This is a genomic window from Pseudomonas allii (genome assembly GCF_055380095.1).
The window spans coordinates 803,391-1,030,620 of record NZ_AP039450.1 but is presented as its reverse complement, the minus strand read 5'-3'; the positions used below and the strand labels follow the sequence as shown (position 1 = coordinate 1,030,620).

The following is a 227,230-nucleotide window of genomic DNA, read 5'->3' as shown; positions in this document are numbered from 1 at the left end:
CAGTGAACGCCCCACGCGGGGTGCGTTCGCCCGCTTCGCGATGCAACTCACCTTCAACGGGTGGCTTGGCCGGTTGCGCGCGCAGGGCCTTGAAGCCGATGTACAGCAGGTAGGCCGCCGCCGCCCACTTGAGTGCGTTGAACAGCACGATGGACTGGGACACGATCAAGCCGATGCCGAGCAACGAGTAGCCCACGTGCAGGAAAATCGCCGAGCCCACGCCCAGTGCGGTCCAGGTGCCGGCGCGGCGGCCGTGGGTCACGCTTTCACGCACCACCACCGCGAAATCCGGGCCGGGGCTGGCCACCGCCAACAAGTGAATCAGAGCTACGGTCAAGAACTCGGCGGCGTACATACTCACTCCATTAAGTAACGGATTATTTCATCTGATAGGCTCGGCAGATTACGCCTTCGAACCCTGTCGCAAAAGGTACAGTTGATGACGAACAATCGCCGCGCCGTCTTCCTTGATCACCCGTCCCTGGACCTGGGGGACCTTGACCTCAGCGAATTGCGCAACAGCTTCAGCGAGTTGCAGTTGTTTACCGACACCACACCGCAGAACGTGGTTGAACGCGTGCAAGGCGCCCACGTGGTGATCAGTAACAAAATCGCCCTCAATACCGCGACCCTGGCGGCCTGCCCGGAGCTCAAGCTGATCCTGGTTTCAGCCACCGGCACCAACAACGTCGACCTCGACGCCGCCCGCGCCCACGGCATCACCGTGAGCAACTGCCAGGGCTACGGCACGCCGTCGGTGGCCCAGCACACGATCATGCTGTTGCTCAACCTGGCGACGCGCTTGAAGGATTATCAACGGGATGTGAGCGCCGGCAAATGGCAACAGGCCAGGCAGTTCTGCCTGCTGGACCACCCGATTGTCGAACTCGAAGGCAAGACCCTCGGCCTGCTCGGCCACGGTGAACTGGGCGGCGCCGTGGCGCGCCTGGCCGAAGCCTTCGGCATGCGTGTGGTGCTGGGTGCGATTCCGGGGCGGCCTGCCCGCGCCGACCGCGTGCCACTGGATGAACTGCTGGCGCAGGTCGACGCGCTCACCCTGCACTGCCCGCTCAACGAACACACCCGCGACTTTATCGGCGCCCGCGAACTGGCGCTGCTCAAGCCCGGCGCGTTTGTGGTCAACACCGCGCGCGGTGGCTTGATCAATGAGCAGGCCCTGGCGGACGCCTTGCGCAGCGGCCATCTGGGCGGCGCGGCCACCGATGTACTGAGCGTGGAACCGCCGGTGGATGGCAATCCGCTGTTGGCCGGTGACATCCCTCGGCTGATCGTCACCCCGCACAACGCCTGGGGCAGTCGCGAAGCGCGGCAGCGCATCGTCGGCCAACTGGCGGAAAACGCCCGGGGCTTTTTCAGCGGCGCCCCGCTGCGCGTCGTCAGTTGATAAACTGCGCCCCTTTTCAAGGAGCAGACCATGGATCCGCGCAGTGAAGTACTGCTTCGCCAGGCCGAACTTTTTCAAGGCAACCTGCTGTTGGTGGGCTTGCCCGCCGACGACCTGCTCGGTCGCCTGCCCAACGCCCACGGCTGGAGCTGGCACGCCGGCGACCAGGCGGCGCTCGATGCACGTTTTGCCGAGCGCAGCCAGTTCGGTGTGAATGTGCCCGAGCGGGCGTTCGATGCGGCGGTGATCTTCCTGCCCAAATCCAAAGACCTCACCGACTACCTGCTCAACGCCGTGGCTGCACGCCTGCCCGGCGCCGAGCTGTTCCTGGTCGGCGAGAAAAAGGCCGGTATCGAAAGCGCGGCCAAGCAGATGATCCCCTTTGGCAAGCCGCGCAAGCTCGACAACGCACGGCATTGCCAGCTGTGGCAGGTCACCGTGGCCAATGCGCCGCAAGCGGTCGAGCTGGAGAGCCTGGCGCAGGTTTTCGAGGTGCCATTGGCCGAAGGCCCGCTGAAGGTGGTGAGCCTGCCGGGGGTGTTCAGCCACGGTCGCCTGGATCGCGGCACTGAGCTGTTGCTGGAGCACCTGGACAAACTGCCGAGCGGGCATCTGCTGGATTTTGGCTGCGGCGCCGGGGTGCTGGGTGCTGCGGTAAAACGTCGCTACCCGCACAACAGCGTGACGATGCTGGATGTGGACGCCTTTGCCGCCGCCAGCAGTCGCCTGACCCTGGCTGCCAACGGTCTGGAAGCCGAGGTGCTGACCGGTGACGGCATTGATGCGGCGCCGATGGGTTTGAACGCGATTCTGAGCAACCCGCCGTTCCATGTCGGGGTGCACACCGACTATTTCGCCACAGAAAACTTGCTGCGAAAAGCAGCGAAACACCTGGCAAAAGGCGGCGAACTGCGCCTGGTCGCCAACAGTTTCCTGAAGTACCAGCCGCTGATCGAAGAGCACCTGGGCGTGTGCGCAGTGAAGGCTGAAGGCAACGGTTTTCGCATCTACCGCGCCAAGCGCGGCTGACGGGCGTTTGAAAAAGAAGGCTTGCCGAATGGGTTTTGCCTAGGCAGAATCCGCTCCGTCCTAGGGGAGTAGTCTCCCACGAGCGCCACGCTCGTCCGGCATACGTCAACATACTTGGTCAGCAGACCATGGCGTATGCGACCCAGGAGTCCGCACAGACGGACCGGGGTTTGACAAGACCTATGACACGCACACCTTACCCGGGGCGGGAAGGCTGTACGTGTCATAGCCGTGTCGACCCGCCCCTGGAAACCTACCTGATGCTGGATTCATTGCTCGTACCTACCGCAATCGTTGCCTTGGCCGAAATCGGCGACAAGACGCAACTGCTCGCGCTCATCCTTGCCGCACGTTTTCGCAAACCCTGGCCGATCATCGCCGGCATCGTAGCCGCGACCCTGGCCAACCATGCGGCCGCCGGTGCCGTGGGTGCCTGGTTCGGAAGCTTCTTCTCGGACGCGGTGTTGCACTGGATTCTTGCGGCAAGCTTCTGCGCCACGGCGCTGTGGACCCTGGTGCCGGACAAGCTCGACGATGACGAAGCCAGCACCACACGCAAGTTCGGGCCGTTCCTGACCACGCTGATCGCGTTCTTCCTGGCGGAAATCGGTGACAAGACGCAAATCGCCACGGTGATGCTGGCGGCGCAGTACCCGGAGTTGTGGCTGGTGATTATCGGCACCACCTTGGGCATGCTGATTGCCAACGTGCCGGTGGTATTGGCGGGGAATTTTGCGGCGGAGAAACTGCCGTTGACGTTGATTCGTCGGTTGGCGGCTACGGCATTTTTCATCCTGGCTATCGTGGCCGTGTACAAAGCCATGCAAAGCAGCGGTTGGATCTAAAGGGGCCCTGTGGGAGGGGGCTTGCCCCCGATGGCGGAGTGTCAGTAGGCATCTAATGGGCTGACCCAGCGCATCGGGGGCAAGCCCCCTCCCACACTTAGACCCTCACAACGTCAGGACTTCTTGGCTTGCTGGTACAACGGCATCACCTTCGGAATCGCCGCCTGCAACGAGGCGATTCGGCTGTCGGAGGCCGGGTGAGTACTCATGAACTCCGGCGGCGCACCTTCCGAGGCCTTGGCCATCTTGTTCCACAGCGTAATGGCCGCGTTCGGGTTGTAGCCGGCACGAGCTGACAGCTCCAGGCCGATCAGGTCCGCTTCGTTTTCATTGCTGCGGCTGTTGGGCAAGGTCATGCCGTAGTTGGCCACGGTATCGGCCAGTGCCAGGCTGTCCTGGCCGAGGCCGAACAACGCACCGGCGCCCTGCTTGGCCATCTCGATCCCGTAGGCCTTGGACATGGCTTCGCGGCCATGCTCACGCAAAGCGTGGGCGATTTCATGGCCCATCACGGCAGCCAGCTCGTCGTCGGTGAGCTTGAGGTTGTCGATCAACGCGCTGTACACGAAGATCTTGCCGCCAGGCCCGCAGTTGGCGTTCATCTCGTCGCTCTTGATCAGGTTCACTTCCCACTTCCACTGCGCCGCATCCGCACGGAACGTCGGTGCCTGGGCAATCAAGCGGTTGGCAATCGCCTGCACACGCTTGGCGTTAGCACTGGTCTTGTCCAACTGGCCTTTGCTGCTGGCCTCACCCAGGGTCTGCTGGTAGGACTGGGCATACATCTGGTCGACTTCCTGGCTCGACAGCATGCTGAACATGTACTGCTTGCGTTCCACTCCAACGGCACCGCCGCTGGTGGTGTTGACCGACTGACACCCGGCCAGTAGCAACGCTGCAACCAAACCGCTTACCACCAATGACTTCTTCATCAACACTCTCCCTGAAAAAACGCCCTTAAAACATGGCGCGTATCGTAGGCGCACATTTGTATCGGCGCCAGATACACCAGACGTGTAACCACTCATTTTCAGATACATCCCACCTGCCCCGACAACGGCGGCGGGCATTCCATTCGCGACATACCGAACAATTTTGCAGGGCAACCCCTAATGCCCCGCGCGCCCATGGCCGATACAAAAAGGCGGACTCTCTCCCCTGCGCCCGGAGTTTTCATGAAATTCAAGTCGATTCAATTTTCTGTCGCGGCACTGGCCGGGGCCATTGTCCTCAGCGTAGTGGCGGTGCTGGTGCTCTACGCCTTGTTTGCCGGCGCGCGCACTCAGCAGATGGTGCAGGAGCGCACCCAGGCGCAGTTCGAACAGATTATCGAACAGCGCCTCACCGCCCTGGCGCAAACCCAGGCCACCTTGATCCAGCGCGAACTGGAAGCGCCGCTGGTGACCGCCAAGAGCCTGGCCACCGCCAACGCCCTGCTCGGCATGAAAGACGCCAAGGGTGAACCCGCCCTGCAGCTGGGCCGCGAGCAACTGATCAACCTGTTGCACGAAACCGTGGTGCGCAACCCCAAAATCCTCGGTGCCTACATCGGCTGGGAACCCAACGCCATCGATCACAACGACGCGGCCTACGTGAACAGCCCGATTGTCGGCATGGGCGCTGACGGACGTTTCCTGCCGTGGTGGTACCGCAACGCGGACGGCAGCCTGGGCATTGATAAGCTGGCGGACGTGGCCGACCAGAAAATCCTCTCTACGGGCGTGCGCGCCAGCGAGTACTACCTGTGCTCCAGGGAAAGCAAAAAGGCCTGCGCCATCGATCCGGCCCCTTACAAGGTGGGCAACGCGATGGTGATGCTGGCGTCGTTTATCGAGCCGATCATGATCGACGGCACGTTCCAGGGCATCGTCGGTGCGGACCTGTCGGTGAACTTCATCCAGGACATGCTCACCAGCGCTGATCAAAAACTCTACAACGGTGCCGGAGAACTGGCGCTGATCTCCAGCAACGGGCGTTTGGTGGCTTATACCAAGGACCCCAGCAAGCTCGGCGAAAAGGCCAGCGACCTGCTCGATGGCAACGAACTGGCCAACCTGGGCCAACTGAAAATCGGCGAAGTGCGCTACGACATCGACGAGGAACACGGGCATATCGAGTTGTTCCTGCCGTTCAACATCGGCCAGACCGATGCACGTTGGACCCTGATGATGCAGCTGCCTTTGAGCGCGGTGATGGCTGACTCGCAGAAATTGCAAAGTGACCTGGAAACCCAGCGCAAGACCGACATTTTCGGCATGACTATCGCCGGCCTGTTGATCGCCGGTATCGGTCTGCTGGTGATCTGGCTGGTGGGCCACGGCATCGCCCGGCCACTCAAGCAAATGGTCGCGATGCTCAATGACATCGCCCAGGGCGAAGGTGACCTGACACGGCGCCTGACCAGTGATCGCGCCGACGAACTGGGCGCGATTGCCAGCGGCTTCAACACCTTCCTGATCAAGCTGCAAGGCATGATCACCCAGGTGGTGAGTTCGGTGCAGAAGGTCAGCGACTCGTCGGAACACACGGCCGACATAGCAATCCGCACCAACCAGGGCGTGCACAAACAGATGGTGGAGATCGACCAGGTCGCCACCGCCGTGCATGAGATGACCGCCACCGCGCAAGACGTTGCACGCAACGCCACCCAGGCCGCGCAGGCTGCAAGCCATGCCGACCAGGCCGCGAGCCAGGGCATGCGCATCGTGCGTGACACCTCCACCTCCATCGGCGCGCTCGCCGAGGAAATCGGCAAGGCCGTCGGTGTGGTGCAAACCCTGGCCAAGGACAGCGAAAACATCAACGCCATCCTCACGGCGATTCGCGGGATTGCCGAGCAGACCAACCTGCTGGCACTCAACGCCGCCATCGAAGCTGCGCGGGCCGGCGAGCAAGGCCGTGGTTTTGCCGTGGTCGCCGACGAAGTGCGCAACCTGGCGCAGAAGACGCAAAAGGCCACCGAAGAAATCCAGACCATGATCCAGCAGTTGCAACAAGGCACGCGGGAGGTGGTGCGGGTGATGGAAGACAGCCAGAACCGCACTGATGAAAGCGTGCAACACGCGGCCAAGGCGGCCGAAGCACTGGAAACAATTACTCAGGCAGTGTCGGTGATCAATGACATGAACACCCAGATTGCCAGCGCTGCCGAGGAACAAAGCGCGGTGGCCGAGGACATCAACCGCAACGTGATCAATATCGGCCAGGTGGCCAATGAAGTGGCGGGCGGCGCGGATGAATCCAGCGCAGCCAGTGCGGACTTGACCAAGTTGGCCGAGCAGCAGCGCCGATTGATCAATCAGTTCAAAGTTTAAAGAGCTGCGGCGTTCATCAGGCCGCCTTCGCGAGCAAGCCCGCTCCCACATTTTGATCTGTGAATGCCTTCAAAATGTGGGAGCGGGCTTGCTCGCGAAGAGGCCGGAACAGACAACAGAGAGATTCAAGCCGGGGTCAGGCACTCCGGCCCATTGAGCTTGGGATCATTGACCATGCTGGCCAGGACCCGCTCGCGCAACGCGCTCGGCTCACTGGCCAGCAGGCCTTGCAACACATGCAACGGCGTCTCGGGGTCGAGCCAGGCTGCCTGCCCGGCCTCATCCAGAATAAGTGGCCGACGCTGGGCCTGCGCGGCCTGGGTCACCACCGCCGTGCTCAGCCACACCTGTTCCTGCACCGGGTAGGCTTCCCAGATCGCGGCAAAAAACAACGTGGAGCCCTCCCCCGGTGTCAGCCAGTACGGGCGCTTGCGCTGGGTGCCGCGCCATTCGTAGAACCCATTGGCCGGTAGCAGGCAGCGGCGCTGACGGAATGCTTCGCGGAACATCGGCTGTTCGGCCAGGGTTTCGGCACGGGCGTGGGCGGGAGTGCGGGAAAGATCAGTCAGCCAGGGCGGTGTGAGGCCCCAGCGAGCGCGGGCCAGGGTGCGCTGGCCGTCGGCGGCGCGCTGGATCAGCACCGAATCATTCGGGGAGATGTTCCACTGGGCCTGCTGATCGGCCGGGAAGCCCGGCAGGGCAGCAAAAGCGGGGGTCCAGCGAAACAGGGCATAACGTCCACACATGGGGCAACACGACTCTTGGGTAAACCGACCGACAGCCTAACAGACCAGCACGTCGGGAAAGCTGTCGGGTTCGTCGCCCGGCAGCGGTTGCGCGCCGATATAGGCGGTAATCAACTCGCGGGCGTCGAGGGCGCGGTCATTGTCCACCTCCAGCCCCAGCAGGCCGAAGATGGGCAACTCGCCGGTACCACCGAGCAAATGCCGCCCCACCAGGTGCGCCTCGATGCCTTCACTGGCGAGCATCTGTTGCAGCAACTCGCCTTCCATCAGGTTTTCCGGTTCGTAGATTCGTTGCATCAGCGCCCCCGCTATTCGTTTTCACTACGGGTTTCAAGCATCCATTCTTCGCCATGCACCTGCAGATCAAAAGTGATCGGTCGGCAGCACACCTGGCAGTCCTCTATATAAACCTGATCGCCCCCGGACAAATCCACCGTTGTCTCGACCACTTCACCGCAATAAGGACAATCGTACGTCGCGTTTTCCAGCATCGCAGCCTCCAAGGTGACTTGTGCGTATAATCGCCGGTCTATTTACAGGGCTATTTTTGGCCGAGCCCATTACTCGGGCCGCACCCTGGTATTTCCTTTACTTACCCTAGCCGTTTCTAACAAGAGAGCATGATGGGCGAATTCGATACCATCCGACCTTACAACGACAGCGAAGTCCCGGCAGTGCTGGCACGTCTGTTCAGTGACAAGGCCTTTCTGGACATCCTGACCCACTTCCGCTTCCCGCGCTTCGCCGGCGCCCTGGGCTGGCTGCTCAAGCCGATGATCGCCCGCAAACTGCGCCGTGAATTCGCCGGCGTCACCACCGTGGCCACGCTGCAGGACAAAGTCGAGTACTACGTCGACCACACCATTGACCGGGCGACCGACGGCGTGACCTACACCGGGGTCGAGCAGCTCAAGTCCGGCACCGCCTACCTGTTCCTGGCCAACCACCGCGATATCGTGATGGACCCGGCCTTCGTCAACTATGCGGTGTACCACGCCGGCCTGCCGACACCTCGCATCGCCATTGGCGACAACCTGCTGCAAAAGCCGTTTGTCAGCGACCTGATGCGCCTGAACAAGAGTTTCATCGTGCACCGCTCGATCACCGGGCGCAAAGAGAAGATGGCGGCCTATCAATTGCTGTCGGCCTACATCAACCATTCGATCCGCAACGACGGTGCGTCGATCTGGATCGCCCAGGCCGAAGGACGCGCCAAGGATGGAGATGACCGTACCGAGTCGGCGATCCTCAAGATGTTCCATGTCAGCCGCAAGGACGAGCCGTTTGCCGAGGTGATCCAGTCGCTGAACCTGACGCCGGTGTCCATCAGCTACGAATACGACCCGTGTGATTCAGCCAAGGCCCGCGAGCTGTACATCCGCGCGACCACCGGCACCTACGTCAAGGCGCAGGGCGAAGATGATGTGAGCATTGCCCTGGGCATCACCGGCTACAAGGGGCGCGTGCACATTAACTTCGCGCCGCCGATAACCGAGCGTTTCGAAGACACCAAGTTGCTGGCCGCAGAAATGGACCGGCAGATTCTGGGGGGCTATCGGTTGTTCCCGGTGCATTACCTGGCCTACGCCCAGTGGAGCGACGCCGACCCGCAATTGCAGGTGCCGACGGCGGCCGAAGTGTTCCCGGCCGATGAACTGGCCAAGGCGAAGGTGGAGTGGGAGCGGCGCCTGAACGAATGCCCGGCTGAGCACCGGCCGTTCCTGGTGGTGCAATATGCGACGCCGGTGCGTAATCAGTATCGGGTCAAGGCTGGAATACCCCTCTAAACACCGATTCAAAAATGTGGGAGGGGGCTTGCCCCCGATAGCGGTGTATCAGTCAATCAGCTGTCGACTGAAGCTCCGTCATCGGGGGCAAGCCCCCCTCCCACATTTGTTTTGTGGTGTTCTTAAAGGCGGGTGCTGAGCCAGGAAATGGCCAGCGCCAACCCCAGGCAGGCGAAACCGACGCGGTAAGCCAGACGATGCGCCCGTTCGGTGCGCACATCCAGAAACAACATCGGCTGATCAATTGCGCGATCTTCGCTCTGCGCGGTCAGGTCAGCCATTGCGCGCTGTTCGCGCAGGCGGGTAATGAACAGCAGCGCCGCACCCGGACAGGCCACGGCCAAAGCGACAACATTGGTCAAAAGTGCGGGCAGCGCCATCGCAAACCTCGGCAAAACAGTGTTTTGGTATCGGTTCAGATACAAACCTGAACGATAGTGGCCTCCGGCGCCTGAAATGCTCCCTCCCCCATTGACGGCTAATGTATCCAGTAATTTACAACGTCACCTGAACGTCACCTTAACAAGCCACTCTGTTGCCCTTCGACGCTTTAGGAGCTTGTCATGCTGCATGCACAAAACCAGGATCGGCTGTATCTGATCGCCCAGAGCGATGAGCAGGAAGCGCTGATCGGCGGCCTGGCCTTCAACGTCCAGGACCGCCACTGGCTGGTGTATTGCGCCCTTGGCGGACACCAGCATGCCGACCTGCCGGAGGCCGACCTGTTGACCGGGGTGAGCCTGCTGGATTTCTGTATCGACACGGCTGCATGAAACTGAAGACGAAAAAAAGCCGGGCTCAGTGATGAGCCCGGCTTTTTTGAGGACCGGTTATTGCGCGCTGAGCAACGAACCGATGCTTGGGTCCTTGAACAGACGGGTCAAGGCGTCGCTCAGGACGTCGCTGACCAGCTTGGTGTTGGTTTCCTGGTTCGGCGACATGCCGAAGCGCTGGTTCAGGGACGCACCGTAGCGGCCGCTGTAGCGACGCGTGCCAGCGGTGACGTCGGACTTGAAGGTGGCGCCGATGGATGCTTCGGTTACGTACAGGCCGTCTTTAGGCGACTGGTACTTCAATTCGGCCAGGGTGATCGTCAACTGCGGAGCGCCCGGCGCGTTGGCGCTCGGGGTGAAACCCAGCAGGCGCACGGCAGCTTCGGCCTGGGCCTGCAGCTTGGGCAGTACGTCTTGCGCATTCACCGAGACCAGGGCGGTTTCCGGATACAGGCCGCCGCGCGAACCGAGCGTAGGCGACGGACGACCATCCACCACACGCACCGACACCGGCTGGCCGTGACCCACGGGAGCCAGCTGCGTGGTGATTTTTGGTTCCGGGGTCAGTTGTTGCGGGCTGTTGGCGCAGCCAACCAGGGTCAAACTGGTCACAGTGATCAAACCGAACAACAGGCGTTGCAACATGCTCTTCTCTCCAGAAATCGGGTACCGACAGGCGGGCAGTATAGCGGTGCGCCAGTGCCGGGAACTAGCGCCAGTTACAACCTGAGACCTGCACAGACTGTAGCGGTTCGATGTCACTGATATGTCACGGCTGATACACAGAGCCGTCATGCCCGACAGGCAAGCTTGACCCCAATCCCAAGAGGTCTGTCGCCATGCAATTTCTCTGGTCACTGTTCACGCGCAAACCCGCCCTTCGCCAGTTCGCCCTGCTCGATGTGCAAGGCCGTTGCCAGGCCTTCAAAGAGTGCTGCCAGCCTCCTGTAGGCGACGGCTGGGTGGAAATCGATGAAATCCGCCTGAGCTGGATGCACCACCCGCTGCCGGCCAGCGCCCGTGTCAGCCCACGTGCAGCGCAGCCGTCGCGTCACCAACCGTTGGCCGCCTGACCGAACGCCTAATAAAAGTCATAAAACACGCCCATTTCCCTGGCGTTCTTCGCTACAATCTCCCCCCGATTATAAGGACGTCTCCTGATCGGGCCTCGCAGCATCGTTAATGCCTCGGCATTAGCTCCAAGAATCGCCCACAGAGAGCCGCCCACACAGATCGAGTGAAGCTGGCGCGCTTGCTGTTTTCTTTGCAAACCACCCGCCTTTGCCGAATCTGCCAGAGCTGCCATTGCGCTCGGCCACTTGAGTTGTTTGCCCGTTTTGCCGCGTGTCGGCTAGGGGCCAGGTGCCAGGCTGGGGCAGCCCTTTTTTGAGGTTCACGTCTTCAAAAGAGCGTGAAAAAACGGGTTTTCACAACTTCACAAGAGTGTGGCGAGCAAATGAATAGTTTGGCGTTTGTACAAGCACCATCAGCGTCTGGAACAGCCCAACCACACAGGACCGAGCACGCCTTAAAAACCGGAGCTTGAGCCTGTCCGCTACGGATTGGTTGCACGAATCGCACGCTTTGACCATAAGTCGAATTGCCACAGGCGCCCATGAATGCGTTCATAGGCAGATTAGCCCGGCAGGAAGCGTGCGCTGAACATGCAAAGAATTGCGAATCGGACATGGCGATCCTGGCCATGGGTAACCTGGGGCAACACGTGAACCGCCCCGTCACTCCTGGCAGCCATGCCGTCAATTTGGTGCTGCAGATTTTGGAGACGCGTTAAATGGCGCATAACGAAGCAGTCGACGTAGTACTGGTAGGGGCCGGCATCATGAGTGCCACCCTGGCCGTGCTGCTCAAAGAGCTCGACCCCGGCCTGAAGCTGGAAGTCGTTGAGCTGATGGATTCGGGTGCCGCGGAAAGTTCCAACCCGTGGAACAACGCCGGTACCGGCCACGCCGGGCTGTGTGAGCTGAACTACACGCCGCAGGCCGCCGATGGCTCCATCGACATCAAGAAAGCCGTGCACATCAACACCCAGTTCGAGGTGTCGAAGCAGTTCTGGGCGTACCTGACCAAAAAGGGCACCTTCGGCTCGTCCAAGTCCTTTATCAGCCCGGTGCCGCACCTGAGCTTCGTGCAGGGCGAAAAAGGCGTGTCCTTCCTCAAGAAGCGCTTTGAAAGCCTCAGCCAGCACCATGCGTTTTCGGACATGCACTACACCGAAGACCGCAGTGAGATGGCCGAATGGATGCCGCTGATGATGCCGGGCCGTCCACTCGACGAAAAGATCGCGGCCACCCGTGTGATGAACGGCACGGACGTGAACTTCGGCGCGCTGACCAATCAACTGCTCAGCCACTTGACCAGCTCGGCAGACGCCCAGGTCAAGTACAGCAAGCGCGTTACCGGCCTCAAGCGCAACGGCGCGGGCTGGACCGTGAGCATCAAGGATGTCAACAGCGGCAACAGCCGTGAAGTCGATGCCAAGTTCGTGTTCCTCGGCGCCGGCGGCGCGGCGCTGCCGCTGCTGCAAGCCTCGGGCATCGAAGAAAGCAAAGGCTTTGGTGGCTTCCCGGTCAGCGGCCAGTGGCTGCGTTGCGACAACCCGGGAGTGGTCAAGCACCACCAGGCCAAGGTCTACAGCCAGGCCGCGGTGGGTTCGCCGCCGATGTCCGTGCCGCACCTGGACACCCGCGTGGTCGATGGCAAGAAGTCCCTGCTGTTCGGGCCTTACGCCGGCTTCACCACCAAGTTCCTCAAGCATGGCTCGTTCCTCGACCTGCCGCTGTCGGTTCGCGCCGGCAACATCGGCCCGATGCTGGCCGTGGCCCGCGACAACATGGACCTGACCAAGTACCTGGTCAGCGAAGTGATGCAGTCCATGGAGCAGCGCCTGGAATCCCTGCGCCGCTTCTACCCTGAGGCGAAAGCCGAGGACTGGCGCCTGGAAGTGGCCGGCCAACGGGTGCAGATCATCAAGAAAGACCCTAAAAAAGGCGGCGTGCTGCAATTCGGCACCGAGCTGGTCGCGGCCAAAGACGGCACGCTCGCAGCACTGCTGGGCGCGTCTCCGGGTGCTTCGGTGACCGTTTCGATCATGCTGGAACTGATCGAGAAGTGCTTCCCGGAAAAAGCCGCCGGTGAGTGGGCTGCCAAACTGCACGAGATCTTCCCGGCCCGTGAAAAGGTCCTGGAAACGGATGCCGAGTTGTATCGCAAGATCAACGCGCAGAACAACATCAGCCTGGAACTGGTTGAACCTGCCGCCGAGACCGAAAGCTACGCTTGAGGCGCCATGAAAAACGCCCCGCTCTCAACCTGGGAGCGGGGCGTTTTTTTGTGTCTAGGAATCAGCCGCGAGCGTTTTCGATCAGTTCGATGTACTCGTCCGCGTTGCGCTGGTCCTTGATCAGGTCGACGAAGGTCTGGCCATGCTCATCCTTGCCGTCGAGGTCCAGGCCGGCTTCCTTGAAGAAGCCCAGGAACCGCTCGAAATCGTCGATACGCAGGCCACGGTAGGCCTTGATCAGTTTGTGCAGGGACGGGGAAGTCGCGTCGACCGGCTCGAAGTCCAGGAACAACTTGATCTGATCGTCGCCGATCTCGTCACCAATCACCTGTTTCTTATCTTTACGCATTACCGACTCCAGCCTGCAGACATTTACACGGGGTTTGAAGTCTACCTGTGCGACGCAGGCTTCGAAAGCGCTGGAGATTCAATGTGGGAGGGGGCTTGCCCCGATGGCGGAGTGTCAGGCGACATCTAGTTGACCGACCCACCGTAACCGGGAGCAAGCCCCCTCCCTCATTCGCTTTTCAGTGTTCTTGCTATTGGGTACGCACCGCCCCAGTGTGCAAATCCGCCCAGATATGCCCATTGGCATAACTGAGGAACTGCACATACACCTTGTCATTGCGCAACAGGTCAACAATCACACGGTATTGGGCCACCGGGTAGGACAAGGTCAAAGTCTTGCTCTTGTCATCGTAGGCCGGCTTTTTCAGGCTTTTGCTTTCGGCGTCGAAATTGAGCACCACCTGGGCGATGGTCGCGCCTTTGTTCAGCGACTTGCCCTTCAGGCGAATCATCAACGGCGCAGTCACCGGGATGGGTTGTTGGCTGGACTGGCGCTGGTTCCCCACCACCACCGCGTACTCGGTGACTTGCAGCAATTGCTGCTGGTCCGGCGCTTCAGCGCGCAGAGTCAGGTCGTCCGAAGGCAGGAATTGGCTGTGCATCGGCGCAGGCGCGGCAGCCAGGGGCAAACTGAGGGTCAGCGCCAGGGCGGCGCAGGTGCGTATCAACAGGCTCATGGGCCGCTCCGGCAAGGTGGGCCCAGCACTGTAGCTCAATCGAACTGGGCAAGCATCCAGCGTTGGTACTCGGCCACACCGGCCTCGCCTTCGCGGGGTGCCCAGTCGGGCTGTTCGCCCTCGCCCACCGGACGATAAGGCCCGGCCTTGCACTCGAACATCACCGTGTCAGGCGCCAGCACCACCAGGCCATGGAAGACACCGGGCGGCAGATCGACACCGGCGCATTCACCGCCAGCCTGCATGACACGCTTGGCAATGACCTCACCGGTTTCGCTGAAGACCAGCAAGCCCAAGCAGCCCTGCAGCACCAGCAAGGTTTCTGCCTTGTCCGCGCTCAGGTGCCGATGCGGCGGTACATAGGTGCCAGGTTGCAAGCCCACCGCCAGGCGATGGCAGGGTTCTTCCATCTGGTGGAAGTTATGGTGGTGCCGGCCACGGGGGTTGGTGGCCGCTTTCTCGGCCAGTTCGGCAAACAGCGTCTGATCAAGAAAGCGGGCCATGGCTTACATCCCTTTGACGGCGAAGATGCCATTGGCGTTGCGCCAGTAGCCTTTGTAGTCCATGCCGTAACCGAAGATGTAGCGGTCAATGCACGGCAGGCCGACGTAATCGGCTTTCAGGTCCGGACGCGCCTTACGGTCGTGGTCCTTGTCGATCAGCACGGCGGTGTGCACTTTGCGCGCGCCGGCATGTTTGCAGAAGTCGATGATCGCGCCCAGGGTATGACCTTCGTCGAGGATGTCATCGATGATCAGCACGTCGCGGTCGATGAACGAGACTTCCGGCTTGGCCTTCCAGAACAGGTCGCCGCCGCTGGTTTCGTTGCGATAACGGGTGGCGTGCAGATAGGACGCCTCCAGCGGGAATTGCAGGTGGGTCAGCAATTTGCCGGCGAAGATCAGGCCACCGTTCATCACGCAGAAGACCACCGGGTTGGTGTCGGCCATTTCGCGGCTGATGTGTGCGCCGACCTTGGCGATCGCTTCTTCGACTTGCGCTTCGGTGTACAGGCAGTCAGCCTCGCGCATGATTTGACGGATATGCTCGAGATCAGCGGACATGGCGCTCTCCAAGGGGGTGCTGTGGCAAGAAAAGCGGGCGAAGGTACGCTTCTCGTGCGCTCCGAGCAAGCCTTAATGGACTAACGTACTAGATGTCTATAGGACAACACCCTCGGATAGATTAATCTAGGCCGGTTTTTTTGCCCGCCGCCGGAGCCTTTCCCATGCCCACTCGCGAGATCCGCCACCCGCTGATCCGACACAAGCTCGGCCTTATGCGCCGCGCCGACATTAGCACGAAGAACTTCCGTGAGCTCGCTCAGGAAGTCGGAGCGTTGCTCACCTACGAAGCGACCAAGGATTTACCCTTGGAGAGCTACGAAATCCCTGGTTGGGCCGGTCCCGTCCAGGTCGAGAAAATCGCCGGTAAGAAAATCACCGTGGTGCCGATCCTGCGCGCCGGTATCGGCATGCTCGAAGGCGTGCTCAGCCTGATCCCGGGCGCCAAGGTCAGCGCCGTAGGCGTGGCCCGCAACGAAGAAACCTTGCAGGCCCACACCTACCTGGAAAAACTCGTCCCGGAAATCAACGAGCGCCTGGCGATGATCATCGATCCGATGCTCGCCACCGGCAGCTCCATGGTTGCCACCATCGACCTGCTGAAAAAAGCCGGCTGCAAGGACATCCGCGCCATGGTGCTGGTGGCTGCACCCGAAGGCATCGCTGCCGTCGAGAAAGCCCACCCGGACGTGCAGATCTACACCGCCTCCATCGACGAGCGCCTCAACGAACACGGCTACATCATCCCAGGCCTGGGCGATGCCGGTGACAAGATCTTCGGCACCAAGCAGAAGGACGCGTGAGCATGCAGGATGAATTCAACGACCCGCTTTGGCGCCAGATCCTGTCTGGCGCACAAATGCTCTTCGTAGCATTTGGCGCGCTGGTGTTGATGCCGCTGATCACAGGTCTTGATCCAAACGTCGCACTGTTCACCGCGGGCCTGGGCACGCTGCTGTTCCAGGTGGTGACAGGGCGGCAGGTGCCGGTCTTCCTGGCGTCGAGCTTTGCCTTCATTACCCCGATCATTCTCGCCAAGGGCCAGTTCGGCCTCGCGGCGACCATGGGCGGGGTGATGGCGGCGGGTTTCGTGTACACCTTCCTGGGCCTGGCGGTGAAGATCAAAGGCACCGGGTTTATCGACCGGTTGCTGCCGCCCGTGGTGATCGGGCCGGTGATTATTTCCATCGGCCTGGCCATGGCGCCGATTGCCGCGAACATGGCGATGGGTAAAGCCGGTGATGGCGCTGAGCTGATTCATTACCAGACCGCGATGATGATCTCGATGCCGGCGTTGCTGACCACCTTGATCGTGGCGGTGTTCGGCAAGGGCATTTTCCGCCTGGTGCCGATTATCTCCGGCGTGCTGGTGGGTTTTGCCATGTCGTTCTACTTTGGTGTGGTCGACACGGCGAAGATTGCGGCGGCCCCCTGGTTCGCCCTGCCCCACTTCACCGCGCCGGAGTTCAACTGGCAGGCGATCCTGTTCATCGTCCCGGTGGCCCTGGCCCCGGCGATCGAACATATCGGCGGTGTAATTGCGGTGGGCAGCGTGACCGGTCGCGACTACTTGAAGAAGCCCGGCCTGCACCGCACCCTGCTGGGTGACGGTATTGCCACCACGGCTGCCGGCCTGTTCGGCGGCCCACCCAACACCACCTACGCCGAAGTGACCGGCGCGGTGATGCTGACCAAGAACTACAACCCGAAGATCATGACCTGGGCAGCGGTGTTTGCCATCAGCCTGGCGTTCATCGGCAAGTTCGGCGCGTTGTTGCAAAGCATTCCGGTGCCGGTGATGGGCGGGATTCTGTGCCTGCTGTTCGGCTCGATTGCCGCGGTGGGGATGAACACGCTGATCCGCCACAAAATCGACCTGGGCGAAGCGCGCAACCTGGTGATTGTGTCGGTGACGTTGGTGTTCGGGATTGGCGGTGTGCTGGTCGGTACCGGCACCGGCCCGGATGACTTCGGCCTCAAGGGCATCGCCCTGTGTGCGGTGGTAGCGATTGGGTTGAACCTGCTGCTGCCGGGCAATGATGGCTGGAAGAACAAGAAGTCTGACGAGCCGTTGATCTAACCCACACCGTAGAACCCAATGTGGGAGGGGGCTTGCCCCCGATAGCAGTGTGTCAGTCAACGCATTAGCTGGCTGATACACCGCAATCGGGGGCAAGCCCCCTCCCACATTTGATTTCAGCGCTTGTTAGAGCTGGCCTAGACCATCGATCAACGCCTGGTTCTGCTCCGGCGTGCCGATGCTGATCCGCAGGAACTGGGCAATCCGCTCCTGCTTGAAGTGCCGCACAATCACCCCCTGCTCACGCAACTTGGCCGCCAGGCCCGCAGCGTCGTGCCGTGGGTGACGGGCAAAGATGAAGTTGGCAGCCGACGGCAGCACTTCAAAGCCTTTCTCTTCCAGTTGCGCAACCAGCGTGTCGCGACTGTCGATCACCAACCGGCAAGTCTTCTCGAAGTACTCACGGTCCTCGAACGCCGCCGCCGCGCCGACAATCGCCAGGCGATCCAGCGGGTAGGAGTTGAAGCTGTTCTTGACCCGCTCCAGCGCCTCGATCAGGTCCGGGTGCCCCACGGCCAGGCCCACACGCAAACCGGCCAGTGAGCGCGATTTGGACAGGGTCTGGGTCACCAGCAGGTTCGGGTAGCGATCCACCAGGCTGATCGCGGTTTCACCGCCGAAGTCGATATAGGCTTCATCGACCACCACCACCGAATCCGGGCTGGCCTTGAGCATCTGCTCCACCGCGTTCAGCGCCAGCAAGCAACCGGTCGGCGCGTTCGGGTTGGGGAAAATGATCCCGCCGTTGGGTTTGGCGTAATCCGCCACGCGGATCTGGAACTGCTCGTCCAGCGGCACTGGGTCGCACTTGATGCCATAAAGGCCGCAGTACACCGGATAGAAGCTGTAGCTGATGTCCGGGAACAGCAGCGGCAGGTCGTGCTGGAACAAACCGTGGAAGATGTGCGCCAGCACTTCGTCGGAACCGTTGCCGAGGAACACTTTGCCAGCGTCGATTCCGTAGTACTTGGCCACAGCCTGCTTGAGCAGGTCGCTGTTGGGGTCTGGGTACAAACGTAGATTGTCGTTCAACTCGGCCTGCATCGCCGCCAAGGCTTTGGGCGATGGGCCGTAGGGGTTTTCGTTGGTGTTGAGCTTGACCAGTTTGGTCAGCTTTGGCTGCTCGCCGGGCACGTAAGGCACGAGGTCCTTGACGAAAGGGCTCCAGAATTTGCTCATGTCTCAGTTCCCCTTCTCTTCAAGGATACGGTATTCGGCGCTGCGGGCATGCGCGCTCAGGGATTCACCACGGGCCAGCACGGAGGCAGTCTTTCCCAGATCGGAAGCGCCCTGCGGCGAGCAGAAAATGATCGACGAGCGCTTCTGGAAGTCATACACCCCCAGCGGCGACGAGAAACGCGCAGTACCGGAAGTCGGCAGCACGTGGTTCGGGCCTGCGCAATAGTCGCCCAGGGCCTCACTGGTGTGGCGCCCCATGAAGATCGCACCGGCGTGGCGAATCGATGGCAGCCAGGCTTGTGGGTCGGCCACGGACAACTCCAGGTGCTCCGGCGCGATGCGGTTGGCCACCTCGATAGCCTGCTCCATGTCGCGCACCAGGATCAACGCACCACGGCCATTGATCGACTTCTCGATGATCTCGGCGCGGTCCATAGTCGGCAGCAGTTTATTGATGCTGGCGGCGACTTTGTCGAGGAACTCGGCGTCCGGGCTGACCAGGATCGCCTGGGCGTCTTCGTCGTGCTCGGCCTGGGAGAACAGGTCCATGGCGATCCAGTCCGGGTCGGTCTGGCCGTCGCACACCACGAGGATTTCCGAAGGGCCGGCGATCATGTCGATACCGACCTGCCCGAACACATGGCGCTTGGCAGTGGCGACGTAGATGTTGCCGGGGCCGACCACTTTGTCGACCTTCGGTACACTTTCAGTGCCATAGGCCAGGGCGGCAACGGCTTGGGCACCACCGATGGTGAACACGCGATCGACCCCGGCAATACAGGCAGCGGCCAGCACCAGCTCGTTGATTTCACCACGCGGCGTCGGCACCACCATGACTACCTCGGTCACGCCCGCCACTTTGGCCGGGATCGCGTTCATCAGCACGGACGAAGGGTACGAAGCCTTGCCCCCCGGCACGTACAAACCGGCGCGGTCCAGCGGCGTGACCTTCTGCCCCAGCACGGTGCCGTCGGCCTCGGTGTAGCTCCAGGAGTCCTGCTTCTGTTTTTCGTGGTAGCTGCGCACACGCGCGGCCGCCACTTCCAGGGCTTCGCGTTGCGGCGCGGTGATGCGCGTCAGGGCCAGCTCCAGGCGTTCGCGGGGCAGGATCAGGTCGGCCATGGATTTGACGTCCAGACCGTCGAACTGGCGGGTGAAGTCCACCAGCGCCGCGTCACCGCGCTCACGCACGGCCTTGATGATGTCGAGCACCCGCTGGTTGACCGAATCGTCGGACACGCTTTCCCAGCTCAGCAGATGATCCAGATGATGGGCGAAATCCGGGTCGGCAGCGTTGAGTCGGGCAATTGCAGTGGACGTGGTCATAGCGAGGGCCTCAATAGAATTGGCAAAAACTCAGGCGCCCGAAGGTGCGCTGACGTTCAATAACGAAGCGCGTTGGTACTGTGGTTGTGCCAGGCAAGGCGCGGGACGCTGGTAAGGGTTGTTTCCTTAGCAAGTCCCGCAACGCAGCATGGCGCAACTACAGTGCCAACCCGCAGGGCCTTATCTCAAAAGGCAGGCTGCTACGCGTCGCTAATTATTGAAAAAGAATCTTCTACTAACATAAGTTGCCTTTTGAGGTAAGGCGCGCTTCGTTATTGAACGTCAGCGGACCTTCCCAGCAGTCGATCCGCTTGGGCACCTGAGAATTCTGGCTATGAGGCGGATAGACGGGCGCGACTTGGGACCGCGCGGGTAGGTCAACCGCGGTGTCGCGACTCCACTGCCTTGCGCAGGGTGTCGATCAACGCCTGGATACGGGCGTGCTGCATCTTCATCGATGCCTTGTTGACGATCAGGCGCGAGCTGATGTCGGCAATGAATTCTTGCGGCTCAAGACCGTTGGCGCGCAGGGTGTTGCCGGTGTCGACCACGTCGATGATCTTGTCAGCCAGGCCGATCAGCGGCGCCAGCTCCATCGAGCCGTAGAGCTTGATGATGTCGACCTGGCGGCCTTGCTCGGCGTAGTAACGCTTGGCGACGTTGACGAACTTGGTTGCAACGCGCAGACGGCCCTTCGGCTCCACATCACCGACACGGCCGGCGGTCATCAACTTGCACAGGGCGATACGCAGGTCCAACGGCTCGTACAGGCCCTGGCCACCGTATTCCATCAGCACGTCTTTACCGGCGACGCCGAGGTCGGCCGCGCCATGTTCAACGTAGGTAGGCACGTCGGTAGCCCGCACGATCAACAGGCGCACGTCGTCCTGGGTCGTGGGGATGATCAGCTTGCGGCTCTTGTCCGGATTCTCGGTCGGCACGATGCCCGCTTCAGCCAGAAGCGGCAAAGTGTCGTCAAGGATGCGGCCCTTGGACAGTGCGATGGTCAACATGGGAAACGTCAATCCTTCATCAGGCTATTGCGGTCCGGTCGCAAACGGCGCCGGACACAGATCGAGGCCGTTACAGCCTCGATTTGAAACAAATTCACAGCAAGTCTCTGTAGTGAGCGGGCTTGCCCCGCGCTGGAGTGCGCAGCGCTCCCGACGGTTAGGGCCGCTTCGCAGCCCAGCGCGGGGCAAGCCCGCTCACCACAAGAAGCCCGCCCACTACAGTGACAGCGTTTGTAGCAGAGGGACTAGCCCGGTACGCGGCGGATTTTCGCGCCGAGCATCTGCAGTTTTTCTTCGATGCACTCGTAACCGCGGTCTATGTGGTAGATGCGGTCGATCAGGGTGTCGCCTTCGGCGATCAGCGCCGAGATCACCAGGCTGGCCGAAGCCCGCAGGTCGGTGGCCATGACTGGCGCGCCCTTGAGTTTCTCGGTGCCGGTGACAATGGCGGTGTTGCCTTCAACCTGGATCTTCGCGCCCATGCGGTGCAGTTCGTACACGTGCATGAAGCGGTTTTCGAAGATGGTCTCGATCACGGCACCGGTGCCTTCGGCAATCGCGTTCAGGGAGATGAACTGCGCCTGCATGTCGGTCGGGAACGCCGGGTAAGGAGCGGTACGCACGTTGACGGCCTTGGGACGCTTGCCGTGCATGTTCAACTCGATCCAGTCTTCACCGGTGGTGATTTCCGCACCGGCTTCGCGCAGTTTTTCCAGGACCGCTTCCAGGATGGTCGGATCGGTGTCCTTGACCTTGACGCGGCCACCGGTGACAGCAGCGGCAACCAGGTAGGTGCCGGTCTCGATGCGGTCAGGCATGACTTTGTAGGTGGCGGTATGCAGACGCTCTACGCCATCGATGGTGATGGTGTCGGTGCCAGCACCGGAAACCTTCGCGCCCATGGCGTTCAGGAAGTTGGCCAGGTCGACCACTTCCGGTTCGCGCGCGGCGTTTTGCAGGACGCTGCGACCTTTGGCCAGGGCAGCGGCCATCATGATGTTCTCGGTACCGGTCACGCTGACGGTATCGAAGAAGAAGTTGGCACCACGCAGGCCGCCTTCCGGCGCCTTGGCCTTGATGTAGCCGCCTTCGACGTCGATAACGGCGCCCATGGCTTCGAGGCCACGGATGTGCAGGTCAACCGGACGCGAGCCAATGGCGCAACCGCCAGGCAGGGCAACTTCGGCTTCGCCGAAACGGGCAACCATCGGGCCGAGCACCAGGATCGACGCACGCATGGTTTTCACCAGCTCGTACGGGGCGATCAGGGTTTTGATGGTGCGCGGGTCGATTTCGACGGCCAGTTTCTCGTCGATCACCGGCTCGATACCCATGCGACCGAACAGTTCGATCATGGTGGTGATGTCGTGCAGGTGCGGCAGGTTGGCCACGGTAACCGGGCCATCGCACAGCAGGGTCGCTGCCAGGATCGGCAAGGCGGAGTTTTTTGCACCGGAGATGCGAATCTCGCCATCAAGGCGGGCACCGCCGGTAATAATCAATTTATCCATAAGAATCTCGACGCCTTGGGGGCTCAGGTGCGCTCGGCCCAGGCCGCGCGGCTGAAAAATTTCATAGTGACCGCATGGATGCTGCCATCGGTGATCCACGGGTTCAAATGGGCATAGATCTGCTGCTGACGCTTGACCGGGCTGAGTGCCGCCAGTTCATCGCTAATCACGTTCAGCTGGAAGTTGCAGCCTTCGCCTTCAACTTCAACGGTCGTTTCCGGCAGCTTTCCTTCAAGAAAGCTCTTAACTTCTAGGGCCTGCATGCTCAACCTCTATCGGCGCCCAGTGCGCGCGGGTCGCACATCATACAAAAAAGCCCCGCGCCTGCGAACCCCGCATAGCAGGACTCTGACGGGGGGCTTCTTTAATAATGTGTATTAAGGATGCGCCAGCAGCTCGGTCAGGCCGGAAACTTCGGCGATTTCGCGCATGTCTTCGGGCAATGCCCGAATGCTGACCGGTTTTTTTGCCGCTTCGGCGTCACGCATGAAGCACAGCAGCAGCGACAAGCCGACGCTGCTGGACTTGGTCACGGCCGAACAATCCAGCACCAGCGCAGGCGCAGTGCTGGTCTTGATAAGCGCCTGGCCCTGCTTGCGCAGCTCAGGCCCGGTGCGGTAATCCAGCACGCCGCTGAGGAACAACTCACCGGCGTCGCCAAGACGAACAGCCGACTCGGTCATTGCGCAGACTTCCCGGCTTCTTTATCGGATGTTTCCTTGGCTTTGGCGACTTCACCGGCCCAACCGTTGATGGTTTTGTCCAGGTCGTTGCCATTACGCTGCATCGCATCAGCGAACTGGTCACGGAACAGCTTGCCGATGTTGATGCCGTTGATGATCACGTTGCGCAGCTTCCACTCGCCATTGACCTTCTCCAGCGTGTACTGCACAGGGTAGACGGCACCGTTATTACCCTTGACGCTCATGTTGACGCTGGTGCGATCGCCCGACTCATCACCGGCAGGCGCAACGGTAATGCCCTGGTTGTTGTACTCGAGCAGCGCGTTACCGTAGAACTGGAACAGGCCTTTCTTGAAGTTTTCCTGGAAGGTCTGCATCTGCGCAGGGGTCGCCTTGCGCGAATACTTGACCGTCATGATGCTGCGGGAGATGCCTTCAGCATCGACCACCGGGCCGACAATGGTGTTGAGCGCGTTGTAAAACTTACTCGGATCTTGCTTGTACTGCTCTTTATTGGCAGTCAGGTCAGCCAGCATTTTGCTGGTCGTGTCCTGCACCAGATCGTGCGCAGAACCTGCCGCGTTAGCCATCAGCGGCAGCGCTGCCAACAGCACCAGCAGGCCACGTCGCAAGGTAGAGATCATGAACAGATTCCTCATTTGGCGTCTTTATTGACCGTATTAAGCAGGAATTTACCGATCAGGTCCTCAAGTACCAGCGACGACTGTGTGTCGTGGATTGTCGAGCCATCCTTGAGCAGGGCTGTTTCCCCACCCACGCTGACACCGATGTATTTCTCGCCCAGCAGACCCGCAGTGAGGATAGATGCAGTTGAGTCAGTCGGCAGATTATCTACCTTCTTGTCCAGCTGCATCGTCACTCGGCCGGTGAAACTGTCGCGATCCAGATCGATTGCCGTGACCTTGCCGATGGTCACACCGGCCATGGTCACTTTAGCTCTGACAGTCAAACCGGCGATATTGTCGAAGTACGCGTAAAGTTTATAAGTGTCGGCAGTGGGGCTGGCCGACAGGCCGCTGACGCGCAGGGCCAACAAGAGTAAAGCCAGGATGCCAGCCAGCAAGAAAAGGCCGACACCGATTTCCACAGTGCGGTTTTGCATCAGAAATCTCCAAACATCAAGGCGGTCAAAATGAAGTCAAGGCCCAGTACCGCCAACGAGGCGTACACAACGGTCTTGGTGGTGGCGCGACTGATCCCTTCTGAAGTGGGCTCACAGTCGTAGCCTTGGAATACGGCGATCCAGGTCACCACAAAGGCGAAGACGATGCTCTTTATGATGCCGTTGAGCACGTCACCGCTGAAGGTCACGCTGTTTTGCATGTTGGCCCAGTAGGAGCCGTCGTAGACGCCCAGCCAGTCCACCGCCACCCACGAACCGCCCCAGATCCCGACCACACTGAAGATCATCGCCAGCAGTGGAAGGGAAATGAAGCCGGCCCACAGGCGCGGGGCAACAATGTACTTGAGCGGGTCCACGCCGATCATTTCCAGGCTGGACAGCTGCTCGGTGGACTTCATGTTGCCGATTTCGGCGGTCAACGCGGAACCCGCGCGCCCGGCGAACAGCAAGGCGGTCACCACCGGCCCCAGTTCACGCAACAGCGTCAGGGCGACCATCTGCCCCACTGCCTGCTCCGAACCGTAGCTGGAAAGAATATTGAAGCCCTGCAACGCCAACACCATGCCGATGAACACCCCGGAGACCACGATGATCACCAGGGACATCACGCCCACCGAATGCAGCTGCTTGACCAGCAGGCCGAACCCGCCGCCAATACCGCCGCGGCCGAGCAAGGCGTGGAACAGGAAAATCGTCGAACGACCCAGCACTTCGACGATGTCGATGCCCGAGCGACCGAAAAGGCGAACCTTCTCGATAAGAGATGTCTTGCGCATCAGCGCTTCCCCAGAAGATCTGAGCGGTAATCCGCTGCCGGAAAGTGAAAAGGCACCGGGCCATCAGGATCGCCGGTCATGAATTGGCGAATGCGCGGGTTGTCGGCGTTCATCAGCTCTTCGGGCGTGCCCTGCCCAAGCACCTGGCCATCGCCCACTACATAGAGGTAATCGGCAATGCTCGCGGTTTCTGCAAGATCGTGGGAGACCACGATGCTGGTGATGCCCAGTGCATCGTTGAGCAGGCGGATCAGACGCACCAGCACGCCCATGGCGATGGGGTCCTGGCCGACGAAGGGCTCGTCGTACATAAGAATCTGCGGGTCGAGGGCGATGGCACGCGCCAGCGCCACACGGCGCTTCATCCCACCAGACAATTCATCGGGCATCAGGTCGATGGCGCCGCGAAGGCCTACGGCCTGCAGTTTCAGCAACACAATGTCACGAATCATCTCATCGGACAGCTGGGTATGCACCCGCAGCGGAAAGGCCACGTTCTCGAAAACATCAAGGTCGGTGAACAGCGCACCGCTCTGGAACAGCACACCCATGTGCTTGCGTGCATCGAACAGATCGCTGCGCGACAGCGTCGGCAGGTTCTGGCCGTTGACCCACACCTCTCCCGCACTGGGGCGCAATTGCATGCCCATCAGGCGCAACAGGGTAGTCTTGCCGCAACCGGAAGGCCCCATGATGCCCGTGACCTTGCCGCGCGGAATGCGGATATCGACGTTATTGAAGATGCTGCGCGTCCCGCGCTTGAAGGTCAGTCCCTTCAGCTCGACCGCGTAGGCGTTATCGGCACTCATCTAAACTCCTTGGGATGCAGCCTCTCACTCAGACACCACGCTTGCGACAAACGTTTGCAACCGTTGCGCAATAGTTGGCCACGTGGGCTGGGCGGACCGAACTGGCGGCGAACTATATCACTGCTGGTACAAGGCGCCCAAGGCCGGAACAGCGCTTGTTCAGATTGAGGACAGGGAAAAATCGTTGCTGGGGTTGAATCTCAGGCACATTGCGAACAAACCCTGACGAACTTGCGTGAGGGAATCGATCATTACCGCTATAATCGCCGACTTTTCGTCAGGCTATACGATTTCAGACATGAGCCAATCCAGCGACCTTATTCAATCCGCACAACGCACCATCCGCCTCGAGCTTGAAGCCGTAGAAGGCTTGCTGGCCCATATTGACGCGGACTTCGTACGCGCCTGCGAGATGATTCTGGCCAGCAAGGGCCGCGTTGTGGTGGTCGGCATGGGCAAGTCGGGCCACGTCGGCAACAAGATCGCCGCCACCCTGGCAAGTACCGGAACCACCGCGTTTTTCGTGCATCCGGCCGAAGCCAGCCACGGCGACATGGGCATGATCACCAAGGATGACATCATCCTTGCGCTGTCCAACTCCGGCACGACCAACGAAATCGTGACCTTGCTGCCGCTGATCAAACGCCTGGGTATCCAGATGATCAGCATCACCGGCAACCCGGAGTCGACGCTGGCCAAGGCCGCAGAAGTGAACCTGAACGTCCACGTGGACCACGAGGCCTGCCCGCTGAACCTGGCACCGACCTCCTCCACCACGGCGGCGCTGGTCATGGGCGATGCCTTGTCGGTAGCATTGCTGGAAGCCCGTGGGTTTACCGCTGAAGACTTCGCGTTTTCCCATCCGGGTGGCGCCCTTGGCCGCCGCCTGCTGCTGAAAGTGGAAAACGTCATGCACTCCGGCGAGGAGTTGCCCCATGTCCAGCGCGGCACCTTGTTGAAGGATGCGCTGATGGAAATGACCCGCAAGGGCCTGGGCATGACGGTGATCCTGGAGGCCGATGGCCGCCTGGCCGGGGTCTTCACCGACGGCGACCTGCGCCGCACCCTGGACCGCACGATTGATATCCACACCGCCACCATCGACGCGGTAATGACACCTCACGGCAAGACCGCACGCCCAGAGATGCTGGCAGCCGAAGCCTTGAAAATCATGGAAGACCACAAGATCGGCGCGCTGGTGGTGGTTGATGGCGACGACCGCCCGATTGGCGCCCTGAACATGCACGACTTGCTGCGTGCAGGAGTGATGTAGATGACCAGCGACCTGCTGCAACGCGGCAAAAATATCAAACTCGCGATTTTCGACGTTGACGGTGTGCTGACCGACGGCCGCCTGTACTTCCTCGAAGACGGCAGCGAATTCAAGACATTCAACACGCTGGATGGCCAGGGCATCAAAATGCTGATGGCGGCGGGTGTGCAAACGGCAATTATCAGCGGCCGAAAAACGCCCGTTGTGGAACGTCGCGCACAAAACCTGGGGATTCCTCACCTGTATCAGGGCCGCGAGGATAAACTGGTGGTTCTGGACGAGCTTCTTGGCCAACTCAACCTAAGCTATGAGCAGGTCGCCTACTTGGGTGATGACTTGCCAGACCTGCCGGTGATTCGCCGAGTAGGCCTGGGCATGGCCGTCGCCAATGCGGCGGCGTTTGTTCGCGAACACGCCCACGGCATCACCAGCGCCCGCGGTGGCGAAGGTGCCGCCCGCGAGTTCTGCGAGCTGATCCTGCGTGCCCAGGGCAGCCTTGAAGCGGCACACGCCGCCTACTTATAGAGCGTTTTATGCTGAGCAAAAAGATTCGCAACTTCCTGTTATTCGGAGTCATCGCCGCGCTGTTCCTGGCGGTGGGCTACTGGAATATCAGCCCGGAGCGCTTTCTCGACCAGCCTGCTGCGCAGGTTGACGAAGGCGCTATCGACTATTACGCCATCAATGCCAAGAGCGTGCAGTTCCTGCCTGACGGCAAGGTGCAATACGAAATGACCTCGGACAAGGTCGAGCATGTGAAGGCCACCGAGGTCACCCTGCTGACCAACCCGGACATGAACATTTACCGCGGTACCGAGTTCCCATGGCACGTCACCAGCAAGCGTGGCGAGGTCAACCCGGACGGCACCGAGGTGGAACTGATCGACACGGTGCGCATTGCGCGCACTGACGATAAAAGCCGTGAGACCGTGATTACCAGCAGTCGCATGACTGTATTCCCGCAGAAGCAATATGCGCAGACCGAGCAAGACGTTAGAATCGACGGCGCTGGCGGTGTATCGACTGGCAAGGGAATGAAAGCGTATTTGAAAGAAAGCAGGATACACCTGCTATCGAACGTAAGAGGACAGTATGAGGCTCGTTAAAACTCTCCCTATTTTGCTCGGCCTGGGCGCAGCACTGGGAAGCGTGAGCGCCTGGGCTCTGCCGAACGATAGCCAGCAGCCGATCCACATCTCGGCTGACGATGCACAGCTCGATGACAAGCAAGGCGTCGCAACCTACACAGGCGGCGTGATCATCACGCAGGGCTCGATGAAAATCACCGGTAATACCGTGACGCTAACGCGCACCAAAACCGGCGACATCGATGTCGTGACCTCGGTGGGCAACCTGGCTTACTTCGAACAGAAGCAGTCCGCGACCGACACCGGCCCGATGAAGGGCTACGGCAAGACCATCCAGTACCACGCCCAGCAGAACCGCATTGTACTGATCGACCAGGCCAAGGTGCTCAGCCCCGATGGCAACTCCACGGAAGGTGAGAAGATCACCTATGACACCGTGAAACAGATCGCTAATGCCGGTCGTGCCAATGGCAACAAGGTCACCGCGCCTCGTCCACGCATCGACATGGTTATCCAGCCGAAGAAGAAGGCCGAGTAATGGCAACCCTGAAAGCCCAGCATCTGGCCAAGGCCTATAAAAGCCGTCAGGTCGTGCGCGACGTCAGCCTGTCGATCGACAGCGGCCAGATCGTCGGCTTGCTCGGCCCCAACGGCGCCGGCAAGACCACTTGCTTCTACATGATCGTCGGCCTGGTCCAGGCGGATCAGGGCCGTGTCCTGATCGATGACCTGGACGTGAGCCACCAGCCAATGCACGGCCGCGCACGGGCCGGTATCGGCTATCTCCCGCAGGAAGCGTCGATCTTCCGCAAACTGTCGGTGTCGGACAACATCATGGCGATCCTCGAGACCCGCAAGGAACTCGACCGTGACGGCCGTCGCAAGGAGCTGGAAAGCCTGTTGCAGGAGTTCCATATCAACCATATCCGCGACAACCTCGGCATGAGTCTGTCCGGTGGTGAGCGTCGCCGTGTGGAAATCGCCCGCGCCCTGGCCACTGCCCCCAAGTTCATCCTGCTGGACGAACCGTTTGCCGGCGTCGACCCGATCTCGGTCGGCGACATCAAGCAGATCATCCATCACCTCAAGGCCAAGGGCATTGGCGTGCTGATCACCGACCACAACGTCCGTGAGACGCTCGATATCTGCGAAACCGCCTATATCGTCAATGACGGCCAACTGATTGCCGAAGGTGATTCCGCTACCATCCTGGCCAATGAACTGGTCAAGGAAGTGTACCTGGGTCACGAGTTCCGCCTGTAAACACCGTGGTGTCACGGCGTTCGCCAAGGTGCGCGGGAGTCAATGAAAACCTCCGGATTTTTATTGTTACCGCGCTCTAGGCAAAGCACCCGACATCAGGCATATAATTTGCTTATGTTTGGCGCTCACGCGCCCTGTCGTGGATGGCGCATTGCGCCGGCGAATAAGGTGTTAAGCCCCTGCCATGAAACCATCGCTAGTCCTGAGAATGGGCCAGCAGCTGACGATGACACCGCAGCTGCAACAGGCCATCCGCCTGCTCCAATTGTCGACCCTGGACCTGCAACAGGAAATCCAGGAGGCCCTGGAGTCCAATCCGATGCTCGAACGCCAGGAAGAAGGCGACGACTTCGATAATGCAGACCCGCTGGCCGATAACATCGAGCAAAAACCCAATTCCGACGTGCAGGAACCCTCCTACCAGGAAACCGCCCCCACGGTGGATAACCTTGAGGAAGGCGAATGGAACGAACGCATTCCCAACGAGCTTCCGGTCGACACCGCCTGGGAAGATGTCTACCAGACCAGCGCCAGCAGCCTGCCCAGCAATGACGATGACGAGTGGGATTTCACCACCCGCACCTCCGCCGGCGAGAGCCTGCAGAGCCATCTGCTGTGGCAACTGAACCTGGCACCGATGTCGGATACCGATCGCCTGATCGCCGTAACCCTGATCGACTGCATCAACAATCAGGGTTATCTAGACGAGACGCTTGAAGAAATTCTTGAAGCCTTCGACCCCGAACTGGATATCGAACTGGACGAGATCGAAGCCGTCCTGCACCGCATCCAGCAGTTCGAGCCTGCCGGTATCGGCGCGCGCACCCTCAGCGAATGCCTGCTGCTGCAACTGCGCCAGTTGCCGGCCAAGACCCCATGGCTCTCCGAGGCCCAGCGCCTGGTCACCGACTACATCGACCTGCTGGGCAGCCGCGACTACAGCCAGTTGATGCGCCGCATGAAGCTCAAGGAAGACGACCTGCGCCAGGTCATCGAGTTGGTACAGAGCCTTAACCCGCGCCCCGGCTCGCAAATCGAGTCCAGCGAAGCCGAATACGTCGTCCCCGACGTGATCGTGCGCAAGGATAACGAGCGTTGGCTGGTGGAGTTGAACCAGGAGTCGGTGCCACGCCTGCGGGTCAACCCACAATACGCCGGTTTCGTCCGCCGCGCCGACACCAGCGCCGATAACACCTTCATGCGCAACCAGTTGCAGGAAGCCCGCTGGTTCATCAAGAGCCTGCAAAGCCGCAACGAAACCCTGATGAAAGTCGCCACCCAGATCGTCGAGCACCAGCGCGGCTTCCTGGAATACGGCGACGAGGCGATGAAACCGCTGGTACTGCATGACATCGCCGAAGCGGTGGGCATGCATGAATCGACTATTTCACGCGTGACCACGCAGAAATTCATGCATACCCCACGGGGTATTTATGAACTGAAATACTTTTTCTCCAGCCACGTAAGCACCTCCGAAGGCGGCGAATGCTCGTCCACGGCGATCCGCGCGATCATCAAAAAACTGGTTGCGGCGGAAAATCAGAAAAAGCCATTGAGTGACAGTAAGATCGCTGGTTTACTGGAGGCACAAGGCATTCAGGTCGCCCGTCGAACCGTCGCCAAGTACCGCGAGTCCCTTGGGATCGCGCCTTCCAGCGAGCGTAAGCGTTTGATGTGACGGGCGGGCCACAGCGTTCCAGTGGCAGGCGCCTTTGCCTGCCGCTTTATGCACTGGCAACGAAGGAGAAGCTGTATGCAAGTCAACATCAGTGGACACCAACTGGAAGTGACCAAGCCCCTGCGTGAGTACACCGAAAGCAAGTTGAACAAGCTTGCGGGGCATTTTGACAAGATCACCAACGTGCAGGTCATCATGGAGGTCGATAAGCTCAAGCAGAAAATCGAGGCCACCCTGCACGTACCGAATGCCAAGCTCGTCGCCAATGCGGAACATGAAGACATGTACGCGGCGATCGACTCGCTCTACGACAAGCTGGACCGCCAACTCATAAAGCATAAGGAAAAGAATCTGCACCTGATGCAAGGTACAGGTCGTTAACTCTCCCCCCATGATCCGACTTGAAACCATCCTGACCCCCGGCCGTTCCCTCGTGAACGTGCCGGGTGGCAGCAAGAAGAAAGCCCTCGAACAAATTGCCAACCTGATCGCGCGCGAAGTGCCGGATCTGGAGATGCAGGATGTCTTCGATGCGCTGATTGCCCGTGAAAAACTCGGTTCCACCGGTTTTGGCAACGGCATCGCCATTCCTCACTGCCGCCTCAAAGGCTGCGAAACACCTGTCAGCGCCCTGCTGCACTTGGAAGCCCCCATCGATTTCGACGCCATCGACGGCGCCCCGGTTGATCTGCTGTTCGTTCTGCTGGTCCCGCAAGCCGCCACCGATGCGCACCTGGAACTGCTCCGGCAGATCGCCAGCATGCTCGACCGCAAGGAAGTACGCGACAAACTGCGCAGCGCCAGCAGCAATCAGGCGCTGTACCAGGTTGTCCTGGATGAACAGAACGGGCAGTAACCATGCGCTTGATCATCGTCAGCGGCCGCTCCGGCTCGGGTAAAAGCACCGCCCTCAACGTTCTTGAGGACAACGGTTTCTATTGCATCGACAACCTGCCCGCCGGCCTGCTGCCGGAGTTGGCGGAACGCGCCTTGATCCATACCGAACTGGCCCAACCGCTGGTCGCCGTTTCGATTGATGCCCGTAACCTGCCCAGCCACCTTGAGCGATTCCCGCAATTGCTTGAGGAAGTGCGGGGCAAGCACATTCATTGCGACGTGCTGTACCTGGACGCCGACGAAGAGACCCTGCTCAAACGCTTCTCCGAGACCCGCCGGCGCCACCCCCTAAGCAGCCCCCATCGCTCTCTGGCCGAAGCCATCGAAGACGAAACCAAGCTGCTGGGGCCGATCATTGACCTCGCCGACCTCAAGATAAACACCACCAGCCTCAACCTGTACCAGTTGCGCGATGCTATCAAGCTGCGCCTGCTGAACCAGCCAGAGCCGGGTACGGCGTTCCTCGTGGAGTCGTTTGGGTTCAAGCGAGGCATGCCGGTCGACGCCGACCTGGTGTTCGATGTGCGCTGCCTGCCCAACCCGTACTGGAAACCAGAGCTGCGTGACCAGTCCGGGCTGGATCAGCCCGTGGCTGATTACCTGGCGGCGCAACCGGATGTGGAGGAGATGTTCCAGGATATCTCCACCTACTTGCTCAAATGGCTGCCACGCTTTGCTGCAAGCAACCGCGCCTATGTCACCATTGCCATCGGCTGCACTGGCGGCCATCACCGCTCCGTCTACCTGACCGAGCGCCTGGGCCAGGTGCTGCAACAAACCCTCAAGAACGTCCAGGTCCGCCACCGCGACCTTAGCTGAAAGGAACACCCCCGCGATGCCCGCTCTGGAAATTGAAATCATCAACAAGCTGGGTTTGCACGCCCGCGCCTCGGCCAAGTTCGTGGGCGTAGCAGGGCAGTTCCCCTGCCAGATCCGCGCCGGGCGTACACCGGAATCCATGGTCGACGGCAAGAGCATCATGGCCATGATGATGTTGGCGGCCGGCAAAGGCACCAGGATTCACTTGAAGACGGAGGGCGAGCAGGAAGACGAAGCGATGGCAGCGCTGGTGGCGCTGATCAACAATTACTTCGACGAAGGTGAATAACCCCCTGTAGGAGCGAGCTTGCTCCTACAGTAGACGTTACCTACCCCAGAGCGGTGTCCATCACCATCATCAAGCAAAAACCGATGCACAGGCCCAGGCTGGCGAGTTTTTCGTGACCATTGCGTCGCGACTCGGGGATGACTTCGTGGGTCACCACCAACAGCATCGCGCCAGCAGCCAGGGCCAACCCCAAAGGCAACAACACTTCGGCCAGGCTGACCAGCCAGGCGCAGAGCACAGCAAATACGGGCTCCACCAGGCCTGAGGCAGCGCCGATCAGGAACGCCTTGGCCCGCGACATCCCCGCCCCGGCCAACACCAACGCGATCACCAAGCCTTCGGGTACGTCCTGCAACGCAATGCCCATGGCCAAGCTGTCAGCATCGGGCATGCCGCCACCGGCGGAAACGCCTACCGCCATGCCTTCGGGGATGTTGTGGGCGATGATGGCAAACACAAACAGCCAGATACGCGGCGGGATCACCGGTTTATCTGGCGTCCCCATCAGCATTTCCGGGCTCGCACCGGAGACCTTGCGGTCAACCAGGTACAACCCGAATGCGCCCAGCATGATGCCAAAGCTGATCAAACCACTGGCACCCCACGGCGAGAGCCCCAGGCTTTCAGCCGCGGCAATGCCCGGGACGATCAGCGAAAACGCCGTCGCCGCCAGCATCACCCCAGCACCAAAACCCAACAATGTGTCGCTCAGCGCCACCGGCATGCGTCGGATCACCAGTACCGGGACCGCGCCCAGCGCCGTACCCAGCGCGCAAATGGAGCCGCCTTGCAGGGCGCGCAGGATGCGCGGTTCCAGGTTCAGCCAGGCCAGCCCGTGGGCCACCAGCAATGCAGTACCTGCCAATAGCAGCAGCGAGCCAAACGCATAACGAAACATTCGTCCGCTGCTGATCGCCAGTGTTTCAGTGCCCATAGTCGGCCTTAGATCTTGTTATGAAGGTGAATGTCAGGCCACCGCAGCCTGATAGCGGGCGGCAACTTCCGGCCAGTTAATGACGCTGTAGAAAGCGTTGATGTATTCCGGGCGACGGTTCTGGTACAGCAGGTAGTAGGCGTGCTCCCAGACGTCCAGGCCGAGGATCGGGGTATTGCCGTTCATCAATGGGCTGTCCTGGTTACCACTGCTCTCCACCACCAGAGTCTTTTGCGGGGTGACGCTCAACCAGGCCCAGCCACTGCCAAACCGCGTCAGTGCGGCTTTGGTGAAGGCTTCCTTGAAGCTGTCGAAGCCACCCAGTTGTTCGTCGATGGCTTTGCCCAACGCACCTTCGGGCTTGCCGCCTCCTTTGGGGGACATCACCGCCCAGAACAATGAGTGGTTGGCATGGCCGCCGCCCTGGTTGATCACCGCTGCGCGCAGTTTTTCCGGCAGTTGCTGCACGCTGGACACCAGTTTCTCGACCGGCCACCCCGCGAACTCGGTGCCCTCGACGGCGGCATTGAGGTTGTTGATGTAGGTCTGGTGGTGCTTGGTGTAGTGAATCTCCATGGTTTGCGCATCGATATGCGGTTCCAGGGCGTCATACGCATAAGGCAAGGCAGGCAGGGTGTAAGTCATATCAATGGGCTCCGTAGTGGGGCGTGGCGGGCTGCACTGCAGTACTGCCCAGCAAGCGATGAGTGCGAGGGTATTCGCCGTGATCGCTGATGAAGTTCAACAGTTCGACGTAGGTTTTGCTGCTCTGGCGCAGCGCCGCTTCCCGCAACTGCGGGCTCAGGCGCGGGTCCTGCATGGTCTGCAAAAGACGCTGGTGGATAGCGCAGAGGTATTCCGCGCTTTCTTCCGGCTGGTTCAGCCGCAGGTGCAGGTCCGCCAGGTTGTGATGGGAAATGACGCAAGCCGCCACTGCTTCGTCGGCATCCGCCCAGCGCTCGAACAGTACTTGGGCCAGGGCCAGGGCTTGCAAGTAAGCCTCGCGAGCGTCAACCAATTCACCCGCCATAAAGCAGCGATTGGCCCGTTCGATCGTGCGTTTCCAGTGCTCCATGGTGAGCCTCCAAAGCAGAGTCGTGATTACACGCCGCCGGCCGTGAGCTTTTCCGGATCCAGCAGGATTTCCAGTTGGCTGCGCGGCAAGTCAGTGTGCTCAAGGGCGACATCAATCACCGGACGGCCCTGCTGATAGGCTTTCTTGGCAATTTCAGCGGCCTTTTGGTAACCGATGATCGGGTTGAGTGCGGTGACCAGGATCGGGTTGCGCGACAGCGCTTCCTTGAGCTTGGCCTCATTGACCTTGAAGCTGGCAATGGCCTTGTCCGCCAGCAAACGACTGGAGTTGGCCAGCAACTCGAGGCTGCTGAGCAGGTTATTGGCGATAATCGGCAGCATCACATTCAGTTCGAAGTTGCCCGACTGACCGGCGACCGTAATGACCGTGTCGTTGCCGATAACTTGTGCGGCCACCATCGCAGTCGCTTCAGGGATCACCGGGTTGACCTTGCCGGGCATGATCGACGAACCAGGCTGCAAGCCTTCCAGCTCGATTTCCCCCAGGCCTGCGAGTGGGCCGGAGTTCATCCAGCGCAGGTCGTTGGCGATTTTCATCAGCGACACGGCGGTGGCTTTCAACTGCCCGGAGACAGCAACGGCCGTGTCCTGGGAGCCAATCAGGGCGAAGAGGTTCTTGCCCGGGGTGAATTTCACACCGGTCAGGCTGCTCAACTGCTGACTGAAACGCACCGCGAATTCCGCGTGTGCGTTGATTCCGGTGCCGACCGCAGTACCGCCCTGAGCCAACGCCTGCAAACTCGGCAGAACGTCCTGCAAATGCCCGATATTGGCCTTGAGCTGCTGCGCCCAACCGTTGAGCACCTGGCTCATGCGCACCGGCATGGCGTCCATCAGATGCGTGCGGCCGGTCTTGATGAACGGGTGGACCTCCTGCGCCTTCTGCTCGATGACTTGCACCAGATGCAGCAGGGCCGGCAGTGTTTGCTCATGCAGGACCAACGCGGCACTGACGTGAATGGTGGTCGGGATGATGTCGTTGCTGCTCTGACCGCAGTTCACGTGATCGTTGGGGTTGACCGGTTCGCCAAGCAAGCGGGTGGCCAGGGTGGCAATCACTTCGTTGGCGTTCATGTTGGAACTGGTGCCGGAACCGGTCTGGAAGATATCCACCGGGAAGTGCTGCATGAAATCACCTTCCAGCAAACCTTGGGCGGCGTCGACAATCGCCTTGCCCTGCCCTTCGCTGATTTGCTTGAGGTCGACGTTGACCTTGGCCGCCGCAGCTTTGGCCAGGATCAGGGCACGAATGAATTGCGCCGGCATGCGTTGGTTGCTGATCGGGAAGTTGTTCACCGCGCGCTGGGTTTGTGCGCCATACAAGGCCTCGGCAGGCACTTGCAGTTCGCCCATGCTGTCGTGTTCGATACGGGTGTTACTCATCGGAAGATCCTTGCACCAGGTCAGAAACAGAAATGGAAGGCAGCAATTCGCAGGTCGCCAATTGCCAGGCAAAGCTCTGCCAGCGCTTGAGGCGGCAGGCACAGTGGGAGAGTTTTTCCAAGTCGCGCAGCGGGCGCCAGGCCTGGTCCAGGCACAGGGAGCGCCAATGCCAGGGCAGTGCAATATCGCTGGCCGTGTCGAGTAAAAGACGGAATGAGGTTTCAGCGATCGTCCACGGATGGGTCGCGGTGCAGCACGCCAGGTATCGCCCCTCGTTGAGGTAGTGTTCGATCAGGCGCGGCTCGTTGGGGTCGAGGGCGCAGCGAATCTGGCGACTCATCCAACGCCAGCTCTCCAGGTAAGGATCCTCATGCAGGACAGAACTCATGATCCACACTCATCCGGTAATGATATTTATTATTAAATGATATTGAGAATCAAAACAAGAGTGGCAGGACAATCCTCCTGAAACGCCGCCACAAAAAAAGACGCGCCATCTATAAAGATGGCGCGCCTTCTTGTTGAACCGCGTCTGAAGGATCAGCTGCCGGCGACGGTCATCCGCTCGATCAACACCGAACCCGTGCGGATATTGCTACGCAACTCCAAGTCGTTTCCGACGGCAACGATCTGCTTGAACATATCGCGCATGTTGCCAGCAATCGTCACCTCTTGAACGGCGAACTGAATCTCGCCGTTTTCCACCCAGAAACCCGCTGCGCCACGGGAGTAGTCGCCCGTAACCATATTCAGGCCATGGCCCATCAACTCGGTCACCAGCAGGCCACGCCCCATGCGCCGCAGCAGCGCCGCCTGGTCTTCATCACCATGGGTAACGAACAAGTTGTGCACGCCGCCGGAGTTTGCGGTGCTTGGCAGGCCCAATTTACGACCGGCGTAAGTACCCAAGACGTAGGACACCAACTCACCCTTCTCGACAAACGGCTTGGCATATGTGGCCAGGCCGTCACCGTCGAACGCCGAACTCCCCATGGCGCGCATCAGGTGCGGACGCTCGTCGATGGTCAGCCATTCGGGGAACAGCTTCTGGCCGATCGCACCTTCAAGGAACGACGACTTGCGGTACAGGTTGCCGCCGGAAATCGCCCCCAGGAAACTGCCGAACAAGCCGCCGGCTAACTCCGCCGAAAACAACACCGGCACCTCGCAGGTTGGCACCGGGCGCGCGCCCAGGCGGCTAGCCGCACGCTGCGCAGCGCGCTGGCCAATGCTGACCGGGTCGGCCAGCAAATCGCCCTGGCGGTTCACGTCATACCAGTAATCGCGCTGCATCTGGCCGTTGGCCTCGGCGATCATCACGCAGCTCAGGCTATGGCGAGTGGACGCATAACCACCGATGAAACCATGGCTGTTGCCATATACGCGGCAGCCCTGATGAGTACTCAACGTGGTGCCATCCGCGTTCTTGATGCGGGCATCAGCGTCAAACGCGGCGGCTTCGCAGGTCAGCGCCTGCTCGATAGCCTGTTCGGGTGTGATGTCCCAGGCATGGAACAGATCAAAGTCTTTCAAGTCCTTGGCCATCAACGCTTTGTCGGCCAGGCCCGAGCTTTCATCCTCGGACGTATGCTTGGCAATCGCCAGCGCAGCCGCGACCGTCTCGCGAATCGCTTCCGGGCCACTGGCCGAGGTACTGGCCGAACCTTTGCGCTGCCCCACATACAGGGTGATACCAAAGCCCTGGTCGCGATTGAACTCAACGGTTTCCACTTCCCGCTGGCGCACCGACGTCGACAGCCCCTGCTCCAGCGACACCGCTACCTCACAGGCACTGGCCCCCTGACGCTTGGCCTCGGCAAGGATCTGCTCGACTTGTTCCTGCAGTGCCGGTAACGCTTGCGGACCGACGCTTTGGGCTGCACTCATGGTTTTCTCCACTCAAATTCTGCTTTCGGTTAAGGCCATCGAGCGACCGGGCCGGACAAGCGGCCCCCGACTGGTTATCATGGCGGCGTTTCTTTGCGGACTGCCACCATGGTTGATTCTTACGACGACTCCCTCGATGGGGAGAAAAGCAAAACCCAGGTCAAACGCGAGCTGCATGCGCTGGTTGACCTCGGCGAGCGCCTTACAACGCTCAAAAAAGATTTGATTGCAAAACTGCCTTTGACCGACGAAATGCGCCGGGCCCTGGCCGATGCGCCCAAGCACACCGCGAATATCGCGCGCAAACGGCACATCATGTTTATCGGCAAATTGATGCGCGATCAGGACATCGACGCCATTCTGACTTTGCTCAATCAAACCGATGCCTCCACTCGCCAGTACAACGAACGTTTCCATAATCTGGAACGTTGGCGTGACCGCCTGATCTCGGGCGATGACGCGGTGCTGGAGAAATTCGTGCTGGACTACCCGGACGCGGACCGCCAGCAACTGCGCTCCCTGATCCGTCAGGCCCAGCACGAGCTGGCGCATAACAAGGCGCCGGCCACCAGCCGTAAAATCTTCAAGTACATCCGTGAGCTGGACGAGACTCAACGCGGCCTGCGTTGATGCCCTTCCCCGGGTGGCGGCCTTCGCCACCCGAAGCTCCACCGCTTACGACCCCGTGCCACCCACGGTGATCGCATCAATCTTCAGCGTTGGCTGGCCGACACCCACCGGCACCGACTGCCCATCTTTCCCGCATGTGCCAACGCCGCTGTCCAGCGACAGGTCGTTACCGACCATCGACACCTTGCTCATGGCTTCCGGACCGTTACCGATCAAGGTTGCGCCTTTGACCGGCGCAGTGATCTTGCCGTCTTCGATCAGGTACGCCTCGCTGGTAGAGAACACGAACTTGCCGCTGGTGATATCCACCTGGCCCCCACCGAGGTTGGCGCAGTAGATACCGCGTTTCACCGAGGCGATGATTTCTGCCGGGTCGCTTTCGCCACCCAGCATGTAGGTGTTGGTCATGCGCGGCATCGGCAGGTGCGCATAGGATTCGCGACGGCCGTTACCGGTGCGGGCCACGCCCATCAGGCGGGCGTTGAGCTTGTCCTGCATGTAGCCCTTGAGCACGCCGTTTTCGATCAGCGTGGTGCACTCGGTCGGCGTGCCTTCGTCATCGACGCTCAAGGAGCCACGGCGACCGGCCAGGGTGCCGTCATCGACGATGGTGCACAGCTTGGACGCGACCATCTCACCCATGCGCCCGCTGTAGGCCGAACTGCCCTTGCGGTTGAAATCACCTTCCAGACCATGGCCGACCGCCTCGTGCAGCAGCACGCCGGACCAGCCCGAGCCCAGCACCACCGGCAATGTACCCGCCGGTGCCGGAATGGCTTCCAGGTTCACCAGCGCCTGGCGCAACGCTTCACGCGCATAGCCCATGGCACGGTCGTCGGTGAGGAAATAGCGGTAGTCGGTACGCCCGCCGCCGCCATGGCCACCACGCTCGCGACGGCCGTTCTGCTCGACGATCACGCTGACATTGAAACGCACTAACGGCCGCACATCCGCCGCCAGGCCGCCGTCGGTGGACGCCACCAGGATGCGCTCCCACACGCCAGCCATGCTTACGGTGACCTGCTGGATACGCGGGTCCAATGCACGGGTCGCGGCATCGACACGCTTGAGCAAGTCGACTTTCTCGGCACGGGTCATCACTTCCAACGGGTTGTCCGGCCCGTACAACTGGGTCACGTCCTGCGTGCTGAACGCCTGCACCGTGCCGTTCTGCCCGGCGCGGGAAATCGAGCGTGCGGCACGTGCGGCCAGGCCCAAAGCCTCCAGGGTTATCGCGTTGCTGTAGGCAAAACCGGTTTTCTCACCGGATTGCGCCCGCACGCCCACACCCTGGTCGAGGTTGAAACTGCCTTCCTTGACGATGCCGTCTTCCAGTGCCCAGGACTCGGAAATCTGGCCCTGGAAATACAGGTCGGCCGCGTCGATGCCCGGCCCGGCGAGATCGCCCAGCACGGTTTGCAAGCTTTCGATGGTCACGCCACCGGGCGCCAGGAGGTGATCACTGACTGAGGACAACAACTCGCTCATAGGTATGGCCTTAAATTCATCGTTCCGAAGCAGGCCGCTGTGCGCCCTGCGAGAAAAAGCGCCGATGGTTGACCACCGGCATGCGCGCCCGTATCGACGCCTGTTCACTGCTATCGCGCTCGGCCAGCAACACCGCTTCGCCTTGATCCTGTTGTGCCAGCACGCGCCCCCAGGGGTCGACAATAGCCGCGTGACCAAAAGTTTCCCGTGGTCCCGGATGCACACCCCCCTGGGCGGCCGCCAGCAGGTAGCACTGGGTCTCGATGGCCCGCGCGCGGATCAGCACGTCCCAGTGCGCGGCGCCGGTCACAGCCGTAAACGCCGACGGCGCCGTAATCAATTCAGCCCCCGCTGCACGCAGCTCGCTGTAAAGCTCAGGGAAGCGCAGGTCGTAGCACACCGTGAGGCCCAAGCGGCCGACCGGCGTGTCCGCCACCACCACATTGCCCCCGAAAGCATAGTCGTCGGATTCGCGATAACGACCGCGAGCATCGGCGACATCCACATCGAACAGGTGCAACTTGTCGTAACGGGCAACGACTTCGCCGCGATCATCGACCAGCAGCGAGCAGGCGTTGGACTTGGCGTGCGGCTGGCCCTTGGGCGGCAATGGCAAAGTACCAGCCACTATCCATAAGGTGAGGTCGCGAGCGGTCTGTTTCAACCATGGCAGGATCGGGCCTTCGCCCAGCGCCTCGGCGCGGCCGATATCGGCCACGTCACGACGGCCCATGGCGGCGAAATTTTCCGGCAGCACCGCCAGCTTCGCACCACCGGCAGCTGCTGCTTCCAGCAAGCGACGGGCCTGGGCCAGGTTGGCCAGCACGTCGCTCTGGCTGACCATTTGAATTACCGCAAAGGACATGGGCCAACACTCCACAAAGGGCATGGGGCCATGCTACTCCACAGCCTCTCAGTTTGGCTTTTCAAATGGCTTGTCGAAGGTGATTTTCGGGTCTTTCCACGGGCCTTCGACCTTGTACTGGACACTCGCGAAGCGTGAAACACGGTCACCGATCAACTTGTCGATCAGGAACAACGCGCCACCAATGGCCGGCGCACCTACGATCAAAGCCGCGATAGGCAGGTTGTTGGTCACCGGCAGCGTCACCAGCAGCTTGGCATCGACACGGTCAGCCACCAGGTCCAGGGTGCCGTTGAGTTCGAGGTTGCTCGACGGCCCCGTCATGGTGATCGGCTCACGGGTCACGAACACGCCATTGCTGGCGGCCAGCAGGCCTTTGACCCGGTCATAGCTCAAGCCCTTGCCGAGCAGGTCGGAGAAGTCCAGGCGCAACCGGCGCCCGATGGAGTTGAAGTTCAGCAGGCCGAACACCCGCAGGGCCTGGGCTCCGCCTTCCACTTCGACGAACTGGCCGTTGCGGAACGCCGCATCCAGGCTGCCGGAGAAACGCTTGGGCCCGACATAGGCCGGAGAACCAGGCCAACGTCCGTCCACATCCAGATGGAAATCCTGGCTGGTAACGGTCGGCGCATACCCCCACCCCTTGAGTACATCGCCAATATTCTTGCCGTCCAGGCGCCCCTTGTACCAGCTGCTGCTGTCTCCCGCCGCGCCCTCCCAGCCACCCGCACCCTTGAGCTGCATACCCTTGAGGCCCAGGTCCAGGTTGTTGAAGGCCAGGCCCTTGGCGGTCGGGCGGATTTTCAGCGACCAGGCGCCGATCAGGTCCGGGCCCTGGAACAATTGGTCAATGGCGATATCCAGCGCCGGAATATCCTTGGGGTCGATGTTCGCCAAGGGGTCCGGCGCGTTTTCATCCGCCTGCACCGAAGGGTCTACCGCCGGCAGCCTCACGTATTGCAGGTTGATCGCAATCGGCGCGCCCTTGGCGTCCGGCAGGTTGACCGTACCCTTGGCCTGCTGGCTGTCGAACTGCAAGCCCCATGCCGCTGGCTTGCGGTCCAGTTGCAAATTGACTTGATCGAACTGGGTGCCAAAACCGGTCAGCTTGCCCACCTTGAAGTCGGCACCGCTGAGCAATTGCTTGGCACTGCCGCCCGGGTCATTGCCCGCATAGCGATCCACCAGTTTTTTCCACGGATCGATATCCAGCTCCGACAACACCCCCCGAATGCGCAAGCCCTTGGCACCCGGCAACACGGCATCACCATCACCGAGGAACAACTCACCACGGCCATCATTGAACTTGTCCGGGGGCGCGGCAAAAGTGAAGTTGGCCAGCTCGCCATAATCAAACCAGTACCTGCGCTCGGCACCCTGCAAGGTCATGCGGAACACACTGTCACGCCCCTGGCTGGCGGGCATGCCGAATGGCGCCGGCAGGTCAACGGCCACGCCCTTGAGGTTGGAACTGACCATCAGTTGGCTGTCGGCGCCATCCAGGGTCAGTTGCAATTGGTACGGAATATCGCCGGACACCGGTAAAGGCTGGCTGATTTTCAACCAGTCCGTCAACCGCTTGACCGTAACCTGGCCCTTGGCATTCACACGGGTGCTGATATTGCCTGGTTTGCCATCGGCAACGATCTGCGCGGTGATCGGCCGATCAAACGCCTGGGCGGTGATGTTCTGGCCACTGAGGCCCTTGGTGCTGTCGAAACGGAACTCGCCCTTGAGCTGGGTCAGGTCCAGGGGCGGCTCGGCCAATTGCAGGCGCGCTTTGTCGGTTTTGAAGTCCACCACGATTTTTGGTTCGGTGCCCTTGGCCAACGGAATATCCAGGTCAAGGCTGCCTTGCAGGTCACCCTCGCCCTTCCAGCCGGCAAAAGTCGATGCAGTGCCGATCGGCGCGTCCTGGAGGATTTTCAAGCCGTCGCCCAAGCCACCGGCAAAACCGCCCGTGAGCATCAGATGACTGTCCTTGCCTGCAGGCGCGTGGGGAATATTGACGTAGATGTCCTTGACCTTGGTGTCGAGCAACTGGCCCTTGCTGGCCAGGATGCGCACGCCACTCTCCTCGACAAACACTTCACCGTTGACCTTGCTCACATGAGGCCAGCCCGGCTGGAACGCCAACTCGGCATCGTGCACCTTGAAGAACAGGCTGATATTGCGCGAAGCCGGCAGTGCATCGTGGTTCAACGAACCCTGATACTGGAAGAAGCCTTGATCCACCGCGCCCTTGAGAATCGCAGTACGCAGCCACTCATCCAGGGCGGGGCTCAACACCGCCGGCAGGTACTTGGGGGTGAAGCGCCCGTCGCCATCGACCATGCCGACCCGCAGGTCCATGTAGTCTTCCTGGTTGTGGTCAAAATGCAGGCGAATCAGGAAGTCGGCGGCAATCTTGCCCTCCTCGCCCAGCACCTTGATATACGGGGCGATCAGGGTGAAACCGTCTTTGTCCAACTTCCACGTCAGGCGTGCATTGGCCTGGAGGTACTGCCAGGGCTTGGCGAAGATCGGGTCGAGGTGCAGGGAAAAGTCCTTGCTGTCCATGCGCAACTCGCCCTGGCCCAGGTCGCCGCTGATACTGCCGGAAACGTTCCGCGCAGCCGGTGCGCCAAAATAGGCATCGAAGCCGATACGCTCGAGGTTGGCGGCGAAGCTGACTTTTTTATCGGTCGTGTCTTGAGGACGGAAATCCACCAGCACATTGCGCAGCAAGCCAGTGGCCTTGAGGTGCTCGACAGTCTTGGCAAAACCTTCCGGCAACGGCGCCAGGGCGTTGAGCAATGGCGTGATCGGCGTCAGGTCCAGGCGGTCGGCCTGGAGTTTCCAGGCTTCCAGGTCCTTGTCGGTCGCCAGGGTCTGCTGCAATTGCAGGCGTGATTCCCAGCGGGTCTCGCCCAGGTTCATCGCCAGCGAGTCGAAGAGCACATCGAGGCCGGTGTCACTGCGTTGCAGGTAGGCCGTAAGCGCGAGGTTTTCGATATGCACCGGTTTGCGCTCGGCGTAGTGGCCCTTCACTTGTGGCGAGTTGAGGCGCACTACTGCGCTTTGCACAGTGCCTTTGGCCCAGGTCAGCCAGAACTCACCGCCCGCCTTGAACTGCGTGAGCTTCCACTGTTTAGTCAGTTTTGCGGGGATCCACTTGGCCCAATCACTCTGAGGCAGGCTCAGATAAGCCAGGACCTCGCCGTCCTTCCACTGGCTGGCGCGGATGCGGGTGCGCAGGCTCATGGCAAGGGGCTGGCCGTCGGGCAGGGTCAAGCGTGCATCCAGGCGTTGGCGGGTGACGCCGGTGTGCAGGCTCAGACCGACATACGTCAAGGTCACCGGCGCCTGGTCAAACGGTTGCAGCGTCACCTGGCTGTCGAGCAGCGACACGCGCTTGACCTTCTGCATGTTCGTGAGCAACTGCTCCGGGTCCAGCGGCTGGTCGTCCTGCACCGGCAGGCCTTGCAAGGCCCATTTGCCGTCCTTGTCTTCCTTGACGCTGAGTTGCAGGCCACTGACTTGCAGGTGGGCAATGCGCACTTCGCGGGCCATCAGGCTGGCCCAGACATCGGGCACCACTTCAACCTGGTCCAGGCGCAAGGCACTGCTACCCTCGCCGACCATCACATCATGGGCCAGCAATACCGGCGCGAAGCCGCTCCAGCGGCCTTCGAGGCTGCCGATATGCAAAGGCATGTCCACGGCAGCCTGAGCCTTGGCCTCGACTTCGGCACGGTACTCAGCCACCAACGGCGTCAATTCACGCCCCAGGCTCACGTACACCGCCGCCAATACCAGCGACAAGGCGCAGAGGCCCAGCCCCCAACGGGTCAAAGCGGCAAAAAAGCGTATCAGACGCTCCATGTCAGGCGACCCTCAAGGCAGTAGTCAAACGGCAGATCAAGGCCTGCCTGTCTCATAAAAGGAAAGCGAATGGGGATCAGAGCAGCACCACGTCGTATTGTTCCTGGGAATACATGGTTTCAACCTGGAAGCGTATCGTGCGCCCGATAAAGCCTTCCAGTTCGGCAACGTTGCCAGACTCTTCGTCCAGCAGCCGGTCGACCACTTTCTGGTTGGCGAGCACTCTATAACCTACGGCCTGGTAGGCACGCGCCTCGCGCAGGATTTCGCGGAAAATCTCGTAGCAAACCGTTTCCGGGGTCTTCAACTTACCGCGGCCCTGGCAACTGCTGCACGGCTCGCACAGCACTTGCTCAAGGCTTTCGCGGGTGCGCTTGCGAGTCATCTGCACCAGGCCCAACTCGGTAATGCCGATGATGTTGGTCTTGGCGTGATCACGCTCCAGCTGTTTCTCGAGGGTCCGCAGCACTTGGCGCTGGTGCTCTTCGTCCTCCATGTCGATGAAGTCGATGATGATGATGCCACCCAGGTTGCGCAGGCGCAGTTGGCGAGCAATCGCGGTCGCCGCTTCGAGGTTGGTCTTGAAAATGGTTTCTTCGAGGTTGCGATGGCCCACGAACGCGCCGGTGTTGACGTCGATGGTGGTCATGGCTTCCGCCGGGTCCACCACCAGGTAGCCGCCGGACTTGAGCGGCACCTTGCGTTCCAGGGCTTTCTGGATTTCATCTTCGACGCCATACAGGTCGAAGATCGGCCGCTCGCCGGGGTAGTGCTCCAGGCGGTCGGCAATTTCCGGCATCAGTTCGGCAACAAATTGTGTGGTGCGCTGGAAGGTTTCCCGCGAGTCGATGCGAATTTTCTCAATCTTCGGGCTGACCAGGTCGCGCAGTGTGCGCAAGGCCAGGCCCAGGTCTTCATAGATGACGCTGGGCGCACCGATGGTCTTGATCTGGGCACCGATCTGATCCCACAGACGCCGCAGATAGCGGATGTCCATGAGGATTTCATCGGCGCCGGCGCCTTCAGCGGCGGTTCGCAGGATAAAACCGCCCGCTTCCTTGATGCCTTCGGCGGCCACGCAGTCGCTGACCACCTTCTTCAGGCGCTCGCGCTCGGCTTCGTCTTCGATCTTCAAGGAAATGCCGACATGCGCGGTCCGCGGCATGTACACCAAGTAACGCGATGGTATCGATAGCTGAGTGGTCAGGCGCGCGCCCTTGGAACCGATGGGGTCCTTGGTGACTTGCACCACCAGGCTCTGCCCTTCATGCACCAGCGCGCTGATGCTTTCCACAGCCGGGCCTTCACGCAGGGAAATTTCCGAAGCATGGATAAATGCCGCACGATCCAGGCCGATATCGACGAATGCCGCTTGCATCCCCGGCAATACGCGCACCACCTTGCCCTTGTAGATATTGCCGACGATCCCACGCTTCTGGGTGCGCTCAACGTGCACTTCTTGCAGAACACCGTTCTCTACCACCGCCACGCGCGATTCCATCGGCGTGATATTGATCAGAATCTCTTCACTCATGGCTGGGTCTCGTTCAGGCGTTTTCACAATAGTGACCAATCGCTTAAGGCTGGGCGCTGGGGAACGGCGATCAGCGCGCGGTAAGATTTTGCCAACAGGGTATGCCGAATTGATGGAGCAGTTGTGCGGTTTCGCACACCGGCAGGCCGACGACCGCCGAATAACTGCCATTGAGCCCGGCCACAAACACCGAGCCCAAGCCTTGGATAGCATAGCCGCCCGCTTTGTCCTGGGGTTCGCCACTGTGCCAGTAGGTTGTAGCCTCCTCGACAGAAATGTCGCGAAAACGTACACGACTGCTTACACAAACAATTTCGCAGCGCTGGCCGTCGGTGAGGGCAATGGCGGTGAGCACCTCGTGCTCACGCCCCGCCAGGGCCATCAACATCGCCAAGGCGTCAGCCTGGTCAACGGGCTTACCGAGGATCTGACCATCAACGATCACAGCCGTATCAGCCCCCAGCACACAGGCGCCAGACGTATTTGGGAGCACAGCAAAACCCGCCGCTGCCTTGCCGCGCGCCAGGCGCTCGACGTAGGAAACGGCGGATTCATTTGTAAGAGGGGTTTCATCAATAGCGGCGCTGACCACGGTGAAGGGCACACCGATCTGGGTCAACAGTTCACGCCGCCTCGGAGAGCCCGAGGCCAGGTAAAGCGAATTCATTGCAGACTCTCCCTGTGGGGCTCGATAACCAGGCAGAGCCTCGCAATCCATTCAATTGATTTTATAGCGACGACGCAACCCACGCAGACCAAAGCTGATCCATGGCCACAGCAACGCGCTGACCAGGGCCGGCAGCACCAGCGCGAGGGTCGGCTGACGGTTGCCGGTCAACGCGCTGAGCCAGAGTTGAACCAACTGCGCCAGGCCGAAGATCACCAGGATCACCAGGCACTGTTGCCACATCGGGAACATGCGCAAACGCTGCTGCAACGACAGCACCAGGAAAGTGATCAACGTCAGGATCAACGCGTTCTGGCCCAGCAAGGTGCCATAGAGCACATCTTCCGCCAAGCCCAGGAACATCGCCGTGACCATGCCGACTTTGTGCGGCAGGTTCAGCGCCCAGAAGGCCAACAGCAGCGCCAGCCAGAGCGGGCGCAGGATTTCCATGAACTGCGGCAGCGGCGAAACACTGAGCAACAAACCGATGGCAAAGGTCAGCCAGACGATCCAACCGTTACGCGAATGAGTACCGGCCATTATTCTTCCCTCTGCCGCGTGGTGGCCGCAGCGGCCGCTGGAGGCTTGGCAGCAGGCGTGGCGACCGGTGGTTTAGTCGCCGCCGGTTTGGCCGGACGAGCGTTGTGGGCGGCCGGCTTGACCGGTGTGGCCACGGGCGCGGCCGGGGTAGCGGCGGGTGCGGGCGGCCCTACGAATGCAGGCTTGGGCACCGTTGCAGGAACGATCGGCGCTGTACCGTTGCGCTTGTCTTCCGCTTCCTGGGCCTGGGCGGCGTCGTTGGCACGCTCTTCCGGGGTGCGGTTGTCACTGAATACCAGCAGCAGGTAGCGGCTGCGGTTCAGGGCGGCGGTCGGCACGGCACGTACAATAGCGAACGGCTGGCCGGAATCGTGGATCACTTCCTTGACCGTCGCCACCGGGTAACCCGCCGGGAAACGCTGGCCCAGGCCGGAGCTGACCAACAGGTCGCCTTCCTTGATATCCGCCGTGTCGGCGACGTGGCGCAGTTCCAGGCGTTCCGGGTTGCCGGTGCCGCTGGCAATCGCGCGCAGGCCGTTGCGGTTTACCTGCACCGGGATGCTGTGGGTGGTGTCCGTCAGCAACAACACCCGCGAGGTGTAGGGCATCAGCTCGACCACTTGGCCCATCAGGCCACGGGCGTCGAGCACCGGCTGGCCGAGGACCACACCGTCGCGTTCACCCTTGTTGATGATGATGCGATGAGTGAAGGGGTTGGGGTCCATGCCGATCAACTCGGCTACTTCGACCTTTTCATTGACCAATGCGGAAGAGTTGAGCAACTCGCGCAGCCGAACGTTCTGCTCGGTCAGGGCCGCAAGCTTCTGCATGCGCCCCTGCAACAGCAGGTTCTCAGTCTTGAGTTTTTCGTTCTCGGCGACCAGCTCGGTGCGGCTGCCGAACTGGCTGGCCACGCCCTGGAACAGACGTTGCGGCAGGTCGGTGATCCAGTAGGTCTGCATCAACACCAGCGACATCTGGCTGCGCACGGGCTTGAGCAGTGCAAAGCGGGCATCGACCACCATCAGCGCGACCGAAAGCACGACCAGCACCAACAGGCGTACGCCCAATGAGGGGCCTTTGGCGAAAAGCGGTTTAATAAGCCGCTCCTCCCAGGCAAATGTTCTCTTTATTCATACGGCATCTAACCGGCCTGGATGCAGATTGAAGAAGATAAACGCCAACAGGCAGCACTGCAAAGTGCTGCCTGCGGGCGAAACATGGGCTCATCAGCAAAGGCTTATTCGCTGGAAAGCAGGTCCATGGTGTGTTTATCCATCATTTCCAGTGCACGACCACCGCCACGGGCAACGCAGGTCAGCGGGTCTTCGGCGACGATCACCGGCAGGCCAGTCTCTTGGGCCAGCAGCTTGTCAAGGTCACGCAGCAAGGCGCCACCACCGGTCAGCACCAGGCCACGCTCGGCGATGTCGGAAGCCAGTTCCGGCGGCGATTGCTCCAGGGCACTCTTCACGGCCTGAACGATGGTGGCCAGGGACTCTTGCAGAGCTTCAAGCACTTCATTGGAGTTCAGGGTGAAGGCACGTGGCACGCCTTCGGCCAGGTTGCGACCGCGCACATCGACTTCGCGCACTTCGCCGCCCGGGTAGGCGGTGCCGATTTCCTGCTTGATGCGCTCGGCGGTGGATTCACCGATCAGGCTGCCGTAGTTACGGCGTACATAAGTGATGATCGCTTCGTCGAAGCGGTCGCCGCCGACGCGGACGGATTCGGCATACACCACACCGTTCAGGGAAATCAGGGCGATTTCAGTGGTACCACCACCGATGTCCACCACCATCGAACCGCGCGCTTCTTCAACCGGCAGGCCGGCACCGATCGCAGCCGCCATTGGCTCTTCGATCAGGAACACTTCACGAGCACCGGCACCGAGTGCCGATTCACGGATGGCGCGACGCTCAACCTGGGTGGATTTGCATGGAACACAGATCAGCACACGAGGGCTGGGCTGCAGAAAACTGTTTTCGTGAACCTTGTTGATGAAGTACTGCAGCATCTTCTCGCAGACACTGAAGTCGGCGATCACGCCGTCTTTCATCGGACGAATGGCAGCAATATTGCCTGGTGTACGGCCGAGCATGCGCTTGGCCTCGGTGCCGACGGCAACGACACTTTTCTGATTACCATGGGTCCGAATGGCCACAACCGATGGCTCATTCAGGACGATACCGCGCTCGCGCACGTAAATAAGGGTGTTGGCAGTGCCCAGGTCAATGGAAAGATCGCTGGAAAACATGCCACGCAGTTTCTTGAACATGGGAAAGGGACCCTAGGCAACGCGTGGGTAAAAAAGTGCGGCAAACTCTAACAACGACAGGGATTTTGGGCAAGGCGCCAATGTGCTAAATTGGCCGACTTTCTGTGCACCTAACCCCACAATCGCGGCCGTAAGACCGTAGAAATGCGGTAGTGTTCCGACAATCTAACACACGGACAGCCTCCGTTCTGTTTTCCACTGGAGATTCCCATGACGCTTGAACGCTCCGACGTGGAAAAAATCGCTCATTTGGCCTGCCTGGGCCTCAATGAAGTCGATCTTCCACAGACCACCGCCGCCCTGAACAGCATTCTCGGGCTGGTCGACCAAATGCAGACCGTGAATACCGACGGCATCGAGCCCCTGGCTCACCCACTGGAAGCCAGCCAGCGCCTGCGCGCTGACGTCGTGACCGAGAGTAATAATCGCGAGGCCTACCAGTCCATCGCGCCAGCGGTCGAAAACGGCCTGTACCTGGTTCCGAAAGTCATCGACTAAAGGGAAAGAGCCTGCAATGCATCACATGACTCTGGCCGAGATCGCCCGCGGTCTCGCCGACAAAAAGTTTTCTTCCGAAGAGCTGACCAAGACCCTGCTGGCGCGTATCGCCGAGCACGACACGAAGGTCAACAGCTTCATCAGCCTCACCGAAGAACTGGCCTTGAGCCAGGCCAAGGCCGCCGACGCACGTCGCGCCAACGGTGAAAATGGCCCACTGCTGGGCGCGCCGATTGCCCACAAAGACCTGTTCTGCACCCAGGGCATTCGCACCAGCTGCGGCTCGAAGATGCTCGACAACTTCAAGGCACCCTACGACGCCACCGTGGTGTCCAAGCTGGCTGCCGCCGGGGCCGTGACCCTGGGTAAGACCAACATGGACGAATTCGCCATGGGTTCGGCCAACGAGTCGAGCTACTACGGCGCGGTGAAAAACCCGTGGAACCTGGAGCACGTGCCCGGCGGTTCGTCCGGTGGCTCGGCTGCAGCCGTGGCTGCGCGCTTCCTGCCGGCGGCCACGGCCACCGACACCGGTGGTTCGATCCGCCAGCCTGCCGCATTCACCAACCTCACCGGCCTGAAGCCGACCTACGGTCGCGTTTCCCGCTGGGGCATGATCGCCTACGCGTCCAGCCTTGATCAGGGCGGCCCCCTGGCCCGCACCGCCGAAGACTGCGCGATTTTGTTACAAGGCATGGCCGGTTTCGATAAACAGGACTCCACCAGCATCGATGAGCCCGTGCCGGACTACAGCGCCAGCCTGAACACCTCGCTCAAGGGCCTGCGCATCGGCGTGCCGAAGGAATACTTCAGCGCCGGCCTCGACCCGCGTATCGCCGAACTGGTGCACAACAGCGTCAAGACGCTGGAAGGCCTCGGCGCGGTAATCAAGGAAATCAGCCTGCCGAACAACCAGCACGCGATTCCTGCGTACTACGTGATCGCGCCGGCAGAGGCCTCCTCCAACCTGTCGCGTTTCGACGGCGTGCGCTTCGGCTACCGCTGCGAAAACCCGAAAGACCTCACCGACCTGTACAAACGTTCCCGTGGCGAAGGCTTCGGCGCCGAAGTGCAGCGCCGCATCATGGTCGGCGCCTACGCCCTGTCGGCCGGTTACTACGACGCGTACTACCTGAAGGCGCAGAAAATCCGTCGCCTGGTGAAGAACGACTTCATGGCCGCCTTTGAACACGTCGACGTGATCCTCGGCCCAACCACGCCGAACCCGGCCTGGAAACTCGGCGCCAAGAACGGCGACCCGGTGGCTGCGTACCTCGAAGACCTGTACACCATCACCGCCAACCTCGCGGGCCTGCCGGGCTTGTCCATGCCCGCCGGTTTCGTCGATGGCCTGCCGGTCGGTGTGCAATTGCTCGCCCCGTATTTCCAGGAAGGCCGCCTGCTCAATGTGGCGCACCAGTACCAGTTGAACACTGACTGGCACACTCGCACCCCTACCGGCTTCTGAGGAGAACACTATGCAATGGGAAGTCGTGATCGGGCTGGAGATTCATACCCAGCTCGCCACCCAATCGAAGATTTTCTCCGGTAGCGCCACCACGTTCGGCTCCGAGCCCAACACCCAGGCCAGCCTGGTCGACCTGGGCATGCCCGGCGTATTGCCGGTGCTGAACCAGGAAGCGGTGCGCATGGCGGTGATGTTCGGCCTGGCGATTGACGCCGAAATCGGCCAGCACAACGTGTTCGCGCGCAAGAACTACTTCTACCCGGACCTGCCCAAAGGCTACCAGATCAGCCAGATGGAACTGCCGATCGTCGGCAAGGGCCACCTGGACATCCCTCTGGAAGACGGCACCATCAAGCGCGTCGGCGTAACCCGTGCGCACCTGGAAGAAGACGCCGGCAAGAGCCTGCACGAAGAATTCCCGGGCGCGACCGGTATCGACCTGAACCGTGCCGGCACACCGCTGCTGGAAATCGTCTCCGAACCGGACATGCGCAGCGCCAAGGAAGCCGTAGCCTACGTCAAGACCATTCACGCGCTGGTGCGCTACCTGGGTATTTGCGACGGCAACATGGCCGAAGGCTCGCTGCGTTGTGACTGCAACGTATCGATCCGTCCAAAAGGCCAGGTCGAGTTCGGCACCCGCTGCGAGATCAAGAACGTCAACTCGTTCCGCTTCATCGAGAAGGCGATCAACAGCGAAGTGCGTCGCCAGATCGAGCTGATCGAAGACGGCGGCAAGGTCATCCAGCAAACCCGCCTGTACGACCCGAACAAAGACGAAACCCGCGCCATGCGCAGCAAGGAGGAAGCCAACGACTACCGTTACTTCCCCGATCCGGACCTGCTGCCGGTGGTGTTGGAGGACTCGTTCCTCAACGACATTCGCGCCACCCTGCCGGAATTGCCGCAGCAGAAACGCGAGCGCTTCCAGGAACAGTTCGGCCTGTCGGTCTACGATGCCAGCGTCCTGGCCTCCAGCCGCGAGCAAGCCAACTACTTCGAAAAAGTCGTGAGCATTGCCGGTGACGCCAAGCTGGCGGCCAACTGGGTCATGGTCGAGCTGGGCAGCCTGTTGAACAAGCAGGGCCTGGAAATCGACGAAGCCCCGGTCAGCGCCGAGCAGTTGGGCGGCATGCTGCTGCGCATCAAGGACAACACCATCTCCGGCAAAATCGCCAAGACCGTGTTCGAAGCCATGGCCAGTGGTGAAGGCAGTGCCGACGAAATCATCGAGAAACGTGGCCTCAAGCAAGTCACCGACAGCGGCGCGATCTCGGCCGTACTGGATGAAATGCTCGCGGCCAACGCCGAGCAGGTCGAGCAATACCGCGCGGCAGACGAAGCGAAGCGCGGCAAGATGTTCGGCTTCTTTGTGGGCCAGGCGATGAAAGCCTCCAAAGGCAAGGCCAACCCGCAACAGGTGAACGAACTGCTGAAAAGCAAGCTCGAAGGCTGATAGCGATGAAGGGGCCGAGTCAGGTTTCATGCTCGGCTCGGACCAATGTGGGAGGGGGCTTGCCACCGATTGCAGAGTGTCAGCTGACGAATGTCTGGCTGATGCACCGCTGTCGGGGGCAAGCCCCCTCCCACATAAGTCCCTTCCACATTTGATAGGGGGATAACCTGGAAATGAAGCGTCTACTCGGCCTCCTGGCCCTGTTCTCCCTGTTGGCCGGCTGCGCCAGCGGCCTCATCGACCCCAACGGCTACGACGAAACCGGCACCGCGTCCTATTACGGCGCCAAGCACCACGGCAAGAAGACTGCCAGTGGTGAACCCTTCAACCAGAACGCCCTGACCGCTGCCCACCGGCGCCTGCCCTTCGGCACCCAGGTCAAGGTTACCAATCTCGACAATGACAGATCCGTGGTTGTCCGCATCAATGATCGCGGCCCGCATACCCGTGGGCGCTTGATCGATCTTTCACGCAAGGCCGCCGAACAGCTGGGTATGATCGGCAGCGGTACGGCGCGAGTTCGCGTGCAAGCCCTGAGTAATTGAAGACGGAGCCCTGGCCATTTTCGGATTAACCGCCCTCTCGCCCTGGAGCCTGCTGGAATTGGTCAGCGGCCTGGTGCTGCTGATCCTCGGTGCCGAAATCCTGGTGCGTGCCGCCGTGCGCCTGGCCGCCAGCCTCAAGGTGCGGCCACTGATCATCGGCCTGACCATCGTCGCCTTCGGCAGCAGCGCGCCGCAGATGACCGTCAGCCTGCAAGCCACCCTGGCCGGCAATACCGATATCGCCGTGGGCAGCGTGATCGGCAGCAGCATCTTCAACATCCTGGTGACCCTGGGCCTGTCGGCGTTGATTGTTCCCCTGCGGGTCTCACGCCAATTGGTGCGCCTGGACATCCCCGTGATGATCCTGGCCGGGCTGCTGGTGTTCACCCTGGCGGCCAACGAAGAACTCACGCCCATCGACGGCCTGATGCTGCTCGTTGCCCTGCTCGCTTACCTCGGCGTATTGCACTACCAGACGCGCCACTCCCGCCGCCCGCGCACCCTGGACACGGTGGCCAGCGCGCCCTGGCTGAGGAGCGTGCTGCTGATGCTCGGTGGTTTTCTGATCCTGGTGCTGGCCGGGCATCTGCTATTGGGTGCAGCGGTGGATGTGGCGAGCGACCTGGGCCTGTCGGAGCGTGTGATCGGCCTGACCCTGATCGGTGTCGGCACCTCCCTGCCCTGCCTGGCCACGTCGCTGATCGCCGCCTTGCGCGGCGAGCGGGACATTGCCGTGGGCAACGTGATCGGCAGCAACCTGTTCAATCTGCTCGGCGTGTTGGGGCTGACTGCCCTGCTTGCCCCTTCTCCGCTGTCGGTATCGCCCAATGCCCTGGATTTCGACCTGCCGGTGATGCTCGGCGTGGTGGTGCTGTGCCTGCCGGTGTTCTACACCGGTTACCGCGTAACCCGCGCCGAAGGCCTGGTGCTGCTGGGCCTGTACCTGGCGTATGGGCTGCACGTGATGGCGTTCACCACGGGCATGCCGCTGGCCACCAAGCTTGAACACCTGATGCTGTACTACGTCCTGCCAGTGCTGGTGGCTTTCCTGTTGTTCAGCACGCTGCGAGCCTGGCGCCGCCAACACAAGAGGGAACCGCAATGACCGATCAGAAGAAGCCCGGGGTGGAAATGCGTCGTCAGGTCATGGGCGACGCGTTCGTCGACCGCGCCCTGGGCAATGCGACCGAGTTCAGCCAGCCGTTGCAGGACTTCGTCAACGAACATGCCTGGGGCAGCGTGTGGAACCGCGAAGGGTTGCCGCTGAAGACCCGCAGCCTCATCACCCTCGCCGCCCTGACCGCGCTCAAGTGCCCACAGGAACTGAAGGGCCACGTGCGCGGCGCACTGAACAACGGTTGCACCGTGGAGGAAATCCGCGAAGCACTGCTGCATTGCGCGGTGTATGCCGGCGTGCCGGCGGCGATTGATGCGTTCCGTGCCGCCCAGGAAGTGATCGACGCGTATCAGACAGATCAGCAGTGACGGTCAGATAGCTATCGGGGGCAAGCCCCCTCCCACTTTGACTGTGCTCGCCCGTCCAATGTGGGAGGGGGCTTGCCCCCGATTGGCCCTCACAGGCACCCGAGCGTTCAGATCCAACCCCCCGCCTGCAACACAAAGATCCCGATATTCGTGGTCACCGCCGCCATCAAGGTGGTGATCACGATAATCGCCGCCGCCAGTTCATGATTGCCCTCGGCCGCCCTGGCCATCACGAAGCTCGCCGCGGCCGTCGGTGCGCCGAAGTACAGGAACAGAATCCCCAACTCCGGCCCGCGAAAGCCCAGCAGCCACGCGCCCAGGGTGGCGATCACCGGCAGCCAGACCATCTTCATCAGGCTCGCGCTCAACGCCATGTTGCCGCTCTTGCGCAAAGCCGCCAGTGACAAGGTGCCGCCGATGCAGATCAACGCCAGCGGCAATGTGGTGTCCGCCAGGTACTGCGCGGACTTTTCCAGCCAACCGGGCAGGCCGATCTGGAAAAAGGCGAATGGCGCCGCCGCGATCACGCTGATGATCAATGGGTTGGCCAGCACACTCTTGCAGATGCTCCATGGGTCGGACTTGATCACCGGGCTGTACACCGCCAGCACGATGGTCGACAGCGTGTTGTAGAACAGGATCACCAGCGCCGCGAGGATCGCGCCGAGGGAGATGCCGTAGTCGCCGTACATGCTGGCGGCCAGCGCCAGGCCGATTACACCGTTATTACCGCGAAACGCCCCCTGGGTGTAGATGCCCCGGTCTTCACGCGGGCAACGAAAGATCGCCCAACCCCAGGCCAGGGCAAAGCTGAGCAAGGTGGCGACGGCAAAATAGATCAGCAAGCCCGGCTTGAGCGCCGAGTGCAGGTCGGCATGCAGGATGCCGAGGAACAGCAGCGCCGGCATGGTGACGTTGAACACCAGGGACGAGGCCGTGTGGATAAAGTTATCGTTGATCCAGTGGATGCGCTTGAGCAACACACCGAGGAACAGCATGGCAAACACCGGCGCGGTGATGGTGAGGGTGGAGAGGAAAATTGCCAGCATGCCGGGGAGAACCTTGGTGAGCGTCGTTAGGTGGCTAATGATAAGCCAGTGTAGGCCGCTTCGTCTGGTCTACCGCTATCGGGGGCAAGCCCCCTCCCACCTCTGACGGTGCTCACCGTTCAAAATGTGGGAGGGGGCTTGCCCCCGATGCAGGCGACTCGGTCTCAGGTAATAGGCGCCGGGTTGAACAAGGTGATGTCGTTGTGCAACTTGTGGTGTTCCGCCCACGTCTGCTTCTTGCCGCTGGCCACATCCAGATAGAAGTGGAACAACTCCCACCCCAGCTCCTCGATAGTCGCACGCCCGGTGGCAATGCGCCCGGCGTCGATATCGATCAGGTCCGGCCAGCGCTGCGCCAGCTCCGTGCGCGTCGACACCTTCACTACCGGCGCCATCGCCAGGCCGTAAGGCGTGCCACGCCCGGTGGTGAACACATGCAGGTTCATCCCCGCCGCCAGTTGCAAGGTGCCACACACAAAGTCACTGGCCGGCGTCGCGCAAAAAATCAGGCCTTTGCTCTTGAAGCGCTCACCCGGCCCAAGCACGCCGTTGATCGCGCTGCTGCCTGACTTGACGATCGAGCCCAGGGACTTCTCGACAATATTCGACAACCCGCCCTTCTTGTTGCCCGGCGTGGTGTTGGCACTGCGATCCGCCTCGCCCTTGGCCAGGTAACGGTCGTACCAGTCCATTTCCCGGACCAGCTCCTGGGCAACTTCCTTCGTCTCTGCACGCGAAGTCAGCAAATAGATGGCATCCCGTACTTCAGTGACCTCGGAAAACATCACCGTCGCCCCGGCCCGCAGCAACAAGTCCGAGGCATAGCCCAACGCCGGGTTGGCGGTGATGCCGGAAAACGCATCACTGCCGCCGCACTGCATGCCCAGGATCAACTCGGACGCCGGCACGGTTTCGCGGCGGCGCTGGTCGAGTTTCTTCAAGCGCGTCTCGGCCAGTTCCATGATCTGCTCGATCATTTCGGTAAACCCGTGGCTGGAGTCCTGCAGGCGATACAGCCAGGGCTCACTCAGGTCGACCGAGCTGTCGTTGTCGTGCATCACCTGCCCGGCCTGCAATTTCTCACAGCCCAGGCTGATCACCAGGGCTTCACCGCCCAGATTCGGGTTGCGCGCCAGGTTGCGCACGGTGCGGATCGGAATGTAGGCGTCCGTCGCGGTGATCGCCACGCCGCAGCCATAGCTGTGGGTCAGCGCCACCACGTCATCGACGTGCGGGTACTTGGGCAGCAACTCGTCCTTGATGCGCTTGACCGCATGGTCCAGCACGCCCGTGACGCACTGCACCGTGGTGGTGATCCCAAGGATATTGCGCGTGCCCACGGTGCCGTCGGCGTTGCGATAACCCTCGAAAGTAAAGCCCTCCAGCGGTGCCTGGGTCTCAGGCACCTCGGTGGACAGCGGCAAGCTGTCCAGTGGCGGCGCGGTGGGCATGCGCAGTTGATCTTCCTGCACCCAGCTGCCGCGTGGAATCGGCGCCAGGGCGTAACCGATGGTCTGGCCGTAGCGAATAATCTGGCCGCCTTCGGGGATATCTTCCAGGGTCACCTTGTGGCTCTGGGGGATGAAATCCACGGTCACCAGGCCGTCCGGGAACTCGGTCCCGGCCGGGACGCCCTGGTCATTGACCACGATCACCACGTTGTCGCGCTCGTGCAAACGAATCGAGCGCGGCGAGTCGGCATGTTCAATCAACTGCATTACATCGCCCCTCAGGAATGCGCTTCGGTTAGGTTGGTCAACTCAGGCCCCTTGCTTGGCGGCTCTTTGAGTACTACGCGCTTGATCGGGCCGACGATGACCAGGTAGCTGAACACCGCTACCAGTGCGTTGGCGCCGACGAACACCAGGGCCCACTTGAAGGAGCCGGTGGTGCTGATGATGTAGCCGATGACAATTGGGGTAGTAATCGAAGCCAGGTTACCGAAGGTGTTGAACAAGCCGCCACTGAGGCCGGCGATTTGTTTCGGCGAGGTGTCGGACACTACCGCCCAACCCAGTGCGCCAACGCCCTTGCCAAAGAAAGCCAAGGCCATGAAGCCCACCACCATCCATTCGATATCCACGTAGTTGCACGCCACGATGCTGCTGGAGATCAGCAGGCCACCGATGATCGGCGCCTTGCGGGCGAAGGTCAGGGAATGGCCCTTGCGCAGCAGGTAATCGGAAATCACCCCGCCGAGCACGCCACCGATAAACCCGCAGATTGCCGGCAACGAGGCAATGAAACCGGCCTTGAGGATGGTCATGCCACGGTCCTGCACCAGGTACACCGGGAACCAGGTGAGGAAGAAGTAGGTGATGCCGTTGATGCAGTATTGGCCCAGGTACACGCCGAGCATCATGCGGTTGGTCAGCAACTGGCGAATGTAATCCCACTTCGGCCCGTCGGTTTTCTTGCCCTTGCCTTTGTCCTGGTCCATATCGACCATGGCGCCGTTGGCCGCGATGTGGTTGAACTCGGCTTCGTTGATCATCGGGTGCTGGCGCGGGCTGTGGATAACTTTCAGCCAGATCAGCGAGAAAATGATGCCGATCACGCCCATCACGATAAACACGTGCTGCCAGCCGAAGCTGTAGACGATCCAGCCCATCAGCGGCGCAAACAACACGGTGGCAAAGTATTGCGCCGAGTTGAAGATCGCCGACGCCGTACCGCGCTCGGCGGTCGGGAACCAGGCGGCCACAATCCGAGCGTTGCCGGGGAAGGATGGCGCTTCGGCCAGGCCCACCATGAAGCGCAGCATGAACAGTGCAACCACGGCGGTGGAGACCCCGAACTCACCGACATAGCCTTGCAGCACAGTGAACAGGGACCAGGTGAAGATGCTCAGGGCATAGACTTTTTTCGAGCCGAACCGGTCCAGTAGCCAGCCACCGGGAATTTGCCCGGCCACGTAGGCCCAACCGAATGCGGAGAAGATATAACCGAGGGTGACCGCGTCGATGCCGAGGTCTTTTTGCAGGCTGGAGCCTGCGATGGCGATGGTAGCCCGGTCGGCGTAGTTGATCGTGGTCACCAGGAACAGCATGAGCAGGATCAAATAGCGGACGTGGGTCGGCTTGGTCGCTTGCATGTAGAAGTACTCCCACTAATTATTTTTTTTGCGGGTAATGGTTTTCTGTTTTTAGTGTGGGAGCCGGCAGGCATCCGGCTCCCACAAGGTGATGCGTGTTACGAACCGATGTAGCTGGTTTTCACCACGGTGTAGAACTCTTGCGCATAGCGACCTTGCTCACGCGAACCATAGGATGAGCCTTTACGGCCACCGAAAGGAACGTGGTAATCCACACCGGCAGTCGGCAGGTTGACCATCACCATCCCGGCCTGTGAATGACGCTTGAAGTGGTTGGCGTACTTGAGCGAGGTGGTGGCAATGCCCGCCGACAGGCCGAACTCGGTGTCGTTGGCCATGGCCAGCGCCGCTTCGTAGTCCGCCACGCGCACCACGTTGGCCACCGGGCCGAATATCTCTTCACGGCTGATACGCATCGCAGCTTCGCTGTCGGCAAACAGCGTCGGTGCCAGGTAGTAGCCTTCGGTGTCGCAGGTTACCAGGCCGCCACCGCTGACCAGCCGTGCACCTTCGCTCTGGCCGATGTCGATGTACTTGAGGTCCTGGTCCAGTTGGGCCTGGGAAACCACCGGGCCGATGTCCGTACCGCTCTTGAGGGCATGGCCGACCTTGATCGACTTCATGCGCTCCGCCATGGCCGCAACGAACTGGTCGTGGATGCCGGCGGTCACGATCAAGCGGCTGGAAGCGGTGCAGCGCTGGCCCGTGGAGTAGAACGCGCTCTGCACCGACAGCTCGACGGCCTGCTTGAGGTCGGCATCGTCGAGGATAATCTGCGGGTTCTTGCCGCCCATCTCCAACTGGACTTTGGCCTGGCGTGAGACGCAGCTGACGGCGATCTGGCGCCCAACACCCACAGAACCGGTGAAACTGATGCCATCGACCTTCGTGCTGTTGACCAGCACATCGCCAACCACGCGACCGCTGCCCATCACCAGGTTGAATACACCGGCGGGGAAACCGGCGCGGGAAATGATTTCGGCCAAGGCCCAGGCACAGCCCGGCACCAACTCGGCGGGCTTGATCACCACGCAGTTGCCGTAGGCCAGGGCCGGGGCGATCTTCCAGGCGGGGATGGCGATCGGGAAGTTCCACGGCGTGATCAGGCCGACCACACCCAGGGCTTCGCGGGTCACTTCAACGTTGACACCCGGACGTACCGACGGCACGTAGTCGCCGGACAGGCGCAGGCATTCACCGGCGAAGAATTTGAAGATGTTACCGGCGCGGGTCACTTCGCCGATGGCTTCGGGCAAGGTTTTGCCTTCTTCACGGGCCAGCAGGGTGCCGAGTTCTTCGCGGCGGGCGAGGATTTCGCTGCCGACTTTATCCAGGGCGTCATGACGCGCCTGAATGCCGGACGTCGACCAGGCCGGAAATGCAGCACGGGCAGCATCGATGGCAGCGTTGACCTGGGCAACATCAGCCTTGGCGTATTCGCCAATGACATCGGACAACTCCGACGGGTTGAGGTTGACGCAATAGTCGGCACCGGCCACCCACTGGCCATTGATGTAGTTATCGAAACGTTGGGCTTGGGACACAAATCTTCTCCTGACGCAAAAGGCCGCTGATTGCTCAGCGGCCTTGTAGATAGGTTATTGCGCGCCTTGCTTGTCGATCAGCGCGGCCAGGGCTTCGTATTCTTCCGGCAGCAGGTCGGTCAGCGGCGTGCGCACCGGGCCTGCGTCGTAGCCGGCGATTTTTGCACCGGCCTTGACGATGCTTACCGCGTAACCGGCCTTGCGGTTACGGATGTCGAGGTACGGCAGGAAGAAGTCGTCGATGATCTTGGAAACAGTGGCGTGATCGTCCTTGGCAATCGCGTGGTAGAAGTCCATCGCGGTTTTCGGGATGAAGTTGAACACCGCCGAGGAGTACACCGGCACGCCCAGGGCCTTGTAGGCAGCGGCGTAAACCTCTGCCGTCGGCAGGCCGCCGAGGTAGCTGAAACGGTCACCCAGGCGACGGCGGATCGACACCATCAACTCGATGTCACCCAGGCCATCCTTGTAGCCGATCAGGTTCGGGCAGCGCTCGGCCAGGCGTTCCAGCAGCGGCGCAGTCAGGCGGCAGACGTTGCGGTTGTAGACCACCACGCCGATCTTGACCGACTTGCACACCGCTTCAACGTGGGCGGCAACGCCGTCCTGGCTGGCTTCGGTGAGGTAATGCGGCAGCAGCAGCAGGCCTTTTGCGCCGAGGCGTTCGGCTTCCTGGGCGTACTCGATGGCCTGGCGGGTCGAACCGCCGACACCGGCGAGGATCGGCACGCTGGTAGCGCAAGTATCAACGGCGGTTTTCACCACCTGGGAATATTCGCTGGCGGCGAGGGAGAAAAACTCACCGGTGCCGCCGGCAGCGAACAAGGCAGTGGCGCCGTAAGGGGCGAGCCATTCCAGGCGCTTGATGTAGCCCGCCTGGTGGAAGTCACCCTGGGCGTTGAAATCGGTCACCGGGAAAGACAGCAGACCGTGGGAGAGGATGGACTTCAGTTCTTGTGGATTCATTATTCGAACACCCTGGGCGAAGACTTTCTATCGAAAGGTTGTTGTTGGTTTTGGTGATGTCGTACGTCATCGTACAACTATAAAAAGATTCGTCAACTGCAATTCATCAGACTTCATTCGGTCACCTGTTTAGAAGTGCGTTCTTGACGTAGGAAGTTTTTCCTCTATGCTCGCCACAACTGTATATACATACAGTTATTAAGGAAGATTCCTACGACATAGCAAGGAGCTAACATGTCAGATCTTGATCTCGCAGTATCCGAAAAAAAACCAACTGTCCTGCGTTTCGAAGGGGGTGAACACACCGCCATCGGCGACGACAACCTGCTGCGCTTCGCCAAGGACGCCCCGGCAATTCCCGCCCGCCAAGTCGAGCTGCACTTGCCCAACGGACTGGCGCTGACCTATGGCCAGGTCATTGCCTTGGGCGGCGACTTCTATGGCATTCCCGGCCAGCCCATCAGCGATGGCGCCTCCCCGGTCGAACGCGTGCAACGCTTTACCGCTGCGTTCAACACGCTCGCCGTACTGCCTGCTTCGCGGGAAGAAGCGCACAAGATCCTCGCGGTGATGCAAAAGGAGATCAATGCGGTCAAGCAGGCGATCAAGGAGGGCAAGCAAGCCCATGAAGCCTACGACGCCTTGGGTGATACGTTGTCCGAGGAATGGAACCGCATCACCGGCGGTGGCAGCGCGGTGTCGGCACTAATCCCACTGGGCCGCTACCTGAAGCTGGCGGCAGACAATGCCGACCACTTCGGCGAATGGGCGCTGTCTGCGTACCTGGCGGGGCACACGGCGGCGTTGCAGCAAGCTGTCGTGGCCCATCAGACCGGCACCGACCAGGCATTGGAACTGGCCTATGCCATGAACAGTTTTGCCGATCATTTTTTGACCGATCTGTTTTCCGCAGGCCACTTGCGTGTACCGCGCAAACAGTTGGCAGCGGTGGTGACACCCGGCGAACTGGGCTCGCTGATCAGCCGTTTCATGCACGATGAAGACAGCAAATTCGGGCTGAAAGTGCGCAATGCCATAGGCGATCAATGGCACGCGTATGGCGATAAACGCTATTTCGACGCTATCGATGCGGACAATCGAGTGCAAGTCAAACGTGCGGTGCAAGCCTCAGCCGATGAGATCTTCGATACGTTTATCAATGGTGCCGCGCCCTCCCCGGCCAACTTCAAGGCACCGCTGTATGTGCCCGACCTGAATGCGGCACAGAACCCGGCGAATAACTTCTCGCCGCTGTTCAAGATGGAGGGAGACAAGGTGCTGCGCCGCAAGGATGTGAATGACCTTAACGACAAGCACTGGACCAATGATTGGTGGGGGTGGAGTACGTATTTGTTGCTTAAGGACTATAAGCCCAACACACCAGCTTGATCACCGCCGACCGTCGCAACTGTGATTTCTGACAGTTACGCCCAAGTCGGCAAAAACTCATAAATAGCCTCAAGAGCCCCAGGGTGGATTCTTGGGGCTTTTTAACGCAACCCGCTTGTTCGTGCATTTGACGTTTTTATCTCCCTCACGCCACGAGGTTCATATGCGTATCTACTGCCATATCCAATCAACATCCTCAGGTCGCGCCAACAAACCCAATTATTTCGAGCTGGAAAGGGAGGCTCAGGTAGGCGATTTTGTATATTTCAAGCTGGCGGACTTTTGGGTGGTTATAAGAGCCAAATACATTTTCATGGATGAGGGGGTCGAAGGCAGCACTATGTTGCTCGATGCCCTGCCCACTGATCCGCCAACGACCATTCGCCCACCGGCGGCTTGATCAACCTGCCCGCTCCGCCTCTTCATGGGCATGGCGCAGCCGCTCCCGGCTATTGGTCAGGTGCAAGCGCATCGCCGCCCGCGCCGCATCCGAATCCTGGCGGGCAATCGCCTCATAGATCTCTTCGTGTTCACGACTCAGACGACTCATGTAGTGCTGCTGGTCATCATGAGCCAGGCGCGCCGAATTCAGGCGAGTACGTGGAATGATGCTGGTGCCCAGGTGGGTCATGATATCGGTGAAGTAGCGGTTGCCGGTGGACAGCGCGATTTCCAGGTGGAAGGCAAAGTCAGAAGCCACCGCATCGCCGGCGTGGGCCGCGCTTTCATTCAGGGCATCGAGCGCAGCGCGCATGGCGGCCAGTTGTTCATCGCTGCGGCGCAAGGCGGCCAGGCCGGCGGATTCCACTTCCAGGCTGATCCGCAATTCCAGAATCGCCAGCACGTCACGCAGGGTCACCACGGTAGCCGGGTCGATACGGAAGCCACTCGGACTCGGCGTGTCCAGCACAAAGGTGCCGATACCGTGGCGGGTTTCCACCTGCCCTGCCGCCTGCAAGCGTGAGATGGCTTCACGCACCACCGTGCGGCTGACGCCATGGGCGTCCATGATCGCCGACTCGGTGGGCAGTTTGTCGCCCCGCTTGAGCTGGCCGTCGCGGATCTGCTCGGACAACACCGTGACCAATTCCTGGGCAAGGCTGCGGCGCTTGCGGGGAAGACGAGGGGCGGTGTTGGCGTTTTCCATGATGAATCATCTTTCTCGGTGAACTTGAACACGCATCATAGCCCATGGTGGTTGTACGATCACCGTCCGGGCGCGACTTTCATCCACATCCTTCGCGCAAAAAAATGCCCCGACACAGGTCGAGGCTTTTTTTCGGCTACCCCGAGGGGAATGCCGGTTATTTCACCACTTTCAGGCTCGGCCGGCCGCTGGGACGCGGTGGCTCGGAGTCCGGTGGCGGCTGATCATCGCCCTCTACGCTTTCGATCGATTCGTCGTCCTCGAAAGGAGACTCCAGATCGAACACCATGCCTTGGCCGTTCTCACGGGCGTAGATGCCGAGGATGGCACCAATCGGCACGAACAGCGTATGCGGCACACCACCGAAACGCCCTTCGAAGCTGACCGCTTCGTTGTCCATGTGCAGGTGGCGCACGGCACTGGGTGATACGTTCAGCACAATCTGCCCGTCGCTGGCAAAACCCTGCGGTACCTGAACCGCAGGAAATTCGGAATTGACCAGCATGTGCGGGGTGCAATCGTTGTCCACAATCCACTCATAGAGCGCGCGGACCAGGTAGGGTCGACTGGAGTTCATCAGCGGCTCCTTAAGCCTTAGCGCATATCGCGTTCGACACCAGACAGACTCGCCTGGAAAGCCTCACGCGCAAACTGGCGCTCCATGTAATCAAGCAGCGGCTTGGCTGGCCGCGGCAGTTCAATACCAAGAATCGGCAAACGCCAGAGTATCGGTAATAGGCAGCAATCCACCAAACTTTGTTCCTCACTGAGGAAAAAAGGCTTATCGGCGAACAGCGGCGAAACGCCGGTCAGGCTCTCGCGCAATTCCTTACGCGCCTGTACACGTGCCGCTTCTTTACTGCGGGTATCCAGGATCACATCCACCAGCCCGCACCAGTCACGCTGGATCCGATGGATCAGCAGGCGGCTGTTGGCACGCGCCACCGGATACACCGGCAGCAAGGGTGGATGCGGGTAACGCTCATCCAGGTATTCCATCACGACGGTCGACTCCCACAACGCCAGGTCACGATCGACCAGGGTGGGCAAGCTGCCGTAGGGGTTCACTTCGATCAGCTTCGGCGGCTGACGGCCCGCCTCCACACTGATGATCTCGGCGCTGACACCCTTCTCTGCGAGCACGATGCGTACTCGGTGGGAATAGTGGTCGGCGGGGTCGGAGTAACAGGCCAACCGGTTGGTCACGCCCATGGCGGTCCTCCTCGCTTGTTGAAATTATCGAAAGCTCAAAAACGAGCGCGCCCAGAGAGCATCTCTGTAACGCCTGGTACAACCAGACCGCTACGTATTCAGAGATGCCGCTGGGCGCGCAAGATTAACAGCAATTGCTTACGGTTGGATCAATGCACATCCTTCCAGTATTCGCGTTTGAGCAGATAGGCGAATACGAAGAAGAACGCCAGGTACAGCAACACATAGGTACCGATGCGCTGATGCTGCAGTTTGACCGGGTTGGCCGAGTAGGCCAGGAAGGTCACGAGGTTCTTGACCTTCTCGTCGAACTGCTCGTCTGTCAACGAACCTGGGGTTTCTATCTTCAGTTGATCGCACGCTTCATGGGTCAAAGGTGTGCCGGTCAACGGATCGTATTGCTTCTTGCCGTCTTCAACGACCTGAATCTGCTTGCATCCTACCACTTGCTTGCCTTGCAGGCCGACCAGAACGTTAGGCATGCCGACGTTCGGGAACACACGGTTGTTCACGCCATAAGGGCGCGCCGGGTCTTCATAGAAGGATTTCAGGTAGCCGTAGAGCCAGTCGGTGCCGCGTACACGTGCCACCAGGGTCAGGTCGGGCGGTGCCGCGCCGAACCAGGTCTTGGCATCAGCAGGTTTCATGCCGATGGTCATGTGGTCGCCGATCTTGGCGCCGGTGAACACCAGCTTCTCCAGCATCATTTCATGGGGGATACCGAGATCATCGGCCACCCGCTCGTAACGCTGGAACTTGGCGCTGTGACAGCCCATGCAATAGTTGGCGAACGTGCGCGCGCCGTCTTGCATGGCGGCCTTGTCAGACACGTCGATATCGACTTTTTCCAGTTCCGGGCCGCCGTGCTCGGCAGCGAAGGACAGGAGCGGCAGGGCCGCAAGCATTAAAGCAACAAATAACTTTTTCATCAGCCAGTCACCCTTTCCGGAACCGGTTTGGTCTTCTCGAGCCGGGTGTAGAACGGCATCAGAATGAAGTAGGCGAAGTACAGGAAGGTGCAGACCTGCGACAGCAACGTACGCTCAGGGGTTGGCGCCAATACGCCCAGTACACCCAGGATCACGAACGCAATGCAGAACACCCACAGCCAGATCTTGCTCAGCCAGCCCTTGTAGCGCATGGACTTGACCGGGCTACGGTCGAGCCAGGGCAACACGAACAGCACCGCGATGGCCGCCCCCATGGCGATCACGCCCATGAGTTTGTCGGGGATCGCGCGCAAGATCGCGTAGAACGGCGTGAAGTACCAGACCGGGGCAATATGCTCAGGCGTCTTGAAGGCGTTGGCCTGTTCGAAGTTGGGCTTCTCCAGGAAATAACCGCCCATCTCCGGGAAAAAGAACACTATCGAGCAGAACACGAACAGGAACACCACCACGCCGACAATGTCTTTCACGGTGTAGTAAGGGTGGAACGGAATGCCATCCAGCGGGATGCCGTTCTCGTCCTTGTGCTTCTTGATGTCCACGCCATCCGGGTTGTTGGAGCCGACTTCGTGCAGTGCCAGGATGTGCAGGACCACCAGGCCCAGGATCACGATCGGCAAGGCCACCACGTGCAGGGCGAAGAAGCGGTTCAGGGTGATGCCGGATATCAGGTAGTCACCCCGGATCCACTGGGTCAGGTCGTTGCCGATCACCGGGATCGCACCGAACAGCGAGATGATCACCTGGGCGCCCCAGTACGACATCTGGCCCCACGGCAGCAGGTAACCCATGAAGGCTTCGGCCATCAACGCCAGGTAGATCAGCATGCCGAACACCCACACCAGCTCGCGAGGCTTCTGGTACGAGCCGTAGAGCAGGCCACGGAACATGTGCAGGTAGACGACGATGAAGAACGCCGAGGCGCCGGTGGAGTGCAGCAGGCGCAGGATCGAGCCGTACTCGACGTCACGCATGATGTACTCGACGGAGGCGAACGCCTCTTCCGCCGACGGGGTGTAGCTCATCGTCAGCCACACACCGGTGACGATCTGGTTGACCAGCACCAGCAGCGCCAGGGAACCGAAGAAGTAGAAGAAGTTGAAGTTTTTCGGTGCGTAATACTTGCTGAGATGGTCTTCCCACATTTTAGTGGCGGGGAAGCGCGCATCCACCCAATCCATGAACTTGCTCATCACGCGTTCTCCTTATCGAGGCCAATGACAATGATGTCGTCAGATTCGTAGTTGTGCGGAGGAACCGGCAGGTTCAGGGGAGCAGGCTGGGATTTGTAGACGCGGCCAGCGAGGTCGTAGTGGGAGCCGTGGCAGGGGCAGAAATAACCGCCGACCCAATCCTTGCCCAGGTCGACCGGGGCCACTTCCGGGCGGAAGGTCGGCGAGCAACCCAGGTGGGTACAGAGACCGACCAGCAGCAGGATCTCTGGCTTGATCGAACGCACTTCGTTCTTGGCGTAGGCGGGTTGGTCGGATTTCTCGGATTTGGGGTCAGACAACTGGCCTTCGATCTTCTTGAGATTCCCCAGGATTTCCTCGGTACGACGAACAATGAAAACCGGCTGGCCGCGCCACTCAGCAATCATCTGCTGGCCTGGCTCGATCTTGCTGATATTCACCTTCACCGGTGCACCTGCGGCTTTCGCCTTGGCACTGGGAAACCATGACCCCACGAACGGGACCGCAGCCCCCACCGCTCCTGCAGCACCCACCACGGATGTGGCTGCTACCAAGAAGCGACGCCGGCCTGCATTCACGCCGTCATTGCTCATTCAGTCCTCTCCCATCAGCTTTTTGGCCTGTTAAATCAGGCGTCTACTAAGTGTTGAATCTTTACTTATAAAAATTTTGCCGAATGGTAATGAAAAGCCCCACGTCTGACAAGGGAATTGCCCGGGGCTCCGCCTCCAGGCCTTGTAGTATAGGGGGTCTACGGATGTGGCAAGTTGTCACGGCGATTTTTCTGCATAAATCGCAGGCAATAAAAAACGCCCAGCTCCGTGAGGAGGCTGGGCGTTTTTGTGGAACGTAAAGCGAATTAACGCTTCGAGTACTGCGGACGCTTACGCGCTTTACGCAGACCGACTTTCTTACGTTCAACTTCACGAGCATCGCGAGTCACGAAGCCAGCTTTGCGCAGAGCGCCACGCAGGGTTTCGTCGTACTGCATCAGAGCGCGAGTGATACCGTGGCGGATTGCGCCAGCTTGACCACTTACACCGCCACCGATAACGGTGACGTAGATGTCGAACTTTTCAACGGTCTCGGTCAGTTCCAGCGGCTGACGAACTACCATGCGGGCAGTTTCGCGGCCGAAGAAGTTGTCCAGGGAGCGGTTGTTGATCGAGATGTTACCAGTACCCGGACGCAGGAAAACGCGAGCGGTTGCGGTTTTGCGACGGCCAGTGCCGTAATTTTGAGTCGCCGACATAATGAACTATTCCGTTAAAACTTCAGTTCTTGGGGCTGCTGAGCAGCATGAGGGTGTACAGCGCCCGCATAGACTTTCAGCTTGCGAAACATATCGCGACCCAGTGGGCCCTTAGGCAGCATGCCTTTGACCGCGATTTCGATCGGGGCTTCAGGCTTCTTGGCAATCAGGCCTTCGAAGTTGGAAGACTTGATACCGCCTGGGAAACCGGAGTGACGGTAGTACATTTTGTCGCTTGCTTTGTTGCCGGTTACACGAACCTGCTCAGCGTTGATGATCACGATGTAGTCACCGGTGTCAACGTGAGGGGTGTACTCAGGCTTGTGCTTGCCACGCAGACGGCTGGCGACTTCAGTGGCCAGACGACCCAGGGTCTGACCAGCGGCGTCGACGACAAACCAGTCGCGCTGAACTGTTTCCGGTTTTGCAGTAAAAGTTGTCATTCTTTAATAGCCTCAGGGGCCGCCCTGTAAATTAGACGGCGGATCTTACTGAATAGTGCGTACTTTGACAAGTCAAAGGCAGCCGGATACAGACGCTATCGGGGGCTCGGGTCGGCGCGTCCGTTCAACGGCAAGATTCTTCGGCAGGCGGCGCATCACTTCCACTGCAGAAAGAGGTGGGCAATTATGCAGATTGCGAAAAAAAATTCAACCTGCTTTTATGATTGTTTTCCCTGAAGGAGTACCCGATGGATTATCGACAGCTGGGCCGTACGGATCTGAACGTGAGCGCGATAGCCCTGGGCACCATGACATGGGGCGAGCAGAACAGCGAGGCAGAGGCCTTCGCGCAGATCGAGCGGGCCAAGGACGCGGGGATCAACTTCCTCGACACCGCTGAAATGTACCCGGTGCCGCCCAAGGCCGACACCTATGCCACCACCGAACGCTACATCGGTAATTACTTCAAGAGCCGTGGCGACCGTGCCGACTGGATCCTCGCCAGTAAGATCGCCGGCCCCGGCAACACCATCGATTACATCCGCGATGGCCACCTGCGCCACAACCGCAAGCACATCGTCGAAGCCCTGGACGCCAGCCTCAAGCGCCTGCAGACCGACTGGATCGACCTCTACCAGTTGCATTGGCCGGAACGCAGCACCAACTTCTTCGGCCAACTGAGCTACAAGCACAAGGACGAAGACAACCTCATCCCGCTGGAGGAAACCCTCGAAGCGCTGGACGAGCAAGTGAAGGCCGGCAAGATCCGCCACATCGGGCTGTCCAATGAAACGCCGTGGGGCACCATGAAATTTCTGGCCCTGGCCGAAGCCCGTGGCTGGCCGCGCGCGGTGTCGATCCAGAACCCCTACAACCTGCTCAACCGCAGTTTTGAAGTGGGCCTGGCGGAAGTCGCGATTCGCGAGCAATGCGGCCTGCTGGCGTATTCGCCCCTGGCGTTCGGCATGCTCAGCGGCAAATATGAGAATGGCGCCCGCCCAGCGAAAGCGCGACTGACGGAATACAGCCGCTTCAGCCGTTACTTCAACCCGCAGTCGGAAGCGGCGTGCAGCCGCTACGTTGCACTGGCGCGGGAGCATGGGCTGGACCCGGCGCAGATGGCGCTGGCGTTTGTGACGCAGCAACCGTTTGTGACCAGCAATATCATTGGTGCCACGTCGCTGGAGCAACTGGATAGCAACATTGCCAGTGCGGATCTGAAACTGTCGAAAGAGGTATTGGAAGGGATTGAGGCGATTCAGAAGGATCACCCGAACCCAGCGCCTTGATTGATCTTAAGACCGCTATCGGGGGCAAGCCCCCTCCCACATTTTGATCTGTGAATACATTCAAGTGTGGGAGGGGGCTTGCCCCCGATTTGGCCATCAGCAGAACCGCCCAATCAAAGCGCCCGCGCAATGATCTCCTTCATGATCTCGTTGGTCCCCGCATAAATCCGCTGCACCCGCGCATCCGCCCACGCCCGGGCAATCGTGTATTCCCACATGAAGCCGTAGCCACCGTGCAACTGTACGCATTCATCCAGCACCTTGCATTGCAGGTCGGTGGCCCAATACTTGGCCATTGCCGCCGTGGGCACATCCAGCTTGCCTTCCAGGTGCAACGCCATGCACTTGTCGACAAACACACGGCCGATCTGAATCTCGGTGGCCATCTCCGCCAACTTGAAGCGAGTGTTCTGGAAATCCGCAATCGCTTTACCAAACGCCTTCCGCTCGCGGGTGTATTCAAGGGTCCACTCCAACGCCGCCTCGGCTGACGACAAAGCGCCAATCGCCACGGTCAGCCGTTCCTGAGGCAACTCCTGCATCAGGTAGGCGAAGCCCATGCCGGCCTGGCCCAGCAGGTTTTCCTTGGGCACCCGCACATCCTGGAAGAACAGCTCCGAGGTGTCCTGGGCCTTCATGCCGACCTTCTCCAGGCGCTTGCCCTTGTCGAAGCCCGGCGTATCGGCCTCCACCAGGAACAGGCTGATGCCCTTGGCGCCGGCCTTGGGATCGGTCTTGGCGACCACGATCACCAGCTCGGCCAGGTAACCATTGGTGATAAAGGTCTTGGAGCCGTTGATCACATACTCATCGCCGTCCAGCACCGCGGTGGTCTTCACGCCTTGCAGGTCGGAACCAGCCCCCGGCTCGGTCATGGCAATCGCCGTGACCATCTCGCCGGAGATCAACTTGGGCAGGTATTTGTGTTTCAGCGCTTCACTGCCGTAATGCAGGATGTACGGCGCCACAATGTCCGAATGCAGGGAAAACCCGATGCCGGTCAGGCCCAGCCGGCTGATCTCTTCGATCACCACCGCGCTGTATAGAAAGTCCGCACCCAGCCCGCCATATTCCTCCGGCAAGTGAGAACACAACATGCCCGCCTCCCCCGCCTTGCTCCACAGATTGCGGTCGATGTAGCCCTGTTTCTCCCATTGCCCATGGAACGGCGCGGCGTCTTTTTCGAGGAAGGTGCGCACGCTCTCGCGGAAGAGTTCGTGTTCCGAGCTGAACAAGGTTCTGGGAATCATGGGTCACCTGCATGGATTGTCGGACAAGAGCGAGCCCACAGAGACTATGCCGCGAAAGCAGCACGGGACACTGGACACATGCGACAAAAAATAAGACGATCCAGCCGTCTGGTGACCACTTTCCCCTATAAGAATAAATGAAATTATGTCTAACCAAATCTCCACGCCCTTGCGGCGAGTCAGCATTTTGGCCATTGATCGGGTATTCGCTTCCACCCTCATGCAAGCCAAGGATTTCTTCCACCTCGCCAGCCTGCGTTACGGCAAGCAACAAGGCCTGGGCCTGACGCCCGGGTTTGAAACACGCCTGGTCAGCCCCAATGGGCAGTCGGTGTGCAGTTTCAGTGATGTGATCATGCCGGTGGACGGCGGCCTCGAAGACGCCGACATCATCGTGCTGCCGGCCTTCTGGGATGACTTCGACACCTTGTGCGCCCGCTACCCGCAAGTGCTGCCGTGGCTGCGTGAACAGCATGCACGCGGCGCGGTGCTCTGCGGCGAAGCCACCGGGGTGTTCTGGCTGGCCGAAGCCGGCCTGCTCGATGGCAAGGAAGCGACCACCTACTGGCGCTTCTTCAACGCTTTCAGCGAACGCTTCCCCAAGGTCCAGCTCAACCAGGACAAGCACCTCACCGACGCCGACAACCTGTATTGCGCCGGCGGCACCACTTCGGCGTGCGACCTCTACATCTACCTGATCGAACGCTTCTGTGGCGCCAACATCGCCCAGGCCGTGGCCCGCGACATTCTCTACGAAGTGCAGCGCAGCTATTCGCCGGGACGTATCGGGTTTGGCGGGCAGAAGCTGCACCAGGACGTGATCATCCTGCAGATCCAGCACTGGCTCGAAGAACACTTCGCCGACAAATTCCGCTTCGAAGACGTCGCCCGGGAACACGGCATGAGCATCCGCAACTTCATGCGCCGCTTCCAGACCGCCACTGGCGACAAGCCGCTGCATTATCTGCAACGCCTGCGTATCGAGACGGCCAAGGGCCTGCTCTCGGGCAGCCGCAAGAGCATCAAGACCATCAGTTATGAGGTGGGGTATGACGATGCGAGTTTCTTTGCGCGGTTGTTCAGGCAGCACACTGAGTTATCGCCGAACCAGTATCGCCAGCAATTCCAGCAGGCAGCCTGAGTCAGAGCGTACACAAGGCAAATGTGGGAGGGGGCTTGCCCCCGATGGCAGAGTGTCAGTCACTGTAGATATGGACTGATGTACCGCTATCGGGGGCAAGCCCCCTCCCACAGTTTGATCTACATCGATCTTAGGGTTTGTGTCCGCGCGACAGGAATTCGTGGGACTGCATTTCCAGCAACCGGCTCAAGGTGCGCTGGAACTCGAAGTTCAGGCGCCCGCCGGTGTAAAGGTCCTTGAGCTCAACTTCCGCCGAGATGATCAGCTTCACGTTACGGTCGTAGAACTCGTCGACCATATTGATGAAACGGCGCGCGATGTCGTCGGTGGTGACGCTCATCTGCTCCACGCCGCTCAGGATCACGGCGTGGAAGATCTTGCCCAGTTCGATGTAGTCGTTCTGGCTGCGCGGGCCGTCGCACAATTGGCGGAACTCGAACCAGGCCACGTCATCGCAGGTACGCAGGGCGATGATTTCGCGGTTCTCGATCATCAGCTTGTCGTTTTCCACCGCCTGGGTGCATTCCGGCGTGAGGGCGCGGAAGCTCTTTTTCAGGCTGTCGTGGGCCGCTTCATTGAGCGGGAAGTGGAACAGCTCCGCTTGCTCCAGGTGACGCAGGCGGTAGTCGACGCCGCTGTCGACGTTAACGATTTCAGTGTGCTGTTTGATCAACGCAATGGCCGGCAGGAAGCGCGCGCGTTGCAGGCCGTCCTTGTACAAACCGTCGGGCACGATGTTCGAGGTGGCAACCAGGGTCACGCCGTTCTTGAACAGCTCTTCCATCAGCGTGCCGAGGATCATGGCGTCGGTGATGTCGGAGACGAAGAACTCATCGAAGCAGATCACCCGCGCTTCTTCGGAGAAACGCTTGGCGATGATGGTCAGCGGGTTTTTCTCGCCCGGCAGGGTCTTCATCTCTTCGTGCACACGCTTCATGAAGCGGTGGAAGTGCGTGCGTACCTTTTCCTTGAACGGCAGCGCTTCGAAAAAGGTGTCCACCAGGTAGGTCTTGCCCCGGCCCACGCCACCCCAGAAGTAGAGGCCCTTGACCGGCGTGTGGTCTTTCTTGCCAAACAGCTTGCTGAACATCCCTGGCTTGCTTTGCGAGGCCGCGAGCAGGTCGTCGTACAGGCGCTGCAAATGACGCACCGCCGTTTCCTGGGCCGCGTCATGGAAGAATTCAGGGCGTTTCAGATCAGCTTGATATCGTTCTAGGGGCGTCATAATTTCGTTAGCAAGGCAACAAAAACGGGCCGTTACTGTAACGACGGCCCTGGATAATGGCAATCAACCCTTGGTCGGGTTAATCCTCGAGGGGGGTCAACGCAACGCGCAAGGCAGCGATGGCAGCATCGCGCGACGCCTCGTCGGCGAACTCGTCGCTATCGGCCACGGCGGCACCGTCCAGCCATACGCTGAAACCCAGGGCCTCGGTGCGCAGGTCCAGCGCGTCGCCGCTCTGCAGTTGCTTGGTCACCGCGCCCGCCGCCTTGCCGTCGGCAAAGTTGCGCGACAGCAGCAGTTGCTCGCCATCGGCCGATAACAGGCGGAAGCGGAAACTGCCATCGTCTTCGCGAAAGCTCACGAAGCGTGCGGCCTTCGCCGCTTTCTTCTTGGTCGCGACCGGCGCCGCAGCCTGGTTGACGAACGAACGCAGGCCCACCGCCTCACGCAGCTCGGCCAGGAACGGTGCCGCCACGGCACGGGCCTTGTTGGCGCCGACCAGCAGCAGCTCTTCCATGTCCGATGGGCGCGACATCAGTTGATGGTAGCGCTCGCGGGCTTCACCCAACTGGCCGTCCAGCAGTTGGAACAGGCGGTTCTTCGCCTCGCCCCAACCCAGGCCTTGCAGCAATTCGGCACGGAACTCTTCTTCCTGCGCCTTGGTCGCAAACGCCTGGTACAGGGTGAACAGGTGCGAATTGTCCGGGTCCTTGGCTTCGCCGGGGGCGCGGGAGTCGGTGACGATCCGCGAGATGGCGTCCTTCATGTCCTTGGCGCTGGTGAACAACGGGATGGTGTTGTCGTAGCTTTTCGACATCTTGCGGCCATCCAGACCCGGCAAGGTGGCGACGCTTTCTTCGATCAACGCCTCGGGCATGGTGAAGAATTCTTTACCGTTACCGAACAGGTGGTTGAAGCGTTGGCCGATATCACGGGCCATTTCCACGTGCTGGATCTGGTCGCGCCCCACCGGCACTTTGTGTGCGTTGAACATCAGGATGTCCGCCGCCATCAGTACCGGGTAGCTGTAGAGGCCCATGCTGATGCCCGCATCCGGGTCTTCACCGGCTTCCACGTTTTTGTCCACCGAGGCCTTGTACGCGTGGGCGCGGTTGAGCAGGCCCTTGGCGGCCACGCAGGTCAGCAGCCAGGTCAGCTCGGGGATTTCCGGGATGTCCGACTGGCGGTAGAACGTCACCCGGTTCACATCCAGGCCACCGGCCAGCCAGGTCGCGGCAATTTCCATGCGCGAGCGCTGGATGCGCTGCGGGTCATCGCATTTGATCAGGGCGTGGTAGTCGGCCAGGAAGTAAAAGGAGTCGGCATTGGCGTCCTGGCTGGCGAGGATCGCCGGGCGGATCGCACCGGCGTAGTTGCCCAGGTGCGGCGTGCCGGTGGTGGTGATGCCGGTGAGGATACGGGTACGAGTCGTCATGGGTAATCGCTTATCAGACTGCTATCAATTCGAGAGTCGCGGCAGCACCAGATCCTTCAGATCGGTGAGCTTACCGTGAAAAAAGTGTCCGCATTCTGCCACTTTCAGCAGCTCATGGGGGCGATTCAAGGCGGCGGACCAGTCGTAGACGGTCTGCGGGTCGACCACTTCGTCGGTTTCCGGCTGGATCAGGGTCAATGGGCAACCCTGGGGCAACAGGTCGGTGTCACGCAGGCGCATCACCGCCGCAGCGACCATGAACAGGTGCGAGAGTTTTTCGCCCTTGGCCTCAAGGCGCCCACCCAGGCTGGCGGCCACGTAGCCACCGAAGGAAAACCCGAGCAAGGTGATCGGCAGGTCGGGGTGTTTTTCCCGCAGCCAGGTGGCAGCCGCTTCGGCATCGTCCACTTCACCGGTGCTCATGTCGTGGGTGCCGGCACTCGCGCCGACGCCACGGTAATTGAAACGCAAGGTGATCAAACCGGCATCGCGGGCGGTGCGTTGCAGGGTCGATACAACTTTATTGAGCATGGTCCCGCCCTGCACCGGGTTAGGGTGACAGATCAGCGCCAGGCCACGTGGCTCGGGGTGATCCAGGTACAGGGCTTCCAATTGCCCTACCGGGCCATCGATCAAAACGGGGGTTTCACGCATGAGCAAGGAATGAACTCCGTGACCTCTCAAAGGGTCGACTCGTCTAGCTAAAAGTCTGTGCATGGCATCATTGCGAGCTTAATCGCGGTATACAGCGCAGGTTTGAGCCGTTAACGTAAAGCAAAGCCGTTTATAGAGGAAGGACTCGTGGAACACTCGCTCTTAGTTTGGTTGTTGCCGACTCTTGCCCTGGTTGCCGGTGTCGCCATTGGTTTCCTGGTTGCTCGCTTGCTGCCGAATGCCGCGCCTAACCGCACGCAGCGTCAGCTGGATGATATCCAGGAACGTTTTGACAGTTATCAGAACGAGGTTGTTACCCACTTCAACAGCACCGCGACCCTGGTCAAGAAGCTCACCCAGAGCTACCAGGAAGTACAGGATCATCTCGCCGATGGCGCCAACCGCCTCGCCCTCGACGACATCACCCGTCAGCGCCTGCTGGCCGCGCTGCATTCCGATGCACCGCAAACCCCAAGGGAGCGCCTGACCCCACCGCGGGAAAACCAGGAGCCACCACGGGACTACGCGCCAAAAACGCCGAACGCCCCCGGCATGCTGGATGAGCATTACGGTTTGAAGAAGTAACTTTAATCTTCAAACACTAAAAAGCCCGGCTGATCGATGATCAGCCGGGCTTTTTAGTGGGTGCTCACTCTCAAGCACACCAGAGATCCACTGTGGGAGGGGGCTTGCCCCCGATAGCGGTCTATCAATTACAGATGCTGTGACTGACCCACAGCCATCGGGGGCAAGCCCCCTCCCACACTGACCGAGTACGACCTTAAGCCGGCTGTTGTTCCTGTAGTTGACCACCCTCGATCCGCACATGCCGCCCATGGAAACGCTTGAGGCTACTGCGATGCCCGACGCTGACAATACTCAGCCCCGGCAATTCATCGATCAACGCCTGATACAAGGTCGCCTCATCCTCTTCGTCCATGGCCGACGTCGCTTCGTCCATGTACAGCCATTGCGGTGCAAACAGCAACGCACGGGCAAAGGCCAGGCGTTGCTGTTCGCCCGGCGAGAGCATGCGCTGCCAGTGGTTGGCTTCGTCCAGTCGCCCGATCAGATGGGGCAGGCGGCAGGTTTCCAGGACTTGTGCATAACGTTCTGCCGGATAGGCGCTGTCGTCCTGTGGATAACTCAACACCGCCTTCAACGTGCCAATCGGCAAGTACGGTTTCTGCGGCAGGAACAGATAACGCTCGGCCGGCAGGCGGATATTGCCGTGACCGTTGGGCCACAGGTTGCCCATGGCCCGCAACAACGTCGACTTGCCGCTGCCGGAGCGCCCGCTGAGCATCAGGCGCTCGCCCTCGGCAACGGTCAGGTCGGCGCCTTGCAACAGGTGACGACCGTCCGCCAGGTCCAGGCTCAGGTCCTTGACCTGCAACCCCGCGCCCTGATGCTGCAGGCCAATGCCCATGGTGCGCGTTTCGTTGTCTTGCATGGCCTGGCCGAAACTCAGCAGACGATCACAGGTGGCGCGCCAACTGGCCAGCAGCGTATAGGCGTCGACAAACCAACTGAGGCTGCCCTGCACGCTGCCAAACGCCTGGGCCACCTGCATCAGCACGCCCAGTTCGATCTTGCCGGCAAAGTAACGCGGGGCCGCGACGACAAAGGGAAAGATGATCGCGATCTGCGAGTAACCGCTGGTAAAGAAATTCAGGCGCTTCTTGAGCTGCATGATGCTCCAGAAGTTGCTCCACACCCGTCCGAAACGCGCGCTTAACTGCTGGCGTTCGTTGGGCTCGCCGTTGAACAGCGCGATGCTTTCCGCGTTCTCCCGTACCCGCACCAGGCTGAAACGCAAGTCCGCCTCAAAGCGTTGTTGACGGTTGCTCAGGCCGATCAGTTTTCGACCAATCAAGTGCGTCAGCCAACTGCCGATCACCGCGTACACCAGCGCGGCCCAGAACATATAGCCGGGAATCGTGATGCCCCACACCTCGATGCTGCCGGACACGCCCCACAGGATCACCGAGAACGACACCAGGCTCACCAGGTTGCTGATAAAGCCCAGCCCCAGGGTCAGGGTGCTGGCGGTAAAGGCGTTTAGGTCTTCGGAGATACGCTGGTCAGGGTTATCGGTGTAGCCGCCGTATTCCAGGTGGTAATAATTTTTGTGGCCCAGCCATTGGGCGAAGTAGCTTTCCGTCAGCCAGCGACGCCAGCGGATGGTGAGCATCTGTTGCAGATAAGAGGTGAACACGCCGGTCACAATCGCCACCACCGCAATCACGCTGAAGTACATCAGCAGGTGGGTAAAGGCGTCGTAGTCCTTGTGCTCCAACGCGTTGTAGAAATCGCGGTTCCAACTGTTGAACCACACCGACACGGCGACACTGAACAGCGACAGCCCCAGCACCACCAACAGCAGCAGCCAGGCCATGCCCTTCTCTTCACTGCGCCAGTAAGGCGTGATCAACCCCCACACCCGCCGTAAAAATTGCCCACGCACCGCGTCGTTGACCGCGGAATACTCAGCGTTCTGATTCATTGTCCAGGCTCGGTAGGGAAAAAGATGACAGGCTTTCGAACCGATCATAGTTGATCGGTTCGAGGCTCCGTGCGGCCTGAAGCAGATTGTTCAGCTGTTGTTCAGATCAGGCTCAGCGCCGTACCGGACGCTTCTGCAACTTGCGCTGCAAGGTACGGCGGTGCATACCCAGGGCGCGGGCGGTGGCGGAGATATTGCCTTCGTGCTCGGTCAGCACGCGCTGGATGTGCTCCCATTGCAGGCGGTCCACCGACATCGGGTTTTCCGGCACCAGGGTGTCGAGGTCGGCGTGTTCGGAGAGCAGGGCGGCCAGCACATCATCGGCGTCCGCCGGTTTGCACAGGTAGTTGCAGGCGCCGCGCTTGATCGCCTCGACAGCCGTGGCAATGCTGGAGTAACCGGTGAGGATCACTACGCGCATTTCCGGGTCGAGCTCCAGCAACTTGGGCAGCAGCACCAGGCCGGAGTCGCCGTCCATCTTCAGGTCGAGCGCGGCGTAGTCCGGCAGGTCGGCCTGGGCGATGGTCAGGCCTTCTTCGGCGGAGCCAGCGGTACTGACGCGGAAACCGCGCCGGCTCATGGCGCGCGCCATCACGCGGGTAAAGGTGGCGTCGTCATCTACCAGCAACAGGTGCGGCAGTTCTTCGCCTTCGACTTGGATCTCGTCACTCATCGATATCTCCTCGTGCGACACGGGGCAGGCGCAGCTCGGTGAGCGTGCCACCTTCCTCATGACTATAGAGCTTCACTGAGCCGCCCGCGCGGGTCACGCTGGCCTTGCTCAAAAACAGGCCCAGGCCGAAGCCTTTGCCCTTGGTGGTAAAGAACGGCTTGCCGATCTGTTCGGCAATGGCCAGCGGCACGCCCGCGCCGTGGTCGCGAATGCTGATGGTCACGTCTTCGGCATCCCAGTCCAACTGTACGCCCAGGCCTTCGGGGCAGGCATCGGCGGCATTGTTCAACAGGTTGAGCAGCGCCTGGGTCAGATCCGGCGGCGGCGCCATGCGCGGCACCGTGCCCTGCCCTAATAGATGAAAACGGTAACTGGCTTCGGGACGCATCAGGTGCCAGCGGTTCAGGGCTTCGTCGAGCCACTGGGTCACATCCTGCATCTCCACCGCCAGGCGGCGATTGGCCTCGGCGGCGCGTACCAGTTGCTGCAAGGTCTGCTTGCATTGCTTGACCTGTTCGCGCAGCACGCCAAGGTCTTCCTGCAACGCCGGGTCGTGATGGTCTTGAGTCATCTCATTGAGCAGCACGCTCATGGTGGCCAACGGCGTACCCAGTTCATGGGCAGCGCCGGCGGCCTGGGTGGCGACAGCCAGCAGTTGCTGATCGCGCAAGCCTTCTTCACGGCGAATGGCGCGCAGTTCTTCCTGGCGGCGCAGTTCTTCGGCCATGCGTGCGGCGAAGAAGGTGATGACGGCGGCGGACAGCGCAAAACTCAACCACATCCCGTAAATCTGCAGGTTTTCCCGGGCGATGGGGAAGGTTTGCAGCGGGTAGAAGCGCGCCAGCAACAGGGTGTAGAGGGTCAGTGCGATGCCCGACAGCACCACCGAATACCGCCACGGCAAGGTCACGGCGGCGATGGTCAAGGGCACCAGGTAATAAGAAACGAACGGATTGGTGGAACCGCCGGAGAAATACAGCAACACACTGTGGATAAACAGGTCGCAAGCCAATTGCAGGGCATATTCCAGCTCGGTCACCGGCCACGTGGTGCGCAGCCGGATGGCGGTGAACACACATAACACGATGGAGAAACCCAGGGTCACGCCCAGTTGCAGCCACGGCAGCGGCAGCAGGTCGAACCAATAGGCGAGCCCGACGGAGCCAGCCTGTGCGGCCAGCACCAGCGTGCGGATGAACGTCAGGCGCCAGAGGTTCTGGCGGGTGGCGGAAGTCAGTTTTACGGCGGCGAGCATGAGCTCTCCCGATGAGCGCTGCAGGCGGATCGGCAGGAGTATAAACGAAGCAGACCCGCTGGCACGGCGCGTGTGGCTCTTTGCCGCAGGCCGAGTAAATGACCGTTCGTCGGCACCGCCACAACTTGTAGGTAATGTGTAAACCCGAAGAACCCGCTGCCACCGTCTACAGTCATACCGAACACGACCACCCCAAGGAGCTTTCATGCCTCGTTTCACTCGCAGTGCCGCTGTTATCACCCTCGGCCTCGCCACCCTGGCCAGCCTTCCGGCCGTGGCCGCCGAAGGGCTGAACTACAACCAGATTTCCCTGCGCGCCGAGGTCAGCCAGGAGGTGGCCCGCGACAAGATGATCGTCACGCTGTACACCGAGTCCCAGAACAGCGACCCGGCCAAGCTCGCCGCCGAAATCACCACCACCATGAACAAGGCGCTGGGCCAGGCCCGCGAAGTCAAAGGCGTGACTCTGCGCCAGGGCAGCCGCAACAGCTACCCGATCTACGACAACAAGAACCAGAAGATCACCGGCTGGCGCGAGCGCGCCGAGCTGCGCCTGGAAAGTGCGGACTTCCCGGCGCTGTCCAAGCTCACTGGTGAACTGCAGAGCACCCTCAAGATGGAAAACATGGAGTTCTCCATCGCCGACACCACGCGCAAGTCCAGCGAAGATGCGCTGCTCAAAGATGCAGTCGCCGCATTCAAGGCTCGCGCCCAACTGGCCACCGATGCGTTGGGCGGCAAGGGCTACAAGATCGTCAACCTGAACTTCAACACCAATGGCTACCCGATGCCTTACGCCCGTGGCGGGATGATGATGAAAGCCGCGATGGCTGATTCAGCCCCCACACCTGAAGTGGAAGCCGGCACCAGCCAAGTCAACATGAGCGCCGATGGCGTGATTGAAGTGCAGATGCCGTGACCCCTACCTGATAAACCTGAACGGCGTTACCCTCGGTGGCGCCGTTTTCGTTTGGGCAGCTTTTGTATGCCTGCCACTTCAGGGGTCTCCATGGAAAGAATCGCCTTAAAACCGCTCCTCCTCGCCGCAGGCCTGCTCGGGTTCATGCCCATGGCCCACGCGGCCAGCACCCTGGTCTACTGCTCCGAAGCCAGCCCTGCCGGCTTCGACCCCAGCCAGTACACCAGCGGCACCGATTTCGATGCGTCGGCCGAGACCGTGTTCAACCGCCTCACGCAGTTCAAGCGTGGCGGCACCGAAGTCGAACCTGGCCTGGCGACAAGCTGGGACATCTCCAAAGACGGCCTGACCTACACCTTCCATCTGCGCGATGGCGTCAAGTTCCACACCACCGATTTCTTCACGCCTACCCGCGATTTCAACGCGGATGATGTGTTGTTTACCTTCAATCGCCTGCTGGATGCCGACAGTCCATTCCGCAAGGCGTACCCATCCGAGTCGCCGTACTTTACCGACATGGGTTTGAACACCACGATCAAGAGCGTCGACAAACTCGACGACCACACCGTGCGCTTCAACCTGAACAACGTCGATGCGTCGTTTGTGCAAAACCTGGCCATGAGCTTTGCCTCGGTGCAATCGGCCGAGTACGCCGCGCAACTGCTCAAGCAGGGCAAGGCCGAAGAGATCAACCAGAAACCCGTAGGCACCGGGCCGTTTGTGTTCAAGCGCTACCAGAAGGATTCGCAGATCCGCTACGTGGCCAATAAACAGTACTGGAAACCCGAGGATGTGAAACTCGACAACCTGGTGTTCGCCATCACCCCGGATGCCGCGTCACGCCTACAGAAGCTCAAGGCCGGCGAATGCCAGGTCAGCGGTTATCCGCGTCCTGCCGACATCGAAGTGATGAAGCAGGACCCGAACCTGCGTGTACTGCAACAAGCCGGTTTCAACCTGGGCTTCCTGGCCTACAACGTGACCCACCCGCCGCTGGACCAGCTCAAGGTGCGCCGGGCCCTGGACATGGCCATCGACAAGCCGGCGATTATCAAGGCGGTGTACCAGAGTGCCGGACAATTGGCGCAGAACGCCCTGCCTCCAGCGCAGTGGTCTTATGACCCCACCATCAAGGACGCGCCCTACGATCCGACCAAAGCCAAGGCGCTACTAAAAGAAGCAGGGGTTGCACCAGGTACCACCATCAACCTGTGGGCAATGACCGTGCAACGCGCCTCCAACCCGAACGCGCGCATGTCGGCACAAATGATCCAGCAAGATTGGGAAAAGATCGGGATCAAGGCCAATATCGTCAGCTATGAATGGGGCGAATACATCAAGCGCGCCAAAAACGGCGAGCATGACGCCATGATTTATGGCTGGACCGGCGACAACGGCGACCCGGATAACTGGCTGGGCGTGCTCTACAGTTGTGCCGCAGTCAAGGGCAGCAACTACGCCAAATGGTGTAACCCGGCCTACGACAAACTGGTGCAGCAGGCCAAGGTCAGCAACGACCGCGAACAGCGCATCAAGTGGTATCAACAGGCACAAAAAATCCTTAAGGAACAAATACCTATAACGCCTATTGCAAACTCGACGGTTTTCCAGCCCATGCGCAAGGAAGTGCGCGACTTCAAGATCAGTCCCTTTGGCCTGACACCGTTCTACGGCGTGAGTCTAGATAAGTAACAGCAGCGCCCCAACCGAGTGCGCCAGACGCCTCGGCTGGGCTTTTTTGGTGCGATGAATGCACCGAAAAAACCCTCGAAATATGCGCAAATATGTCGAAACTTTCATAATTGCGACATTCCTGTACGTTCGTACCACTGTTTCACCCTCGCAACGGTTCAGCATCTTGCAATGGGTATGGCGCCTGCATAAGTATCCGCAGGCCGACTCACGAGGTCGCCCTCACCACCAAAAATGACAACAAATCATGAGGCCAACATGCTTAAACACGCAGTCATTCCGTTAATTGTTAGCGCTGGCCTTATGGCCGCAGCTCCTTTCGCCCAAGCGGCGACTAACCTGGTGTTCTGCTCCGAAGGGAGCCCGGCCGGTTTCGACCCAGGCCAGTACACCACCGGAACAGACTTCGATGCCTCGGCCGAAACCATGTTCAACCGCCTGACCCAGTTCGAACGCGGCGGCACCGCTGTGATTCCTGGGCTGGCCACCAGCTGGGACGTGTCCCCGGATGGCTTGACCTACACCTTCCACCTGCGGGATGGCGTCAAGTTCCACACCACCTCGTACTTCAAGCCGACCCGTACCTTCAATGCCGATGACGTGCTGTTCACGTTCAACCGCATGATCAACAAGGACGATCCGTTCCGTAAGGCCTACCCCACCGAGTTCCCGTACTTCACGGACATGGGGATGGACACCAACATCAAGAACATCGAAAAAGTCGATGACCATACTGTCAAGTTCACCCTTGGCACTGTGGACGCCGCCTTCATCCAGAACCTGGCGATGAGCTTTGCTTCGATCCAGTCGGCCGAATACGCCGCCCAACTGTTGAAAGACGGCAAGGCCCCGGACATCAACCAGAAGCCAATCGGCACTGGCCCGTTCGTGTTCAAGAGCTACCAGAAAGACTCGAACATCCGTTACACCGGCAACAAGGACTACTGGAAACCTGAAGACGTGAAGATCGACAACCTGATCTTCGCCATCACCACCGACCCGTCGGTGCGCATCCAGAAGCTCAAGAAAAACGAATGCCAGATCACCCTGTTCCCACGTCCGGCCGACCTCAAGGCGCTGGGCGATGACAAGGACCTGAAACTGCCGCATCAAGCCGGTTTCAACCTAGGCTATATCGCTTACAACGTGATGCCGGTCCTCAAGGGCCAGACCGCCGCCAACCCGCTGTCCGACCTGCGCGTACGTGAAGCGCTGGACATGTCGGTGAACAAGCAGCAGATCATCGACTCCGTGTACCAGGGCGCCGGCCAACTGGCCGTCAACGCCATGCCACCGACCCAATGGTCCTACGACACCACCATCAAGGATGCACCGTACGACGTGGCCAAGGCCAAGGACCTGCTCAAGCAGGCCGGCGTCAAAGACGGCACCGAGATCACCCTGTGGGCCATGCCGGTCCAGCGTCCGTACAACCCGAACGCCAAACTGATGGCCGAGATGCTGCAGAACGACTGGAAACAGATCGGCCTGAAGGTCAACATCGTCAGCTACGAATGGGGCGAGTACATCAAGCGTTCCAAAGGTGGCGAGAACCAGGCCATGATCATTGGCTGGAGCGGTGACAATGGTGACCCGGACAACTGGTTGAACGTGCTGTTCGGCTGCGACTCGCTGGCCGGCAACAACTTCTCGAAGTGGTGCGACAAGAAATTCGACGGCATCGTGAAAGAAGCCAAGGCAACGTCGGACGTCGCCAAACGCACCGAGCTGTACAAGCAGGCGCAACATATCCTCAAAGATGCAGTCCCGATGACACCTATCGCGCACTCGACGGTGTATCAACCCATGCGCAACACCGTGCAGGACTTCAAGATCAGCCCGTTTGGCTTGAACTCCTTCTACGGCGTGAGCGTCAGCGGCAAGTAAGGATCACTGGCGGCGACGTTGCATAAACGTCGCCGTTATTGCATCCGCCTTGGCCGTAGGACATGGACCACACTCGAAACCGTTGCTTCCTACAGCAATGAACTGCGCAGTGCGACTCCATTGCCTACAAGGTCAATCCGATTTGGCGTATTTACTGCGAAGTCCGCGACCCATAACGTCGTAGGACAGCAGAGGCTCCAAACTCGGAAAGGCACTTGCTGCGTGTGGGATCAGTGATGTCCCCCTGGCTGAATGCCGGGGTGATTGCTCGCTGATGACAACTACAAACAAGGATCGGGATCGTCATGCGCCATACCACCGTTCTATCCGCAATTTTTGGCACCGGCCTGCTGGCTGCGGCCACAATGGGCCACGCCGCCGACAAGCGCAGCCTGGTGTTCTGCTCGGAAGGCAGCCCGGCCGGCTTTGACACCGCGCAGTACACCACCGCCACCGATAACGATGCGGCCGAGCCGCTGTACAACCGCCTGGTTGAGTTTGAAAAGGGCGAGACGGGTGTCGTGCCTGCGTTGGCAACCAAGTGGGATATTTCGCCGGACGGCCTGACCTACACCTTTCACTTGCGTGAAGGGGTGAAATTCCACAGCAACAAGGAATTCAAGCCGACTCGGGACTTCAACGCCGACGACGTGCTGTTCACCTTCAACCGCATGCTTGACCCCGACCATCCGTTTCGCAAGGCCTACCCCACCGAGTTTCCGTACTTCAACGGGATGAGCCTGAACAAGAACATTGCCAAGGTCGCCAAAACCGATCCGCACACCGTAGTGATGACCCTGAACACGGTCGACGCCGCGTTCATCCAGAACATCGCCATGAGCTTCGCCGCGATCCTGTCGGCCGAATATGCCGAGCAACTGCTCAAGGCCGGCAAGCCCAGCGACATCAACCAGAAGCCGATCGGCACTGGCCCCTTCGTGTTCCAGCGTTACCAGAAAGATTCGCAGATCCGCTATGTGGCCAACAAACAGTACTGGGACCCGAGCAAGGTCAAGCTCGACCAGCTGATTTTCGCCATCAACACCGACGCCTCGGTGCGCGTGCAAAAACTCAAGGCCGGCGAATGCCAGGTGACCCTGCATCCGCGTCCGGCTGACGTCGACGCCCTCAAGGCCGACTCAAACCTGAAACTGCTGACCAAGCCGGGGTTCAACCTCGGCTACATCGCCTACAACGTGCGCCACAAGCCGTTCGACCAGCTTGAAGTGCGCCAGGCGCTGGACATGGCGGTGAACAAGCAGAGCATCCTGAACGCCGTGTACCAGGGCGCGGGGCAACTGGCGGTCAACGCCATGCCGCCGACGCAATGGTCCTACGACGAGACGATCAAGGACGCCACCTACAACCCGGAGAAAGCCAAGGAACTGCTCAAGGCTGCCGGCGTGAAGGAAGGCACTGAAATCACCCTGTGGGCGATGCCGGTGCAACGGCCGTACAACCCCAACGCCAAGCTGATGGCCGAGATGCTGCAAAGCGACTGGGCCAGGATCGGCCTCAAGGTCAAGATCGTCAGCTACGAGTGGGGCGAATACATCAAGCGCACCAAGAACGGTGAGCACGATGTGAGCCTGATCGGCTGGACCGGCGATAACGGTGACCCGGACAACTGGCTGGGCACCCTCTACAGCTGCGACGCCATCGGCGGGAACAACTACTCCATGTGGTGTGACCCGGCGTACGACAAGCTGATCAAGCAAGCCAAGGTCGTGACCGACCGCGAACAACGGACTGTTCTGTACAAACAGGCGCAGCAACTGCTTAAAGCGCAGGTGCCGATCACGCCCGTCGCCCACTCGACGGTCAACCAGCCGTTAAGCGCCAAAGTCGAAGGGTTCAAGGTCAGCCCCTTCGGCCGCAACGTGTTCTCGGGCGTCAGTATCACCCCATAAGAAAATAACCGGATTGCGCAGGGCGGCCCCCGCCTTGCTGCAAACGCGCGGCCTTTTGTTGGGATTTTTCCTACGCCAAACGTTTGCAATGGCTTGAACGAGTTACACACCCAATAGCCGGATCACCAAAAAAGACCGGCATTAAAAAGAGAACCAAAGGAGCTTCATCCATGAAACTGAGCAGCAAAGCGCTTCTGGCCCTGGCCATCAGCAGCATCACGGCAACCGCCTACGCTGAATCCGTCAGCCAGGACTTCGTGCCGACCACACTGGCCGGCACCAGCGCGCAAAGCGAGGCCAAGGGCTTTATCGACGGTCAGAGCCTGGGCGGTACCACGCGTAACTGGTACGCGAACGAAATGAAGTTTCGCAATGACCGCTTCAGCTACCGCAAAGACGGTGTGAAGACCCCGATCTCGCGCCGTATCAACTGGGCCCAGGGCACCATCCTCAACTACACCTCGGGCTTCACCCAAGGCACTGTTGGGGTCAGCACCGAAGTCGCTGCCTACAACTTCATCGCCCTTGATCGCGACCGCAAAGATATCGCTGGTGGCTCCAACCGTACCCTGGCGGATTCCGGCGGCGACGCTGTAGGCCAGTGGAGCAAACTGGGCCTGGCCAACGTCAAGTTCCGTGTCTCCAACACCACCTTGACCGCCGGTCGCCAGAACTTCAGCACCGGTATCGTCGACACCATCGGCAACCGTGCCCTGCCGTCGAGCTTTGAAGGTGTGAGCTTCAACAGCGAAGAGTTCAGCAACCTGTCGTTCCAGGGCGGTATCTTCGATCGCGTTTCGCCGCGTACCGAGCAGAGCCTGTCGAAATTCCGTTCCGAATACGGCAATGGCCAGGAAACCGACAAGGTCAAAACCCTGGGCTTCAACTACCAGCCATTCAAGAGCCTGAAAACCAGCGTGTTCGCCGCCAACGTCGAAGACTTCTGGAACCAGTACTACTTCGGCGCTACCCACGAACTGGGTGATGCACAGACCCTGGCGCTGACCACCGGCCTGAACTACTACAAGACCACCGACACCGGCAGCAAGAAGATGGGCAACATCGACAACGACACTTACTCGTTGTCCCTGGGCTTGACCCACCAGGCTCACACCCTGACCTTCTCGTACCAGGAAGTGAACGGTGACGAGTACTTCGACTACCTGCACGAAACCAACGGCATCTACCTGGCCAACTCCCTGACTTCGGACTTCAACAGCCCGAACGAGAAGTCCTTCCAGGTCGCCTACGCCATCAACATGGCCGAATACGGCGTGCCAGGCCTGAAGTTCAACATCTACTCCGCTCGCGGCTGGGGCATCGACGGTACTCACTACAACGGCACCGCCTACGGTGAAGCCGGCGCATCGCGCAGTGACCTGCGCCTGATGGATGGCGAGAAGCACCAGGAATACGGTATCGGTTCGTCCTACGCAATCCAGAGCGGCCCGCTCAAGGCCACTACGATCCGTGGCACCTACGTGACTCACCGCGCCAGCGCCCAACAAGCTGACGGCAACATCAAAGAGTTCCGCCTGGTCACCACCATCCCGTTCAACATTCTTTAATCAGCGCCAAGTAAGCGGCGGGCTCAGGACGAGCCCGCCGTCTACGCTTGTCTGGTCCCATCGATTGCAGAGGGCTCCGAATGAAATTGCTCCCACTACAAGCCGCCATGGCTGCCGCGCTGTTGAGCGTGGCCATCGGCGTTTCGGCCAAACCACTGGTGGTCTGCACCGAAGCCAGCCCGGAAGGTTTCGACCCGGTCCTGTACACCACGGCCGTGACCGCTGATGCCGCCGCCGAAACCATGTTCAACCGTTTGGTGGACTTCAAGCCAGGCACCACTGAAATCGTTCCCGCGCTCGCCAAGAGCTGGGAAATCAGTGACGACGGCCTGACCTATACGTTCCACCTGCGCGATGACGTCAAGTTCCACACCACCGACTATTTCAAACCCACGCGTAACTTGAATGCCGATGACGTGCTCTGGAGCTTCCAGCGCCAGTTGGACCCGAAACACCCTTGGCATAACAAATCCACCACGGGTTTCCCCTATTTCGAAAGCATGGGCTTCAAGGAACTGCTCAAAAGTGTCGAGAAGACTGATGACCACACGGTGGTCTTCACCCTGACGCGCCCTGAAGCACCGTTCCTGGCCGATGTCGCGATGCCGTTTACCGCCATCCACTCCGCTGAATACGCCGACAAACTGCTCGCCGCCGGTAAGACCGATGAGCTCAATAGCAAGCCGATCGGTACCGGCCCGTTCATCTTCATCCGCTACCAGAAAGATGCCCAGGTGCGCTTCAAGGCCAACCCGGAGTACTTCCGTGGCAAGCCGCCGGCCGATCCCTTGATTCTGGCCATTGCGGTCGATAACAACGTGCGCCTGCAGAAGCTCAAGGCCAACGAATGCCAAGTCGCGCTATATCCCAAGCCCGATGACCTGCCCAGCATCAAGAAAGACCCGAACCTGAAGGTCGATGAACTGGCGGCGATGACGACCGCCTACACCGCACTGAACACCACCCACAAGTACATGAGCGACGCGCGGGTGCGTCACGCTATCAACATCGCGTTCGACAAAAAAGGCTACAACGAATCGCTGTACGGCAAAGGCAACGCTGTCGATGCCACCGGCCCGTTTCCCCCCACGCTGCTGGGCTTCAACGACAAGCTGAAAAACCCACCGCGCGACCTCGACAAGGCCCGTGCCCTGCTCAAGGAAGCGGGTGTGCCGGAAGGCACCGAGTTCACCCTGTTCACCCGTAACGGCGGCGGCCCGACCAACCCTAACCCGATGCTCGGCGCCCAGCGCATGCAGGCGGATCTGGCGCAGATTGGCCTGAAGGTGAATATCAAAGTCATGGAATGGGGCGAAATGCTCAAGCGTGCTAAAAACGGTGAGCACGACATGGTGTCCGCCGGCTGGGCGGGGGATAACGGCGACCCGGATAACTTCCTCACGCCGAACCTGAGTTGCGATGCGGCCAAAAACGGCGAAAACTACGCCCGCTGGTGTAACAAAGAGTTTCAAGACTTGATCGACAAGGCCCGCGCTGATGCTGAACCGACCCAGCGCGCAGCACTCTATGAACAAGCACTGGACGTTTTCGACAAGGACCAACCGTGGATTCCCATGGCTTACCCGAAAATGTTCACCGCCATGCGCAAAAACGTCGAGGGTTATACCCAAAGTCCTCTGACGACCAATAACTTCGCCACCACCCAGGTGAAGTAAATAAGAAAAACGCTCGGCGCCGTCGACATTGACGGCGCCGGACCTGCCTAACCGGCTGATTGAGGTACACGACAAGATGTTTAGTTTTATTGCCCGCCGACTGGGGTTATTGATCCCCACGTTCTTCGGCATCACGTTGCTCACGTTTGCGTTGATACGCATGATCCCTGGCGACCCCGTCGAAGTCATGATGGGCGAGCGGCGCGTCGACCCCGAGATGCACGCACAGGCAATGGAACGCCTTGGCCTTAACAAGCCGCTGTATGCGCAATACCTGGATTACGTCGGCAAGCTTGCCCAGGGTGACCTTGGCGAATCGCTGCGGACCCGCACCAGCGTGTGGACCGAGTTCACCGCGCTCTTCCCCGCGACCCTGGAACTGTCCATGGCCGCCCTGTTGTTCGCCGGCATCCTGGGCCTGTTGGCCGGGGTGATCGCGGCATTGAAGCGAGGATCCCTGTTCGACCATGGGGTGATGGGCATCTCCCTGGCGGGATATTCGATGCCGATCTTCTGGTGGGGCCTGATCCTGATCATGTTCTTCTCGGTCAGCCTGGGCTGGACCCCGGTTTCCGGGCGGATCGACCTGCTCTACGACATCGAGCCGCGCACCGGCTTCATGCTCATCGACACGCTGCTGGCTGACGAGCCGGACGCGTTCTTCGACGCCCTGCACCACCTGATCCTGCCGGCCATCGTGCTCGGCACCATTCCGCTGGCCGTGATCGCGCGGATGACCCGTTCGTCGATGCTCGAAGTGCTGCGCGAAGACTACATCCGTACCGCCAAGGCCAAGGGCCTGTCGCCGGCGCGCGTGGTGTTCGTGCACGGCCTGCGTAACGCGCTGATCCCGGTACTGACCGTGGTCGGCCTGCAAGTCGGCACGCTGCTGGCCGGTGCGGTTCTGACCGAAACCATCTTCTCGTGGCCCGGCATCGGCAAATGGCTGATCGAAGCCATTGGCGCGCGGGACTACCCGGTGGTGCAGAACGGCATCCTGCTGATCGCCTGCCTGGTGATCCTGGTGAATTTCGTGGTGGATATCCTCTACGGCTTCGCCAACCCACGCATCCGTCACCAGCGCTGAGATCATGACCATGACCACACCTACTCCAGTGTCAGCAGTCGATCAAAGCCTGCTGTACCCGTCTCCGTACAAAGAATTCTGGCAAGCCTTCTCCAAGAACAAAGGCGCGGTCGCCGGCCTGCTGTTCATGTTGCTGATCGTGTTCTGCGCGATCTTTGCCCCGTGGGTGGCGCCGCATAACCCGAGCGAGCAATACCGCGACTTCCTGCTGACCCCGCCAGCCTGGCTGGAAGGTGGGCAGATGCAATTCCTGCTCGGCACCGACGAACTGGGCCGTGACCTGCTGTCGCGCCTGATCCAGGGCTCGCGCCTGTCGTTGCTGATCGGTTTGTCGTCGGTGGTGATGTCGCTGATTCCGGGGATCCTGCTGGGTCTGTTCGCCGGGTTCTTCCCGCGTCTGCTCGGCCCGACCATCATGCGTCTGATGGACATCATGCTGGCCCTGCCGTCGCTGCTGCTGGCCGTCGCCATTGTGGCAATCCTCGGCCCTGGCCTGATCAACACCGTGATCGCCATCGCGATCGTGTCGCTGCCGTCCTACGTGCGTCTGACCCGTGCTGCGGTGATGGGCGAACTGAACCGCGACTACGTGACCGCCGCGCGCCTCGCCGGTGCCGGCCTGCCGCGCCTGATGTTCATTACTGTGCTGCCCAACTGCATGGCACCGCTGATCGTCCAGGCCACCCTGAGTTTCTCTTCGGCGATCCTCGATGCCGCGGCCCTCGGCTTCCTCGGCCTTGGCGTACAACCGCCAACCCCGGAGTGGGGCACCATGCTGGCTTCGGCCCGTGACTACATCGAACGCGCCTGGTGGGTGGTGAGCCTGCCTGGTTTGACCATTTTGCTCAGCGTGCTGGCAATCAACTTGATGGGCGACGGCCTGCGCGATGCGCTGGACCCGAAACTCAAGAACGCCGCCTGAGGAGATTCCCATGTCACTGTTAGAAATCAAGAATCTCAACGTGCGCTTCGGCGACAAGACCGCCGTACCGGTGGTCGATGGCCTCGACATTTCGGTCGACAAAGGCGAAGTACTGGCCATCGTTGGCGAGTCGGGCTCGGGTAAATCCGTGACCATGATGGCGCTGATGGGCCTCATCGAGCACCCCGGCATCGTCACCGCCGACGCCCTGAACTTCGACGGCAAGGACATGCTCAAGTTGAGCAACCGCCAGCGCCGCCAGATCGTCGGCAAAGACCTGGCGATGGTGTTCCAGGACCCGATGACCGCGCTGAACCCCAGCTACACCGTGGGTTTCCAGATTGAAGAAGTGCTGCGCCTGCACCTGAAAATGTCCGGCAAGCAAGCGCGCAAACGCGCCATCGAGCTGTTGGAAAAGGTTGAAATCCCGGGCGCTGCCAGCCGTATGGATGCGTACCCGCACCAACTGTCCGGCGGTATGAGCCAGCGTGTGGCCATCGCCATGGCGATTGCCGGCGAGCCGAAACTGCTGATCGCGGACGAACCGACCACGGCGTTGGACGTGACCATCCAGGCGCAGATCATGGACCTGCTGCTGGCCCTGCAGAAAGAACAGAACATGGGCCTGGTGCTGATCACTCACGACCTCGCTGTCGTGGCGGAAACCGCCCAGCGCGTGTGCGTGATGTATGCCGGCCAAGCCGTGGAAGTCGGCCAGGTGCCGCAGTTGTTCGACATTCCGGCGCACCCGTACAGCGAAGCCCTGCTCAAAGCGATTCCGGAGCACAGCCTGGGCGCTACGCGCCTGGCTACGTTGCCGGGTATCGTGCCCGGTCGCTATGACCGCCCGCAGGGCTGCCTGCTGTCACCACGCTGTCCGTATGTGCAGGAAAGCTGCCGCGCCCAGCGTCCCGGCCTTGATCCGAAAACCAACAGCCTTGCGCGCTGCTTCTACCCCTTGAACCAGGAGGTGGCGTAATGGCCGTCGTTCTTACTGCCCGCGACCTGACCCGTCACTACGAAGTGTCCCGTGGCCTGTTCAAGGGCCACGCCACTGTGCGCGCCCTCAATGGCGTGTCCTTCGAGTTGGAAGCCGGCAAGACCCTCGCCGTCGTGGGCGAGTCGGGTTGCGGCAAATCCACCCTGGCCCGTGCGCTCACTCTGATTGAAGAGCCGTCGTCGGGCTCCTTGAAAATCGCCGGCCAGGAAGTCGCCGGTGCCGACAAGGCCCAGCGCAAGCAATTGCGCAAAGACGTGCAGATGGTGTTCCAGAGCCCCTACGCGTCGTTGAACCCGCGCCAGAAGGTCGGTGATCAACTGGGCGAGCCGCTGCTGATCAACACCAACCTGTCCGCCGCCGAACGCCGCGAAAAAGTGCAGGCGATGATGAAGCAAGTGGGCCTGCGCCCCGAGCATTATCAGCGCTACCCGCACATGTTCTCCGGTGGTCAGCGCCAGCGCATCGCCCTGGCCCGCGCAATGATGCTGCAACCGAAAGTGCTGGTGGCGGATGAACCGACCTCGGCACTCGACGTGTCCATCCAGGCCCAGGTGCTCAACCTGTTCATGGACCTGCAGCAGGAGTTCAACACCGCCTACGTGTTCATCTCCCACAACCTGGCGGTGGTGCAGCACGTTGCCGATGACGTGATGGTGATGTACCTCGGCCGCCCGGTAGAAGTCGGCCCCAAGGAAGACATCTACGCACGCCCGCTGCACCCGTACACCCAGGCGCTGCTGTCGGCCACCCCGACCATCCACCCGGACCCGAACAAGCCGAAGATCAAGATCGTCGGCGAGTTGCCCAACCCGCTGAACCCGCCGCCTGGCTGCGCGTTCCACAAGCGCTGCCCGTACGCGACGGCGCGGTGCAGCACCGAGGAGCCGCAGTTGCGCGCCCTGGATAACCGCCAGGTGGCTTGCCACTACGCGGAGCAATTCGTGGCTTGAGGCAGGCGCCGCTCCTACTAAGGTACGCGGCGTAATGAGTTTCACAGCCCTTCCCACCCGGTTGCGCATCAGCTGGGTGGGAGGGGCTTTCTTTTGGCTGAGACCTACGTTTGGCTGTCGCCTTCATCGCCGTCCGGGTCGTCGGTGTCTGGCTCGTTTGTGGTGGAATCATCATCGTCCTTGCTGCCGCCCTGGTCCTGGTCCCCCGGCTCGGCTTCCGACTTGGCCAGCAGCAGCCCTTTGTCATGCGACGCCGAAAAGCCCGCCTGACCGCTGTGCACCGGGTTATGCGCCCAGGCAGCCGACATACCCAAAGACATCAGCACCAGCACTTTTATCAACAGCACGACTCGTTGAAAAATACTCATGGTCGATTTCCGTCCAGTCAGTAGATGAATCCGTACGACAGCGATTTACCGTCGCCAGTCCTTGAAGCTAGTTGTGATAGAGGGTTTGCGCCAGCTATCAGGTGTCACCGTCATCATAGGTTTCGCTGTCTTCCCCTTCGTTATAGGGGTTTTCCGCATCCTCCTTGGGCGCAGGCTGGGCCTGGGGTTGCCAACTGCCGGAGTTGACCTCCTGCTGCTTCTTCTTGGTGACAGGGCCTGTGTCCTTCCATTGGGGCGTTCCGGCGCCTGCAAGCGTCAATGAGGCGGACAACCCCAAAGCCCCCAGCAGCACCAATTGAATGGCGCGTTGAGTTATACGCACGGTGGCCTCCTATTCCGTCGATGGGTGAGTGAAATACCTGAAACGCTAGACGGGATGTGGGTTTCTCGCCAATGGCCCTGATCGATGAAGATCAAAATGTGTGTTTGGCCAATAAAAAGGGTGAAGCCATCACAGCTTCACCCTTCTATTTACCGCTCAGACCTTAATGATGCTCACGCGTCGCGCGGAATTTCACATCCGGCCAGCGCTCTTCCATCAGCGCCAGGTTCACTCGGGTCGGCGCCAGGTAGGTCAAGTGACCACCACCATCCACCGCGAGGTTTTCCACGGCCTTGTTGGAGAACTCTTCCAACTTCTTCTTATCGCTGCACTCGATCCACCGCGCGGAGTACACGGTGATCGGCTCATACGAGCACTCCACCTTGTATTCCTCTTTCAAGCGGCTGGCGACCACATCGAACTGCAGCACACCGACGGCGCCGAGGATGATGTCGTTGCTGCGCTCGGGGAAGAACACCTGGGTGGCGCCCTCTTCCGCGAGTTGTTGCAGGCCCTGGCGCAGTTGCTTGGATTTGAGCGGGTCACGCAGGCGCACGCGGCGGAACAGTTCCGGGGCGAAGTGCGGGATGCCGGTGAAGCCCAGGGTTTCGCCTTCGGTGAAGGTGTCGCCGATCTGGATGGTGCCGTGGTTGTGCAGGCCGATGATGTCGCCGGCGAACGCCTCTTCCAGCTGTTCACGCTCGGAGGAGAAGAAGGTCAGGGCGTCGCCGATGCGCACGTCCTTGCCGGTGCGCACGTGGCGCATCTTCATGCCTTTTTCGTATTTGCCGGAGCAGATGCGCATGAAGGCGATACGGTCGCGGTGCTTGGGGTCCATGTTCGCCTGGATCTTGAACACGAAGCCCGAGAACTTCTCTTCTACTGGCTCCACGGTGCGCTCGTTGGCCACCCGTGCCAGTGGGCGCGGCGCCCAGTCGACGACCGCGTCGAGTACGTGGTCGACACCGAAGTTGCCCAGGGCGGTCCCGAAAAACACCGGGGTCAGTTGGCCGTCGAGGAATTCCTGCTGGTTGAACTCGTGGCAGGCGCCCTGCACCAGTTCGAGCTGGTCGACAAAACGGTCGTACTCGTCACCCAGGTGGGCGCGGGCTTCGTCCGAGTCGAGTTTCTCGATGATCTTGGTTTCGGTGCGCTCGTGACCGTGGCCGGCGGTGTAGACAATGATGTAGTCGTCGGCCAGGTGGTACACGCCCTTGAAGTCGCGGTAGCAACCGATCGGCCAGGTGATCGGCGCAGCCTTGATCTTCAGGACGGCTTCGATTTCATCCAGCAGCTCGATGGGGTCGCGGATATCGCGGTCGAGTTTGTTGATGAAGCTGACGATGGGCGTGTCACGCAGACGGCACACGTCCATCAGGGCGATGGTACGTGGCTCGACGCCTTTACCGCCGTCGAGGACCATCAACGCCGAGTCCACCGCGGTCAGGGTGCGGTAGGTGTCTTCAGAGAAGTCTTCGTGGCCCGGGGTATCGAGCAGGTTGACCATGTGGTCGCGATACGGGAACTGCATGACCGACGTGGTAATCGAGATACCCCGTTGTTTTTCCATTTCCATCCAGTCGGAGGTGGCATGGCGGTCGGATTTGCGGGATTTCACCGTGCCGGCCACTGCGATTGCCTTGCCCATCAGCAAGAGCTTCTCGGTGATGGTGGTTTTACCGGCATCGGGGTGGGAAATAATGGCGAAAGTGCGGCGTTTCGCGACTTCGGCGGCCTGGTGGGTCATGGGAAATCGCCTGGCAGGTGAGTCAAAAAAGGGCGGCGAGTATAGCGCAAACCCCAGGTGCCGGACCACCGTTCACCCGATTGGGGGTGGCTAAATGCTGCCAAGTGTGGAACCTTTTAAAAGGTCGAGACGTCCACTCCCCTGCTACCGCACTCGGAACAGGGGCTGATAAATCAGCAAGTTAGCCTGACGAGGCTGCGCTCATGGCTCGGATTTTTACCGCGTTGCCGGTATCGACGAGCTGCATTTCGCGACCACATTCAGAGGCAGCCAGGAATGGCATTGCCGCTCGGAAATGTGTTCGCCGACAAAAGAAAAAAGGAGTCCGCCTGTGGCTATTCGCTATGGCAAAGGGCTGATAGGAGGTGCGGTTGTCGTCGCGCTCCTGGCCCTGCTGGTCCACTGGATCGGCATCAACACGATCGAACTGTACCGCGACGATTTGTTGTTTTACCTGCAAGCTCACCTGATCCTCGTTCTTGTCTCCATGCTGGCCGCCCTCGTTGTGGGTATCCCCGCCGGCATCCTGCTCAGCCGACCGCACATGGTCGGGCGCGCAGAACGCTTCATGCAGATCTTCAACATCGGCAACACCGTCCCTCCCCTGGCCGTACTGGCCATCGCCCTCGGCGTTCTTGGCATCGGCAGCGGCCCGGCCATCTTCGCGCTGTTCCTCGCCTCCCTCCTGCCCATCGTGCGCAACACCTACGAAGGCCTGAAAAACGTCCAGGGTTCCCTGAAAGAAGCCGCCACCGGCATCGGCATGACGCCGCGCCAAGTGCTGTTTCGCGTGGAATTGCCCAACGCCGTGCCAATCATCATTGGCGGTGTGCGTGTGGCCCTGGCGATCAATGTCGGCACCGCGCCGCTGGCGTTCCTGATCGGTGCCAACAGCCTGGGCAGCCTGATCTTCCCCGGCATCGCCCTGAACAATCAGCCGCAATTGCTGCTCGGCGCTGCGTGCACCGCGCTGTTGGCGTTGTTGCTCGACGGTCTGGTGACCCTGGCCAGCCGCCTCTGGCTGGAACGCGGGTTGCGTGCGTCTTAAGGAACCGACATGAAAAAACTGACATTGATAGTGAGCTGCGTCCTGCTCTTTACAGGCATTGCGCAAGCCGCCGAAAAACCGGTAATCCGCATCGGCGCCCGGGTGTTCACCGAACAGACCCTGCTCGCCGAAATCACTTCCCAGTACCTGCGCACCAAGGGCTATGACACCCGCGTGACCGGCGGATTGGGTAGCAACCTGGCGCGCAGCGCCCAGGAAAGCGGGCAACTGGACCTGATCTGGGAGTACACCGGCGTGTCGCTGGTGGCCTACAACCATGTCGACGAGAAGCTCGACAGCGAACAGTCCTACGCACGGGTGAAAGAACTCGACGCGAAAAAGGGCCTGGTCTGGCTCTCCCCGTCGCGCTTCAGCAACACCTACGCCCTGGCGCTGCCAGAGAAAGTTGCCGCTGAGCATCCCGAGATCAGCACGATCAGCGACCTGACCAAGGCCGTGGCGCAAGACGCCAAGAGCAACCGCCTGGTCGCCCTGGACACCGAGTTCGCCAACCGTTCCGACGGCCTGGCCGGCATGGTCAAGCTGTACGACATGAACCTGACCCGCAAGAACACCCGGCAGATGGACGCTGGCCTGGTCTATACCGCGTTGCGTAATGGCCAGGTGTTTGCCGGTTTGGTCTACACCACCGACGGTCGCCTGAACGCCTTCAAGCTCAAGCTGCTGGAAGACGACAAGCACTACTTCCCGGACTACACCGCCGCGCCGGTGGTCCGCCAGGAATACCTCGACCAGCACCCAACCCTCGCATCTGAACTCAAACCGTTGGCTGACCTGTTCGACGACGAAACCATGCGCCAACTGAACGCGCGCGTCGACGTCGACCATGAAAGCCCTTCCGCTGTTGCCGCCGATTTCCTGCGCCAGCATCCGATCAATCAATAAGAGGAGAAGACATGGAATTCCTGAACGCCTTTTCCCATCTTGATTGGGCCCAAGTCCTGCACCTGACCGGGCAGCACATTACCCTGGTCGGCATCGCCGTGATCCTTGCAATCCTGATCGGCGTGCCCCTGGGCATCCTGATGACGCGTTTCCCGACGCTTGCAGGCCCGCTGCAAGCCAGCGCCACGGTATTGCTGACCGTACCGTCCATCGCCCTGTTCGGCCTACTGCTGCCGTTCTACTCCAAATTCGGCCAGGGCCTGGGGCCGATGCCGGCGATCACCGCCGTGTTCCTCTACTCCCTGTTGCCGATCATGCGTAACACCTACCTCGCCCTCACTGGCGTGGAACCGGGTATTCGCGAAGCCGCCAAAGGCATCGGCATGACCTTCGGCCAGCGCCTGCGCATGGTCGAACTGCCCATCGCCGTGCCGGTGATCCTCGCCGGTGTGCGCACCGCCGTGGTGATGAACATTGGTGTGATGACCATCGCCGCCACCATCGGCGCCGGTGGCCTGGGTGTACTTATTCTGGCTTCCATCAGCCGCAGCGACATGTCGATGCTGATCGTCGGCGCCGTGCTGGTCAGTCTCCTGGCCATCTTCGCCGACCTGCTACTGCAATGGCTGCAACGCTCGCTGACTCCAAAAGGACTGCTCAAATGATCGAACTTCAAAACCTGTCCAAGACCTTCCAAAGCAACGGCAAGACTGTAACGGCCGTGAACGATGTAAGCCTGACCGTCAACGAAGGTGAGATTTGCGTATTCCTCGGCCCCTCGGGTTGCGGCAAAAGCACCACGCTGAAAATGATCAACCGCCTGATCAAGCCTACCTCGGGCAAGATCCTGATCAACGGCGAAGACACCACCGACCTCGACGAAGTGACCCTGCGCCGCAACATCGGCTATGTGATCCAGCAGATCGGCCTGTTTCCCAACATGACCATCGAGGAAAACATCGTGGTCGTGCCGAAATTGCTCGGCTGGGACAAGCAGAAATGCCACGACCGTGCCCGCGAATTGATGAGCATGATCAAGCTGGAGCCCAAGCAGTACCTGCATCGCTATCCGCGTGAGCTGTCGGGTGGCCAGCAACAGCGCATCGGCGTAATCCGCGCACTGGCGGCCGATGCGCCGCTGCTGCTGATGGATGAACCGTTCGGCGCAGTCGACCCGATCAACCGCGAGATGATCCAGAACGAGTTCTTCGAGATGCAGCGCGCGCTGAACAAGACCGTGATCATGGTCAGCCACGACATCGACGAGGCCATCAAGCTGGGTGACAAGATCGCCATCTTCCGCGCTGGCAAGCTGCTGCAGATCGACCACCCGGACACGCTGCTGGCACACCCGGCCGACGAGTTCGTCAGCAACTTCGTGGGCCAGGACAGCACCCTCAAGCGTCTGCTGCTGGTGAAGGCCGAAGACGCGGCGGACAACGCGCCGTCGGTGAGCCCGGAAACGCCGGTGGCCGATGCCCTGGAGCTGATGGATGAGCATGACCGCCGCTATGTGGTGGTCACCTGCTCCGAGAACAAGGCGCTGGGTTATGTACGCCGTCGCGACCTGCACCGTCAGACCGGTACGTGCGGCCAGTACCTGCGCGAGTTCAACGCCACGGCGGCGTACGACGAGCATTTGCGCATCCTGCTGTCGCGCATGTACGAGTTCAATCGCTCGTGGTTGCCGGTAATGGACGCGGAGCGGGTGTTCCTGGGGGAAGTGACCCAGGAGTCGATTGCCGAGTACTTGAGTTCTGGTAAGTCCCGTGGGGGCAAGACCAGTATCGTCTCGCCGGCTGAAACCGCGTTGGCTTGATCTGACGCTGCTCGGTTAAAAATGTGGGAGGGGCCTTGCCCCCGATAGCAGGGTGTCAGTCAGCGTATGTATGGCTGACACTCCGACATCGGGGGCAAGCCCCCTCCCACATTTGCCCTCTGGTGTGTCAGGGAAATCCCGCCAATTTGCCCTATCCGGGGAACATCATTCCGTCACACCGGTCGGTTACATAAGTAGCTGCACGCGGCTGTGCGACGAGCGCGTGCAAAAACGCGACATTTTTAGTTGATCTATGGCCCCTCACGTCCTAAAGTTCGCGCCGAACGTCCATGCTGGAAACGATCCATCCGGCTCAAGTACTGACGACGAGACAGCAAGGCCAAGGGAAGCGGTTGATCCCATGGCCTTTTTGCTTTCGGCGACATGCCTTGGGAAGTAGGCGAACCAAAGTGGGGATACGGAGGACGTTCAGTTGCACCCATTGATTACTACAGTTTGCCCTTAGGAGTTCCCAGCATGTCGATCAACGTCGAAGATTATTTCGCGCGCGCCACTTTTGACAAAATGAAGGCGTTCGCCGACAAGCAAGAAACCCCGTTCGTGGTGATCGACACCGCGATGATCAGCCAGGCCTACGATGACCTGCGCGCCGGTTTCGAATTCGCCAAGGTCTATTACGCCGTCAAGGCCAACCCGGCCGTCGAGATCATCGACCTGCTCAAGGACAAGGGCTCGAGCTTCGACATCGCCTCGATCTACGAGCTGGACAAGGTACTGGGCCGTGGCGTCAGCCCTGACCGTATCAGCTACGGCAACACCATCAAGAAGTCCAAGGACATCCGCTACTTCTACGAGAAAGGCGTGCGCCTGTTCTCCACCGACTCCGAAGCCGACCTGCGCAACATCGCCAAGGCCGCACCGGGTTCGAAAGTGTATGTGCGTATTCTCACCGAAGGCTCGACCACGGCTGACTGGCCGCTGTCGCGCAAATTCGGCTGCCAGACCGACATGGCCATGGACCTGCTGATCCTCGCCCGTGACCTGGGCCTGGTGCCATACGGCATCTCGTTCCACGTGGGTTCACAGCAGCGCGACATCAGCGTGTGGGACGCGGCGATCGCCAAGGTCAAAGTGATCTTCGAACGCCTGAAAGAAGAAGACGGTATTCACCTGAAGCTGATCAACATGGGCGGCGGCTTCCCGGCCAACTACATCACCCGCACCAACAGCCTGGAAACCTACGCCGAAGAAATCATCCGCTTCCTCAAGGAAGACTTCGGCGACGACTTGCCGGAAATCATCCTGGAGCCGGGCCGTTCGTTGATCGCCAACGCCGGTATCCTGGTCAGTGAAGTGGTATTGGTTGCCCGTAAATCCCGTACCGCCGTCGAGCGTTGGGTGTACACGGACGTGGGCAAGTTCTCCGGCCTGATCGAAACCATGGACGAAGCCATCAAGTTCCCGATCTGGACCGAGAAGAAAGGCGAGATGGAAGAAGTGGTCATCGCCGGCCCCACCTGCGACAGCGCGGATATCATGTACGAGAACTACAAGTACGGCCTGCCGCTGAACCTGGCGATTGGTGACCGCTTGTACTGGCTGTCGACCGGTGCGTACACCACCAGCTACAGCGCGGTTGAGTTCAATGGCTTTCCGCCACTGAAATCGTTCTATGTCTAAGGGCAGTCGTTAGTTTTCAGCCGCAAGCTGCAAGAAAAAGCCCGTGACGTGTCATGGGCTTTTTTACGCCTCAAGAAAGGCTGATGGCACGTTGTTTATAGGCATCGGCCATCGCCCGGATCTGCGGATCATTCGCCGCTACCAGGGCCTTGTGCGCCACCCGCAAGAACTTCAGGTTCCCGCCCGCCAACGCCTTGCGCAACCACTCCAGCGCCGCGTCGATCTGACCTCTGTCGGCCAGCACCGCCGCATAGCTGAACTGCCCGCGAAAATCACCGGCCTCGGCTGAGCGTCGATACCAGTCGACGGCGGCGTCCAGGTCCTGTGGGCAGAACCGGCCATCCTCCAGATAACGCCCCAGCAGGTTCATCGACTTGGCATGCCCCTGTTCGGCCGCGTGGCGATAACAGGCCAATGCTTGTGGTTGGTCCTCGGCAACGCCGCGCCCCGTGGCCAGCAGATTGGCGTAGTTGTAATGACCCCAATCCAACCCTGCCTCGGCTGCCACCCGGTATTCCCGCGCCGCCGCCGCCTCATCGACATCACATCCCCAGCCATGCTCGCGGCAACGCCCAACCATGTTGCGGGCCATCAAATGCCCGCTGTGCGCAGCGATCTGGAACCAGCGCAAGGCCAGTGTCTCATCGCGTGCGATGCCACGCCCTTCGAGCAGGATTTGCCCGAGCAACGCCTGGGCATCGACCACTCCTTCCTTCGCCGCCATCAGGATTGCCTGAGCAGCGCGCACGGGGGAATCGTCGAGCATCGCTTGCAGTTGCTCGACGTTGAGCACTTCTTCCCGGCGTAATAAAAAGCCCATGTCAGACCTCGACCCAGCGGCGCAGCAGGTTGTGATACGTACCGGTGAGTTGAATCAGCGCGGGGTGGTCAGGCACATCGGCGGTCAGTTGCTGGATCGCACCGTCCATTTCAAACAGCAGGGTGCGCTGGCTGTCTTCACGTACCAGGCTCTGGGTCCAGAAGAACGAGGCATAGCGTGCGCCACGGGTCACGGCGTTGACTTTGTGCAGGCTGGAGCCGGGGTACAGCACCATGTCGCCGGCCGGCAGCTTCACGCGCTGCAGGCCGAAGGTGTCCTGGATTTCCAGTTCGCCGCCGTCGTATTCGTCCGGGTCGCTGAAGAACAGCGTCGATGACAGGTCGGTGCGCACCCGCTCGTGGCTGCCCTTGGGTTGGCGCACGGCGTTGTCGATATGAAAGTCGAAACTGCCACCCGCCGTGTAGCAATTGAGCAGCGGCGGAAACACTTTGTGCGGTAACGCCGCTGACATAAACAACGGGTTCTGCCACAGCCGTTCAAGCATCGCCGCGCCAATTTCCTTGGCCAGCGGGTGACCCTCTGGCAATTGCAGGTTGTGCTTGGCCTTGGCGGACTGGTGCCCGGCGGTGATTTTACCGTCGGCCCAATCGGCGTTTTCCAAGGCTTGGCGAATGCGCTGCACCTCCTCACGAGAGAACAGGCCGGGGATGTGCAGCAGCATGGGGCAGTACCTGAAAACGGGGAGGAGCCAATGGTATTGATTCTTATCCACTCTGTAAAACGCTGGACGAACGAGTTCGTAAAAACCGTAAGCCATAAGTGTAAAGAATGTAAATTCAGCGCAATTAGCAATGTATCGCAATTGATAGAAAGTCTTGTTCGCCCTATATTCCGCGGCCTCACATCCTTGGGGAAAGGACACGTCATGTCGCGCACCACTACAAAAATACCTGCCGGTTCACCACGCATGCTGGCTTCAGCCATCGGCGTTGCCCTCAGCGCCAGCTCTGTCGCCCATCTGGCACAGGCCGCCGACGACACTGAACAAAAAGGCCAGCGCAACAGCATTTCCCTGGGGGCCACCAGCATCACCGGGGAAGCGCAGGACAACACCTCCTACCAGGTCGAAAAAGCCTCGTCGCAGAAATACACCGCACCGCTGGTGGATACCCCGCGCTCGGTCACCGTGGTGCCGCAACAAGTCCTCAAGGACACCGCCGCCACCTCGTTGCAGGATGCCTTGCGCACCGTACCGGGTATTACCTTTGGCGCAGGCGAAGGCGGCAACCCCCAGGGCGACCGGCCGTTCATCCGAGGTTTTGACGCCCAGGGCGACACCTACCTGGACGGCGTGCGCGACACCGGCGGCCAGAGCCGTGAGATCTTCGACATCGAATCGATTGAAGTCAGCAAAGGCCCGAACTCTTCGTTCGGCGGTCGTGGTTCTGCCGGTGGCAGCCTCAACCTAGTGAGCAAGACCCCACAAGCGCGGGACTTCACCAACGGCGGCTTCACCTACGGTTCCGACCAGACCCGCCGCTACGTGCTCGACGTGAACCGCCAGTTCCTCGACGACAGCGCCGCGTTCCGCCTGAACCTGATGAGCCACGAACAGAACGTGGCCGGCCGCGACGCGGTCAATTACGACCGTTGGGGCGTCGCGCCGTCGCTGACCTTTGGCCTGGGCACCCCGACCCGCGTCAACCTCAGCTACTACCACATGGAAAGCGATGACCTGCCGGATTCGGGGATTCCCTACGGCTATGGTTCGTCGACCGCCACCGCCCATGTGCATGACAAACCCAACAATGGCGGCGACAGCAACAACTTCTACGGCCTCAAGGATCGCGACTTCCGCAAGACTCGCGCCGACATCAGCACGTTCTCCATCGAGCACGACCTGAACGACACCATGACGCTGAAAAACACCCTGCGCCATGGCAGCACTGGCCAGGACTACATTCTCACCCAGCCGGACGACAGCAAATTCAACGTCAACCGCTATGGCACCGTGTGGCGTCGCGCCAACAGCCGGGTGTCGACCACGACCACCACCACCAACCAGACCGACCTGTTCGGCAGCTTCCAGGCCCTGGGCTTCAAGCACAGCTACTCCACCGGCCTGGAGTTCACCGGTGAAGAAACCCGCGTCAGCAGCTACACCATCAGCCCCAACGCCAACCCAGTCTGCACCGTGGCCAAGGGCAGCCTGGGCGGCCAGTGCACCTCGCTGAGCAATCCGAACCCGGATGATGCCTGGACCGGCAGCATCGCCCGCAACTACTACGGCACCGCCACCAAGGCCACCAGCCGTGGCGCTTATGTGTTCGACACCATCGAACTGGACCCGAAGTGGTTGCTGAACGTAGGCCTGCGCTACGACACCTTCGACACCGTGGCCAACACCGACTCCGCGACCGGCCGCAGCAAAATCAAGGAAGACAGCCAGTTCTTCAACTGGCAAGCCGGCCTGGTCTGGAAGCCGGTGGAAAACGCCAGCATCTATGCTTCCTACGCGACATCGGCGACGCCTGCCGGGGGGCTGGTCGGTGAAGGTTCAGACGGCAACCCTCTGTCTGCCGGCGCCGCCAGCAGCGACTTGCAGCCGGAAGAAACCGTCAACTACGAACTGGGCACCAAGTGGGACCTGTTCCACGACCGCCTGTCCCTGACTGCCGCGGTGTTCCGTACCGAGAAGAAAAATACGCGCATCCTGGTCGACGCCCTGACCTATCAGAATGCGGGTGAGTCCCAGGTCGACGGCCTGGAACTGTCCGCCAGCGGCAAGATCACCGACCAATGGCAGGTGTTCGCCGGCTACAGCTACCTCGACAGCGAACTGGTCAAATCCGGCCTGAACGGGCGTAACGGTGTGGTCAGCGCGGGCTCCAACAAAGGCAACCAAATGCCCAACACGCCGAAGAACACCTTCAGCCTGTGGACCACCTACGACGTCACCTCCAAGCTCACGATTGGTGGCGGCGCGTTCTACGTCGACCAGGTTTATGGCGATGCGGGCAACACCGTTTACGTACCGTCTTACACCCGCTACGACGCCATGGCCAGTTACAAGCTGACCAAGAACGTCGACCTGCAATTGAACGTGCAGAACCTGACGGACAAGCTGTATTACGACAAAGCCTTCTCCACCCACTTCGCCAATCAGGCGGCCGGTCGTACGGCCTTGTTGACCACCAGCTTCCACTTCTAAACAGCAGCACCACGCAGCAAAGAGCCTCACGCATCGGATGCGTGGGGCTTTTGCGTGTAAAACAGAATGTTTCTCGACAAGCCACGGCATAATGCGCGCCGTGCCCTACATATCCGGATAGACGAGGCGGTCAGACGTGTTGAAGAAAACCCTGTTCCAGTTGCACTGGTTCTTCGGCATTACAGCCGGGCTGGTGCTGGCCTTGATGGGGATCAGCGGGGCTGCGGTCTCGTTTCAGGATGAAATACTGCGGGCGCTCAACCCCAACGTACTGACCGTAGAAAAACGCGAAGCCGGCGTACTGCCGCCCGCCGAGCTGGTGCGCAAGCTGGAGGCCACCGAAGGCCAGACGGTAGCCATGCTGTTTGTCGAGAGCGACAGCGGCAACGCCGCCCGCGTGTTCTTCACGCCGCCACCCGGCGAGCGCCGTGGCCAGTTGCGCTATTTCGATCCCTACACCGGCGCCTACATGGGTGATGTGGTCGGTCAGGATCTCTTTGGCTTCCTGCTGCAGTTCCACCGTTTCCTGGTGATGGGCGATACCGGGCGCAACATCACCGGCGCGTGCACGCTGATCCTGGTGTTCTTCTGCCTCTCCGGCCTGTACCTGCGCTGGCCGCGCCAGGTGGCGAGCTGGCGGGCCTGGCTGACGCTGGACTGGCGCAAAAAAGGCCGTGCCTTCAACTGGGACCTGCACTCGGTGTTCGGCACCTGGTGCCTGCTGGCTTACCTGCTGTCGGCGTTGACCGGCTTGTATTGGTCCTACGACTGGTACAGCCAGGGCCTGACCAAGCTGTTGTCCGACGCCCCGCAAAACGAACGGGTGCGCAAGCGCGGCCCGGCGCCCGAGGGTGCGGCGCCGGTGGCCAACTACGATGCGATCTGGAGCAGCATCTACAGCAACGCCGGCCCAGGCTTGAGCGCCTATAACATCCGCATGCCAGCGGTCGCCGGGCAACCGGCCATCGTCTACTACCTGTTGAAAAACTCGCCCCATGACCGGGCGCTGAACCAGATCAACCTCGACCCGGCCACCGGCGAGGTCAAGTCCCACGACCAGTACGCCAGCAAAAGCCTCGGTTCCAGACTGCTGACCAGCGTCTATGCGCTGCACACCGGCAGCTACTTCGGCTTGATCGGGCGGATTGCCCTCACGCTCAGCTCGGTGCTGATGCCGCTGTTCTTCGTCACCGGCTGGCTGCTGTACCTGGACCGCCGGCGCAAAAAACGCCAGGTGCGTGACGCGCGCAACGGCCTCACCGCCAACCACAGCGATGCCCCGGCGTGGCTGATCGGCTTCGCCAGCCAGAGCGGTTTTGCCGAACAGCTGGCCTGGCAAACGGCGGGGCAATTACAGGCGGCCGGCCTGCCGGTGAAGGTACAGCCCCTGGGCAGCGTCAGCCAGGACGACCTGCGCCAGTCGGAAAACGCGCTGTTTGTGGTCAGCACCTTCGGCGACGGCGAAGCCCCCGACAGTGCCCGTGGTTTCGAGCGCAGTTTGCTCGGCCAGGACCTGCCCCTCAAGGGCCTGAACTACTCGGTGCTGGCCCTGGGTGATCGCCAGTACGAACATTTCTGCGGCTTCGCGCGGCGTCTGCACTTTTGGCTGACCCAGCAGGGCGGCAACCCACTGTTTGCGCCCGTGGAAGTGGACAGCGGCGACACCACCGCCCTGCTCCACTGGCAGCAGCAACTCGGCCAACTGACCGGCCATGCCCCTGCATCTGCCTGGCCGAGCGCCCAGTATGAAAACTGGACGCTCAGCCAGCGCTCATTGCTCAACCGTGACGGCAGCGGCTCGAACGTCTATCTGCTGGGCCTCACCTCGCCGTCGCCACAAAGCTGGCAAGCCGGCGACCTGGTGGAAGTGCTGCCGCGCAATTGCCCCTGGGCGATCGAGCACTTCCTCGAAGGCCTGGGCCTGGCCGGCAGCGACGGCGTGTTGATCGACGGCATGGCGCACAGCCTCGACCAGGCCCTGGCTACTCGTCAGTTGCCGACCCATCGCGCGCACCTGGTCGGCCTGCACGCCCAGGCGCTGGTGGATGCGCTGGTGCCGCTGGGCATGCGCGAATATTCCATCGCCTCGATTGCCAGCGATGGCGTGCTGGAACTGATCGTGCGCCAGGAACGCCACCCCGACGGCAGCCTGGGCCTGGGCTCAGGCTGGCTGACCGAGTACGCCGCCCTCGGCTCGAACATCAGCCTGCGCCTGCGCCGCAACAGCGCGTTCCACCTGCCGCAGGCGCCGGTGCCACTGATCCTGCTGGGCAACGGCACCGGCCTGGCGGGCCTGCGCAGTTTGCTCAAGGCCCGTATCGCCGACGGCCAGCAACGCAACTGGCTGCTGTTTGGCGAACGCAATATCAAGCATGACTTCCTCTGCCAGGAAGAGCTGCAAGGTTGGCTGGCCAGCGGTGATCTCGCGCTGCTGGATTTGGCGTTTTCCCGCGATCAAGAGGAGAAGATCTACGTGCAGGACCGCCTGCGCGAGTCAGCGGATGTGCTGCGCAAATGGCTGGCCGACGGCGCGGCGATTTATGTGTGCGGGAGTCTGCAGGGGATGGCCACGGGGGTGGATCAGGCGCTGTTGGATATACTCGGCAGTGAGGCCGTGGAGCGGTTGATCGAGCAAGGTCGCTACCGCCGCGACGTCTACTGAATACAACAATCAAACTGTGGGAGGGGGCTTGCCCCCGATGAGGGCGTGTCAGTCAAGTAATGAGCCACTGATACACCGCTATCGGGGGCAAGCCCCCTCCCACAGTTTTTAATGCATTCCAAGTCAGGTGGGCTGGAGTTTTTGTTCAAATACCGAGACGCCATCCAGGTCGCGCAGGATGACCGTCAACTCCGCCGTCTGCCCATCAATGTTCACCTCGCCAAAAAACTGAAACCCCGCCAGCGGCGAGGTGTTCTGCGCCGGCGGTGCCTTCTCGAACACCACCTCAGGCCCAAAGGTCTTGTCCAGCGGATTAGGCCCGAAACTGCCGGCGTTCAACGGCCCGGCGACAAACTCCCAGAACGGTTCGAAGTCCTGGAACGCCGCACGATCCGGGTGGTAGTGGTGCGCCGCGCAGTAGTGCACATCAGCAGTCAGCCACACATGGTTGCGTAAATTCTGCGCCCGTAGAAAACCCAGCAGCTCGGCGATTTCCAATTCGCGGCCTTGCGGCGCACCGGGGTCGTTGTTGGCGATGGCTTCCCAGCGCGGCACGCCGGGGCTGACTTCACCGTCGGGCACGCCGAGGCCGATGGGCATGTCGGCAGCGATGACTTTCCACTGCGCCTGGGAGCCCTTGAGTTCACGCTTGAGCCAGTCCAATTGCGCACGCCCGAGGAAGGGTTTTGCGCCGCCCAGGTTGTCATCGTTGGGCCCGCGATAACTGCGCATGTCCAGCACGAATACATCCAGCAGCGGACCATAGCTGAGCTTGCGATAGATCCGCCCGCCGCCGTCCGCCGCCTGCCGGCGCATCGGTGAGTATTCCAGCCAGGCCTGGCGCGCACGGCCGACCAGGGTATTGATGTCCTTGACCCGGTAACGCTCATCCAACTGCTTGCTCGGCGACCAGTTGTTCACCACTTCATGGTCGTCCCACTGCCAGATCTGCGGCACCTCGGCGTTGAAACGGCGTACGTTTTCATCCATCAGGTTGTAGCGGTAATTACCACGATACTCGTCGAGGGTTTCGGCGACTTTGCTCTTGGCCTCAGTGGTGATATTGCGCCAGATGCGCCCGTCTTCCACGGTGAGCTGCGCGGGCACCGGGCCGTCGGCGTAGATGGTGTCACCGCTGTGGATAAAGAAGTCCGGCAGGCGCAGGCGCATGGCTTCGTAGATGCGCATGCCGCCGATATCCGGGTTGATGCCGAAGCCTTGGCCGACGGTGTCGCCGCTCCACACAAAACGAATGTCGCGGCGCTGTTGCGGCACGCTGCGCAGATGGCCGAACCAGGGTTCGCTGGCGATGCCGGTCTGGGCGTCCTCGAAGTGCACGCGGTAGAAGATCGCCTGGTCGACAGGGAGACCGGTGAGTTCGACGCGGGCGGTGAAGTCGCTGCGCTGGTCGGCCAGCGGCGAAACAAAACGACGAGGGTTGTTGAACACGCTGCGGGTATCCCACTCCACCACCATCTTGGCCGGGCGGTCGCTGCGGCTCCAGATCATGGCGCGGTCGCCGAGCAGGTCGCCGGACTGCACGCCATCGGTAAGCTGCGGCCGGTCCTTGACCGAAGCGATCACCGCCGGCGCCAGGCCCGGCAACAACAGGCCGGCGCCGACGGCTTGCATCACGCGGCGACGGCCGAGGTCGAAGTGGCTCATGCAGGTGCCCTCTTGAGTATCAAAAGGGCCACTAAAGCACGCCCCGATGAAGCAGAGATGACACCGATACAGCGATCAACGGTGGGAGGGGCTTGCCCCCGATGGCAGAGTGTCAGCCCGCATATTTATGGCTGACCCACCGCTATCGGGGGCAAGCCCCCTCCCACATTTTCTACGCCGCGTCAGACGGTCACGGTCAGTTCTTGCGCTTCGGGGCGTTTGATCAACGCGTAGACCAGGCCGGTCAGCAGGCTGCCGGCGACAATTGCCAGCAGGTACAGCAGCGCATGGTTCATCGCATTCGGGATCACCAGCACAAACAGGCCACCATGGGGTGCCGCCAGCACGCAGCCGAAGTACATGGACAGGGCACCGGTCAATGCACCGCCGGCGATACTGGCCGGAATCACGCGCAACGGGTCCTTCGCGGCAAACGGGATCGCGCCTTCAGAGATGAAGCACAAGCCGAGGATCATCGCCGCCTTGCCCGCTTCGCGTTCGGTCTGGGCGAACTTGCGGCGCGCCAGGAACGTGGCGATGCCCATGCCGATCGGCGGCACCATGCCGGCCGCCATGGTCGCGGCCATCGGCGCGCCGCTGTGGGCCGCCAGCAGGCCGACGGAAAATGCGTAGGCCGCCTTGTTGATCGGCCCGCCCAGGTCGACACACATCATGCCGCCCAGCAGGATGCCCAGCAGTACCGCATTGGTCGTGCCCATGGTGCTGAGAAAATCAGTCAGCCCCACCAGCATGCGCGCGACCGGCGGCCCCACCAGGTAGATCATCGCCAGGCCGGTGAACAGACTCGCTAGCAACGGGATGATCAGGATCGGCTTGAGCGCCTCCAGGCTCTGCGGCAATTTCACTGCGCGGGTGATCAACTTGACGCAATAACCGGCGAGGAAACCGGCGAAGATGCCACCGATAAATCCAGCACCCAGGGTGCCGGCCAGCAGGCCGCCAATCATGCCCGGCGCGATGCCCGGACGGTCGGCAATCGAGTAGGCGATGTAGCCCGCCAGCAGCGGCACCATCAGCATGAAGGCGCGGTCGCCGACGGTTTTCAGCGCAGCCGCCAGGGTGCCTTCCTGTTCAAAGGCGTGAATGCCGAACACGAACGACAAGGCGATCAACAACCCGCCCGCCACCACCATCGGCAACATGAACGACACACCGGTAAGCAGGTGTTTGTACACGCCGGTTTTTTCCGGCTTGGTCACCGCGCCGCTGGCCGCGCTTTCCACCGCACCTTCGGCAAGGGCCTTGTTGAGGGTGGCTTCGGATTGCTTGAGGGCAATGCCGGTGCCGCACCGGTAGATCTTCTTGCCGGCGAAGCGCTCGGTGGCGACTTCGATATCAGCGGCCAGCAACACCACGTCGGCATTGGCGATCGCTTCGGCGCTCAATGGCGTACGTGCGCCGACCGAGCCCTGGGTTTCGACCTGCAAGTCATAGCCCAGGCGCTTGGCCGTCTGCTGCAACGCTTCGGCGGCCATGAAGGTGTGGGCGACGCCAGTCGGGCAGGCGGTGATCGCGACGATGCGCGGCGCGTTCGTGGCCGGGGCCTCAGCCGCGACATACACCTGCGCCTCTTCGGCGCCACGGCGCAATACGGCGTCGACATCCGCCAACGCCTGGGCCGGTGTGCTCTGGAACACGCGCTTGCCGACAAAGCGCTGCATGTCCACCGGGGTGCTGCTGACCAGCAACACCCATTCGGCATCGTCGATGATCGCCTGGGACAATTGGCGCTCCGGGCGCTGCACATCCACCACTTCGACACTGGTGCTCCAGCCCTGGCGCTGCGCGGCCGCGTCCAACAAGCGGGCGCACAGCACACTGGTGACCATGCCGTTCGGGCAGGCAGTAACAATGGCTAACTTCATCACAAACCCTCTTATTGTTCTGTCAGCGTGCGCACGTGGACGCCGCTTTCGAGGCGCGCCAACTGCGCGTCATCGCTGATGCCAAAACCGATCTGCGTCACCGCCATGGCGGCAATCGCCGTGGCACGGCGCAAGGTCTGCTCCGGGGTATCGCCGCTGAGCAGACCGTGCAGCATGCCGGCCAGCAGCGAGTCGCCGGCGCCGACGGTACTGGCCACCGTCACCTTTGGCGGCGTGGCTTGCAGCGCCGCGCCTGGGCGATACCAACTGACGCCCGCAGCGCCATCGGAAACCACCACATGTTCCACGCCGTGCTGATGCAGTTGGCTGATTGCATCCGGGGCATGCCCCAGGGCATCGGCCAGTTCTTCGGTGTTGGGCTTGACCATCCACGGCCCCGCTTTCAAACCGGCGCGCAGCGCTTCGCCGCTGGTGTCCAGGGCGACTTTCAACCCGAGGTTTTTCAGTTGCTGCAACAGCCCCTGGAACCACTGCGGGCTGATGCCTTGCGGCAAACTGCCGGCGACCACCACCGCATCGAATTGCGCGCCGATGTCGGCGATGCGCTTGAGCAGCGCGGCTTGCGCCGCATCACTGACCAGCGGCCCGGGCGCATTGATATCGGTGACCCGGCCGTTCTGTTCGGCAATCTTGATATTGCTGCGGGTTTCGCCCGGCACGCGAATGAACGCGTCGCCAAACCCACGGCAGGCGATCAGTGCCTCGAAGGCCTGGGGGTTCGCCTCACCGAGGAAACCACCCACGCTCACCTGATGGCCCAAATCCGCCAGCACCTGCGCCACATTCACGCCCTTGCCGGCGGCATGGATCAGCAGGGTTTCGCTGCGGTTCACTTCACCCGGTTCCAGGTGCTCCAGGCGCACCGTCAGGTCCAACGCCGGGTTCAGCGTCAGGGTCAGAATCCTTGCCATCTACACGGCCTCCACTAGGGCACGCACTTCGGCGGGCGAGCCCACCGCCAGTGCTTGTTGCGCCAGGCCCTGGGCCTCGCTCAGACTGAATTCACGCACCCGCGCCTTCACTTCGGGAATGCTGCGGGCCGATACGCTCAACTCATCCACACCCAGGCCGATCAGCACCGGTACTGCCAGCGGGTCCGCCGCCAGCTCGCCGCACACCCCGACCCATTTGCCATGGGCATGGGCGGCGCGCACGGTGATGTCGATCAGTTGCAGTACCGCCGGGTGCAGGCCATCGGCCTGGGCGGACAAGGTAGGGTGACCACGGTCGATGGCCAGGGTGTACTGGGTCAGGTCGTTGGTGCCGACGCTGAAGAAGTCCACTTCCTTGGCCAGCACCGGCGCAAGCAAGGCCGCCGACGGCACTTCGATCATGATGCCCAGTTGCAGGTCCGCCACCGGGATTTCCAGGCGCAGGCGCTCGGTCATATCACGGGCGGCACGCCATTCGTCGACGCTGCCGACCATGGGGAACATGATGCGCAGCGGGCGGCTATCGGCGGACCGTAACAGCGCGCGCAATTGTGCTTCCATGATCTGCGGGCGTTGCAGGGTAAGACGGATACCGCGCACGCCGAGGAAGGGGTTTTCTTCCTCGGCAATCGGCCAATACGGCAGCGGTTTGTCGCCGCCCACATCGAGGGTGCGCACCACCAGCGGGCGACCGTCGAGGCCGTCGAGCACGCGGCGGTATTCGGCTTCCTGGGTGGCTTCGTCCGGCGCTTGCGGGTGGGCCATGAAGATCAATTCGGTGCGCAGCAGGCCGATGCCTTCGGCGCCCTGCTCCACCGCGCTGGCCACACCGGCGCTTTCGCCGATGTTGGCGAACACTTCCACGGCATGGCCGTCGCGGGTCAGCGCCGGTTCGTGGCGTTGCGCCGAAGCGGCTTGCAGGCGTTGTTCGCGGGTGTCGCGCTCGACCGTGGCGCGTTGCAGGGTGGCGGCGTCGGGGTCGACATGCAGGCGACCGCGCTGGCCATCCAGCAACAGGGGGGTGCCGGAGGCCAGCAGCAATACCGCCGGGCCAGCGCCGACCAGCGCCGGGATACCCAGGGCACGGGCGACGATGGCGCTGTGGGCCGTCGCGCCGCCACGGGCGGTGAGGATGCCGGCGACGCGCGCGGGATCAAGACGCGCCACATCCGACGGACCGACCTCGTCCATCACCAGAATGTAGGGCTCGCTCGGCTCCTGGGCGGTTTCGACGCCGCACAGTTGCGCCAATACACGGCGGCCGATGTCACGCAGGTCGGCGGCGCGCTCGGCGAGCAAGGCGTCCTGCAACGATTCCTGCTGCCTGGCGGCCGCTTCGATCACACTCATCCACGCGGCTTCGGCGCTCTCGCCTTGCTTGAGGCGGGTGTCGACTTCGTCGGTGAGTTCCGGGTCGTCGAGCATTTCCTGGTGGGTGATGAAAATCTCGCGGATCGCCTTGGAAGGGTTGCGCTCAATCAGGCCCTGGATGTCACGGCGTACATCGGCCAGGGCGCTGTGCAGGCGCTGACGCTCAATAGCGGAGGACTCGCCGCGCAGCGGGTAATCGAAGGTTTGCTGAACCTGGATATGCGCGGGGCCAATGGCGATGCCCGGTGCGGCCGCAATGGCCTGGATCTGGCTGCCGCTGGTCGGCGCACTGACAACCGGCTCGATATCCAGGGCTGCCGGTTGGACGCTGACCGTCGGTAGCGGCTCGACCTCTTCACCGAGGCCTTCCTCCACAGCGGCGAGCAACGCGGGTAGCGCATCGCCGGCAATCGTCGGCTCGGCGACGAACTCCAGCACCTGGCCACGCCGTGCGCCGAGGCTCAGCAGTTTGCTCAGGCTTTTCACCGACACGGCGCCGACCGGGCCATCGACGATGCGTACGCGGATGTCGCCGTCAAAACTTTTCGCCAACTGCGCGAGGATCTTCGCCGGGCGCGCATGCAAACCGTGGGCGTTGGCCAGGGTGATGCGAGCGCTGGGCCAGTCCGGGGGCAGTTCGCCGCCAAGGACTTCGAGCACCGCACGGCTGCTGGTGGCACGGCCCAGTTCCTGGCCGCGACCTTCGATAAGCAAGGCGCACAGGCGCTCCAACAGCGTTTGGTGGGCTTCACCGAGGCTGGCCAGACAGAACAGGCCATGGAGCGGCTGGCCGAGGTAACGCATGGGTTTGTCCGGGGTGACGAACGCCAGGCCTGGGCGCTTGACGGTCTGTTCACTGTGCAACCACCACAGGCCATCGCCCAAGGGCAGCGCGTCGACCTGCTGCAACACAGCGGCGAAGCCATTGCTCACACAATCGGCTTGGCGCAACAGGCGTGCGCCGCGCCAGACCAACTCTTCGAAATCGTCGGCGGACACACCCAGGCTGATCATCTGCGCGTCCAGCGCCAGTTCCTGCGGCGCACCTTGCAGCAGTTTCAGCAGGGCTTCGGCGCTGCCGGCACGGCGCAACGCCTGGCCCAGGTCGGTTTCGCCGAGGGCACGGGTGAGCAGTTGCAACAGGCGCAGGTGTTCGTCGGATTTGGCGGCAATGCCGATGGCCAGGTACACGATCTGGCCGTCGCCCCAGTCCACCCCTTCGGGGAACTGCAGCAGGCGCACGCCGGTCGAGAACACTTGGTCGCGGGTTTCCGGGGTGCCGTGGGGGATGGCAATACCTTGGCCTAGAAAGGTCGAGCCCTGGGCTTCACGGGCCTGCAAGCCACTGAGATAACCCTCGGCGACCAGGCCATCAGCCACCAGTTTGTCAGCGAGCAGGTGCAAGGCAGCAGATTTATCCACAGCCACCTGGCCCATGGAAATCTGCTCTACAGTGAGCTCAAGCATGCCGTTCTCCTAGTTAGTGCGGTGGCCGCACTAGGTATTGTTTTAAACAAACAGTGTAATGGGTGTACATCAATAGCTGACTGAGCAGTCAATTGGCAGTAGCTACTCAGTCGCGAACGTCGTAAAAATACGCTGGCTGAAACGTTTAATCTAGAATTTATGGCAGATTACGCGTTAATTGCGCATCCTTGAACAACCACTCGGCACTTGAGCTGAGACATTAGTCGAGTGCTGGAATCGGTTACGATTGGACAAAATGTCGGGGCAAGCTCCAGAAAACAAGGAAATCCCGGTTTGAAACTCAGTGATATCGCCCGCCTGGCCGGTGTGTCCGTGACCACCGCCAGCTACGTCATCAACGGCAAGGCCGAACAGCAACGCATCAGCAACGCCACCGTCGAACGGGTGCGGGCTGTCGTCGAAGCCCATGGCTTTACTCCTAACCCACAGGCCGCCGGGCTGCGCAGTCGGCACACGCGCACCTTGGGTTTCATCCTGCCTGATCTGGAAAACCCCAGTTACGCACGCATCGCCAAGCTCCTGGAGCAAGGCGCACGGGCGCGCGGCTATCAGCTGCTGATCGCCAGCTCCGACGACGATGCCGACAGCGAACGCCAGTTGCTGCAACTGTTCCGCGCACGACGTTGTGATGCGCTGTTCGTCGCCAGCTGCCTGCCGGCCAGCGATAACAGTTATCGCGAACTGCAAGCCAAGGGGTTGCCGGTGATTGCCATCGACCGGGTGATGGGCGCGGATCAGTTCTGCTCGGTGGTCAGCGATGACCGCCAAGCGTGCCAGCAGTTGACCAGCAGCCTGCTGCAACCGCTGCCCAAGCAGATTGTGCTGATCGGCGCACGGCCCGAGTTGAGCATCAGCCAGGAACGCGCCGCCGGTTTCCGTGAAGCCCTTGCCGGGTTCAGCGGCGAGGTGATCGTCGAACACGCTGAAGCGTTCAGTCGCGACGGCGGTCGACAGCTGATGGAGCAACTTCTACAGCAACTGGGGCATTTGCCTGACGCGCTGGTGACCACGTCCTACGTGCTGCTGCAAGGCGTGTTCGACGCACTGCATGACTTCCCGCTCAAGTCGCGCCCGCTGCGCCTGGGTACCTTTGGTGATACCCAGTTGCTGGACTTCCTGCCGCTGCCGGTCAACGCCATGGCCCAGCAACACCAGTTGATCGCCGATACCGCCCTGCGCCTGGCGCTGGCCGCGATCGAAGAAGAACAGTACCAACCTGGCGTGCACGCCATCGGCCGGACGTTCAAGCAGCGTATTCACGAGGCTTGAGCGTGGAGCTGATCGACACCCATACGCACCTGGACTTCCCGGATTTCGATGATGATCGCCGGGAAGTCCTCACCCTTAGCCGAGCGCTGGGCGTGCGGCGCATGGTGGTGTTGGGGGTGTATCAGCAGAATTGGCAAAGGCTGTGGGACTTGGTGCAAGCGGACGAAGGTTTGTTCGCCGCCTTTGGCCTGCACCCGGTGTACCTCGACAACCATCGCCCCGCTGACCTGACGGCGTTGGGCGACTGGTTGACGCGCCTGCACGGCCACCGCCAACTGTGTGCAGTGGGCGAGATCGGCCTGGATTACTTTCTCGAACAGCTGGACCGCGAACGCCAGCAAAGCCTGTTTGAAGCCCAGCTCAAACTGGCCGTGGACTTCCAACTGCCGGCGTTGCTGCACGTGCGCCGCAGCCACGCCGCCGTGATCGCCACCCTCAAGCGCATCCGCCTGCCCCGCGGCGGCATCATCCATGCGTTTGCCGGCAGCCAAGAAGAGGCTCGGGAGTACATCAAGCTCGGCTTCAAACTGGGGTTGGGCGGCGCCCCCACCTGGCCCCAAGCCTTGCGCATGCACAAGGTGCTGGCGCAACTTCCGCTGGACGCGGTGGTGCTGGAAACCGACTCACCCGATATGGCGCCCGCCATGTTCCCCGGCCAACGCAACAGTCCCGAGCACCTGCCGGCCATCTGCACCGCCCTGGCCGAGCGCATGGACATCAGCCCGCTATCGTTGGCTGAGGCGAGCACACGCAATGCGTGCGAGCTGTTCAATTGGTAAGACTGGCGTGACCACTTGCAGGTCCAACGTGATCCGCTGCCGGTAACGGGCATAGCGCAGCGCCAGGAAATGCACCAGCAGCACCACCAGTGACACGTTGAACTGCCCGACTACCGTGATCAACCCCACCCATTCTGTGACCAGTGCCACGATCAGCACCATGCAGGTGAACACCGCCATGCTCGGCTGCACCAGCGCCCAGTGACCCAACACCTTGAGCGCCCTTAATTGCCGAGGGCAATTCAATTGCAAGAACTGCTGGCAATAGGGGCAATCGAAGGGCTCTTCGATGGCGATGGCATTCAGCTGCCAGGGCTTGAGTTCAAACCTGATATCACAATGGCCGCAATGCCCTTTGATGCCGACTGCAATGGTCATCGTCGTGCTCCCCTGAACTTGAATTTATCCGAAACAAATTCTCACCCATTCACGCTGCCAGAAAAGGCATGCGGGGAAATCAGGACAAACGCTACACCCGTAAGCAATACGCCCTACCTACAATTCCTACACTCGAAACGCGCCGATCAATTGCTTCAACTCAATCACCTGCATCGACAGTTGCCGGCTGGCCGCTTCGGTCTGGTGGGCGCCCTGGGCCGCATGCTCGCCGGCGCGGTTGATTTCGACAATGTTCTGGTCGATGTCATGGGCGACGGCGGTCTGTTGCTCCACGGCGGCAGCGATCTGCTGGTTCTGGTCGACGATCATTCCCACGGCGCCAAGAATGTTTTCCAGTGCCTGCTGGACCTTTTCCGATTGCCCTACCGTGCCATTTGCCATGGCATGGCTGGTACCCATGGCCTTCACGGCGGCGGCCACACCGCTGTGCAAACGGCTGATCATCTGTTCGATTTCTTCGGTGGAATGCTGAGTACGCCTGGCCAGGGTGCGCACCTCATCGGCCACCACTGCAAAACCACGCCCCTGTTCACCGGCCCGCGCGGCTTCGATGGCGGCATTGAGTGCCAGCAGGTTGGTTTGCTCAGCGATGCTTTTGATCACCTCCAGGACGCTGCTGATGGACTGGCTGTCGGTGGCCAATTGGTTGATAACCTGCACCGACTGATCGATTTCCGAAGCGAGCCGCGCAATGCTGCCCTGCTGGGATTGCACCAGGCCACGGCCGCTGACGGTTTCGTCATTGACGCTGTGGGCACTGCTGACGGCCGCCGCCGCGCTGCGCGCAACTTCCTGGGCGGTGGACGACATCTGGTTCATCGCCGTCGCCACCTGCTCGATCTGGCTACGCTGCCCGGACACCGCCTGGTTGCTTCGGGCCGAGACTGTTTCCACCTGGCCAGCCTGGAGTTCGACCTGGCTGACGGTGTGCCCGACGCGCTCGATCAAGTCATGGATCTTCGCCACGGTGCCGTTGAACACTTGGCCCAAGTCACCCAACTCGTCACGGCTATGGGCAACAAAGGTGACGGTCATGTCACCGGCCGCCACCTTGTCCATCATCGCACCCAGGCGTCGCAGCGTGGTGCGGGTGGACGCGTAGAAACCGGCGTACAAATAGAAGATCAGCATAAACACCGCGCTCAGGGCCGAGACCAGTACCACCATGTGCGTGCGGTTTTGCGCCAGGCGTTGCTCCAACTGCTGTCCGAGGAACGCCAGGGTCGCTTCATCCAACTGATAGGTCTGGGCCATCAACTGGCTGACGCTGTCGTAGAAACCCTGCCAGGGCGCGTCGAGGGTCTCGGCCATCACCACCTGCTCCTCAAACAACTCGCTGCCATGCTTGAGGCTGGCGTTGCTGGCTTTGGCCAGGTTGTCGAGTGCCGCGTGGGCTGCGGTACTGGAGCCCAGGGCATCCTGCAACTTCAGGCCATATTCGGCCTGGAGTTTTTCCAGTTGCTGCAACAGTTCGTCAAACCGCGTGCTGGACGAAGAATTGAGAAAACCCTGGCCCAGGGAATACGCGCCCATCGCGCGGCCTTCGCCCAGGGCCTGGGTAACTTGTGGGGTGACGCTGGTGATCAGCTCGCTGAGTTGGCGCAGGTCGCTCTGGGAGTCGCGGCTCAGCCCGGATTGGCTGGCGATGATCTGGCTGAGCATCTGCGATTTGTTGAGCAACTTGCCGATCAGTGCGCTTTTGCTCAGCAGCGACGTTTCCTGTTGCTGCGTCTTGAAGGCCGTAATCAACTCGTCGCGCTTGGCATTGAAAGCCGCAATCTGCTCGGGCTCGGTGGCCATGGCATTGAGGCCTTGCAAGCGGTTGAGCACGCTTTGTTCCAGGGCGCCGATCTTGCCTTCAAGATCGCCGGCCTTGCCGGACTGGCCGAGGGTGGCGTTGATCTGCACCTGATTGTTGAGGGTTTCCAGGTCGCGGCGCAGGGTCAGGCTGCTGCCGAGTAAATCGAGGCTTTGCAGTTCCACGCGGGTGCCTTGGAATTCACGCCACGAGTCACGCACCAGGTAATAGTTGGTCGCCAGCATTGGCAGCAGGAACAACACGCTGATCAGGCTGAACTTCATGCCGAAGCTCAGGCGATTCATCAGGGCGACGGCGGGATAGAGCAAGCTCTTCACAGGTGAACTCCCTTTCTTTTATTTTTATTGAGGTGCAGGGCGGCAGTTAGCCAGCATCTGTATAGCTCAATTTGAAAGGGAGTTTTGTAACTTAAGGTTAATGGTTGGGGGGGCTGCTTCGCAGCCCAGCGCGGGGCAAGCCCGCTCGCCACAGGCAAGCTTGCTCACTACAGCGAGACGGCTTCTACAGGGTCAGGGTAGGACGGTCCAGATGGCGAAGCCGGCGTACCACAGCACCGCTGCGCGTAGCAGCAGTTCCCAGAGTCGGTCCAGGCTGTTGATGCCATCGGGGCCGACCGCAGGGGGTGGGATTTCGGCGGCGACCAGGCCGACTTTTTCCATCAGTTGGGCGGCGCTGATGTCCCAGCTCAGCAGTTCATGGAGCATCACACGGCTGACGGCAACGAAATTGCCCACCAAGGCAAAGCTGGCAGCCAGCAGGCGCACCGGCAGCCAATCGAACGCGTGACGCAGTTGCCCAGCCCGCTCGGCTACCAAAGGGTTTTTGCTGTGCTCGCTGGCCAGTGCGAGCAGGCGATAAGCCAGGGCCGCAACCGGGCCCAGCAGGAAGTACCAGAAAATCACCGCAAAGAAGCTCTGGTAGGCCTGCCACAACAAATGGCCCTGGACGCGTTCGAGCAATTGCTCGCCACTGTCGGCGCTCAGGCTTAGGTCACGTTCGGCCACGTGCTCGGCGGCCTGTAGGTCACCCCGTCGCCAGGCATCGCGGAACGGACCCAGCCCGGCGAGCAGGTCACCACGGCCCAGGCTGTAGATCACCACCAGCAGGTGCACCGGTAGCGCCAGCAGTCCGTACGCCACCGGTTCCAGCACCAGCAGCAACAGCGCCAGCAAGGCCACCGGCAACAACACCAGCAACGCCAGAATCAGCCAGGGCTGCTTGCCCATGCGTGGGCTCGATTCCAGCTTGGCCAGTTCGCGCAACCAGCCGCCATCTCGCTGCAACCGCTGGCGCAGGGCCGAGAATTTCTCGATCCATACGGCGAGTACCAATACCAGGAAACTCATCGTGCGTGTCCTCCATCCTGCAGGGCGCTGCGAAAGCGCGTCCAATCAAAAGCGGGGCCGGGGTCGGTCTTGCGTCCCGGAGCGATATCGCTGTGGCCACAAATGCGCTGGGGGGTGATGCCCGGGTAAGCCACCAGCAACTGGCGGGTCAGGTCGATCAATGCTGCATATTGAGCGTCGGTGAACGGCAGGTCATCCGTGCCCTCCAGCTCTATCCCAAGGGAAAAATCATTGCAGGTGTCCCGCCCCTCGAAATACGACACCCCGGCGTGCCAGGCACGGTCGATGCAGGATACAAACTGCGTCACCGCGCCATCACGCTCAATCAGAAAATGCGCAGATACCCGTAGGTCCGCAATCCCTTCAAAGTAGGGATGTTCCGTGACATCCAGGCGATTCTGGAAAAATTCCTGCACTTTGCCGGTAGCGAACTGCGCTGGTGGCAGGCTGATGTTATGCACCACCAACAGTGAGATTTCGCCGGCGGGGCGCTCGTTGAAGTTGGGCGACGGGCAATGACGGATGCCCTGGCACCAACCGCTGGTGGGGTCCAACTGCATACAGGTTCCTTGAACAATACAAAGTGTGACCAGTATGCCGCGTTAGCCCCCCCGGTTGCGATCACTTGCCGCGATTGAGTTGACGCAGCTTGTCCACCACCGCAGTCAAGGCGCGCTCGAACAGGGGCCCGTCTTCCAGCGTGTGCAGTGCGCCACGCTTGAACGCCATTGCCAGTTGGCCCGCGCTCTTTTCCAACACCTTGAGCCCCGTGCGGCTGATGAACACATAAGTGTTGGCCGGCGCCATGATCGCTGTCAGCTTGCAGCGCAGCGTGCTGGCTTGGCCTTCCTGGAATACTACCCAGTCGCCCACCTTGAGTTGGAGAGCCTTGTACAGGTCAGGATCGTTGCCCGGCAGCTCGGGGACCGTGTCGAGTGATGCCGTACTCAGCACAAATGGCTCACGCACCTCGATCAGCTCATCAACACCTTCAGGTGCCTGGATATGCAACGCCTGCAAGCGCACAAAGAATTCGCGGGTACTGAAGGGGTCGAACGCGGCGCTGGTCAAGCCATCGCGCAAGGCCTTGAGCAAGCCCGGTAGCTGGTCCAGCAAACGCCGCACTGCCTCGGTGTCCTGCTGCAAACCGACGCTCCAGATCAGTTCGTCCATGGTGCGCAGCCCCGCTTGCCATTGCACTGACTGCTCGCCGTACTTGAGGCTCGCCAGCAGCAACACCTGGCTCCAGGCCTGTTGCAGGAACTGCACCACAGGACGCGGCAGGACCTTGCCCAATAGCCGTTTATTCAGCACATCGGCCACGCGCTGGCGGGCGGCTTCCGTGCGCACGCGCCCAGCTTCGGCATCCCGGGTGTGTTGTTCGAGCAAGTCGCTGCGCCGCCGCTCATCAGCGGTAAACGCGCTGAACTCGGCGAGCAACTGGGAAAAGATCACCGGATCTTCGACATATTCGTTGAGCAAGCGCTGCACCACCTGCTCGATGCGCAGGTAAAGATGGTCGCGTTGGTAGTCATCCAGTGGGCTGCAGCCCATGGCAGCGGCCGAGATTTCGTTGAGCAGACCTCGCGCCGGGTGGCCACTGCGACTGAAAAGGCTCTTATCCAGCAACGCCACTTTCAGCAGAGGAATCTGCAAGCGGCCGATCAAGGCCTTGAAGGCATCGGGCACGCTCCGGTCATTGAGGATGAACTCAAACAGCAGCGCGATCAGATTGATCACGTCTTCGTCCGCGTCCTCCACCACCCGCGACTTACCACTCTTGACGCTGACACGGGTGAGCAACTGTTCAAGCTGGCTGCGTAGGTCGAAATCATCTTCCGACTCAGGCTCCGGCACGTACTGCTGCAAATGGGAGAGCAGGCGCAGCAGGTCCTGGGTGGAAATGGGCAACGGCTCGGCGCTGGCTTCAAGCGTCGGCGCCACGCTGCCACGCACCGCCGTCAGCAACGACTGCAGCGCGGCGAAGGCTTCCTGGCCATTTTCGTCACCGGACCGGTCGGCGACTGGCGAAGTTGATTCGCGCGGATGCTCAGGTGCCGCACGCCCATCGATGCGTCGGGACGGTATGGCCTTGAGTTCAGGCAAGACGCCGGTTGCGACCAGCAGTTGATTGGCTTCGCCGTATAGCTGGTCGGCGTCACTGAGCACGTATTTTTCAAAGAGCTTGAGCATGACCAGTTTGACGCGGATCTCCACGCCCAGGCTGCGCCCCGCCCGCAGGAAAAACTCACACAGCAGCGCCGGCCCCAGCGGGTTCTCACGATCATCCAGGCGGTTGCCCAGTAAAGCGCTCAAGCGTGCCGTAAGTTGCGCGAGAGCCAGGCCATCACGGTGGCGCACGCGACCCAGCATGGCTTCAAGCGCCACGGCTTTTTCCAGGTCGTCCCTGGTTGAACCCGGCACCCCGTCGTAGGAAACCACCGGCACCAGTTGCAGCTCGCCCCGCCCTGCCTGGCCCAGACTGGCAAAGGCGTCGAAAAGACGCTCCATGAACACACGCTCGAAATTCTTGCGCTTGAGGCGCAGATCACGCATGGCTTCAAAGAAAATGTGGTGGTCAAGATTGTTGCGCGCCTTGTCGGCCATTTCGAACAGCGTGTCGTCGGCGTTATCGAACAGTTCCTGCAACCCTTGCTGCAACTGTTGCGCCGCTTTGTCGCGAACCTGCAGCAATACCACCGGCAGTCGGGCGAGCGGCGATGGCGTGGCATGCGCCTTCTTGATTGGCACCACCTTTCCGTCATTGTGCATCCTGGCCTCCTGAAACGGCGGTATTGGGCGAGACGTCAAAGCTATGACGCCAATTGCAAGGCGCGAGATTATCTTGCAAACAAGGGGGTTTGCGCCAGCACACTCTGTCATTTGGCGGTAAATGAGCAGGTCGCTGGGTTCAGACGCGCACTGCCCCTATAATCGGGGCACTTTGTCTGTGGAGCCTGTTATGCCGAATCTCCGTCTTGCCGACCTCACCGCCGAAATCGAAGCCAACGTGCGCCGCGCACTGCTGGAAGACATCGGCAGCGGCGACATCACTGCGCAGTTGATCCCGGCCGAACGGCTGGCTACGGCCACCATCATTACCCGCGATGCAGCAGTGATCGCCGGCACCGCCTGGGTGGATGCGGTGTTCCGTCAGCTGGACCCACGGGTCGCCGTGCATTGGCAGGTGGCCGATGGTGAACGTGTCAGCCCCAACCAAGTGCTATTTCACCTTGAAGGCCCGGCGCGCTCGCTGCTCAGCGGCGAACGCTGCGCACTGAATTTCCTGCAATTGCTGTCCGGCGTCGCCACGCGTGCCCAATTTCTGGCGGACTTCGTTTCCAGCACCCAGGTCAAGCTGCTGGATACCCGCAAAACCCTGCCAGGCCTGCGCCTGGCGCAGAAGTACGCAGTGACCTGCGGCGGCTGCCACAACCACCGCATTGGTTTGTATGACGCTTTTTTGATCAAGGAAAACCATATCGCGGCCAGCGGCGGCATTGCCCAGGCGATTGCGGCCACGCACCGGATCGCACCCGGCAAGCCGGTGGAAATCGAAGTGGAAAGCCTGGATGAACTGCGCGAAGCCCTGGCCGCAGGTGCGGACATCATCATGCTGGATGAATTGAGCCTGGAAGACATGCGTGAAGCCGTGCGCCTGAACGGCGGCCAGGCCAAGCTGGAAGCCAGCGGCGGGATCAATGAACACACCCTGCTGCCCATCGCTGAGACCGGGGTGGACTACATCTCGATTGGCGCGATGACCAAGGATGTGAAGGCGGTGGATTTGTCGATGCGCCTGAGTATCTAGACCGTTGCAAGCAATAGTGAGCGGGCTTGCCCCGCGCTGGGTAGCGAAGCCGCCCCAATAAGGCCACAGCGTTATATCAATTAGAACGCGGCGGTAGATTTTTGGGCGGCTTCGCCACCCAGCGCGGGGCAAGCCCGCTCACTACAAACGTCAGACTACCAAGTCATTCATCTCGCAGTACTCTTCCCATTCGACACCCAGCACTTCGGCCGCCTCTTTGTGCAAGGCCAGTCGTGCCGCTTCGAATTCTTCCGGTGTCGAGGTGTACTTGAGGGTCAGCTCCCAAGGCTGATAGCCCTGGCTCTCGGCTTCGTCCTCGAATGCCCACTGAATCTGGTCGCGCTGATCATCGGCGCTCAGGTCCTTGATCTCTTCTTTAAGCTGCGGCGATTCCTCGAGGTATTTTTCGAGGGCTGCTTGATGGCGAACTTCCTGGGTCATTTCAGTCGTGGTCATGTTGTTCTCTTAGATCGAGGAATGGGGATGCATCTGGGTCATCAAGGTTGCGCAGATACAAAAGAGCAGGCTCAAATGCCGGCTCGTCTGGCCTTCAGAACCATTCTGGGATCATCTGAAAACAGTGCTGCCTTTGTTGCCTTTTTGCCCGAGACAGGAATCGAACCTGCGACCTTCGCGTTACGAGTGCGCTGCTCTACCGGCTGAGCTACACGGGCGGTGGACTAAAGCTAGCACTGCATTGGGAGTCCGGCAACTTGCGGCCTTCAGCGCGCAATCACGCCCTGGGCCCAGAAGCGGGGTTGCAGCAGGCCGACATGGGTGGCCAGGTACTGCTGCTGGGCTTGCTTGATGTGAGGCACATCGCGAACTGCGATAAATACCAGCAGACCGACGGCCAGTACACTCAGCACTTTCCAGGCTGCCCAGGCCAATGGCAACGCGGCGGTCTCCGGTTTTTTCCAAACATGCAACGCCATCAGCCAGCCCACCACCAGCGCCAGCCAGACCTGGGAATTGGGCATCACCATCACGCCGTCGACCATGGACTGCACCAACGCCCCTACCAAGGCCGCAAACAGGCATAGCCGCAACAGATCAGCGCGAGTGTTCGAGAGCGCTCGTTCACGCAACACACCGAACGTCGCCCAGCCGCCTCGCCACGCCACAGCCACCACGCACAAGGCGGATGGCACACCCCATTCACTGGCCCATTGCAGGATGGCCTGGTGCGGATGAGCGGCGATTTCATTGGCAATATCGGCAAAATGCATCGGCCCGAAGCCCAACCATGGACACTCGACGATCATATGCCAAGCCTGCCACCAGATCGGACCGCGACCCGACAGGGTAGTGGTGAGGCGGTCACCGGCGCTCTTGGAGACCTCGACCCCCAGGTAATCCGCCACTACCGCAAACAACAGCCAGTACAGCAGCAACCCGCCAAACATCGCGGCCAGTTGCCAACCCAGCCATCGGCGCCCCCAGGGACCAAGTACCGCCAGCACACCCCCGGCCACACACATGCCAAGCCAGGTACCGCGCGTACCGCCGGCGATCGCGATCATCCACCACACGCACAGCAACGCAAACACCGCGCCTTTGAGCGAGCGAGAGGTAACAGTAATTAACAAAGGAAGTGCCAGCAACGGCAGCGTGAATGTCTGAAACTGACCGTAGAAGCGCTTGTTGGAAAAACCGGACAGCAACAGGTCAGGGTCCAGCACACGTTCAGCGCTGATAAACACAAGTGTGCCTGCATACACGTATTGAATCGACTTGATCAGGCACAGCAGCACCACCACCATGACCAAGGCGCGATCCAAAGGCTCACCGCCCTGACGACGCAGCAAGGCAAACGCCACGGCAATCGACCCGCAACTGACAAACAGCGCCATTTCGGCCAGTGCCCAGAGCGGCTGACGGGCCAACGTGGATGACACCAGGCCAAGCACGATAATCAGCATCAGGCCCAGGGCGGTTGGCCTGTCCAACAATTGGCCGACAGGGACGACAGATAACCCATACAGCACCGCACACGCCCCGATGGCAATCTGCATAGCCCGCTGCAAATCATGCCCACTGAAGGGTGCACATATTCCGACCACCAGCAGGCACACCACTGTCACCAGGAAAACACTGCCACGCTGCTGTATGGATAACGCCATCGGCCACCTCAAGTTCCCTGTGGATGGTTTAGCAACTATGCCCCGTCGGCGCCGCAGCCTTTGGCAACATATTTCGCTTCAGCGGTGGTGCTGCATTTCCAACCGGTGGTGGCGTTGCGCGTCAGGCTGATGGTCTTGCCCAGCACCGGCGCAGGGGCGTCGAGTATTTCGCAACTGATGGTGCCCGCGCCGGTGGCCACATCCCCTGTCACGTTGATCGTGCAATTGGCGGTGGGGCTGGTGCCGCCGATCAATGCCACAGTCGGCACGGTGCCCTGGTTGAGGATGTCTTCATACCCGGGCTTCAACGCGGTGATTTCAGCCAGGCCGGCGGTGAACTTGGCCTTGGCCTGGTGGGTGGTGTACATGGGCAGGCCGATGGTAGCCAAAATGCCGATGATTGCCACGACAATCAGCAGCTCGATCAGGGTAAAACCTTTTTGACGTCTCACATTCACTCTCCAGGATAGAACTCATGACAAGGCGCTTCCTGCGCCCCGTGTTGTGCCGCGGCGCCAGTGTACTCATCCGCAGGCGGTCAATCGCGCACAGGACGCACATTCTGACATTTTATCCACCCCCGCCCGCCTGCCCGAATCCGTCACCTGACTAAGCTATAAATCTTCAACGACCTCTGTGCGGAACGGTGACATGGACAACGCTTCAACGATCTACGCCTGGGAAGGCATCAACCGCAAAGGGCGCAAGGTGTCCGGGCACAGCACCGGGCACAACCCTGCCCTGGTCAAAGCGCAGCTGCGCCGGCAAGGCATCAGCCCTGGGCTTGTACGCAAGCATTCTCCAGTTCTAGCGGGCCTCAAGCCATCTATCAAATCAGCGGATATCACCCTGCTCACGCGCCAACTGGCCACCTTGCTGAAGGCCGGGATTCCTCTGCTGCAAGCCTTCGACATCATCGGCGAAGGCTTCGACAACCGCACGCTGCGTGAACTGATAGAGGGGTTGAAACAGTCCATCGCCGCAGGCGCCAGCCTTGCCGACACGTTGCGCAAGCATCCACGCTATTTCGATGAGTTGTATTGCAACCTGGTAGCGGCCGGCGAACAGGCCGGTGCTCTTGAAACATTGCTGGAGCGGGTAGCGATTCATCGGGAAAAGAGCGAGCAGTTAAAGGCCAGGATCAAAAAAGCCATGACCTATCCGATCACCGTGCTGATGGTCGCCAGCCTGGTCACCGGCGTACTGCTGGTCCACGTAGTACCGCAGTTCCAAAGCCTGTTCGCCGGGGTCGACGGCAAACTGCCCGGTTTCACCTTGCAGGTGATCGCTTTGTCCGAGTTCATGCAGCGAGCCTGGTGGGGCGTGGCACTGGGCCTGCTTGTCGCAGGCTTGGGGTTGCGCCACGCCTACCATGCCTTACCGGCTTTTCGGCTGTGGCTGGATGCCGGTTTGTTGAAAGCGCCCGTGGCAGGCAAACTGCTGAGAAAATCAGCCGTGGCCCGCTACGCCCGCACGCTGTCCACTACCTTCGCCGCCGGTGTTCCGTTGGTGCAGGCGCTGGACTCGGTGGCTGGGGCCGCCGGTTCTGGGCCGTTCAGACAGGCAATCGAGCATATGCGACACGATGTATCCACTGGCATGCAACTGAATCAATCCATGGTCGTCAGCGGCCTGTTTCCCGGCATGGCCATCCAGATGACGGCCATCGGCGAAGAGTCGGGCACGCTTGACCGCATGCTGGAGAAGGTCGCCAACCATTACGAGGCCGATGTGGACAACCTGGTCGATCACCTCACCAGCCTGATGGAGCCTCTGATCATGGTGGTACTGGGGGGCATCGTCGGCGCGCTGGTGATTGCCATGTACCTGCCGGTATTCCAACTGGGAAGCGCATTTTGAGCCTGCTGCTGGGGGAGCATCCCTGGGCGTTTGTGGCGATGGCGGCGATGCTGGGGCTGATCGTCGGCAGTTTTCTCAACGTGCTGGTGTGGCGCCTGCCGAAAATGCTCGAGCGGGAATGGCGCGCCCAGGCCCATGAAGTGCTGGGCTTGCCCGCAACACCCGCCGGGCCGACCTACAACCTGATGCAGCCCAACTCTTGCTGCCCGCACTGCAACCATCCCATACGCCCATGGGAAAATATCCCGCTGCTCAGCTACCTGTTTCTGCGCGGCCGCTGCGCGCATTGCCAAGGGGCGATCAGCATCCGCTACCCCCTCACGGAACTGGCGTGCGGTTTGATCTCGGCCTGGGTGGCCTGGCATTTCGGCTTTGGCTGGCAGGCGGGAACAGTGATGGTGCTGAGTTGGGGGTTGTTGGCGATGAGCCTGATCGACGCCGACCATCAACTGCTACCGGATGTGCTGGTAATGCCGCTGCTGTGGCTGGGACTGATCGTCAACAGCTTCGGCCTGCTGACGACATTGGCCGAGGCCCTGTGGGGCGCCGTGATTGGCTACATGAGCCTGTGGAGCGTGTTCTGGCTGTTCAAGCTGGTCACCGGCAAGGACGGCATGGGCCACGGCGACTTCAAGTTGCTGGCGCTGCTCGGTGCCTGGGGTGGCTGGCAGATCCTGCCGATGACGCTGTTGATGTCGTCACTGGTCGGGGTATTCGTCGGCTTGATCCTGATGCGCCTGCGCAAGTCCCAGGCGTCGGCACCGATGCCATTTGGTCCGTATCTGGCGATTGCCGGCTGGATTGCATTGCTCTGGGGTGGTCAAATAACCGACTTCTATTTGCAGTCTGTCGGTTTCAGATGACCACTCGTGTCGCAACACCCTGGATTCTTGGCCTTACCGGCGGCATCGGCAGCGGCAAAAGCGCGGCGGCCCAGCACTTTATCGACCTGGGTGTCGACTTGGTGGACGCCGATCACGCCGCCCGCTGGGTGGTAGAACCTGGTCGGCCAGCATTGGCGCGCATCGCCGAGCATTTCGGTGCCGGCGTGCTGCAACCTGACGGCCAGTTGGACCGCGCCGCATTGCGCAAGCTGATCTTTGAAGTCCCCGAAGAGCGCCGCTGGCTCGAAGCCCTGCTGCATCCGTTGATTGGCGAAGAGATACGCAGCCACCTGGCGCGCGCGACGTCACCTTACGCGATCCTGGTGTCGCCACTGCTGATCGAGTCCGGCCAGCACAGCATGACCCAGCGCATCCTGGTGATCGACGTGCCGCAATCGCTGCAGATTCAGCGTACCCTGCAGCGCGACGGCATCAACGAGCAACAGGTGCAGGCGATCCTCAAGGCCCAATCCAGCCGCGAAGACCGCCTGAAACATGCCGATGACGTACTGGTCAATGACCAGGACCTTGCCTGGCTACACAGCGAGGTCGAGCGACTGCACCACTTTTACCTTACTTTGCGTGGAGGCCGATCATGAGCCAACCCTTGACCGTCGACTGCCCAACCTGCGGCGCACCCGTGGAATGGAAAGCGACCAACCTCAACCGGCCGTTCTGCTCGGACCGCTGCAAACTCATCGACCTGGGCGCCTGGGCCGCTGAAGAACACAAGATCCCCGTAGCGCCGGATGCTGAAGACGAGCTGTTTTCTGAAGACCTGCCGCCTCGCCACTAAGGGCGCATAAAGGCGTATTCCTGCTGGTCGTCGAGGTTTTCTGCGAGGTATTGCAGCTCGTCGGCCAGGTCTTCGAAACTGCGCACGCCTTTGCTCTGCTGCACCACCGCGCTGAGCATGGCGCGCAAGGTCAGTCCTGGGTCAAAACCGATCTCCTGTGCCGCATCCTGGCTTCTGCGTAACTCCTGTCGTGCCCATTCGTACACACTCATGATCCGCGCTCCTGGAAAAATTTCGCAGAGCATGGGCCTGCTCGTCGACACTGGATTTGATCCAGGTCAACGCTGCGAATCGTCGTCCTTCCAGGGCGCCGAGAGGTAGCGCGTGCGGTTGAAGGTCTCCAGCCATTCGGGGCAAAACACCACCAGGGCACTGATGACCATGCCGTTGATAAAGGCCTCGGGGAAGATAATCAGCCACAGGTAGCCGACGAAATCCTCCAGCCATTCCGGCATGGCGAATCGCCCGTCGAACCACAACAGCCCCAGCCCACACAGCAGGCACAACAGTGCCGACAGGGCTGCCGCGAAAAAACCGGAACAGAAGATATACACAAAGGGATTGCGTGGTTGCGCACGCTCGACCAGCAGCGCGCAGGCTTCAGTGACCAGCACCGGTAGCCCGATCAGCAACAGGCCATTGAGGCCAAGGGCAGCGAGATCCTGGCGCCCCAACAGCAGCAAGCCCAACTGGGCGGCAAAACCGCCGACGATTGCCAGGGGCCAATCCAGCAACAGGGTTACGGCCGTCATGCCGATGAAGTGGTAGGACACGCCGGTATCAAAATCCCGCCGCACCAGCCACAGCATGAACAACGCGAACACCGTGCCGAACAACAAATGCTGACGGCGCCGGTCGGCGAACAGCTCGACCCACGGCGAACGCAGGATCGCCCACAGTACCAGCGGCGCATACAGCAACCAGCCGAGACCCATGGTTGTCGGCGCCAACAGGGCGGCACTGATCACGGCGATACTCCCCGGGTCGAATAAGAGTCGGATGATCAGTCTACACCGACGTTTCACCGGGGTACTTCCTGCGGTCATCATTTGGGCGCTAAGCTGCTAGCTATGGATGACTCAGATTACTTGCGCCTGCTCACCGTAGCGGCCGAACAAGCCAATGCGTTCTTGTCCAATGCCCGCAAATGGGAGCGTGAGCGTTGGGTCTGCCAGCGTCTGCTGCAAGGCTTGAACGTGCCCTACCGTGCCGAAGAATTCCACGCCGCCGGGCAAGAGCCGCCGGACGTACTGTTTCGCGACGCCAGCTTCGAGGTGTTTTTCGTGCTGGACGAGGGCCGTCGCCTGAATGACGAGTGGCGCGACGAGTTGCTGCGCCGGCGCAGTGCGTTCTCCCTCAGTCAACTGGTACGACGCGAAGCCAAGCCGCGACGCATCCCGGCCCACGAGTTTCTGATGCGCCTGGCGCCTACGCTGCGCAAGAAGGCGCATAACTATAAAGAGCGCGGGATGGACCTGGGTGAGCTGGATATCGTCGCCTTCACTAGCCTCAAGCGCGAAGTGCTCGACCTCAACAGCCATTTTCCGCCGCCGACGGAATATCTGCGCCAGGGCTGGCGCTCGCTGTCCCTGGTAGGGCCGACCTTTGCACGGGTGCTGTTCGCCCACCCGGACGCACCGGATTTCTTGCGCAACAACCTGGGCCGCAGCATAGTGTTCGACGTGGGTATCAGCCTCTGAGCCCCAGGACTGTAACGTGGCGCCCTTTTGCAACGTCTACCTGACGAGGCCTTTATGACCAGCCGCCTGAACCCCGATGACCAACAGCATGTCGAAGAGTACCTGCAACTCTCCCAGAACCGAGTCGAGCGCAAGCCTTTCCGGCCGTGGCTGCTCCTCGGCGTGGTGCTTGCCGTGGTGATCGGCCTCGGCTTGCTGAGTCGCCTTTTGAGTTACCTGACGCTATGAGCTGCCTGGCGCTCGCGGGGGTAACTGCTCCGATTTCTTTTAGCCTTGCGAGATATCCCCATGACCCATCGTATTATTATCGTCGGCGGCGGCGCCGGCGGCCTGGAGTTGGCTACCCGCCTGGGTAAGACTCTGGGCAAGCGCGGCACCGCCAGCATCACGCTGGTGGACGCCAACCTGACCCATATCTGGAAGCCATTGCTGCACGAAGTAGCGGCCGGCTCGCTGAACTCTTCGGAAGACGAACTCAATTATGTCGCCCAGGCCAAATGGAACCACTTCGAGTTCCAACTCGGGCGCATGAGCGGGCTCGACCGTGAACAGAAGAAGATCCAGCTGGCCGCCACCCTCGACGAAGAAGGCCGTGAACTGGTGCCCGCGCGCGTGCTGGGCTATGACAGCCTGGTGATTGCGGTCGGCAGCACCACCAACGACTTCGGCACTGAGGGTGCAGCGCAGCACTGCCTGTTCCTTGATACCCGCAAGCAGGCCGAACGCTTCCACCAGCAGTTGCTCAACCACTACCTGCGCGCCCATGCCGGGCAGACCGATGTGGTGGAAAAGATCAGCGTCGCCATCGTCGGTGCCGGTGCTACCGGGGTCGAGCTGGCCGCCGAGCTGCATAACGCCGCCCACGAGCTGGCGGCCTATGGCCTGGACCGTATCAAGCCGGAAAACATGCACATCACCCTGATTGAAGCCGGCCCACGGGTACTGCCGGCACTGCCGGAGCGTATCGGCGGGCCAGTGCATAAAACCTTGGAGAAGCTCGGGGTGACGGTGCTGACCAACTCGGCAGTCAGCGAAGTGACGGCCGATGCGCTGATCACCAGCAGTGGCCAAGTAATCCCGGCCAGCCTCAAGGTATGGGCCGCCGGCATTCGCGCGCCGGGCTTCCTCAAGGACATCGATGGTCTGGAAACCAACCGCATCAACCAGTTGCAGGTTTTGCCGACGCTGCAAACCACCCGCGACGAGAACATCTTCGCCTTCGGCGACTGCGCCGCGTGCCCACAACCGGGCACCGACCGCAACGTCCCCCCACGGGCCCAGGCGGCTCACCAGCAGGCCTCGTTGCTGGCCAAGTCGCTGAAACTGCGTATCGAGGGCAAGGACCTGCCTTCCTACAAATACACCGACTACGGCTCGTTGATCTCGCTGTCGCGATTCTCGGCGGTGGGTAACTTGATGGGCAACCTCACCGGCAGCGTGATGCTGGAGGGCTGGCTGGCGCGGATGTTCTATGTGTCGCTGTACCGCATGCACCAGATGGCGCTGTATGGGTTCTTCCGCACGGCGATGCTGATGCTGGGCAGCCGGATCGGACGTGGGACTGAGCCACGCCTCAAATTGCATTAACAACCGGGTCTAGAATGTGACCTGATAAATGTGGGAGCGGGCTTGCTCGCGAATTCGGGGGTTCAGTGCCAGATGTACTGACTGACACACCGCATTCGCGAGCAAGCCCGCTCCCACATTTGCTTAGCGGTGAATTCAGGTTTTTTGCAGACAAAAAAAATCCCCGTATCTTTCGATACGAGGATTTTTAATATGGTCGGGGTAAGGGGATTCGAACTCCTGACATCCTGCTCCCAAAGCAGGCGCGCTACCGGACTGCGCTATACCCCGGTAAAAAAAAGGCGACCTTTCAGTCGCCTTCTTCGATCAGCGCTTTTGGCCTCTGATCTTAAGATTTGATTCCAGTGTTAACTGGTCTCAAAAATGGTGGGTCGTGTGGGATTCGAACCTACGACCAATTGGTTAAAAGCCAACTGCTCTACCAACTGAGCTAACGACCCAAATATGGTCGGGGTAGGGGGATTCGAACTCCCGACATCCTGCTCCCAAAGCAGGCGCGCTACCGGACTGCGCTATACCCCGATATTGAAATTGGCTCCGTGACCAGGACTCGAACCTGGGACCCAATGATTAACAGTCATTTGCTCTACCGACTGAGCTATCACGGAACTACATATTTCAAAGTACTACGTTGTTGCTTACTACCTTCTCTTCGACTTGTCCGTATCGCTACGTTCATGTCTCTGAGGCGCGCTATTCTACAATCTTAAAAACCCCTGTCAACCCTTTAAATTGCTTTTAAGACAATGATTTGCGCTTGTTTCTGATTTCTTCTTGGGGAGAAGAAACCCGTGGGCTGACGTTGCTGCGGGGCGCACTTTACAAGCCTTTGCCTTACAGTTCAACGCCCTATCGAAAAAAAAGGCCCCGCAATGCGGGGCCTTCCATTTTTGCTTTGCCCTTTGGGCTTAGTGGAAGACGATCTCGTCGTTTTCCACGGTCGCCTCGACGCTGGTACCCGGCATGAAGCTGCCGGACAGGATGAGCTGGGCCAGCGGGTTCTCGATCCAGCGCTGGATCGCACGCTTCAAAGGCCGTGCGCCATATACCGGGTCGTAACCTACCGCGATCAGCTTGTCCAACGCCTCCTGGCTCAGGTCCAGGGACAACTCGCGCTCCGCCAGACGGCCACGCAGGCGACCCAGCTGAATCTCGGTAATGCCCGCGATCTGATCCCGCGCCAGAGGCTCAAAGATCACCACTTCGTCGACCCGGTTGATGAATTCCGGGCGGAAGTGCGAAGTCAGTGCATCCATGACAGCCGCACGTTGCGCTTCACGATCACCCACCAGCTCCTGGATCTGCGCCGAGCCCAGGTTGGAGGTCATCACGATCACCGTGTTGCGGAAATCCACGGTACGCCCGTGACTGTCCGTCAGGCGGCCGTCTTCCAGCACCTGCAACAGGATGTTGAACACATCCGGATGCGCCTTCTCGACCTCATCCAGCAGGATCACCGAGTAAGGCTTGCGTCGGACGGCTTCGGTCAGGTAACCGCCCTCTTCATAGCCCACGTAGCCTGGTGGCGCACCGATCAAGCGAGCCACCGAGTGTTTCTCCATGAATTCGGACATATCGATCCGCACCATGGCCTCTTCGGTATCAAAGAGGAACTCGGCCAGGGCCTTGCACAGCTCGGTCTTACCCACGCCGGTCGGGCCGAGGAACATGAACGAGCCGCTCGGCCGGTTCGGGTCGGACAACCCGGCCCGCGAACGCCGCACCGCGTTGGACACCGCCACCACAGCCTCTTCCTGGCCAATCACGCGTTGGTGCAACAGGCTTTCCATCTTCAGCAGCTTGTCGCGCTCGCCTTCGAGCATTTTCGACACGGGAATCCCGGTCCACTTCGAGACGACTTCGGCAATTTCTTCCTCGGTCACCTTGCTGCGCAGCAGTTGGTTCTCAGGCTTGCCGTGCTGGTCGACCATCTGCAGGCTGCGCTCCAGGTCCGGGATCACCCCGTACTGCAACTCGGCCATGCGGTTCAGGTCGCCTTTACGACGTGCCGCTTCCAACTCCTGACGGGACTGTTCGATTTTCTGCTGGATCTGCGCAGAGCCCTGCACTTCGGCTTTTTCCGAGGTCCAGATTTCTTCCAGGTCCGAATACTCGCGTTCCAGGCGGACGATTTCTTCCTGGAGTTTTTCCAGGCGTTTCTTCGCCGCGTCGTCTTCTTCTTTCTTCAGGGCCTGGGACTCGACTTTCAGTTGAATCAGGCGCCGGTCCAGGCGGTCGAGCACTTCAGGCTTGGAGTCGATCTCCATGCGGATACGGCTGGCCGCCTCGTCGATCAGGTCGATGGCCTTGTCAGGCAACTGACGGTCGGTGATATAGCGATGGCTCAGCTTGGCCGCGGCAATGATCGCTCCGTCCGTGATCGCCACCTTGTGGTGGACCTCATAACGCTCTTTCAGGCCACGCAGGATCGCGATGGTGTCTTCTTCGCTCGGCTCTTCCACCAATACTTTCTGGAAGCGACGCTCAAGGGCCGCGTCCTTTTCAATGTACTGGCGGTATTCGTTGAGCGTGGTGGCACCGACGCAGTGCAGCTCACCCCGCGCCAGGGCCGGCTTGAGCATATTGCCTGCATCCATGGAGCCTTCGCCTTTACCGGCGCCGACCATGGTGTGCAGTTCGTCGATAAACAGAATGATCTGACCTTCCTGCTTCGACAGCTCATTAAGCAGGGATTTCAGGCGCTCTTCGAACTCGCCACGGAACTTGGCACCGGCGATCAAAGACCCCATGTCCAGGGACAACAGGCGCTTGCCTTTGAGGCCGTCCGGCACTTCACCATTGATGATGCGCTGGGCCAAACCTTCGGCAATCGCGGTTTTACCCACGCCAGGCTCACCGATCAGCACCGGGTTGTTCTTGGTACGACGCTGCAGCACCTGGATGGTGCGACGGATTTCATCGTCACGACCGATCACCGGGTCAAGCTTGCCTTCTTCGGCGCGCTTGGTCAGGTCGACGGTGTATTTATCCAGGGCCTGGCGTGACTCCTCATGGTTGGGGTCGTTCACCGCGTCGCCGCCACGCAGATTGTTGATGGCATTTTCCAGGGCTTTCTTGCTAACGCCCTGACCGAGCAACAACTTGCCGAGCTTGCTGTTCTCGTCCATGGCGGCGAGCAGCACCAACTCACTGGAGATGAACTGGTCGCCCTTCTGCTGGGCCAGACGGTCCGCCTGGTTGAGCAGGCGCGCCAGGTCCTGGGACATATTCACGTCGCCGGTCGGGTTCTGGATTTTCGGCAGTTGGTCGAGCTCTTTGCTCAACTCCTTGCGCAGGCTGTTGACGTCAAAGCCCACCTGCATCAGCAAGGGCTTGATAGAACCACCTTGCTGTTCCAGGAGCGCCTGCATCAAGTGCGCAGGCTCGATGGCCGGGTGGTCGAGGCCCACCGCCAAGGATTGAGAGTCAGACAGTGCCAACTGCAATTTGCTGGTTAAACGATCAATACGCATTAGTCACCTTCCTTTTGAGCAGGCCGGAGCTATAAAACATCCTGAATGAAGAAACCTGCCAGATACCCTTATAGATGGGGTGGATTCTGGAAGATTCAAGCACGCGCTGGCGGATATGGACCGGGTTTGACCCAGATCAAGGGAGTCTAGCGTTCAAGCCAGACAAGGGAGGCAAAACGTCCGGTACGGGGGCTGCGCCGGTAGGAAAAGAAGCGCGGGTCGGTCACGGTGCAGAACCCTCCACCATAGACAGCAGTAACGCCACGCGCGGCAAGGCGCAGGCGCGCGAGCTTATAGATGTCGGCCATGAACTTGCCTGGGTTGTGGCTGGGCACGAACGCTTCGGCAGTGATCGGCAACGGCTGCATGAAGGCTTCGCGTACTTCCGGGCCGACTTCGAAGGCTTGTGGGCCAATTGCCGGGCCAAGCCACACCAGTACGTCTTCAGGTTCGGCGCCGAGGCTTTCGAAAGCCGCTTCCAGTACCCCTGCCGCCAGGCCGCGCCAGCCAGCATGGGCTGCTGCCACGCGGGTGCCGGCGCGGTTGCAGAACAACGCGGGCAGGCAATCGGCGGTCATTGAGGTGCAGGCGATGCCAGGGGTGCTGGTCCAGCTGCCATCGGCTTCGGCAATGCGCGACGGGTCAGCCTCGACCACACTTATACCGTGGACTTGGCGCAACCAGGCAGGCTGAATATTAAATGCGTCGGTAAGACGGCGGCGGTTTTCGAGGACCGCTTCGAGGTTATCCTCAACATGATCGCCCAAGTTGAGGCTGTCGAACGGCGCCAGACTGACGCCGCCCGCTCGAGTGGTGACGCAGGCTTTCACCTGAGCCGGCGCGGGCCAGTCAGGTATCAGCCAGTCACTCATCCGACAAACGCCTCGCGATCCTGCTTGAGCAGCGTCAACAACCAGACCAAATCGTCCGGCAGAGGCGATTCCCAGCTCATCCGCTTACCGCTCGTCGGATGATCCAATTCCAGGAAGCGTGCATGCAACGCCTGGCGCGGGAAGTTTTTCAGCGATTCAACCATAGTCTGGCTCGCCGCCGGTGGAATGCGGAAGCGACCACCGTAGGCCGGATCACCGACCAACGGGAAGTTGATGTGTGCCATGTGCACGCGAATCTGGTGGGTACGGCCGGTTTCGAGCTTGACCCGCACGTGGGTGTGGGAGCGGAAACGTTCGAGTACTCGGTAATGGCTGACGGCCTGCTTGCCACCTTCCATCACCGCCATACGCTGGCGTTGCTGGCCGTGACGACCGATCGGGGCGTTGATCTTGCCGCCGGCTACCACCACACCAATCACGATGCATTCGTAGATCCGGCTGACACTGCGGCTCTGCAACTGTGTAACCAGTTGCGTCTGCGCCTGAATGGTCTTGGCCACCACCATCAGACCGGTGGTGTCCTTGTCCAGGCGGTGCACGATGCCGCAGCGTGGCACATTGATGATGTCCGGCACATGGTGCAACAAGGCATTGAGCAGGGTGCCATCAGCGTGCCCGGCTGCCGGGTGAACCACCAGGCCTGCGGGTTTGTTGATGACCAGGATGTCGTCGTCTTCGTAGACGATATCCAGCTCGATGTCCTGGGCGACCCATTCTCCCTGGGCTTCCTGCTCGGCAGTCAGCTCAAGAATCGCACCGCCATGGACTATGTCTCGCGGGCGGATAACCGCTCCATCCACAGTCAGGCGGCCGTCTTTGATCCAGGCGGAAAGGCGCGAGCGCGAGTGCTCAGCGAATAATTGTGCGGCGACTTGATCGAGGCGTTGGCCGCCCAATTCGGACGGCACCTCTGCGCGAAGTTCAATTTTATCGGACATGCTCAGACTAGGCGTGGCACAGCCTTTGGTTTCGGCTGCGCGCTTGTGGTTAAATACGGCGTCTTTTGCCCCGAGGCTTTCAACGGGGCGCTCATCATAACAGGACGGCCCCGCCCAAGACAGCGGCCGTCATAGGGACGCAAGCCGCCATGCAAGTGAAACACCTGCTGCTGATCGCCATCCTCGCCATGACTGCTGCTTGCTCGTCAACAAAGGAAGTCGTCGACGAAAACCTGAGCGAAGTCGAGTTGTACCAACTGGCTCAGAAAGACTTGGACAATAATAGCTACACCAGCGCCACAGCGAAGCTGAAGGCCCTGGAGTCGCGCTATCCGTTCGGGCGCTATGCCGACCAGGCCCAGCTCGAGCTGATCTACGCCAACTACAAGAACGCCGAGCCGGAAGCCGCCAAGTCCGCCGCCGAGCGTTTTATCCGCCTGCACCCGCAGCACCCGAACGTCGACTACGCCTACTACATGAAGGGCCTGACCTCGTTCGACCAGGACGTTGGCCTGCTGGCGCGATTCCTGCCGCTGGACATGACCAAGCGCGACCCGGGCGCGGCCCGCGATTCCTACAACGAGTTCGCCCAGCTGACCAGCCGCTACCCCAACAGCCGCTACGCGCCGGACGCCAAGCAGCGCATGATCTACCTGCGCAACCTGCTGGCTTCCTACGAGATCCACGTGGCCCACTACTACCTGACCCGTCAGGCATACGTGGCCGCCGCTAACCGTGGCCGCTACGTTGTGGAAAACTTCCAGGAAACCCCTTCCGTAGGTGACGGCCTTGCCGTGATGACCGAGGCCTACCAGCGCCTGCACCTGGACGAACTGGCCAGCACCAGCCTGGAAACCCTGAAGCTCAACTACCCGGACCACCCAAGCCTGAAAGACGGCCAGTTCGTGCCTCAGGTGGCCGAAGCCGACAACCGTTCGTGGCTGAGCAAGTACACCCTGGGCCTGATCGAATCCCGTCCACCGCTGCCGCCGGGCGAAACCCGTGCCAACCAGGACGTGATCAAGCAGTACCAGGACGCCAAGGACGCCATCCCTTCGGAACTCAAGCCGCATGATGAAAACGGCGACGTGATCGAAGAGGAAGCGCCGCAGGCCCTGGGCAATAACCAGGACCGTTCGTGGTTCAGCTACATGACCTTTGGTGTGTTCGACTGATTGCACCCGGCGTCATCAAGAAGGAGCCTTGCGAGGCTCCTTTTTTGTGGGCGGTATTATTGCGCTGTGCGCCTGGCACGTCCTTGGCTAAACTGGCGCATTCCTTGTCGAGAAACTGCCCATCATGCTTCGTCTACTGTTCTGGATTGCCGTCATTGCCGCCGCAGTATGGTTCTGGCGCAAATTCAAAAGCCCGGCCGCCAGGCAGCAGCGTGCCAGCGAGCCCGACGCGGCCCTGATGGTGCGCTGCGCCCACTGCGGCGTGCATCTGCCGCAGGATCGTGCCTTGAGCTCACGCCAGGAGTGGTATTGCACCCAGGCGCACCTGGAGCAAGGGCCGAAATCTATCCAGCGTTGAGCCGACCTTCCGGCGCATACGGCGCCGGGTCGATGATCGGTGCACGCGCCAGTAGCAAGTCAGCAAACAATTGGCAGGACGCCGGCGCAAGCACCAGGCCGTTGCGGTAATGCCCGCAGTTGAGCCACAGGCCATTGAAGCCCGGCACACGACCGATGTAGGGAATGCCTTCGGGCGAACCGGGGCGCAGACCGGCCCAATGGCCGACCACCTCGGCGTCCGCCAGGGCGGGAATCAACTCCACCGCTGACGCTTTGAGGCTTTCCAGCGCGGTCAGGGTGGGGGTCTTGTCGAAGCCTTCATGTTCCAGGGTGCTGCCGATCAGAATGTGCCCGTCCCGCCGAGGAATCGCATAGCGGCCCTTGGCTAAGACCATGCTCGACAGGAAGTCCGAGGCACATTTGTACAGAATCATCTGGCCTTTGACCGGCTCGACCGGCAGCGACAGGCCCAACGTGCCGAGCAGCTCACCGCTCCATGCGCCGGCCGCCAGTACGACCTGATCACCGAAGATCGGCCCATCAGCGGTGTTCACGCCCACGACATTACCCGCATCCAGGACAAAACCTGTCACTTCGCACTGTTCATGAATGGTCACGCCAGGGAGCGCCAGCAGCGCAGCCTTGAGGGATTTGACCAGGCGCGGATTGCGCACGTTGGCAACGTTGGCCATGTAGATCGCCTGGGAATAACCGCCGCCCAGCACCGGAACGGCGTCATGGGCGGCCGACACGTCCACTTTGCTCAAGGGCCGGCCTTCACGCGTGGCCCAAGCCAGGGCCTCGGCTTCGTCATCCAGATCGAGCCAGTACAAGCCCGTGGTGTGAACCTCCGGATCAACGCCCGTCGCAGCGAACAGACGCTGCGCCAGCTGTGGATAAAAATCCTGGGACCAATGAGCCAGGGCCGTGACCGCCGGGCTGTAGCGCCACGGATACAGAGGCGAAACGATACCGCCGCCGGCCCAGGAGGATTCCTGTCCCAATCCAGCACGCTCCAGCAACACCACCGCCTGCCCTTGGGTCGCGAGGTTGAACGCCGTCAACAAACCGATGACTCCGCCACCGACAATCACTACCTGCTGTTGCTCTGCCATCATTTGATCCAGCCGATAAATAGGAACAAGCGCACCCGGCGCCCAATCATCCAGCACCCTCATCATTGCCCCCAGCACAGCTTGCGCGACATCTGCGGCGCGGCGCCCGGGTTGGTCCGCGTGCCCGTGCCGGTCAGGCCGAAATCACCGCAAGGATCGCCAGCCATCACCGAGTCGGCGACCGGTGTGGCCACCAGTTGGAAGTCCTGAGGGTTCAATGCAGCAGTGATTCTATAGCGATCATTGCCTGCACTGACGCCGCCTGCATCAATAAAACTGCCGTTCCTCGCATAAAAACGCTCCAGATGCTGGGCTTGCTCGGTCAACAGCGCGACGATTTCAGCGCGATAGACTTTTTTCAGATGGCCGGTGTATCCGGGGTAAGCAATCCCGGCCAGAACCGCAATGATCACCACGGCGATCAGTAACTCGATCAGGGTAAAACCCTGGCTGTCCATGCCCATTCCACTACTCCTTATTGAAGTTGTCGCCATGCCACTCGCCGAAACCGCGAGCCACCCTCCTCTTCTACCCGCGCATAGGTACTCTCCAGCACCGTGCGCAATTGCCCGTGCAGCCCGACTGCCGTCACTCGATACACCGCTGCAGGGATTTGCGCTGGCAAATGCGCGAGCCCTACCGCAGGCCCGAGGGATTGAACCCCGTATAAGCCGCCTTTCAGTGCCACCCAACTGATGCCTGAAACAGGGTCCACTCCAGGCCCGACCACCAAAAATGCCGCCTCCGGTGGTGCACAGTCGACGATCGATTGGCATAGCGGCAACGCTGCAAATGAGCGCTGTACGGCAGATTCCCCGCGTCTCAGGCCACTCTCGGCACTTTGCAGCGACTGATTACGGTGCCAGAAACTACCGGCAATCTTTTGCTGAGTGAGCGCAGCCTGCATCGAGGACAAGCCGATCAGCGATAACAGCAGCAGCAACACCAGGCTGACCAGCAGCACCATGCCTGCCTGTCGTAGACGAAAACCTTCTGCAAGTGTCATGGCAGCCCTACCCCAGCCGGTTCCGCAGCGCCGCCACGACGCTGTAGGTTTGATCTTTCACCCGGGCGGTAGGGTCTTGCAGCGTCATCACAATGCGCACACTGCGTATCAAGGATTCGTCGGCAGGGCTGGTGTCGTAGCGCACCACCTCCGTTGACGCAGGCTTGGCAGACACGCCAAAACTGATATCGAACGCCTTCACGTTATCCACCAATACCGCCTTGGCGGGTGATGCAGGCGTACTGACTTTCAACTGCCCTGCTTCGAAGGTGTAGGTAACTTGGCGTAACGCAAACCGGATTTGCCCGGGCGCCGATGCAGGGGCGCTTCCAGCGTAGGCGTGGGCAGTGCCTGTGCAATCGGACAATACAGTCCAGTCAGGCGTGCCGCTCCCCACGGTGACATCCGCGGTCACCAGCGTCAGCGAGATTGATCCACCTCCGACACGCCAAGCGACAGGCCGGTCAAAAGCAGGTGGAGCGTTGTCGATAAACGCTGTCGCCAGACAACCGAACATACCCGCCTGACGGATATCCTGGAGCAGCTTGCCCAGCACAAACCGCGCATCATCCTGCATCAACAAAGCGGCCTGCTGGCTGGCGTTGGTGGCCCTGGCGTTGATTGTCACCTGGCTGGCCCAGAGCACCAGCACCAACCCCATCGCCAAGGCCAGCAGCAACTCCACCAGGCTGAAACCTCGAACAAGACACCTCACTGCGCCACTCCCGGTTCATCGCGGATGCGACTGGTCAGGGTGAAGGTTTCCCAGGCGCCCGGCCTGCCAGTACCTCGACTGTCATCCCAACTGATGCTGACGGTCACCTCGCCGCCACTGATCGACACCGCGCCTTTGGCGCTCTCCCCGGCAAAACCGAGAATGTTGGCCTCAAAATCATGCAAATCCAGGTCGCGCACGCTGGCGGTAACGTTGCTGACCAAGGCACGCTCGGCCCGCCCCCACGTGTAGTCGGCGCCGGAATTGGCACGGATCCGGTCGAGCATGTCGTAGGCAATGAAACTGGCCTGGTTGGTCATCCTGGAACTGTCGGTATACCTGAGCGCGTTGAGTTGGATCACCGCCGCACCCAGCAGGCCAATGGTGAGAATCAACACTGCGACCAGCACTTCGATCAGTGTCGTACCGGCTTGGTAGCGGGATAAGGCGTTGGGCAAACAGGTGTTCGTGCAGGCAAGCATTACCGTCGTCATCCGTGTCGAGGTCCGAAAAAGAGCAGGTAAACCCTGCTGTGCGGCCCAAGACTAGCGCCGGTTTTTCACCTGCGCTGCAACCGGAACAAAGGGAAATACTTTGGACATGAAGGCCATCATCCGCACCACAGACGGGACGCTATACCTAGGACTGCACCCAAATCCACGGAGGGATGGCACATGCAACAACGAGGGTTCACCTTGATCGAACTGCTGCTGGGGCTGATCGTAAGCGGCATCCTGGCCAACCTGGCGGTGCCGAGCTTCAAGAGCCTGCTGGAGTCACAGCAGCGACAGAGCGCAGCACAGTCCTTGGCGCAAGGCCTGCGTTATGCACGCACCGAAGCCATTGCACGCAACCGGGCGGTGGTCATTCACGCATTGAAGGATAATTGGGGCCTGGGCTGGCGGGTCATCGTGGACATCAGCGGGCGTGGCCCCCTGGACGATGACAACCCGGTACTGCTGGAGCACCAGGCCAGCAGGCAAGTGCTGATCGTGGGCAATGGGCCGCTCAAGAACCAGGTGCGCTTCAGCGGGCTGGGTGAGCCCATCTTTTCAGGGGGAGGCTTCCGTGCCGGCACCGTGCATGTATGTGCCACGGACCAGGCGCAGAGCCTGCATCAGGTAGTGCTGGCACCCAGCGGGCGCATCAGCCTGCGCAGCGAGCGTGCCGAGCAGGCATTGTGCCGGAGTTGATCCGGCACACCGGGTTTTCACAGCAGCGAGCGAACCCGCAGCTCCTTGGGCATGGAGAATGTGATGTTCTCTTCGCGGCCAGCCAGTTCATCGGCACCGGTGGCGCCCCAGGCGTGCAACTGCTGGATAACACCGCGCACCAGCACTTCCGGGGCCGAAGCACCCGCCGTGATGCCAATGCGCTCGACGCCATCGAACCAGCGGCGCTGCATGTCTTCGGCACCGTCGATCAGGTACGCCGGCGTCGCCATGCGCTCAGCCAGCTCACGCAAGCGGTTGGAGTTGGAACTGTTGGGGCTGCCGACCACCAGGACCACATCGCATTCGTCTGCCAGTTGCTTGACCGCGTCCTGGCGGTTCTGGGTGGCGTAGCAGATGTCGTCCTTGCGCGGGCCGCCAATGGCCGGGAAGCGACTGCGCAGCGCGTCGATCACGCGGCTGGTGTCGTCCATGGACAGGGTTGTCTGAGTCACGAATGCCAGGCGCTCGGGGTTCTGTACCTGCAGGCTGGCGACGTCTTTTTCGTCTTCCACCAGGTAAATGGCCCCGCCATTGCTGGCGTCGTACTGACCCATGGTGCCTTCGACTTCCGGGTGGCCGGCGTGGCCGATCAGGATGCACTCGCGACCATCACGGCTGTAGCGCGCGACTTCGATGTGCACCTTGGTGACCAGTGGGCAGGTAGCATCGAAGACTTTCAGGCCGCGGCCTGCCGCTTCGGTACGCACCGCCTGGGAAACACCGTGGGCGCTGAAGATGACGATCACATCGTCCGGTACCTGATCCAGCTCTTCGACAAAGATGGCGCCGCGGGCGCGCAGGTCTTCGACCACGAATTTGTTGTGGACGACTTCATGACGCACGTAAATCGGCGGCCCGAAGACTTCCAGGGCGCGGTTGACGATTTCGATCGCCCGGTCCACACCGGCGCAGAAGCCACGGGGGTTGGCGAGTTTGATTTGCATGCTGTGCCTCGTGTCTTGCAGCTATTTGGGTCTGGTGTGACGCTAACCCAACCGAAAATGAAGATCAAAGGAGGGAGGGACGGTGCGACGATTCGACTTGCCCCCGATGGCGGTGGGTCAGTAAACAAACCCCTGACTATTCCACCGCTATCGGGGGCAAGTCGAATCGTCGCACCGCCCCTCCCACACAAGCCCACTTCACACATTTAATTGTGCGTCGTTGATCAGAGCGCTTTAACGTCGATGATTTCAACGTCAAAGGTCAAGGTTTTACCGGCCAACGGGTGGTTGAAGTCGATGGTCACTTGCGCGTCATCGAAGGTTTTCACCACACCCGGCAGCTCGGTATTCGCCGCATCGTTGAAGATCACCAGCAGGCCTTCCGACAGGTCCATGTCCTGGAACTGCGAACGCGGGATGATCTGTACGTTTTGCGGGTTGGGCTGGCCAAAGGCGTTTTCCGGCAGGATCTGCAGGGTTCGCTTGTCGCCGGCCTTGAAGCCGAACAGGGCCGCTTCGAAACCCGGCAGCAGGTTGCCGTCGCCGACCTTGAAGGTGGCCGGGGCTTTGTCGAACGTGCTGTCGACCGTGTCGCCATTCTCCAGGCGCAGTGCAAAGTGCAAAGTGACTTCCGTGTTCTGGCCGATGCGTTGCTCAGCCAATACCTGATCAGTCATTGACGGTCTCTCCGGTTTTCTTGCTTTTGAACATATCCAGCGCCAGCATGATTGCACCGACGGTGATGGCGCTGTCGGCGAAGTTGAACGCCGGGAAGTAATGGCGGTTCTGCCAATGCACCAGGATGAAGTCGATCACATGGCCCAGGGCGATGCGGTCATACAGGTTGCCGAGCGCGCCGCCCAAGACCAGGGCCAACGCGATGGCCAACCAGGTGTCATCGCGCCCCAGGCGCTTGAGCCACACCACCAGCACTGCGCTGACCACCACGGCGATGAGGGCGAATAGCCAGCGCTGCCAGCCACCGCTGTCAGCCAGGAAGCTGAAGGCGGCGCCGGTGTTGTAGGCCAGGGTCCAGCTGAAGTAATCCGGGATCACCACAATTTGCTGGAACATCTGCAGGGAGCCTTCGAAATGAGCCTTGCTGACCTGGTCGATGACCAGGACCAGCACACTCAATACGAGCCAGCCCAAACGTCCGAAACGGCTGGCGTTAGGCATAGTGGCGAACCTCGCCAGCACCCGAGATGTTGTCGACGCAACGACCGCAGATTTCCGGATGCTCGGGGTTCACGCCAACGTCTTCACGACAGTGCCAGCAACGGGCGCACTTAGGGAAGGCCGACTTGACCACTTTGAGCTTGAGGCCCGGCACTTCGGTGGCAACCGCGTCCGCCGGGGCCTGGGCGAATGGCGCCAGGCTTGCAGTGGAGGTGATCAGCACGAAGCGCAGTTCGTTGCTCAGCTTGGCCAGGTCGGCGGTGAGACCGTCCTCGGCGAACAGGGTGACTTCGGCTTGCAGGTTGCCACCTACGGCCTTGGCCGCACGTTGCACTTCCAGCTCCTTGTTCACCGCAACCTTCACGGCCATCACGCCTTCCCAGTACTCGCGGCCCAGTTCGAAGTCGGCCGGCAGTTCGGTCAGGCCCTCGTACCAGGTGTTGAGCATCACCGACTCGTTGCGCTCGCCCGGCAGGTATTCCCACAGCTCGTCGGCGGTGAACGCCAGGATCGGTGCGATCCAGCGCACCAGCGCTTCGCTGATGTGGTACAGCGCGGTCTGCGCCGAACGGCGCGCCTTGCTGTTGGCGCCGGTGGTGTACTGGCGGTCCTTGATGATGTCGAGGTAGAAACCACCCAACTCCTGCACGCAGAAGTTGTGGATCTTCGAGTAGACGTTCCAGAAACGGTATTCGCCGTAGTTTTCCTGCAACTCGCGTTGCAGCAACAGGGTACGGTCCACGGCCCAACGGTCCAGCGCGAGCATGTCCTCGGCCGGCAGGATGTCGGTGGCCGGGTTGAAACCGGTCAGGTTCGACAGCAGGAAGCGCGCGGTATTACGGATACGTCGGTAGGCATCGGCGCTGCGGGCCAGGATCTGGTCCGATACGGCGATTTCGCCCGAGTAGTCAGTCGACGCGACCCACAGACGCATGATGTCGGCGCCCAGGGTGTCGTTGATCTTCTTCGGCTCGATCACGTTCTTCAGCGACTTGGACATCTTGCGGCCTGTCTCGTCGACGGTGAAGCCGTGAGTCAGCAGTTCGCGGTACGGCGCGTGGTTGTCGATGGCGCAACCGGTCAGCAACGACGAGTGGAACCAGCCACGGTGTTGGTCCGAGCCTTCCAGATACAGGTCGGCACGCGGGCCGGTTTCGTGACCCATCGGGTGCGAGCCGCGCAGCACGTGCCAGTGCGTAGTGCCGGAGTCAAACCACACGTCGAGGGTGTCGCTGATCTTGTCGTACTGCGGCGCTTCATCGCCCAGCAACTCGGCAGCGTCCAGCTTGAACCAGGCTTCGATGCCTTCCTGTTCGACACGCTGGGCCACTTGTTCCATCAGTTCGACGGTACGTGGGTGCAACTCGCCGCTTTCCTTGTTCAGGAAGAACGGGATCGGCACACCCCAGTTACGCTGGCGCGAGATGCACCAGTCAGGGCGGTTGGCGATCATGGAGTGCAGGCGCGCCTGGCCCCAGGCCGGGACGAACTTGGTGTCTTCGATGGCTTTGAGCGAGCGGACACGCAGGGTGTCGCCGCTGGTCGGTTCTTTGTCCATGCCGATGAACCACTGCGCGGTGGCGCGATAGATCAGCGGGGTCTTGTGGCGCCAGCAGTGCATGTAGCTGTGCTGGATGGTCGCGGTCTGCATCAGCGCACCGACTTCGCGCAACTTGTCGATGATCGGCTGGTCGGCCTTGAAGATGAACTGACCGCCGAAGAACTCCAGCGAAGACACATAGACGCCGTTGCTTTGCACCGGGTTGATGATGTCGTCGTTGACCAGGCCGTACTTCTTGCAGATGACGAAGTCGTCCACGCCGTAGGCCGGCGAGCAGTGCACGATGCCGGTACCCGAACCCAGTTCGACGTAGTCAGCCAGGTATACCGGCGACAGGCGGTCATAGAACGGGTGGCGGAAATTGATCAGTTCCAGCGCGGAGCCGGTGGTGGTGGCGATCACCGAACCTTGCAGCTCGTAGCGGGCCAGGCAGGCTTCGACCATTTCTTCGGCCAGCACCAGCAGGCGGTCACCGACGTCCACCAGGGCGTAGGTGAATTCCGGGTGCACGTTCAGCGCCTGGTTGGCCGGGATGGTCCACGGGGTGGTGGTCCAGATCACGATGGCGGCCGGCTTGCCCAGGCTTGCCAGGCCGAAGGCCTCGGCCAGCTTGGCGTCATCGGCGACCGGGAAGGCCACGTCGATGGTCGAGGACTTCTTGTCTTCGTACTCGACTTCCGCTTCAGCCAGGGCCGAACCGCAGTCGAAGCACCAGTTCACGGGCTTGAGGCCCTTGAACACGAAACCGCCCTTGACGATTTCGGCCAAGGCGCGGATTTCACCGGCCTCGTTCTTGAAGTTCATGGTCTTGTACGGGTTGTCCCACTCGCCCAGCACGCCCAGGCGGATGAACTCGGACTTCTGCCCTTCGATCTGCTCGGAGGCGTAGGCACGGCACAGTTCGCGGGTTTTATCCGCGCCCAGGTTCTTGCCGTAGGTCACTTCGACTTTGTGTTCGATCGGCAGGCCGTGGCAGTCCCAACCCGGGACATAAGGCGCGTCGAAGCCCGACAGGGTTTTCGAGCGCAGGATCATGTCCTTGAGAATCTTGTTCAGCGCATGACCGATGTGAATCGTACCGTTGGCGTAAGGAGGGCCGTCGTGCAGGACGAATTTCGGACGATCCTTGCCAATCTCGCGCAACTTTCCGTACAGGCCAATACTGTCCCAGCGCTGCAGGATCTGCGGTTCGCGCTGTGGCAGGCCGGCCTTCATTGGGAAGGCGGTGTCCGGAAGGTTTAACGTGGCTTTATAGTCGGTCATTTAAGGCTCTTCGGTTAGCGATGGGCGCTAGGTGCGGCTAGTGCACGGGCGGCGGCGACATCCGCATTGATCGCCGTTTTCAACGCCTCGAGGGAGGCGAAACGCTGCTCTTCACGCAGCTTCTGGTGGAAAACCACCGTCAAACGCCGGTCATACAGATCACCGGCAAAATCCAGCAGGTGTACTTCCAGGTGGGCCTTGCCATCACCTGCAACCGTGGGCCTGACGCCTATGTTGGCGACTCCCGGCCACGATTGGCCGTCGATGTCGACGCTCACCAGGTAAACCCCGGTCAGCGGCACACGACGGCGCTTGAGTTGCACGTTGGCGGTTGGCGTGCCCAGTTGGCGCGCCAGCTTCTGGCCGTGCAGGACCCGCCCGGCAATGCGGAACGGGCGACCGAGCAAACGCTCGGCCAAGGCGAAGTCGGCAGCGGCCAGTGCGTTACGCACCTGGGTACTGCTCACGCGCAGGCCGTCCAGTTCGACGGTTTGCGCGGCTTCGACGGTAAACCCCTGGTTGACGCCGGCCTGTTGCAGGAAATCGAAATCCCCGACCCGGTCACAACCGAAACGGAAGTCGTCGCCGACCTCCAGATGCTGTACGCCCAGGCCATCGACCAGGATGCGGTCGACGAACTCGGCCGCACTGAGGCTTTGCAAACGCTGGTTGAAAGCCAGGCAGAGGACGCGGTCCACACCTTCTTCCGCCAGCAGTTGCAACTTGTCACGCAGACGGGCCAGGCGTGCCGGCGCAGTCTCGGGCGTGAAGTATTCCCGTGGCTGCGGCTCGAAAATCACCACGCAGCTGGGCACGCCCAACTCGACCGCACGTTCGCGCAGCCGAGCCAGGATAGCCTGGTGGCCACGGTGAACACCGTCAAAGTTGCCAATAGTGGCGACGCAGCCCCGATGCTCGGGGCGCAGGTTGTGGAGACCTCGAACCAGCTGCATAACGCGCTTCTTGCTCATAAAGTGGTCGATTATAACCACACCCGGCCCCGGACGACAGGCAACTGAACAGGCCAAATGGGTCGAATCGATAAAACAACCGTTTTATCGCGGCAAACTCTCTAACCCAGGGACTTGCGATTGAAATCCCGCAGGCGGAAGCCCTGCAGCAGCAACATCCCGAAGTACACCACCACACCCGCAACGACCAGAACGCCCAGGCGCAGGAAGCGCTCGAGCATATGGCCCTCATCCCAAGCCGGCATGAAGTGCATCAACCCCAGCAACACCGCCGACATCGCCCCAACCGCTACCAGCAGCTTGAGGGTAAACAGGCCCCAGCCGGCCTGTGGCTGGAACATCTGCTGCTTGCGCAACTGGTAAAACAAAAGCCCTGCGTTGATGCACGCGCCCGCACTGATGGCCAGGGCCAGGCCGGCATGGGCCAGCGGGCCAATGAACACTAGGTTGAGCAGTTGCGTGACGATCAGCGTGAAAATCGCGATTTTTACCGGTGTACGGATGTTTTGCTGGGCATAGAAGCCTGGCGCAAGCACCTTGATCACGATGATGCCGAGCAGACCGACGGAATAGGCGACCAGCGCGTGCTGCGTCATCAAGGCGTCATGGGCATCGAACTGGCCGTATTGGAACAGCGACAAGGTCAGCGGCTCGGCCAGAATTCCCAGGGCCAGGGCGCACGGCAACACCAGCACGAAGCACAGGCGCAGGCCCCAATCGAGGATGCGCGAGTATTCCTGGCGGTCCTTGCTGGCGTATGTGCGTGACAGGGTCGGCAACAAAATCGTGCCCAGGGCCACGCCGAGCACGCCGGATGGCAGCTCCATCAGGCGGTCGGCGTAGTACATCCACGACACCGAGCCCGATACCAGCAGCGAGGCGAATGCGGTGTTGATGATCAGCGAAATCTGGCTGACCGACACGCCGAGGATCGCCGGCAACATGTTGCGCATCACGCGCCACACGCCAGTGTCCTTGAGGTTCAGGCGCGGCAACACGAGCATGCCGATTTTTTTCAGGTGCGGCAGTTGGTAGAGCAGTTGCGCCAGGCCACCGGCCAATACGGCCCAGCCGAGCGCCATCACCGGCGGGTCGAAGTACGGCGTGAGAAACAGCGCGAAGATGATCATGCTGACGTTCAGCAGGGTCGGCACGAAGGCCGGCACCGAGAAGCGGTTCCAGGTATTGAGGATGGCTCCGGCCAGGGACGACAGGGAGATCAGCAATATATAAGGAAAGGTCACTCGCAGCAGATCGGTGGTGAGTGCGAATTTTTCCGGGGTATTGGCAAAACCGGGGGCCGTGGCCCAGATCACCCAGGGCGCCGCGAGCATGCCCAGGATCGTCACCAGCATCAGCACCAGGGTCAGCAAGCCAGAAACGTAGGCAATAAAGGTGCGGGTCGCCTCCTCGCCCTGCTGGGTCTTGTACTCGGCCAGGATCGGCACGAAGGCTTGGGAGAACGCGCCTTCGGCGAAGATCCGCCGCAGCAGGTTGGGCAATTTAAACGCAATAAAGAAGGCATCCGTGGCCATGCTGGCGCCAAAAATGCGCGCCAGCAGGGTGTCACGCACAAACCCCAGAACCCGGGAGATCATCGTGATAGAGCTGACGGCGGCCAACGATTTGAGCAGATTCATTGAAAGAGTTTGCGCCTTTAGATAAAGAGCAGGCGTACAAAGCGCCCACTTATGCGATACTGCGCGCCTGCAACAGCACAGAGCCAAAGCTCGCGAGTTTACAGGTCAAGCGCCGGAAATAAATCACCCGCCTCTTCAGATCGACCACTCAGCAGTTCGCATCAGCCGCCCTTGACAACCCATCAAGTCATCGGCATGATTCGCGGCCTATTTTGTTTGCTATTTCCTAAAAAGTCTTTCGAGGAGCTCGACGGTGGCCAACACACCTTCCGCCAAAAAACGTGCAAAACAGGCTGAGAAGCGTCGCAGCCACAACGCCAGCCTGCGTTCCATGGTTCGTACCTACATCAAGAATGTAGTTAAAGCCATCGACACCAAAGACGCTGAAAAAGCCCAAGCTGCTTACGTTCTGGCTGTGCCAGTTATCGACCGTATGGCCGATAAAGGCATCATCCACAAGAACAAGGCCGCTCGCCATAAGAGCCGCCTGAATGGCCACATCAAGGCTCTGAGCGTTGCTGCTGCAGCCTAAGTGGTAACAACTGCTACGCAGCCCCGGTTGCGAAACAGTTAAGAAATGCCCCGTACCGAAAGGTCCGGGGCATTTTTGTTGTGGGAGGGGGCAAGCCCCCTCCCACATTTTTTCAAGCGCAAAAAAACGCCCCGAACCAGTCGGGGCGTTTTTGCTACCGATTGATCAAACCACAATCAATGGTGGTGACCGCCTTCACCGTGAACGTGGCCGTGAGCCACTTCTTCCTGGGAAGCGTCGCGGATGGCAACGATCTTCACTTGGAAGTTCAGGCGCTGACCAGCCAGCGGGTGGTTGCCGTCGACGGTGACGTCGTCGCCGTCCAGATCACGGATGGTGACGATCTGCATTTGGCCGTCCGGCGCGGAAGCGTGGAACTGCATGCCCACTTCCAGCTCGTCGACACCTTCGAACATGCTGCGGCTCAGGGTGCTGACCAGTTCGGCCGAGTACTCGCCGTAGGCATCTTCAGGTTCTACGGCAACGGTCAGCTCATCACCGACGCTCTTGCCTTCCAGGGCCTTTTCCAGGCCTGGGATGATGTTACCTGCGCCTTGCAGGTAGACCAGCGGCGCGCCGCCGGCTGAGCTGTCGATGACCTCACCAGCGTCGTTGGTCAGGGTATAGTCGATGGAGACAGCCTTGTTAGCGGCGATCGTCATGGGGCGAGACCTTTTGCATAAGAATGAAGAACGGACAAGTCTAAACAAGGATTTGCCCGAAAGCGAACAGAACCCGGACAGACGGGACCGATCAACGGCATCCTTCATCATCGGGTTCCACCAGGACGACGACCAGCACTGGGTCGCCGAGCTGTCCTGCGGCCACACCCAGCACCTGCGCCACCAGCCACCCTGGCAGTCACGCGCCTGGGTGCTGGACCCCGCGCAACGTATTGAAAAATTAGGCCAGCCCTTTGCCTGCGGCTGGTGTGCGCAGGAGCGCGATTAACGATAACCTTGGCGCCTGATTCGCGGTAGACGCTCAGCCATAGAGCGTCACCCTAGCCATGCACCTCCAGAGAATCCGCATGCAGACTTTTTTTATCGCGCCCACCGATTTTGGTGTGGGTCTGACCTCCATCAGCCTTGGGCTGGTGCGTACCCTTGAGCGAGCCGGACTGAAAGTCGGCTTTTTCAAGCCGATTGCCCAGCCGCACCCCGGCGACACCGGCCCCGAGCGCTCCACCGAACTGGTGGCGCGCACCCACGGCCTCAAGCCGCCACAGCCTCTGGGCCTGGCCCACGTAGAGCGCATGCTCGGCGACGGCCAGCTCGACGAGTTGCTCGAAGAGATCATCACCCTTTACCAGCAAGCCGCGGTGGGCAAGGACGTATTGATCGTCGAAGGCATGGTGCCCACCCGCAGCGCCAGCTATGCGGCACGGGTCAACCTGCACCTGGCCAAGAGCCTGGATGCGGAGGTAATCCTGGTGTCCGCCCCGGAAAACGAGGTGCTCACCGAGCTCTCCGGTCGCGTGGAATTGCAGGCCCAGCTGTTCGGCGGCCCGAAAGACCCGAAAGTGCTCGGCGTGATCCTCAACAAGGTGCGCACCGACGAAAGCATGGAAGCCTTCTCGGCACGCCTCAAGGAACATTCGCCACTGTTGCGCAGCGGTGATTTCCGCCTGCTCGGCTGCATTCCCTATCAGCCGGAACTCAACGCACCGCGTACCCGCGACGTGGCCGACCTGATGGGCGCCCAGATCCTCAACGCCGGCGACTACGAAACCCGGCGCATGACCAAGATCATCATTTGCGCGCGCACCATGCGCAACACCGTGGAGCTGCTCAAGCCCGGTGTGCTGGTGGTGACCCCCGGCGACCGCGACGACATCATCCTCGCCGTCAGCCTGGCCGCGATCAACGGCGTGCCCCTGGCCGGCCTGCTGCTGACCAGCGACACCCTGCCCGACCCGCGCATCATGGAGCTGTGCCGTGGCGCGTTCCAGGCCGGGCTACCGGTGCTGTCGGTGAGCACCGGCTCCTACGACACCGCCAACCAGCTCAACAGCCTCAACAAGGAAATCCCGATTGATGACCGCGAGCGCGCGGAAATCATCACCGATTTCGTCGCCAGCCACCTCGACGCGCGCTGGCTGCACCAACGTTGCGGCACGCCACGGGAGATGCGTCTGTCACCGGCGGTGTTCCGCTACCAATTGATCCAGCGCGCCCAGGCCGCCAACAAGCGCATCGTGCTGCCCGAAGGCAGCGAGCCGCTGACCGTGCAAGCCGCCGCGATCTGCCAGGCACGGGGCATTGCCCGCTGCGTGCTGCTGGCCAAGCCGGCTGATGTGGAAGCGGTTGCCCGCGCCCAGGGCATCGAATTGCCCGAAGGCCTGGAGATTCTCGACCCGGACCTGATCCGCCAACGCTATGTCGAGCCGATGGTGGCGCTGCGCAAGAGCAAAAGCCTCAACGCCCCCATGGCTGAGCAACAGCTGGAAGACACCGTGGTGATCGCCACCATGATGCTCGCACTGGATGAGGTGGACGGCCTGGTGTCCGGCGTCATTCACTCCACCGCCAACACCATCCGCCCTGCCCTGCAGCTGATCAAGACCGCACCGGGCTGCACCCTGGTGTCATCGGTATTCTTCATGCTGTTCCCCGAGCAGGTGCTGGTGTACGGCGACTGCGTGATGAACCCGCACCCGAGCGCCGCCGAACTGGCAGAGATTGCCCTGCAAAGCGCCGACTCGGCAGCCGCGTTCGGCATCACCCCGCGCGTGGCGATGATCAGCTATTCCAGCGGCGATTCGGCCAGCGGCGAAGAAGTGGAGAAAGTCCGCGAAGCCACCCTGCTCGCCCACGAACAGCAAAGCTCGCTGCTGATCGACGGCCCGCTGCAATACGACGCCGCCGCCAACGAAAACGTGGCCCGGCAACTGGCGCCCAACAGCCAGGTCGCCGGCAAGGCCACGGTGTTCGTGTTCCCCGATCTGAACACCGGCAACACCACGCACAAGGCCGTGCAGCGCAGTGCCGATTGCGTGAGCTTGGGGCCGATGCTCCAGGGCCTGCGCAAACCGGTCAACGACCTGCCGCGCGGCGCCCAGGTGGACGATATCGTGTACACCATCGCACTCACTGCGATCCAAGCCGCCAACCGACCTATGGATATCTAAATGCTGGATTTTCTACCTGCCGCCGTACGCGGGGTGATCGCGTCGCTGTTGCTGGCGCTGAACACGATCCTGTTGTGTTCGTTCCTGTTCATCGTGGCGTTGTTCAAGGCCCTGCCGTTTGCCAAGCGCTTCAGCGAATGGCTGATGAACCACACCCATGAGGCCTGGGTGACCAACAACAAGGGCTGGATGAACCTGGTGCGACGCACGCGCTGGCACCTCACCGGGCTGGAAGGGCTGGACTACCAGCACTCGTACCTGGTCACCAGCAACCACCAGAGCTGGGTCGACATCATGGTGCTGCAATACGTGCTGAACCGGCGGATTCGCCCACTGAAGTTCTTCCTCAAGCAGGAGCTGATCTGGGTGCCGGTGATTGGCCTGGCGTGGTGGGCGCTGGGCTTTCCGTTCATGAAGCGCTACACCAAGGCCTACCTGGAGAAGCACCCGGAAAAGAAAGGCAAGGACCTGGAAACCACTCGCAAGACCTGCGCGAAGTTTCGCGACAACCCAGTGGGCATTTTCAACTTTGCCGAGGGCACGCGGTTTACTGCCGGTAAACATGCCCAGCAGAAATCACCGTTCCGCTACCTGCTCAAGCCCAAGGCCGGTGGTATCGCGTTTGTGCTGGATGCCATGGGGGAGCAGTTGAAGTCACTGGTGAACGTGACCATTCACTACCCGGCTGGGCGCCCAGGGTATTGGGATTTGCTGTGCGGGAATGTGCAGGACGTGGTGGTGCAGTTTGAAGAGGTGCAGATCCCGGCCGAATTCATTGGCAAGAATTATGAGCAGGATGGGGAGTATCGGTTGGCGTTCCAGGGGTGGATCAACCAACTCTGGGAACAGAAGGATCAGCTACTGGAGCAACTGCACAAAGAATTCCCAGGCAAACAATGATCAAAAATGTGGGAGGGGGCTTGCCCCCGATGGCGGCGGATCAGTAACAGATGTACTGACTGACACTCCGCTATCGGGGGCAAGCCCCCTCCCACATTTGATTGCAACAGGCTTTAGATCGCGCCGCGCTGACGCAACAGCTCCAGCACTTGCTTGACGCTGTCTTCCAGCGACAGGGCCTGGGTGTCGATCACCAGATCGGCATTCAACGGCACGTCGTACGGGAAGGATTCGCCCGGGATGTTATCCCCACCGGCCGCGTATAAGCCTTGCGGATCACGCTCGGCGCACACCAGTGGCGAGGCCTGCACATAGACGGTCAGCAGGCGATCGCCGCCGATCAACGCCTTGGCCTGTTCACGGCCTTCGGCATCCGGCGCAACGAACGCAGCCAGGGTCAGCAGGCCCGCTTCGTTGAACTGACGCGCCACATGCGCGGCACGACGCCAGTTCTCGGTACGGCCGGCACGGTCCTGCGGCAAGCCCTTGTTCAGGTCGTGGCGCAGGTTCTGGCCATCCAGCACGAACACCGCACGGCCCATGTCGAACAGCTTGCGTTCAACGGCGTAGGCCAGGGTGCTCTTGCCAGCGCCGGACAGGCCGCTGAACAACACGGTGGCCGGTTGCTGGCCGAAGCGCTGGGCACGTTCTTCGGTGGACACATGGGCCAACTTGCCGTGCTTCGCCGCGCTGCTGTGACCGACCGGCGGGGAGATAATCATGCCCGCAGCCACTGTGCCATTGGTCAAACGGTCGATGACGATAAACGCACCGGTGGTGCGGTTGCTGTCGTAACCGTCCAACGCGATAGCGGCGTCGAGGCTGACCTTGACGCGACCGATCTCGTTCAGTTGCAGCGAGCTCGCCGGGCCTTCGGCAAGGGTGTTCACGTCCACGCGATGCACGATGCTGGTGATGGAACCCGGCACGTAGCTGGTGGCGCGCTTGATGTCGTATTTCTTGCCCGGCAGCATTGGTTCTTCGGCCATCCACACCAGCATGGCGTCGAAGGCGTCGGTCACTTGCGGCACGTTGTCGGCATGCACCAGCAGGTCGCCACGGGAGATGTCGATCTCGTCTTCCATGGTCAGGGTCACGGCCTGACCGGGACCTGCTTGTTCCAGCTCACCTTCGAAGGTGACGATGGATTTGACGCGGCTGCTCTTGCCCGACGGCAGCACCACGACTTCGTCGCCCTTGTGCACGATGCCGCTGGCCAGAGTGCCGGCGAAACCACGGAAATTCAGGTTCGGACGATTGACGTACTGCACCGGGAAACGCAGGTCGGTGTAGTTGCGATCGTTGGCGATCTCGACGGTTTCGAGGATCTCCATCAGCGACTGGCCGGTGTACCAGGGCGAACGCTCACTCTTGTTCACCACGTTGTCGCCCTTGAGCGCCGACATCGGCACGAAGGCCAGAGTGCTCGGCTTGAAGGCGATACCGTCGGCGAACTTCAGGTAATCGGCCTTGATCTGCTCGAATACGCCTTGGTCGAAACCGTTGATGTCCATCTTGTTGACGGCCACCACGATGTGCTTGATGCCCAGCAACGAGGCGATGAAGCTGTGGCGACGGGTCTGGGTCTGCACGCCGTAGCGCGCGTCAATCAGGATGATCGCCAGGTCACAGGTGGACGCACCGGTGGCCATGTTGCGGGTGTACTGCTCATGGCCGGGGGTGTCGGCGATGATGAATTTGCGCTTGGCGGTGGAGAAGTAGCGGTAGGCGACATCGATGGTGATGCCCTGCTCCCGCTCGGCCTGCAGGCCGTCGACCAGCAAGGCCAGGTCGATGTCGTCACCGGTGGTGCCGGACTTCTTCGAATCGCGGGTGATGGCTTCCAGGTGATCTTCGTAGATCATCTTGGAGTCGTGCAGCAGGCGCCCGATCAAGGTGCTCTTGCCGTCGTCGACGTTGCCACAGGTCAGGAAGCGCAACATTTCCTTGCGCTCGTGCTGGCCCAGGTAGGCGAGGATGTCCTCGCTGATCAAATCAGATACATGCGACATGACAGCCCCTTAGAAATAGCCTTGACGTTTTTTATCTTCCATCGAGCCTGCGCCATCGTGGTCGATGACACGGCCCTGGCGCTCGGAAGTTCGCGTCAGGAGCATTTCCTGAATGATGTCCGTCAGCGTCTCGGCTTCGGACTCCACCGCGCCCGTCAACGGGTAGCAGCCAAGGGTACGGAAACGTACTTTCTTTTTGACGATTCGGGCTTTGTCTTCGTCGGACAGGTGCTCGAGGATGCGGTCGTCGTCGATCATGATCAACGTACCGTTCTTCTCGATCACTTCACGCTCGGCGGCGAAGTACAGCGGTACGATCGGGATGCCTTCCAGGTAGATGTACTGCCAGATGTCCAGCTCGGTCCAGTTGGACAGCGGGAACACGCGGATCGACTCGCCCTTGTTGACGTTGCCGTTGTAGACATTCCACAGCTCGGGGCGCTGGTTTTTCGGGTCCCAGCGGTGCTTGCTGTCGCGGAACGAGTACACGCGCTCTTTGGCACGGGATTTCTCTTCATCGCGACGGGCACCGCCAAAGGCTGCGTCGAAACCATGCTTGTCCAGGGCCTGCTTGAGGCCTTCGGTCTTCATGATGTCGGTGTGCTTGGCGCTGCCGTGGGTGAACGGGTTGATGTTCTGCGCCACGCCGTCCGGGTTGATGTGGGTGATCAGGTCCAGGCCCAGCTCTTTGACCATCTTGTCGCGGAACGTGTACATCTCCTGGAATTTCCAGCGGGTGTCGACGTGCATCACCGGGAACGGCAGCTTGCCCGGGAAGAAGGCCTTGCGTGCCAGGTGCAGCATCACGGCGGAGTCTTTACCGATCGAGTAGAGCATCACCGGGTTGTCGAACTCGGCGGCGACCTCGCGGATGATGTGGATGCTTTCCGCCTCCAGCTGTTTCAGATGCGTCAGTTTGTCGACCATGGTTACTCACGGAAAAACGATCTTATGGACGGCCAGCGGGCCGTGTTCGAGCGGGGCATGCTAGCACAGCACCTGCTTCTATTCAGGCGGCCTACTAGACCGAAACGGTATATGAATATACCCCGGAGTTTGGGGTCAATCGCGGTCAAGTGTGGGAGGGGGCTTGCCCCCGATAGCGATGTGTCAGTCACTGCATGAGTAGCTGATCCACCGCCATCGGGGGCAAGCCCCCTCCCACATTTGTTCGGTGGTGTTTGTTAGATTGGGTTGGGGCAGTCGATGAACAAATGCTCCAACGCGAAGCGCCGCGCCAGGTAATCGCCCAGCGCCTGCACGCCGTAGCGCTCAGTGGCATGGTGACCGGCGGCGATGAAGCTGATGTCGTTTTCGCGGGCGCTGTGGAAGGTCTGCTCGGAGGCTTCGCCGCTGAGGAACAGGTCGACACCGGCCGCAATCGCGTCGTCGATGTAGCCCTGGCCACCGCCGGTGCACCAGCCGACGCGGCGGATCATCTCGCTGCCTTCGATCAGCAACGGCTCACGGCCCATGACTTCCTGTACACGGCGTGCAAAGTCGCGAGGCGACAGCGGCTCGGCGAGTGAGCCGACCAGCCCGACGATTTTGGGATTGCTCGGGTCCAGCGGGCCTTCGACGGTGATGTCCAGTTGACGGGCCAACTGCACGTTGTTGCCGACCTCCGGGTGCAGGTCCAACGGCAGGTGGTAGGCCAGCAGGCTGATGTCGTGCTTGAGCAGCGTCTTCAGGCGGCGCTGCTTCATGCCGGTGATGCACGGGTTTTCGCCTTTCCAGAAATACCCATGGTGCACCAGGATCAGATCCGCCTGGGCTTCGACGGCCGCGTCCAACAGAGCCTGGCTGGCGGTCACGCCGCTGACGATGCGCATCACCTGTGGCCGGCCCTCGACCTGCAGGCCATTGGGGCAGTAATCGGCAATTTTTGCGCTGCCGAGGTAGCGGTCTGCTTCTTCGACGAGGGTGGTAAGGGGGACGGCCATAAAAGACTCCTAAATATCCGGTTCGCAGGCGTCACAGCCTCGTATAATGCGCGACATTATGGGCGCTCTCCCGCCCCCTGCAACCTGTCAGGACTTACTTGATGCTCAAGGCGCTGCGTTTTTTTGGATGGCCATTGCTGGCTGGCGTGCTGATCGCGATGCTGATTATTCAGCGTTACCCCGAGCTGGTGGGTCTGCCCAGCCTGGATGTGAACCTGCAACAGGCGCCGCAAAGCAACTCGGTGGTGCAAGGCCCGGTGACCTACGCCGATGCCGTGGTGATCGCCGCCCCTGCCGTGGTCAACCTGTACACCACCAAGGTCATCAACAAACCGGCCCATCCACTGTTTGAAGACCCGCAGTTCCGCCGTTACTTCGGTGACAACGGGCCCAAGCAGCGTCGCATGGAGTCCAGCCTGGGTTCCGGGGTGATCATGAGCCCCGAAGGTTACATCCTTACCAACAACCACGTGACCACCGGCGCCGACCAGATCGTGGTGGCCCTGCGTGACGGTCGCGAAACCCTGGCCCGTGTGGTGGGCAGCGACCCGGAAACCGACCTTGCGGTATTGAAGATCGACTTGAAGAGCCTGCCGTCTATCACCCTGGGCCGTTCCGACGGTTTGCGCGTGGGTGACGTGGCGCTGGCCATCGGCAACCCGTTCGGCGTGGGCCAGACCGTGACCATGGGCATTATCAGTGCCACCGGGCGCAACCAGCTGGGCCTTAACAGCTACGAAGACTTCATCCAGACCGACGCGGCGATCAACCCGGGCAACTCCGGCGGCGCATTGGTGGACGCCAATGGCAACCTGACCGGCATCAACACGGCGATCTTCTCCAAGTCCGGCGGCTCGCAGGGCATCGGGTTTGCGATCCCGGTGAAGCTGGCGATGGAGGTGATGAAGTCGATCATCGAGCACGGCCAGGTGATTCGCGGCTGGCTGGGGATCGAGGTACAGCCGTTGACCAAGGAGCTGGCCGAGTCGTTTGGCTTGACCGGGCGCCCTGGCATCGTGGTCGCCGGGATCTTCCGCGATGGACCGGCGCAGAAAGCCGGCCTGCAACTGGGGGATGTGATCCTCAGCATCAACGGCGAACCGGCCGGTGATGGCCGCAAGTCGATGAACCAGGTGGCGCGGATCAAGCCGACCGACAAGGTGGCGATCCAGGTGATGCGCAACGGCAAGGAGATCAAGCTGCTGGCGGAAATCGGGCTGCGTCCGCCGCCTGCGCCGGTCAAAGAAGAGGAATAGGTCGCCGCTTGCAGGTGCCCCTTCCCGGGCACCTGTAAACGGATGTTTCGAAGCAATTCATTCTCATTAGGCATGTTATATTGTTTCAATATCGCTATTGGAACGCTCTATCATGCCGTCTCGAAGAATCGCCCCCATGGCTGGCCTGGCCTTGGGTTTGCTGCTCGACCCCGCCTTCGCCGAAGAAAACACCCTGGAACTCGACACCATCAGCGTCACCACCGACGCCTATGAGTCCGCCACCGGCCCGGTCAAAGGCTACCGCGCCACCCGCTCCGCCAGCGCGACAAAAACCGACACCGCCATTCGCGACATCCCGCAATCCATCAGCGTGATTCCCGCCACAGTGCTCAAGGACCTGGGCAGTACCAACGTGGAACGCGCCCTGGAATTTGCCGGCGGCGTGTCCAAGCAAAACAACTTCGGCGGCCTGACTCTGTACGAATACAGCGTGCGTGGCTTCACCACGTCCGAGTTCTACCAAGACGGTTTCAGCGCCAACCGTGGCTACCCGAGCACACCGGACGCGGCCAATATCGAGCGCATCGAAGTACTCAAGGGCCCCGCCGCCAACCTGTATGGGCGCGGCGATCCGGGTGGCACCGTGAATATCGTCACCAAGAAGCCCCAGCCAGAAGCCTTTACCACCGTGCAGACCAGCGCCGGCAGTTGGGACCGCTATCGCACCGCCGTGGACGTGAACACTCCGCTGGACAGCGAAGGCAACGTGCTGTCGCGGGTCAACCTGGCGGTGGAAGACAACCACAGCTTCCGCGATCACGTGCAGAGCAAGCGGGTATTCGTCGCGCCTTCGTTCAGTTGGCAACTGGACCCGGACACCAGCCTGTTGGTAGAAAGCGAATTCGTCCGCCACAGCTCGACCTTCGACCGTGGCATCGTCGACGCCCCCGGCGTATCTCGCTCCACCTTCCTGGGCGAACCCAACGACGGCGATATCGACAACCACAACAACCGTCTCCAGGCCACCCTTGAGCATCACCTCAACGATGCCTGGAAACTGCGCCTGGCCAGCCACTACAAACAAGGCAGCCTGTGGGGCGACGCCTCGGAAAACCGTGCGCTGAACATCGACGGTCATACCGTTAACCGCCGCTACCGCGAACGCTCAACCGGTTGGCACGACAGCATTACCCAACTCGAACTGCGCGGCCTGTTCGACATCGGCAGTTGGCAGCACGAACTGCTGGTCGGCACCGAATACGAGGACTACCGCAAGAAGGAGCGCGTGACCACTATCGCCGGCAGCCCCTACGCCATCGACATCTACAACCCGGTCTACGGCCAACCCAAGCCCAACGGCCAGCGCTCCGGCACCGACTTCTTCGAACAGACCAAGAGCCACGCGCTGAACCTGCAAGACCAGATCGTCTTCACCGACCGCCTGCGCGGCATGGTTGGCGCACGCTTCGAGCATTTCGAGCAGCGTATCGACGACTTCACCCGCAACCACGCCAAAGCCGAGCAAACCCACGATGCCTTTACCCAGCGCGCCGGCCTGCTCTATCAGCTCACGCCGCAAGTCGGCGTATTCGCCAATGCCTCTACTTCGTTCAAGCCCAATAGCGGGTTGGGCGCCGACAACAAGTCCTTCAAGCCTGAGGAAGGCGTGGGCTACGAAGTGGGGATCAAGAGCGAACTGTTCGACGACCGCCTAAGCGCCACCCTCGCCGCCTTCCATATCGAGAAGGAAAACGTGCTCACCCTCGACCCCGCCACCAACCTGAACCGCGCCGTGGGCAAGGCCCGCAGCCAGGGCCTCGACCTGCAACTGACCGGGCAAGTGACCGACGCCGTACGGGTGATTGGCGCGTTTGCCTACATTGATGCTGAAGTGACCAAGGGCGACAAAGTCATTCCCGCCGGCAGCCGGATTCTCGGCGTGGCCAAGCGCAGCGGCAGCCTGTTGGGGGTGTATGAGTTCCAGGATGGCGCGTTGCGGGGTTCAGACCTGGGGGCGGCGTTCACCTATGTAGGGGATCGCTCCGGCGAGGCTGGCACGGGTTTCGAGCTGCCGGCCTACCACACGGTTGATCTGCTGGCCCATTACAAGGCCACCGACAACATTACCGTGGGCTTGAACCTCAACAACCTGTTTGATGAGAAGTATTACGAGCGGTCGTACAGCAACTACTGGATCAGCCCGGGCGAACCGCGCAATTTCACGGTCAGCCTGACCCTCAACCTGTAACAAAACCAAATGTGGGAGGGGGCAAGCCCCTCCCACGCCTTGATCTTCACTTTATTCGGTTACAGCGCCTTCGGTGCGCGCTCGCAAAGGGTATTGAGCGCCTTCGCCCACTGCGGATCATCATTCAGGCACGGCACCAGCACCAGCTCCTCGCCTCCGGCCTCGCGGAACTGCTCCAGCCCGCGATCGCCGATTTCTTCCAGCGTCTCGATGCAATCGGCGACGAACGCCGGGCACATTACCAACAGCTTTTTCACGCCCTGCTGGGCCAATGCTTCAAGGCGAGCCTCGGTGTAGGGTTCGATCCACTTGGCGCGGCCCAGGCGCGATTGGAAGGCCACCGACCACTTGTCTTCGGGCAAGCCCAGGCGTGCGGCAAAGTCGCGGGCGACGCTGAAGCACTGCGCGCGATAGCAGGTCTTGAGCACCTCGGCGGACGCATTCTTGCAGCAGTCGGCATCCTTGAAGCAGTGCTGGCCGGTAGGATCGAGCTTGGTCAGGTGGCGCTCAGGCAAGCCGTGGAAACTCAACAGCAGGTGGTCATAATCCTGTTCCACGTAGGGCCGTACGCTGGCGGCCAGAGCGTCGAGATATTCGGGCTGGTCGTAGAACGGCTGCAGGATCGAGAATTGCACGTCGAGCTTTTTGTCGCGCACCACGCGCTTGGCTTCCTCGATCACCGTGGTCACGGTGCTGTCGGCAAATTGCGGGTACAACGGCGCCAGGGTGACCTGACGGATGCCTTGGGCTGCGAGGCGGGTCAGCACGCTTTCAATCGATGGCTCGCCATAGCGCATTGCCAATTCCACCGGGCCCTGGGTCCACTGCGCGGTCATCTGCTGTTGCAGGCGACGACTGAGTACCACCAGCGGCGAACCCTCGTCCCACCAGATGGAGGCGTAGGCATGCGCCGACTGCTCAGGGCGCTTGATCAGGATCAGCGACACCAGCAAGCGCCGCACCGGCCACGGCAGGTCGATCACATAAGGGTCCATCAGGAACTGATTGAGGTAGCTGCGCACATCCGCCACCGAAGTGGACGCCGGCGAGCCCAGGTTGACCAGTAACAACGCGTGATCCGTCATGCAACATCCTATCTTTAGAGGCGGCTGGACAAGTCATCCAAAGCCGCACGCAACTCAGTGAACTGGAAAGTGAAACCGGCAGCCAGCAAGCGCTCGGGCAGCGCCTTCTGCCCGCCCAGCAACAGGCCGGACAACTCGCCCAGGCCCACCTTCAATGCAAAGGCCGGCATCGGCATGAACGCCGGGCGGTGCAGCACCTGGCCCAGGGTTTTCGCAAACTCGCGATTGCGCACCGGGTGTGGCGCGCAGGCATTATAAGGACCGCTGGCGTCAGGCTGGTGCAGAAGAAAATCAATCAGGGCGATTTGATCCTCGATATGCACCCACGGCATCCACTGCCGACCACTGCCGATAGGCCCGCCCAGCGCCAGTTTGAACGGCAGCAACAGCCGCGACAAAAAGCCGCCCTGCGCCGCCAGCACCAGGCCGGTACGTACCAGCACCACACGCATCCCCAGAGCTTCGGCGCGCTGGGCGGTTTCTTCCCAGGCGATGCACAGCTGGCTGGGGAAATCGTCCTGCACCGGGCCGTTGGCTTCGGTCAGTTCGCGCTCGCCGCCATCGCCATACCAGCCCACTGCCGAACCGGAAATCAACACCGCCGGTTTTTGTTCCAGGCCCTCAAGCCACGTCAGCAAGGTCTCGGTAAGACTGATTCGGCTGCTCCACAACAGCGCCTTGCGCTTGTGGGTCCAGGGGCGGTCGGCAATGGGCGCGCCCGCCAGGTTAATGACCGCGTCGACCGGGCCGATAACCTCTTGCAGGCGGCTGACTCCCGACACCTGGGCGCCGCACACCTTGGCAACCTGATCCGCGTGGCGACTCCACACGGTCAGGCGATGGCCTTGGGTGAGCCAGTGTTGGCAGAGTTGGCGGCCAATCAAACCAGTACCGCCGGTCAGCAAAATATGCATGGGACGCTCCTCATGTAACGTTCGCCGCCGATCACTGGTCTATTTTATAAACAGGGATCATTTGTTAGCAGGCGTAACGCTGGCTTAAGCCTCAGCTTTAACCATAGGTTACGCCGTTAGAACAGGTACGCCAAAACTTATACCAAAAAACAATATTGTACAGCTATTGGTGTCCGCGTAGTCTGTGCACAACGGTAAAACGAGGCCTCCCATGACTGTTCCCATCGCGATCATCGGCACCGGCATCGCCGGTCTCTCCGCCGCCCGAGCGTTACGAGACGCGGGGCACGCTGTACAACTCTTCGATAAAAGCCGCGGCAGTGGTGGGCGCATGTCCAGCAAGCGCAGCGATGCCGGCTCCCTGGACATGGGCGCGCAATACTTCACCGCCCGCGACCGGCGCTTCGTCAACGAAGTGCAACGCTGGCAAAGCCACGGTTGGGCCGAGCAATGGAAGCCCCAGTTGTACAACTTCAAGTCCGGTCAGCTCACTCCCTCCCCCGATGAACAGATCCGCTGGGTCGGCACGCCGCGCATGAGCGCGATCACCCGCGCCCTGCTCGATGACCTGCCGGTGGTGTTCGGTTGCCGCATCACCGAGGTGTTCCAGGGCAAACACCACTGGAACCTGCTGGACGCCGACGGCGAAAACCATGGCCCCTTCAGCCACGTAATCATCGCCACGCCTGCGCCCCAGGCCACCGCCCTGCTGGCCGCCGCGCCCAAGCTGGCGAGCGCCGCCGCCGGGGTGAAAATGGACCCGACCTGGGCCATCGCCCTGGCCTTCGATAAACCCCTGGATACCGCCATGGAGGGCTGCTTTGTGCAAGACAGCCCCCTCGACTGGCTCGCGCGCAACCGCAGCAAACCTGGGCGCGATACCACCCTCGACACCTGGGTACTGCACGCCACCAGCGCATGGAGCAAGGCACACCTGGACCTGCCCAAAGAGGCGGTGATCGAGCACCTGCACGGCGCCTTCGCCGAACTGCTGCACAGCGCCATGCCGGCGCCGTCATTCAGCCTGGCGCACCGCTGGCTCTATGCTCGACCATCCAGCAGCCACGAATTCGGCGTACTGGCCGATGCCGACCTGGGCCTTTACGTGTGTGGCGACTGGTGCCTGTCGGGCCGCGTGGAAGGTGCCTGGCTCAGCGGCCAGGAAGCCGCACGACGCTTGATCGAGCACCAGCAATGAACCGCATCAATCCCGCCAAATTGCTGCTGTCAAAATGGACGGCAGCCCACCCTCGCAACAAAGAAAAACACTTCCTGGTCACCGAGCTGTTTCGTGATGAGGAAGGCACGGTGTTGGACATTGAACTACAAGCCGTGATGACGCACCGCAGCGAACGCCTGCCCTGGCAAACCCTGCAAGATATCGACGCCTGGAAAATCGGCTGGAAATAGCGCACTCGCAAAACTTGTACAAATAATTTGACTTGTACAGCATCGAACCTATGATGAGATTTAGTTGTACAGGATTTATATCTTGTACAGGAATCTCGCAGAGGGTTCGTGTATGTCCAGCACCACCAAACCGAAGATCGCCATCAGCGCCTGCCTGTTGGGCGAGAACGTGCGCTTCAACGGCGGCCATAAACAATCCCCGTTGTGCAGCCAGACCCTCGCCGACTATTTCGACTTCGTGCCACTGTGCCCCGAGGTCGCCATCGGCCTGGGCATTCCACGCGAACCGATCCGCCTGGTAGGCGACCCCGCCCACCCGCAAGCCGTCGGCACCGTGAACCGCGAGTTGAACGTCACCCAGCCGCTGGACGATTACGGCCAGCAGATGGCTGCGGAACATACCGATCTGTGCGGCTACATCTTCATGCAGAAATCGCCGTCATGCGGCCTGGAGCGGGTCAAGGTCTATCGTGACAATGGAACGCCGGTGGACGGCGGCGGGCGCGGCATTTACGCCCAGGCCTTCTGTGCGCGCCATCCCAACCTGCCGGTGGAAGAAGACGGTCGGCTGAACGACCCGGTGCTGCGGGAAAACTTCCTGACCCGCGTATTCGTCTACGCCAGCTGGCAGAAACTGTTGGCCGAAGGCCTGACCCGCCACCGCCTGCTGGCCTTTCATTCGCGCTACAAATACTTGTTGATGGCCCACAGCCCGGCACACTACAAAAGCCTTGGCCACCTGCTGGGCAGCATGAACAAGGGCACCCAGCTCGATGAATTGGCGACCCGTTATTTCAGCGACTTGATGACCGGCCTCACCCAATGCGCCACCCGTGGCACCCACACCAACGTGCTGCAACACATCAGCGGTTACCTCAAGCAGGTCATCAGCGCCGATGACAAGCAGGAAATGCAGACCGTCATCGGCCAGTACCGCCACGGCATCGTGCCGCTGGTGGTGCCGCTGACCCTCCTCAAACACCACTTTCGCCAACACCCGGACCGCTACATCGCGCAGCAGGCCTACCTGCAACCGCACCCGGAAAACCTCAGCCTGCGAAATGCGATCTAGACCATGAAAGCTGCCCTGCTAGACGAACCCGGTGAAGACATCGCCCAAGCCCTGGAAGATGGCTGGCTGCCGATCCGCGAAGTGGCGCGCCAGACCGGCGTCAACGCCGTGACCCTGCGCGCCTGGGAACGCCGTTACGGCCTGATCGTGCCCCAGCGCACGCCCAAGGGCCATCGGCTGTTCAGTGCCGAGCATGTGCAGCGCATCCACACCATCCTCACCTGGCTCAATCGCGGCGTGCCGGTGAGCCAGGTCAAAGGCCTGATCGACTCCGCCCAGTCCGTTCCCGAGGCGGTGGAAAACGAGTGGCACAGCCTGCGCCAGAACCTGGTGCAGGCCATCAGCGAATTGAGCGAACGCCGGGTCGATGACGCCTTCAACCAGGCCATGGCGCTGTACCCGCCGCGCACGTTGAGCGAGCAATTGATGCTGCCTCTGCTGCGAGAGCTGGAACAGCGTTGGCAAGGCCAGTTCGGCGCGCAGATGGAGCGGGTGTTTTTCCTCTCATGGCTGCGCAGCAAATTCGGCGCACGCATCTACCACAACAATCGCCAGCTGCACGGCGCGCCATTGTTGCTGGTCAATCAGTCCGACCTGCCCCTGGAGCCACACCTGTGGCTCAGCGCCTGGCTCGCCAGCAGCGCCGATTGCCCGGTGGAGGTGTTCGACTGGCCGTTGCCCGCCGGTGAACTGGCCCTGGCGGTGGAGCACCTGCAACCGCGGGCCGTGCTGCTGTATTCGAGCAGAGCGCTGCATGTGTCGGTGCTGGCAAAACTTTTGGTCGGCGTCCGTTGCCCAAAGTTGATCGTCGGACCAACGGTATGCATCCACCAGGCCGAGTTGGCCGTATTAACCCATGACATCCCTGAATTGTTCGTCGCCGAAGAGTTGTTGTCGGCCCACCAGCTACTGATCCAGCGTGGACTCGTTTAAATGCATTTGATCTGGCTGCGCACCGACCTGCGCCTACACGACAACACCGCCCTGACCGCCGCAAGCCAGCGGGGGCCGATCGCCGCCGTGTACCTGATCACGCCCGAACAATGGCTGGCCCATGACGATGCACCGTGCAAAGTGGATTTCTGGCTGCGCAATCTGGATGAGCTGAGCAAGACCCTCGGCAAGCTGAACATTCCCCTGCTGATCCGTACCGCAACCACCTGGGACCAGGTGCCCGACGTGCTGGGCACGCTGTGCCGTGAACTGGCGGTGGAGTCGGTGCACGTCAATGAGGAATACGGCATCCATGAAAGCCGTCGTGATGCGGCCGTGTCCAAGGCATTGGAGTCGGCGGGCATCAGCTTCCACAGCTACCTGGACCAGCTGTTCTTCCAGCCCGGTAGCGTGTTGACCAAGACCGGTACTTACTTCCAGGTGTTCAGCCAGTTCCGCAAGGTCTGCTACAGCCGCCTGCACAGCGCCCTGCCCCGGATAGTCGCGGCCCCCAAGGCCCAGGCTGCGCTCACGCTAAAAAGCGACCCGGTCCCGAAGACAGTCGACGGTTTCGAGCCGCCCAGCGAGACTCTGCGTGCCCTCTGGCCTGCTGGTGAAGACGAAGCCCGGCGCCGCCTCGACGCGTTCGCCGACCAGCAGATCAGCTACTACAAGGACGAACGCGACTTCCCCGCCAAGCCCGGCACCAGCCAGCTGTCGGCGTACCTCGCCGCCGGCGTGATATCGCCGCGCCAGTGCCTGCACGCCGCGCTGCAAACCAACGGCGGCGAGTTTGAAAGCGGCGACATGGGCGCCATCACCTGGATCAACGAACTGCTGTGGCGTGAGTTCTACAAACACATCCTGGTGGGTTACCCACGGGTATCGCGCCACCGGGCGTTCCGCCCCGAGACCGAAGCCGTCGCCTGGCGCAATGCGCCCAAGGACCTGGCCGCCTGGCAGCAAGCGCGCACCGGCCTGCCGATCATCGACGCCGCCATGCGCCAACTGCTCGAAACCGGCTGGATGCACAACCGCCTGCGCATGGTGGTGGCGATGTTCCTGACCAAGAACCTGCTGATCGACTGGCGCGAGGGCGAGCGTTTCTTCATGCGCCATCTGATCGACGGCGACCTGGCGGCCAATAACGGCGGCTGGCAGTGGAGTTCGTCCACCGGCACCGACTCGGCGCCATACTTCCGGATTTTCAGCCCCTTGAGCCAGTCGGAAAAATTCGACAGCGAAGGGCTGTTCATCAAGCACTGGCTGCCGGAACTGGCCGCGTTGAATAAAAAGGAAGTACACAACCCCGAAGCCGCCGGTGGTTTGTTCGGCGTAGCCGATTACCCGCGCTCGATTGTCGACCTGAAAAAGTCCCGTGAACGCGCCCTGGCCGCCTTCCGCAGCCTGCCCTCGCGACAAGCCGCAGGGGGCGAGTATGAGTGACTTCCTGCGCCGCTTCGCCCAGGCCTTTTCCACGCTGGACAAGCACAACCTGCACCTGCTCGACAGCCTGTACAGCCAGGACATCCGCTTTACCGACCCGCTGCACGAAGTGCAGGGCCTGCCCGCCCTGCACCGCTACTTCGTCGAGCTGTACAGCAACGTCAGCCAGCTACGCTTCGACTTCCATGGTTTCGACCAGGTAGCTGAAGGTGAAGGTTACCTGCGCTGGAAAATGAGTTTCTGCCACCCACGCCTGGCCAACGGCAAGGTGATCCGGGTGGAAGGCTGTTCGCACTTGATGTGGCGCGACAAGGTATACCGCCACCGCGATTATTTCGATGCCGGCGCCATGCTCTACGAACACTTGCCCGTGTTGGGCAACGTCGTTGGCTGGCTGAAAAGGAGAATGGGATGAGCCGTACATTGCCTCGCCGTTATTGGCTGACCGGCGCCAGCAGTGGCATCGGTGCCGCGCTGGCCGTGGAGTTGCTCAACAGCGGCGCCCACGTCGCCTTGAGCTCACGCTCGAAAGGCCCACTGGAAGCCCTCGCCCAACGTTACCCTGGCCAGGTGCTGGTGGTGGCCGGCGACCTGACCAACAGCCAGACCGTGCGCGAGATTGGTGAACGCATTGGCGTGGCCTGGGGCGCCCTGGACACGGTCATCCTCAATGCCGGCACCTGTGAATACGTGGATGCCCGGCAGTTTGACTCATCGATCATCGAGCACGTGGTGCGTACCAACCTGTTGGCCAGCAGTTATTGCATCGAAGCCGCCCTGCCGCTGCTGCGCGCCGGGCACACGCCGCACCTGGTGGGTGTCGCCAGCGCCGTGACCTACCTGCCGATGCCCCGCGCCGAGGCCTATGGCGCGTCCAAGGCTGGTCTGCGCTACCTGTTCGAATCCTTGCGCATCAGCCTGTCGCCGGAAAATATCGATGTCACCGTGATCAGCCCGGGCTTTGTCGACACACCACTGACCGAGCGCAATGACTTCCCCATGCCGCTTAGTTGGCCGGCGGATAAAGCCGCACGGCACATTTTCGCCAAGCTGGAAAAGCGCCCGCTGGAAATCGCCTTTCCTGCACTGTTCATCGCCACGTTGTGGCCCCTGTCGAAACTGCCGAACCGTGCGCAACTGATCATCGGCAAGCGCATGTTGCGCAGCCCGCCGCCGAAAAAGGACGACCTGTGAAGATCGCCATTATCGGCAGCGGCATCGCCGGGCTGACCAGCGCCTATCTGCTCAGCCGCCGTCACGACATCACCCTGTTCGAAGCGGGCGACCGCATCGGCGGGCATACCCACACGGTCAACGTCACCGTCGAGGGTAAACGCTACGCGGTCGACACCGGCTTCATTGTGTTCAACGACTGGACCTACCCCAACTTCATCCGCCTGCTGGGGCAGATCGGGGTGGCGTTCAAACCGACCGAGATGAGCTTTTCGGTGTGCGACGAGCACACCCGGTTCGAGTACAACGGCAACAACCTCAACAGCCTGTTTGCCCAACGTCGCAACATCCTGTCGCCGGGGTTCTGGGGCATGTTGCGCGATATCCTGCGCTTTAATCGCCAGGCGCCGCTGGACCTGCAGGAGCAGCGCATCAGCGCCGACATGACCCTGGGCGACTACCTCAGCGCCGGAGGTTACGGCGAGCGGTTTGTGCGGCACTACATCGTGCCGATGGGCGCGGCGATCTGGTCGATGTCCCTGGCCGATATGCTGGGGTTCCCGTTGCAGTTCTTTGTACGTTTTTTCAAGAACCACGGGTTGCTCTCGGTGAACAACCGTCCGCAGTGGTGTGTGATCGAAGGTGGTTCAAGCAACTACATCGAACCCTTGACCCGCAGTTTTCGCGAACAGATCCGCCTCAATTGCCCTGTGCATAAAGTGGCGCGCACCGACGACGGTGTGGTTATCCACAGCCCGGCCGGCAGTGAAGTCTTTGATCGCGTGGTGTTCGCCTGCCACAGCGACCAGGCCCTGGCGTTGCTGGCCGACCCGAGCCAGGCCGAACAGGAGATCCTCGGCGCCATGCCCTACGCCGATAACGACGTGGTGCTGCACACCGACACGCGCCTGTTGCCCGACCGCAAACTCGCCTGGGCCAGCTGGAATTACCGGCTGACCGGCAATCGCCAGGCACAGGCGGCGGTGACCTATGACATGAACATCCTGCAAGGCATCGACAGCGCCACCACGTTTTGCGTCAGCCTCAACCAGACGCCAATGATCAACCCGCTGAAGGTGCTGGCCCGCTACACCTACGCCCACCCGCAATACAGCCTGGCGGCGGTGGCGGCACAAGCGCGTCGCGAGGAAATATCCGGTGTGCGCCAGACGTTTTACTGCGGCGCGTACTGGGCCAACGGTTTTCACGAAGACGGCGTGGTCAGTGCATTGCGCGTGGCCGAAGCCTTTGGGGAAACCCTGTGAACAGCGCCCTTTACAGCGGCTGGATCGCCCATCGGCGGTTTGCGCCCAAGGCCCATGCCTTTCGCTACCGCATCGGCCTGCTGTACCTGGATTTGAGCGAAGAACACCAAGTGCTCGGGCTCTCGCCCCTGGCCGGTCGCAGTCGCCTGGCCCCCTTCGGTTTTCGCCAGCAGGATTACCTGCGTGAATGGACGCGCACCGGCATGAACTTGAGCGATGCCGTGCGCCAGGAAGTCGGCAAGGCACTGGGGCATAAACCCCAGGGCGTTATCTGCCTACTGACCCAGGCCCGCAGTTGGGGCCTGGCTTTTAACCCCGTGAGTTTCTTCTACTGCTTCGAGGCCGACGGACTTCTGGCCGCGATCCTGTGTGAAGTGACCAACACCCCATGGCGCGAACGCTATCACTACGTGCTACCGGCCCAGGCCCTGGGCGCCGATGAGCACCAGCATTTCGCCGTGGCCAAGGCCTTTCATGTGTCGCCGTTTCTACCTCGCGACCTGGAATACCGCATGAGCTTCAGCCCTCCTGCCGCCAGGCTCGGCGTGCACATGGCCGATTGGCAGGGCACGCAGAAAATCTTCGACGCCACGTTGAGCCTGGAGAAAGAAACGCTGGATCGCAACAGCCTGCATCGCTACCTGTGGCGCTTCCCCTGGATGACCGCCAAGACCTGTCTCGCCATTTATTGGCAGGCTCTGCGCCTGTTGCTCAAACGCACGCCGATTTTTTCCCACCGGGCCGCCGATGGCCCCTCTCGCACCGCAGTCGGGTACACCAAGGATCGCCGCCATGAAATCCCCTAGCTTATCGGTCAAGACTCACCGCCTGAACGTCAACGGCATGACCGCCGCGCTGCTGCGCAAGGCGGTGTTGCGCCAGCTCAGCCAACTGCGCCATGGCCAGCTAGTGGTGATCGAGGACGGCGAGCGGCAAGTGTTCGGCGCACGGGAAGCGCACTTGCTGGGAGAAATCCAGATTCTGGATTCTGCCGTATGGGGCCTGGTGGCCGCCAACGGATCCATCGGCGCCGGCGAAGCGTTTATCCACGGTTACTGGACCAGCCCGGACCTGACCGCCGTGGTGCGCGTGATGGTCAGCAACCTGGACGTGCTCGATGCAATGGAAGGCGGCCTGGCACGCCTGGCGCGGCCATTCACCCAGGGCCTGCACTGGCTCAACCGCAACACGCGCAAGGGCTCGCAGAAGAACATCGCCGCCCACTACGACCTGGGCAACGACCTGTTCGAAGAATTCCTCGACCCGACCATGATGTACTCGGCGGCGCAGTTCCTGACGCCCGACGACACCCTTGAACAGGCGCAGTTGAACAAGCTGGAGCGCATCTGCCAGAAGCTTGCCCTCAAACGCACCGACCACCTGCTGGAAATCGGCACCGGTTGGGGCAGCATGGCATTGTACGCGGCGCAGCATTACGGCTGCCAGGTCACCACCACGACCTTGTCCAAGGAACAGTTCGCCTACACCCAACAGCGCATCGAAGCCCAGGGGTTGCAAGGCCAGGTCACGCTGCTGCTGCAGGACTACCGCGACCTCACCGGCCAATACGACAAGCTGGTGTCCATCGAGATGATCGAGGCGGTGGGCCATCGCTTCCTGCCGACCTACTTCAAACAGTGCGCGCATTTGCTCAAGAATGATGGGCTGATGTTGCTGCAAGCCATCACCATTCGTGAGCAACGCTTTGAACAGGCCAAGCGCAGCGTGGATTTTATCCAGCGCTATATCTTCCCGGGCGGCGCCCTACCCTGTGTGCAGAACATGCTGCACATCGTCAGCCGCGACACCGACATGAACCTGCTGCACATGGAAGATTTCGGCCTGCACTACGCACGAACCCTGCGCCTGTGGCATGAGAACTTCCGCCGCGCCCACGGTCGCCTCGCAGAGTTGGGCTACGACGAATACTTCCTGCGCCTGTGGGAGTTTTACCTGTGCTACTGCGAAGGCGGCTTCATGGAGCGCACCATTGGCACCGCGCAATTGCTGCTGGCCAAGCCGTCGGCGATCAACCCGCCGCTGCTCGGGCGCTTCAATGCTTAAGACGCTGGCCAATGCCGTGCTGTTTCAGTGCGGTTGGTTTGCTTGTGTGCTGGGTGGGGACAGCGCGTGGTTAATGGTGGGGCTTGCCGTGCTGGCAATTCACCTGCTGTGGATAAGTTCGTGGGCTCAGGACGGCAGGTTGATCCTGGGCGTAACGTTGTTGGGCACGTTGGTGGATACGGTGTTGCGCACCGTTGGTTTCTTTCAATTCATCGAACCTGGGCCTTTGATTCCGCTCTGGTTGATACTGCTATGGGCGCTACTGGCAACCACATTGCGTCACTGCCTGGCCTGGAGTACACAACCTTGGTGGCGCGCAGCCTTACTGGGCGCCGTGGGTGGACCAATGTCCTACTACGCCGGCAGTCAATTGGCAGGCGTGAGTTTCGGGTACGCCCTGGGGCCGAGCCTGTTCGGATTGGCGCTGCTGTGGGCTTTGCTTTTCGTACTGCTGGCACGCGCCGCCACAAAAAACTGAAACCGGTCGGCTTTTACTTGCAGCTTGCCGCTCAAAGCTTGAAGCTGCCGCCATGCCCAACATCCCCCACACCCAAATCGTCGAACCCGCCGTCACCTGCTCGACGTGCGCGGCCTGCTGCTGCCAGCTGGAAGTCATGCTGATCACCGACACCGGCGTGCCGGAACGCTATATCGATACCGATGAGTGGGGCGGTGAAGTGATGCTGCGCCTGGACGACGGCTGGTGCGCGGCGCTGGACCGGGACACGATGATGTGCACGATCTACGAGCGGCGGCCACTGATTTGTCGGGAGTTCGAGATGGGCGCGCCGGAGTGCCTGGAAGAGCGACAGGGCATCGCTACCGCCTATCGCTGATGCTGAAGATTGTGGCAATCAACTGTGGGAGGGGGCTTGCCCCCGGAAAGCGATATATCAGTACCGATGTGCTGGCTGATCCACTGCTATCGGGGTGAGCCCCCTCCCACATGTTTTTTTCAGTGTCCTGAAGGGTTACAACGGCAAGGTGTAGTGCAACGAGTAGCTCTCTACCCCATCGTTATTGCTGCTGATGCCCGCGTTGGAGTAATGCGTGGCACGAATGCCCACCTCATGCCCACCCGCGAAACGCAGGCCGAAACCCAGGCGGTCTTCGAACTGAAAGGCCTGGCCGATGTTGTTGTCTTCCAGCTTGGTGCGGGAAAACACCGCCACCCCGATCCCGGCCTCGATATAAGGCTTCACCGATTCCCCGGCAAATTCATACACAAACACCGGCGAGAACGACAGGCTGCTGGCGCTGGCCCGCTTATCCCCATCCCAATAGGTGTAGGCGCCGCTCCAGTAGCCGGTCAACCGGCCGGTATCGCTCTGCCACCAGCTTTTGTCCCAGTCCGATGTCAGCCCCAGCCGGTAGGTCATGGTCGAATCGCTGGTGCTCCCCACCCCCAGTTCCAGGCCAGCGGCCTGCGCCGAAACAGAGTGCCCCACTACAGCGGCCGCAATCGCAGCCAAACAGAACAAGCGCTTCATAAGAAACATCCTTTCCGAACGAAGTTATATGGTTTTCTACAGGCTATCTCGCTATAGGAAGCTGGCGTGTAGCCAGAAGTTCCAGCTAATAACGCGGGTATTTCACGAAATTTTCACGAGTCGAAGCTTCTCACAAAGCCCGGATATTTCCATAGTGTCGGTAGGATATTTCTTAGGTGATGCACATCGCCACTGGTCCAGAACTGTGCCGGTGCTGGATTGCCGACGGCCAGCAGGTCGCGCTCGCCCAGTAAACGCTTGAGCTGGCGGGCCACGGCAGCGCCGGTGTCGATGAGGATAATGCTGGGGGGCAGCATCTGCGCCAGGAGCGGCCTGAGGAAGGGATAGTGGGTGCAGCCGAGGATGATGGTGTCGCAACCGGTGCTGAGCAGCGGGTCGATATAGCCCTGCAACAACTGGCGCAAGGCCGGGCTGGTCAGGTCACCGCTTTCGATCAGTTCCACCAGGCCCGGGCATGGCTGGGTGATGACCTTCACATCGGTGGCGAAACGGTCGAGTAATGCGGCGAACTTGGCGCTTTGCAGCGTGCCGGTGGTGGCAAGCACCCCAACCACGCCGCTGCGGGTGGCTGCCGCCGCCGGTTTGACAGCAGGCTCCATGCCCACCAACGGCCAATAGGGAAAATCCCGACGCAGATCAGCCACGGCGGCAACCGTAGCGGTATTACAGGCAATCACGAAGGCTTTGGCGCCCTGCGCCTGGAAAAATGCCGCCACCTGCCGGGAGCGCTCAAGGATAAACGCCGGGCTTTTCTCGCCGTAGGGGATGTGTCCGCAATCGGCCACGTACAGCAGTGATTCCTGGGGCAATAGCTGCTGGATTTCGTCCAGCACGGTCAAGCCACCGATACCGGAATCGAACACACCGATCGGCGCGCCCTTAACCATGTGGCGTCCCGCACACGCTGCAACCGGGGTCACGCTTGACGCGCAGCTCGCGAAAACGTGTGGCCAAGGCGTCGATCAGCAGCAAGCGGCCTACCAACGGTTCACCGAAACCGGCCAGCAGTTTCAAGGCTTCCAGGGCTTGCAGGCTACCGACCACACCGACCAGTGGGCCGACCACGCCGGCTTCGCTGCAGGTGAGTTCGGTGTCACTGCCGTGCCCATATAGACAGTGGTAGCACGGGCTGTCGGCGCGACGCGGGTCGAACACCGACAGCTGCCCTTCAAGACGGATCGCCGCGCCGCTGATCAAGGGCTTGCCGGCGGCGACGCAGGCCGCGTTGACGGCTTCGCGGGTGGAGAAGTTGTCGCTGCAATCAAGCACTACGTCGACCGCCGCGACCGCCGCCGCCAGGGAGTCGGCATCCAGCGCGGTGCGGTGGGCGACCAGTTGAATCTCGGGATTGATCGCCGCCAGGCGACGCAGGGCCGAGTCGACCTTGGTCTGCCCGACGCTGTCAGTGTCATGGATGACCTGGCGTTGCAGGTTGGTCAGGTCGACCGTGTCGAAGTCCGCCAAATGCAACTCGCCGACGCCGGCGGCTGCGAGGTACAACGCGACGGGCGCACCCAGGCCACCGAGGCCGACGATCAAGGCACGGCCGTTTTTCAAGCGCAATTGGCCGTCGATGTCGACATGCTGCAACAGAATCTGTCGGCTATAGCGCAACAGCTCCTGATCGGTCAGCACGGCCGGCGCCCCAGGGTGATGCGCTCATGGCCGCCGAGGTCGATGCGGCTGTGCACCGCTTCAAAACCTTCACTCAACAGCAGGTCGCGCACGGCCGGGGCCTGGTCGTAACCGTGCTCCAGCAACAGCCGGCCGCCGGCATTCAGGTGGGCCGGGGCCTCCTTGATGATCAAGCGCAGGTCGTCCAAGCCATCATGGCCGGCCACCAGTGCGCTGGCCGGCTCGAAACGCACGTCGCCCGCCACCAGGTGCGGATCGTTGGCGGCAATGTACGGCGGGTTGCTGATGATCAAGTCATAGGTATGACCTTGCAGCGCGCTGAACCAATCACTGTTCAGCACCGTGGCGTTATTGAGGTGCAGCCGCTGGCGGTTGCGCTCGGCCAGGGCCACGGCTTCCAGTACACGGTCGACGGCGGTGACCTGCCAGGCCGGGCGCTCACTGGCCAGGGCCAGGGCGATGGCGCCGCTGCCGGTGCCCAGGTCGAGGACCTTGGCGGGCGTGGCGGGCAACAATTCCAGGGCGGTTTCCACCAACAATTCGGTATCCGGACGCGGGATCAGCGTGTGGGGCGCGACCTCCAGGTCCAGCTTCCAGAAGCCTTGCTGGCCGAGGATATAGGCCACCGGCTCACCGCCGCGACGGCGCTGCAGGTAGCCGGCAAAGGTCAGCGCGTGCTCGCTGCTGACGATTTTCTCGGGCCAGGTGTGCAGGTAGCTGCGCGACTTGCCCAGGGCAGCCGCCAGCAACAGTTCGGCATCCAGGCGCGCCGTGGGCGAGTCGGGCAAGTCGGCGGCACGCAGCAGGCTGGCGATGATGGTCATTTATTCACCTATCGCGGCCAGTTGATCGGCCTGGTATTCGGCGAGCAACGGCTCGATCACCGCGTCCACGCCACCAGCAAGTATCTCGTCCAGGGAGTAAAGGGTGAGGTTGACTCGGTGGTCGGTGACCCGGCCCTGGGCAAAGTTGTAGGTACGAATGCGCTCGGAGCGGTCGCCCGAGCCCACCAGCAATTTGCGCTCGCTGGCAATCGCGTTGGCAGCGGCGCTGGTCTGCTGGTCATTGAGTTTGGCCGACAGCCAGGACATGGCCCGCGCACGGTTCTTGTGCTGGGAGCGCTCTTCCTGGCACTCCACCACGATGCCCGACGGCAAGTGCGTGATGCGGATCGCCGAGTCGGTCTTGTTGACGTGCTGACCACCAGCGCCCGAGGAGCGGTAGGTGTCGATGCGCAGGTCGGCCGGGTTGATCTCGATGGCTTCCTGCTCGTCCGGTTCTGGCAACACGGCCACCGTGCAGGCAGACGTGTGAATACGGCCTTGGGATTCAGTCGCTGGAACCCGCTGCACGCGATGGGCGCCGGACTCGAATTTGAGCTTGCCGTAGACGTTGTCGCCCTCGACCCGCGCGATGACTTCTTTATAGCCGCCGTGCTCGCCTTCGTTCTCGGACAGGATTTCTACGCGCCAGCCGCGACGCTCGGCATACCGCGAATACATACGGAACAGGTCGCCGGAGAAGATCGCCGCCTCGTCGCCGCCGGTACCGGCGCGGATTTCGAGGAACACGTTGCGCCCGTCATTCGGGTCCTTGGGCAGCAGCATGCGTTGCAGGTCGCCTTCCAGCTCGGCGAGTTTTTCCTTGGCTTCGCGGACTTCTTCCACGGCCATTTCGCGCATGTCCGGGTCGCTGTCCTTGAGCAGTGCCTGGGCACCTTCAAGGTCGGCCTGCACCTTCAGCAGATGCTTGTAAGTGGCCACAACGGGCTCAACTTCGGCGTATTCCTTGGAATAGGTACGGAACTTGGTCTGATCGGAAATGACCTCGCCATCGCCGAGCAAGGCGGTCAGTTCTTCGAAACGGTCCTGGAGCACGTCCAGTTTATTGAGCAGTGACGCTTTCATTGCGGTTTTTTATCCGAAGAGCTATCTGACGCGCCCTCACCGAGGGCAAAGAGTTCCTGGGCCATGGCCAGCGCATCGAGGCGGCCTTCGGCGGTAAGCTTTTTCAGTTGCACGCTGGGTGCATGCAGCAATTTGTTGGTAAGGCCACGGGCCAGTTGCATCAGCACCTCCTCGGCGCTGCTGCCGTTGGCCAGCAAGCGCTGGGCCTTTATCAATTCCTCGTCGCGCAGGCGTTCGCCTTGCTGACGATACGCCTTGAGGACGTCCACCGCCGCCAGTTCACGCAGGCGCACCATGAAGTCTTCGGCGCCGGTGCTGACCATCTCCTCGGCGGCCTGGGCAGCACCCTGGCGGCTCTTGAGGTTTTCGGCGACCACTTCGTGTAGATCGTCGACGCTATAGAGATAAACGTCGTCTAACTCGCCGACTTCGGGCTCGATATCCCGGGGAACGGCAATATCCACCATGAAGATCGGCTTGTGCTTGCGCAGCTTCAGCGCGCTCTCCACCGCGCCCTTGCCCAGGATCGGCAATTGGCTGGCGGTGGAGCTGATGACGATATCGCTGCGCACCAGTTCGGCCGGAATGTCCGCCAGCAACACCGCATGGGCGCCGAACTGCTCGGCGAGGATGCTGGCGCGTTCCAGTGTGCGGTTGGCGACCACGATACGCTTCACGCCCAGGTCATGCAGGTGACGGGCAACCAGGGTGATGGTCTCGCCAGCGCCGATCAGCAGCGCCTGGCTGCGCTGCAAGTCACTGAAAATCTGTTTGGCCAGGCTGACGGCGGCAAACGCCACGGACACCGGGTTTTCGCCGATCGCGGTGTCGGTGCGCACCTGCTTGGCAGAATTGAAGGTGGCCTGGAACAGCCGCCCCAGCAGCGGACCGACGGTGCCGGCTTCACGCGCCACGGCGTAGGCGGACTTCATCTGGCCCAGAATCTGCGGCTCGCCCAACACCAGCGAATCGAGACCGGCCGCCACACGCATCATGTGACGAACTGCCGCATCCTCTTCGTGCACATAAGCGCTGGCGCGAAGGTCATCGAGGTCCAAATGATGGTAATCGGCCAGCCAGCGCAGTACGACATCCGCTGAAAGATGCTCCTGCTCTATATAAAGCTCGCTGCGATTGCAGGTCGAAAGGATCGCAGCTTCGCGACTGTCGGTGAGCCGGCAGAGCTGCTGCAGGGCCTCAACCAACTGCTCCGGCGTAAACGCCACGCGCTCGCGCACGTCTACGGAGGCAGTCTTGTGGTTAATACCGAGTGCGAGGAAGGCCATTCAATATCGCTGATGATGTCGGGAAGCCGACAATTGTCCTACTTCGAAAGATTCAGAACAACCACCGTCGTCTATTGTCCTAATGCCTTGTGTCTATAAAGGCATCAACTGAGACTCGGTTATGTTTGGCCGAAGGCTTGTGTCATGATGATCCGACCGCAGGTTAGTCGTCCTCTTCCTATATGAATAGATCTTCCGCGTTGCTCCTCGCCTTTGTCTTTCTCAGCGGCTGCCAGGCCATGGCCCCCGTGTCGCCGGACGGTACGCCACCGGTGGAAGACAGCACCCCCGCCCCTGAAAAGCCCAAGGTTTACTCTTCGTTCAGCGAAGAAACGGTGTACAGCCTGCTGACCGCGGAACTGGCCGGCCAACGCAATCGCTTCGACATTGCGCTGGATAACTACGTGACCCAGGCCATCAACACCCAGGATCCGGGGATTTCCGAGCGGGCCTTCCGCATCGCCGAGTACCTGGGGGCCGATCAGGCTGCGCTAGACTCCTCGCTGATCTGGGCGAAAAACGCCCCGGACGACCTGGAAGCACAGCGGGCGGCAGCCATTCAATTGGCACGCGCCGGGCGCTATGACGACTCCATGGTCTATATGGAGAAAGTCCTGCAGGGCAAGGGCGACACCCATTTCGACTTCCTCGCGCTGTCGGCCGCCGACACCGACCAGGACACGCGCAATGGCCTGATGAAGAGTTTCGACCGCCTACTGCAAAAGCACCCGAAGAACAGCCAGCTGATTTTCGGCAAGGCGTTGCTGCTGCAACAGGATGATGAAGCCGACGCCGCACTGAAGCTGCTGGAGCAGAATCCGCCGGAAGAAGGCGAAATTGCGCCGATCCTGCTGCGCGCACGCCTGTTGCAGAATCTCAATCGCGGCAAGGAAGCGATTCCACTGCTGGAAAAAAGCCTCAAGAAGTATCCGGACGACAAGCGCCTGCGCCTGACTTACGCACGCATGCTGGTGGAACAGGACCGCATGGGGGACGCCAAAGTGCAGTTCGCCAACCTGGTCCAGCAATACCCGGACGACGATGAATTGCGTTACTCCCTGGCACTGGTCTGCCTGGAAGCCAAGGCCTGGGACGAGGCCAAGGGCTACCTGGAAGAGTTGATCCAGCGTGAAAGTCACGTGGACTCGGCGCATCTGAACCTCGGCCGTATCGCCGAAGAGCGCAACGATCCGCAAGCCGCCCTGCTCGAGTACGCCCAGGTCGGCCCCGGTAACGACTACCTGCCCGCCCAATTGCGCCAGGCCGATATCCTGATGAGCAACGGCCGCACCGACGAGGCGGAGAAACGCCTGGCCGCCGCGCGGGATGCCGAGCCGGACTACGCGATCCAGCTCTACCTGATCCAGGCCGAAACCCTGTCGGCCAACAACCAGGGCGAGCGCGCCTGGAAGTTGCTGCAACAAGCGTTGCTGCAATTCCCGGACGATTTGAACTTGCTATACACCCGCGCCATGCAGGCGGAAAAACGCAATGACCTGGCACAGATGGAAAAAGACCTGCGCCTGATCATCAAGCGCGATCCGGACAACGCCATGGCCCTCAACGCCCTGGGCTACACCTTGTCCGACCGCACCACGCGCTACGATGAAGCCAAGGTGCTGATCGAACAAGCCCACAAGCTCAACCCGGAAGACCCGGCCGTGCTCGACAGCCTGGGCTGGGTGAATTACCGCCTGGGCAACCTGGACGAAGCCGAACGCTTGTTGCGCCTGGCACTGGAACGCTTCCCCGACCAGGAAGTAGCCGCGCACCTGGGCGAAGTGCTGTGGGCCAATGGCAAACAGCGTGAAGCACGGCAGATCTGGGAGAAATTCCTCAAGGAACAACCCGAAAGCCCCATCCTGCGCGGCACCATCAAGCGCCTGACCGGATCCGAGACCCTTTAAGCTTATGTTTTTGCGCCATGTTGTTATTTTCAGTTTCATCGCCCTGCTCGCCGGTTGCGCGGGCATCGGCAGCCGTGAATCCGTTGAGGGCCAGGGCAACCCGGCGCAATGGAAGCAGCACAAGAACCAGCTCAGCAGCATCGATGGCTGGCAGATCGAAGGCAAAGTAGGGGTTCGCGCGCCAAAGGATTCCGGCAGCGGAACGCTGTTCTGGCTGCAACGCCAGGATTACTACGATATTCGCCTGTCGGGTCCGCTGGGCCGTGGCGCCGCACGCCTGACCGGCCGGCCGGGGCAAGTCAGCCTTGAAGTGGCCAACCAGGGCCGCTACGAAGCGGCTTCTCCGGAAGAATTGCTGGAACAACAGATCGGCTGGAAGTTGCCGGTGTCCCACCTGGTGTGGTGGGTACGCGGCTTGCCCGCACCTGACAGCAAGAGTCGCCTGAGCCTTAACGGCGACAGCCGCCTGGCCAGCCTGGAGCAGGATGGTTGGCAGGTCGAGTATTTGAGCTATGTAGAGCAAAGCGGTTATTGGCTGCCCGAGCGCATCAAGCTGCATGGCACCGACCTTGACGTCACCTTGGTGATCAAGGACTGGCAACCACGCAAACTGGGGCAATAACGTGTCCGTACAAACATTGACCCTGCCCTCCCCGGCCAAGCTCAACCTGATGCTGCACATCCTGGGTCGCCGTGAAGACGGCTATCACGAACTGCAGACGCTGTTTCAATTCCTCGACTACGGCGACGAGCTGACCTTCGCCGTACGCGACGATGGCGTGATCAAGCTGCATACCGAATTCGAAGGCGTGCCTCACGACAGCAACCTGATCGTGAAGGCCGCAAAAAAACTTCAGGAGCAATCCGGTTGCGTGCTCGGCATCGATATCTGGATCGATAAAATCCTGCCCATGGGCGGTGGCATCGGCGGTGGCAGCTCGAATGCCGCGACGACTTTGCTGGGCCTGAATCACTTGTGGCAACTGGGTTGGGACCATGATCGCCTGGCTGCGCTGGGCCTGACACTGGGCGCCGACGTCCCGGTTTTCGTGCGTGGGCACGCGGCTTTCGCCGAGGGCGTGGGGGAGAAACTCACCCCGGAATACCCCGAAGAGCCGTGGTATGTCGTGCTTGTGCCGCAAGTATCTGTAAGTACAGCAGAAATTTTTTCAGATCCGTTGTTGACACGTAACTCTTCTCCCATTAAAGTGCGCCCCGTTCCCAAGGGAAACAGTCGAAATGACTGCTTACCGGTTGTAGCAAGGCGTTATCCAGAGGTACGTAACGCTTTGAATTTGTTAGGTAAATTTACCGAAGCAAAATTAACCGGAACTGGAAGTTGTGTGTTTGGGGGCTTCCCAAGCAAAGCTGAAGCTGATAAAGTCTCGGCCCTTCTTACAGAGACCCTTACAGGGTTTGTAGCAAAGGGAAGCAACGTTTCGATGTTGCATCGCAAGTTGCAAAGTCTGCTCTAAAGGAACCGAGTGTTAGGCACTCGTTGCAACAGATACAGGGGCGTCGCCAAGCGGTAAGGCAGCAGGTTTTGATCCTGCCATGCGTTGGTTCGAATCCAGCCGCCCCTGCCATTTTCCTATACTCATCCAGGTTACCCTCAGCCTCTAGGTACTGCGCGTGTCCAAGATGATGGTCTTTACGGGGAACGCCAACCCCGATCTGGCTCGACGTGTCGTACGTCAGCTGCATATCCCTCTCGGTGACATCTCTGTCGGTAAATTCTCCGACGGCGAAATTACAGCCGAGATCAATGAAAACGTTCGCGGTAAAGACGTCTTCATTATTCAGCCGACCTGCGCTCCGACCAACGATAACCTGATGGAACTCGTCGTGATGGCTGATGCCTTCCGCCGCTCCTCAGCGACTCGAATCACAGCTGTAATCCCTTACTTTGGTTATGCCCGTCAGGATCGCCGTCCGCGTTCCGCACGTGTGGCCATCAGCGCGAAAGTCGTTGCTGACATGCTGACCGTGGTAGGTATCGACCGTGTGCTCACGGTTGACCTGCACGCTGACCAAATCCAGGGGTTCTTCGATATTCCGGTAGATAACATCTACGGCTCCCCTGTATTGGTGGATGACATCGAAGACCAGCGCTTTGAAAACCTGATGATCGTGTCCCCGGACATTGGTGGCGTCGTGCGTGCACGGGCCGTTGCCAAATCCCTGGGCGTGGACCTCGGGATCATCGACAAACGCCGCGAGAAAGCCAATCACTCTGAAGTGATGCATATCATCGGTGATGTCGAAGGGCGTACCTGTATTCTGGTTGATGACATGGTCGACACCGCCGGCACCCTGTGCCACGCGGCGAAAGCCTTGAAAGAGCACGGTGCGGCTAAAGTCTTCGCCTACTGCACGCACCCTGTGCTGTCGGGCCGAGCGATCGAGAACATCGAGAATTCCATGCTGGACGAGCTGGTGGTGACCAACACCATCCCGTTGTCCGCAGCTGCTCAAGCCTGTTCGCGTATCCGTCAACTGGATATCGCACCGGTTGTTGCCGAGGCGGTTCGCCGTATCAGCAATGAAGAATCGATCAGCGCGATGTTCCGCTAAGGGTCAAACCTTCGGTACATTCCACTGACGAAAAGCGCCCCGCCCCGACATTCTGTTGGGGCGGGGCTTTTTTGCCCATGTCGAGGCCGGCGCTGGTCGCAAACGCCGCTCGATGATGGCTATTTTGGAGATACAAAATGACTGACTTTACTCTGAACGCCCAAGCGCGTACTGACCTGGGGAAAGGTGCGAGCCGCCGCCTGCGTCACGCCGCCAACATCCCTGCCGTTGTATACGGTGGTGACAAAGCTGCTGAATCCGTAACCATCCTGGCCAAGGAAATCGCCAAACTGTTCGAAAACGAAGCTGCCTACAGCCACGTTATCGAGCTGAACGTCGATGGCAAAAAGCAGAACGTCATCGTTAAAGCGATGCAGCGTCACCCGTCCAAGCAGTTCATCATGCACGCTGACTTCATTCGCGTTGTAGCTGGCCAGAAACTGACCGCTATCGTGCCTGTTCACTTCATCGGTGAAGAAGCGCCGGTCAAGAAAGGCGGCGAAATTTCGCACGTTCTGAACGAAGTCGAAGTGACTTGCCTGCCGAAAGACCTGCCTGAGTTCATCGAAGTCGACCTGTCGGCTGCTGAAATCGGCACCATCGTTCACCTGTCCGACCTCAAAGCCCCTAAAGGCGTTGAGTTCGTTGCACTGGCTCACAACGATGACAAAGCTGTTGCCAACGTTCACGCTCCACGCGTTGCTCCAGAAGCTGAAGAAGGCGCTGCAGAGTAATTCACTCTGTATTGCCGGAGCTTGAGGAAACATCGCGGACCGAAACGTAGCGAGAAAGCGGGCGATAACGCGACGTTTACTCTTGAGTAAATGATGTAGTGTCGTCCACTTTCGCCGCACTCAGGTCTGGCGATGTTATCCACAACTCCAAAGGAAGGGCCCCTGTCGTGACTGCCATTAAACTGATCGTTGGCCTGGGAAATCCAGGCGCCGAATACGAACAGACCCGGCATAACGCGGGGGCCCTTTTTGTTGAGCGCATCGCCCACGCACAAGGTGTGAACCTTGCGGCCGATCGCAAATATTTCGGCCTGACCGGGCGCTTCTCGCACCAGGGTCAGGATGTTCGTCTACTGATTCCCACCACCTACATGAACCGCAGCGGCCAGGCTGTCGCGGCGCTTGCGGGTTTCTTCCGGATCAAACCCGAGGAAATCCTGGTGGCCCATGACGAACTGGACCTGCCACCCGGTGTTGCCAAGCTCAAGCTGGGCGGCGGGCATGGCGGGCACAACGGCCTGCGCGACATCATTGCGCAGTTGGGTAATCAGAATAATTTCTACCGCCTGCGGCTTGGCATTGGCCACCCAGGCGTTGCCAGTATGGTTTCAAATTTCGTCCTGGGTCGTGCGCCACGCGCCGAACAGGAAAAACTCGATGCCAGCATCGACTTTGCCCTCGGCGTGCTGCCGGATATCTTCGCCGGTGAATGGAACCGCGCGATGAAAAACCTGCACAGCCAGAAGGCCTGACTCTTACCGAGGGGAAACACCATGGGATTCAATTGCGGCATCGTCGGCCTGCCCAACGTCGGCAAATCCACCCTGTTCAACGCCCTGACCAAGTCCGGTATTGCGGCGGAGAACTTCCCCTTCTGCACCATCGAGCCCAACAGCGGTATCGTGCCGATGCCGGATCCACGCCTGGACGCCCTGGCGGCCATCGTCAACCCCAAGCGCATCCTGCCGACCACCATGGAATTCGTCGACATCGCCGGCCTGGTCGCCGGTGCGTCGAAGGGTGAAGGCCTGGGCAACAAGTTCCTGGCCAACATCCGCGAGACCGATGCCATCGCTCACGTGGTCCGCTGCTTTGAAGACGAGAACGTGATCCACGTCTCCAACAGCGTCGACCCGAAACGCGACATCGAGATCATCGACCTGGAACTGATCTTCGCCGACCTCGACAGCTGCGAGAAGCAACTGCAGAAAGTCGCACGCAACGCCAAGGGCGGCGACAAGGACGCAGTCGTCCAGAAAGGCCTGCTGGAGCAGTTGATTGCTCACTTCACCGAAGGCAAGCCGGCACGCAGCTTGATGAAGAACATGGGCGCCGACGAGAAGGCCGTGATCAAGGGCTTCCACCTGCTGACCACCAAGCCGGTGATGTACATCGCCAACGTCGCAGAAGACGGTTTCGAGAACAACCCGTTGCTGGACGTGGTCAAGGCCATCGCTGACGAAGAAGGCGCCATCGTGGTGCCGGTGTGCAACAAGATCGAAGCGGAAATCGCCGAGCTGGATGACGGCGAAGAAAAAGACATGTTCCTCGAGGCCCTTGGCCTGGAAGAACCTGGCCTGAACCGCGTGATCCGCGCCGGTTACGAAATGCTCAACCTGCAGACCTACTTCACTGCCGGCGTCGAAGAAGTCCGCGCGTGGACCGTCAAGGTCGGCGCCACCGCACCACAGGCTGCCGGCGTGATCCACACCGACTTCGAAAAAGGCTTTATCCGCGCCGAAGTGATCGCCTACAACGACTTCATCCAGTTCAAGGGTGAAGCCGGTGCCAAGGAAGCGGGTAAGTGGCGCTTGGAAGGCAAGGAATACATCGTGAAAGATGGCGATGTGATGCACTTCCGTTTCAACGTGTAAGTGCTGGCAGCGATTTACACGGCAACTAAAAAGCCGATGCATTGCATCGGCTTTTTTGTGCACGCTTTTCAAGCGTTAAACACATATGTTTACTCTGAGCGTTTACCCTGTGCACGAGAAAATCGGTGAATAAACGTCATATGAGCCTTCACGTTCGTTCAAGCTTTAACTTCTCGCTCACCACTGACAGCCTTTTCCTGCATCTGGCCTCGGCAAATTAAGCTCTACTGAGCAGTACTGCATTGCAGCACTGCTAAGCAATAGTGGAGTGACTAACAGCATGTCTGCCTCTGACCATCAGGAAAGTGAAGTACCTATACCGTTCATTGAGAACCCCGATGTTTACGCCGCGCTCCAGACTACGGCAGCCTTGAATATTGACGTTCTTCTACTGGGTGAGACCGGCACAGGCAAAGACACTCTGGCACAGCGAATTCATCGTTTATCCGGGCGGCGCGGTCACTTTATCGCGGTGAACTGCGCAGCCATCCCGGAAACCCTGGCGGAGAGTCAGTTGTTCGGCGTCAACAGTGGTGCTTATACCGGTGCTATTCAGTCAAGGGCCGGATTTATCGAGGCGGCACACCTGGGCACCCTGTATCTGGATGAAATCGACAGCATGCCGCTCACCCTGCAAGCCAAACTTCTGCGTGCACTGGAATCACGTGGCGTCGAGCGCCTGGGGTCGACCCGTTTCATCCCGGTAGACATGCGCGTCATAGCATCCGCCCAGCAATCACTGAATGATATGGTCGAGCAAGGCACCTTTCGACGCGACCTGTACTTCCGCCTGAATGTCGTGAACATCAACCTCGCCCCGCTGCGAAGCCGACAGGAATACATCATTCCACTGTTTAAGGACATGGTTGCCCAAGAAGCCAAGCTCTTCGACTGCCCAACCCCCGCGCCGCCTGAAACACTGCTCCAGCAATTGCTGTGTCACCACTGGCTTGGCAACGTAAGAGAATTGCGCTCTGCCGCCAAGCGGTTTGTACTGGGCATGCCACCCCTTGGTTCATCGGAGGCGAATGCACAGATAATGCCCCTGAAGATTCGGTTGCAGCAGTTCGAAAAATCATTGATCGAAGAATCGCTCAAACGTCATGCCGACTGTGTGGAGCATGTCGCCGCTGAGTTAGGCGTTGCCAAACGTACGCTTTACTACCGTTTGAAGCACTTGAACATACTTATATGACGCGATTGCTCGGCACCTGCATTTGCGACACATCTCGAAATAACAACTCATTTTTCGCGCTGGAACCACCACCATGTCCTCCACCACCCACGTTGCGAGCGAAGGCTCTGTAGAGAAGGCCAGAGACTCGGGCCTGACCTCGACACTCTATCAATATTAAAGGAAGGTACTTTATGCCTATTGCACCTAACTCTCCGGGCATTGGCGCTAATTATGGCGGCGTCGACAACGAACAAGCAAAAGCGATTCAGGATCAATTGCAGAGAGAAAAGAACGCGCAAAACATCAAGCAAACCGTCGACAGCATGCTGCTCGACTACAGCACCAAAGTGATGCAGCAAATCGGCGCTGCACGGGCCTAAGCATCAAAACACTTGCCTCCTCTGTTTCGTTTACAGAGGGGGCGCTTTATCGCTTTTGCCTGGGGAGCCTCAGATGCTTTCGAAAACCGAATGGGGCGCACAGCCTCAGACGCTTGTGCAAAAAAACCAAACGACAATGCCTGTTGATGACTCCATCGATAGTCATTTTTTTGCGTCGGCGCTGATCGGGGAGAACCGCTACCCCCCTTCGACACCGGCCATCGGCACGCACTTTCTCGCCGAGCAATCGGAGTACCTCAAATCCAGGAACGAGAAACTTTCCAGAGGATTGAAGGATCTGGCGCAAAGCAAGCACTCGATAAAATCGGTGGAAGTCCCCATGGCCCTGGTCGAGAGCAAAGAGCGCCTGACCGTTTCGGTGAAAATCATAAAACACTGCATTTCGATGGTAGAAAAAACCACCAACCTGCAGTAGGAAAGTTATGCGCAAACCTCTCGTCACCTGCCTGCTACTCACACTGGCACTGCTCCTGGCCGGCTGCGGTGAGCGAATTGAACTGCACCGCCAACTGTCCGAACAGGAAGCCAACGATGTCATCGCCGAACTGGCAGACAAGCAGATCCGCGCCCAGAAAGCGCTGGAAAAGGACGGCGTAGTCGTTCGGGTAAAGACCCGTGATATTGCCCGCGCGGTGCGAACACTGGAAGCTGCGGGCCTGCCGAAAACCACGCGCTCGACCCTGGGAGATATATTCCGCAAGGAAGGCGTCATCTCTACACCGTTGGAGGAAAGAGCCCGTTACATCTACGCGTTGTCCCAAGAACTGGAAGCAACCCTATCGAACATCGACGGGGTCATCGTAGCCCGCGTCCATGTGGTGTTGCCGGAACGGGTGGCACCCGGCGAACCCGTACAGCCGGCATCAGCCTCGGTATTCATCAAGCACGATCCCCGGCTGGACCCCGACAACATCAGGCCACGTGTGCGCAGAATGGTGGCCAGTAGCATTCCCGGTATGACCACCACGGTGGATAACCCGCAAAAACTCACCGTTACCTTTGTACCTGCAGCCGCCTATATTGAACGGGAGCGTCTGGTCTATCTCGGGGCTTTTCTGGTCCCCGAAAACGACCTGATGTTCTGGCAAACAACCCTGACATTACTGTTTGTAGTCTTGTTGCTTGCGGTCGCGGCTACCGTAGTCTGGCTTCGAAAGAAGCGCCACCCGGCCCACGCTTCACCGAGCTTAGAACCCAATGGATGACCTGTTCAGGTGGGTCAATTGGTGGACCCGCCCATGGGAGCAGGCACAACATGGCTGGGCGCCATTCGACCTCGCCTCACCCGCCGGCACTGCGATCTGCCGTAGCCGGCATGAGCGGGTCAGCCGGGCACTGGGCATCTCCCCTTGCCTGCCCGTTGAGCCATCACCTGCCCTGCTTCGCCTGGTACTGGCGCCACCCGCAAAACGTGAACTGATGTTGGCCCTGGTCGATGGGATCTACCATCCTCAGCACGAACTATCGTTGAGCCCCGACCAACGCCAGTGGTGCGCCCGCCTGTCCCGGGCATTGCCTGCCGTGCCCCACGAACCCGGCAACGACCCTCTGCACCATCTGCGCACCTGGGTCGATCAGCCGATATGGCAGCGCCTGCGGCTCAGCTTCGCCCCGCAACGCGTTGATGCGCTGGAAAGCATCCCTGCGCCGCCTCCCGGAAGCAAACTCGACACTGTCTGGCAGGCCGTCATATGGCGCGCTACCGCCCCGACCAACGATGCCCCCACTGCTGGCGAGACCCTGTCCAATGTTGTGCCGACGCAAGATTAAACTGTCGACCCCCGCTACAAGCTTGCCAAACGCTCTGATCCCCAGAGAGCTGCTTGCCGACAGCCAGCGTGCACAGCATTTGCTGAGCGACGCCCAGGCACAGGCTGAAGCGATCCTGCAACAAGCGCGTGAACAGAGTGAGCAGTTGCTGAAGCACGCACAGGACGAGTTTTGGCAGCGCGCCAACCGCCAACTTGAATGCTGGGAGATCGAGCGGCAGAACATGTGCGAGCAGCTTGAAAAAATCGCTACGTCAGTAACCCATCAGGTGGTGGGCAATCTGCTGGAGCTGACGCCTCCCGCGGAGCGAATCAGCGCCCTGCTCAAAAAACTGCTAACCGCAGAAATACCCGCCATTGAAGCCACGCTGGTCTGTCATCCACAGGATCAGCCGGAGGTGGTGCAATGGCTGCAAATGAACAGCAATGCCCCCTGGAGCCTGCGTCTGGATGACCTCCTCAGCGTCCAGTCGCTGGTTCTGGAAACAGACGAAGGCAGCTTTCATATTGATTGGAAGTCGACCGTTGACAGCTTGTTCCTGTTGGAAATGCCACAGAGCCGCAAGTAGGGAATTTCCGACAATGTTCACACGCAGTCTTTCATGACGCCGTGTGTGGAACTGTTGCCAGGCATGAACCACATACAAGGGCAATTCACTGGAGGATGCCCCATGACCTTTGATTATCGGCTGAGCCAACAGCAGTACAGAGAGCTGGACACTGTCAAAAAACACATGGACCAAATGGATAAGGCCGCCTACGAGGCGACCGATAATGAAACGTTCGCGGCACTGATGGATCAAGCGCTGGAGATGAAAATGACGTCGAACCAGCTTTTGACCTCTATACAGGCCATGACCAACTACAAGGCCGATCAGGGAAAGATCATCTTCGATGGCATCCCCTGATGGTGTGAGGCCGGGTGATGCGGGTACTCGTGAATCGACAGACCCGGGTCGGTCACTACGCGCCGACCATCCCCCGTCTCACACGCTGCACCCAAGACACGCGCCCGACATCGCAGCATCCGCTCTCGTACCAATCAGAGAACCACTTATGAAGAACAAGACCTACAAGCCTGGCTGCTTGCGCTATGTCTCGTCCGGACTTTCGCAAAGACGCCCTGCCTGGCGCTACCTGCTCGCGCTGCCATGGCTGCTGACGCTTTCGCAAGCCACATTGGCCGCCATCCCCAACGAATGGAAAAACACGGCCTACGCCTATGAAGCCGAGCACAAGCCCGTGCGGGACGTACTTGAAGACTTCGCCCAGACATTCGGTACACAGCTTCAGATCGAAGGCCTGCTTGAGGGTTCGGTCAATGGAAAAATCCGCGCCAACACCCCTCAGTCCCTACTCGACAGACTGGGTGTGGAGCATCGCTTCCAGTGGTACCTGTACAACAACACGCTCTATATCAGTACGCTGGATCAGCAGCAATCCGCGCGCCTGGAAGTGTCTTCGGAATCCATCTCGGACTTGAAACAGGCACTGACCGATATCGGCCTGTTGGAAAGCCGCTTTGGCTGGGGCGAGTTGCCAGAGGACGGCGTCGTTCTGGTCTCTGGCCCCAGGGGTTACATAGAGCAGATCAAGCAGTTCAGCAGCCGGCGCAAGTCGGCAGATGAAAAGCAGAGCGTGTTGACCTACCCGCTGAAGTTCGCCAACGCAGCAGATCGCGTAATCGATTACCGGGGGGAAAAACTCACCATCCCAGGGGTTGCCGCTATGCTGCGCGGGTTGTTGGAACCACGCCCGACGTCCGTCATGGCGACACGCTCCACACCCGTGACGCAACCCTCGCCACTGGCCACCACAACCGGCGCCCGGTTGAGCAATCCGCTGCTTGGGCAAATGCTGGGAACACCCGCGGGCGCGGACTCATTGGGCAGTGGCGCGTCGCTCACTCCCCGCGCGCCGGTGAACGCCAGCAAAATCCGGGTCGAGGCGGATGTGCGCAATAACGCGGTACTGATTTATGACCTGCCCGAGCGCCAGACCCTGTACAGAGAGCTGATCACGCAACTCGACGTGGCCCGCAAGCTGGTGGAAATCGACGCAATCATCCTGGATATCGAGCGCAGTCAATTGCGCGAATTCGGGGTCAACTGGGGGTTTCAGAACAGCCGTTTTCGAGGCGAATCGATCATGGCACCTGGCAGCTCTTCACAAATCAATATCCGCAATCGCGACCGTTTCTATGCTGAAATCCGCGCCCTGGAAAGCCGTGGCCTGGCCACTATCGTGTCGAACCCATCGGTGCTGACGCTGGAAAACCAACCGGCGGTGATTGATTTCAACCGTACCCAATACCTGATAGGCGGCACAGAGAACGCGACTATTCTGCCCGTCACCGCAGGTACCAGCTTTCAAGTAGTACCCAGGGTCATCACCAGCAAAGGCAGCCACCAAGTCCATTTGGTCGTGGATATTGAAGATGGCAGTTTTGACGATTCCAACGCCTCAATCGGTGGACTGGATGTGCGCCGAGGCAAGGTGAGTACCCAGGCCGTAATGGCAGAAAAAAGCTCACTGGTGGTGGGTGGGTTTCACGTCACGGAAAACACCGACACCCAGAGAAAGGTGCCTCTGTTGGGAGACATTCCATTGCTGGGCAAGGCGTTGTTCTCCTCCACGAAACACGAGAACAACCGACGGGAACGCCTGTTCATCCTGACGCCCCGAGTGATCGGAGACCAGGCCGACCCTTCACGTTACCTGCCACAAGCCGATCAGGCCGAATTACAGGCTGCACTAGCCCCCTTGGCCCGACGCAATGCACCCTACCCGCCAGTGATCCAGCGAAGCGAAATCACCAGCACGCTGGCGCATCTAGTGAGTGGCGAGGTGCCCAAGGCGTTCAAGGCGGCCGCAATGCCCCTGGGGTTGGATACATTGTGCTCGACACGTGAGCTGCTGGCTCTCAATACCCAGCGCAGCCAGTGGTATACAGGGCCACACTTCAACGTAGCAATCATCGTGTTGCGCAATCAGTTCAAACGCAATGTGCGCATTGATGAAAAGGAGTGCAGCAACGCTCAGACCCTGGCAGTAACCGTGTGGCCACGAGCCTGGCTCAAGCCGGGTGAAGAGGCTGAGGTTTTTATCGCCATGCGCCCAGTAGTGAAAGATGAACACATCGGCGTGCCCCGCCCCTCCCTTCTCACCCCAGCCCGGAAAGACATGCGATGAAACGCACCCTGTTCAGCGTCACTCTCATCATTACGGTATTGCTCAGCGTGGGCTGTACTGCAACGTGCAAAGGTGATTCATGCTCTCGTCCACAATCGAGCGAGGCTAAAATGGTGGTCTGGTGGCCGTCGCACATGCGTGCCGAGCCTGGCCCCGCAGGAGAACGGTCGGATTATCAAACCATCTCGCTGGAACGATGAGCCAATGCAGCTGGCCAGCCTTCAGGCCCTGGTCAGCTGCACCTGACGTCGATTACCGCTGCGCAAGCTCGGGCAGTTCCAGGGTTTCGCGCTTGGCTTCATCGTCCAGTTCACGCAGAGTCCGGTAGATCAGCGCCACAGCTTGCAGGGTTTCACGCGGGATGCCGGCACCCAGTTTCTTTTCGTAGAGCGTACGCGCCAGCCACACGCATTGGATCACCGGCACATCAGCCGCTTTCGCCCGAACGATCAATGCGCGCGCCTGGTCGTCGGTGCCCTTGTCCACCAGCAGCGGCAAAGGCGTTTCACCGGGTCGGTAATACAAGGCGACGGCAAAGTGTGTTGGGTTGACCACCAACATGTCGGACTCTTCCAGCTTGGGCAGCTTGACCTTCGGTTCTTCCTGGGCGAGTTGGTAAGCCAGTGAACGCCGTTGCCCCTTGACGTGAGGATCACCCTCCGCGTCCTTGTACTCCTTCATCACCTCGACTTGCGTCATCCGCATGCGCTTGGCAAAAAAGTGTTTCTGCAACGCAAAGTCGATCAGCGCCAGCACCAGCAACAAGCCCAGACAGGCATGCAGCAGGTGGCGAAATAAAATGATCAGGGCTTTGACATAGCTCTGCAAGTCGCTGTTGGCCAGGTTGATCAACACGCCCAGTGACGGGCTGATCACCCCATAGAGGACCAATGCCAAAAGCACGGCCTTGGCCAGACTCATCAGCAGGTTCATTACCTGCCGAGCGGAGAACATCTGTTTGATCTGGCTGAGCGGGTTGAGACGGCTGAAGTCCAGCTTCAAGCTTTCGGGCGCAAACAGAACACCGAACTGCATCCAACCACTGATCAATTTCACGGTGATCGCCACGGCGGCCATCATCAGGGCAAACGCAAAGAACGTCAGCAGCGCTTCCTGCAGCACTTCTTCCAGCGCCCGCGCAAAGGGTTGGCCAATGCGGGACATGGGCAAGACCAACAGTTGCTGGAAACGCTGCATGCTGGGCTCGGCCGTGAACAAGGCTATCTCGCTCAAGGCGGTCAATACCAACAGCTTGCCGACATCCTGGCTCTGCGCGACCTGGCCCTTCTGGCGCTGATCACGCAGTTTCTTGGGGGTGGCCGCGTGTTTTTTCTCACCTGAATCACTCATGGTGCCGAGACCTGGAACATTGCAAGCAGGGAATGCTTGAGATCAACCAACAGGCTCATGCGCCCGACGATCAAATCCTGCAACAACGGCATGTACAGAATCAGAATCATCAGGCCGGCCAGGCATTTGATCGGTGGTGCCAGAGTCGAGACTTGCAACTGCGGGCTATAAAGCCCCAGCAGCGCGACGCCAAACTCCAGCAGCAGCAACACGGCTATAAATGGCGCGGCGTAGAGCATCATATGGGTGAACGTATCCGCCAGCAGACTGGTAAACACACTGAAACCGTTCACTCCAACGAAGGGTAGCCAAGCGGTCGGGGGCCAGATTACATAACTGTCCCAGATCACTTGGGTCATCGCACCGAGCCCGAGGGTGGCGATCAACAGGTAGATTGCCAACTGTTTGAACAGATGCCCCACCGGCGTTGCGTCCGGTCCCAGCGACGGGTTGAGTTGGCCACCGGCGAGCGCGCCGCGCTGATTGTCGAGTAATGCCCCCACCGACTCGAACATCCAGAACGGCATGCTCAATAAGACCCCGAGCAAAAGGCCCAGAGCCACCTCCTTGAAAATCAGGGCACCGATCATCAGCGACGAGTAGTCGTGTGCTTTTAGCACCGTGTAAATGCCGGGAGCCGGAATCAGCCCCAGCACCATCACGATGATGTGCCGAGGCAGACCACGCAGGTGTTGAAAACAGAAGGCAGGCACCAGGAATACACAGGGATAGATTCGCGCCATAGCGACCAGAAGGCTGGGCAGGTAATCAATGAGTTGCAGCACGCGGGTTACCTCAGCTCAGCGCCGAACGGGCAATCATGTCGAACATCAGGTTGATCAATTGCACCAGCTCCACACCAATCCAGCGCCCGGTCAGGATCAAGGTGACGCCCACAGCTACCAACTTCACACCAAAGGGCAGGGTCTGGTCTTGTATCTGCATCAGTGCCTGCAGGAGGGAAGTCAGTACACCGACAACCACGGCCACGATAAGCGGGGGCGCCGACAGCACCACCACCAGCAACATGCCTTGCTTGAACAGCACGATCGGCTCCATAAGCTACTCAGAGATAAGAAAGGAACAGGCTGTCGAGCAAGCGTGACCAGCCCGAGACGAGTACGAACAACAACATTTTGAGCGGCAGCGAAATCGTCATCGGCGAGACCATTTGCATGCCCAGCGCCAACAGCAGGTTGGAGACGATCAAGTCGATGACGATGAACGGAATGTAGATCAGGAACCCTATCTCAAAACCGGCCTGCAATTGCGACAGGACGAAGGCTGGCATCAGCAGGATCAAGTCTTCGCGCTGAACCTCATGGGCCATTTCAGGCGGCCACATTCGGACGGTGTTTTCCTTCAGGTGCGTCAGAATGTCCGGGTCGGTGTTGCGACTCATGAACGTGCGCAACGGTTGTATGGCGACCAGGCCGGTGGTTTGCATCGCGTGCACACTGCTGAGGTCCAGCGGTGCCGTCTTCAGCGTCGCGGAGATCTCGTAGCCCACGGGCGCCATAATGAATAGCGTTGCCGCCAGGGCAATGCCATTGATTGCCATGCTCGGCGGTACTTGCTGCACACCGATGGCGTTTCGGGTGATCATCAGCACAATGACAATCTTCAGGAACGCCGTGCACACGATCAGCAACATCGGCATCAGCGACAGCCCACCGAGGAACAGCGCGAGTACGAGCGGGTCCACTCCCTGGAAAGTCATTGGGAAAACGTCATGCGGGACAGTTGCAAGCCGAGGCACCCGTCAACCTCGACCAATTGCCCCACACCAATCGGGCGATCGCCGTAGTAAAGCCCGGCCATGCCGGGTGCATAGCCGGAGACACCCAGCACGGCTCCTGGGGACAAGTTGCGCAACTCCCCCAGCGTCAGGTTCAAGGTTCCACACCGCACGTTGAGCGCCATGCTCAATTCATCGAACGGCTCATGGCCAAATACGTCCGCTACCGGGTGTTCATCCCCGGATTGCGGGAAGTCGTGTACTGCAAAGTCCTCGTCCACAGAGGTTTCCTCAAGAGATGCAAGTGTCAAACACAAATGCCCGGATGCATCGTCAATATGCCCATGCAGGCGGCGCTCACCCACCTGCAGGTACCCGACACCCCGCGCGTTGAAAAAGGTCTGTTCGAATACCACGACATCGCCCGCCCGAGCGGTGCGCAAATGCGCAATGGACAGCTGCAGCCGCCCCAGGGTTACGGCGATTGCCACCTGAAAACGCTCAGGCAGCGGAGCAGCGATCGAGCGCCATGGGCCGGCATCACACAACGCCAGAAAGCTCTCGTGAGTCAGCCACAGGTATGCCGAAACCTGGGATATCCCCAAGGTCACAGTAAGCTGGCAGCCAAATTTCAATGTGTGACTACCACCCAGCAATCGCAGGTGCCCCAGCAGCTCCCTGACCTGCGGGCTGAGGTGGTACAGGAACAGATCCCAGAACCACGAATCCGGATCGTTTTCGGCCAGGGCCAGTGTCACAGGGCACTCTCCCAGCAAGCTCAACAGCGGGCCGGGCTCACTGAAACCCAGCACGCCGCGGGCCGTTTCGAAGCAGGTGGGTGTAGCACTTCCTGGCGGTCGCCCAGGCACCAGCAAGAGTTCACCCTGCTGGCTTGAGACCTGAAACGACATACGTATGCCACAGCCCAACCGGCGCCGGGCTGCGACGGCCTCAGCCTTGACCTGACGTAACGCCAACAGCGGCATCATCATGCCGAGGCCATATGAACCAACGTGAGATCGACCGGCTGCCCCAACGTGTTGGCGATGCGCTCCTGACAACGCTGGCGTATGCCGCAGAGCCAGCTCGTCGTGCGATCGCACTCAGCGTCCAGTTCGACGCTCCAGACTCCCGGCTCGCGCCGGATACTGGCTTTGATGCGCCCTAGACGAGGTACGTACAGCACCACCTGCAGTGGCCACTGCGATGATCCTTGAAAGTGAGGGGCCAATTGTTCGGTCAACGATTCGAGCAGGGGGCTATCGTTCGCCAATTTCGTGCTCGTCGCAGAGCTGCCAACGTCGGTGGTGACCAGCAACGCAAACCGCAGCGCCTGCTCCACGGGCACCACGGTGCTCATTCCCATCTCACGTGTATCACCGAGTTCACGCATGCGCTCAGTCTTGCCAATTGAAACCTGGGTCATGCTTGCTCCTGAGCCAATAAACCGGATAACGCTTGAAGTTTTTCCACCTCGAGCAAACAGCGCGTGACGTGCTTCTGGGCATCTCCTACCTCCAGCGTCTGCTGGTCTTTTTGCACGTGCAACGCTTGCAATTGGCTCGCCTCTCGTCGGGTGCTGGCAGACAGGTTGTGCTCTTGGGTGCTCCAGGCTTTGAGTGCCTGCAGTGTCATGACTTGGCCCTGATTCTCCTTGAGCAACTGCGCACACTGCTGCGCCTCTTCGCGTCGGCTCTGCTCGAGCGCCTCTTCAGCCTGTTCGATCTGTCGAAGCACAGTACGCTGGGCTTTCTTGGCGGCACTCAGTGCTCGCTCGGCACGGTCCGCCCGATGCCTGCGCAAGCGTCGCAATATCTCGATTTCAGCGATGAGCGATTCAGAAGGGCACATAAGCCGTCAGCTCCTTCAGTTGCTCCAGGGTCGTCGCGATGGGTGACGGCTCACGCAGGTCCTGACGCAAAAAGCTGTCGACCGCCTGGCGGCTGTCTACCGCCAGATCAGTCAGGGCATCACTGCCGGCTTGATACTCACCCAGCTTGAGCATCAGCTCGATCTGTTGATACGCCGACAACAGGCGTCGTAATGCCGTACCGGCCTGGATATCTGCAGAATCGGCCACGTTGCTCAATATTCGCGACAGGCTGGCCAGCACATCGACCGCCGGATAGTGTCCCCGCTCGGCCAATTTGCGTGACAGCACGATATGTCCATCCAGCAGCGACCGAACTTCATCCGCCACCGGATCGTTCATGGAGTCCTGTTCGATAAGCACCGTGTAAATCGCGGTAATCACGCCGTTGCGTGTCAGCCCGGCGCGCTCCACCAAACGCGGCAACAGGCTGTACACCGACGGAGGCAAACCACCGCGGCCCAGTGGTTCCCCGGCCGCCAAGCCAATTTCGCGCTGGGCCCGGGCAAACCGGGTCAGGGAGTCGATCAGCAACAAAACCCGTTGGCCCTTGCTTCGGAAGCCTTCGGCCAGGGCGGTGGCGGTAAAAGCGGCACGGGCACGCTCCATACTGGACCGATCCGAGGTAGCGCACACCAGCACCGCCTTGGCACGCAGTTGTTCATCCAACTCATGATCGAGGAACTCACGCAGCTCACGACCTCGCTCCCCGATCAGGCCGAACACAATGACATCGCATTCCACATTGCGCGCGATCTCGGCCAACAACGTGGTTTTTCCGCAACCGGCACCGGCAAACAATCCCACACGCTGGCCCTCGCCCAGGGTCATCAAGCCATCAATCGAACGCACTCCGGTGGCCAGCGCCCGACTGATCCGAGGCCGCTCCGTGGGCAACGGCGCTTCGCACAATACGGTTGTTGCATCGGGCGTATCGACGCCAGCGAAGGCACTCGGGCCGTCGCCGGCAATGGGTCGACCAAAGCCATCCAGCACCTGACCCAGCAGCTCATCGCTGACCCGTACCCGATGGGGGACGCCGAGCCGCTCCACACTGGCCCCCACACGCACACCTTCAAGGTTGCCCAGCGCACTGAGCACTGCGTCCTGCTGGTCAAAGCCGATGATCTCGGCAAGCATGTTCTCACCTGGATTTTTCTCCACCTGGCACAGATCTCCAATCCGCGCATGGGGCAAACGACACTGCAACAGCATGCCGTTGACGCGCTGGACCCGCCCCCGCATCGAAACAGGCGCGAAACGCGCCAGCGCCTCTGACTGCCCTGACTGCCAAGCCTCCAGGCGCTCGCGCAGCAGGTCGCTCACCAGCGCACCTCGTAGCGTTGCTCGCCATCGAATACCACTTTGCTGTTATCGATCAACACCAGGCGCAAGCCGTCAATCTCATCGCCTACAAACAATCTATCCCCGGTTTCCAGCACAACGTGACCATTGGGTCCGCTGACAATCTGCAAAATCTTGAACGGAATCGCGCTGTCACGTACCCGTACACGGCTCATGACGGGCACTGCGGTTTCGAACTGCTCGCCAAAACGGATGAGCATGCGTGCGACCAGCTCCACATCGTCTTGAGTGACTAAGCCGTCGAGCGCAATCTGGCCGTTGATCACTTGCAAACTGATGTGCTGGCTCAGCTCACGCTCGTTAAGCATCTTCAGCAGTATCTGGCGCACTTCGAACGGTGACGCGAGCTCGGGCTTGCTCGGCGCTGTCGGCATCAGCGAAGCCTGGGCCGTGCGCTCCCCGGAAGAGACCATGCCGACAACCATGATGACGACCGCACACACCAGCACCAGGCTAAGCAAACGCTTTTGCTGGACCAAAGAGATAGAAGACAGCATCAGTGGCCGCGGCGGTTCAATGCTGGATGCAGGCGGCAGGGCGCGGGGAACCGATGGTTGAGGCCAGGGCTGTTCGGCCAGGCTTACACACAAGCACACCCCACCCACCGAGAATGAGGCATTGAGTGGCAAGTGACCGATTTGCGCCAGCACCTGCCCGTTGCTATCCGACAACAGCCCTGCCTTGGCTTGCACCGACCAGCAGGCGTCGATCAGATGCAGGTGCGCATGGTGCTCGGCGATTCCCGGATCGCTGAGTACAAGGTCCGCATCTGCGTGGGCACCGATGCTCCACTGTTCACCGAACAGTGGCAGTGCCGCGCCCTGGTGCAAGCCGTCCAGAACTCGTAGCTCGTACATCATCGCGCCTCTCCCCGTGCGCACTGCAACGACCGACTCATGCCACTGTCCCACGCATCAACTCTTCCTGACCAAGATCAAAGCGCCCCAGTACCCTGACCTTGGATGTACTTCCAAGCTCAGCAAAGGACAGCACCGGCACGTGGTTGAATTCGTCCAGCAACAGAGTGCGCAAAGGGCTGCGCAGGTCCTGCGCCACCAACATCACGCTCTTGGTCTTGGAGCGCTGGCTGAACGCCTGATTGAGCAGGTTGACCAGCGATGCACTGCTGTCGTTATCGAGGGCAAAGAACACTCCGGTCTGAGTCTGACGCAGTGCGTCACGCAGGATGTTTTCAGTCTGGGGCGACAGCAGCCAGGCATGCAGACCGTCAGCTTCGCTGTATTGGTGGAAAATCTGCGCTTTAAGGGCGATGCGCGCATAGTCGGCCAGCGCTTCCGGCTCACGTTCATGCTGGCCGTACTCGATCAGCGACTCGACAATCAAGCGCACCGCACGCAGCGGAACGCCTTCGCTGGCCAGACGCTGCAGCACCGATGAAAACCTCGATAGCGGCATGATCCGCTGCAGCTCCTGCACCAGTTCGGGCTGGTTCTGTTCAAGCCAACTAAGGATTGCCTTGCTCTCCTGGATCCCAAGAAATCGGGGCCCACTGAGCATCATTGCGCTAGTCATGCGCTCGATGATCAGGCTTTGGGCGCTGAAGCGTTCAACCGCAGGGTCGTCCAGCAATGGATCATCCGGAGCGAACCACAGCCAGTCCTGTTCATCCCGCTCGGCCATGCCCCGCTCAGCATGTTCCGCAGGCTCGGCCAGCTTCACCCTCTCGACGGCGACTCGTTCACTGAAGGTGGCCCTCACTACCGGTACTTCGTGGACGCAAAAACGCATTTCGTCGAGGGCCAGTGAATCGCTGAATTCCGCTTCGAAGGGGGGTAATGTCAAACCAATATTGGCTACCAGCGCATTTCGCGCCTTGCGCACGCTCTGCACGATTTCAATGACCTGTGGCGTGCCATACAGCGCCGGGTTGAATTGAAGCAAGTAAGGCCGGGAAGGATCAAAGCCGCGCAGGTCTGCATCGCCATTATCTTCCGGGCGAACCGCGGTGCCCGGTTCGGCCGATGGGGCCTCTTGCCGCTGGCGCTGGCGCACAAGGTAATAGCCCAAGGCTCCGGTCATCATTGAGATAAGAATAAACACCCCGGTGGGCATGCCCGGCACCCCCGCGAACGCGAGCATACCCACCGAAGCAATCATCCAGCTCTTGGGCTCGCTGGTCATTTGCCGGGCGATTTCGGCGCCCATATTACTCACGCCCTTGCTCCCGTCCGGCGCTACGCGGGTGATGATCATGCCGGCCGTCAAGGAGATCAGCAGGGCGGGAATCTGAGCAATCAGGCCGTCGCCGATGGTCAGTACCGAATACAGCGCCATGGAGTCGGCCGCACTCAAACCGTGCTGAAACATACCCGTCGAAAAACCACCGAGCAGATTGACCACCACAATGATCAGGCCTGCTACAGCATCACCCTTGACGAACTTCATGGCCCCGTCCATAGCGCCGAATAACTGGCTCTCGCGAGACAATTGCTCGCGCTTGTCCCGTGCTTGCCCACCGTCGATCAAGCCGGCACGCAGGTCACTGTCAATGGACATCTGCTTACCAGGCATCGCGTCCAGGCTGAAGCGCGCTGCCACCTCGGCCACACGCTCGGACCCCTTTGTGATCACCAGAAAGTTCACCAGCGTCAGGATCAGGAAAATCACCATCCCCACGGCGAGGTTGCCGCCTACCACAAAATTGCCAAACGCCTCAACGATGTCGCCAGCGTCCTGCTCCAGCAGGATCAGGCGTGTAGTCGCAATCGAAAGCGCCAGGCGGAACATGGTGGTCAACAGCAGAATCGACGGGAAGGAGGAAAACGCCAGCGGGCCCGGCAGATAAAGCGCCAACACGATCAACAGGCACGAGATGCAGATGTTGAGCGCGATCAGAATGTCCACCAACCAAGTGGGCAGCGGCACGATAAAGATAAACACGATGGCCAACACCACCACGGCACCCAGCACTTCCGCTCGCTGTGCAACCTTGAGCAGGACTCCATTTATGCTCGCCAGCACAGTCACACATGGGTCCTCACGCCCATGAAGCGTGCCGGGCCGCGCTCCGCCCGAGCGAATTCATCCATGACCAGGAGGAAATTGTGCAGGGCTTCCTGACGCACACGCGAATCAGGCCAAAGGGCCAATGGCAACTGCTGCATCACCGGGTAAAGGGCATTGAGTGACACCAGGTGACGAGGAGGTTGTCCCAACCATAACTCGTCCACCAAACGCTGGATTTCAGGCGCTGCGATACCCGTGCTGGCATAACCCAGCAGGCGTTGCAGAAGGCCCACTGGGTCCTGTTCGATGTTCAAGCGCCGGGATAGCGCCTGACAGTTGCACAGTGCAGCACTCAATTGCCCACAGCTTTGTAGCCCACGCAACAATGTGCGCAACAAAGACGTGGGTATCGAAGATGTCTGCGCGGCAACATCATCTGCCAAGGCGCCACGCATTAACTTGAGCCCGATAGCAAAGCGCTCGCCACCGTACAGCCCCAACAGCTCTTTCATCATGATCGCCAGGGACTGGCGCGTGACCACGCTGGCGTAATAAAGCGTCCGCATCGCCTGACGCTCTTGCGTGTCGGCACTGGAGGCTTGCAAGACCTTGGCGATGTTAAGCCCGGCCTGGATTTCTCGTTGATAACGCATCTCCAGCCTGGCTATGGCATCACGCGCCAACGCTGCCTCGGTACTGCGTGCCTCGGCTTGCGCCTGGGCCGCTACCTGCTGAAGTACCACAAAGGTGCGTGCCGGATCGCCGCCGGTGAGTTCAAGCAATGTGCCGACCACGGGCTTGTGCAACAACTCCTGCCTGATCCTGCGAGCAACAGAAGCCAGCCTCGCTTGGGCGGGGTGCCCCAACTGATCGTAGAGATGTGCAAGTTGCTCCGTAGGCCCAATGCGCACCCCCCTCGAGCGCCGGCCCTGAGCCTTGGTGTCAAGCGCGACTTCCTGACTGAACACGTTAGCAAGCTCATCGCCCCCCGTGACTGCCCCCGACACTTGTGCGGTGCTGCTAGAGGGTTGATTCGGATGAGGGAGCGGTTTTACCTCGTTAAGCGATTCGACTTTCATGACGATGTCAGGGCCGGAGGAGTGTGTCCTTGTGTGGCAGGCCAGCGCTGAACAGTTCCATGAAATTTCACCGATGCGATGTTTTTGAGAAAACAAGCACAGCAGTTCAAACACTTTTGCAATTTTTTGCGCAAAAACGCCATATCACAAAATATATATCTATATAAATCATGTAGTTATAACTTTTTTCCGCTTGGCACAGCCAGTGCTAAAGGGGGGTTATGCCGAACCTATTTCGGTAGTTCTTCCCAGAGGAAAATCAACATGAATATCCCTATTGAAGCTTTAGCGCACCTCGTTGGCAGCTCGCCTCAATTCATGCTTCACCTGACGGACGATCAGCAAAAAAAACTTCGACGCTTCATTCACAAGCGCGTACTCAACCCGGAAGATGCAGATGACCTTCTGCAATTGACGTACCTGGAGGCCTGGCGCAACCGTGAACGTTTCAGCGGCAATGCCACGCTCAGTACCTGGATGTGTGGTATCGCGCAGAACCTGATTCGCAACCACTTCAGGCGCTTATATGCCAAGCCCGTGCATTGCGAATTCGATGAGTCGTTATGGCATGGCCAGGAAGACAACCACAACCTGGATTGGGAGTTTGAGATCAACCGGCGCCTGGAAAAAACCCTGAACGCCATCGACCACCTGCCGACTGAAATGCGCAAGACGTTGTACGCCTCACTGGAAACCGACGGCAGCTACCAGGACACCGCCACTGTATTGGACATTCCTATCGGCACCGTGCGCTCGCGCCTCTCGCGAGCCCGTGAACAGCTGAAACGCGCCACTCACAACGCGCAATATCCTTAAAGTCGGACCACACGCTGGGCGGCAGGGATATCTGCCCAACCTGATCTGACTTTCAAGGAATGCCGCAGGGTGAATCGTGAACCACTCGTCGCCCGAAACGACGATTCCGCTTAAACAGTTGAAAGCGTAGATAAAAATTCAAAATAAATGCTTGACGCATTCTCGTTCTGCGCGAATAATGCGCGCCACTTGGCTACATAGCTCAGTTGGTTAGAGCATAGCATTCATAATGCTGGGGTCCGGGGTTCAAGTCCCTGTGTAGCCACCAAGTACTAAAAACGGCTTACCGAAAGGTAGGCCGTTTTTTTATGCCTGGAGAAAAGTGCCGCGACGATGGATTGCGGTTACGAGCGGTGCACTTGCGCGCAAAAAAAGCCGCCATCTGTATTTTGACGCTCCCTTGACCCACTGTTAGTGTCCAGCCTCCCTTCTATGCACGGAGTGCTCCACGGTGAAACTGGACATCTACCAAGTCGACGCTTTCAGCCAGTTCCCCTTCGGCGGCAACCCGGCGGCGGTCTGCCCGCTTACCGAATGGCTCAGCGATGAGCAACTGCAAGCCATCGCCGCCGAAAACAACCTCTCTGAAACCGCCTATTTTGTACCTCGCGGCGAACTCTATGAATTGCGCTGGTTTACCCCCGAAGTCGAAGTGGACCTGTGCGGCCATGCCACGCTGGCAGCAGCGTGGGTGTTGATAAACCAACTGGCGGACGCGCCGCAGGTATTGCGCTTTGCCACACGCAGCGGCGAACTGCGGGTGACGCGCAATGGTGATGAACTGGCGATGGACTTCCCTGCCAAGCAACCTCACCGCTGCGAACCGCCCGCTGGCATGTTGACCGCACTCGGCATTGAACATGCCGATGTGTTCAGCACCGATGACTACATCGTACTGCTGGAAGACGAGGCGCAGGTCGCCGCACTGACACCGGACTTCGCCCGCCTCAAGGGCCTCCCCAAACGCGGCATCGCCGTGACAGCCAAGAGCGCGCGGTTTGATTTTATCTCCCGCTGGTTCGGGCCGAATGTGGGCGTGAATGAGGACCCGGTGACCGGCTCGGCCCACACGTCGTTGGCGCCATTCTGGGCTGAGCGCCTGGGCAAGAACCTGTTGACCGCCGAACAGGGCGGCAAGCGCCGTGGCCAACTGCGCTGCGAACTCAAGGGTGATCGCGTGATCATTTCCGGCCACGCGGTGCTCTACCTGCAAGGCACGATTTACCTGTAAACAGCAGTACCCCAAGGACAACAGATCATTCTCAAAATGAACGGAGTTCAGCGCGTGTTTTCGATTTCCCGCCTTCAACTGTCGGTGATTGCCGCAGCCCTTGCCCTGGCTGCCTGCCATACCCCTGTCAACGAACAGCCACAGGCACCGGAGTTGGGCTCCGGCTATCGCACCGACCTCACCACCCAACACGCCGAGCGCCATATGGCCGCGGCGGCCAACCCGCTGGCGGCAGAGGCCGGGCGCGAGATGTTGCGCATGGGTGGTACGGCGATCGATGCGGCGATCGCGATGCAGGCGGTATTGACCCTGGTGGAGCCGCAGTCGTCCGGCATCGGCGGCGGCGCGTTCATCATGGTGTGGGACGGAAAAAACGTACACGCCTATGACGGCCGTGAAACCGCGCCGGCCGGGGCTACCGAGCGCTTGTTCCTGCGCAGCGACGGTACGCCGATGGCATTTCCAGAGGCGCAGATTGGCGGACGCTCAGTCGGTACGCCAGGGGTATTACGTGCACTCGAAATGGCGCACGAGAAGACTGGCCGGTTGCAATGGGCCAAGCTGTTCGAGCCGGCGATCCGCCTGGCGGAGCAGGGCTTTGCGATTTCGCCACGCCTGCACAGCCTGATCGCGGCTGACCGGTACATTGTGCAGTCACCCGACATGGCGGCGTATTTCCTGAACGCGGATGGCACACCAAAAGCCACCGGTACCGTGTTGAAAAACCCGGCGCTGGCCAATGTGTTCAAACGCATCGCCAAGGAAGGGCCGGACGCGCTGTACCAAGGGCCGATTGCCGATGAGATTGCACGCAAGGTGCAGGGCCATGGCAACGCGGGCAGCCTGTCCCAGGTCGACCTCAAGGGCTACACCGCCAAGGAGCGTACGCCGCTGTGCACCGATTACAAGCAGTGGAAAGTCTGCGGCATGCCACCGCCATCGTCGGGCGGAATCGCCGTCGCGCAAATCCTGGGCACCTTGCAGGCGCTGCAAACCCACGACATCGCAGCGATGCCGCCGGTAAAAAGCGCATCGCCTGCCGGCCTTGAACCAACGCCCGAAGCCGTGCACCTGCTGGCCGAAGGCGGTCGCCTAGCCTTTGCTGATCGCGGGCTCTACGTCGCCGATACGGACTTCGTGCCCGTGCCGGTCGCGGGCCTCGTCGCACCGGAGTACCTGGCCAAGCGCGCCGCCTTGATCGGCGAGCGCAGCATGGGTATCGCCAAGCCGGGCGTACCAGCGGGTATCCAGGTGGCCTATGCGCCGGACCGCTCGCCGTTGCGCATCTCCACCTCACAAGTGGTGGCGGTGGATGACCTGGGTGGCGCCGTGTCGATGACCACCACGGTTGAGGCGGCATTTGGCTCCCATCTGATGGTCCAGGGTTTCTTGCTCAACAACCAGATGACCGACTTCTCGTTTATCCCCGAGGAAAATGGCCAGCCGGTGGCCAACCGCGTCGAGCCCGGTAAGCGCCCACGCTCGGCCATGGCGCCGACGCTGGTGTTCGACCGCAAGAGCGGCGAGTTGCTGGCCACGGTCGGCTCGCCCGGCGGCTCGCAAATCATCGAGTACGTGAGCAAGTCCCTGGTGGCGATGCTTGACTGGAAACTTGACCCGCAAGCGGCTATCAGCCTGCCGAATTTCGGCAGCCGTAACGGCGCGACCGAGCTGGAAAGCGGCCTGTTCAGCCCGGCACTGAAACAGGCCCTCAAGGACAAGGGCCATGCCCTGAGCGAGATCGATATGACCAGCGGCATCCAGGCCATCGTTCGTACGCGGGATGCCCAGGGCAAGGTGACGCTGAGCGGCGGCGCCGACCCTCGGCGTGAAGGCGAAGCGGTGGGCGACTGAACACCTCAAACATCGGAGAAAGCGCTCGTGCAACAGGCAGACAATCTCGGCGCCATCCCAGGCGTCGACCACGGTTTTTGTTCGATCAATGATCCGCTGCGCCCGGATGACGTATTCATCTGCAAGCAGGTGCACAGCGCTTCGGTGATCGAGTGGCAAGCCGACCAGGTGCCCAACACCGTTGAGGCGGACGGGGTGTGCACAGGTGAGCATCAGCCCATCGCGGTGATCACCGCTGACTGCCTGCCCCTTCTCATTGCCGCGCAGAACGGTGAAAAGGTCGCTGCGGTGCATGGAGGATGGAAGGGGCTGCAAAGCGGGATCATCGCCAATGCAATCAAGCGTTTTACCGACGCAGGGCTTGCAGTCGACCAGTTGCGCGTGGCGATCGGACCGTCGATCAAACCGTGCTGCTATGAGGTGAGCGAGGGCTTTGTTGCGCAGTTCCAGGCTGACCAGGGGCACCTGTGGTCAACCGGGCGGGCGCCGTGGAGCGCAGCGCAACCCGCACCGTTATTGCCCCCGCAAATTGCACCGCCCCACGCCAGGCAAGCAGCAAGCGCGTGGTTTGACTTGAGCGGGTATGGCGTGATGTTGCTGCAAGCGACCGGCATCCGGCGTGAGCAAATCGAGGTGAGTGAGGTGTGCACTTACTGCACCTCCCCCACCTTTGCCAGCTACCGCCGAAGGACGCATCACCCGGAGGAAGTAAAGACACTGATTTATTCGTGGATTGCTCGTACGCAACGGTGAGAGAAAGCTTACCAAGCACGGTCCCAGGCCCTACTCATATCGCCGATACGCAAAGTGCCATGTCATTTTTTGCGATAAAACGCACCTTGAGCAGTACTCGTTATCCTGCGATTTTCTGGCCCGCCCGTTCTTGCCAGAGGCTACGTCAAAGACGTAGAGTTCCGCGTGTTAACGATAATAGAATCCCCTCTGTTCAGCAGGTTATGGCCTGACTATTGGACCGAAATGGCAAGGGCGCAACCGACAGTATTCCAGCGCACACCCTGCACAAAATCGCGAAGGAAATGAACCATGCCACTCACTGAGAAACAGCTGAAAGAACGGGATGCCAAACGCAACATCGGCGAAGAGCTCCTGGCCGCTGTTCAGGATGTTAAAGCGGGACGATACGGCTCGGTGAAGCAGGTCGAAATCACTCAAGCCGCCGAAGCAAGAAGCAAGACCGGGTTGTCGCAACCCAAATTTGCTGAGTTTCTGGGCGTTTCGGTAAGAACCCTTCAAGAGTGGGAGCAAGGGCGTCGCTCCCCTTCTGGCGCAGCACGCTCCTTGCTGCATATCGCTGCAATCAGACCGGACGTCTTTCGGGAAGTCCTCAGTAACGCGTAATGGCGTTACTGAGCCACTGATGAACGACTACCGACTGATCTTCAACCCCTTGCGCCCCGCATGCCGCTCCAGCGCCAGCTCGATCAGCCGGCTCACCAGCTCGCTGTAGCTCATCCCCGCCGCCTGCCACAGCTTGGGGTACATGCTGATGCGGGTGAAGCCGGGCAGTGAGTTGATTTCGTTGATCAACACCTCGCCATCGTCGGTCAGGAACACATCGACCCGTGCCAGGCCGGAACAGCCCAGCACCTCGAAAGCCTCAATGGCCAACCGGCGAATACGCTCACTGGCGTCATGGCTGATATCGGCCGGCACCACCACCTGGGCGGCCTGGTCGTCGATGTACTTGCTGTCGTAGGAATAGAAACCGCTACTCACCACAATCTCGCCGCAACCACTGGCGATGGGGTGTTCATTGCCCAGCACGGCGCATTCGATTTCGCGGCCTTTTACAGCCGATTCGAGCAGTACTTTTTCATCGAAACCCAGAGCCAGTTCGACGGCTGCATGGTACTCGGCTTCGTCGCCGACTTTGCTCACGCCTACCGAGGAACCCTGGTTGGCAGGTTTGACGAACATCGGCAGGCCGAGCTTGTTCACCGCAGCCTCAAACGAAGTACGCGCCGCATTGCTGCGGGTAAGGGTGATGAATGGCGTAACGGCAATCCCGGCATCGCGCAGCAGGCGCTTGCTGATGTCCTTGTCCATGCACACCGCCGAGCCGAGCACGTCGGAACCCACAAAAGGCAGGTCGGCCATGCGTAACAGGCCTTGCAGGCAGCCGTCTTCGCCGAGGGTGCCGTGGACAATGGGGAAGATCACGTCGACATGTTCCAGCAGGCCGCTACCGGAAGTGTCTACCAGTTGCTGGCTGGACTTGCCGGGCACCACCGCCAGTTCGCGGTTGGACTGGTTGAGGGCGATCAAGGCCGGATTTTCCTGGTTGAGCAGGAAGTTCGAGGTGTCGTTGAGGTGCCAATGGCCGGCCTTGTCGATACCGATCAACACCGGCTCGAAGCGCGACCGGTCCAGCGCATCGACGATATTGCGCGCCGATTGCAACGACACTTCGTGCTCAGCCGAACGGCCACCAAAAATAATACCTACCCGCACCTTGCTCATGACCCGACCTCACTGTTGAACGTAAGGCTTCTTACCACGGGCCGTCAGCGATTCGCTACCAGATGTGCACCGAACAACACATAGCAGCCACCGGCAAAGCGGTCGAGCCACTTGCGCGATCGGCTGTAGAGCGTGGCCATGCGCTCGCTGGAAAACACCAGGGCCACACAGGAATACCAACTGAACGACAAGGTGGCCATGGTGATCACCGCCAGGGTCAGCAGCATCGGCGACGGCGAAGGTGGCATGGTTGACGCAAAGATGGTGGCAACAAACAAGGCGGCCTTGGGGTTGGACAAATTACCCAGCAACCCCAAGCGCCACGCGGAAAACAGCGAACGCCGGGCTTCGTCCGGCAGCACGTTCTGGCTCATGCTCGGTGAAGAGCGCTTGAACAGTTTCAACCCGAGGTAGATCAGGTAGCAGCCGCCGACGATCTTGAACGCCAGGTACAGCATCGGCGCCGCCGTAAACAGCGACTTGATGCCCAGGCCACCCGCCAGGCCCCACATGATCGTACCCGTGGCCACTCCGGCCGATGCCACCACACCATGGCGGCGCGAACAACTGGCGGCCAGTTGCGCCGTGTTGAAGAAGTTGGGGCCGGGCGTGACCACCGCGACCGTCCACAGCAAGGCCAGCGAAACCAGGGGCGTCACATAGGCCGGGTTGAGAAAATCCATGGTAGGCAGCTCCATCAGCGCGAGGCTCGAGCGACGATCATAGGCCGCTGCCCTGCCCTGCACAATCGTACAAGACCCCGGCAGACAAGGGATGCAGACTGGGTTAACGTATTTCCCTCTCTTTTTTGTGACCCTTCACCATGGGCAAACCCACCGCCACCCTCGACTGGCTGCACCGCGCGCCCCACGCCAGTGGCCTGGACCGTATCGAGGCGTACTTTGCCGGCTTCGCCTTCGACCCGCATCGCCACGACACTTATGCCATCGGGCGCACGTTGACGGGCGTACAGAGCTTTCACTATCGCGGCGACATGATCCACAGCGTGCCCGGCACCACCATGGTGCTTCACCCCGATGAAACCCACGACGGCCACGCCGGCAGCGAAGAGGGCTTCAAATACCGGATGATCTACGTCGAGCCCTCGCTGATCCAGCAGATCCTCGGCGGCAAGCCGTTGCCGTTTATCCAGGGCGGCCTGTCCACCGATCCCAGGCTGTTCCGCGCCAGTGAGGTGTTGCTGCAGAACCTGGACAACCCCATCGACCCATTGCAGGAACAGGACGCCCTGTTCGACCTGGCCCATGCGCTGAACAACGTCTCGGGCGGGATCATCAGCCGTAAGACTTTCGACTACGTGGCCGCCGAGCGCGCCCGCGAATTTATCCACAGTGCCCTGGGCCGCAGCATCACCCTGGATGAAATGGCCGACCACGCCGGCCGCGACCGCTGGGCCTTGTCACGGGATTTTCGCCTGCTGTTCGGCACCAGCCCCTATCGCTACCTGACCATGCGCCGCCTGGACCTGGTGCGCAGCCTGCTGGCCCAGGGCCAATCGCTGGTGGACGCGGCGATGACGGCCGGCTTCACCGACCAGAGCCACATGACCCGGCAATTTCGCAGCACCTACGGTATGCCGCCGTCGCGCTGGGTGAAGATGCTCGGGCGCTGACAAGGCTTAGAGCGTGTGCCCATCAATCGGCTGGCCGATGCTGAGAAAATGCCCGCCCGCCACATGGTGCAAAGTACGCAATTCATCATGCCCCTCGAAATGCCAGTGCCCTTCGCTGAACACGCGCTCGTCGGCATAGGCCGCGATCACTTCGCCGAGGAACAGGTCGTAGGTCTGCTGATTATGCGGCTCGGGCAGCAGGCGGCACTCCAGCCAGGCCACGCAACCTTCCAGCAGCGGCGCCTGAGTGTATTCGCCATTGAATGTTTGCAGGCCGTAAGCGGCAAACTTGTCGGTGTCGGCACCGCTGACGTTACCGACGGTTTGCACCAGATCGGCCTGCGCCACGCAAGGCACCTGCAACACAAACGTGCCGGCGCCTTCCAGCAGTTGGCGGGTCCAGGTGGCCTTGTCCAGCACCACAGCCACTTTCGGCGGTTCGAAATCCAGCGGCATGGCCCAGGCCGCTGCCATGATATTGCGCTGGCCGTTGTGGGCAGCGCTCACCAGCACCGTAGGGCCGTGGTTGAGCAAGCGGTAGGCCTTGGACAGCGGGACGGGGCGACGGTGGGTAGGGCTCATGGACAGTCGACTCTTCATACCAGAAAGCCCCTACGATACCTGAAGCCCTACGCTTAACTCGATAGTTGGTTGGCGAACTGCCCCACCGCGCTGACCACCTTCTGCGCACCGTCTTGGATTTCCACGATCACCGTGCCCGCTTCGGCCGCCAGCGCCAGGCCTTGTTCGGCCTGCAGGCGACCGTCGGTCATCAGGGCAACCGCATCGCGGGCCATGTCCTGGTTCTGACGCACCACGCCGACAATCTCCTCCGTGGCCTTGCTGGTGCGCGAGGCCAACTGCCGCACTTCATCGGCGACCACCGCAAAACCTCGTCCCTGTTCACCGGCACGCGCCGCTTCGATGGCGGCGTTGAGCGCCAGCAGGTTGGTCTGTTCGGCAATGCCGCTGATGGTCTTGACGATGGTGCCGATCACCTGGGACTGGGCGTTCAGCGCCTCGATGCCGTCACCGGCTTGCTGCATGTGCTTGGCCAGGTCGCGCATCACATCCACCGCCTGGGTCACCACGGTGGTGCCGCGCTGGGCGCTGTTGTCGGTTTGCAGCGAGGTGCTGTAGGCAATGTTCGCCGCTTCGGCGACCGCCTGCTCCTGGTTGACCTGATCAGTGATCACCGTGGCGAACTTGACCACTTTGTACAACCGGTCATTGGCGTCCAGCACCGGGTTGTAGGTCGCTTCCAGCCACACCGCGCGGCCATGGCTGTCGACCCGTTTGAAGCGGGCCGCGACGAACTCACCGGCGTTCAAACGTTTCCAGAAGTCCTGGTATTCGGTGCTGTTGTATTCCTCCGGCTCGCAGAATATCCGGTGATGTTTGCCCTGGATCTGCGCCAGGCTGTAACCCATGCCTCCAAGGAAACGATCATTGGCCGTCAGCACGTGGCCACCGAGGTCGAACTCGATCACGGCGGTAGAGCGCACCAGCGCGTTCATGAGGTTTTCATGCTCGCGGGAGGCTTCGATGGTGCGGGTGAGGTCGCTGGAATAGATCGAAAAATGCTTGATGCGCCCATCGGAGCTGCGCACCGGCTGCAGAATCGAGCGCAGCCAGGCTTCCTGGCCATTGCCCCGCATCAGGCGCACGGTGCCGGCGAAATGCTCGCCGCGCACCAGGGCGTTCTTGAAGCGTTGCTGGAACTCATCCCTGCGCACGTGGGCCGGCTCCAGGTCTTCGATAGCACGCCCCAGCAGTTGGCCACTCTGGTAGGCCAGCTCCTGCAGGAAGTTGGCGTTGGCCCATTCCACCCGGCCTTCGGCGTCCAGCGTCAGGCACAGCATTTCACTTTCCAGGCTCTCCTTGACCTGATTCAAGCTGGACAACTCTTCGCGAAGAGCCGACAGCTCCTGCTTCAAACGGGTGTTGAACATGGGGCACCAAGGATCAAATCACAGACACGAATCTGACCTGCATCGGCGCTGCCGGCATTTTCTTAAGCGGGCTTCAGGCCCTGGCCAAACTATTTTTTTGGATCCATCAGCCACCGTTATTTCGGCACACGCCCATCACTTGATACTCAAGGGTATTGAGCTTGCCGCTGGAGTCTTCATAGGTCATGCGCGACGGCACCGGGTTGCACGAGCGGATCGGCGGAGTCACGTTGACCACCTTGGCAATGTCCAGCTTCATGCCATAGCGATACGCCTGCACCTCGGGCGCCGGCTTGCCCTTTTTGGCGGCGTAGTCGGCCATGGCTTTTTCATTGCGCTCCATCATCAGCGCGAACGTACGGTCCCCCCCACCTTCAGCCAACACACCGAACGACACTATTGCAGTTAATACACCCAGTGCGACTTTATAAAACTTCATGATTAGTTCCTCGACTGAAAAATTCAGTGCCCAGACTAATCAACTGACCCTGACGCCATCTTCACCAGAACATTACTTATTTGTTAGATAAGTGTGAGCTTCCAGAATTGTAATCTTCGCGCCACTTCTTCGTTATCTGCGGTTTGCAACTATCAGCCTGGGCCAAATCAATAAGAACACCCACTCTCATAAGAAGCTGAAACTGCCAAGTACCAGGAGCGAATCATGCGTATCCGTCATTACAGCCTTCCCCTTTCACTGTGTGCTGCATTCCCGCTGGCCGCCGTGGCCGTAGAGGACCCGCCCGAGGGCTTTATCGAAGGCAGCCGCTTCAATGTGCTGGCGCGTAATTTTTACTTCAACCGCGATGATCGCAAAGGCCAGTCCAGCCCCACCGACAATGGCTATTCAGAGGCCTGGGCGCAGGGCTTGATCGGCCGCTTCGAATCAGGCTTTACCCAGGGCACCGTGGGCTTTGGCGTGGATGCGTTCGCCATGGTCGGCATAAAGCTGGACTCGGGCACCGGCCGCAGCGGCGGCAAAGGCTCGTTCGGCGTGCTGCCGGTGGACAGCGAAAACCACCCCGAGCACACCTACAGTAAAGTCGGCGGTGCCGCGAAACTGCGCGTGCTGGATACCGTGATCAAGGCCGGCGACGTATTCCCGCTGACGCCGGTCGTGGCCTACGGCGATTCACGCGTGTTGCCGGAAAGCTTTCGCGGCGTGACCGCACAAAACACCAGCCTCGAGGGCCTGACCCTGCAAGGCGGGCGCTTGAGCGGCATGAGCCAGCCAAGCGAAAGCGGTATGGACAAAGGCTTCGCGACCTTCTACGCCGGGCCCGTCGACTCACCCTGGATCGGCTATTTCGGCGGTGATTACACCGTCAACCAACACCTCAGCGTCAGCCTCTACAGCAGCCGCTTGAAAGACGCCTGGGACCAATACTACGTCGGCAGCGCTGCCAGCTATCCGCTGGCTGAAGACGTTTCGCTGTTCGGCGACGTCAACTATTACAAGGCGGTGGACGAAGGCCGGAAAAAACTCGGTGAATTCGATAACAACATCTGGAGCGCCCGGCTCGGGGTAAAGGTCGGCGCCCACAGCCTGGCCCTGTCCCACCAGCGCAACAACGGCGATGACGACTTCGATTACCTGCGTCAGTCAGACTCGATCTTCCTCAACAACTCGATCCAGTACAGCGACTTCAACTCGCCCAAGGAGCGCTCGTGGATGGTGCGCTACGACCTGGACATGCAGGCGTTCGGCATTCCCGGCCTGTCGTTCATGACCCGTTATGGCAAAGGCACCGGCGCCGATTACAGCAATGCCAACTCGGTGTACATGCGTCGCGATGCAGCCGGCAACCCACTGACCGACCAACGTCGCTGGGAGCGGGATATCGAGGCCAAATATGTGGTGCAAAGTGGAAACTTGAAGGACTTATCACTGCGTCTGCGCCAGGCGACCGTGCGTTCAAGTGCATTCGAGTCAGACTTGGAAGAAGTTCGGCTGATTATCGAGTATCCAATGGCAGTGCTTTAAGGGAGGCCAATTACATTCACTTGCCGATGCACTACATCTCTTCACAGGTTGAAGTCTGTCAGAACTGTAATATGCGTCTCACCTTCTTGTTAAGTTGCACTTTCTACACTGCACACCGAACACATCTCATCTCTGCAGCTTTTGTGTAGCTCCTTTGGAACAGAGATGAATTTTTGCGCCCCGCTCGGGGCGTTTTTTTTGTGTGCAGGCGCAGTGACGAATCGTCGCACCTGCCTGACATGGCTTGACCCTAAAGCTACTTCACGGTTCAGAGTTTTCCTACAGCCTCCCCCGCCTCGCCATGAGGCCATGCCCCTTTTCGTTTTCTATGAAGGTAACTCCCCATGCGTATCCTTGTGGTTGAGGACGAGCAAAAAACCGCCGATTACCTGCAGCAAGGCCTGACCGAAAGCGGTTATGTCGTCGATTGCGCCGCCAGCGGCATCGATGGCCTGCACCTGGCCCGGCAGCACAGCTACGAATTGGTGATCCTTGATGTGAACCTGCCCAACACCGACGGTTGGGAAGTGCTGGAGCAACTGCGCCGCGACGGCAACCAACGCGTGATGATGCTGACCGCACGCGGCCGGCTGGCCGACAAGATCAAGGGCCTGGACATGGGCGCCGATGATTACCTGGTCAAACCCTTCGAGTTTCCCGAACTGCTCGCTCGCGTGCGTACGTTGCTACGGCGCAGCGAGCACATCCCGGTGCCGGACGTGCTGCGCGTCTCGGACCTGGAACTGGACCCGCGCCGGCATCGCGCCTACCGCGGCAACCGCCGGATCGACCTGACCACCAAGGAGTTCGCCCTGTTGCACGTGCTGATGCGCCAGGCCGGCGAGGTGATGACCCGCACGCAAATCATCTCGCTGGTGTGGGACATGAACTTCGACTGCGACACCAATGTGGTGGAGGTCTCCATCAGCCGCCTGCGGGCCAAGGTCGATGATCAGAGCGAGGTGAAGTTGATCCACACCATTCGCGGCGTGGGTTATGTGCTGGAGGCGCGGCCATGAAGACCAGCAGCCTGTCAATGCGCCTGGGGTTGACCGTCAGCCTGATGGGCGCCGGGTTGGTTGTGCTGCTGGCGACCCTGGCGTACCTGGCCCTGACCCACGAGTTGGACAAGCTCGCACGCAAGGGCCTGGAAAACAAAATGGAGCAACTGGCCCATACCCTCGGCCAGGGCCTCGATGAACACCGCATCACCAACCGCCCCCATTCACTGCTGGACCTGGTGATGGGCCACGACAACATCTACCTGACCATCATCGGCGCACGGCCCGATGCACCGGTACTCCTCAGCGTCGGCGCCAAGCCCCAGCAACCGTTGCTGCTCGACGTGCCCACCGGCAAGAACCTGGCCTATTTGAACTGGGTCGACGGCCAGGGCAACCGTATTCTCAGCGCTACGCGCCTGATGCCGTTGCAAGGGGGTGAGTACGTACGCGTGCTGCTGTCGCTGGACCGTTCCGATGATGAAGCGTTGCTCAGTGCCTACCTGCGCTCCACGGTGATCGCCCTGCCGATGCTGCTGATCCTGATCGGCATGGGCGCCTGGTGGCTGGTGCAACGCGGGCTTGCACCCTTGCAGCAGTTCAGCCGGGTGGCGGCCAAGGTCAGCACCCAGGACCTGACCCATCGCCTGGCCCTGGACAACCTGCCCAAGGAACTCGGCGAGTTGGCCCAGGGCATCAATTTCATGCTGCATCGCCTGGACGCCGGGGTGCAGCAGCTGTCGCAGTTCTCCGACGACCTGGCCCACGAACTGCGCGCACCGCTGACCAACCTGATGGGCAAGGCCCAGGTGACCCTGTCCCGCGAGCGGCCCTCGGCGGAGTACAAGGCCGGCCTGGAATCCTGTACCGAGGAAATGGAGCGCCTGTCGCGCATCGTCTCCGACATGTTGTTCCTGGCCCAGGTCAGCCACCCGGCGGCACGGGCCGGGTTTGCCCCGGTGTCGCTGGCCGAGGAAGCGCAACGGGTGATGGCACTGTTCGCCCTCAGCGCCGAAGACAAGCACGTGACCCTGAGCCTGCGCGGTGATGCCTGGGTGACCGGGGACCGCTTGATGATCCAGCGTGCCATTTCCAACCTGCTGTCCAATGCCATCCGCCACACCCCCTGCGACTCCAGCGTGTTATTGCTGGTAGAGAGCTACGACCAGAACGTGTCGCTGTCGGTCGGCAACCCGGGGCGTGGAATCGAAGCCCATCACTTGCCCCACCTGTTCGAACGTTTCTACCGCGCCGACAGCAGCCGTACCCGTGCCGAAGGCGGCACCGGCCTCGGCCTGGCGATTGTGCAGTCGATCATGCACCTGCATCAGGGGCACGCCGAGGTCAGCAGCCAGCCGGGTCGTTTCACACGGTTCAGCCTGGTGTTTCCTCTTCCTTGCGATGCGCCCATTGATACAGCGCCGGCAACACCAGCAGGGTCAGCAATGTTGAGGAAATGATCCCGCCGATCACCACCGTCGCCAGCGGCCGCTGCACTTCGGCGCCGGTGCCGGTGGCGAGCGCCATGGGGATAAACCCGAGGGACGCCACCAATGCTGTCATCAACACCGGGCGCAGTCGGGTCAGCGCGCCTTCGTGAATCGCCATCGATAACGAGCGCCCTTCCTCACGCAGGTTGCGGATAAAGGCGATCATCACCAGGCCGTTGAGCACCGCCACGCCGGACAAGGCGATAAAGCCTACCCCCGCCGAGATCGACAGCGGAATATCCCGTAGCCACAGCGCCATGATCCCACCGGTCAAGGCGAACGGAATCCCGGTGAACACCAGCAGGCCGTCCTTGAGGTTGTTGAACATCATGAACAGCAGGCCGAACACCAGCAGCAACGCCACCGGCACCACGATGCGCAGGCGCTCGGAGGCTTCCTTCAGCTGTTCGAACTGGCCGCCCCAGGTGGTCCAGTAGCCCGCCGGCACTTTCACCTGGGCGATCAGCGCGGCCTCGGCCTCCTCGACAAACGAGCCGATATCCCGCCCCCGCACATTGGCACTGACGATGACCACGCGCTTGCCATTCTCGCGACTGATCTGGTTCGGGCCGAGCACTAGGTCCAGGCTGGCGACCTGGGACAACGCGATAAACCCCAACTGGCCAGACGCATTACCCGGCACCGGAATCAACAGGCGTGACAACCCGTCGATATCGGTACGCAGCGCGTCGGACAAACGCACGACCATGTCGAAACGCCGGTCGCCTTCGTACAACGTACCGGCCTGGCGCCCACCCACGGCGACGGCAATGGTGTCCTGCACATCGCCCACATTCAGGCCAAAGCGCGCAGCCTTGTCGCGGTCGATATTGATGGTCAGCACCGGCAAGCCGGAGGTCTGCTCAACCTTCACTTCCGAAGCACCATCAAGTTTCTTCAGGGCCTCGGCGATTTCTCCGGCGGTGGCGTTGAGTACGTCCATGTCATCGCCGAACACCTTCACCGCCACATCACTGCGCACGCCGGAAATCAATTCGTTGAAGCGCAGTTGGATCGGTTGCGACAACTCGTACGCACTGCCCGGCACAATCGCACTGGCACGTTGGATATCGGCGATCAGGGTTTCCCGAGACTTCTTGGGATCCGGCCATTGGTCCTTGGGTTTAAGCATCACGTAGCTGTCAGAAATGTTCGGTGGCATCGGATCCGAAGCAATTTCCGCAGTGCCGGTGCGCGCAAATACCCGCTGGATTTCCGGCACCTGGGCCATCAAGGTTTTTTCCAGCTGCTGCTGCATCTGCACCGATTGCGTCAGGCTGGTGCCGGGCACACGCAAGGCCTGCTGGGCAAAATCACCTTCGCTGAGGCTGGGAATAAATTCGCTGCCCATGCGGCTGGCGACAACGCCGGAGGCGACGATAATCAGCACGGCCAAGCCGAACACCAGCGGTCGGCGCGCCATCACCCAGTCCAGCAGCGGTGCATAGACTCGGCGTGCACTGCGCATGACGATATTTTCTTCTTCCTTGACCTTGCCGGTGACGAACAACGCAATCGCCGCCGGCACGAAGGTCACCGATAGGATCATCGCGCCCAGCAGGGCAATCACCACGGTAAACGCCATCGGGTGGAACATCTTCCCGGCCACCCCGGTGAGGGCGAAGATCGGCAGGTACACCACCATGATGATCAGTTGCCCGAAGATCAGCGCCCGCCGCGCTTCCTTGGCTGCGGCGAAGACTTCATGCAGGCGTTCGCTGCGGGTCAGCAGGCGGCCATGCCGCTGTTGCGCGTGCGCCAGGCGACGGATAGCGTTCTCGACGATCACCACCGCGCCGTCGACGATAATGCCAAAGTCCAGCGCGCCGAGGCTCATCAAGTTGGCGCTGACCTTGTTGGTGAACATCCCGGTAAAGGTGAACAGCATCGCCAGGGGAATCACCATCGCAGTGATCAGCGCGGCGCGGATGTTACCGAGGAACAGGAACAGCACCGCCACCACCAGCAACGCCCCTTCGAAGAGGTTTTTCTTCACGGTGGCGATGGCTTTTTCGACCAGGTGGGTGCGGTCATAGACCGTGACCACCACCACGCCTTCGGGCAGCGAGCGGTTGATCTCTTCGAGCTTTTTCGCCACGGACTGGGACACGCTGCGGCTGTTTTCGCCGATCAACATGAACACCGTGCCCAGTACGACTTCACGGCCGTTTTCCGTGGCGGCGCCGGTGCGCAGTTCGCGGCCGATCTCGACCTGGGCCACATTGCGCACGCGAATCGGCGTGCCGTCCGAGCTGGTGATGACGATATTGGCAATGTCATCGATGGACGCCAACTGGCCCGGCGCACGGATCAGCAGTTGCTCGCCGCTGCGCTCGATATAACCGGCGCCGACGTTGGCGTTGTTGCGCTCCAGCGCCGTGACCAGGTCATTGAGGGTCAGGTTGTAGGCGGCCAGGCGCTTGGGGTCGGGGGCAATCTGGTACTCCTTGGCGAAGCCACCAATGGTGTTGATCTCGGCCACGCCCTGCACGTTGCGCAGTTGTGGCTTGATGATCCAGTCCTGGATGACCCGCAGGTCGGTCGGCGTGTACGGCGTGCCATCGTCTTTGCGTGCGCCGTCCTCGGCCTCGACGGTCCACAGGAAAATTTCCCCGAGCCCGGTGGAGATAGGCCCCATGACAGTTTCGATGCCGGAAGGTAATTGTTCGCGAGCCACTTGCAGGCGCTCGTTGACCAGTTGGCGGGCGAAGAACAGGTCGGTGCCGTCCTTGAAGATCACCGTCACCTGGGACAAACCGGAACGCGACAATGAGCGGGTCTGCTGCAAGCCAGGCAAACCGGCCATGGCGGTTTCGATGGGAAAAGTAATGCGCTGTTCGGTTTCCAGCGGCGAATACCCGGCCGCCGCGGAGTTGATCTGCACCTGCACGTTGGTGATGTCGGGCACCGCGTCGATGGGCAACTTCTGGTAGCTGGCGATGCCGACACCGGCCATCAACAGCACCGCCAGCAACACGATGATGCGCTGCTCGATGGCAAATTGGATAAGGCGCTCAAACATGGGGAATCACTCGCAGGATCAATGGGCGTGCTCGGCCGAGCCTTTGCCCAGTTCGGACTTGAGGATGAAGCTGCCGACCGCGGCCACCTGCGCCCCGGCGTCGAGGCCCTGGCGCACTTCGACGTAGCCGTTTTCGCTGGCGCCGAGTTCCAGGTGGCGGGTGACAAAACCCTCTGCAGTGCGGACGAACACCGAGGGTTTGTCCTCGACGGTCTGGATCGCGGCCTGCGGGACGGTGACCTTGGCCTGGTAGGCATCCGTCGCCAATTGCACGCTGACAAACAGCCCAGGGCGCCAGGCGTCGTCGGGGTTGGGCACACTGATGCGCACGGTGGCCGTGCGCGTCTGTTCACCGAGCAGGTTGCCGACATACGCCACAGTGCCCTGCACTTGGGTGCCCATTTCGCTGGAGCTGACGGTGACCGGTTTGCCGACCCGGACCTTGTTCAAGTCCTTGGGAAACACACCGAAGGTCACCCACACTTGGGACAAATCGGAGAGGGTGAAAGCGTTGCTGGTCTCGCTCACGACTTCACCAACGCCCAGGTGTTTTTCCACCACCACGCCGGCGAACGGGGCGCGCAGTTCGTAGCGATTACCACCGACCAGCACCGCGCTGCCGCTCAACGCGGTCATCTTTTGGCGAGCGTTGTTGAGGGCAATCTCGGCTTCCTGCAAAGCCTGGCGCGCCAGCAGGTAATCCTGTTCGGCGGAGATCTTGTCCTGCCACAACTGGCGTTCACGCTGGAAGGTGGTGCGCGCCAACTCAACCCGGCGCTCGCTGGCGGCCAGCTCACTGCGCTGGTCGGAGATCTGCTGGCTGGCAATCACCGCCAACAACTCGCCCTTCTTCACCGACTGGCCGAGGTTGGCCTTGACCGCCTCCACCACACCCGCCACACGCGGGATGATGTGGGAGGTGCGGTCTTCGTCGAAACGCACTTCGCCCGGCAATGTCAGCAGCGTGCTGATCGTGCGGGGTTGGGCTTGCGCCAGTTGAATACCGGCGGCCTGGATCTGCTGCTCGGTGAGTTCAAGTGCGCCTTCTTCCTCGTCGGCCCTGGTAACGCCGGACAGCATCAGGCCCAGGGCAACGGCAAGTGCCACACCGTGTCGGTTGTTCATAAAAGACTCCAAAGACAATCAAAACCGGGCGAGGTCGCCGTAGATCCGTTCGATACGCACCCAGGCGTCAGTGGCCTGGGCGGTGGCGGTGAGGTACTGGGTGCGCGCAGCGATCAGAGTGCGCTGCGCATCGAGCACGTCGAGGAAGCTGAACTTGCCCATTTCGAAGCCGCGGGTGGCACTGTCCACGGCACTTTGCGCGGCGGGCAGGATCTGCTGGTTGAACGCGCGTACCTCGGTGTTGGCGGTTTGCCAGAGGTCCAGCGCCTGGCGGGTTTCGGTGCGCAGGCGCAGTTCGGTGGCGTTGCGCAGGTCGCGGGCCTGGTCAGCGCGGCGGGTGGCGGCGAGCACGTTGCCTTGGTTGCGGTTGAACAGCGGGATCGGCATCGATACGCCCACCAGGTTCACACGCTCGCGCACGCTGGCGTCGTACTGGCTGCCGATGGACACATCGAGGTCGGGAATGCGCTGAGCTTTTTCCAGGCCGACGCTGGCTTCGGTTTGCAGGATGTTCAGCTCGGCCAGGCGCAGTTCCGTGGTCTGCTCAAGGCGCGTCAACAACTGCGCAAGCGGCGGCAGGGGCGGTGTGGATTGGGACGGTGTAGCGACGGCCTGGGAATCTGCGCCGGCACTGCCGGTGCTGGCGGCCAGGCGGCGATAGGCGTCGGTGAGGCCGACCTGAGCGCGGTTCAATTCCAGGCGCATTTCCGATAGCTGCACCTGCGCACGGGTTGCCTCCACCGGCGACGCTTTGCCCGCCGTGACGCGACCGCTGGCCACGCCCAGGCCGCGCTCGGCCACAGCCATGGAACGCTGCGCCAGGTCGAGGCGTTCCTGGGCACGCAGGGCGCCGTAGTAGTTGTCGATGACGTCGGCGCGCAAGGCGTTGCGGCGCTGCTCCAAGGTCAGCGAGGCGGCGTCCTGGGCACGGCTGGCCACGTCAATGCGCGCACCACGCTTGCCGCCCAACTCCAAGGTCTGGCTGAGCTTGATGGAGGTGGTGCGAGAGTTGCGACGGGTGTCTTCGGCATCCAGGGAGAGCACCGGGTTGGGGAGCAACCCGGCCTGCTGGCGGTCGCCCTGGGCGATGTCGATGTCCCATTGTGCAGCCGCCAGGTCAGGGTTGTTGGCGAAGGCGGTTTGCAGGGCTGAATCGAGGGTGAGGGTCTGTGCCTGGGCCGCGCCGGCAACCAGCCACACCACACCCGCCCCCAGAAGTTTTCTAACGAAAATTGCCATATCGAGAGTTCCACGCCCATGAAGT

222 protein-coding genes, 7 tRNA genes, 4 pseudogenes and 1 riboswitch (1 of these 234 running past the window's edge) are annotated in these 227,230 nt (G+C 60.6%); of the genes and pseudogenes, 108 read left to right on the top strand and 125 right to left on the bottom strand.

Features of this window, described 5'->3' with window-relative positions:
- Nucleotides 1-355 carry the 5' portion of a LysE family translocator gene (locus tag ACZ445_RS04630; protein ID WP_058422966.1) on the bottom strand. The gene continues 278 nt to the left of window position 1, outside the view, so 355 of the gene's 633 nt are visible here — the first part of the coding sequence; the start codon lies at nt 353-355; its stop codon lies off the left edge, out of view.
- 84 nt (nt 356-439) lie between these two features.
- Between ACZ445_RS04630 and ACZ445_RS04625 the strand changes: the two genes are divergently transcribed.
- The 3 genes from ACZ445_RS04625 (at nt 440) to ACZ445_RS04615 (ending at nt 3,279) form a co-directional block, all read left to right on the top strand.
- On the top strand, nt 440-1,405 hold the full coding sequence (locus ACZ445_RS04625; RefSeq protein ID WP_058422967.1) for a 2-hydroxyacid dehydrogenase: 966 nt from the start codon (nt 440-442) through the stop codon (nt 1,403-1,405).
- Between the two features lie 30 nt (nt 1,406-1,435).
- A complete protein-coding gene (locus ACZ445_RS04620; protein ID WP_058422968.1) occupies nt 1,436-2,434 on the top strand; it encodes a class I SAM-dependent methyltransferase in 999 nt (332 codons plus the stop codon).
- A 50-nt stretch (nt 2,435-2,484) separates the two neighbouring features.
- Nucleotides 2,485-2,606: riboswitch (yybP-ykoY riboswitch) on the top strand.
- 88 nt (nt 2,607-2,694) lie between these two features.
- Entirely contained in the window at nt 2,695-3,279 is a 585-nt protein-coding gene (locus ACZ445_RS04615) for a TMEM165/GDT1 family protein (protein ID WP_004372026.1), read from the top strand.
- Between the two features lie 113 nt (nt 3,280-3,392).
- On the opposite strand, the gene ACZ445_RS04610 is transcribed toward ACZ445_RS04615, so the two are convergent.
- Complete coding sequence (locus ACZ445_RS04610; RefSeq protein WP_058422969.1) at nt 3,393-4,211, bottom strand: M48 family metallopeptidase; 819 nt, start codon at nt 4,209-4,211, stop codon at nt 3,393-3,395.
- Between the two features lie 180 nt (nt 4,212-4,391).
- Here ACZ445_RS04610 and ACZ445_RS04605 point away from each other — a divergent pair.
- Nucleotides 4,392-5,735: pseudogene (locus ACZ445_RS04605) on the top strand (methyl-accepting chemotaxis protein); the annotation flags it as partial.
- Nucleotides 5,736-5,750: 15 nt separating this feature from the next.
- A complete protein-coding gene (locus tag ACZ445_RS04600; RefSeq protein ID WP_375166123.1) occupies nt 5,751-6,593 on the top strand; it encodes a methyl-accepting chemotaxis protein in 843 nt (280 codons plus the stop codon).
- 125 nt (nt 6,594-6,718) lie between these two features.
- On the opposite strand, the gene ACZ445_RS04595 is transcribed toward ACZ445_RS04600, so the two are convergent.
- From ACZ445_RS04595 to ACZ445_RS04585, 3 genes are read right to left on the bottom strand one after another with little or no spacing between them, the layout of a single operon-like run.
- Nucleotides 6,719-7,339 (bottom strand): SOS response-associated peptidase, encoded by a 621-nt coding sequence (locus ACZ445_RS04595; protein ID WP_058422971.1) that lies wholly within the window; start codon nt 7,337-7,339, stop codon nt 6,719-6,721.
- Nucleotides 7,340-7,375: 36 nt separating this feature from the next.
- Complete coding sequence (locus ACZ445_RS04590; protein ID WP_034095939.1) at nt 7,376-7,636, bottom strand: putative signal transducing protein; 261 nt, start codon at nt 7,634-7,636, stop codon at nt 7,376-7,378.
- Nucleotides 7,637-7,647: 11 nt separating this feature from the next.
- Nucleotides 7,648-7,830: a CPXCG motif-containing cysteine-rich protein gene (locus tag ACZ445_RS04585; protein ID WP_058422972.1), complete on the bottom strand. Its 183-nt coding sequence runs from the start codon at nt 7,828-7,830 to the stop codon at nt 7,648-7,650.
- 132 nt (nt 7,831-7,962) lie between these two features.
- On the opposite strand from ACZ445_RS04585, the gene ACZ445_RS04580 reads away from it, so the two are divergent.
- A complete protein-coding gene (locus ACZ445_RS04580) occupies nt 7,963-9,126 on the top strand; it encodes a 1-acyl-sn-glycerol-3-phosphate acyltransferase (RefSeq protein WP_464708016.1) in 1,164 nt (387 codons plus the stop codon).
- 122 nt (nt 9,127-9,248) lie between these two features.
- On the opposite strand, the gene ACZ445_RS04575 is transcribed toward ACZ445_RS04580, so the two are convergent.
- Nucleotides 9,249-9,506, bottom strand: a complete 258-nt coding sequence (locus tag ACZ445_RS04575; protein ID WP_058422974.1) for a hypothetical protein — start codon at nt 9,504-9,506, stop codon at nt 9,249-9,251.
- A gap of 183 nt (nt 9,507-9,689) precedes the next feature.
- Here ACZ445_RS04575 and ACZ445_RS04570 point away from each other — a divergent pair, with 183 nt between their 5' ends.
- Nucleotides 9,690-9,899 carry a hypothetical protein gene (locus ACZ445_RS04570; RefSeq protein WP_058422975.1) on the top strand — a complete coding sequence of 70 codons (210 nt, stop codon included), beginning with the start codon at nt 9,690-9,692 and terminating at the stop codon, nt 9,897-9,899.
- Nucleotides 9,900-9,956: 57 nt separating this feature from the next.
- Here the strand turns inward: ACZ445_RS04570 and ACZ445_RS04565 are convergent, their stop codons facing one another.
- The gene (locus ACZ445_RS04565) at nt 9,957-10,544 is read right to left on the bottom strand and encodes a YajG family lipoprotein (RefSeq protein ID WP_058422976.1); all 588 of its coding nucleotides are present in this window, start codon (nt 10,542-10,544) and stop codon (nt 9,957-9,959) included.
- A gap of 194 nt (nt 10,545-10,738) precedes the next feature.
- On the opposite strand from ACZ445_RS04565, the gene ACZ445_RS04560 reads away from it, so the two are divergent.
- Complete coding sequence (locus ACZ445_RS04560) at nt 10,739-10,972, top strand: hypothetical protein (protein WP_071491161.1); 234 nt, start codon at nt 10,739-10,741, stop codon at nt 10,970-10,972.
- Between the two features lie 719 nt (nt 10,973-11,691).
- A complete protein-coding gene (mqo, locus tag ACZ445_RS04555) occupies nt 11,692-13,200 on the top strand; it encodes a malate dehydrogenase (quinone) (protein WP_464708015.1) in 1,509 nt (502 codons plus the stop codon).
- Between the two features lie 61 nt (nt 13,201-13,261).
- Here the strand turns inward: mqo and ACZ445_RS04550 are convergent, their stop codons facing one another.
- The 4 genes from ACZ445_RS04550 to ACZ445_RS04535 form a co-directional block, all read right to left on the bottom strand.
- Complete coding sequence (locus tag ACZ445_RS04550; RefSeq protein ID WP_016976601.1) at nt 13,262-13,549, bottom strand: PA4642 family protein; 288 nt, start codon at nt 13,547-13,549, stop codon at nt 13,262-13,264.
- A 190-nt stretch (nt 13,550-13,739) separates the two neighbouring features.
- Entirely contained in the window at nt 13,740-14,225 is a 486-nt protein-coding gene (locus tag ACZ445_RS04545) for a hypothetical protein (protein ID WP_058422980.1), read from the bottom strand.
- Nucleotides 14,226-14,260: 35 nt separating this feature from the next.
- Entirely contained in the window at nt 14,261-14,728 is a 468-nt protein-coding gene (locus ACZ445_RS04540; RefSeq protein ID WP_058422981.1) for a WbuC family cupin fold metalloprotein, read from the bottom strand.
- A gap of 3 nt (nt 14,729-14,731) precedes the next feature.
- A complete protein-coding gene (locus ACZ445_RS04535) occupies nt 14,732-15,289 on the bottom strand; it encodes a hypoxanthine-guanine phosphoribosyltransferase (RefSeq protein WP_058422982.1) in 558 nt (185 codons plus the stop codon).
- Nucleotides 15,290-15,453: 164 nt separating this feature from the next.
- Between ACZ445_RS04535 and upp the strand changes: the two genes are divergently transcribed.
- The gene (upp, locus tag ACZ445_RS04530) at nt 15,454-16,092 is read left to right on the top strand and encodes a uracil phosphoribosyltransferase (protein WP_024073483.1); all 639 of its coding nucleotides are present in this window, start codon (nt 15,454-15,456) and stop codon (nt 16,090-16,092) included.
- Nucleotides 16,093-16,094: 2 nt separating this feature from the next.
- Nucleotides 16,095-17,369 (top strand): uracil-xanthine permease family protein, encoded by a 1,275-nt coding sequence (locus tag ACZ445_RS04525; protein ID WP_058422983.1) that lies wholly within the window; start codon nt 16,095-16,097, stop codon nt 17,367-17,369.
- A 126-nt stretch (nt 17,370-17,495) separates the two neighbouring features.
- Here the strand turns inward: ACZ445_RS04525 and hisC are convergent, their stop codons facing one another.
- The 10 genes from hisC to ACZ445_RS04475 form a co-directional block, all read right to left on the bottom strand.
- Nucleotides 17,496-18,548, bottom strand: a complete 1,053-nt coding sequence (gene hisC / locus ACZ445_RS04520) for a histidinol-phosphate transaminase (protein ID WP_464708014.1) — start codon at nt 18,546-18,548, stop codon at nt 17,496-17,498.
- Nucleotides 18,549-18,551: 3 nt separating this feature from the next.
- Nucleotides 18,552-19,874, bottom strand: a complete 1,323-nt coding sequence (hisD, locus tag ACZ445_RS04515; protein WP_464704810.1) for a histidinol dehydrogenase — start codon at nt 19,872-19,874, stop codon at nt 18,552-18,554.
- Between the two features lie 377 nt (nt 19,875-20,251).
- Nucleotides 20,252-20,887 carry an ATP phosphoribosyltransferase gene (hisG, locus tag ACZ445_RS04510; RefSeq protein WP_010213102.1) on the bottom strand — a complete coding sequence of 212 codons (636 nt, stop codon included), beginning with the start codon at nt 20,885-20,887 and terminating at the stop codon, nt 20,252-20,254.
- Nucleotides 20,888-21,132: 245 nt separating this feature from the next.
- Nucleotides 21,133-22,398, bottom strand: coding sequence for a UDP-N-acetylglucosamine 1-carboxyvinyltransferase (murA, locus tag ACZ445_RS04505; protein WP_010213103.1), 1,266 nt, complete (start codon nt 22,396-22,398; stop codon nt 21,133-21,135).
- A 23-nt stretch (nt 22,399-22,421) separates the two neighbouring features.
- Nucleotides 22,422-22,661, bottom strand: coding sequence for a BolA family protein (locus ACZ445_RS04500; protein WP_003188597.1), 240 nt, complete (start codon nt 22,659-22,661; stop codon nt 22,422-22,424).
- Nucleotides 22,662-22,775: 114 nt separating this feature from the next.
- Nucleotides 22,776-23,081, bottom strand: coding sequence for an STAS domain-containing protein (locus ACZ445_RS04495; protein WP_058422986.1), 306 nt, complete (start codon nt 23,079-23,081; stop codon nt 22,776-22,778).
- A complete protein-coding gene (locus ACZ445_RS04490; protein WP_058422987.1) occupies nt 23,078-23,725 on the bottom strand; it encodes an MlaC/ttg2D family ABC transporter substrate-binding protein in 648 nt (215 codons plus the stop codon). Before ACZ445_RS04490 ends, ACZ445_RS04495 begins: the two co-directional genes overlap by 4 nt.
- Before the next feature lie 11 nt (nt 23,726-23,736).
- Entirely contained in the window at nt 23,737-24,204 is a 468-nt protein-coding gene (gene mlaD, locus ACZ445_RS04485) for an outer membrane lipid asymmetry maintenance protein MlaD (RefSeq protein WP_003171814.1), read from the bottom strand.
- Entirely contained in the window at nt 24,204-25,001 is a 798-nt protein-coding gene (mlaE, locus tag ACZ445_RS04480) for a lipid asymmetry maintenance ABC transporter permease subunit MlaE (protein ID WP_028618862.1), read from the bottom strand. The genes mlaD and mlaE overlap by 1 nt, the downstream gene beginning before the upstream one ends.
- Nucleotides 25,001-25,810, bottom strand: a complete 810-nt coding sequence (locus ACZ445_RS04475) for an ATP-binding cassette domain-containing protein (RefSeq protein WP_003171811.1) — start codon at nt 25,808-25,810, stop codon at nt 25,001-25,003. Before ACZ445_RS04475 ends, mlaE begins: the two co-directional genes overlap by 1 nt.
- A 298-nt stretch (nt 25,811-26,108) precedes the next feature.
- Between ACZ445_RS04475 and ACZ445_RS04470 the strand changes: the two genes are divergently transcribed.
- The 10 genes from ACZ445_RS04470 to ACZ445_RS04425 all read left to right on the top strand — a co-directional run bounded on the left by ACZ445_RS04470 (nt 26,109) and on the right by ACZ445_RS04425 (nt 33,117).
- Nucleotides 26,109-27,083, top strand: a complete 975-nt coding sequence (locus tag ACZ445_RS04470) for a KpsF/GutQ family sugar-phosphate isomerase (RefSeq protein ID WP_058422988.1) — start codon at nt 26,109-26,111, stop codon at nt 27,081-27,083.
- Nucleotides 27,084-27,608, top strand: a complete 525-nt coding sequence (locus tag ACZ445_RS04465) for a KdsC family phosphatase (RefSeq protein ID WP_058414321.1) — start codon at nt 27,084-27,086, stop codon at nt 27,606-27,608.
- A gap of 8 nt (nt 27,609-27,616) precedes the next feature.
- A complete protein-coding gene (gene lptC, locus ACZ445_RS04460; protein WP_058422989.1) occupies nt 27,617-28,189 on the top strand; it encodes an LPS export ABC transporter periplasmic protein LptC in 573 nt (190 codons plus the stop codon).
- On the top strand, nt 28,176-28,709 hold the full coding sequence (lptA, locus tag ACZ445_RS04455) for a lipopolysaccharide transport periplasmic protein LptA (RefSeq protein WP_032893554.1): 534 nt from the start codon (nt 28,176-28,178) through the stop codon (nt 28,707-28,709). The genes lptC and lptA overlap by 14 nt, the downstream gene beginning before the upstream one ends.
- A complete protein-coding gene (gene lptB, locus ACZ445_RS04450) occupies nt 28,709-29,434 on the top strand; it encodes an LPS export ABC transporter ATP-binding protein (protein ID WP_016974288.1) in 726 nt (241 codons plus the stop codon). The genes lptA and lptB overlap by 1 nt, the downstream gene beginning before the upstream one ends.
- Before the next feature lie 184 nt (nt 29,435-29,618).
- The gene (locus ACZ445_RS04445) at nt 29,619-31,112 is read left to right on the top strand and encodes an RNA polymerase factor sigma-54 (RefSeq protein WP_058422990.1); all 1,494 of its coding nucleotides are present in this window, start codon (nt 29,619-29,621) and stop codon (nt 31,110-31,112) included.
- Nucleotides 31,113-31,187: 75 nt separating this feature from the next.
- On the top strand, nt 31,188-31,493 hold the full coding sequence (hpf, locus tag ACZ445_RS04440) for a ribosome hibernation-promoting factor, HPF/YfiA family (RefSeq protein ID WP_003171804.1): 306 nt from the start codon (nt 31,188-31,190) through the stop codon (nt 31,491-31,493).
- A gap of 10 nt (nt 31,494-31,503) precedes the next feature.
- Nucleotides 31,504-31,968 (top strand): PTS IIA-like nitrogen regulatory protein PtsN, encoded by a 465-nt coding sequence (gene ptsN / locus ACZ445_RS04435; RefSeq protein WP_058422991.1) that lies wholly within the window; start codon nt 31,504-31,506, stop codon nt 31,966-31,968.
- A gap of 2 nt (nt 31,969-31,970) precedes the next feature.
- Entirely contained in the window at nt 31,971-32,828 is an 858-nt protein-coding gene (gene rapZ / locus ACZ445_RS04430; protein WP_058422992.1) for an RNase adapter RapZ, read from the top strand.
- 16 nt (nt 32,829-32,844) lie between these two features.
- Complete coding sequence (locus ACZ445_RS04425) at nt 32,845-33,117, top strand: HPr family phosphocarrier protein (RefSeq protein ID WP_058422993.1); 273 nt, start codon at nt 32,845-32,847, stop codon at nt 33,115-33,117.
- Between the two features lie 40 nt (nt 33,118-33,157).
- On the opposite strand, the gene ACZ445_RS04420 is transcribed toward ACZ445_RS04425, so the two are convergent.
- The 6 genes from ACZ445_RS04420 to pmbA form a co-directional block, all read right to left on the bottom strand.
- Entirely contained in the window at nt 33,158-34,051 is an 894-nt protein-coding gene (locus ACZ445_RS04420) for a ZIP family metal transporter (protein ID WP_179029187.1), read from the bottom strand.
- 33 nt (nt 34,052-34,084) lie between these two features.
- On the bottom strand, nt 34,085-34,696 hold the full coding sequence (locus ACZ445_RS04415; protein WP_078046889.1) for a superoxide dismutase: 612 nt from the start codon (nt 34,694-34,696) through the stop codon (nt 34,085-34,087).
- A 1-nt stretch (nt 34,697) separates the two neighbouring features.
- On the bottom strand, nt 34,698-35,126 hold the full coding sequence (locus ACZ445_RS04410; protein WP_058422996.1) for a hypothetical protein: 429 nt from the start codon (nt 35,124-35,126) through the stop codon (nt 34,698-34,700).
- Nucleotides 35,127-35,152: 26 nt separating this feature from the next.
- The gene (locus ACZ445_RS04405) at nt 35,153-36,529 is read right to left on the bottom strand and encodes a class II fumarate hydratase (protein ID WP_464704807.1); all 1,377 of its coding nucleotides are present in this window, start codon (nt 36,527-36,529) and stop codon (nt 35,153-35,155) included.
- Nucleotides 36,522-36,917: a hypothetical protein gene (locus ACZ445_RS04400; RefSeq protein ID WP_058422998.1), complete on the bottom strand. Its 396-nt coding sequence runs from the start codon at nt 36,915-36,917 to the stop codon at nt 36,522-36,524. The genes ACZ445_RS04405 and ACZ445_RS04400 overlap by 8 nt, the downstream gene beginning before the upstream one ends.
- A gap of 152 nt (nt 36,918-37,069) precedes the next feature.
- Nucleotides 37,070-38,416, bottom strand: a complete 1,347-nt coding sequence (gene pmbA, locus ACZ445_RS04395) for a metalloprotease PmbA (RefSeq protein WP_058422999.1) — start codon at nt 38,414-38,416, stop codon at nt 37,070-37,072.
- Between the two features lie 108 nt (nt 38,417-38,524).
- Between pmbA and yjgA the strand changes: the two genes are divergently transcribed.
- Complete coding sequence (gene yjgA / locus ACZ445_RS04390; protein WP_464704806.1) at nt 38,525-39,046, top strand: ribosome biogenesis factor YjgA; 522 nt, start codon at nt 38,525-38,527, stop codon at nt 39,044-39,046.
- Between the two features lie 45 nt (nt 39,047-39,091).
- Here yjgA and tldD read toward each other — a convergent pair whose 3' ends face one another.
- From tldD to mreB, 8 genes are all read right to left on the bottom strand, one after another.
- A complete protein-coding gene (gene tldD / locus ACZ445_RS04385; RefSeq protein ID WP_058423001.1) occupies nt 39,092-40,534 on the bottom strand; it encodes a metalloprotease TldD in 1,443 nt (480 codons plus the stop codon).
- 16 nt (nt 40,535-40,550) lie between these two features.
- A complete protein-coding gene (locus tag ACZ445_RS04380) occupies nt 40,551-41,399 on the bottom strand; it encodes a carbon-nitrogen hydrolase family protein (protein ID WP_058423002.1) in 849 nt (282 codons plus the stop codon).
- Between the two features lie 48 nt (nt 41,400-41,447).
- The gene (locus tag ACZ445_RS04375; protein WP_464708013.1) at nt 41,448-45,263 is read right to left on the bottom strand and encodes a YhdP family protein; all 3,816 of its coding nucleotides are present in this window, start codon (nt 45,261-45,263) and stop codon (nt 41,448-41,450) included.
- A 76-nt stretch (nt 45,264-45,339) separates the two neighbouring features.
- Entirely contained in the window at nt 45,340-46,797 is a 1,458-nt protein-coding gene (gene rng, locus ACZ445_RS04370; protein ID WP_058423004.1) for a ribonuclease G, read from the bottom strand.
- 70 nt (nt 46,798-46,867) lie between these two features.
- Nucleotides 46,868-47,464, bottom strand: a complete 597-nt coding sequence (locus ACZ445_RS04365; protein WP_058423005.1) for a Maf family protein — start codon at nt 47,462-47,464, stop codon at nt 46,868-46,870.
- 51 nt (nt 47,465-47,515) lie between these two features.
- Nucleotides 47,516-48,004: a rod shape-determining protein MreD gene (mreD, locus tag ACZ445_RS04360; protein ID WP_058423006.1), complete on the bottom strand. Its 489-nt coding sequence runs from the start codon at nt 48,002-48,004 to the stop codon at nt 47,516-47,518.
- Nucleotides 48,004-49,104 carry a rod shape-determining protein MreC gene (mreC, locus tag ACZ445_RS04355; protein WP_081049218.1) on the bottom strand — a complete coding sequence of 367 codons (1,101 nt, stop codon included), beginning with the start codon at nt 49,102-49,104 and terminating at the stop codon, nt 48,004-48,006. Before mreC ends, mreD begins: the two co-directional genes overlap by 1 nt.
- A gap of 140 nt (nt 49,105-49,244) precedes the next feature.
- The gene (gene mreB / locus ACZ445_RS04350; protein ID WP_002555108.1) at nt 49,245-50,282 is read right to left on the bottom strand and encodes a rod shape-determining protein MreB; all 1,038 of its coding nucleotides are present in this window, start codon (nt 50,280-50,282) and stop codon (nt 49,245-49,247) included.
- Nucleotides 50,283-50,492: 210 nt separating this feature from the next.
- On the opposite strand from mreB, the gene gatC reads away from it, so the two are divergent.
- The 6 genes from gatC (at nt 50,493) to ACZ445_RS04320 (ending at nt 55,734) form a co-directional block, all read left to right on the top strand.
- Nucleotides 50,493-50,780 carry an Asp-tRNA(Asn)/Glu-tRNA(Gln) amidotransferase subunit GatC gene (gene gatC, locus ACZ445_RS04345; protein WP_464708012.1) on the top strand — a complete coding sequence of 96 codons (288 nt, stop codon included), beginning with the start codon at nt 50,493-50,495 and terminating at the stop codon, nt 50,778-50,780.
- A gap of 16 nt (nt 50,781-50,796) precedes the next feature.
- Nucleotides 50,797-52,248, top strand: a complete 1,452-nt coding sequence (gene gatA / locus ACZ445_RS04340; protein WP_464708011.1) for an Asp-tRNA(Asn)/Glu-tRNA(Gln) amidotransferase subunit GatA — start codon at nt 50,797-50,799, stop codon at nt 52,246-52,248.
- A gap of 10 nt (nt 52,249-52,258) precedes the next feature.
- Nucleotides 52,259-53,704, top strand: coding sequence for an Asp-tRNA(Asn)/Glu-tRNA(Gln) amidotransferase subunit GatB (gatB, locus tag ACZ445_RS04335; RefSeq protein ID WP_106805151.1), 1,446 nt, complete (start codon nt 52,259-52,261; stop codon nt 53,702-53,704).
- Nucleotides 53,705-53,877: 173 nt separating this feature from the next.
- A complete protein-coding gene (locus ACZ445_RS04330) occupies nt 53,878-54,249 on the top strand; it encodes a septal ring lytic transglycosylase RlpA family protein (RefSeq protein ID WP_058423011.1) in 372 nt (123 codons plus the stop codon).
- 58 nt (nt 54,250-54,307) lie between these two features.
- Complete coding sequence (locus tag ACZ445_RS04325; RefSeq protein ID WP_464708010.1) at nt 54,308-55,354, top strand: calcium/sodium antiporter; 1,047 nt, start codon at nt 54,308-54,310, stop codon at nt 55,352-55,354.
- Nucleotides 55,351-55,734 (top strand): carboxymuconolactone decarboxylase family protein, encoded by a 384-nt coding sequence (locus tag ACZ445_RS04320; RefSeq protein WP_058423012.1) that lies wholly within the window; start codon nt 55,351-55,353, stop codon nt 55,732-55,734. Before ACZ445_RS04325 ends, ACZ445_RS04320 begins: the two co-directional genes overlap by 4 nt.
- A 107-nt stretch (nt 55,735-55,841) precedes the next feature.
- Here the strand turns inward: ACZ445_RS04320 and ACZ445_RS04315 are convergent, their stop codons facing one another.
- From ACZ445_RS04315 to kdgD, 5 genes are all read right to left on the bottom strand, one after another.
- Nucleotides 55,842-56,783, bottom strand: coding sequence for an AEC family transporter (locus ACZ445_RS04315; RefSeq protein WP_464704801.1), 942 nt, complete (start codon nt 56,781-56,783; stop codon nt 55,842-55,844).
- A 164-nt stretch (nt 56,784-56,947) separates the two neighbouring features.
- Complete coding sequence (gene garD / locus ACZ445_RS04310) at nt 56,948-58,501, bottom strand: galactarate dehydratase (RefSeq protein WP_058423014.1); 1,554 nt, start codon at nt 58,499-58,501, stop codon at nt 56,948-56,950.
- Between the two features lie 11 nt (nt 58,502-58,512).
- The gene (locus ACZ445_RS04305; RefSeq protein ID WP_248486156.1) at nt 58,513-59,877 is read right to left on the bottom strand and encodes an MFS transporter; all 1,365 of its coding nucleotides are present in this window, start codon (nt 59,875-59,877) and stop codon (nt 58,513-58,515) included.
- Nucleotides 59,878-59,975: 98 nt separating this feature from the next.
- Entirely contained in the window at nt 59,976-61,421 is a 1,446-nt protein-coding gene (locus tag ACZ445_RS04300; protein WP_058423016.1) for an aldehyde dehydrogenase family protein, read from the bottom strand.
- A 54-nt stretch (nt 61,422-61,475) separates the two neighbouring features.
- Complete coding sequence (kdgD, locus tag ACZ445_RS04295; protein ID WP_016976228.1) at nt 61,476-62,387, bottom strand: 5-dehydro-4-deoxyglucarate dehydratase; 912 nt, start codon at nt 62,385-62,387, stop codon at nt 61,476-61,478.
- 234 nt (nt 62,388-62,621) lie between these two features.
- On the opposite strand from kdgD, the gene ACZ445_RS04290 reads away from it, so the two are divergent.
- Together ACZ445_RS04290 and ACZ445_RS04285 are read left to right on the top strand one after the other, a co-directional pair.
- Nucleotides 62,622-63,776 carry a phospholipase gene (locus tag ACZ445_RS04290; protein WP_464708009.1) on the top strand — a complete coding sequence of 385 codons (1,155 nt, stop codon included), beginning with the start codon at nt 62,622-62,624 and terminating at the stop codon, nt 63,774-63,776.
- A 163-nt stretch (nt 63,777-63,939) separates the two neighbouring features.
- Nucleotides 63,940-64,176, top strand: coding sequence for a hypothetical protein (locus ACZ445_RS04285; protein ID WP_058423018.1), 237 nt, complete (start codon nt 63,940-63,942; stop codon nt 64,174-64,176).
- On the opposite strand, the gene ACZ445_RS04280 is transcribed toward ACZ445_RS04285, so the two are convergent.
- From ACZ445_RS04280 to rplM, 8 genes are all read right to left on the bottom strand, one after another.
- Nucleotides 64,177-64,923, bottom strand: a complete 747-nt coding sequence (locus ACZ445_RS04280; protein WP_058423019.1) for a FadR/GntR family transcriptional regulator — start codon at nt 64,921-64,923, stop codon at nt 64,177-64,179.
- 157 nt (nt 64,924-65,080) lie between these two features.
- Entirely contained in the window at nt 65,081-65,500 is a 420-nt protein-coding gene (locus ACZ445_RS04275; RefSeq protein ID WP_058423020.1) for a ClpXP protease specificity-enhancing factor, read from the bottom strand.
- 17 nt (nt 65,501-65,517) lie between these two features.
- The gene (locus ACZ445_RS04270) at nt 65,518-66,135 is read right to left on the bottom strand and encodes a glutathione S-transferase N-terminal domain-containing protein (RefSeq protein WP_010213164.1); all 618 of its coding nucleotides are present in this window, start codon (nt 66,133-66,135) and stop codon (nt 65,518-65,520) included.
- 149 nt (nt 66,136-66,284) lie between these two features.
- Nucleotides 66,285-67,064, bottom strand: coding sequence for a cytochrome c1 (locus tag ACZ445_RS04265; protein WP_034102164.1), 780 nt, complete (start codon nt 67,062-67,064; stop codon nt 66,285-66,287).
- Nucleotides 67,064-68,275: a cytochrome b gene (locus ACZ445_RS04260; RefSeq protein WP_003171746.1), complete on the bottom strand. Its 1,212-nt coding sequence runs from the start codon at nt 68,273-68,275 to the stop codon at nt 67,064-67,066. Before ACZ445_RS04260 ends, ACZ445_RS04265 begins: the two co-directional genes overlap by 1 nt.
- A complete protein-coding gene (gene petA / locus ACZ445_RS04255; protein WP_038844905.1) occupies nt 68,275-68,868 on the bottom strand; it encodes a ubiquinol-cytochrome c reductase iron-sulfur subunit in 594 nt (197 codons plus the stop codon). Before petA ends, ACZ445_RS04260 begins: the two co-directional genes overlap by 1 nt.
- Nucleotides 68,869-69,134: 266 nt before the next feature.
- A complete protein-coding gene (gene rpsI, locus ACZ445_RS04250; protein WP_002555064.1) occupies nt 69,135-69,527 on the bottom strand; it encodes a 30S ribosomal protein S9 in 393 nt (130 codons plus the stop codon).
- A gap of 14 nt (nt 69,528-69,541) precedes the next feature.
- Nucleotides 69,542-69,970, bottom strand: coding sequence for a 50S ribosomal protein L13 (gene rplM / locus ACZ445_RS04245; RefSeq protein WP_003188508.1), 429 nt, complete (start codon nt 69,968-69,970; stop codon nt 69,542-69,544).
- Nucleotides 69,971-70,218: 248 nt separating this feature from the next.
- Here rplM and ACZ445_RS04240 point away from each other — a divergent pair, with 248 nt between their 5' ends.
- Complete coding sequence (locus ACZ445_RS04240) at nt 70,219-71,259, top strand: NADP(H)-dependent aldo-keto reductase (protein WP_464708008.1); 1,041 nt, start codon at nt 70,219-70,221, stop codon at nt 71,257-71,259.
- A gap of 113 nt (nt 71,260-71,372) precedes the next feature.
- Here ACZ445_RS04240 and ACZ445_RS04235 read toward each other — a convergent pair whose 3' ends face one another.
- Nucleotides 71,373-72,509, bottom strand: a complete 1,137-nt coding sequence (locus tag ACZ445_RS04235; protein WP_179030136.1) for an acyl-CoA dehydrogenase family protein — start codon at nt 72,507-72,509, stop codon at nt 71,373-71,375.
- Nucleotides 72,510-72,729: 220 nt separating this feature from the next.
- Between ACZ445_RS04235 and ACZ445_RS04230 the strand changes: the two genes are divergently transcribed.
- Nucleotides 72,730-73,650, top strand: a complete 921-nt coding sequence (locus ACZ445_RS04230; protein WP_183133342.1) for a GlxA family transcriptional regulator — start codon at nt 72,730-72,732, stop codon at nt 73,648-73,650.
- A 130-nt stretch (nt 73,651-73,780) separates the two neighbouring features.
- On the opposite strand, the gene zapE is transcribed toward ACZ445_RS04230, so the two are convergent.
- The 3 genes from zapE to ACZ445_RS04215 form a co-directional block, all read right to left on the bottom strand.
- Nucleotides 73,781-74,875: a cell division protein ZapE gene (zapE, locus tag ACZ445_RS04225; protein WP_058423024.1), complete on the bottom strand. Its 1,095-nt coding sequence runs from the start codon at nt 74,873-74,875 to the stop codon at nt 73,781-73,783.
- Between the two features lie 79 nt (nt 74,876-74,954).
- Entirely contained in the window at nt 74,955-76,310 is a 1,356-nt protein-coding gene (locus ACZ445_RS04220) for a tryptophan--tRNA ligase (protein WP_058423025.1), read from the bottom strand.
- A 24-nt stretch (nt 76,311-76,334) separates the two neighbouring features.
- Nucleotides 76,335-76,964, bottom strand: a complete 630-nt coding sequence (locus tag ACZ445_RS04215) for an alpha/beta hydrolase (protein ID WP_058423026.1) — start codon at nt 76,962-76,964, stop codon at nt 76,335-76,337.
- Between the two features lie 147 nt (nt 76,965-77,111).
- On the opposite strand from ACZ445_RS04215, the gene ACZ445_RS04210 reads away from it, so the two are divergent.
- Nucleotides 77,112-77,549: a Z-ring associated ZapG family protein gene (locus ACZ445_RS04210; protein ID WP_003171734.1), complete on the top strand. Its 438-nt coding sequence runs from the start codon at nt 77,112-77,114 to the stop codon at nt 77,547-77,549.
- A gap of 196 nt (nt 77,550-77,745) precedes the next feature.
- Here the strand turns inward: ACZ445_RS04210 and ACZ445_RS04205 are convergent, their stop codons facing one another.
- From ACZ445_RS04205 to ACZ445_RS04195, 3 genes are all read right to left on the bottom strand, one after another.
- Nucleotides 77,746-79,470 (bottom strand): ABC transporter ATP-binding protein/permease, encoded by a 1,725-nt coding sequence (locus ACZ445_RS04205; RefSeq protein WP_464708007.1) that lies wholly within the window; start codon nt 79,468-79,470, stop codon nt 77,746-77,748.
- 112 nt (nt 79,471-79,582) lie between these two features.
- Nucleotides 79,583-80,143 (bottom strand): response regulator transcription factor, encoded by a 561-nt coding sequence (locus tag ACZ445_RS04200; RefSeq protein ID WP_003171731.1) that lies wholly within the window; start codon nt 80,141-80,143, stop codon nt 79,583-79,585.
- On the bottom strand, nt 80,136-81,398 hold the full coding sequence (locus ACZ445_RS04195; protein ID WP_058423028.1) for an ATP-binding protein: 1,263 nt from the start codon (nt 81,396-81,398) through the stop codon (nt 80,136-80,138). Before ACZ445_RS04195 ends, ACZ445_RS04200 begins: the two co-directional genes overlap by 8 nt.
- Nucleotides 81,399-81,603: 205 nt before the next feature.
- Here ACZ445_RS04195 and ACZ445_RS04190 point away from each other — a divergent pair, with 205 nt between their 5' ends.
- The 10 genes from ACZ445_RS04190 to ACZ445_RS04145 all read left to right on the top strand — a co-directional run bounded on the left by ACZ445_RS04190 (nt 81,604) and on the right by ACZ445_RS04145 (nt 95,009).
- A complete protein-coding gene (locus ACZ445_RS04190; RefSeq protein WP_058423029.1) occupies nt 81,604-82,317 on the top strand; it encodes an SIMPL domain-containing protein in 714 nt (237 codons plus the stop codon).
- Between the two features lie 90 nt (nt 82,318-82,407).
- A complete protein-coding gene (locus ACZ445_RS04185) occupies nt 82,408-84,009 on the top strand; it encodes an ABC transporter substrate-binding protein (RefSeq protein ID WP_179030040.1) in 1,602 nt (533 codons plus the stop codon).
- 258 nt (nt 84,010-84,267) lie between these two features.
- On the top strand, nt 84,268-85,896 hold the full coding sequence (locus ACZ445_RS04180; protein WP_179030039.1) for an ABC transporter substrate-binding protein: 1,629 nt from the start codon (nt 84,268-84,270) through the stop codon (nt 85,894-85,896).
- 305 nt (nt 85,897-86,201) lie between these two features.
- The gene (locus ACZ445_RS04175; protein ID WP_464708006.1) at nt 86,202-87,806 is read left to right on the top strand and encodes an ABC transporter substrate-binding protein; all 1,605 of its coding nucleotides are present in this window, start codon (nt 86,202-86,204) and stop codon (nt 87,804-87,806) included.
- Between the two features lie 170 nt (nt 87,807-87,976).
- Nucleotides 87,977-89,374: an OprD family outer membrane porin gene (locus ACZ445_RS04170; RefSeq protein ID WP_058423033.1), complete on the top strand. Its 1,398-nt coding sequence runs from the start codon at nt 87,977-87,979 to the stop codon at nt 89,372-89,374.
- An 80-nt stretch (nt 89,375-89,454) separates the two neighbouring features.
- Nucleotides 89,455-91,050, top strand: coding sequence for an ABC transporter substrate-binding protein (locus ACZ445_RS04165; RefSeq protein ID WP_058423034.1), 1,596 nt, complete (start codon nt 89,455-89,457; stop codon nt 91,048-91,050).
- A gap of 76 nt (nt 91,051-91,126) precedes the next feature.
- The gene (locus ACZ445_RS04160; protein ID WP_017739471.1) at nt 91,127-92,137 is read left to right on the top strand and encodes an ABC transporter permease subunit; all 1,011 of its coding nucleotides are present in this window, start codon (nt 91,127-91,129) and stop codon (nt 92,135-92,137) included.
- Nucleotides 92,138-92,147: 10 nt separating this feature from the next.
- Nucleotides 92,148-93,059, top strand: coding sequence for an ABC transporter permease subunit (locus ACZ445_RS04155; protein ID WP_010213191.1), 912 nt, complete (start codon nt 92,148-92,150; stop codon nt 93,057-93,059).
- A 10-nt stretch (nt 93,060-93,069) separates the two neighbouring features.
- Nucleotides 93,070-94,038, top strand: coding sequence for an ABC transporter ATP-binding protein (locus tag ACZ445_RS04150; protein ID WP_058423035.1), 969 nt, complete (start codon nt 93,070-93,072; stop codon nt 94,036-94,038).
- Nucleotides 94,038-95,009 (top strand): peptide ABC transporter ATP-binding protein, encoded by a 972-nt coding sequence (locus ACZ445_RS04145; RefSeq protein WP_025856265.1) that lies wholly within the window; start codon nt 94,038-94,040, stop codon nt 95,007-95,009. Before ACZ445_RS04150 ends, ACZ445_RS04145 begins: the two co-directional genes overlap by 1 nt.
- A 104-nt stretch (nt 95,010-95,113) precedes the next feature.
- On the opposite strand, the gene ACZ445_RS04140 is transcribed toward ACZ445_RS04145, so the two are convergent.
- From ACZ445_RS04140 to ACZ445_RS04130, 3 genes are all read right to left on the bottom strand, one after another.
- Nucleotides 95,114-95,377, bottom strand: coding sequence for a hypothetical protein (locus ACZ445_RS04140; protein WP_058423036.1), 264 nt, complete (start codon nt 95,375-95,377; stop codon nt 95,114-95,116).
- 97 nt (nt 95,378-95,474) lie between these two features.
- Nucleotides 95,475-95,720 (bottom strand): hypothetical protein, encoded by a 246-nt coding sequence (locus tag ACZ445_RS04135; protein ID WP_058423037.1) that lies wholly within the window; start codon nt 95,718-95,720, stop codon nt 95,475-95,477.
- Between the two features lie 163 nt (nt 95,721-95,883).
- Nucleotides 95,884-97,467, bottom strand: a complete 1,584-nt coding sequence (locus ACZ445_RS04130; protein ID WP_071494175.1) for a peptide chain release factor 3 — start codon at nt 97,465-97,467, stop codon at nt 95,884-95,886.
- Nucleotides 97,468-97,798: 331 nt separating this feature from the next.
- Between ACZ445_RS04130 and ACZ445_RS04125 the strand changes: the two genes are divergently transcribed.
- The 5 genes from ACZ445_RS04125 (at nt 97,799) to ACZ445_RS04105 (ending at nt 102,881) form a co-directional block, all read left to right on the top strand.
- Nucleotides 97,799-98,515, top strand: a complete 717-nt coding sequence (locus tag ACZ445_RS04125; protein ID WP_033903365.1) for an ABC transporter permease — start codon at nt 97,799-97,801, stop codon at nt 98,513-98,515.
- A 9-nt stretch (nt 98,516-98,524) separates the two neighbouring features.
- Nucleotides 98,525-99,421 carry a glycine betaine ABC transporter substrate-binding protein gene (locus tag ACZ445_RS04120; protein ID WP_058423039.1) on the top strand — a complete coding sequence of 299 codons (897 nt, stop codon included), beginning with the start codon at nt 98,525-98,527 and terminating at the stop codon, nt 99,419-99,421.
- 11 nt (nt 99,422-99,432) lie between these two features.
- On the top strand, nt 99,433-100,086 hold the full coding sequence (locus ACZ445_RS04115) for an ABC transporter permease (RefSeq protein ID WP_058423040.1): 654 nt from the start codon (nt 99,433-99,435) through the stop codon (nt 100,084-100,086).
- Entirely contained in the window at nt 100,083-101,240 is a 1,158-nt protein-coding gene (locus ACZ445_RS04110; RefSeq protein ID WP_058423041.1) for an osmoprotectant ABC transporter ATP-binding protein OsmV, read from the top strand. Before ACZ445_RS04115 ends, ACZ445_RS04110 begins: the two co-directional genes overlap by 4 nt.
- A gap of 477 nt (nt 101,241-101,717) precedes the next feature.
- Nucleotides 101,718-102,881: a type III PLP-dependent enzyme gene (locus ACZ445_RS04105; RefSeq protein WP_025856258.1), complete on the top strand. Its 1,164-nt coding sequence runs from the start codon at nt 101,718-101,720 to the stop codon at nt 102,879-102,881.
- Between the two features lie 70 nt (nt 102,882-102,951).
- On the opposite strand, the gene ACZ445_RS04100 is transcribed toward ACZ445_RS04105, so the two are convergent.
- Both ACZ445_RS04100 and ACZ445_RS04095 read right to left on the bottom strand, forming a co-directional pair.
- A complete protein-coding gene (locus ACZ445_RS04100; RefSeq protein ID WP_464704794.1) occupies nt 102,952-103,701 on the bottom strand; it encodes a tetratricopeptide repeat protein in 750 nt (249 codons plus the stop codon).
- 1 nt (nt 103,702) lies between these two features.
- Nucleotides 103,703-104,383 carry a Fe2+-dependent dioxygenase gene (locus ACZ445_RS04095; protein ID WP_058423043.1) on the bottom strand — a complete coding sequence of 227 codons (681 nt, stop codon included), beginning with the start codon at nt 104,381-104,383 and terminating at the stop codon, nt 103,703-103,705.
- 204 nt (nt 104,384-104,587) lie between these two features.
- On the opposite strand from ACZ445_RS04095, the gene ACZ445_RS04090 reads away from it, so the two are divergent.
- Complete coding sequence (locus ACZ445_RS04090; protein WP_464704793.1) at nt 104,588-106,873, top strand: TonB-dependent receptor; 2,286 nt, start codon at nt 104,588-104,590, stop codon at nt 106,871-106,873.
- A gap of 136 nt (nt 106,874-107,009) precedes the next feature.
- Nucleotides 107,010-109,535: a PepSY domain-containing protein gene (locus tag ACZ445_RS04085; protein ID WP_464708005.1), complete on the top strand. Its 2,526-nt coding sequence runs from the start codon at nt 107,010-107,012 to the stop codon at nt 109,533-109,535.
- Nucleotides 109,536-109,658: 123 nt separating this feature from the next.
- Here the strand turns inward: ACZ445_RS04085 and ACZ445_RS04080 are convergent, their stop codons facing one another.
- The 4 genes from ACZ445_RS04080 to ptsP all read right to left on the bottom strand — a co-directional run bounded on the left by ACZ445_RS04080 (nt 109,659) and on the right by ptsP (nt 116,877).
- The gene (locus tag ACZ445_RS04080; RefSeq protein ID WP_179040579.1) at nt 109,659-111,200 is read right to left on the bottom strand and encodes an alkaline phosphatase D family protein; all 1,542 of its coding nucleotides are present in this window, start codon (nt 111,198-111,200) and stop codon (nt 109,659-109,661) included.
- Between the two features lie 182 nt (nt 111,201-111,382).
- Nucleotides 111,383-113,086: a PTS fructose-like transporter subunit IIB gene (locus tag ACZ445_RS04075; RefSeq protein WP_310863442.1), complete on the bottom strand. Its 1,704-nt coding sequence runs from the start codon at nt 113,084-113,086 to the stop codon at nt 111,383-111,385.
- An 11-nt stretch (nt 113,087-113,097) separates the two neighbouring features.
- The gene (gene pfkB / locus ACZ445_RS04070) at nt 113,098-114,018 is read right to left on the bottom strand and encodes a 1-phosphofructokinase (RefSeq protein ID WP_464708004.1); all 921 of its coding nucleotides are present in this window, start codon (nt 114,016-114,018) and stop codon (nt 113,098-113,100) included.
- The gene (ptsP, locus tag ACZ445_RS04065) at nt 114,019-116,877 is read right to left on the bottom strand and encodes a phosphoenolpyruvate--protein phosphotransferase (protein ID WP_464704788.1); all 2,859 of its coding nucleotides are present in this window, start codon (nt 116,875-116,877) and stop codon (nt 114,019-114,021) included. It lies immediately after the preceding gene.
- Nucleotides 116,878-117,171: 294 nt separating this feature from the next.
- Here ptsP and cra point away from each other — a divergent pair, with 294 nt between their 5' ends.
- A complete protein-coding gene (cra, locus tag ACZ445_RS04060; RefSeq protein WP_464708003.1) occupies nt 117,172-118,167 on the top strand; it encodes a catabolite repressor/activator in 996 nt (331 codons plus the stop codon).
- A 2-nt stretch (nt 118,168-118,169) separates the two neighbouring features.
- Nucleotides 118,170-118,946, top strand: a complete 777-nt coding sequence (locus ACZ445_RS04055) for a TatD family hydrolase (RefSeq protein ID WP_464708002.1) — start codon at nt 118,170-118,172, stop codon at nt 118,944-118,946.
- Here the strand turns inward: ACZ445_RS04055 and ACZ445_RS04050 are convergent.
- The 5 genes from ACZ445_RS04050 to ACZ445_RS04030 all read right to left on the bottom strand — a co-directional run bounded on the left by ACZ445_RS04050 (nt 118,893) and on the right by ACZ445_RS04030 (nt 125,282).
- Nucleotides 118,893-119,324: a hypothetical protein gene (locus ACZ445_RS04050; protein WP_464704787.1), complete on the bottom strand. Its 432-nt coding sequence runs from the start codon at nt 119,322-119,324 to the stop codon at nt 118,893-118,895. The genes ACZ445_RS04055 and ACZ445_RS04050 overlap by 54 nt on opposite strands.
- A 126-nt stretch (nt 119,325-119,450) precedes the next feature.
- Nucleotides 119,451-121,481 carry a methyl-accepting chemotaxis protein gene (locus ACZ445_RS04045; RefSeq protein WP_179029489.1) on the bottom strand — a complete coding sequence of 677 codons (2,031 nt, stop codon included), beginning with the start codon at nt 121,479-121,481 and terminating at the stop codon, nt 119,451-119,453.
- A gap of 192 nt (nt 121,482-121,673) precedes the next feature.
- Nucleotides 121,674-122,510: a regulatory signaling modulator protein AmpE gene (gene ampE, locus ACZ445_RS04040; RefSeq protein ID WP_058423054.1), complete on the bottom strand. Its 837-nt coding sequence runs from the start codon at nt 122,508-122,510 to the stop codon at nt 121,674-121,676.
- Complete coding sequence (ampD, locus tag ACZ445_RS04035; RefSeq protein WP_058423055.1) at nt 122,507-123,070, bottom strand: 1,6-anhydro-N-acetylmuramyl-L-alanine amidase AmpD; 564 nt, start codon at nt 123,068-123,070, stop codon at nt 122,507-122,509. The genes ampE and ampD overlap by 4 nt, the downstream gene beginning before the upstream one ends.
- 61 nt (nt 123,071-123,131) lie before the next feature.
- On the bottom strand, nt 123,132-125,282 hold the full coding sequence (locus ACZ445_RS04030) for a DUF1631 domain-containing protein (protein ID WP_464708001.1): 2,151 nt from the start codon (nt 125,280-125,282) through the stop codon (nt 123,132-123,134).
- 190 nt (nt 125,283-125,472) lie between these two features.
- Here ACZ445_RS04030 and nadC point away from each other — a divergent pair, with 190 nt between their 5' ends.
- Nucleotides 125,473-126,321, top strand: a complete 849-nt coding sequence (gene nadC / locus ACZ445_RS04025; protein WP_464708000.1) for a carboxylating nicotinate-nucleotide diphosphorylase — start codon at nt 125,473-125,475, stop codon at nt 126,319-126,321.
- Between the two features lie 150 nt (nt 126,322-126,471).
- On the opposite strand, the gene ACZ445_RS04020 is transcribed toward nadC, so the two are convergent.
- From ACZ445_RS04020 to ACZ445_RS04005, 4 genes are all read right to left on the bottom strand, one after another.
- Nucleotides 126,472-126,777, bottom strand: a complete 306-nt coding sequence (locus tag ACZ445_RS04020; RefSeq protein ID WP_033903347.1) for a DUF6388 family protein — start codon at nt 126,775-126,777, stop codon at nt 126,472-126,474.
- Nucleotides 126,778-126,922: 145 nt separating this feature from the next.
- Nucleotides 126,923-126,995 (bottom strand) — tRNA-Thr (locus ACZ445_RS04015).
- Between the two features lie 48 nt (nt 126,996-127,043).
- On the bottom strand, nt 127,044-128,444 hold the full coding sequence (locus ACZ445_RS04010) for an O-antigen ligase family protein (protein ID WP_179028260.1): 1,401 nt from the start codon (nt 128,442-128,444) through the stop codon (nt 127,044-127,046).
- Nucleotides 128,445-128,479: 35 nt separating this feature from the next.
- Nucleotides 128,480-128,902: a pilin gene (locus ACZ445_RS04005; RefSeq protein ID WP_081049220.1), complete on the bottom strand. Its 423-nt coding sequence runs from the start codon at nt 128,900-128,902 to the stop codon at nt 128,480-128,482.
- Nucleotides 128,903-129,095: 193 nt separating this feature from the next.
- Between ACZ445_RS04005 and ACZ445_RS04000 the strand changes: the two genes are divergently transcribed.
- Genes ACZ445_RS04000 through yacG form a run of 4 tightly spaced genes read left to right on the top strand, consistent with a single transcriptional unit; the run spans nt 129,096 to nt 131,984 of the window.
- The gene (locus tag ACZ445_RS04000) at nt 129,096-130,304 is read left to right on the top strand and encodes a type II secretion system F family protein (RefSeq protein ID WP_058423060.1); all 1,209 of its coding nucleotides are present in this window, start codon (nt 129,096-129,098) and stop codon (nt 130,302-130,304) included.
- Nucleotides 130,301-131,167: a prepilin peptidase gene (locus ACZ445_RS03995; RefSeq protein WP_058423061.1), complete on the top strand. Its 867-nt coding sequence runs from the start codon at nt 130,301-130,303 to the stop codon at nt 131,165-131,167. Before ACZ445_RS04000 ends, ACZ445_RS03995 begins: the two co-directional genes overlap by 4 nt.
- Nucleotides 131,164-131,787, top strand: a complete 624-nt coding sequence (coaE, locus tag ACZ445_RS03990) for a dephospho-CoA kinase (protein ID WP_058423062.1) — start codon at nt 131,164-131,166, stop codon at nt 131,785-131,787. Before ACZ445_RS03995 ends, coaE begins: the two co-directional genes overlap by 4 nt.
- Nucleotides 131,784-131,984 carry a DNA gyrase inhibitor YacG gene (gene yacG, locus ACZ445_RS03985; RefSeq protein WP_003188437.1) on the top strand — a complete coding sequence of 67 codons (201 nt, stop codon included), beginning with the start codon at nt 131,784-131,786 and terminating at the stop codon, nt 131,982-131,984. The genes coaE and yacG overlap by 4 nt, the downstream gene beginning before the upstream one ends.
- Here the strand turns inward: yacG and ACZ445_RS03980 are convergent.
- Together ACZ445_RS03980 and ACZ445_RS03975 are read right to left on the bottom strand one after the other, a co-directional pair.
- Nucleotides 131,981-132,196 (bottom strand): hypothetical protein, encoded by a 216-nt coding sequence (locus ACZ445_RS03980; protein WP_003171680.1) that lies wholly within the window; start codon nt 132,194-132,196, stop codon nt 131,981-131,983. The two genes, yacG and ACZ445_RS03980, sit on opposite strands and share 4 nt — an antisense overlap.
- 66 nt (nt 132,197-132,262) lie before the next feature.
- Nucleotides 132,263-132,952, bottom strand: coding sequence for an energy-coupling factor ABC transporter permease (locus tag ACZ445_RS03975; protein WP_058423063.1), 690 nt, complete (start codon nt 132,950-132,952; stop codon nt 132,263-132,265).
- A 102-nt stretch (nt 132,953-133,054) separates the two neighbouring features.
- Here ACZ445_RS03975 and ACZ445_RS03970 point away from each other — a divergent pair, with 102 nt between their 5' ends.
- From ACZ445_RS03970 to ACZ445_RS03960, 3 genes are read left to right on the top strand one after another with little or no spacing between them, the layout of a single operon-like run.
- Nucleotides 133,055-133,684: a DUF1780 domain-containing protein gene (locus ACZ445_RS03970; protein ID WP_058423064.1), complete on the top strand. Its 630-nt coding sequence runs from the start codon at nt 133,055-133,057 to the stop codon at nt 133,682-133,684.
- A 54-nt stretch (nt 133,685-133,738) separates the two neighbouring features.
- A complete protein-coding gene (locus tag ACZ445_RS03965; RefSeq protein WP_046034083.1) occupies nt 133,739-133,912 on the top strand; it encodes a DUF3094 family protein in 174 nt (57 codons plus the stop codon).
- 60 nt (nt 133,913-133,972) lie between these two features.
- Nucleotides 133,973-135,271, top strand: a complete 1,299-nt coding sequence (locus ACZ445_RS03960; RefSeq protein WP_058423065.1) for an NAD(P)/FAD-dependent oxidoreductase — start codon at nt 133,973-133,975, stop codon at nt 135,269-135,271.
- Between the two features lie 193 nt (nt 135,272-135,464).
- Here the strand turns inward: ACZ445_RS03960 and ACZ445_RS03955 are convergent.
- The 7 genes from ACZ445_RS03955 to rluD form a co-directional block, all read right to left on the bottom strand.
- Nucleotides 135,465-135,541, bottom strand: a tRNA-Pro gene (locus ACZ445_RS03955).
- Between the two features lie 94 nt (nt 135,542-135,635).
- Nucleotides 135,636-135,711 (bottom strand) — tRNA-Lys (locus ACZ445_RS03950).
- A gap of 5 nt (nt 135,712-135,716) precedes the next feature.
- A tRNA-Pro gene (locus tag ACZ445_RS03945) sits at nt 135,717-135,793 on the bottom strand.
- 10 nt (nt 135,794-135,803) lie between these two features.
- Nucleotides 135,804-135,879, bottom strand: a tRNA-Asn gene (locus ACZ445_RS03940).
- Nucleotides 135,880-136,179: 300 nt separating this feature from the next.
- Nucleotides 136,180-138,744 carry an ATP-dependent chaperone ClpB gene (gene clpB / locus ACZ445_RS03935; protein ID WP_058423066.1) on the bottom strand — a complete coding sequence of 855 codons (2,565 nt, stop codon included), beginning with the start codon at nt 138,742-138,744 and terminating at the stop codon, nt 136,180-136,182.
- A 146-nt stretch (nt 138,745-138,890) separates the two neighbouring features.
- Nucleotides 138,891-139,616, bottom strand: a complete 726-nt coding sequence (pgeF, locus tag ACZ445_RS03930) for a peptidoglycan editing factor PgeF (RefSeq protein WP_058423067.1) — start codon at nt 139,614-139,616, stop codon at nt 138,891-138,893.
- Nucleotides 139,613-140,575, bottom strand: a complete 963-nt coding sequence (rluD, locus tag ACZ445_RS03925; protein WP_058423068.1) for a 23S rRNA pseudouridine(1911/1915/1917) synthase RluD — start codon at nt 140,573-140,575, stop codon at nt 139,613-139,615. Before rluD ends, pgeF (ACZ445_RS03930) begins: the two co-directional genes overlap by 4 nt.
- Before the next feature lie 149 nt (nt 140,576-140,724).
- On the opposite strand from rluD, the gene ACZ445_RS03920 reads away from it, so the two are divergent.
- Together ACZ445_RS03920 and ACZ445_RS03915 are read left to right on the top strand one after the other, a co-directional pair.
- A complete protein-coding gene (locus tag ACZ445_RS03920; RefSeq protein WP_179030287.1) occupies nt 140,725-141,750 on the top strand; it encodes an outer membrane protein assembly factor BamD in 1,026 nt (341 codons plus the stop codon).
- A gap of 124 nt (nt 141,751-141,874) precedes the next feature.
- A complete protein-coding gene (locus ACZ445_RS03915) occupies nt 141,875-142,108 on the top strand; it encodes a PP0621 family protein (protein ID WP_092240641.1) in 234 nt (77 codons plus the stop codon).
- On the opposite strand, the gene thiO is transcribed toward ACZ445_RS03915, so the two are convergent.
- From thiO to pilV, 5 genes are all read right to left on the bottom strand, one after another.
- Nucleotides 142,095-143,204 carry a glycine oxidase ThiO gene (gene thiO / locus ACZ445_RS03910; RefSeq protein WP_179030286.1) on the bottom strand — a complete coding sequence of 370 codons (1,110 nt, stop codon included), beginning with the start codon at nt 143,202-143,204 and terminating at the stop codon, nt 142,095-142,097. The genes ACZ445_RS03915 and thiO overlap by 14 nt on opposite strands.
- A 62-nt stretch (nt 143,205-143,266) precedes the next feature.
- Nucleotides 143,267-143,668, bottom strand: coding sequence for a type IV pilin protein (locus ACZ445_RS03905; protein ID WP_058423072.1), 402 nt, complete (start codon nt 143,666-143,668; stop codon nt 143,267-143,269).
- Between the two features lie 11 nt (nt 143,669-143,679).
- Nucleotides 143,680-144,210 carry a PilX N-terminal domain-containing pilus assembly protein gene (locus ACZ445_RS03900; protein WP_240164129.1) on the bottom strand — a complete coding sequence of 177 codons (531 nt, stop codon included), beginning with the start codon at nt 144,208-144,210 and terminating at the stop codon, nt 143,680-143,682.
- Between the two features lie 7 nt (nt 144,211-144,217).
- Nucleotides 144,218-144,925, bottom strand: a complete 708-nt coding sequence (locus ACZ445_RS03895) for a PilW family protein (protein WP_464704776.1) — start codon at nt 144,923-144,925, stop codon at nt 144,218-144,220.
- Nucleotides 144,922-145,407: a type IV pilus modification protein PilV gene (pilV, locus tag ACZ445_RS03890; protein ID WP_464707999.1), complete on the bottom strand. Its 486-nt coding sequence runs from the start codon at nt 145,405-145,407 to the stop codon at nt 144,922-144,924. Before pilV ends, ACZ445_RS03895 begins: the two co-directional genes overlap by 4 nt.
- Nucleotides 145,408-145,599: 192 nt before the next feature.
- Between pilV and ACZ445_RS03885 the strand changes: the two are divergent.
- Nucleotides 145,600-146,182 (top strand): annotated as a pseudogene (locus ACZ445_RS03885) (GspH/FimT family pseudopilin).
- Here the strand turns inward: ACZ445_RS03885 and ispH are convergent.
- From ispH to murJ, 6 genes are all read right to left on the bottom strand, one after another.
- Nucleotides 146,136-147,083 carry a 4-hydroxy-3-methylbut-2-enyl diphosphate reductase gene (ispH, locus tag ACZ445_RS03880; protein WP_058423076.1) on the bottom strand — a complete coding sequence of 316 codons (948 nt, stop codon included), beginning with the start codon at nt 147,081-147,083 and terminating at the stop codon, nt 146,136-146,138. The pseudogene ACZ445_RS03885 and the gene ispH sit on opposite strands and share 47 nt — an antisense overlap.
- Nucleotides 147,084-147,307: 224 nt before the next feature.
- Nucleotides 147,308-147,745, bottom strand: a complete 438-nt coding sequence (gene fkpB, locus ACZ445_RS03875) for an FKBP-type peptidyl-prolyl cis-trans isomerase (protein WP_010213263.1) — start codon at nt 147,743-147,745, stop codon at nt 147,308-147,310.
- Between the two features lie 7 nt (nt 147,746-147,752).
- Complete coding sequence (lspA, locus tag ACZ445_RS03870) at nt 147,753-148,262, bottom strand: signal peptidase II (RefSeq protein ID WP_058423077.1); 510 nt, start codon at nt 148,260-148,262, stop codon at nt 147,753-147,755.
- The gene (gene ileS, locus ACZ445_RS03865; RefSeq protein ID WP_464707998.1) at nt 148,255-151,086 is read right to left on the bottom strand and encodes an isoleucine--tRNA ligase; all 2,832 of its coding nucleotides are present in this window, start codon (nt 151,084-151,086) and stop codon (nt 148,255-148,257) included. Before ileS ends, lspA begins: the two co-directional genes overlap by 8 nt.
- Nucleotides 151,087-151,100: 14 nt before the next feature.
- Nucleotides 151,101-152,039 carry a bifunctional riboflavin kinase/FAD synthetase gene (gene ribF / locus ACZ445_RS03860; RefSeq protein WP_034102059.1) on the bottom strand — a complete coding sequence of 313 codons (939 nt, stop codon included), beginning with the start codon at nt 152,037-152,039 and terminating at the stop codon, nt 151,101-151,103.
- A gap of 119 nt (nt 152,040-152,158) precedes the next feature.
- Nucleotides 152,159-153,697 carry a murein biosynthesis integral membrane protein MurJ gene (murJ, locus tag ACZ445_RS03855; RefSeq protein WP_464707997.1) on the bottom strand — a complete coding sequence of 513 codons (1,539 nt, stop codon included), beginning with the start codon at nt 153,695-153,697 and terminating at the stop codon, nt 152,159-152,161.
- Nucleotides 153,698-153,950: 253 nt separating this feature from the next.
- Between murJ and rpsT the strand changes: the two genes are divergently transcribed.
- Nucleotides 153,951-154,229 (top strand): 30S ribosomal protein S20, encoded by a 279-nt coding sequence (rpsT, locus tag ACZ445_RS03850; protein ID WP_016976313.1) that lies wholly within the window; start codon nt 153,951-153,953, stop codon nt 154,227-154,229.
- A 176-nt stretch (nt 154,230-154,405) separates the two neighbouring features.
- Here rpsT and ACZ445_RS03845 read toward each other — a convergent pair whose 3' ends face one another.
- On the bottom strand, nt 154,406-154,891 hold the full coding sequence (locus ACZ445_RS03845) for an FKBP-type peptidyl-prolyl cis-trans isomerase (protein WP_027606858.1): 486 nt from the start codon (nt 154,889-154,891) through the stop codon (nt 154,406-154,408).
- Here ACZ445_RS03845 and ACZ445_RS03840 point away from each other — a divergent pair.
- The 3 genes from ACZ445_RS03840 to ACZ445_RS03830 all read left to right on the top strand — a co-directional run bounded on the left by ACZ445_RS03840 (nt 154,890) and on the right by ACZ445_RS03830 (nt 158,259).
- Complete coding sequence (locus ACZ445_RS03840) at nt 154,890-155,180, top strand: DUF3565 domain-containing protein (RefSeq protein WP_348984776.1); 291 nt, start codon at nt 154,890-154,892, stop codon at nt 155,178-155,180. The genes ACZ445_RS03845 and ACZ445_RS03840 overlap by 2 nt on opposite strands.
- A gap of 79 nt (nt 155,181-155,259) precedes the next feature.
- Nucleotides 155,260-157,359: a phosphate acetyltransferase gene (pta, locus tag ACZ445_RS03835; RefSeq protein ID WP_025856577.1), complete on the top strand. Its 2,100-nt coding sequence runs from the start codon at nt 155,260-155,262 to the stop codon at nt 157,357-157,359.
- Nucleotides 157,360-158,259, top strand: coding sequence for an acyltransferase (locus ACZ445_RS03830; RefSeq protein ID WP_058423083.1), 900 nt, complete (start codon nt 157,360-157,362; stop codon nt 158,257-158,259).
- Nucleotides 158,260-158,372: 113 nt separating this feature from the next.
- On the opposite strand, the gene cysN is transcribed toward ACZ445_RS03830, so the two are convergent.
- The 3 genes from cysN to ACZ445_RS03815 form a co-directional block, all read right to left on the bottom strand.
- Nucleotides 158,373-160,271: a sulfate adenylyltransferase subunit CysN gene (gene cysN / locus ACZ445_RS03825; RefSeq protein ID WP_464707996.1), complete on the bottom strand. Its 1,899-nt coding sequence runs from the start codon at nt 160,269-160,271 to the stop codon at nt 158,373-158,375.
- A 9-nt stretch (nt 160,272-160,280) separates the two neighbouring features.
- A complete protein-coding gene (gene cysD, locus ACZ445_RS03820; RefSeq protein ID WP_058423085.1) occupies nt 160,281-161,198 on the bottom strand; it encodes a sulfate adenylyltransferase subunit CysD in 918 nt (305 codons plus the stop codon).
- Nucleotides 161,199-161,455: 257 nt separating this feature from the next.
- Nucleotides 161,456-162,214 carry a Nif3-like dinuclear metal center hexameric protein gene (locus ACZ445_RS03815; protein WP_071494214.1) on the bottom strand — a complete coding sequence of 253 codons (759 nt, stop codon included), beginning with the start codon at nt 162,212-162,214 and terminating at the stop codon, nt 161,456-161,458.
- Between the two features lie 101 nt (nt 162,215-162,315).
- Between ACZ445_RS03815 and algW the strand changes: the two genes are divergently transcribed.
- Nucleotides 162,316-163,470 carry a Do family serine endopeptidase AlgW gene (gene algW / locus ACZ445_RS03810; protein WP_058423087.1) on the top strand — a complete coding sequence of 385 codons (1,155 nt, stop codon included), beginning with the start codon at nt 162,316-162,318 and terminating at the stop codon, nt 163,468-163,470.
- A gap of 112 nt (nt 163,471-163,582) precedes the next feature.
- Nucleotides 163,583-165,679, top strand: coding sequence for a TonB-dependent siderophore receptor (locus ACZ445_RS03805; protein ID WP_464707995.1), 2,097 nt, complete (start codon nt 163,583-163,585; stop codon nt 165,677-165,679).
- 59 nt (nt 165,680-165,738) lie between these two features.
- Here the strand turns inward: ACZ445_RS03805 and hemH are convergent, their stop codons facing one another.
- Entirely contained in the window at nt 165,739-166,764 is a 1,026-nt protein-coding gene (gene hemH / locus ACZ445_RS03800; protein WP_464707994.1) for a ferrochelatase, read from the bottom strand.
- Between the two features lie 14 nt (nt 166,765-166,778).
- Nucleotides 166,779-167,678 (bottom strand): TIGR01777 family oxidoreductase, encoded by a 900-nt coding sequence (locus ACZ445_RS03795; protein WP_310863434.1) that lies wholly within the window; start codon nt 167,676-167,678, stop codon nt 166,779-166,781.
- A 211-nt stretch (nt 167,679-167,889) separates the two neighbouring features.
- Here ACZ445_RS03795 and ACZ445_RS03790 point away from each other — a divergent pair, with 211 nt between their 5' ends.
- From ACZ445_RS03790 to ACZ445_RS03735, 12 genes are all read left to right on the top strand, one after another.
- The gene (locus ACZ445_RS03790) at nt 167,890-168,876 is read left to right on the top strand and encodes an NAD(P)/FAD-dependent oxidoreductase (protein ID WP_058423091.1); all 987 of its coding nucleotides are present in this window, start codon (nt 167,890-167,892) and stop codon (nt 168,874-168,876) included.
- Complete coding sequence (locus ACZ445_RS03785; RefSeq protein ID WP_058423092.1) at nt 168,873-169,088, top strand: TIGR02450 family Trp-rich protein; 216 nt, start codon at nt 168,873-168,875, stop codon at nt 169,086-169,088. The genes ACZ445_RS03790 and ACZ445_RS03785 overlap by 4 nt, the downstream gene beginning before the upstream one ends.
- A gap of 112 nt (nt 169,089-169,200) precedes the next feature.
- Nucleotides 169,201-170,160 (top strand): YbgA family protein, encoded by a 960-nt coding sequence (locus ACZ445_RS03780; RefSeq protein ID WP_464707993.1) that lies wholly within the window; start codon nt 169,201-169,203, stop codon nt 170,158-170,160.
- Between the two features lie 3 nt (nt 170,161-170,163).
- Entirely contained in the window at nt 170,164-171,093 is a 930-nt protein-coding gene (locus ACZ445_RS03775) for a MerR family transcriptional regulator (RefSeq protein WP_058423094.1), read from the top strand.
- Entirely contained in the window at nt 171,094-172,539 is a 1,446-nt protein-coding gene (gene phrB / locus ACZ445_RS03770; RefSeq protein ID WP_179029649.1) for a deoxyribodipyrimidine photo-lyase, read from the top strand. It abuts the gene before it with no gap.
- Nucleotides 172,532-172,954, top strand: a complete 423-nt coding sequence (locus tag ACZ445_RS03765; RefSeq protein WP_058423096.1) for a nuclear transport factor 2 family protein — start codon at nt 172,532-172,534, stop codon at nt 172,952-172,954. The genes phrB and ACZ445_RS03765 overlap by 8 nt, the downstream gene beginning before the upstream one ends.
- On the top strand, nt 172,951-173,733 hold the full coding sequence (locus ACZ445_RS03760) for an SDR family NAD(P)-dependent oxidoreductase (protein WP_179029650.1): 783 nt from the start codon (nt 172,951-172,953) through the stop codon (nt 173,731-173,733). Before ACZ445_RS03765 ends, ACZ445_RS03760 begins: the two co-directional genes overlap by 4 nt.
- A complete protein-coding gene (locus ACZ445_RS03755) occupies nt 173,730-174,977 on the top strand; it encodes an NAD(P)/FAD-dependent oxidoreductase (protein ID WP_058423098.1) in 1,248 nt (415 codons plus the stop codon). Before ACZ445_RS03760 ends, ACZ445_RS03755 begins: the two co-directional genes overlap by 4 nt.
- Complete coding sequence (locus ACZ445_RS03750) at nt 174,974-175,783, top strand: DUF1365 domain-containing protein (protein ID WP_058423099.1); 810 nt, start codon at nt 174,974-174,976, stop codon at nt 175,781-175,783. The genes ACZ445_RS03755 and ACZ445_RS03750 overlap by 4 nt, the downstream gene beginning before the upstream one ends.
- Entirely contained in the window at nt 175,770-177,041 is a 1,272-nt protein-coding gene (locus ACZ445_RS03745) for an SAM-dependent methyltransferase (RefSeq protein WP_179029651.1), read from the top strand. The genes ACZ445_RS03750 and ACZ445_RS03745 overlap by 14 nt, the downstream gene beginning before the upstream one ends.
- Nucleotides 177,034-177,519, top strand: a complete 486-nt coding sequence (locus ACZ445_RS03740) for a DUF2878 domain-containing protein (RefSeq protein WP_058423101.1) — start codon at nt 177,034-177,036, stop codon at nt 177,517-177,519. The genes ACZ445_RS03745 and ACZ445_RS03740 overlap by 8 nt, the downstream gene beginning before the upstream one ends.
- 52 nt (nt 177,520-177,571) lie before the next feature.
- Nucleotides 177,572-177,877, top strand: coding sequence for a YkgJ family cysteine cluster protein (locus ACZ445_RS03735; RefSeq protein WP_058423102.1), 306 nt, complete (start codon nt 177,572-177,574; stop codon nt 177,875-177,877).
- Between the two features lie 135 nt (nt 177,878-178,012).
- Here ACZ445_RS03735 and ACZ445_RS03730 read toward each other — a convergent pair whose 3' ends face one another.
- The 6 genes from ACZ445_RS03730 to hemA all read right to left on the bottom strand — a co-directional run bounded on the left by ACZ445_RS03730 (nt 178,013) and on the right by hemA (nt 183,380).
- On the bottom strand, nt 178,013-178,531 hold the full coding sequence (locus ACZ445_RS03730; RefSeq protein ID WP_058423103.1) for an acyloxyacyl hydrolase: 519 nt from the start codon (nt 178,529-178,531) through the stop codon (nt 178,013-178,015).
- Between the two features lie 113 nt (nt 178,532-178,644).
- On the bottom strand, nt 178,645-179,439 hold the full coding sequence (gene murI, locus ACZ445_RS03725; RefSeq protein WP_058423104.1) for a glutamate racemase: 795 nt from the start codon (nt 179,437-179,439) through the stop codon (nt 178,645-178,647).
- Complete coding sequence (gene moeB / locus ACZ445_RS03720; RefSeq protein ID WP_058423105.1) at nt 179,432-180,187, bottom strand: molybdopterin-synthase adenylyltransferase MoeB; 756 nt, start codon at nt 180,185-180,187, stop codon at nt 179,432-179,434. The genes murI and moeB overlap by 8 nt, the downstream gene beginning before the upstream one ends.
- The gene (gene prmC, locus ACZ445_RS03715) at nt 180,181-181,011 is read right to left on the bottom strand and encodes a peptide chain release factor N(5)-glutamine methyltransferase (RefSeq protein ID WP_058423106.1); all 831 of its coding nucleotides are present in this window, start codon (nt 181,009-181,011) and stop codon (nt 180,181-180,183) included. Before prmC ends, moeB begins: the two co-directional genes overlap by 7 nt.
- Nucleotides 181,012-182,094 (bottom strand): peptide chain release factor 1, encoded by a 1,083-nt coding sequence (prfA, locus tag ACZ445_RS03710; RefSeq protein ID WP_058423107.1) that lies wholly within the window; start codon nt 182,092-182,094, stop codon nt 181,012-181,014. It abuts the gene before it with no gap.
- Nucleotides 182,091-183,380 carry a glutamyl-tRNA reductase gene (gene hemA, locus ACZ445_RS03705; protein ID WP_058423108.1) on the bottom strand — a complete coding sequence of 430 codons (1,290 nt, stop codon included), beginning with the start codon at nt 183,378-183,380 and terminating at the stop codon, nt 182,091-182,093. Before hemA ends, prfA begins: the two co-directional genes overlap by 4 nt.
- A 182-nt stretch (nt 183,381-183,562) precedes the next feature.
- Here hemA and ACZ445_RS03700 point away from each other — a divergent pair, with 182 nt between their 5' ends.
- The 17 genes from ACZ445_RS03700 to hrpT all read left to right on the top strand — a co-directional run bounded on the left by ACZ445_RS03700 (nt 183,563) and on the right by hrpT (nt 197,208).
- A complete protein-coding gene (locus tag ACZ445_RS03700) occupies nt 183,563-185,287 on the top strand; it encodes a tetratricopeptide repeat protein (RefSeq protein ID WP_058423109.1) in 1,725 nt (574 codons plus the stop codon).
- 4 nt (nt 185,288-185,291) lie between these two features.
- Nucleotides 185,292-185,909: a lipoprotein insertase outer membrane protein LolB gene (lolB, locus tag ACZ445_RS03695; RefSeq protein WP_058423110.1), complete on the top strand. Its 618-nt coding sequence runs from the start codon at nt 185,292-185,294 to the stop codon at nt 185,907-185,909.
- 1 nt (nt 185,910) lies between these two features.
- Nucleotides 185,911-186,762: a 4-(cytidine 5'-diphospho)-2-C-methyl-D-erythritol kinase gene (gene ispE, locus ACZ445_RS03690; RefSeq protein WP_058423111.1), complete on the top strand. Its 852-nt coding sequence runs from the start codon at nt 185,911-185,913 to the stop codon at nt 186,760-186,762.
- Nucleotides 186,763-186,798: 36 nt separating this feature from the next.
- Nucleotides 186,799-186,873 (top strand) — tRNA-Gln (locus tag ACZ445_RS03685).
- A 46-nt stretch (nt 186,874-186,919) separates the two neighbouring features.
- Nucleotides 186,920-187,861 carry a ribose-phosphate pyrophosphokinase gene (locus ACZ445_RS03680; RefSeq protein ID WP_003208392.1) on the top strand — a complete coding sequence of 314 codons (942 nt, stop codon included), beginning with the start codon at nt 186,920-186,922 and terminating at the stop codon, nt 187,859-187,861.
- Nucleotides 187,862-187,998: 137 nt separating this feature from the next.
- A complete protein-coding gene (locus tag ACZ445_RS03675; protein ID WP_058423112.1) occupies nt 187,999-188,595 on the top strand; it encodes a 50S ribosomal protein L25/general stress protein Ctc in 597 nt (198 codons plus the stop codon).
- A gap of 167 nt (nt 188,596-188,762) precedes the next feature.
- Nucleotides 188,763-189,347: an aminoacyl-tRNA hydrolase gene (gene pth / locus ACZ445_RS03670; RefSeq protein WP_003171596.1), complete on the top strand. Its 585-nt coding sequence runs from the start codon at nt 188,763-188,765 to the stop codon at nt 189,345-189,347.
- A gap of 21 nt (nt 189,348-189,368) precedes the next feature.
- Complete coding sequence (ychF, locus tag ACZ445_RS03665; protein ID WP_003171595.1) at nt 189,369-190,469, top strand: redox-regulated ATPase YchF; 1,101 nt, start codon at nt 189,369-189,371, stop codon at nt 190,467-190,469.
- 280 nt (nt 190,470-190,749) lie between these two features.
- On the top strand, nt 190,750-191,664 hold the full coding sequence (locus tag ACZ445_RS03660) for a sigma 54-interacting transcriptional regulator (RefSeq protein ID WP_058423113.1): 915 nt from the start codon (nt 190,750-190,752) through the stop codon (nt 191,662-191,664).
- Nucleotides 191,665-191,837: 173 nt separating this feature from the next.
- Entirely contained in the window at nt 191,838-192,026 is a 189-nt protein-coding gene (locus ACZ445_RS03655; protein WP_058423114.1) for a hypothetical protein, read from the top strand.
- 73 nt (nt 192,027-192,099) lie between these two features.
- Complete coding sequence (locus ACZ445_RS03650; RefSeq protein WP_058423115.1) at nt 192,100-192,462, top strand: hypothetical protein; 363 nt, start codon at nt 192,100-192,102, stop codon at nt 192,460-192,462.
- A 7-nt stretch (nt 192,463-192,469) separates the two neighbouring features.
- Nucleotides 192,470-193,252, top strand: coding sequence for a type III secretion system inner membrane ring lipoprotein SctJ (gene sctJ, locus ACZ445_RS03645; protein ID WP_058423116.1), 783 nt, complete (start codon nt 192,470-192,472; stop codon nt 193,250-193,252).
- Nucleotides 193,245-193,817, top strand: a complete 573-nt coding sequence (locus ACZ445_RS03640; RefSeq protein ID WP_063611806.1) for a hypothetical protein — start codon at nt 193,245-193,247, stop codon at nt 193,815-193,817. The genes sctJ and ACZ445_RS03640 overlap by 8 nt, the downstream gene beginning before the upstream one ends.
- A 22-nt stretch (nt 193,818-193,839) precedes the next feature.
- Nucleotides 193,840-194,385: a type III secretion system stator protein SctL gene (gene sctL, locus ACZ445_RS03635; protein WP_235594932.1), complete on the top strand. Its 546-nt coding sequence runs from the start codon at nt 193,840-193,842 to the stop codon at nt 194,383-194,385.
- Nucleotides 194,386-194,487: 102 nt separating this feature from the next.
- Nucleotides 194,488-194,724, top strand: coding sequence for a hypothetical protein (locus tag ACZ445_RS03630; protein WP_058423118.1), 237 nt, complete (start codon nt 194,488-194,490; stop codon nt 194,722-194,724).
- 148 nt (nt 194,725-194,872) lie between these two features.
- Nucleotides 194,873-197,008 (top strand): type III secretion system outer membrane ring subunit SctC, encoded by a 2,136-nt coding sequence (gene sctC, locus ACZ445_RS03625; RefSeq protein ID WP_058423119.1) that lies wholly within the window; start codon nt 194,873-194,875, stop codon nt 197,006-197,008.
- A complete protein-coding gene (gene hrpT, locus ACZ445_RS03620) occupies nt 197,005-197,208 on the top strand; it encodes an HrpT family type III secretion system protein (protein WP_081049222.1) in 204 nt (67 codons plus the stop codon). The genes sctC and hrpT overlap by 4 nt, the downstream gene beginning before the upstream one ends.
- Before the next feature lie 52 nt (nt 197,209-197,260).
- On the opposite strand, the gene sctU is transcribed toward hrpT, so the two are convergent.
- Genes sctU through ACZ445_RS03565 form a run of 11 tightly spaced genes read right to left on the bottom strand, consistent with a single transcriptional unit; the run spans nt 197,261 to nt 207,377 of the window.
- The gene (gene sctU, locus ACZ445_RS03615) at nt 197,261-198,358 is read right to left on the bottom strand and encodes a type III secretion system export apparatus subunit SctU (protein ID WP_058423120.1); all 1,098 of its coding nucleotides are present in this window, start codon (nt 198,356-198,358) and stop codon (nt 197,261-197,263) included.
- Entirely contained in the window at nt 198,355-199,143 is a 789-nt protein-coding gene (gene sctT / locus ACZ445_RS03610; protein ID WP_058423121.1) for a type III secretion system export apparatus subunit SctT, read from the bottom strand. Before sctT ends, sctU begins: the two co-directional genes overlap by 4 nt.
- A gap of 10 nt (nt 199,144-199,153) precedes the next feature.
- The gene (gene sctS / locus ACZ445_RS03605) at nt 199,154-199,417 is read right to left on the bottom strand and encodes a type III secretion system export apparatus subunit SctS (protein WP_058423122.1); all 264 of its coding nucleotides are present in this window, start codon (nt 199,415-199,417) and stop codon (nt 199,154-199,156) included.
- A 7-nt stretch (nt 199,418-199,424) separates the two neighbouring features.
- Nucleotides 199,425-200,078, bottom strand: coding sequence for a type III secretion system export apparatus subunit SctR (gene sctR / locus ACZ445_RS03600; RefSeq protein WP_058423123.1), 654 nt, complete (start codon nt 200,076-200,078; stop codon nt 199,425-199,427).
- Entirely contained in the window at nt 200,075-201,088 is a 1,014-nt protein-coding gene (locus ACZ445_RS03595) for a FliM/FliN family flagellar motor switch protein (protein WP_058423124.1), read from the bottom strand. Before ACZ445_RS03595 ends, sctR begins: the two co-directional genes overlap by 4 nt.
- The gene (locus ACZ445_RS03590) at nt 201,085-201,522 is read right to left on the bottom strand and encodes a type III secretion system HrpP C-terminal domain-containing protein (RefSeq protein WP_063611807.1); all 438 of its coding nucleotides are present in this window, start codon (nt 201,520-201,522) and stop codon (nt 201,085-201,087) included. Before ACZ445_RS03590 ends, ACZ445_RS03595 begins: the two co-directional genes overlap by 4 nt.
- Nucleotides 201,519-201,947, bottom strand: coding sequence for a hypothetical protein (locus ACZ445_RS03585; protein ID WP_058423125.1), 429 nt, complete (start codon nt 201,945-201,947; stop codon nt 201,519-201,521). Before ACZ445_RS03585 ends, ACZ445_RS03590 begins: the two co-directional genes overlap by 4 nt.
- Nucleotides 201,934-203,292 carry a FliI/YscN family ATPase gene (locus ACZ445_RS03580; protein ID WP_058423126.1) on the bottom strand — a complete coding sequence of 453 codons (1,359 nt, stop codon included), beginning with the start codon at nt 203,290-203,292 and terminating at the stop codon, nt 201,934-201,936. Before ACZ445_RS03580 ends, ACZ445_RS03585 begins: the two co-directional genes overlap by 14 nt.
- Complete coding sequence (locus tag ACZ445_RS03575) at nt 203,289-204,188, bottom strand: FHA domain-containing protein (protein ID WP_179029127.1); 900 nt, start codon at nt 204,186-204,188, stop codon at nt 203,289-203,291. The genes ACZ445_RS03580 and ACZ445_RS03575 overlap by 4 nt, the downstream gene beginning before the upstream one ends.
- A gap of 37 nt (nt 204,189-204,225) precedes the next feature.
- Nucleotides 204,226-206,319, bottom strand: a complete 2,094-nt coding sequence (gene sctV / locus ACZ445_RS03570) for a type III secretion system export apparatus subunit SctV (protein WP_058423128.1) — start codon at nt 206,317-206,319, stop codon at nt 204,226-204,228.
- Entirely contained in the window at nt 206,316-207,377 is a 1,062-nt protein-coding gene (locus ACZ445_RS03565) for an HrpJ domain-containing protein (protein ID WP_058423129.1), read from the bottom strand. Before ACZ445_RS03565 ends, sctV begins: the two co-directional genes overlap by 4 nt.
- 264 nt (nt 207,378-207,641) lie before the next feature.
- Here ACZ445_RS03565 and ACZ445_RS03560 point away from each other — a divergent pair, with 264 nt between their 5' ends.
- From ACZ445_RS03560 to ACZ445_RS03535, 6 genes are all read left to right on the top strand, one after another.
- Nucleotides 207,642-208,193: an RNA polymerase sigma factor gene (locus ACZ445_RS03560; RefSeq protein ID WP_058423130.1), complete on the top strand. Its 552-nt coding sequence runs from the start codon at nt 207,642-207,644 to the stop codon at nt 208,191-208,193.
- 191 nt (nt 208,194-208,384) lie between these two features.
- Nucleotides 208,385-208,461: transfer RNA gene (locus ACZ445_RS03555), tRNA-Met, on the top strand.
- 183 nt (nt 208,462-208,644) lie between these two features.
- Nucleotides 208,645-209,424, top strand: coding sequence for a PhzF family phenazine biosynthesis protein (locus ACZ445_RS03550; protein WP_310863428.1), 780 nt, complete (start codon nt 208,645-208,647; stop codon nt 209,422-209,424).
- A 36-nt stretch (nt 209,425-209,460) separates the two neighbouring features.
- Nucleotides 209,461-211,278: a gamma-glutamyltransferase gene (gene ggt / locus ACZ445_RS03545; RefSeq protein ID WP_464693909.1), complete on the top strand. Its 1,818-nt coding sequence runs from the start codon at nt 209,461-209,463 to the stop codon at nt 211,276-211,278.
- A gap of 27 nt (nt 211,279-211,305) precedes the next feature.
- A complete protein-coding gene (gene pgeF / locus ACZ445_RS03540; protein ID WP_310863426.1) occupies nt 211,306-212,031 on the top strand; it encodes a peptidoglycan editing factor PgeF in 726 nt (241 codons plus the stop codon).
- Between the two features lie 291 nt (nt 212,032-212,322).
- Nucleotides 212,323-212,637 (top strand): helix-turn-helix domain-containing protein, encoded by a 315-nt coding sequence (locus ACZ445_RS03535; RefSeq protein WP_058423134.1) that lies wholly within the window; start codon nt 212,323-212,325, stop codon nt 212,635-212,637.
- Between the two features lie 27 nt (nt 212,638-212,664).
- Here ACZ445_RS03535 and ddlA read toward each other — a convergent pair whose 3' ends face one another.
- Nucleotides 212,665-213,759, bottom strand: a complete 1,095-nt coding sequence (ddlA, locus tag ACZ445_RS03530; protein WP_058423135.1) for a D-alanine--D-alanine ligase — start codon at nt 213,757-213,759, stop codon at nt 212,665-212,667.
- Between the two features lie 44 nt (nt 213,760-213,803).
- Nucleotides 213,804-214,442: a LysE family translocator gene (locus tag ACZ445_RS03525; protein WP_058423136.1), complete on the bottom strand. Its 639-nt coding sequence runs from the start codon at nt 214,440-214,442 to the stop codon at nt 213,804-213,806.
- A gap of 140 nt (nt 214,443-214,582) precedes the next feature.
- Between ACZ445_RS03525 and ACZ445_RS03520 the strand changes: the two genes are divergently transcribed.
- Nucleotides 214,583-215,392 (top strand): AraC family transcriptional regulator, encoded by an 810-nt coding sequence (locus ACZ445_RS03520; RefSeq protein WP_310863425.1) that lies wholly within the window; start codon nt 214,583-214,585, stop codon nt 215,390-215,392.
- 6 nt (nt 215,393-215,398) lie between these two features.
- Here the strand turns inward: ACZ445_RS03520 and ACZ445_RS03515 are convergent, their stop codons facing one another.
- The 4 genes and pseudogenes from ACZ445_RS03515 to ACZ445_RS03500 form a co-directional block, all read right to left on the bottom strand.
- Nucleotides 215,399-215,974, bottom strand: coding sequence for a flavin reductase family protein (locus tag ACZ445_RS03515; RefSeq protein WP_058423138.1), 576 nt, complete (start codon nt 215,972-215,974; stop codon nt 215,399-215,401).
- A 53-nt stretch (nt 215,975-216,027) separates the two neighbouring features.
- Nucleotides 216,028-216,459 (bottom strand): annotated as a pseudogene (locus ACZ445_RS03510) (methyl-accepting chemotaxis protein); the annotation flags it as partial.
- A gap of 108 nt (nt 216,460-216,567) precedes the next feature.
- Nucleotides 216,568-217,254 (bottom strand): annotated as a pseudogene (locus ACZ445_RS03505) (PAS domain-containing protein); the annotation flags it as partial.
- 196 nt (nt 217,255-217,450) lie between these two features.
- Nucleotides 217,451-217,783 carry a DUF2790 domain-containing protein gene (locus ACZ445_RS03500; RefSeq protein WP_310863423.1) on the bottom strand — a complete coding sequence of 111 codons (333 nt, stop codon included), beginning with the start codon at nt 217,781-217,783 and terminating at the stop codon, nt 217,451-217,453.
- Nucleotides 217,784-218,008: 225 nt separating this feature from the next.
- On the opposite strand from ACZ445_RS03500, the gene ACZ445_RS03495 reads away from it, so the two are divergent.
- The 3 genes from ACZ445_RS03495 to ACZ445_RS03485 all read left to right on the top strand — a co-directional run bounded on the left by ACZ445_RS03495 (nt 218,009) and on the right by ACZ445_RS03485 (nt 221,789).
- Entirely contained in the window at nt 218,009-219,328 is a 1,320-nt protein-coding gene (locus tag ACZ445_RS03495) for an OprD family porin (RefSeq protein WP_058423141.1), read from the top strand.
- A gap of 344 nt (nt 219,329-219,672) precedes the next feature.
- A complete protein-coding gene (locus ACZ445_RS03490) occupies nt 219,673-220,347 on the top strand; it encodes a heavy metal response regulator transcription factor (protein ID WP_058423142.1) in 675 nt (224 codons plus the stop codon).
- Nucleotides 220,344-221,789, top strand: coding sequence for a heavy metal sensor histidine kinase (locus ACZ445_RS03485; RefSeq protein WP_179029131.1), 1,446 nt, complete (start codon nt 220,344-220,346; stop codon nt 221,787-221,789). The genes ACZ445_RS03490 and ACZ445_RS03485 overlap by 4 nt, the downstream gene beginning before the upstream one ends.
- On the opposite strand, the gene ACZ445_RS03480 is transcribed toward ACZ445_RS03485, so the two are convergent.
- Genes ACZ445_RS03480 through ACZ445_RS03470 form a run of 3 tightly spaced genes read right to left on the bottom strand, consistent with a single transcriptional unit; the run spans nt 221,704 to nt 227,205 of the window.
- The gene (locus ACZ445_RS03480; RefSeq protein ID WP_310863422.1) at nt 221,704-224,841 is read right to left on the bottom strand and encodes a CusA/CzcA family heavy metal efflux RND transporter; all 3,138 of its coding nucleotides are present in this window, start codon (nt 224,839-224,841) and stop codon (nt 221,704-221,706) included. The genes ACZ445_RS03485 and ACZ445_RS03480 overlap by 86 nt on opposite strands.
- Before the next feature lie 18 nt (nt 224,842-224,859).
- On the bottom strand, nt 224,860-225,966 hold the full coding sequence (locus ACZ445_RS03475) for an efflux RND transporter periplasmic adaptor subunit (RefSeq protein ID WP_310863421.1): 1,107 nt from the start codon (nt 225,964-225,966) through the stop codon (nt 224,860-224,862).
- An 18-nt stretch (nt 225,967-225,984) separates the two neighbouring features.
- Nucleotides 225,985-227,205 carry a TolC family protein gene (locus ACZ445_RS03470; protein ID WP_310863420.1) on the bottom strand — a complete coding sequence of 407 codons (1,221 nt, stop codon included), beginning with the start codon at nt 227,203-227,205 and terminating at the stop codon, nt 225,985-225,987.
- Nucleotides 227,206-227,230 lie beyond the last annotated feature (25 nt).

Coding starts and splice junctions, on each gene's coding strand:
- ACZ445_RS04305 (WP_248486156.1), bottom strand. CDS start 59,877: ATGCAAGCGACCAAGCCGACCCACGTCCGCTATTTGATCCTGCTCATG.
- ACZ445_RS04500 (WP_003188597.1), bottom strand. CDS start 22,661: ATGCAGGCCCTAGAAGTTAAGAGCTTTCTTGAAGGAAAGCTGCCGGAA.
- ptsP (WP_464704788.1), bottom strand. CDS start 116,877: ATGCTTGAGCTCACTGTAGAGCAGATTTCCATGGGCCAGGTGGCTGTG.
- ACZ445_RS04020 (WP_033903347.1), bottom strand. CDS start 126,777: ATGACCACGACTGAAATGACCCAGGAAGTTCGCCATCAAGCAGCCCTC.
- ACZ445_RS03760 (WP_179029650.1), top strand. CDS start 172,951: ATGAGCCGTACATTGCCTCGCCGTTATTGGCTGACCGGCGCCAGCAGT.
- ACZ445_RS04000 (WP_058423060.1), top strand. CDS start 129,096: ATGGACAACGCTTCAACGATCTACGCCTGGGAAGGCATCAACCGCAAA.
- murI (WP_058423104.1), bottom strand. CDS start 179,439: ATGGTTAAGGGCGCGCCGATCGGTGTGTTCGATTCCGGTATCGGTGGC.
- ptsN (WP_058422991.1), top strand. CDS start 31,504: ATGATCCGACTTGAAACCATCCTGACCCCCGGCCGTTCCCTCGTGAAC.
- ampE (WP_058423054.1), bottom strand. CDS start 122,510: ATGAGTTTCCTGGTATTGGTACTCGCCGTATGGATCGAGAAATTCTCG.
- gatB (WP_106805151.1), top strand. CDS start 52,259: ATGCAATGGGAAGTCGTGATCGGGCTGGAGATTCATACCCAGCTCGCC.
- ACZ445_RS03675 (WP_058423112.1), top strand. CDS start 187,999: ATGACTGACTTTACTCTGAACGCCCAAGCGCGTACTGACCTGGGGAAA.
- ACZ445_RS04205 (WP_464708007.1), bottom strand. CDS start 79,470: ATGAATCAGAACGCTGAGTATTCCGCGGTCAACGACGCGGTGCGTGGG.
- ACZ445_RS04095 (WP_058423043.1), bottom strand. CDS start 104,383: ATGCTGCTGCACATCCCCGGCCTGTTCTCTCGTGAGGAGGTGCAGCGC.
- ACZ445_RS04590 (WP_034095939.1), bottom strand. CDS start 7,636: ATGCAACGAATCTACGAACCGGAAAACCTGATGGAAGGCGAGTTGCTG.
- ACZ445_RS04215 (WP_058423026.1), bottom strand. CDS start 76,964: ATGCGTGAAACCCCCGTTTTGATCGATGGCCCGGTAGGGCAATTGGAA.
- ACZ445_RS04010 (WP_179028260.1), bottom strand. CDS start 128,444: ATGGCGTTATCCATACAGCAGCGTGGCAGTGTTTTCCTGGTGACAGTG.
- ACZ445_RS03735 (WP_058423102.1), top strand. CDS start 177,572: ATGCCCAACATCCCCCACACCCAAATCGTCGAACCCGCCGTCACCTGC.
- tldD (WP_058423001.1), bottom strand. CDS start 40,534: ATGAGCGAGTTGTTGTCCTCAGTCAGTGATCACCTCCTGGCGCCCGGT.
- ACZ445_RS04260 (WP_003171746.1), bottom strand. CDS start 68,275: ATGAGCAAGTTCATGGATTGGGTGGATGCGCGCTTCCCCGCCACTAAA.
- ACZ445_RS04545 (WP_058422980.1), bottom strand. CDS start 14,225: ATGAGCCTGTTGATACGCACCTGCGCCGCCCTGGCGCTGACCCTCAGT.
- ACZ445_RS04540 (WP_058422981.1), bottom strand. CDS start 14,728: ATGGCCCGCTTTCTTGATCAGACGCTGTTTGCCGAACTGGCCGAGAAA.
- lolB (WP_058423110.1), top strand. CDS start 185,292: ATGTTTTTGCGCCATGTTGTTATTTTCAGTTTCATCGCCCTGCTCGCC.
- ACZ445_RS04465 (WP_058414321.1), top strand. CDS start 27,084: ATGACCAGCGACCTGCTGCAACGCGGCAAAAATATCAAACTCGCGATT.
- nadC (WP_464708000.1), top strand. CDS start 125,473: ATGCCGAATCTCCGTCTTGCCGACCTCACCGCCGAAATCGAAGCCAAC.
- ACZ445_RS04410 (WP_058422996.1), bottom strand. CDS start 35,126: ATGGAGCACTGGAAACGCACGATCGAACGGGCCAATCGCTGCTTTATG.
- ACZ445_RS04445 (WP_058422990.1), top strand. CDS start 29,619: ATGAAACCATCGCTAGTCCTGAGAATGGGCCAGCAGCTGACGATGACA.
- ACZ445_RS04580 (WP_464708016.1), top strand. CDS start 7,963: ATGGGCGAATTCGATACCATCCGACCTTACAACGACAGCGAAGTCCCG.
- hisG (WP_010213102.1), bottom strand. CDS start 20,887: ATGTTGACCATCGCACTGTCCAAGGGCCGCATCCTTGACGACACTTTG.
- ACZ445_RS04375 (WP_464708013.1), bottom strand. CDS start 45,263: ATGGAGCGTCTGATACGCTTTTTTGCCGCTTTGACCCGTTGGGGGCTG.
- ACZ445_RS04200 (WP_003171731.1), bottom strand. CDS start 80,143: ATGAGTGACGAGATCCAAGTCGAAGGCGAAGAACTGCCGCACCTGTTG.
- ACZ445_RS04075 (WP_310863442.1), bottom strand. CDS start 113,086: ATGAAGTTAGCCATTGTTACTGCCTGCCCGAACGGCATGGTCACCAGT.
- ACZ445_RS03490 (WP_058423142.1), top strand. CDS start 219,673: ATGCGTATCCTTGTGGTTGAGGACGAGCAAAAAACCGCCGATTACCTG.
- yacG (WP_003188437.1), top strand. CDS start 131,784: ATGAGCCAACCCTTGACCGTCGACTGCCCAACCTGCGGCGCACCCGTG.
- ACZ445_RS04585 (WP_058422972.1), bottom strand. CDS start 7,830: ATGCTGGAAAACGCGACGTACGATTGTCCTTATTGCGGTGAAGTGGTC.
- ychF (WP_003171595.1), top strand. CDS start 189,369: ATGGGATTCAATTGCGGCATCGTCGGCCTGCCCAACGTCGGCAAATCC.
- rng (WP_058423004.1), bottom strand. CDS start 46,797: ATGAGTGAAGAGATTCTGATCAATATCACGCCGATGGAATCGCGCGTG.
- mlaE (WP_028618862.1), bottom strand. CDS start 25,001: ATGCGCAAGACATCTCTTATCGAGAAGGTTCGCCTTTTCGGTCGCTCG.
- mqo (WP_464708015.1), top strand. CDS start 11,692: ATGGCGCATAACGAAGCAGTCGACGTAGTACTGGTAGGGGCCGGCATC.
- ACZ445_RS03790 (WP_058423091.1), top strand. CDS start 167,890: ATGACTGTTCCCATCGCGATCATCGGCACCGGCATCGCCGGTCTCTCC.
- ACZ445_RS04130 (WP_071494175.1), bottom strand. CDS start 97,467: ATGACCCACCAGGCCGCCGAAGTCGCGAAACGCCGCACTTTCGCCATT.
- lptC (WP_058422989.1), top strand. CDS start 27,617: ATGCTGAGCAAAAAGATTCGCAACTTCCTGTTATTCGGAGTCATCGCC.
- ACZ445_RS04535 (WP_058422982.1), bottom strand. CDS start 15,289: ATGTCCGCTGATCTCGAGCATATCCGTCAAATCATGCGCGAGGCTGAC.
- ACZ445_RS04155 (WP_010213191.1), top strand. CDS start 92,148: ATGACCACACCTACTCCAGTGTCAGCAGTCGATCAAAGCCTGCTGTAC.
- ggt (WP_464693909.1), top strand. CDS start 209,461: ATGAACGGAGTTCAGCGCGTGTTTTCGATTTCCCGCCTTCAACTGTCG.
- sctR (WP_058423123.1), bottom strand. CDS start 200,078: ATGACTTTCCAGGGAGTGGACCCGCTCGTACTCGCGCTGTTCCTCGGT.
- ACZ445_RS03915 (WP_092240641.1), top strand. CDS start 141,875: ATGCTTCGTCTACTGTTCTGGATTGCCGTCATTGCCGCCGCAGTATGG.
- ACZ445_RS04380 (WP_058423002.1), bottom strand. CDS start 41,399: ATGTCCTTTGCGGTAATTCAAATGGTCAGCCAGAGCGACGTGCTGGCC.
- mreB (WP_002555108.1), bottom strand. CDS start 50,282: ATGTTCAAGAAACTGCGTGGCATGTTTTCCAGCGATCTTTCCATTGAC.
- ACZ445_RS04550 (WP_016976601.1), bottom strand. CDS start 13,549: ATGCGTAAAGATAAGAAACAGGTGATTGGTGACGAGATCGGCGACGAT.
- ACZ445_RS03730 (WP_058423103.1), bottom strand. CDS start 178,531: ATGAAGCGCTTGTTCTGTTTGGCTGCGATTGCGGCCGCTGTAGTGGGG.
- murJ (WP_464707997.1), bottom strand. CDS start 153,697: ATGAATCTGCTCAAATCGTTGGCCGCCGTCAGCTCTATCACGATGATC.
- gatA (WP_464708011.1), top strand. CDS start 50,797: ATGCATCACATGACTCTGGCCGAGATCGCCCGCGGTCTCGCCGACAAA.
- phrB (WP_179029649.1), top strand. CDS start 171,094: ATGCATTTGATCTGGCTGCGCACCGACCTGCGCCTACACGACAACACC.
- ACZ445_RS03480 (WP_310863422.1), bottom strand. CDS start 224,841: ATGTTTGAGCGCCTTATCCAATTTGCCATCGAGCAGCGCATCATCGTG.
- pfkB (WP_464708004.1), bottom strand. CDS start 114,018: ATGGCAAGGATTCTGACCCTGACGCTGAACCCGGCGTTGGACCTGACG.
- ACZ445_RS04565 (WP_058422976.1), bottom strand. CDS start 10,544: ATGTTGCAACGCCTGTTGTTCGGTTTGATCACTGTGACCAGTTTGACC.
- ACZ445_RS04190 (WP_058423029.1), top strand. CDS start 81,604: ATGCCTCGTTTCACTCGCAGTGCCGCTGTTATCACCCTCGGCCTCGCC.
- ACZ445_RS03960 (WP_058423065.1), top strand. CDS start 133,973: ATGACCCATCGTATTATTATCGTCGGCGGCGGCGCCGGCGGCCTGGAG.
- ACZ445_RS03780 (WP_464707993.1), top strand. CDS start 169,201: ATGTCCAGCACCACCAAACCGAAGATCGCCATCAGCGCCTGCCTGTTG.
- ACZ445_RS03980 (WP_003171680.1), bottom strand. CDS start 132,196: ATGAGTGTGTACGAATGGGCACGACAGGAGTTACGCAGAAGCCAGGAT.
- ACZ445_RS03520 (WP_310863425.1), top strand. CDS start 214,583: ATGGGCAAACCCACCGCCACCCTCGACTGGCTGCACCGCGCGCCCCAC.
- ACZ445_RS03560 (WP_058423130.1), top strand. CDS start 207,642: ATGAATATCCCTATTGAAGCTTTAGCGCACCTCGTTGGCAGCTCGCCT.
- ACZ445_RS03900 (WP_240164129.1), bottom strand. CDS start 144,210: ATGACACTTGCAGAAGGTTTTCGTCTACGACAGGCAGGCATGGTGCTG.
- ACZ445_RS04150 (WP_058423035.1), top strand. CDS start 93,070: ATGTCACTGTTAGAAATCAAGAATCTCAACGTGCGCTTCGGCGACAAG.
- ACZ445_RS04495 (WP_058422986.1), bottom strand. CDS start 23,081: ATGACCGAGTCGGCTGTTCGTCTTGGCGACGCCGGTGAGTTGTTCCTC.
- ACZ445_RS03565 (WP_058423129.1), bottom strand. CDS start 207,377: ATGAAAGTCGAATCGCTTAACGAGGTAAAACCGCTCCCTCATCCGAAT.
- ACZ445_RS03765 (WP_058423096.1), top strand. CDS start 172,532: ATGAGTGACTTCCTGCGCCGCTTCGCCCAGGCCTTTTCCACGCTGGAC.
- ACZ445_RS04320 (WP_058423012.1), top strand. CDS start 55,351: ATGACCGATCAGAAGAAGCCCGGGGTGGAAATGCGTCGTCAGGTCATG.
- ACZ445_RS04240 (WP_464708008.1), top strand. CDS start 70,219: ATGGATTATCGACAGCTGGGCCGTACGGATCTGAACGTGAGCGCGATA.
- ACZ445_RS03590 (WP_063611807.1), bottom strand. CDS start 201,522: ATGACCCAGGTTTCAATTGGCAAGACTGAGCGCATGCGTGAACTCGGT.
- ACZ445_RS03660 (WP_058423113.1), top strand. CDS start 190,750: ATGTCTGCCTCTGACCATCAGGAAAGTGAAGTACCTATACCGTTCATT.
- ACZ445_RS03785 (WP_058423092.1), top strand. CDS start 168,873: ATGAACCGCATCAATCCCGCCAAATTGCTGCTGTCAAAATGGACGGCA.
- gatC (WP_464708012.1), top strand. CDS start 50,493: ATGACGCTTGAACGCTCCGACGTGGAAAAAATCGCTCATTTGGCCTGC.
- ACZ445_RS04290 (WP_464708009.1), top strand. CDS start 62,622: ATGTCAGATCTTGATCTCGCAGTATCCGAAAAAAAACCAACTGTCCTG.
- ACZ445_RS04490 (WP_058422987.1), bottom strand. CDS start 23,725: ATGATCTCTACCTTGCGACGTGGCCTGCTGGTGCTGTTGGCAGCGCTG.
- ACZ445_RS04110 (WP_058423041.1), top strand. CDS start 100,083: ATGATCGAACTTCAAAACCTGTCCAAGACCTTCCAAAGCAACGGCAAG.
- lptA (WP_032893554.1), top strand. CDS start 28,176: ATGAGGCTCGTTAAAACTCTCCCTATTTTGCTCGGCCTGGGCGCAGCA.
- ACZ445_RS03595 (WP_058423124.1), bottom strand. CDS start 201,088: ATGATGATGCCGCTGTTGGCGTTACGTCAGGTCAAGGCTGAGGCCGTC.
- ACZ445_RS04560 (WP_071491161.1), top strand. CDS start 10,739: ATGCAATTTCTCTGGTCACTGTTCACGCGCAAACCCGCCCTTCGCCAG.
- ACZ445_RS04185 (WP_179030040.1), top strand. CDS start 82,408: ATGGAAAGAATCGCCTTAAAACCGCTCCTCCTCGCCGCAGGCCTGCTC.
- ACZ445_RS04365 (WP_058423005.1), bottom strand. CDS start 47,464: ATGAATTCGCTTTACCTGGCCTCGGGCTCTCCGAGGCGGCGTGAACTG.
- ACZ445_RS04470 (WP_058422988.1), top strand. CDS start 26,109: ATGAGCCAATCCAGCGACCTTATTCAATCCGCACAACGCACCATCCGC.
- upp (WP_024073483.1), top strand. CDS start 15,454: ATGCCCACTCGCGAGATCCGCCACCCGCTGATCCGACACAAGCTCGGC.
- ACZ445_RS04165 (WP_058423034.1), top strand. CDS start 89,455: ATGAAATTGCTCCCACTACAAGCCGCCATGGCTGCCGCGCTGTTGAGC.
- coaE (WP_058423062.1), top strand. CDS start 131,164: ATGACCACTCGTGTCGCAACACCCTGGATTCTTGGCCTTACCGGCGGC.
- ACZ445_RS04235 (WP_179030136.1), bottom strand. CDS start 72,509: ATGATTCCCAGAACCTTGTTCAGCTCGGAACACGAACTCTTCCGCGAG.
- sctC (WP_058423119.1), top strand. CDS start 194,873: ATGAAGAACAAGACCTACAAGCCTGGCTGCTTGCGCTATGTCTCGTCC.
- ACZ445_RS03655 (WP_058423114.1), top strand. CDS start 191,838: ATGCCTATTGCACCTAACTCTCCGGGCATTGGCGCTAATTATGGCGGC.
- ACZ445_RS04405 (WP_464704807.1), bottom strand. CDS start 36,529: ATGAGTAACACCCGTATCGAACACGACAGCATGGGCGAACTGCAAGTG.
- hisC (WP_464708014.1), bottom strand. CDS start 18,548: ATGAGCAAATTCTGGAGCCCTTTCGTCAAGGACCTCGTGCCTTACGTG.
- ACZ445_RS03535 (WP_058423134.1), top strand. CDS start 212,323: ATGCCACTCACTGAGAAACAGCTGAAAGAACGGGATGCCAAACGCAAC.
- ACZ445_RS04625 (WP_058422967.1), top strand. CDS start 440: ATGACGAACAATCGCCGCGCCGTCTTCCTTGATCACCCGTCCCTGGAC.
- lspA (WP_058423077.1), bottom strand. CDS start 148,262: ATGCCTAACGCCAGCCGTTTCGGACGTTTGGGCTGGCTCGTATTGAGT.
- rluD (WP_058423068.1), bottom strand. CDS start 140,575: ATGTCCGATAAAATTGAACTTCGCGCAGAGGTGCCGTCCGAATTGGGC.
- algW (WP_058423087.1), top strand. CDS start 162,316: ATGCTCAAGGCGCTGCGTTTTTTTGGATGGCCATTGCTGGCTGGCGTG.
- ACZ445_RS04610 (WP_058422969.1), bottom strand. CDS start 4,211: ATGAAGAAGTCATTGGTGGTAAGCGGTTTGGTTGCAGCGTTGCTACTG.
- ACZ445_RS04140 (WP_058423036.1), bottom strand. CDS start 95,377: ATGAGTATTTTTCAACGAGTCGTGCTGTTGATAAAAGTGCTGGTGCTG.
- ACZ445_RS03515 (WP_058423138.1), bottom strand. CDS start 215,974: ATGAGCCCTACCCACCGTCGCCCCGTCCCGCTGTCCAAGGCCTACCGC.
- ribF (WP_034102059.1), bottom strand. CDS start 152,039: ATGCAGCTGGTTCGAGGTCTCCACAACCTGCGCCCCGAGCATCGGGGC.
- ACZ445_RS03485 (WP_179029131.1), top strand. CDS start 220,344: ATGAAGACCAGCAGCCTGTCAATGCGCCTGGGGTTGACCGTCAGCCTG.
- ampD (WP_058423055.1), bottom strand. CDS start 123,070: ATGCAGTTGGACCCCACCAGCGGTTGGTGCCAGGGCATCCGTCATTGC.
- ACZ445_RS03585 (WP_058423125.1), bottom strand. CDS start 201,947: ATGTGCCCTTCTGAATCGCTCATCGCTGAAATCGAGATATTGCGACGC.
- ACZ445_RS04175 (WP_464708006.1), top strand. CDS start 86,202: ATGCGCCATACCACCGTTCTATCCGCAATTTTTGGCACCGGCCTGCTG.
- ACZ445_RS04160 (WP_017739471.1), top strand. CDS start 91,127: ATGTTTAGTTTTATTGCCCGCCGACTGGGGTTATTGATCCCCACGTTC.
- garD (WP_058423014.1), bottom strand. CDS start 58,501: ATGCAGTTGATTGAACATGCCGACTCGCCGCGCTCGATTCGTTTGCAC.
- ACZ445_RS04030 (WP_464708001.1), bottom strand. CDS start 125,282: ATGCACAATGACGGAAAGGTGGTGCCAATCAAGAAGGCGCATGCCACG.
- hpf (WP_003171804.1), top strand. CDS start 31,188: ATGCAAGTCAACATCAGTGGACACCAACTGGAAGTGACCAAGCCCCTG.
- sctU (WP_058423120.1), bottom strand. CDS start 198,358: ATGAGTGATTCAGGTGAGAAAAAACACGCGGCCACCCCCAAGAAACTG.
- ACZ445_RS03795 (WP_310863434.1), bottom strand. CDS start 167,678: ATGCATATTTTGCTGACCGGCGGTACTGGTTTGATTGGCCGCCAACTC.
- ACZ445_RS04420 (WP_179029187.1), bottom strand. CDS start 34,051: ATGGGCACTGAAACACTGGCGATCAGCAGCGGACGAATGTTTCGTTAT.
- ACZ445_RS04280 (WP_058423019.1), bottom strand. CDS start 64,923: ATGGAAAACGCCAACACCGCCCCTCGTCTTCCCCGCAAGCGCCGCAGC.
- hemH (WP_464707994.1), bottom strand. CDS start 166,764: ATGACGGATCACGCGTTGTTACTGGTCAACCTGGGCTCGCCGGCGTCC.
- ileS (WP_464707998.1), bottom strand. CDS start 151,086: ATGACCGACTATAAAGCCACGTTAAACCTTCCGGACACCGCCTTCCCA.
- cysN (WP_464707996.1), bottom strand. CDS start 160,271: ATGTCGCATGTATCTGATTTGATCAGCGAGGACATCCTCGCCTACCTG.
- ACZ445_RS04100 (WP_464704794.1), bottom strand. CDS start 103,701: ATGGGCTTTTTATTACGCCGGGAAGAAGTGCTCAACGTCGAGCAACTG.
- ACZ445_RS04275 (WP_058423020.1), bottom strand. CDS start 65,500: ATGAACTCCAGTCGACCCTACCTGGTCCGCGCGCTCTATGAGTGGATT.
- ACZ445_RS04315 (WP_464704801.1), bottom strand. CDS start 56,783: ATGCTGGCAATTTTCCTCTCCACCCTCACCATCACCGCGCCGGTGTTT.
- ACZ445_RS04415 (WP_078046889.1), bottom strand. CDS start 34,696: ATGACTTACACCCTGCCTGCCTTGCCTTATGCGTATGACGCCCTGGAA.
- ACZ445_RS04425 (WP_058422993.1), top strand. CDS start 32,845: ATGCCCGCTCTGGAAATTGAAATCATCAACAAGCTGGGTTTGCACGCC.
- ACZ445_RS03525 (WP_058423136.1), bottom strand. CDS start 214,442: ATGGATTTTCTCAACCCGGCCTATGTGACGCCCCTGGTTTCGCTGGCC.
- zapE (WP_058423024.1), bottom strand. CDS start 74,875: ATGACGCCCCTAGAACGATATCAAGCTGATCTGAAACGCCCTGAATTC.
- ACZ445_RS03920 (WP_179030287.1), top strand. CDS start 140,725: ATGCAAGTGAAACACCTGCTGCTGATCGCCATCCTCGCCATGACTGCT.
- sctJ (WP_058423116.1), top strand. CDS start 192,470: ATGCGCAAACCTCTCGTCACCTGCCTGCTACTCACACTGGCACTGCTC.
- ACZ445_RS03965 (WP_046034083.1), top strand. CDS start 133,739: ATGACCAGCCGCCTGAACCCCGATGACCAACAGCATGTCGAAGAGTAC.
- pta (WP_025856577.1), top strand. CDS start 155,260: ATGCAGACTTTTTTTATCGCGCCCACCGATTTTGGTGTGGGTCTGACC.
- ACZ445_RS03650 (WP_058423115.1), top strand. CDS start 192,100: ATGCTTTCGAAAACCGAATGGGGCGCACAGCCTCAGACGCTTGTGCAA.
- rapZ (WP_058422992.1), top strand. CDS start 31,971: ATGCGCTTGATCATCGTCAGCGGCCGCTCCGGCTCGGGTAAAAGCACC.
- ACZ445_RS04595 (WP_058422971.1), bottom strand. CDS start 7,339: ATGTGTGGACGTTATGCCCTGTTTCGCTGGACCCCCGCTTTTGCTGCC.
- petA (WP_038844905.1), bottom strand. CDS start 68,868: ATGAGCAATGACGGCGTGAATGCAGGCCGGCGTCGCTTCTTGGTAGCA.
- ACZ445_RS03830 (WP_058423083.1), top strand. CDS start 157,360: ATGCTGGATTTTCTACCTGCCGCCGTACGCGGGGTGATCGCGTCGCTG.
- ACZ445_RS03630 (WP_058423118.1), top strand. CDS start 194,488: ATGACCTTTGATTATCGGCTGAGCCAACAGCAGTACAGAGAGCTGGAC.
- lptB (WP_016974288.1), top strand. CDS start 28,709: ATGGCAACCCTGAAAGCCCAGCATCTGGCCAAGGCCTATAAAAGCCGT.
- mreD (WP_058423006.1), bottom strand. CDS start 48,004: ATGGCCGGTACTCATTCGCGTAACGGTTGGATCGTCTGGCTGACCTTT.
- kdgD (WP_016976228.1), bottom strand. CDS start 62,387: ATGAATCCACAAGAACTGAAGTCCATCCTCTCCCACGGTCTGCTGTCT.
- ACZ445_RS03905 (WP_058423072.1), bottom strand. CDS start 143,668: ATGGGCATGGACAGCCAGGGTTTTACCCTGATCGAGTTACTGATCGCC.
- ACZ445_RS03475 (WP_310863421.1), bottom strand. CDS start 225,966: ATGAACAACCGACACGGTGTGGCACTTGCCGTTGCCCTGGGCCTGATG.
- pilV (WP_464707999.1), bottom strand. CDS start 145,407: ATGCTTGCCTGCACGAACACCTGTTTGCCCAACGCCTTATCCCGCTAC.
- ACZ445_RS04400 (WP_058422998.1), bottom strand. CDS start 36,917: ATGAGTTCTGTCCTGCATGAGGATCCTTACCTGGAGAGCTGGCGTTGG.
- ACZ445_RS04115 (WP_058423040.1), top strand. CDS start 99,433: ATGGAATTCCTGAACGCCTTTTCCCATCTTGATTGGGCCCAAGTCCTG.
- murA (WP_010213103.1), bottom strand. CDS start 22,398: ATGGATAAATTGATTATTACCGGCGGTGCCCGCCTTGATGGCGAGATT.
- ACZ445_RS04575 (WP_058422974.1), bottom strand. CDS start 9,506: ATGGCGCTGCCCGCACTTTTGACCAATGTTGTCGCTTTGGCCGTGGCC.
- ACZ445_RS04220 (WP_058423025.1), bottom strand. CDS start 76,310: ATGACGACTCGTACCCGTATCCTCACCGGCATCACCACCACCGGCACG.
- ACZ445_RS03640 (WP_063611806.1), top strand. CDS start 193,245: ATGGATGACCTGTTCAGGTGGGTCAATTGGTGGACCCGCCCATGGGAG.
- ACZ445_RS03745 (WP_179029651.1), top strand. CDS start 175,770: ATGAAATCCCCTAGCTTATCGGTCAAGACTCACCGCCTGAACGTCAAC.
- ACZ445_RS04265 (WP_034102164.1), bottom strand. CDS start 67,064: ATGAAAAAGTTATTTGTTGCTTTAATGCTTGCGGCCCTGCCGCTCCTG.
- ACZ445_RS04170 (WP_058423033.1), top strand. CDS start 87,977: ATGAAACTGAGCAGCAAAGCGCTTCTGGCCCTGGCCATCAGCAGCATC.
- ACZ445_RS03805 (WP_464707995.1), top strand. CDS start 163,583: ATGCCGTCTCGAAGAATCGCCCCCATGGCTGGCCTGGCCTTGGGTTTG.
- mlaD (WP_003171814.1), bottom strand. CDS start 24,204: ATGCAAAACCGCACTGTGGAAATCGGTGTCGGCCTTTTCTTGCTGGCT.
- ACZ445_RS04330 (WP_058423011.1), top strand. CDS start 53,878: ATGAAGCGTCTACTCGGCCTCCTGGCCCTGTTCTCCCTGTTGGCCGGC.
- ACZ445_RS04180 (WP_179030039.1), top strand. CDS start 84,268: ATGCTTAAACACGCAGTCATTCCGTTAATTGTTAGCGCTGGCCTTATG.
- ACZ445_RS04105 (WP_025856258.1), top strand. CDS start 101,718: ATGTCGATCAACGTCGAAGATTATTTCGCGCGCGCCACTTTTGACAAA.
- ACZ445_RS04195 (WP_058423028.1), bottom strand. CDS start 81,398: ATGCTCGCCGCCGTAAAACTGACTTCCGCCACCCGCCAGAACCTCTGG.
- ddlA (WP_058423135.1), bottom strand. CDS start 213,759: ATGAGCAAGGTGCGGGTAGGTATTATTTTTGGTGGCCGTTCGGCTGAG.
- prfA (WP_058423107.1), bottom strand. CDS start 182,094: ATGAAAGCGTCACTGCTCAATAAACTGGACGTGCTCCAGGACCGTTTC.
- ACZ445_RS03495 (WP_058423141.1), top strand. CDS start 218,009: ATGCGTATCCGTCATTACAGCCTTCCCCTTTCACTGTGTGCTGCATTC.
- pmbA (WP_058422999.1), bottom strand. CDS start 38,416: ATGAGTGCAGCCCAAAGCGTCGGTCCGCAAGCGTTACCGGCACTGCAG.
- ACZ445_RS04615 (WP_004372026.1), top strand. CDS start 2,695: ATGCTGGATTCATTGCTCGTACCTACCGCAATCGTTGCCTTGGCCGAA.
- ACZ445_RS03575 (WP_179029127.1), bottom strand. CDS start 204,188: ATGTACGAGCTACGAGTTCTGGACGGCTTGCACCAGGGCGCGGCACTG.
- yjgA (WP_464704806.1), top strand. CDS start 38,525: ATGGTTGATTCTTACGACGACTCCCTCGATGGGGAGAAAAGCAAAACC.
- thiO (WP_179030286.1), bottom strand. CDS start 143,204: ATGGCAGAGCAACAGCAGGTAGTGATTGTCGGTGGCGGAGTCATCGGT.
- ACZ445_RS03740 (WP_058423101.1), top strand. CDS start 177,034: ATGCTTAAGACGCTGGCCAATGCCGTGCTGTTTCAGTGCGGTTGGTTT.
- ACZ445_RS04620 (WP_058422968.1), top strand. CDS start 1,436: ATGGATCCGCGCAGTGAAGTACTGCTTCGCCAGGCCGAACTTTTTCAA.
- ACZ445_RS03815 (WP_071494214.1), bottom strand. CDS start 162,214: ATGGCCGTCCCCCTTACCACCCTCGTCGAAGAAGCAGACCGCTACCTC.
- ACZ445_RS04270 (WP_010213164.1), bottom strand. CDS start 66,135: ATGGGCGTGACCAACCGGTTGGCCTGTTACTCCGACCCCGCCGACCAC.
- ACZ445_RS03845 (WP_027606858.1), bottom strand. CDS start 154,891: ATGACGATCGCCGCTAACAAGGCTGTCTCCATCGACTATACCCTGACC.
- ACZ445_RS04120 (WP_058423039.1), top strand. CDS start 98,525: ATGAAAAAACTGACATTGATAGTGAGCTGCGTCCTGCTCTTTACAGGC.
- sctS (WP_058423122.1), bottom strand. CDS start 199,417: ATGGAGCCGATCGTGCTGTTCAAGCAAGGCATGTTGCTGGTGGTGGTG.
- ACZ445_RS04475 (WP_003171811.1), bottom strand. CDS start 25,810: ATGAGTGCCGATAACGCCTACGCGGTCGAGCTGAAGGGACTGACCTTC.
- cysD (WP_058423085.1), bottom strand. CDS start 161,198: ATGGTCGACAAACTGACGCATCTGAAACAGCTGGAGGCGGAAAGCATC.
- rplM (WP_003188508.1), bottom strand. CDS start 69,970: ATGACAACTTTTACTGCAAAACCGGAAACAGTTCAGCGCGACTGGTTT.
- ACZ445_RS04230 (WP_183133342.1), top strand. CDS start 72,730: ATGCAAGCCAAGGATTTCTTCCACCTCGCCAGCCTGCGTTACGGCAAG.
- ACZ445_RS04090 (WP_464704793.1), top strand. CDS start 104,588: ATGTCGCGCACCACTACAAAAATACCTGCCGGTTCACCACGCATGCTG.
- ACZ445_RS03775 (WP_058423094.1), top strand. CDS start 170,164: ATGAAAGCTGCCCTGCTAGACGAACCCGGTGAAGACATCGCCCAAGCC.
- ACZ445_RS04570 (WP_058422975.1), top strand. CDS start 9,690: ATGCTGCATGCACAAAACCAGGATCGGCTGTATCTGATCGCCCAGAGC.
- ACZ445_RS04050 (WP_464704787.1), bottom strand. CDS start 119,324: ATGACCATTGCAGTCGGCATCAAAGGGCATTGCGGCCATTGTGATATC.
- ACZ445_RS04145 (WP_025856265.1), top strand. CDS start 94,038: ATGGCCGTCGTTCTTACTGCCCGCGACCTGACCCGTCACTACGAAGTG.
- ACZ445_RS03970 (WP_058423064.1), top strand. CDS start 133,055: ATGGATGACTCAGATTACTTGCGCCTGCTCACCGTAGCGGCCGAACAA.
- ispH (WP_058423076.1), bottom strand. CDS start 147,083: ATGCAAATCAAACTCGCCAACCCCCGTGGCTTCTGCGCCGGTGTGGAC.
- hrpT (WP_081049222.1), top strand. CDS start 197,005: ATGAAACGCACCCTGTTCAGCGTCACTCTCATCATTACGGTATTGCTC.
- ACZ445_RS03500 (WP_310863423.1), bottom strand. CDS start 217,783: ATGAAGTTTTATAAAGTCGCACTGGGTGTATTAACTGCAATAGTGTCG.
- ACZ445_RS04080 (WP_179040579.1), bottom strand. CDS start 111,200: ATGAGCCACTTCGACCTCGGCCGTCGCCGCGTGATGCAAGCCGTCGGC.
- pgeF (WP_058423067.1), bottom strand. CDS start 139,616: ATGAGTGACTGGCTGATACCTGACTGGCCCGCGCCGGCTCAGGTGAAA.
- ACZ445_RS03470 (WP_310863420.1), bottom strand. CDS start 227,205: ATGGCAATTTTCGTTAGAAAACTTCTGGGGGCGGGTGTGGTGTGGCTG.
- hemA (WP_058423108.1), bottom strand. CDS start 183,380: ATGGCCTTCCTCGCACTCGGTATTAACCACAAGACTGCCTCCGTAGAC.
- ACZ445_RS04285 (WP_058423018.1), top strand. CDS start 63,940: ATGCGTATCTACTGCCATATCCAATCAACATCCTCAGGTCGCGCCAAC.
- hisD (WP_464704810.1), bottom strand. CDS start 19,874: ATGACCACGTCCACTGCAATTGCCCGACTCAACGCTGCCGACCCGGAT.
- ACZ445_RS04600 (WP_375166123.1), top strand. CDS start 5,751: ATGATCACCCAGGTGGTGAGTTCGGTGCAGAAGGTCAGCGACTCGTCG.
- ACZ445_RS04525 (WP_058422983.1), top strand. CDS start 16,095: ATGCAGGATGAATTCAACGACCCGCTTTGGCGCCAGATCCTGTCTGGC.
- clpB (WP_058423066.1), bottom strand. CDS start 138,744: ATGCGTATTGATCGTTTAACCAGCAAATTGCAGTTGGCACTGTCTGAC.
- rpsI (WP_002555064.1), bottom strand. CDS start 69,527: ATGTCGGCGACTCAAAATTACGGCACTGGCCGTCGCAAAACCGCAACC.
- ACZ445_RS03840 (WP_348984776.1), top strand. CDS start 154,890: ATGGGGCGAGACCTTTTGCATAAGAATGAAGAACGGACAAGTCTAAAC.
- prmC (WP_058423106.1), bottom strand. CDS start 181,011: ATGACCATCATCGCCAGCCTGCTGCGTGCCGCCGACTTGCCCGACTCG.
- ACZ445_RS03700 (WP_058423109.1), top strand. CDS start 183,563: ATGAATAGATCTTCCGCGTTGCTCCTCGCCTTTGTCTTTCTCAGCGGC.